General features: G+C 57.6%; 169 protein-coding genes, 1 tRNA gene and 1 pseudogene (1 of these 171 running past the window's edge). 75 read left to right on the plus strand and 96 right to left on the minus strand.

Going from position 1 to position 184,658, the window contains the following annotated elements; translation table 11 throughout:
- Positions 1-91, plus strand: the end of a protein-coding gene (locus tag FY156_21095) for an MYG1 family protein (GenBank protein ID UXS04012.1). It extends 854 nt beyond the left edge of the window; the window shows 91 of its 945 coding nt (coding positions 855-945); its start codon lies beyond the left edge, outside the window; it ends in the stop codon at positions 89-91.
- A 25-nt stretch (positions 92-116) separates the two neighbouring features.
- Positions 117-599 carry a transcription elongation factor GreA gene (gene greA, locus FY156_21100; GenBank protein UXS04013.1) on the plus strand — a complete coding sequence of 161 codons (483 nt, stop codon included), beginning with the start codon at positions 117-119 and terminating at the stop codon, positions 597-599.
- An 18-nt stretch (positions 600-617) separates the two neighbouring features.
- Here the strand turns inward: greA and FY156_21105 are convergent, their stop codons facing one another.
- Positions 618-902, minus strand: coding sequence for an acylphosphatase (locus FY156_21105; GenBank protein ID UXS04014.1), 285 nt, complete (start codon positions 900-902; stop codon positions 618-620).
- A 225-nt stretch (positions 903-1,127) separates the two neighbouring features.
- On the opposite strand from FY156_21105, the gene FY156_21110 reads away from it, so the two are divergent.
- From FY156_21110 to FY156_21150, 9 genes are all read left to right on the plus strand, one after another.
- The gene (locus tag FY156_21110; GenBank protein UXS05182.1) at positions 1,128-1,601 is read left to right on the plus strand and encodes a VOC family protein; all 474 of its coding nucleotides are present in this window, start codon (positions 1,128-1,130) and stop codon (positions 1,599-1,601) included.
- A gap of 179 nt (positions 1,602-1,780) precedes the next feature.
- Positions 1,781-1,984, plus strand: coding sequence for a hypothetical protein (locus tag FY156_21115; GenBank protein ID UXS04015.1), 204 nt, complete (start codon positions 1,781-1,783; stop codon positions 1,982-1,984).
- A gap of 21 nt (positions 1,985-2,005) precedes the next feature.
- On the plus strand, positions 2,006-2,191 hold the full coding sequence (locus FY156_21120) for a hypothetical protein (protein UXS04016.1): 186 nt from the start codon (positions 2,006-2,008) through the stop codon (positions 2,189-2,191).
- A 191-nt stretch (positions 2,192-2,382) separates the two neighbouring features.
- Entirely contained in the window at positions 2,383-2,769 is a 387-nt protein-coding gene (locus FY156_21125; GenBank protein UXS04017.1) for a cytochrome c family protein, read from the plus strand.
- A gap of 141 nt (positions 2,770-2,910) precedes the next feature.
- On the plus strand, positions 2,911-3,726 hold the full coding sequence (locus FY156_21130; protein ID UXS04018.1) for a cytochrome c oxidase subunit II: 816 nt from the start codon (positions 2,911-2,913) through the stop codon (positions 3,724-3,726).
- Positions 3,727-3,767: 41 nt separating this feature from the next.
- The gene (locus tag FY156_21135) at positions 3,768-5,546 is read left to right on the plus strand and encodes a cytochrome c oxidase subunit I (GenBank protein ID UXS04019.1); all 1,779 of its coding nucleotides are present in this window, start codon (positions 3,768-3,770) and stop codon (positions 5,544-5,546) included.
- Positions 5,543-6,241, plus strand: coding sequence for a cytochrome-c oxidase (locus tag FY156_21140; GenBank protein ID UXS04020.1), 699 nt, complete (start codon positions 5,543-5,545; stop codon positions 6,239-6,241). The genes FY156_21135 and FY156_21140 overlap by 4 nt, the downstream gene beginning before the upstream one ends.
- Before the next feature lie 9 nt (positions 6,242-6,250).
- Positions 6,251-6,970, plus strand: coding sequence for a bb3-type cytochrome oxidase subunit IV (locus tag FY156_21145; GenBank protein UXS04021.1), 720 nt, complete (start codon positions 6,251-6,253; stop codon positions 6,968-6,970).
- An 11-nt stretch (positions 6,971-6,981) separates the two neighbouring features.
- Positions 6,982-7,326, plus strand: coding sequence for a cytochrome C oxidase subunit IV (locus tag FY156_21150; protein ID UXS04022.1), 345 nt, complete (start codon positions 6,982-6,984; stop codon positions 7,324-7,326).
- A gap of 37 nt (positions 7,327-7,363) precedes the next feature.
- On the opposite strand, the gene FY156_21155 is transcribed toward FY156_21150, so the two are convergent.
- From FY156_21155 to FY156_21200, 10 genes are all read right to left on the minus strand, one after another.
- Positions 7,364-8,167 (minus strand): DUF2189 domain-containing protein, encoded by an 804-nt coding sequence (locus FY156_21155; protein UXS04023.1) that lies wholly within the window; start codon positions 8,165-8,167, stop codon positions 7,364-7,366.
- A gap of 241 nt (positions 8,168-8,408) precedes the next feature.
- Positions 8,409-9,314 (minus strand): 5-dehydro-4-deoxyglucarate dehydratase, encoded by a 906-nt coding sequence (gene kdgD, locus FY156_21160; GenBank protein ID UXS04024.1) that lies wholly within the window; start codon positions 9,312-9,314, stop codon positions 8,409-8,411.
- Between the two features lie 70 nt (positions 9,315-9,384).
- A complete protein-coding gene (locus tag FY156_21165) occupies positions 9,385-10,590 on the minus strand; it encodes a pyridoxal phosphate-dependent aminotransferase (protein ID UXS04025.1) in 1,206 nt (401 codons plus the stop codon).
- 74 nt (positions 10,591-10,664) lie between these two features.
- Positions 10,665-12,302 carry a hydantoinase B/oxoprolinase family protein gene (locus FY156_21170; protein UXS04026.1) on the minus strand — a complete coding sequence of 546 codons (1,638 nt, stop codon included), beginning with the start codon at positions 12,300-12,302 and terminating at the stop codon, positions 10,665-10,667.
- 15 nt (positions 12,303-12,317) lie between these two features.
- Complete coding sequence (locus tag FY156_21175) at positions 12,318-14,408, minus strand: hydantoinase/oxoprolinase family protein (GenBank protein ID UXS05183.1); 2,091 nt, start codon at positions 14,406-14,408, stop codon at positions 12,318-12,320.
- A 172-nt stretch (positions 14,409-14,580) separates the two neighbouring features.
- A complete protein-coding gene (locus tag FY156_21180) occupies positions 14,581-15,426 on the minus strand; it encodes a transporter substrate-binding domain-containing protein (protein UXS04027.1) in 846 nt (281 codons plus the stop codon).
- A gap of 41 nt (positions 15,427-15,467) precedes the next feature.
- Positions 15,468-16,118: an amino acid ABC transporter permease gene (locus FY156_21185; protein ID UXS04028.1), complete on the minus strand. Its 651-nt coding sequence runs from the start codon at positions 16,116-16,118 to the stop codon at positions 15,468-15,470.
- A 9-nt stretch (positions 16,119-16,127) separates the two neighbouring features.
- On the minus strand, positions 16,128-16,796 hold the full coding sequence (locus FY156_21190) for an amino acid ABC transporter permease (protein ID UXS04029.1): 669 nt from the start codon (positions 16,794-16,796) through the stop codon (positions 16,128-16,130).
- A gap of 10 nt (positions 16,797-16,806) precedes the next feature.
- Entirely contained in the window at positions 16,807-17,547 is a 741-nt protein-coding gene (locus tag FY156_21195; GenBank protein UXS05184.1) for an amino acid ABC transporter ATP-binding protein, read from the minus strand.
- A 37-nt stretch (positions 17,548-17,584) separates the two neighbouring features.
- Complete coding sequence (locus FY156_21200; GenBank protein UXS04030.1) at positions 17,585-18,058, minus strand: RidA family protein; 474 nt, start codon at positions 18,056-18,058, stop codon at positions 17,585-17,587.
- A 453-nt stretch (positions 18,059-18,511) separates the two neighbouring features.
- Between FY156_21200 and FY156_21205 the strand changes: the two genes are divergently transcribed.
- Positions 18,512-19,264: a FadR family transcriptional regulator gene (locus FY156_21205; protein ID UXS04031.1), complete on the plus strand. Its 753-nt coding sequence runs from the start codon at positions 18,512-18,514 to the stop codon at positions 19,262-19,264.
- Between the two features lie 35 nt (positions 19,265-19,299).
- On the opposite strand, the gene FY156_21210 is transcribed toward FY156_21205, so the two are convergent.
- The 6 genes from FY156_21210 to FY156_21235 all read right to left on the minus strand — a co-directional run bounded on the left by FY156_21210 (position 19,300) and on the right by FY156_21235 (position 25,410).
- Positions 19,300-20,121 carry an inositol monophosphatase gene (locus FY156_21210; GenBank protein UXS04032.1) on the minus strand — a complete coding sequence of 274 codons (822 nt, stop codon included), beginning with the start codon at positions 20,119-20,121 and terminating at the stop codon, positions 19,300-19,302.
- Positions 20,118-20,948 (minus strand): glycerophosphodiester phosphodiesterase family protein, encoded by an 831-nt coding sequence (locus FY156_21215; protein UXS04033.1) that lies wholly within the window; start codon positions 20,946-20,948, stop codon positions 20,118-20,120. The genes FY156_21210 and FY156_21215 overlap by 4 nt, the downstream gene beginning before the upstream one ends.
- Positions 20,949-21,091: 143 nt before the next feature.
- A complete protein-coding gene (gene ugpC / locus FY156_21220; GenBank protein ID UXS04034.1) occupies positions 21,092-22,216 on the minus strand; it encodes a sn-glycerol-3-phosphate ABC transporter ATP-binding protein UgpC in 1,125 nt (374 codons plus the stop codon).
- A gap of 3 nt (positions 22,217-22,219) precedes the next feature.
- The gene (locus tag FY156_21225) at positions 22,220-23,137 is read right to left on the minus strand and encodes an ABC transporter permease subunit (GenBank protein UXS04035.1); all 918 of its coding nucleotides are present in this window, start codon (positions 23,135-23,137) and stop codon (positions 22,220-22,222) included.
- 3 nt (positions 23,138-23,140) lie between these two features.
- On the minus strand, positions 23,141-24,031 hold the full coding sequence (locus FY156_21230) for a sugar ABC transporter permease (GenBank protein ID UXS04036.1): 891 nt from the start codon (positions 24,029-24,031) through the stop codon (positions 23,141-23,143).
- Between the two features lie 71 nt (positions 24,032-24,102).
- The gene (locus FY156_21235) at positions 24,103-25,410 is read right to left on the minus strand and encodes an extracellular solute-binding protein (GenBank protein UXS04037.1); all 1,308 of its coding nucleotides are present in this window, start codon (positions 25,408-25,410) and stop codon (positions 24,103-24,105) included.
- 190 nt (positions 25,411-25,600) lie between these two features.
- Between FY156_21235 and FY156_21240 the strand changes: the two genes are divergently transcribed.
- The 5 genes from FY156_21240 (at position 25,601) to prfH (ending at position 29,969) form a co-directional block, all read left to right on the plus strand.
- Positions 25,601-26,758, plus strand: a complete 1,158-nt coding sequence (locus tag FY156_21240; GenBank protein UXS05185.1) for an ROK family transcriptional regulator — start codon at positions 25,601-25,603, stop codon at positions 26,756-26,758.
- A gap of 197 nt (positions 26,759-26,955) precedes the next feature.
- Positions 26,956-27,045, plus strand: a tRNA-Ser gene (locus FY156_21245).
- A 346-nt stretch (positions 27,046-27,391) separates the two neighbouring features.
- Entirely contained in the window at positions 27,392-27,754 is a 363-nt protein-coding gene (locus FY156_21250; GenBank protein ID UXS05186.1) for a hypothetical protein, read from the plus strand.
- A 390-nt stretch (positions 27,755-28,144) separates the two neighbouring features.
- A complete protein-coding gene (locus FY156_21255; GenBank protein ID UXS04038.1) occupies positions 28,145-29,371 on the plus strand; it encodes an RNA ligase RtcB family protein in 1,227 nt (408 codons plus the stop codon).
- The gene (gene prfH, locus FY156_21260) at positions 29,358-29,969 is read left to right on the plus strand and encodes a peptide chain release factor H (GenBank protein ID UXS04039.1); all 612 of its coding nucleotides are present in this window, start codon (positions 29,358-29,360) and stop codon (positions 29,967-29,969) included. Before FY156_21255 ends, prfH begins: the two co-directional genes overlap by 14 nt.
- A gap of 422 nt (positions 29,970-30,391) precedes the next feature.
- Here the strand turns inward: prfH and FY156_21265 are convergent, their stop codons facing one another.
- The 6 genes from FY156_21265 to FY156_21290 all read right to left on the minus strand — a co-directional run bounded on the left by FY156_21265 (position 30,392) and on the right by FY156_21290 (position 33,726).
- A complete protein-coding gene (locus tag FY156_21265) occupies positions 30,392-30,628 on the minus strand; it encodes a hypothetical protein (protein ID UXS04040.1) in 237 nt (78 codons plus the stop codon).
- Positions 30,629-30,903: 275 nt separating this feature from the next.
- Complete coding sequence (locus tag FY156_21270) at positions 30,904-31,425, minus strand: thioredoxin domain-containing protein (protein ID UXS04041.1); 522 nt, start codon at positions 31,423-31,425, stop codon at positions 30,904-30,906.
- Positions 31,422-31,931: a redoxin domain-containing protein gene (locus tag FY156_21275; GenBank protein ID UXS04042.1), complete on the minus strand. Its 510-nt coding sequence runs from the start codon at positions 31,929-31,931 to the stop codon at positions 31,422-31,424. Before FY156_21275 ends, FY156_21270 begins: the two co-directional genes overlap by 4 nt.
- Before the next feature lie 44 nt (positions 31,932-31,975).
- The gene (locus FY156_21280) at positions 31,976-32,152 is read right to left on the minus strand and encodes a hypothetical protein (protein ID UXS03187.1); all 177 of its coding nucleotides are present in this window, start codon (positions 32,150-32,152) and stop codon (positions 31,976-31,978) included.
- A 73-nt stretch (positions 32,153-32,225) separates the two neighbouring features.
- Complete coding sequence (locus tag FY156_21285) at positions 32,226-33,206, minus strand: alpha/beta hydrolase (protein UXS04043.1); 981 nt, start codon at positions 33,204-33,206, stop codon at positions 32,226-32,228.
- 1 nt (position 33,207) lies between these two features.
- The gene (locus tag FY156_21290; protein ID UXS04044.1) at positions 33,208-33,726 is read right to left on the minus strand and encodes a DNA starvation/stationary phase protection protein; all 519 of its coding nucleotides are present in this window, start codon (positions 33,724-33,726) and stop codon (positions 33,208-33,210) included.
- Positions 33,727-34,159: 433 nt separating this feature from the next.
- Here FY156_21290 and FY156_21295 point away from each other — a divergent pair, with 433 nt between their 5' ends.
- The 12 genes from FY156_21295 to FY156_21350 all read left to right on the plus strand — a co-directional run bounded on the left by FY156_21295 (position 34,160) and on the right by FY156_21350 (position 47,712).
- Complete coding sequence (locus tag FY156_21295; protein UXS04045.1) at positions 34,160-36,454, plus strand: FdhF/YdeP family oxidoreductase; 2,295 nt, start codon at positions 34,160-34,162, stop codon at positions 36,452-36,454.
- Between the two features lie 215 nt (positions 36,455-36,669).
- Positions 36,670-37,503 (plus strand): nitrite transporter NirC, encoded by an 834-nt coding sequence (locus FY156_21300; GenBank protein UXS04046.1) that lies wholly within the window; start codon positions 36,670-36,672, stop codon positions 37,501-37,503.
- Positions 37,504-37,508: 5 nt separating this feature from the next.
- Complete coding sequence (locus tag FY156_21305; GenBank protein ID UXS04047.1) at positions 37,509-38,609, plus strand: HlyD family secretion protein; 1,101 nt, start codon at positions 37,509-37,511, stop codon at positions 38,607-38,609.
- Positions 38,606-40,195 (plus strand): MFS transporter, encoded by a 1,590-nt coding sequence (locus FY156_21310; protein ID UXS04048.1) that lies wholly within the window; start codon positions 38,606-38,608, stop codon positions 40,193-40,195. The genes FY156_21305 and FY156_21310 overlap by 4 nt, the downstream gene beginning before the upstream one ends.
- A gap of 195 nt (positions 40,196-40,390) precedes the next feature.
- Positions 40,391-41,971, plus strand: coding sequence for a two-component sensor histidine kinase (locus tag FY156_21315; protein UXS04049.1), 1,581 nt, complete (start codon positions 40,391-40,393; stop codon positions 41,969-41,971).
- Positions 41,964-42,596, plus strand: a complete 633-nt coding sequence (locus FY156_21320) for a response regulator transcription factor (GenBank protein UXS04050.1) — start codon at positions 41,964-41,966, stop codon at positions 42,594-42,596. Before FY156_21315 ends, FY156_21320 begins: the two co-directional genes overlap by 8 nt.
- 90 nt (positions 42,597-42,686) lie before the next feature.
- Entirely contained in the window at positions 42,687-43,061 is a 375-nt protein-coding gene (locus FY156_21325; GenBank protein ID UXS04051.1) for a response regulator, read from the plus strand.
- Between the two features lie 58 nt (positions 43,062-43,119).
- Positions 43,120-43,326, plus strand: coding sequence for a hypothetical protein (locus FY156_21330; GenBank protein ID UXS04052.1), 207 nt, complete (start codon positions 43,120-43,122; stop codon positions 43,324-43,326).
- Between the two features lie 242 nt (positions 43,327-43,568).
- Positions 43,569-44,036, plus strand: coding sequence for a hypothetical protein (locus tag FY156_21335; GenBank protein ID UXS04053.1), 468 nt, complete (start codon positions 43,569-43,571; stop codon positions 44,034-44,036).
- A 1-nt stretch (position 44,037) separates the two neighbouring features.
- Complete coding sequence (locus FY156_21340) at positions 44,038-45,285, plus strand: oxalate decarboxylase family bicupin (protein UXS04054.1); 1,248 nt, start codon at positions 44,038-44,040, stop codon at positions 45,283-45,285.
- 93 nt (positions 45,286-45,378) lie between these two features.
- On the plus strand, positions 45,379-46,590 hold the full coding sequence (locus FY156_21345) for an MFS transporter (protein UXS04055.1): 1,212 nt from the start codon (positions 45,379-45,381) through the stop codon (positions 46,588-46,590).
- Positions 46,591-46,599: 9 nt separating this feature from the next.
- Complete coding sequence (locus tag FY156_21350) at positions 46,600-47,712, plus strand: NAD(P)-binding protein (protein ID UXS04056.1); 1,113 nt, start codon at positions 46,600-46,602, stop codon at positions 47,710-47,712.
- A 2-nt stretch (positions 47,713-47,714) separates the two neighbouring features.
- Here the strand turns inward: FY156_21350 and FY156_21355 are convergent, their stop codons facing one another.
- The 9 genes from FY156_21355 to FY156_21395 form a co-directional block, all read right to left on the minus strand.
- Complete coding sequence (locus FY156_21355) at positions 47,715-48,758, minus strand: LLM class flavin-dependent oxidoreductase (protein UXS04057.1); 1,044 nt, start codon at positions 48,756-48,758, stop codon at positions 47,715-47,717.
- Between the two features lie 62 nt (positions 48,759-48,820).
- Entirely contained in the window at positions 48,821-49,207 is a 387-nt protein-coding gene (locus FY156_21360) for a DUF1622 domain-containing protein (GenBank protein UXS04058.1), read from the minus strand.
- A 61-nt stretch (positions 49,208-49,268) separates the two neighbouring features.
- On the minus strand, positions 49,269-49,949 hold the full coding sequence (locus FY156_21365) for a DUF1275 domain-containing protein (protein ID UXS04059.1): 681 nt from the start codon (positions 49,947-49,949) through the stop codon (positions 49,269-49,271).
- A 185-nt stretch (positions 49,950-50,134) separates the two neighbouring features.
- The gene (locus tag FY156_21370) at positions 50,135-51,733 is read right to left on the minus strand and encodes an MFS transporter (GenBank protein UXS04060.1); all 1,599 of its coding nucleotides are present in this window, start codon (positions 51,731-51,733) and stop codon (positions 50,135-50,137) included.
- On the minus strand, positions 51,730-52,170 hold the full coding sequence (locus FY156_21375) for a DoxX family protein (GenBank protein ID UXS04061.1): 441 nt from the start codon (positions 52,168-52,170) through the stop codon (positions 51,730-51,732). Before FY156_21375 ends, FY156_21370 begins: the two co-directional genes overlap by 4 nt.
- Before the next feature lie 221 nt (positions 52,171-52,391).
- Positions 52,392-54,269: an amidohydrolase gene (locus FY156_21380; protein UXS04062.1), complete on the minus strand. Its 1,878-nt coding sequence runs from the start codon at positions 54,267-54,269 to the stop codon at positions 52,392-52,394.
- Between the two features lie 96 nt (positions 54,270-54,365).
- Complete coding sequence (locus FY156_21385; protein UXS04063.1) at positions 54,366-54,653, minus strand: XapX domain-containing protein; 288 nt, start codon at positions 54,651-54,653, stop codon at positions 54,366-54,368.
- A 72-nt stretch (positions 54,654-54,725) separates the two neighbouring features.
- Positions 54,726-55,415, minus strand: a complete 690-nt coding sequence (locus tag FY156_21390; GenBank protein UXS04064.1) for a hydrolase — start codon at positions 55,413-55,415, stop codon at positions 54,726-54,728.
- Between the two features lie 360 nt (positions 55,416-55,775).
- Positions 55,776-56,666 carry a helix-turn-helix transcriptional regulator gene (locus FY156_21395; GenBank protein UXS05187.1) on the minus strand — a complete coding sequence of 297 codons (891 nt, stop codon included), beginning with the start codon at positions 56,664-56,666 and terminating at the stop codon, positions 55,776-55,778.
- A 285-nt stretch (positions 56,667-56,951) separates the two neighbouring features.
- On the opposite strand from FY156_21395, the gene FY156_21400 reads away from it, so the two are divergent.
- Positions 56,952-57,449, plus strand: a complete 498-nt coding sequence (locus tag FY156_21400; protein ID UXS04065.1) for a hypothetical protein — start codon at positions 56,952-56,954, stop codon at positions 57,447-57,449.
- Between the two features lie 25 nt (positions 57,450-57,474).
- Here the strand turns inward: FY156_21400 and FY156_21405 are convergent, their stop codons facing one another.
- The 8 genes from FY156_21405 to FY156_21440 form a co-directional block, all read right to left on the minus strand.
- The gene (locus FY156_21405) at positions 57,475-58,152 is read right to left on the minus strand and encodes a gamma-glutamylcyclotransferase (GenBank protein UXS04066.1); all 678 of its coding nucleotides are present in this window, start codon (positions 58,150-58,152) and stop codon (positions 57,475-57,477) included.
- Between the two features lie 74 nt (positions 58,153-58,226).
- Positions 58,227-59,213: an alpha/beta hydrolase gene (locus FY156_21410; GenBank protein UXS04067.1), complete on the minus strand. Its 987-nt coding sequence runs from the start codon at positions 59,211-59,213 to the stop codon at positions 58,227-58,229.
- A gap of 186 nt (positions 59,214-59,399) precedes the next feature.
- Positions 59,400-60,089, minus strand: a complete 690-nt coding sequence (locus FY156_21415) for a hydrolase (GenBank protein UXS04068.1) — start codon at positions 60,087-60,089, stop codon at positions 59,400-59,402.
- Positions 60,090-60,485: 396 nt separating this feature from the next.
- A complete protein-coding gene (locus FY156_21420) occupies positions 60,486-61,367 on the minus strand; it encodes a dihydrodipicolinate synthase family protein (GenBank protein UXS04069.1) in 882 nt (293 codons plus the stop codon).
- Between the two features lie 20 nt (positions 61,368-61,387).
- The gene (locus tag FY156_21425) at positions 61,388-63,007 is read right to left on the minus strand and encodes an ABC transporter ATP-binding protein (protein ID UXS04070.1); all 1,620 of its coding nucleotides are present in this window, start codon (positions 63,005-63,007) and stop codon (positions 61,388-61,390) included.
- Positions 63,000-63,923: an ABC transporter permease gene (locus tag FY156_21430; GenBank protein UXS04071.1), complete on the minus strand. Its 924-nt coding sequence runs from the start codon at positions 63,921-63,923 to the stop codon at positions 63,000-63,002. Before FY156_21430 ends, FY156_21425 begins: the two co-directional genes overlap by 8 nt.
- Before the next feature lie 14 nt (positions 63,924-63,937).
- Positions 63,938-64,852 carry an ABC transporter permease gene (locus FY156_21435; protein ID UXS04072.1) on the minus strand — a complete coding sequence of 305 codons (915 nt, stop codon included), beginning with the start codon at positions 64,850-64,852 and terminating at the stop codon, positions 63,938-63,940.
- Positions 64,853-64,943: 91 nt separating this feature from the next.
- Positions 64,944-66,452: a peptide ABC transporter substrate-binding protein gene (locus FY156_21440; GenBank protein UXS04073.1), complete on the minus strand. Its 1,509-nt coding sequence runs from the start codon at positions 66,450-66,452 to the stop codon at positions 64,944-64,946.
- A gap of 323 nt (positions 66,453-66,775) precedes the next feature.
- Between FY156_21440 and FY156_21445 the strand changes: the two genes are divergently transcribed.
- Genes FY156_21445 through FY156_21455 form a run of 3 tightly spaced genes read left to right on the plus strand, consistent with a single transcriptional unit; the run spans position 66,776 to position 70,048 of the window.
- Positions 66,776-67,969 (plus strand): glycosyl hydrolase, encoded by a 1,194-nt coding sequence (locus FY156_21445; protein UXS04074.1) that lies wholly within the window; start codon positions 66,776-66,778, stop codon positions 67,967-67,969.
- Entirely contained in the window at positions 67,969-68,925 is a 957-nt protein-coding gene (gene pdxA / locus FY156_21450) for a 4-hydroxythreonine-4-phosphate dehydrogenase PdxA (GenBank protein UXS04075.1), read from the plus strand. Before FY156_21445 ends, pdxA begins: the two co-directional genes overlap by 1 nt.
- A gap of 4 nt (positions 68,926-68,929) precedes the next feature.
- Positions 68,930-70,048: an iron-containing alcohol dehydrogenase gene (locus FY156_21455; protein ID UXS04076.1), complete on the plus strand. Its 1,119-nt coding sequence runs from the start codon at positions 68,930-68,932 to the stop codon at positions 70,046-70,048.
- 58 nt (positions 70,049-70,106) lie between these two features.
- Here FY156_21455 and FY156_21460 read toward each other — a convergent pair whose 3' ends face one another.
- The 10 genes from FY156_21460 to FY156_21505 all read right to left on the minus strand — a co-directional run bounded on the left by FY156_21460 (position 70,107) and on the right by FY156_21505 (position 81,476).
- Positions 70,107-70,814, minus strand: coding sequence for a FadR family transcriptional regulator (locus tag FY156_21460; protein UXS05188.1), 708 nt, complete (start codon positions 70,812-70,814; stop codon positions 70,107-70,109).
- Positions 70,815-70,818: 4 nt separating this feature from the next.
- Positions 70,819-71,859 (minus strand): four-carbon acid sugar kinase family protein, encoded by a 1,041-nt coding sequence (locus FY156_21465; GenBank protein ID UXS04077.1) that lies wholly within the window; start codon positions 71,857-71,859, stop codon positions 70,819-70,821.
- A 332-nt stretch (positions 71,860-72,191) separates the two neighbouring features.
- A complete protein-coding gene (locus FY156_21470) occupies positions 72,192-72,917 on the minus strand; it encodes an SDR family oxidoreductase (GenBank protein ID UXS04078.1) in 726 nt (241 codons plus the stop codon).
- Between the two features lie 67 nt (positions 72,918-72,984).
- The gene (locus FY156_21475) at positions 72,985-74,607 is read right to left on the minus strand and encodes an FGGY-family carbohydrate kinase (GenBank protein ID UXS04079.1); all 1,623 of its coding nucleotides are present in this window, start codon (positions 74,605-74,607) and stop codon (positions 72,985-72,987) included.
- 26 nt (positions 74,608-74,633) lie between these two features.
- A complete protein-coding gene (locus tag FY156_21480) occupies positions 74,634-75,365 on the minus strand; it encodes an SDR family oxidoreductase (protein ID UXS04080.1) in 732 nt (243 codons plus the stop codon).
- A 36-nt stretch (positions 75,366-75,401) separates the two neighbouring features.
- A complete protein-coding gene (locus FY156_21485) occupies positions 75,402-76,379 on the minus strand; it encodes a ribose ABC transporter permease (protein ID UXS04081.1) in 978 nt (325 codons plus the stop codon).
- On the minus strand, positions 76,369-77,871 hold the full coding sequence (locus tag FY156_21490; GenBank protein UXS04082.1) for a sugar ABC transporter ATP-binding protein: 1,503 nt from the start codon (positions 77,869-77,871) through the stop codon (positions 76,369-76,371). The genes FY156_21485 and FY156_21490 overlap by 11 nt, the downstream gene beginning before the upstream one ends.
- Before the next feature lie 179 nt (positions 77,872-78,050).
- Positions 78,051-78,956, minus strand: a complete 906-nt coding sequence (locus FY156_21495) for an ABC transporter substrate-binding protein (GenBank protein UXS04083.1) — start codon at positions 78,954-78,956, stop codon at positions 78,051-78,053.
- A gap of 98 nt (positions 78,957-79,054) precedes the next feature.
- The gene (locus FY156_21500; protein ID UXS04084.1) at positions 79,055-79,939 is read right to left on the minus strand and encodes an AraC family transcriptional regulator; all 885 of its coding nucleotides are present in this window, start codon (positions 79,937-79,939) and stop codon (positions 79,055-79,057) included.
- A 499-nt stretch (positions 79,940-80,438) separates the two neighbouring features.
- Positions 80,439-81,476 carry an NAD(P)-dependent alcohol dehydrogenase gene (locus tag FY156_21505; GenBank protein ID UXS04085.1) on the minus strand — a complete coding sequence of 346 codons (1,038 nt, stop codon included), beginning with the start codon at positions 81,474-81,476 and terminating at the stop codon, positions 80,439-80,441.
- A 536-nt stretch (positions 81,477-82,012) separates the two neighbouring features.
- Here FY156_21505 and FY156_21510 point away from each other — a divergent pair.
- From FY156_21510 to FY156_21540, 7 genes are all read left to right on the plus strand, one after another.
- Positions 82,013-83,191: an extracellular solute-binding protein gene (locus FY156_21510; GenBank protein UXS04086.1), complete on the plus strand. Its 1,179-nt coding sequence runs from the start codon at positions 82,013-82,015 to the stop codon at positions 83,189-83,191.
- A 68-nt stretch (positions 83,192-83,259) separates the two neighbouring features.
- On the plus strand, positions 83,260-84,339 hold the full coding sequence (locus FY156_21515; protein UXS04087.1) for an ABC transporter ATP-binding protein: 1,080 nt from the start codon (positions 83,260-83,262) through the stop codon (positions 84,337-84,339).
- Positions 84,336-85,262 (plus strand): ABC transporter permease, encoded by a 927-nt coding sequence (locus FY156_21520; GenBank protein UXS04088.1) that lies wholly within the window; start codon positions 84,336-84,338, stop codon positions 85,260-85,262. The genes FY156_21515 and FY156_21520 overlap by 4 nt, the downstream gene beginning before the upstream one ends.
- Positions 85,262-86,065 carry an ABC transporter permease gene (locus FY156_21525; GenBank protein UXS04089.1) on the plus strand — a complete coding sequence of 268 codons (804 nt, stop codon included), beginning with the start codon at positions 85,262-85,264 and terminating at the stop codon, positions 86,063-86,065. Before FY156_21520 ends, FY156_21525 begins: the two co-directional genes overlap by 1 nt.
- A 10-nt stretch (positions 86,066-86,075) precedes the next feature.
- Positions 86,076-87,608 (plus strand): amidohydrolase family protein, encoded by a 1,533-nt coding sequence (locus FY156_21530; GenBank protein ID UXS04090.1) that lies wholly within the window; start codon positions 86,076-86,078, stop codon positions 87,606-87,608.
- Between the two features lie 2 nt (positions 87,609-87,610).
- Complete coding sequence (locus tag FY156_21535) at positions 87,611-88,948, plus strand: thymidine phosphorylase (GenBank protein ID UXS04091.1); 1,338 nt, start codon at positions 87,611-87,613, stop codon at positions 88,946-88,948.
- A 12-nt stretch (positions 88,949-88,960) separates the two neighbouring features.
- Positions 88,961-89,383: a VOC family protein gene (locus tag FY156_21540; protein UXS04092.1), complete on the plus strand. Its 423-nt coding sequence runs from the start codon at positions 88,961-88,963 to the stop codon at positions 89,381-89,383.
- Between the two features lie 11 nt (positions 89,384-89,394).
- Here FY156_21540 and FY156_21545 read toward each other — a convergent pair whose 3' ends face one another.
- A complete protein-coding gene (locus FY156_21545; GenBank protein ID UXS04093.1) occupies positions 89,395-90,696 on the minus strand; it encodes an amidohydrolase family protein in 1,302 nt (433 codons plus the stop codon).
- Positions 90,697-90,928: 232 nt separating this feature from the next.
- On the opposite strand from FY156_21545, the gene FY156_21550 reads away from it, so the two are divergent.
- Positions 90,929-91,573: a TetR family transcriptional regulator gene (locus FY156_21550; protein UXS04094.1), complete on the plus strand. Its 645-nt coding sequence runs from the start codon at positions 90,929-90,931 to the stop codon at positions 91,571-91,573.
- An 87-nt stretch (positions 91,574-91,660) separates the two neighbouring features.
- On the opposite strand, the gene FY156_21555 is transcribed toward FY156_21550, so the two are convergent.
- The 5 genes from FY156_21555 to FY156_21575 are packed head-to-tail and all read right to left on the minus strand — an operon-like array spanning position 91,661 to position 95,359.
- Positions 91,661-92,335, minus strand: a complete 675-nt coding sequence (locus FY156_21555) for an RraA family protein (GenBank protein UXS04095.1) — start codon at positions 92,333-92,335, stop codon at positions 91,661-91,663.
- A gap of 17 nt (positions 92,336-92,352) precedes the next feature.
- A complete protein-coding gene (locus FY156_21560) occupies positions 92,353-93,084 on the minus strand; it encodes an amino acid ABC transporter ATP-binding protein (protein ID UXS04096.1) in 732 nt (243 codons plus the stop codon).
- The gene (locus FY156_21565) at positions 93,081-93,791 is read right to left on the minus strand and encodes an amino acid ABC transporter permease (GenBank protein UXS04097.1); all 711 of its coding nucleotides are present in this window, start codon (positions 93,789-93,791) and stop codon (positions 93,081-93,083) included. Before FY156_21565 ends, FY156_21560 begins: the two co-directional genes overlap by 4 nt.
- The gene (locus FY156_21570) at positions 93,791-94,489 is read right to left on the minus strand and encodes an amino acid ABC transporter permease (GenBank protein UXS04098.1); all 699 of its coding nucleotides are present in this window, start codon (positions 94,487-94,489) and stop codon (positions 93,791-93,793) included. Before FY156_21570 ends, FY156_21565 begins: the two co-directional genes overlap by 1 nt.
- Before the next feature lie 33 nt (positions 94,490-94,522).
- Positions 94,523-95,359 (minus strand): transporter substrate-binding domain-containing protein, encoded by an 837-nt coding sequence (locus FY156_21575; GenBank protein UXS04099.1) that lies wholly within the window; start codon positions 95,357-95,359, stop codon positions 94,523-94,525.
- A 124-nt stretch (positions 95,360-95,483) separates the two neighbouring features.
- On the opposite strand from FY156_21575, the gene FY156_21580 reads away from it, so the two are divergent.
- A complete protein-coding gene (locus FY156_21580; GenBank protein ID UXS04100.1) occupies positions 95,484-96,404 on the plus strand; it encodes a LysR family transcriptional regulator in 921 nt (306 codons plus the stop codon).
- A gap of 65 nt (positions 96,405-96,469) precedes the next feature.
- Here the strand turns inward: FY156_21580 and FY156_21585 are convergent, their stop codons facing one another.
- The gene (locus tag FY156_21585) at positions 96,470-97,750 is read right to left on the minus strand and encodes an MFS transporter (protein UXS04101.1); all 1,281 of its coding nucleotides are present in this window, start codon (positions 97,748-97,750) and stop codon (positions 96,470-96,472) included.
- Between the two features lie 385 nt (positions 97,751-98,135).
- Complete coding sequence (locus FY156_21590; protein UXS04102.1) at positions 98,136-98,471, minus strand: helix-turn-helix transcriptional regulator; 336 nt, start codon at positions 98,469-98,471, stop codon at positions 98,136-98,138.
- A gap of 79 nt (positions 98,472-98,550) precedes the next feature.
- Here FY156_21590 and FY156_21595 point away from each other — a divergent pair, with 79 nt between their 5' ends.
- Positions 98,551-99,594, plus strand: a complete 1,044-nt coding sequence (locus FY156_21595; GenBank protein UXS04103.1) for an NAD(P)H-binding protein — start codon at positions 98,551-98,553, stop codon at positions 99,592-99,594.
- A 15-nt stretch (positions 99,595-99,609) separates the two neighbouring features.
- Here the strand turns inward: FY156_21595 and FY156_21600 are convergent, their stop codons facing one another.
- Positions 99,610-100,320 carry a ribonuclease activity regulator RraA gene (locus FY156_21600; protein UXS04104.1) on the minus strand — a complete coding sequence of 237 codons (711 nt, stop codon included), beginning with the start codon at positions 100,318-100,320 and terminating at the stop codon, positions 99,610-99,612.
- A gap of 268 nt (positions 100,321-100,588) precedes the next feature.
- On the opposite strand from FY156_21600, the gene FY156_21605 reads away from it, so the two are divergent.
- The 11 genes from FY156_21605 (at position 100,589) to FY156_21655 (ending at position 113,280) form a co-directional block, all read left to right on the plus strand.
- Entirely contained in the window at positions 100,589-101,299 is a 711-nt protein-coding gene (locus tag FY156_21605) for a GntR family transcriptional regulator (protein UXS05189.1), read from the plus strand.
- A 34-nt stretch (positions 101,300-101,333) separates the two neighbouring features.
- Positions 101,334-102,449: a sn-glycerol-3-phosphate ABC transporter ATP-binding protein UgpC gene (gene ugpC / locus FY156_21610; protein UXS04105.1), complete on the plus strand. Its 1,116-nt coding sequence runs from the start codon at positions 101,334-101,336 to the stop codon at positions 102,447-102,449.
- Positions 102,446-103,375 (plus strand): sugar ABC transporter permease, encoded by a 930-nt coding sequence (locus tag FY156_21615; protein ID UXS04106.1) that lies wholly within the window; start codon positions 102,446-102,448, stop codon positions 103,373-103,375. Before ugpC (FY156_21610) ends, FY156_21615 begins: the two co-directional genes overlap by 4 nt.
- Positions 103,376-103,385: 10 nt before the next feature.
- Complete coding sequence (locus FY156_21620) at positions 103,386-104,267, plus strand: carbohydrate ABC transporter permease (GenBank protein UXS04107.1); 882 nt, start codon at positions 103,386-103,388, stop codon at positions 104,265-104,267.
- Between the two features lie 60 nt (positions 104,268-104,327).
- The gene (locus FY156_21625) at positions 104,328-105,857 is read left to right on the plus strand and encodes an extracellular solute-binding protein (GenBank protein UXS05190.1); all 1,530 of its coding nucleotides are present in this window, start codon (positions 104,328-104,330) and stop codon (positions 105,855-105,857) included.
- Positions 105,858-105,927: 70 nt separating this feature from the next.
- Positions 105,928-108,258: a DUF4962 domain-containing protein gene (locus FY156_21630; GenBank protein ID UXS04108.1), complete on the plus strand. Its 2,331-nt coding sequence runs from the start codon at positions 105,928-105,930 to the stop codon at positions 108,256-108,258.
- Positions 108,259-108,276: 18 nt separating this feature from the next.
- Positions 108,277-109,026: an SDR family oxidoreductase gene (locus FY156_21635; GenBank protein ID UXS04109.1), complete on the plus strand. Its 750-nt coding sequence runs from the start codon at positions 108,277-108,279 to the stop codon at positions 109,024-109,026.
- Positions 109,027-109,041: 15 nt separating this feature from the next.
- Positions 109,042-110,211: an SGNH/GDSL hydrolase family protein gene (locus FY156_21640; protein ID UXS04110.1), complete on the plus strand. Its 1,170-nt coding sequence runs from the start codon at positions 109,042-109,044 to the stop codon at positions 110,209-110,211.
- Positions 110,208-111,242, plus strand: a complete 1,035-nt coding sequence (locus FY156_21645) for a hydroxyacid dehydrogenase (GenBank protein UXS04111.1) — start codon at positions 110,208-110,210, stop codon at positions 111,240-111,242. The genes FY156_21640 and FY156_21645 overlap by 4 nt, the downstream gene beginning before the upstream one ends.
- The gene (locus FY156_21650; protein ID UXS04112.1) at positions 111,239-112,024 is read left to right on the plus strand and encodes a TIM barrel protein; all 786 of its coding nucleotides are present in this window, start codon (positions 111,239-111,241) and stop codon (positions 112,022-112,024) included. Before FY156_21645 ends, FY156_21650 begins: the two co-directional genes overlap by 4 nt.
- 8 nt (positions 112,025-112,032) lie before the next feature.
- A complete protein-coding gene (locus FY156_21655) occupies positions 112,033-113,280 on the plus strand; it encodes a glucarate dehydratase (GenBank protein ID UXS04113.1) in 1,248 nt (415 codons plus the stop codon).
- A gap of 32 nt (positions 113,281-113,312) precedes the next feature.
- Here FY156_21655 and FY156_21660 read toward each other — a convergent pair whose 3' ends face one another.
- Together FY156_21660 and FY156_21665 are read right to left on the minus strand one after the other, a co-directional pair.
- Positions 113,313-115,148, minus strand: coding sequence for an ABC transporter ATP-binding protein (locus FY156_21660; GenBank protein ID UXS04114.1), 1,836 nt, complete (start codon positions 115,146-115,148; stop codon positions 113,313-113,315).
- Between the two features lie 34 nt (positions 115,149-115,182).
- Positions 115,183-116,379 (minus strand): aminotransferase class V-fold PLP-dependent enzyme, encoded by a 1,197-nt coding sequence (locus FY156_21665; GenBank protein ID UXS04115.1) that lies wholly within the window; start codon positions 116,377-116,379, stop codon positions 115,183-115,185.
- A 144-nt stretch (positions 116,380-116,523) separates the two neighbouring features.
- Here FY156_21665 and FY156_21670 point away from each other — a divergent pair, with 144 nt between their 5' ends.
- Positions 116,524-117,327 carry an IclR family transcriptional regulator gene (locus tag FY156_21670; protein UXS05191.1) on the plus strand — a complete coding sequence of 268 codons (804 nt, stop codon included), beginning with the start codon at positions 116,524-116,526 and terminating at the stop codon, positions 117,325-117,327.
- 9 nt (positions 117,328-117,336) lie between these two features.
- Here FY156_21670 and FY156_21675 read toward each other — a convergent pair whose 3' ends face one another.
- The 8 genes from FY156_21675 to FY156_21710 all read right to left on the minus strand — a co-directional run bounded on the left by FY156_21675 (position 117,337) and on the right by FY156_21710 (position 126,535).
- Positions 117,337-117,846 carry a RidA family protein gene (locus tag FY156_21675; protein ID UXS04116.1) on the minus strand — a complete coding sequence of 170 codons (510 nt, stop codon included), beginning with the start codon at positions 117,844-117,846 and terminating at the stop codon, positions 117,337-117,339.
- Between the two features lie 21 nt (positions 117,847-117,867).
- A complete protein-coding gene (locus FY156_21680) occupies positions 117,868-119,076 on the minus strand; it encodes an amidohydrolase/deacetylase family metallohydrolase (GenBank protein UXS04117.1) in 1,209 nt (402 codons plus the stop codon).
- Positions 119,077-119,946 (minus strand): ABC transporter permease, encoded by an 870-nt coding sequence (locus tag FY156_21685; GenBank protein UXS04118.1) that lies wholly within the window; start codon positions 119,944-119,946, stop codon positions 119,077-119,079.
- The gene (locus FY156_21690; protein UXS04119.1) at positions 119,946-120,887 is read right to left on the minus strand and encodes an ABC transporter permease; all 942 of its coding nucleotides are present in this window, start codon (positions 120,885-120,887) and stop codon (positions 119,946-119,948) included. The genes FY156_21685 and FY156_21690 overlap by 1 nt, the downstream gene beginning before the upstream one ends.
- A gap of 77 nt (positions 120,888-120,964) precedes the next feature.
- Positions 120,965-122,491 (minus strand): ABC transporter substrate-binding protein, encoded by a 1,527-nt coding sequence (locus FY156_21695; GenBank protein UXS04120.1) that lies wholly within the window; start codon positions 122,489-122,491, stop codon positions 120,965-120,967.
- A gap of 246 nt (positions 122,492-122,737) precedes the next feature.
- A complete protein-coding gene (fhuF, locus tag FY156_21700) occupies positions 122,738-123,460 on the minus strand; it encodes a siderophore-iron reductase FhuF (protein UXS04121.1) in 723 nt (240 codons plus the stop codon).
- A 16-nt stretch (positions 123,461-123,476) separates the two neighbouring features.
- Complete coding sequence (locus tag FY156_21705; protein UXS05192.1) at positions 123,477-124,310, minus strand: ABC transporter substrate-binding protein; 834 nt, start codon at positions 124,308-124,310, stop codon at positions 123,477-123,479.
- A gap of 35 nt (positions 124,311-124,345) precedes the next feature.
- On the minus strand, positions 124,346-126,535 hold the full coding sequence (locus tag FY156_21710; GenBank protein UXS05193.1) for a TonB-dependent siderophore receptor: 2,190 nt from the start codon (positions 126,533-126,535) through the stop codon (positions 124,346-124,348).
- A 288-nt stretch (positions 126,536-126,823) separates the two neighbouring features.
- Here FY156_21710 and FY156_21715 point away from each other — a divergent pair, with 288 nt between their 5' ends.
- The 3 genes from FY156_21715 to FY156_21725 are packed head-to-tail and all read left to right on the plus strand — an operon-like array spanning position 126,824 to position 130,382.
- Positions 126,824-127,570, plus strand: a complete 747-nt coding sequence (locus FY156_21715; GenBank protein ID UXS04122.1) for an AraC family transcriptional regulator — start codon at positions 126,824-126,826, stop codon at positions 127,568-127,570.
- On the plus strand, positions 127,567-128,397 hold the full coding sequence (locus FY156_21720; protein UXS04123.1) for an ABC transporter ATP-binding protein: 831 nt from the start codon (positions 127,567-127,569) through the stop codon (positions 128,395-128,397). The genes FY156_21715 and FY156_21720 overlap by 4 nt, the downstream gene beginning before the upstream one ends.
- Positions 128,394-130,382: an iron ABC transporter permease gene (locus FY156_21725; protein ID UXS04124.1), complete on the plus strand. Its 1,989-nt coding sequence runs from the start codon at positions 128,394-128,396 to the stop codon at positions 130,380-130,382. Before FY156_21720 ends, FY156_21725 begins: the two co-directional genes overlap by 4 nt.
- Before the next feature lie 36 nt (positions 130,383-130,418).
- Here FY156_21725 and FY156_21730 read toward each other — a convergent pair whose 3' ends face one another.
- From FY156_21730 to FY156_21775, 10 genes are all read right to left on the minus strand, one after another.
- Positions 130,419-130,910 (minus strand): Rrf2 family transcriptional regulator, encoded by a 492-nt coding sequence (locus tag FY156_21730; protein ID UXS04125.1) that lies wholly within the window; start codon positions 130,908-130,910, stop codon positions 130,419-130,421.
- Between the two features lie 74 nt (positions 130,911-130,984).
- A complete protein-coding gene (locus FY156_21735) occupies positions 130,985-132,295 on the minus strand; it encodes an HlyD family type I secretion periplasmic adaptor subunit (GenBank protein UXS04126.1) in 1,311 nt (436 codons plus the stop codon).
- Positions 132,282-134,078 carry a type I secretion system permease/ATPase gene (locus tag FY156_21740; protein UXS05194.1) on the minus strand — a complete coding sequence of 599 codons (1,797 nt, stop codon included), beginning with the start codon at positions 134,076-134,078 and terminating at the stop codon, positions 132,282-132,284. The genes FY156_21735 and FY156_21740 overlap by 14 nt, the downstream gene beginning before the upstream one ends.
- A 48-nt stretch (positions 134,079-134,126) precedes the next feature.
- Positions 134,127-134,906, minus strand: a complete 780-nt coding sequence (locus FY156_21745) for a hypothetical protein (protein UXS04127.1) — start codon at positions 134,904-134,906, stop codon at positions 134,127-134,129.
- 90 nt (positions 134,907-134,996) lie between these two features.
- Positions 134,997-137,792 carry a TonB-dependent hemoglobin/transferrin/lactoferrin family receptor gene (locus FY156_21750; protein UXS05195.1) on the minus strand — a complete coding sequence of 932 codons (2,796 nt, stop codon included), beginning with the start codon at positions 137,790-137,792 and terminating at the stop codon, positions 134,997-134,999.
- A 256-nt stretch (positions 137,793-138,048) separates the two neighbouring features.
- A complete protein-coding gene (locus tag FY156_21755) occupies positions 138,049-139,044 on the minus strand; it encodes a FecR family protein (protein UXS04128.1) in 996 nt (331 codons plus the stop codon).
- Between the two features lie 82 nt (positions 139,045-139,126).
- On the minus strand, positions 139,127-139,636 hold the full coding sequence (locus FY156_21760; protein ID UXS04129.1) for a sigma-70 family RNA polymerase sigma factor: 510 nt from the start codon (positions 139,634-139,636) through the stop codon (positions 139,127-139,129).
- 225 nt (positions 139,637-139,861) lie between these two features.
- On the minus strand, positions 139,862-140,671 hold the full coding sequence (locus FY156_21765; protein UXS04130.1) for a phosphonoacetaldehyde hydrolase: 810 nt from the start codon (positions 140,669-140,671) through the stop codon (positions 139,862-139,864).
- 10 nt (positions 140,672-140,681) lie between these two features.
- Complete coding sequence (locus FY156_21770) at positions 140,682-141,806, minus strand: TIGR03364 family FAD-dependent oxidoreductase (GenBank protein ID UXS04131.1); 1,125 nt, start codon at positions 141,804-141,806, stop codon at positions 140,682-140,684.
- A 98-nt stretch (positions 141,807-141,904) separates the two neighbouring features.
- Positions 141,905-143,011: a phosphonoacetaldehyde reductase gene (locus tag FY156_21775; protein UXS04132.1), complete on the minus strand. Its 1,107-nt coding sequence runs from the start codon at positions 143,009-143,011 to the stop codon at positions 141,905-141,907.
- A gap of 139 nt (positions 143,012-143,150) precedes the next feature.
- On the opposite strand from FY156_21775, the gene FY156_21780 reads away from it, so the two are divergent.
- From FY156_21780 to FY156_21800, 5 genes are all read left to right on the plus strand, one after another.
- The gene (locus FY156_21780) at positions 143,151-144,011 is read left to right on the plus strand and encodes a LysR family transcriptional regulator (protein ID UXS04133.1); all 861 of its coding nucleotides are present in this window, start codon (positions 143,151-143,153) and stop codon (positions 144,009-144,011) included.
- 300 nt (positions 144,012-144,311) lie between these two features.
- On the plus strand, positions 144,312-145,154 hold the full coding sequence (phnC, locus tag FY156_21785; GenBank protein ID UXS04134.1) for a phosphonate ABC transporter ATP-binding protein: 843 nt from the start codon (positions 144,312-144,314) through the stop codon (positions 145,152-145,154).
- Between the two features lie 26 nt (positions 145,155-145,180).
- Positions 145,181-146,173 carry a phosphonate ABC transporter substrate-binding protein gene (gene phnD / locus FY156_21790; GenBank protein UXS04135.1) on the plus strand — a complete coding sequence of 331 codons (993 nt, stop codon included), beginning with the start codon at positions 145,181-145,183 and terminating at the stop codon, positions 146,171-146,173.
- A 61-nt stretch (positions 146,174-146,234) separates the two neighbouring features.
- Positions 146,235-147,047 (plus strand): phosphonate ABC transporter, permease protein PhnE, encoded by an 813-nt coding sequence (phnE, locus tag FY156_21795; GenBank protein ID UXS04136.1) that lies wholly within the window; start codon positions 146,235-146,237, stop codon positions 147,045-147,047.
- Positions 147,048-147,281: 234 nt separating this feature from the next.
- Entirely contained in the window at positions 147,282-148,679 is a 1,398-nt protein-coding gene (locus FY156_21800) for a family 16 glycosylhydrolase (protein ID UXS04137.1), read from the plus strand.
- Between the two features lie 45 nt (positions 148,680-148,724).
- On the opposite strand, the gene FY156_21805 is transcribed toward FY156_21800, so the two are convergent.
- Both FY156_21805 and FY156_21810 read right to left on the minus strand, forming a co-directional pair.
- On the minus strand, positions 148,725-150,029 hold the full coding sequence (locus FY156_21805; GenBank protein ID UXS04138.1) for an HlyD family type I secretion periplasmic adaptor subunit: 1,305 nt from the start codon (positions 150,027-150,029) through the stop codon (positions 148,725-148,727).
- The gene (locus tag FY156_21810; protein UXS04139.1) at positions 150,026-151,768 is read right to left on the minus strand and encodes a type I secretion system permease/ATPase; all 1,743 of its coding nucleotides are present in this window, start codon (positions 151,766-151,768) and stop codon (positions 150,026-150,028) included. The genes FY156_21805 and FY156_21810 overlap by 4 nt, the downstream gene beginning before the upstream one ends.
- A 454-nt stretch (positions 151,769-152,222) precedes the next feature.
- Here FY156_21810 and FY156_21815 point away from each other — a divergent pair, with 454 nt between their 5' ends.
- Positions 152,223-152,681 (plus strand): DUF4126 family protein, encoded by a 459-nt coding sequence (locus tag FY156_21815; protein ID UXS04140.1) that lies wholly within the window; start codon positions 152,223-152,225, stop codon positions 152,679-152,681.
- Positions 152,672-154,042 carry an FAD-containing oxidoreductase gene (locus FY156_21820; GenBank protein UXS05196.1) on the plus strand — a complete coding sequence of 457 codons (1,371 nt, stop codon included), beginning with the start codon at positions 152,672-152,674 and terminating at the stop codon, positions 154,040-154,042. Before FY156_21815 ends, FY156_21820 begins: the two co-directional genes overlap by 10 nt.
- 128 nt (positions 154,043-154,170) lie before the next feature.
- Here the strand turns inward: FY156_21820 and FY156_21825 are convergent, their stop codons facing one another.
- Complete coding sequence (locus FY156_21825) at positions 154,171-154,368, minus strand: hypothetical protein (GenBank protein ID UXS04141.1); 198 nt, start codon at positions 154,366-154,368, stop codon at positions 154,171-154,173.
- A gap of 247 nt (positions 154,369-154,615) precedes the next feature.
- Between FY156_21825 and FY156_21830 the strand changes: the two genes are divergently transcribed.
- The 4 genes from FY156_21830 to FY156_21845 all read left to right on the plus strand — a co-directional run bounded on the left by FY156_21830 (position 154,616) and on the right by FY156_21845 (position 160,214).
- The gene (locus FY156_21830; GenBank protein UXS04142.1) at positions 154,616-155,455 is read left to right on the plus strand and encodes an iron ABC transporter substrate-binding protein; all 840 of its coding nucleotides are present in this window, start codon (positions 154,616-154,618) and stop codon (positions 155,453-155,455) included.
- 38 nt (positions 155,456-155,493) lie between these two features.
- On the plus strand, positions 155,494-156,543 hold the full coding sequence (locus FY156_21835) for a lipoate--protein ligase family protein (GenBank protein UXS04143.1): 1,050 nt from the start codon (positions 155,494-155,496) through the stop codon (positions 156,541-156,543).
- A 26-nt stretch (positions 156,544-156,569) separates the two neighbouring features.
- Positions 156,570-157,100 carry a hypothetical protein gene (locus tag FY156_21840; GenBank protein UXS04144.1) on the plus strand — a complete coding sequence of 177 codons (531 nt, stop codon included), beginning with the start codon at positions 156,570-156,572 and terminating at the stop codon, positions 157,098-157,100.
- Positions 157,101-157,424: 324 nt separating this feature from the next.
- On the plus strand, positions 157,425-160,214 hold the full coding sequence (locus FY156_21845; protein UXS04145.1) for a bifunctional aconitate hydratase 2/2-methylisocitrate dehydratase: 2,790 nt from the start codon (positions 157,425-157,427) through the stop codon (positions 160,212-160,214).
- 102 nt (positions 160,215-160,316) lie between these two features.
- Here the strand turns inward: FY156_21845 and FY156_21850 are convergent.
- Together FY156_21850 and speB are read right to left on the minus strand one after the other, a co-directional pair.
- Positions 160,317-160,481: pseudogene (locus FY156_21850) on the minus strand (ATP-dependent acyl-CoA ligase).
- Between the two features lie 220 nt (positions 160,482-160,701).
- A complete protein-coding gene (speB, locus tag FY156_21855; GenBank protein ID UXS05197.1) occupies positions 160,702-161,760 on the minus strand; it encodes an agmatinase in 1,059 nt (352 codons plus the stop codon).
- A 195-nt stretch (positions 161,761-161,955) separates the two neighbouring features.
- On the opposite strand from speB, the gene FY156_21860 reads away from it, so the two are divergent.
- Positions 161,956-162,924 carry a LysR family transcriptional regulator gene (locus tag FY156_21860; GenBank protein UXS04146.1) on the plus strand — a complete coding sequence of 323 codons (969 nt, stop codon included), beginning with the start codon at positions 161,956-161,958 and terminating at the stop codon, positions 162,922-162,924.
- Positions 162,925-162,974: 50 nt separating this feature from the next.
- On the opposite strand, the gene FY156_21865 is transcribed toward FY156_21860, so the two are convergent.
- Complete coding sequence (locus FY156_21865; GenBank protein ID UXS05198.1) at positions 162,975-165,017, minus strand: TonB-dependent receptor; 2,043 nt, start codon at positions 165,015-165,017, stop codon at positions 162,975-162,977.
- A gap of 214 nt (positions 165,018-165,231) precedes the next feature.
- On the opposite strand from FY156_21865, the gene FY156_21870 reads away from it, so the two are divergent.
- Positions 165,232-166,701: a glycosyl transferase family protein gene (locus FY156_21870; GenBank protein UXS04147.1), complete on the plus strand. Its 1,470-nt coding sequence runs from the start codon at positions 165,232-165,234 to the stop codon at positions 166,699-166,701.
- Positions 166,702-166,713: 12 nt separating this feature from the next.
- Here FY156_21870 and FY156_21875 read toward each other — a convergent pair whose 3' ends face one another.
- From FY156_21875 to repA, 5 genes are all read right to left on the minus strand, one after another.
- Positions 166,714-167,919, minus strand: a complete 1,206-nt coding sequence (locus tag FY156_21875) for a hypothetical protein (GenBank protein UXS04148.1) — start codon at positions 167,917-167,919, stop codon at positions 166,714-166,716.
- A 151-nt stretch (positions 167,920-168,070) separates the two neighbouring features.
- Entirely contained in the window at positions 168,071-168,253 is a 183-nt protein-coding gene (locus tag FY156_21880) for a hypothetical protein (protein UXS03188.1), read from the minus strand.
- Between the two features lie 366 nt (positions 168,254-168,619).
- Positions 168,620-169,897: a replication initiation protein RepC gene (locus FY156_21885; protein ID UXS04149.1), complete on the minus strand. Its 1,278-nt coding sequence runs from the start codon at positions 169,895-169,897 to the stop codon at positions 168,620-168,622.
- A 188-nt stretch (positions 169,898-170,085) separates the two neighbouring features.
- On the minus strand, positions 170,086-171,099 hold the full coding sequence (gene repB / locus FY156_21890; GenBank protein UXS04150.1) for a plasmid partitioning protein RepB: 1,014 nt from the start codon (positions 171,097-171,099) through the stop codon (positions 170,086-170,088).
- Positions 171,096-172,310 (minus strand): plasmid partitioning protein RepA, encoded by a 1,215-nt coding sequence (gene repA / locus FY156_21895; protein UXS04151.1) that lies wholly within the window; start codon positions 172,308-172,310, stop codon positions 171,096-171,098. Before repA ends, repB begins: the two co-directional genes overlap by 4 nt.
- Positions 172,311-172,732: 422 nt before the next feature.
- Between repA and FY156_21900 the strand changes: the two genes are divergently transcribed.
- The 4 genes from FY156_21900 to FY156_21915 all read left to right on the plus strand — a co-directional run bounded on the left by FY156_21900 (position 172,733) and on the right by FY156_21915 (position 177,506).
- Complete coding sequence (locus FY156_21900; GenBank protein ID UXS04152.1) at positions 172,733-174,106, plus strand: FAD-dependent pyridine nucleotide-disulfide oxidoreductase; 1,374 nt, start codon at positions 172,733-172,735, stop codon at positions 174,104-174,106.
- A gap of 343 nt (positions 174,107-174,449) precedes the next feature.
- Complete coding sequence (locus tag FY156_21905; GenBank protein UXS04153.1) at positions 174,450-174,845, plus strand: RidA family protein; 396 nt, start codon at positions 174,450-174,452, stop codon at positions 174,843-174,845.
- A gap of 26 nt (positions 174,846-174,871) precedes the next feature.
- Positions 174,872-175,957 carry a D-TA family PLP-dependent enzyme gene (locus tag FY156_21910; GenBank protein ID UXS04154.1) on the plus strand — a complete coding sequence of 362 codons (1,086 nt, stop codon included), beginning with the start codon at positions 174,872-174,874 and terminating at the stop codon, positions 175,955-175,957.
- A gap of 70 nt (positions 175,958-176,027) precedes the next feature.
- Positions 176,028-177,506 carry a M81 family metallopeptidase gene (locus FY156_21915; GenBank protein UXS04155.1) on the plus strand — a complete coding sequence of 493 codons (1,479 nt, stop codon included), beginning with the start codon at positions 176,028-176,030 and terminating at the stop codon, positions 177,504-177,506.
- A gap of 18 nt (positions 177,507-177,524) precedes the next feature.
- Here the strand turns inward: FY156_21915 and FY156_21920 are convergent, their stop codons facing one another.
- The 6 genes from FY156_21920 to FY156_21945 all read right to left on the minus strand — a co-directional run bounded on the left by FY156_21920 (position 177,525) and on the right by FY156_21945 (position 184,550).
- Positions 177,525-178,064, minus strand: a complete 540-nt coding sequence (locus tag FY156_21920; GenBank protein UXS05199.1) for a HutD family protein — start codon at positions 178,062-178,064, stop codon at positions 177,525-177,527.
- A 60-nt stretch (positions 178,065-178,124) separates the two neighbouring features.
- The gene (locus FY156_21925) at positions 178,125-179,141 is read right to left on the minus strand and encodes an alpha/beta hydrolase (protein ID UXS05200.1); all 1,017 of its coding nucleotides are present in this window, start codon (positions 179,139-179,141) and stop codon (positions 178,125-178,127) included.
- A 130-nt stretch (positions 179,142-179,271) separates the two neighbouring features.
- Positions 179,272-180,945: a urocanate hydratase gene (locus tag FY156_21930; protein UXS04156.1), complete on the minus strand. Its 1,674-nt coding sequence runs from the start codon at positions 180,943-180,945 to the stop codon at positions 179,272-179,274.
- Positions 180,942-181,757 (minus strand): N-formylglutamate deformylase, encoded by an 816-nt coding sequence (gene hutG / locus FY156_21935; protein ID UXS04157.1) that lies wholly within the window; start codon positions 181,755-181,757, stop codon positions 180,942-180,944. Before hutG ends, FY156_21930 begins: the two co-directional genes overlap by 4 nt.
- A 1-nt stretch (position 181,758) precedes the next feature.
- On the minus strand, positions 181,759-183,294 hold the full coding sequence (gene hutH, locus FY156_21940) for a histidine ammonia-lyase (protein ID UXS04158.1): 1,536 nt from the start codon (positions 183,292-183,294) through the stop codon (positions 181,759-181,761).
- Entirely contained in the window at positions 183,291-184,550 is a 1,260-nt protein-coding gene (locus FY156_21945) for an imidazolonepropionase (GenBank protein UXS04159.1), read from the minus strand. Before FY156_21945 ends, hutH begins: the two co-directional genes overlap by 4 nt.
- Between the last annotated feature and the right edge of the window lie 108 nt (positions 184,551-184,658).

A 184,658-nucleotide genomic window follows, 5' to 3' on the forward strand; every position in this document is an offset into this window, starting at 1 on the left:
CGCTGCCAAGACCAGGGATGCAGCGATGGCCATGGCGGAGTTGGCAGTGAAAGAAGCCTTTGCCACTGGCGCGGTAGCGACCAGCGCCTGAACAGAGATCAAGACGGAGCGAGACAGTGAGTGTTGCTTTCACCAAAGAAGAGAGTTCCGAAACAGCATCGGAAACTTTGCTGCCCGACCGTCCGATTTCATCTCACCCGAACCTCGTGACGCAAACCGGCATGAAGGCTCTGGAATTGCAGCTTCAACAGGCTCGCGATGCTTATGAAGCGACAAATGCGATCGAGGACATCAATGAACGGCGTCGGCAGGCGGCGAGCCCCCTGCGCGACGTCCGCTATTTTGCTGCGAGAGTGAGAACGGCGCAGGTCATCCCTGATCCGGCGTCGTTCGATACCATCGCGTTCGGCAACACGGTTACTTTCAGCCGCGATGACGGGCGGGTGCAGACCTACCGCATCGTGGGAGAGGACGAAGCAGACCCCAAAGCCGGCTCGATCTCCTTTGTTTCACCGGTAGCGACGCGCCTCATGGGTAAAGCGGTCGGTGACGCGGTGGAAATGGGCGGCCACGAACTGGAAATCATTTCGATCTCGTAGGCAGCGGTTATCGGTCGCCTATCCAGTGATGTGAAATCCTGTCGGCCAATCCTGTAGTGTCACCGCCTGCGTTTGTACGTCGACCACGGATGCGCCGCGCGGTCCGTGCCAGAAGCCTTCAATCATTGAGGAGACGGCATGCTCTGGTCCTGCGATTAGGGCAACGACAGAACCGTCGGCTTCATTGCGGACCGAACCCGCCAGACCGAGCTTCAAGGCTTCCTGGCGCGTCCAGACGCGGAAACTGACACCCTGTACCTTGCCGGTAATTCGAACCAGCATTGCCTTTTGATCGCTCGACATTGTCGTCTCCCATCAAGCAGTCATCTCAAAAAATGCCGAACTGCGGCGCTTGTTGCAAGCCGCTCCTGCGCAAGTCTTCACACCATCCTGATTTTCCGTCCCTGACAGTTTTCCAGCCGTCCTCAAGGGAACGCCCGATGGCGCGCGAACGTTCTTACAGCTCAATCATTCCAACGAGGCTGGTCGGATTTCCGGCATTTCAAGCAAGAGGGAAGAACCATGGCAATTGCAAAAAACACCGTTTGCGTCTGGTACGACAAGGACGCCGAGGCTGCGGCTCGCTTCTACACAACGACATTTCCAAACAGCGTAATGGGCGCGATTGTCCGTGCACCGGGTGACTATCCTTCCGGCAAGGAGGGTGATGTCCTCACGGTCGAGTTTACGGTTGGAGGCGTTCCTTGTGTTGGTTTGAACGGCGGACCGGTCTTCAAACACAACGAAGCATTCTCGTTTCAGATCTCCACCGAAGACCAGGAGGAAACCGATCGCTACTGGAACGCCATTGTCGGCAATGGCGGCGAAGAGAGCGAGTGCGGCTGGTGCCGGGACAAGTGGGGAATCTCCTGGCAGATAACACCAAGAACCCTGATTGAAGCACTCACAGCCGGCGGTGATGAGGCAAAACGGGCTTTTGATGCGATGATGACCATGAAAAAGATCAACGTCGCGGCAATAGAGGCTGCGCGACGCGGCTAATCCGTAAATCTTCGAAGAAATTTCTATGAACCGGCAAACATGTCAGCATGGAATGCCAAGCCTTCCGGTCGTCAACGCGATATAGTCCACTAAATTAATAGACTAAATCGGAGCCGCTTCGGCGCCTCCTTCATTGACACCCTACGCTGCGACGTTCAGCGACAATACGAGGCTTTCCGATGACCAGACAAGTGATCGAATATGCGGGTATTGCGGTTGGAATTGTTGTCCCCGACAACGGCCTGCTGAAGTTCATTGCCGTAAAATTTCATGTTCATGACCTGGATGGACGATACTTCGCTTCACCGGCGGAAGTTTTGCGTGCGATCCATAAGTTGGTGTCGACTGGAAACACGGTCCATGCAGCGTCAAAAGCTGCCTGACTGGAAACAGGAGATATTACGATGAAACTGCACCGTTTCTTTCGTCTTTCTGCCTTGCGAGACGATCTCGAGCGCAGACTTCTCGTTCACGAATATCGTTCGCTTCTGACGGATGACCTGATGGGAGATACAGGCATGTCGGATGTTCGGGATCGGCTGTTCGAAGTCTCCGGCGAACTCTCCTCCGTTCGTTCCCGATGCCGCTAATCAATGCATCGGACGAAAACGTACCGTTTCGCGTCACGATTGACTTGCAATCTTGAAGGAATAAAATTCCCCTAAGCGCAGCCGTACTCAATCAAGAACGAAAAAGACGGTATGAGCGTCCGAAACCGGCAAGCCTTCCGGGCTCGACAGTTTCCGCCTCGCGCTTCGGCGACTCTGGGAGGAGGCTTGCCATGACTTGTCGCGGATTTCTGCTGCTTGCAACTCTTTTCGTATTTTCACCGCCTGCTGCTTACGCTCAGGAAGGTGACGTGACTGCCGGCGCAATCGTCTTCAAGAAGTGCGCCACCTGTCACGTCACCGAGACGGACCAGAACAAGGTGGGACCATCACTGAACGGCTTGTTCGGTAGGAAGGCCGGAACACATCCGGACTTCTCCTACTCGGCGGCGATGAAGGATGCGGGTGAAGGCGGCCTCGTCTGGGACGAGGCAACACTGCGTGATTATCTGCACAACCCGAAATCGAAGGTCAAAGGTACAAAAATGGCTTTCGCGGGTCTGAAGGACGATACGGAAATCACCAATCTCACGGCCTATCTGAAACAGTTCTCAAAGTAGGACCACGTCCCGAAAGGGACGGATACTAGCTAAATCGCCGTAATTGCCCACATTTTTCATTTGTGAGATAATGACGGTCACACTTTTCTAAAAAAGCAGTTTCACGTCCACGGTCGCAATCGTCTCAGGGAGGAGACGGAAATGGCTGTTGTGCTGATTCTCGTTCTGCTGGTGGTTGGCTCCGTGTTGTTTCACATGCTGAGCCCCTGGTGGTGGACGCCGATTGCGTCCAACTGGAGTTATATCGACCACACGCTCGTCATTACGTTCTGGATCACCGGCATCGTCTTCATCGCTGTGGTTCTGTTCGTTGCCTATTGTGTCTTTCGCTTTCGGCACAAGCCGGGGAACAGGGCAGCCTATGAACCGGAAAACCGCAAACTCGAATGGACGCTTGCCGGCGGCACCGCCATTGGGGTTGCCGCCATGCTCGCGCCCGGCCTGATCGTTTGGGACCGTTTCATTTCCGTCCCGGCGGATGCCGCTCCCGTCGAGATCGTCGGCCAACAGTGGCTGTGGAGTTTCCGGCTGCCGGGTGCTGACGGAAAACTTGGTCGTTCCGACACCAGTGCCGTCACCCCCGATAACCCACTCGGCCTTGATAAAAATGATACCTCCGGCCTGGATGACGTGATCGTCGATGGTGGTGAGCTGCATGTGCCAGTCGGCAAGCCGGTGAAGGTGCTGTTGCGCTCCATAGACGTCATTCATGATTTCTACGTGCCGGAATTCCGCGCCAAGATGGACATGATTCCCGGCATGGTAACGTTTTTCTGGTTCACGCCGACACGAACCGGAACCTTCGACGTTCTCTGTGCCGAACTGTGCGGTGTCGGCCATCCCCAGATGCGTGGAACCGTCGTGGTCGATGACGCGGCCACCTATCAGGCATGGCTGGAACAGCAGCCGACCTTCACACAGCTTACGGCCTCAGAGGCGCCGCAACCGTCAAATTGACGGCTGCGAAGTAGACGATCGGGAGGAAAGGAGGGAAGACCATGACGGAAATCCGCTCGGACAGCGCAGACGCCATTCCACCCGCAGAAGTCGCGGAGATGGAGCTTTACCATCCCAAAAGCTGGTGGACGAGATACGTTTTCAGTCAGGACGCGAAGGTGATAGCCGTCCAGTATTCTCTTACCGCTCTGTCGATCGGCCTGGTCGCCCTCGTGTTGTCCTGGCTGATGCGGCTGCAACTCGCTTTTCCCGGTTACTTCACCTTCATTGACGCAGATCGCTATTACCAGTTCATCACCATGCACGGCATGATCATGGTCGTTTATCTGTTGACCGCGCTGTTTCTCGGCGGCTTCGGCAACTATCTCATTCCGCTGATGGTTGGCGCGCGTGACATGGTATTTCCCTATGCCAACATGCTGAGCTACTGGATCTATCTCCTGGCCGTGCTCATCCTTGTCGCAGGCTTTTTCGCACCCGGAGGACCATCCGGCGCTGGCTGGACGCTCTATCCGCCGCAATCCGTGCTTTCAGGCACGCCGGGGGGAAGCAACTGGGGTATCGTCCTCATGCTTTCCTCGCTAATCGTCTTCATCATCGGCTTTACCCTCGGTGGCCTGAACTATGTCGTCACCGTTCTACAGGGGCGCACACGCGGCATGACGCTGATGCGCATGCCGCTCACAGTCTGGGGCATTTTTACCGCAACGGTGATGGCGCTGCTTGCCTTTCCAGCCCTCTTTGTTGCTTCGGTCATGATGCTGTTCGATCGATTGTTGGGCACCAGCTTTTTCATGCCTGCCATTGTCGAAATGGGAACGCAGTTGCAGCACGGCGGCGGCAGCCCCATCCTGTTCCAACACCTCTTCTGGTTCTTCGGTCATCCGGAAGTCTACATCGTGGCGCTGCCTGCCTTCGGTATCGTCTCGGATCTCATCAGCACCCACGCGCGCAAGAACATTTTCGGTTATCGCATGATGGTGTGGGCAATCGTCATCATCGCCGCGCTCAGCTTCGTCGTCTGGGCCCATCACATGTATGTCAGCGGCATGAATCCCGCCTTTGGTTTCTTCTTCGCCACGACCACTCTCATCATCGCGGTGCCGACGGCCATCAAGGTCTATAACTGGGTGCTGACACTCTGGCGTGGCGACATCCACCTGACCCTACCCATGCTGTTCGCGCTTTCCTTCATCGTGACCTTCGTCAATGGCGGGTTGACCGGCCTCTTTCTTGGCAACGTCGTCGTTGATGTTCCGCTGTCCGACACCATGTTCGTCGTTGCGCATTTCCACATGGTCATGGGCGTCGCGCCGATCCTCGTTGTCTTTGGTGCCATCTATCATTGGTATCCGAAGGTAACCGGACGCATGCTGAACACTATCCTCGGGCATATTCACTTCTGGATCACCTTCCTCGGTGCCTATGCCATCTTCTTCCCCATGCACTATCTCGGCCTGATCGGCGTGCCGCGCCGCTATTACGAGCTGGGCGAAACGGCGTTCGTACCGGCTTCGGCCCATACGTTGAACATTTTCATCACCGTGATGGCGCTGATTGTCGGCGCCGGACAAATGGTTTTCCTGTTCAATCTCGTCTGGAGCCTTTTCAAAGGCAAACCTGCAGGCGGCAACCCCTGGAGAGCGACAACACTCGAATGGCAGACGCCGCAAACCCCACCGGCACACGGCAACTGGGGCCGGGAATTGCCGGTCGTCTACCGCTGGGCCTATGACTACAGCGTTCCCGGAGCAACGGAAGACTTCATTCCACAGACCGTACCGGCCACCGGCGGCAACACGCGGGAGGCAACATCATGAGTGCCACGCTGATTTTCCTTACCGCCATCGGTGCGGTGATCGTCTGGTGGATGTCCGGCCAAAGGCTCACCTCGAAACCGTGGCTCGAGACTGGCACGATACCGCTCACGGATCACCCTTCCACGCCCCCCATAAAGATCGGATTGTTCGTATTCCTCGGCGTGGTCGGCGCACTGTTCAGCCTCTTCATCAGCGCCTATTTCATGCGGATGGCGTCTTCGGACTGGTGGGCAACGCCGGTGCCGCGGATTTTGTGGCTTAACACTGGCGTACTGATCCTCGCTAGTGCCACTCTTCAATGGGCAAAAGTCGAAGCCAAACGTGGACGCGAAAGCGCTGTCCGTCACGATCTAACCGCCAGTTTCGTTCTCGCGCTTCTTTTCCTCATCGGGCAGGTCGAAGCATGGCGTGAGCTTGCGTCTTCCGGCTTCGTCTTCTCGGGCAACCCGGCAGACAGCTTCTTCTACCTGCTGACAGGGCTGCACGGCCTGCATATCCTTGGCGGTATCCTTGTTCTCGGACACACAACCGTCAGAGCATTTTCGGCCGATTTCCCGCGAAACAGACTTCGCCTCAGCATCGATCTCTCGGCAATTTACGCCCATTTCATGCTGGCAGTCTGGCTCATTCTTTTCGCAATTTTTGCAGGATGGGCGAATGATTTCGCCGACCTGTGCCGACAACTGCTGAATTAGGAGGACAAAATGGTTCAGTCCGCCCAAACGCATGGTAACCAGCCAGTCCGCCCGTCCGGCCTCAAGGGCATTGCCGCCGATTTTTCCTCGGATCAACGCGCCTTCAAAACTGCGTCCTGGGGCAAGGCCATGATGTGGTTCTTCATCCTCAGCGACATTTTCGTCTTCGGATGTTTTCTGCTGGCCTACATGACCGCCCGCATGTCCACCACCGTTCCATGGCCGAACCCGAGCGAGGTGTTTGCGCTTCACATCGCAGGACAGGATGTCCCGCTGATCCTCATCGCCATCATGACGTTCGTGCTGATCTCAAGCAGCGGCACGATGGCAATGGCAGTGAACTTTGGCTACCGCCGCGAAAAGGGCAAGACGGCCGTTCTGATGCTGCTGACGGCACTTCTCGGTGTCAGCTTCGTCGGCATGCAGGCGTTCGAATGGACGAAGCTGATTTCGGAGGGCGTACGCCCCTGGGAAAACCCGTGGGGCGCTGTGCAATTCGGCTCGACCTTCTTCATGATCACCGGCTTTCACGGCACCCATGTCACGATCGGGGTCATTTTCCTGCTGATCGTTGCGCGAAAGGTCTGGCGGGGCGATTTCGATACAGAGCGGCGGGGCTTTTTCACCAGTCGAAAGGGTCAATACGAAGCTGTTGAGATCATGGGCCTCTACTGGCACTTCGTCGATCTTGTCTGGGTTTTCATCTTCGCATTCTTCTATCTGTGGTGAGGAGCGCCATCATGAACGAAACAGCGCCAGTTCAAACGCGAACCGAACATCAACAGCATTCCATACGGCTTTATCTACTCGTCTGGGGGCTGCTCTTCGTCCTCAGCGCCTTTTCCTACATGGTCGATTATCTGGGCATACAGGGTTATCCGCGCTGGTCGCTGATCATCCTCTTCATGCTTCTCAAGGCGGGGCTGATCATCGCAGTCTTCATGCACATGGCATGGGAACGGCTGGCCCTTGTTTACGCCGTTTTACTTCCCCCGATACTGGTGCTGGTTTTCATGGCGCTCATGATGTCGGAGGCGAATTACACACTCTTTACCCGACTGTCCTTCTTCGGCGCCACGCCCTGAATGACGTGAGCGCCGGAGAGGAAAGGCGTTCAATCCCTCAGAGGCGTTCCGGCTCGACGACCTTGCGGTAGAGGTGCCAGGTGGCATGTCCGAGAACCGGTATGACGATGGCAAGACCGGCGAAGAAAACTGCAAAGCCTGCTGCCAGCAGAACTGCCACGATCAGTCCCCACAACATCATTTCGATCGGATTGACGACCACCGCTTTCAACGACGTGTAAACCGCTGCCAAAGCGCCGGTATCGCGATCGAGAAGGAGCGGAAAAGCGACAACCGTGGTGCAGAGCACAATCAGGGCAAAGAAGAAGCCAATCAGGTTGCCATAGAGCATCAACTGCCAACCCTGAGATGTCGTGAAAACATCACTGATAAAGGTCATCAGCGATGCCGGCTGTTCAGGCCCGAACAGGCGGATATAAAGCGCTTGCGCGGTGTACATCCAGGCCACGAAGATCGCGACCAGTAGAGCTCCGACGGCAAGGATCGCCGGGATTGCCGGAGAGTGGCGGACTTCCAGTGCATGTTGCCAGGATGTGTCCATACCGAGTTCGCGCCTACGGCTGATCTCATAAAGACCAATAGCGGCGAAGGGTCCAAGCAGGGCGAAACCCGACATCAGTGGAAATACCAGAGGCAGGGCATTGGCGCCGGACGTCCAGCGCGCCAGCACGATGCCGGCAACGGGGTAAATCAGGCAGAGAAAAACATAATGAGACGGCTTGTCCCAAAAATCATCCAAGCCTTCTTTAAGCGCTGCGAAGACATCCGAAACACTGATGCGTCTGACATTCGGGAAGACGGCGTTATCGCGCCCACCCGCAATCACATGAAAATGCGCCATGACGTTTCCTCCCGATTACGCCTTGGCAGCAACGGTCAACAGGCATTCCCGCGCATAAACCGGGACCAATGGACCGAAACTGCACGTCTCTCCAGTATACGCCCCTTGGCGAAATCTGAACAGAGGCCCAAGGGATCGGCAATGGGATCGGTGACCAGGAAGGCAGTGTCCGCTGCTTCATCGCTATTCTTGGCGATCGACAAAGGGCCGTCTTTGCATAAAGACGGCCCCTCCGTTTTGCTTAGCGTTTATGTTGTCCGATAAGCTGCTCCATCATTGTCATCTCTTCGGCCGTCAGGTCCTGCAGCGGTGAACGAACAGGACCTGCGTCGAAGCCTTGCAGTCGTACACCAGCCTTGACGGCGGAGACGGCATAACCCTTGGCACGGTTACGGATGGCCATGAAGGGATAGAAGAAGTCGATGAGGATCGTTTCGCACTTGGCCCGCTCCCCGGCGCGAAGCGCTTTGTAAAACTCGACCGCAAGTCCCGGCACGAAATTGAAGACGGCCGAAGAATAGGTCGTGAAGCCAGCACCGAGATAGGCTTCGGCGAAAAGCTCTGCCGTTGGCATACCACCGAGGTAGGTGAGGCGATCACCCATCTTCGCGGTAATCTGGCGGACAAGACCGATATCACCTGTCCCATCCTTGAAGCCCACGAGGTTTTCGCACTCGTCACAAAGTCGCGCCAGCGTATCGGCCTGCAGAACGGAATTATCGCGGTTATAGACCATGACCCCCATCCCGGTTGCCTGGCAGACCGCCTTGATGTGACGGTAGAGACCTTCCTGTGGCGCATCGATCAGATAATGCGGCAGCAATAGAATGCCATCGGCGCCTGCCTTCTCCACGGATTTGGCAATCGAGACCGCGATCTCCGTACCATAACCGCAACCGGACACAATTGGCGTCTTGCCGGCGGCATCCTTGGCGACACGCACGATTTCAGGGATTTCTTCCGGTGTCAGCGAGAAAAACTCGCCTGTCCCGCCGGCAGCAAACAAGGTTGCCGCCTCGAAGCCGGAGAGCCAGTTCACATGCTCTGCGTAACTCTTGGGGTTAAATCGTCCTTCCTGATCGAAATGCGTGACCGGAAAGGACAAAAGCCCAGCACCGAGCGCATGTTTCAGGTCTTGAGTTTTCATGGTGTACCTCCTCTTGTCCGGGTGCGACGATCGCCACCCATCCCTCTGTTTTGTTTTTGGGATCTGCGCCTCAGGATTCCAGCGACTGAACCATGGCTGCGAGCCGTTCACAGGCACCGATAAGTTCCTGATCGGATGCCGCGATGGAAAGGCGGATGTAACCGGGTGCGCCAAACGCCGCGCCAGGCACGCTCGACAGACCGAATTGCTGTAATAGGCAAGCGGCGAAAGCCGTGTCGTCTTTGACGACATCACCGTTGGATGTCTTGCGGCCCAGCAGTTTCTGGACGCCAATGAAAGCGTAAAAAGCGCCATCGGGAGGAGTGAAATCGATACCGTCGATTTCGGCCAGGCGCTCAGCGACGACTTTTGCCCTCCCGGCAAAGGTCTTTGCCCCCTGCCCAACAAAACTCTGATCTCCCGTCAGCGCCGCAAGCGCTGCCGCTTGCGCGATGGGGGATACACAGGAAACGCTTTGCGATTGCATCTTGTTGAGTGCGGCGATCAACGGCTTCGGTCCTGCCGCATATCCAAGCCGCCAGCCGGTCATGGCGTAGGCCTTGGATACGCCGTTGACGATCAAGGTTCGATCTCGCAGTTCCGGGCAAGCCTGTCCGAAAGAGACGAAACTCGTGTCCCGCAAAAGGACATGCTCGTAGATTTCATCGGAAACGACGAGAACACGCGGATAACGGGCGAGCACGGCTGCGAGCTGACGATATTCCTCGGCAGAATAGATGGCACCAGTTGGATTAGAAGGCGAGTTCAGCATCAACCAACGGGTTTTCGGCGTTATCGCCTCTTCCAGTTGCTTGGCAGAAATTTTGAACCCTGACGCGGCACCACAGCCAACATAAATAGGCTCGCCACCGTGCAAGGATACGATGTCGCCGTAGGAAACCCAACAAGGCGTTGGAATAATGACCTCGTCGCCTGGTTCAAGGGTTGCGAGAAAGACATCAAAAAGGATCTGTTTGGCACCATTGGCAACCATGACCTCATCGACCGTGTAGTCCAGGCCGTTCTCGACCTTGAACTTGCGTGAAATCGCCTGACGCAGATCGACCATGCCGGCGGGCGCTCCGTATCGAATGCCGCCTTTGCGGATCGCTTGCATGGCCGCTTCAGCAACATGCTCAGGCGGTTCGAAGTCGGGTTCTCCGAGCGACAGATCGATAATATCGCGCCCTTCCGCCGCCAGCTTCTTCGCGGCCATGGCAATCGCCATGCTGGGCGACGATTTAATGCCTGTCGCGCGATTGTTCTCGAAACTCATTGTGGTTTCCTTGAATTCTGACGTGAGTTTGATGCCGGACGAGGCTTTCGTCTCGCCCGACATCACCGGGAGAACTATTTCGAAATGACGTAGTCGAAGGCACTGTCGCGTTCGGCGGCAGCGGCCTCACGCTTGTCGACCGGGCCATAACCACCACCGCCTGGAAGCTGCAGGATCAGCCGCCGGCCCGCCGGCACATGCTGGCGACCCTTGGACGCAAGACGGGTGCCGTCATCGAGAAGCACCGCACCCGCAGCACCATTTTCGCCACCCTCTCGGCCGCGTGGCGGATGATCGATACGATCGAACATCGCGTTGAAATGCATCTCGTGACCATCAGTCGGAGAGATCTCGACCACCTGACCAAGACCACCGCGAAACTGACCGGCACCGCCGGAACCGTCGCGCAACTCCTTGCGCCAGAAGATCACCGGACCGACATGCTCTGTGGCTTCGATAGACATCGAATGAACGCCGCTCGGGAATGCCGTCGCACTCAGGCCGTCGAGGGTCGAGCGGGCACCTGCGCCACCGCTATTGAAGAGCAGGACTTCGGCGCGCTGGCCACCATCTGCCGGCGCCTTTTCACCTTGCAACGGGCGCACGCTGACATGGAGGTTCCAGAGAGCACCCGCCCCTTCCGCCGGAACGCGGCCTGGCAGCATCTTGTGCACGGCCCCAAGCACGGCATCCGGGACGAGATGGCCGAGGACGTGACGAACGGACACCGGTGCGGGGTGCTGCGCGTTCAGAATGCAGTCCTTCGGTGCCGTCGTACGGAACGGCAGCAATGACGCGTGATTGTTTGGAATTTCAGGTGCGAGCGAGCATTTCAGACCATAGCAAGCGTAGGCAGCCGAGTAGATGATCGGGCAATTGATGCCCTTAGGGCTCGGTGGCGACGTCCCCTCGAAATCGGCGAGGATGTGATCTTCGGCAACATCGAGACGCACGGCGATGTCGATCGGAGAGCCATATCCATCCACGCGCATTACGTTGGAGTAAGAGCCCTTCGGCAGCGCGGCGATACGCTCTATGGTCGCATCATAACTGCGTTTGAAAATGAACTCGCCCAGCGTTTCCAGATCCGCGAGATCGAATTCGTCCATCATGTCCATCAGACGGCGATGGCCGATTTCATTGCATGCTGCGAGTGAGTAAACGTCGCCCACCACCTGGTGGCTCTCACGAACATTGTTGCGAAGAATATTGACGAGATCCTTGTTGACCTTGCCCCGCTCCGCGAATTTCATGATGGGAACAAAGATCCCCTCTTCGTACACCTCGTTCGCGTCCGGTCCGAAGCCTCGGCCACCCACGTCGACCACGTGCGCCGTGCAGGCGAAGTAACCGACCAGTGCGCCGTTGCGGAAGCTTGGCGAAACCACCGTGAAGTCGTGCAGGTGGCCTGTGCCCTTCCACGGGTCATTGGTGATGTAGACATCGCCTTCGAAGATGTTTTCGGGTCCGATATCGCGAATAAAATGCCCGACGGCTTCCGCCATGGCGTTGACGTGGCCGGGCGTTCCGGTCACCGCCTGAGCAATCATCTTGCCACCACGGTTGAATACACCTGCGGAAAGATCGCCCGATTCACGGACGCTGGTGCTGAAAGCGGTGCGGATAAGCGTCACGGCTTGTTCTTCGACGACGGAGATCAAGCGGTTCCACATGATCTGCATGTGGACTTCGGAAAGTGCGTTGGTTGTCATGGGTCTGTCCTCCGTTCAAGCGCTCTGCTTGACGCGTACGAGCAGGCAGCCATCGGCCTGCATGATGACTTCGCGGCTCGCGGTGATGATGGTTGAGGTCTCGCGTTCGGTGATGACGGCAGGCCCGCTCACCCAGTCGCCAGCCTTCATGTCGTTGCGGGAGACAATCGCAGCGTTCTGGAAGCGGCCTTCCTGAACATCGAATATTTCGCGCGTGCCGCGGGCTTTCGCTTCCCCGGCCTTTGCCGTCTTGCCGATCCGGTCGGGTGGCGCGACTTTTGAGGTGGCGCGAAGCGACCAGCTCACGATTTCGACGTCGAGACCGTCGATCACGCGGCCGAAGAACTTCTCATATTGCTCGTTGAAGAGGTTGCGGAACACCTCGCCATCGGCATCGACATAATCACGGACAGCAATCGTCACCGGCACTTCCCAGCCCTGACCAACATAGCGCATGTATGCCGTGCACTCGAGATCGGGGTCGGCATCCGGAGCACCGGAACGGACGAATGAAGTTGCTTCAGCAATCAGATCCGAGATCGTCTGGTTGATCGCTTTGGCTTCGAAGCGGCTGAGGCGGCTATAGGCACTGCGCACGGATTCAAAACCGAACGGCGCGCGTAGGAAGCCGATGGCCGAGCCGACACCGGCGCCCGGCGGAATGAGCAGTTCCGACATGCCAAGCTTTTCGCAAAGGCGCGCGGCATGGATGGGAGCGGCACCGCCGAAAGCGATCATGGTGAATTCGGAGAGTTCCTTGCCGTTTTCCACCGCATGCATACGCGCGGCATTGCTCATGTTCTCGTCCACGACTTCACTAAGCCCGTAGGCAGCCGTAGAAATGTCGGTCTCGAGCTTGGAAGCAATATCGGTCTGCATGGCCTTGTCGGAGGCCGGACGGTCGAGCTTCATTGCGCCACCTGCGAACTCATCCGGGTCAAGTCGGCCAAGGATCAGGTCCGCATCGGTGACTGTCGGGTTCTCACCGCCACGGCCGTAGCAGGCCGGGCCTGGTTCGGAACCGGCACTGTGCGGCCCGACGCGGATCTGACGCATGCTGTCGATGGTGGCGATCGAGCCACCGCCTGCACCGATCTCGACCATTTCAATAACCGGAATGGAAATCGGCATGCCGCTGCCCTTCTTGAAGCGCCAGGTACGCGCCACTTCGAAGGTTTTCGAGGTCTTGGGTGTCTGCTTTTCAATCAGGCAAATCTTGGCCGTGGTGCCCCCCATGTCATAGGAGAGAACCTGATCGAGACCATAGCTGCTGGCAATATGGGCAGCGAAGATTGCACCACCGGCCGGACCGGACTCCAGAAGGCGGACAGGGAATTCAATGGCGCTTTCGACGCTGATGATGCCGCCACCGGAGTGGATCATGAAGACCGGGCAACGTGTCCCCTCTTCCGTCAGGCGACCGACAAGGCGGTTCAAATAGGACGCCATCAGCGGCTTGACGAAAGCGTTGGCGCAGACGGTATTAAACCGTTGGAACTCACGCATCTGCGGAGACACTTCCGACGAAACCGATACCGAAATATCGGGCTTCTTGGCCAGAAGCCGATCGCGAACCGCGATTTCATGCGCTCCGTTCAGGTAGGAATGGATAAAGCCGATCGCCACGCTTTCGTAACCGGCGGCGATGATGTGGTCGCAAAGTGCGTCCACTTCGGCAAGGTCGAGCGGCTTCAGCACCGAGCCATCAGCGCCGATACGTTCGTCGATGACGAAACGCTCATTGCGCGGGACGAGTGGTGCCGGCAGGACGATATTCAGATCATACTGCTCGAAGCGGCTTTCCGTGCGCATCTCGATGACATCGCGAAAGCCCTTAGTGGTGATGAAAGCCGTGCGCGCACCGCGTCGCTCGATCAGCGCATTGGTCGCAAGCGTGGTGCCGTGAATGATCGTATCGATCTCGGACAGATCCACGCCGGCAACGTCTGCCACTTGGCGAATACCTTTGACGATCGCGTTTTCCGGATAGGAATAATCGGTCAGAACTTTGATCGAATGGAGAGTGATGCCTACCTCCATCGCAACGTCGGTGAAGGTGCCACCGATATCGACACCGACCCTGATCTGCTTGCCATCTTTCGCCATTTCTTGACTATGCTCCATAAGCGAGCTGTTGATGCGCCGGCCTTGCGAAAGCTCAATTTTCGACATGCCGGGGGCATTCTCCGCACGCGTTGCGACGGAGGCCAAAGCTCTTCAGTTGTTGATTTGCGGGTGCCCTGCGCGGCGGTGTCAGCGGCCGCGCAGGTCTTGGTCGTTATTGCTTGCCGGTGAAATCGACACCTGGCAGGGTTGTCGGGAGTTTGGCGCGATCAACGCCGATCCATTTCTTGTAAAGTTCGTCGAGCGAGCCATCAGCCGTGTGCTTGGTCACGAAATCCGTGAGAAACGCGAGCATCTCCTCGTCACCCTTGCGTACAGCCATACCCTGGAAATTGTCGGAGACCTTGTACTTGCGCTCGAACTGGGCATCGTAACCGGCCTGCTTGATGACAAGGCCGTAGGTGATGCTGCCAAGGATCGCATCGACCTGACCGGATAGAAGCGCCTGCACCGTCGTCGCATCATCATCGAAACGCTTGATTTCGGTGTTCGGCGGCGCGACCTTGACCAGCAGAGGATCGAACGCGCTGCCGCGATTGACGCCGATCACAAACTTTCCGAGATCCTCGTTGGCCTTGATCGCCGCGTCCTTCTTGCCCCAGACAGTGATGTCGTTCGACGAGTAGGGAATGACGTACTGGATGACCTTGGCGCGTTCCTCGGTGATCGTCATGGACGGCACGAGGAAATCGACGTTGCCGTTGACCAGCAGAGGAATGCGGTTCTGGCCGGTGATGCGCTCGAACTTCGCCTCGACGCCGAGTTCCTTGGCAATCATCTTTGCGATCTCGATATCGAAGCCGTCATTCTGGCCCTTCGGATCGATGAAACCCCACGGGAACTGATCCATCTGTACGCCGATTGTCGCCGTGCCCTTGGCCTTAAGTTCCTCAGGCGTCACGGCCAGCGCGGCGGTTGCAAAGGACGTTGCGGCGAAAAGCATGGCGGCAAGGCCGCTGCCGACTTTCGAACGCGAAGGGGTCAATGCTGTATTGGACATGTGGTCACCTCTGGTTTGGTTTTTTGTCATGCGTTCTTGTTTTACCGAGCGGCGTTCAGACGCCTTTCGATCCGTGCGCTGCAGTAGGTCAGCGGTATGCAGATGAGGAAGTAGATGAGTGCGACCGCCCCGTAGACCTGCAATGGCTGGAAGGTGATGTTCGCCATAAGCTGGCCCGAGCGGGTCAATTCCGTCAGACCCAGCAATGCTGCAAGCGCAGTTCCTTTCACCAGGTTGACGAGGAAGCTGATGGTCGCTGGCAGGCCGATGCGAAACGCCTGCGGCAGGACGATGTCGACCATGCGGTGAGCGTAACTGATGCCCAGGGCACGTGCCGCCTCGCTTTGTCCATCAGGGACGGCCTGAATGCTGCCACGCCAGATTTCGCCGAGAAATGCGCTGGTATGCAAAGACAAACCAATTGTCAGCGCCACCCAGACATCAACTTTGAAGCCAAGCAGCGGCAGGCCGAAATAGACAAAGAAAAGCTGGATTAGCAGCGGTGTCCCCTGAAACACCTGAATATAGGCAGTCATCAGGATGCGCAGCATCTTCCATTTGCTGGTACGCCCGAGCGCCACGGCGAGCCCTAGCGCGCCACCAACAGTAAAAGCCAGAAGCGACAGGACAACGGTCCAACGCGCACCTTCCAGCAGAAACAGGAATTCTCCCCAACCAAATTGACGGATCATCGCGTTGCCTCACTTTACCGGATAGGAGAAATAGACCCGGCCAATCATGCCGAGAGCGACGGAGAAGAACTGCGAAAGCACCAGATAGATGACGCCGAGGGCGAGATAGATCTCGAAGCTGCGGAACGTCTGGGAATCCAGCGTCTGGGCAAAATAGGTCAGTTCTTCCGCGGAAACCGAAGACATCAGGCTCGAATTCAGCATCAACAGAATGAACTGGCTGCAGAGCGCCGGGTACACCGCCCGTATCGCCGGGCGAAAGACGATGAAACGATAAATGTCGATGGTGTGAAGGCCGAGTGCTCGGCCCGCCTCGACCTGGCCGGCGCGAATGGACTGGACACCGCCACGAACGATCTCCGCCGCATAGGCCGCGCAATTCAGCGTCATGGCAAGGATCGCCGCCTGCTCGCCGCTCAACCGGATGCCGATCGCCGGCATGCCGAAGAAAACGAAGAACACCTGAACAAGGATCGGCGTGTTGCGGATCAGTTCGATGTAACCGATGGCGATGGCCCGCAACGTGGGCTGCTGGCTCATGCGCATCAACATGAACACGATACCGAGGCTCAAGCCGAATATCATCGATAGGGACGACATCTTCAGCGTGCCAATCACGCCATCGACAAAGATCGGCCAGGCGGCGAAGACGGGAGCGAAATCGAATGTATAATTCATCGGCCGCTCCTTAGTGATTGAGGATCTGGCTGAGGAACGTCTTGGTCCGCTCGTGGCTCGGATTGCTGAAGAACACGTCCGGCTTGGCGCTTTCGATGATTTCGCCACGATCCATGAAGATGACGCGGTGCGCGACGGCGCGTGCGAAACCCATTTCATGCGTCACACAGATCATGGTGATGCCGTCGTCCGCCAACGAAATCATCGTATCGAGCACTTCCTTGACCATTTCCGGGTCAAGCGCCGAGGTTGGCTCATCGAACAGCATGATCTTGGGATCCATGCAGAGCGCCCGGGCAATCGCCACGCGCTGCTGCTGGCCACCGGACAATTGCGCCGGGTACTTCTGAGCCTGTTCTGCGATATGCACCCGCTCGAGGTAACGCATCGCCTTATCCTTTGCCTCGGCGACAGATGCCTTGCGAACCCGGCGCTGCGCCAGCATGCAGTTTTCAAGAACGGTCAGATGGGGGAAAAGATTGAACTGCTGGAAAACCATGCCGACATCGCGGCGAATGTGATCGGCATTGTTGCCCTTATGCCCAAGCTCGGTACCGTTGACGACAATTGTACCTTCCTGGATTTCCTCCAGGTGATTTATACAGCGGATCAGCGTGGACTTTCCCGAGCCGGACGGGCCGCAGAGCACAATATGCTCACCCCGAGCGACGTTGAGGTCAATGCCTTTGAGGACATGCAGTGGACCATACCACTTGTTGACGCCGATCATCTCAATGGTTTTTTCCGACATGCTGGACCGGTTCATGGCCAGTTTCCCCTTTTTGTTCTCAAGCTTTTGGTGCGATTTCGAATATGGCGTCGACCTCGACAGACGATCCACGCGGCAACGATCCGGCACCGAGCGCCGTACGGGCATGGCGCCCCTTGTCTCCAAATATCTCGACAAGCAGATCAGAGGCGCCGTCGATCACGGCCGGATGGCCCTTGAAATCTGGCGGAGCGTTGACGAAACCTCGAAGCTGGGCGCAGGCGACAACACGCTCGAGATCGCCTTCAACAGCCTCATTCAACCGCGCCACAAGATTGAGCGCGCAAAGGCGGGCAGCCTGATAACCGTCTTCAGGAGAGATATCCTGACCAACGACGCCGACATAATGCTCAACGCCGTCGATCCTGGGGATCTGGCCCGATACAAAAACGAGATTTCCGACAAGCCTGTACGGAATGTAGTTTCCTGAAGCTGGGGCAATCGAAGGCAATACGATACCCAGCTCGGCGAGTCGTGAGGCGACACCAGCCATAGCAGCTTTCCATTTGCTTTTTGAACGCGCGGGCTGCGCGGACCATGTTCCCGGAGCCAGTCGTCATCCCTCCCGTCAGGTCAGGTCGATCGCTGGATCGCTTTTTCTGGAACTAAACATTATTGAAATAGTACCTCCTGTCAATACAAAAACAAGAGATACTATCTCTTTGAAAAAATCGATCCGGACCAATCGTAAGATTATGATATTATACAATTTTAATTATCAGGCCTCGATAATCTCCCGTCGAATATCAAAAGGGTTCATAATTTTTTTCATTTGAACCTCCTGGAAATCGCGATCCAAACGGGCCAAAACAACACACTTCGAGCAAGTGTGCGCACTCTTTATGCGGGAAAACCTACCAATGAGGTAGCATCACTGTCGCAAGTCATGCTACCTTGTCCGCATGAGATGAGTGCCGGAGGAGGCAACGAACGACATGGGTGACTTTTGGATACGCTAACGGGCCGGACCATACAGGCATTAAAAACGCACATCAGGGACAGCCGACTGGAAAACGGCTTCAAGCTGGGTTCGCTGAACGATTTGTCCCAGCAGTTCGGCGTCAGCCGAACGGTCATCCGTGAGGCGGTCGCCGCATTGCGCTCTGACGGAGTTGTCGAGGCACGACATGGTGTCGGCGTGTTCGTGAAAGATGCGCAGCGCATCATTCCTGAAGAACCCGGCACATTCGATGCCGATACCGCGCTTGCACCGCTCTCCCGCCTCAAGACGTCGTTCATGGACCTGCTCGAGTTGAGAATGGCATTCGAGGTCCATGCTGCAGGGCTTGCAGCCGTCAGGCGCTCCTGGGCGCAGGAATCGAATATCTGGAACGCTGCGCGTGAGTTCGAGGCCTCGCTCGAGAATGAATCAGCGCTTGACCATCTCGACTTTGTATTCCACCGCTCGATTGCCGAGGCGACCAACAACGGAGCGTTCATTGAGTTCTTCAGTTTGATGAGCCTGCAAATTCTGCCGCAGCCTGCCTTTTCCAAAGCGCTGAACCCTGCCCTCATCACGCCTGATTATGTTCAGAACACTGTCGTCGAGCATCGCGCGATCTGTGAGGCGATCAGCACCGGCAATTCAGAAAAGGCACGCGAAGCAATGCGTGCGCATTTGAACCGGAGCCATTTGCGCTATCGCGGCTTTTCAGATGGGGGAACCTCACCTCTCAGCAATGTTGCCCGAGAGGAGTGACGGGCCGTTGGAGACCCGCCCCTCTCTCGGCAGCGTCAGAGTGAAGTCCTGATCGCATTCCACGACGCCGCATCAGGTGCCGCCAGAAGATGGCCGCCCGTCATGGTTGGTCTGTACGTCTCGCCCTCCATGGTCGCAGCATGTCCGCCCGCTTCGGCATGGATCAAAACACCTGCTGCGTGATCCCAGGGCTTCAGGCTTTCATTGAGGCAAAAGCTCATCGCGCCGGTTGCCAGCATGCGATATTCCCACGCCGAGCAACGCCATGTCGTGACGCGCAGAAAGTTCAGCACGCGAGTGGCAAGCTTTTCGCGCCGGTCCGGCTCGAACATGTGCAATGGAATGAAACCATGCATCTCCTCAAGCGGTGTCGGTGCAGCAACCGATAGCCGTGTTTGCTTGCCATCCAGAGCCACGTGCCAGGCACCATACCCCCGACGGGCCACCAGAAAATCGCCGAGCACAGGGTAGTGGATAAGACCAGCTATGGTCTCGCCACCGGAAACGATGGCGAGGATGCTGCCGAACATCGGGGTGCCGTGGGCGAAGTGCCAGGTGCCATCGACAGGATCAATTACTGCGGCAAGATCGGCCGCTGCAAGCCGCGACAGAACGGATGCATCGTCAGACACAGCTTCTTCGCCAATGATCGCAATGCCCGGAAAGCGCGCGGTCAGCCGTGCGCTCAGACTCTTTTCTGCCGCGATGTCCGCGTCCGTGACGAGGTCATCGGCCACCGTCTTGGCGCGCATGGCGTCAGCGGTGACGCCGCGAAAACGCGGCATGATCTCAGCCTTTGCCACGTCACGCATATCGTCCATCAACGCAGACATGAGTTCGTCACTAACGGCTTTCATGCCTGCCGCGCCTCGATATAGGCCTTGAGGGCTTCCGGCTGATCCGTCTGAAAAACGCTGATACCGGCATCCATCAAACGGCCCCAGATGCTATCCGGGTCGATCATCGCCTTGTCATCCCGCCATTCGCCGCTTCCAACCTGGTCAAGCGTGTTGATCCACAGAGCCATATTGGCTTCACGGAAGAGATCCCGATTTTCCGCAATCGTTTCGATGCGATCGAAACGCATCTCGCACATGAACGGTTTGATTTCCGAGAGAAGCGCCATGGTGTCGTGAAACTCGCCGGCAGTGAATTTGGCCATGGCCATGAACGGTACGCCGTCGATATTCTGATCCTGTACCCAATCCACTTCATCGCGTGTCATGACGCGTGTTTTCAGATCGACATAAGACGCTGCCTGCATATCGCGTGCGCAAGCAGCGACTTCCGGAAAAAGACCGCGATCCTTGAGATCGAGATCGGCAAAGATGCGACCGCGAATGATCTCCAGCGCCTGCTTCAGGGTCGGGATGCGCTGATCGGACACTGCCCGGCCTTCCCCGCCATCATCTTCGCGGAGCGCAATGGCCTGCAACTCCGCCATGGTGAAAGTTTCTGCATCGCGATCGATACCAGCCATACGTAGCAACGTATCGTCATGCATGATGAACAGTTCGCCATCAACACTTTTGCGAATGTCGAGCTCAACGATATTGGCACCGACAGCGATCGCCCGTTCGATTGCGGCAAGGCTGTTTTCAGGCGCCCCGCGCCAGGCACCGCGATGGGCAACGATGGCGGGAGCACGCTTGGGATCGGCGATGTAGTCCTGGTAATGCGTCATTTTGTTTTCCTTGGAAATGTCCAGGCGACAGCCTGAAAAGAAGGCTTGATCCACGACGCTTCGTCAGCCTGCGGCAGGTCACGAGCATCGGGCCGCCGCGCTTTCGCGCTATGACCGCGAGAAAGCAGGGCTAAAACTATGGTTCAGTGATATTCCTTGATGCCTTCGCACACGATTTCCACCGGCTTCAGGGCACCGGGAATGGCACGACCGGTTTCCCCGTCGAAGAGATGCAGGCGCTCGGCTGAGAACGACAGGGATAGTGTCGACAGCGCGCCAATGTCTACGCCAAACGGGGTCGCAATGCGCAGTTGCTGACCGGCCAGATCCGCCTCGATGATCTCGTGCGAACCAAGATCCTCACGGTAGCGAATTTCCGCTTTGAGAGAACCGCCTGATATGACGACAACATCCTCCGGGCGGATGCCAAGCTGGAAATTGCCTCTACCGTCGTAATTCGCCACGGCCTGCCCGTCCGGCAGGCGCAACGTTGTGCCATCACCCGTCACGTTTAGAACGTTCATCGGCGGCGCGCCGATGAATTTCGCGACGAAGACCGATGCTGGGTGATGATAGATTTCCTTCGGCGTGCCGAACTGCTCAACTCGACCCTTGTTCAGGACGAGAATGCGATCGGCCAATGTCATCGCCTCCACCTGATCATGGGTGACGAAGACACTGGTTGCGCCGATGCGACGATGCAATTCAGCAAGTTCGACACGCATATCGTGACGCAACTGCGCATCAAGGTTGGAAAGAGGCTCATCGAACAGCAAAACGCCGGGCTCGCGAATGATCGCCCGTCCGATTGCGACACGCTGGCGCTGACCGCCCGAAAGCTGGCTTGGCTTGCGGGCAAGCAGATCGGCAAGGCCAAGAGTCTTAGCGACAGTGGCGACCCGCTCTGCACGCTCGGCCTTCGAAACGCCTGCGACCTTGAGACTGTAGGCCATGTTCTGTGCGACGGTCATATGCGGATAAAGCGCATAGTTCTGGAACACCATGGCACAACCACGATGCTTCGGCTCGAGATCCTGGACCTCGCGTCCACCGATCATGATCTTGCCACCGCTGACCCGCTCAAGGCCGGCGATCATCTGCAAAAGTGTGGACTTGCCGCAGCCGGACGGACCCAGAACAACGGTAAACTCGCCCGGTCGCAGGGCCACATCAAGCGGCGGAATGACGACCGTCTTGGCATCATAGGCCTTGGTGACCCCGATGAGTTCGATATCAGCCGCTGCGGCACCTTTAGCAATCGCGGTCATTGGTCATTTCTCCGAGAGAACGAGGCCCTGAACGAGAAAGCGCTGCAAAAGTGCGATCATCGAAAGGGGAATAAGGCATACGAGTACGGCACCGGCCATAATCATCGGGTAATCGGGAACCTGCCCATCATTGTCGGGCACGAGGCGGGCAAGGCCCACCACCGCCGTTTGCATGTCCGGCGTCGAAGCGCCCACCAGCGGCCACAGATACTGCGTCCAGCCGCTGAGAAAGGTCAGGACGAACAGGGAGGCAACACTGGTGCGGGCAAGCGGCAGAAGGATATCGAACAGAAAACGGATCGGCCCTGCCCCATCCATACGCGCCGCCTTGAACAGATCCTTGGGCAGCGTCATGAAAAACTGTCGAAACAGGAAAGTACCCGTTCCATGCGCCACCAATGGCGCGACCAGGCCCAGATGCGTATTGAGCACGCTGAGTTCGAGATGCACCGGTGCGCCGAACATGCTGGTAATGAGGGTATTGAGCCCGGTCACATCCAGCACCGCATTGAGCGGAGAGAAGATGTTGGACGCGACCTGGTAGGTGGTGATCACACGAATATCGAGAGGTAGCATGATCGTTGCAAGGATCAGCGCAAATATCACCCCTGCCCACCGTACGCGGAAATAGACGATCGCATAGGCCGACAGGAACGACAGCGCACACGTGGCGAATGCGTTGGAGAAAGCCACGATCAGGCTGTTGAGCATCTGGACCGGGATGCGCGTGTCTTTGATGACCTTGCCGACATTGGTGAAAAACTCGCCACCCGGATACCAGGCAAGCCCGTTGCGCAGCAGGAATTCATAGGACTGCGAGGCAGTAGACAGCGTGAGATAAAGCGGTCCGACAATATAGACGATCCCGATGAACAGCAGGATGCTGGCAACGATGTTGATGGAGCGTGCATTCTCGATCATTTTTCAGCGCTCGTAGTTGATGCGTCGGCCGATGAAGAGGAACTGGCAGGCCGCGATGAGAATAACGAAGACCATGAGGATCGCGGTCTGCGTGGAAGCACCTGAGAGGTCATACCCCCTGAAACCGTCGACGTAGATCTTGTAGACCATCAGGGTCGTGGAGCCGCCCGGACCGCCACCGGTGATCGTGTCGATCAGGGCGAAGACCGACGTGATGCTTTCGGTAAATTCCAGAACGAACGTCAGAAACAGTTGCGGCATGATGAGCGGAAGCTGCACATCGGCGATACGCCGCCACGGGCCAGCGCCATCCATTGCCGCAGCCTGATACATGGTGTGCGGAATGGACCGCAGACCGGCAAGCAGGATGACGAAATTGAACGGAATGCCGCTCCAGACATGTGCCGCCACCAGCGTGATAAAGGCGTCCGTGCCATCGATACCCGGGTTCCAAAGGCCGGGAAACAGTCCGTTGAGCGGCGCCATGATGCCGACAAACGGATTGAAGATGAAGGCAAAGACAACGCCGATCGAAGCACCAGCGATACCCTTTGGCCAGACGAGAATGTTGCGCGCCGGCAGCGACATGCGGATCTTGCGGTCGGCGGCGATTGCCAGCATCAACGGCACCGCAACGGCAAGCGACGACGCCGTCAACATGAAGATGATCGTCCGCCAGCCGGCAATCCAGAACTCCGGGTCAGACAGGACGCGGGAGAAATTCTCGAATCCAACGAATTGCGAACCGCCGCCGAACGGCTGTTCCAGGTAAAAGGACCAGTAAAAGGCCTGAAAAACAGGCACGTAAAAAAACAGCAGGATCAGCAACATCAGGGGCGCCACCAACAGGATAGGCAGCCAGCGATTGCTGAACAGGAAAGAATCCGACGACATGGAAAAAGTCCCAGAACAGGAGACAGGTGCGGGACGGCACTGCGCCCCACACCGCGGATGCTAGGCTTGGATCAAGGCAGCGTCTTACCCTTGTAGGTCTGCTCGAACCGACGCAGCAACTGGTCGCCACGCGTCTTGGCGTTATCGAGCGCCACCTGCATGGTCTGCCGTCCTGCGAAGGCTTTTTGCGTCTCTTCCATGAAGACTTCGCGGAACTGGACGTAGAAACCGAGGCGAATGCCACGTGTATCTGGCGTCGAGGGCTGATCCATGGACGCCACACCAACCTTCGCAGTGGCATATTTGGGTGAATTTGCCTCGTTGCTTTTGGCAATCTCATCAACGACGTCCGTCGTCACCGGGACGTAGCCGGTCGCCGCGGTGAAGAACATCTGCTGTTCAGGGCGACGCAGGAAGTCGAGGAACGACTTGGCCGCTTCGATCTCGGCCTTGTCATGCCCCTTCATGACATAGATGGACGCACCGCCGACAAAGGTGTTGTGACGCTCGTAGCCCTTGTACATTGGCGCCATATCGACCGTCAGTTCGTATTTGCCCTCAAACGCCTTGGCGGCGGCGGTGTATGAGCCTGATGAACCTTCCATCATCGCGCATTCGCCGGCATTGAAAGCCGCTGCATATTTACCGGCCTTGGTGTCAGCATCCAGCCTGACGAGCCCTTCATTTCGCCACTCGACGAGATTGGCGAGATGCTTGGCGGCAAAGGTCGTGTTGATGACATATTCAGCGTCGAGACCATCATAGCCATTGTGCTTGGTCGCAATCGGCAGACCGTGACGCGCCGAGAACTGCTCCACCACACGCCAGGTGTCGCCATCCGTAACGAAGGGGCATGCATGGCCGGCGGCTTTCAGCTTGCGAGCTGCATCAATAACCTCTTCCCAGTTCGTCGGCGTCTGCATGACGCCCGCCTTCTCCAGTTCCGTCTTGTTCGTGTAGAACAGAAGTGTCGAAGAGTTGTAGGGCTGTGCGAACAGCTTGCCACCGGATGTTTCGTAATAGGCGCGTGCGCCGCCGATGTAATTATCCCACTTCACATCAGGCATCAGATCCTGAACCGGCTCGACGGCATCGGATAACATAAGGTCCAGAGTGCCAGCGTCGAAAAACTGGATGAGAACCGGATGGTTCTTGGCGCGATAGGCGGCGATCGCTTTCTGCATCGACACTTCATAGCTGCCCTGCCCCACACAATTGACCTTGTGCTCATTCTGCGCCGCGTTGAAGGCATCGCACTGCGCCTTTATGGCAGTCTCGACAGGGCCGGTATTGCCATACCAGAACTCAATATTGGTGGCCTGCGCCGCGCTGGCACATCCGAGAAGTGCGACAGTCGCCGCCAAAGTGAACTTTTTCATCATGCCCTCGCTGATTTTGCGGCGAGCCTGTCTGGCCCTGCCTGCGATGGCGGATTACTACACTTTATGTGTAACAATTAGATGACAAAGCAATATGCTTGAAAACACACAACTTTGGTTATAAGTGCTGAAATCAACACGACTGAACGTATGATATAAAATACACTTTATGGGTAAGCCTTTGACGACAATGGGAGCCTATAGCGCAGAAGCCCTGATCCCCGAGCGTTTTCGCCGTACGGGCGAGGTGGATGTTGTATCTCCCAATGAACGGCGGCTGCTGCAGCTCATTTGGCGAAACCCGGGCATCTCGCGTTCGGAAATCACCGGACATACGGATCTCACGCAGCAATCCGTACATCGCATCCTCGACCAGCTATCGGACCGTGGAATTATATTGCTGGGCTCGGCCAAACCGGGAATGGGCCGCGGCCAGCCAAGCCCGATGCTGCGCCTGAACGGGGCGCATGCTTATGCCTGCGGCATCTCGGTCAACACGGATGTGATTGGCATTTGCATTACGGATTTCGCCGGAAAGACCCTGGGCGAGCGCGAAGTAACGCTACGCGAAACAACCATGAGCCAGGCATTGCAGCTCGTGAAACAGCAGGTCAGAGACCTGCAAAGGCAAAACGACCTCAAGGACGAAAATTTCTTCGGGACCGGCTTTGCCATCGCCGGCTACCACATCGATGGCACCCGTCACAATGCACCGCTTCCTCTCCATGAATGGTCGCTGATCGAGCTTGGGCCAATCATCGCCGACCTGTTCGACCGGCCGGCTTGGGTCATCAATGGCGGCAAGTCGGGTGCGATAGCCGAATCCATGTTCGGGGCTGGCCGATTCATCCGGCACTTCGCATATCTGAGTTTCAACTACGGTTTTGGCGGCGGCGTCATCAGCGATGGAGAACTTCTGCAGGGCGGCAACGGCAATGCAGGCGAATTCTCCGGCATGTTCGACGCGGAGGAATCGGAACGTCGCCCGGCGCTCCAATATCTGATCGACCGGCTGAACCGAAACGGCATCAACGTGCCCTCGATCCACTACATGCGCCGAAACTTCGATCGGAACTGGCCAGGCGTCAGCGAATGGCTGGAAGAAACGACGCCCGCCTATAACCGCCTCATCAATGCCATTCGCGCCGTGATCGATCCGCAAGCGATCGTATTTGGTGGCCAGATCCCCCCAGACCTCGCCCGCATGATGATCGACAGATCGAAACTCTTCGACCGCCCACGATATGGCGTTCACCGTCCCGGACCTAAGCTGATCGTATCGGAAATCGCAACCGACGCTCCAGCCATCGGCGCCGCCATCATGCCCTTCCGCCGAACATTTTACTAGCGCAGAACCCGACGTTTCGGCGCCAATGCATTCCCCGTCAAAACAACGGCCTTGCCTGCTGGCGGCGATGGAAATCGGCATGGCACAGAAACATTTCCATGAGCGACGAGAATTTGTGACGCAGATATGAAATACCCCTTGTCAGTCCCGCTATTGATGTTTAAGAGGGGCCCGCACGACGCAAGCGTTGTGCCCGCGGAGAGGTGGCAGAGTGGTCGAATGCACCGCACTCGAAATGCGGCATACGGGCAACCGTATCGTGGGTTCGAATCCCACCCTCTCCGCCATAATCAACGCTAAGGCGTAATTTCCAAACTAATTTGATTCACGGCGTGGTCGCAAAGGTTTTTCCATCAGCCGCACGAACTCACGGTGAGGGCGCAGGCCATCCGTTGATCGACTTAGCCGAATAGCTCTCACATACGGCATAGAGGCTGAAGCGCGTTCAGAACGTCAGTGCGTTGGCTGTCATCCTATCCCCCAAGAGTGGAATAATCAAAATCGCTACGCAAGCGACAGTGTTTCCGTGATCCATATGAACGACGACATCTGGCCATTGCCTCTTGTGGCTAAGGCGCTATCATGACGGTGCTATTGGACGGTTAGCTTTGGGAGGAGCGATACGTGAGACGCATGTGGCCAGACGAATTTGCCTTTCTGCTTGACGGCGCGGAAGAGGTAGACCTGAATATTCCACCGGTGGCACACGAAGATGGCTCGCCAGGAAAAGCGACATCAAGAAAAGCCCTGAAAGCCCGGATCAGCCAGCAGGATTTCGAAAAGATTTGGTCTCTCGCAGAGGCCCGCTATCGGCTGGACGGCAAGTTTTCGGGTAAAGCCATTACACTCATCGCCAACAATCCCCATTACCAGAAATGGCATCCTGCCGACGGCGGGAGCGTCGAAAACATGTCTGATAGTGGTCACAAATACACGACGAACTACGTCATCGTGCATTTCCTCATGGATGACGTTCGCGAACCAGTCGAAGCGTGAGGTTTTTCACGTGGTGGCCCCTGCCGATGGCTGGAAGACCACTTCCGATACCTTAAGACGATGCATTCATAAACTCAGCAGCGCCGGATAACTCCTTGGCGCTGCTTTGATTGGCTATTCCACCATCGCCGGAGCGGAGCGTAACGTATCGATGCCGTAGAAATCGGCGGGCCGAGAGATCAATCCGAATTGGTCGCCAAAGAGTTGCATTTTTTTCGAACTCGCATATAAGCGACACAACTTTAATTTTCTGGAAGGGGAGCGGACCGATGCAAAATATCTCTTCTCGCCCCATTGGGGTCTCGATCTAACTCAGTTTGTACTGAGATTGATCGTTCGAACTGCCTTCAAAAAAGGCAAATAGCGAACACCCATCCAGAGTTTACTAATATGGGCAATTTTTCCGAGGATGCTTCGGCATCCCCTCAGTCGGCATGTTCGCCGACTACAATACATCTTCACTTCTCAAACAGAAGCTGGATCGACGGCGCAGCCCTCGACCAACTTGAAAAAATGGCGCAGTTGCCGGGTGTTAAAACCCTCGCGGCCTTTCCTGATCTGCATCCGGGGAAATACGGCGCGACTGGTGTCGCCCTTCTTTCCGAGAAGTTGCATCCGCTATTGATCGGTAACGACATCGGCTGCGGGATGTCTTTTTTTGAACTTGATCTTCCAACCCGGAAACTAAAACTGGACAAAGCAGCAAACCGCCTCCGACGCCTGGACACCGTCACAACTGACAGTCCATCAGTCAGGCTCGAAGAACTTGGTTTGCCAGACGACCTCTTCCCAAATGCATTGGGGACGATAGGCGGGGGCAACCACTTTTGTGAATTGCAGGCCGTGGAAAGCCTGAACACCGAAACCGACGCGACACCCATGGATAAGCAGAAGCTTTATCTTCTGGTCCATTCTGGTTCCCGCAGCTTCGGTACGGATGTGTTTTCCAACGTTCTCTCAAGTAGTTCTGATGACCTGACAAAGGGACTTGATCCACTGGCTGAGAGCGCAGTTCATTGGCTGGACAAGCACAACCAATGCTTGACGTGGGCATCGCTCAATCGTCGTTTGATCGCTGAAAAAGCGGCATCCCTGCTCAACGCCGACATTCGACTAGTGACAGATATACCGCACAACCTTGTCCGGCGGGTTAAGGATGGCTTCGTCCATTACAAGGGAGCGGCTGCAGTGATGCCCGGAGAGCTTGCGCCGATCGCAGGATCACGGGCAACGCTCAGCTACATCGTAAAAGCCACCAGCAAAGTCACCTGCTCCCTGGGAGGAATATCTCATGGTGCCGGCCGAAAATATGACCGCGCCACAATGCATGGCCGCATCGGCAAAACTCGCTCCGAGCGTGATCAGCTATTACGAAATGACTGGGGTGGCATCGCGATCTGCGATGATCGAGATCTTATCGTCGAGGAAGCCTCATCGGCCTACAAGGATGCAACGCAGGTTGTTGCAGATCTTAAGGCGGCGGGCTTGATTGACAGTCTCGCTTCCTTGCGGCCGCTTATAACCTACAAGAAAGCAATAGGAGAGGACAGGATCGTCCACCATACCGACAAGCCAAATCATCGTCGCGAAGGAGGTCGCAAGCATGAACGATATTGATCTGCTTATCACCGCCGGCACGGGGCCGACCGAGTGCCGGATTGCGGTCAAAGCACTTCTGGACATTCTCCAGAAAGAGGCCCGGGATCGACATTGTCAGTGTGAGGTGAGTCTGGGAGCCACGCCGGATGCACATGGACCCAAATCTGCCCTCGTGAGCCTGGAAGGTGAACGTGCCCGGCAGTTGGCCGCAGAGTTTTGTGGAACAGTCAGGTTTCTGTTCAAGAGCCCTGTCCGCCCGGGCCACAAACGACAGAACTGGTTTGTCTCCGTACAACCAATTGACGTCAACAGTGGCACCGATGTTGAAATCGATTCCAGTGATTTACGTTTCGAAACGTTGAGGGCCGGCGGCCCAGGCGGCCAACACCAGAACACGACCGATAGCGCCGTTCGCGCGATCCACGTTCCGACCGGATTGTCAGTCATTGCCCGAAACGAGCGGTCTCAACATCGAAACAAAGCTCTTGCTGTCAAACGGTTGACATCCCTGCTGCAACACCTTGAAGATAGGAAAACGGAGATGGCAAAGTCAGAGCGTTTCTATGCAAATCGTTCAATCGAACGCGGAAATGCCGTGAAGACTTTCAAATTGTAGCCTGGAAAGCTGGCGCATCGGCTGATCGTCGATGCGCCAGAAAGACTGTCAAAGAATGCGCAATTTGATCACGGAAGCGCGAAAAATGGCTTTACCTTCTCGTACATGCGAAACCGATCGATCGGGGCCATATTTACATAATGCGTGGTCATGGCTTCAGGCGTTTCCACATGAAACGGTGCGTCGATGGGACAAAACATCAGAAGTTAGTCAATGCTGTGCAAAAAAGAGTGCTTCATCAAGCGCTGCTGGATCGAACACAAACAGAAACGTCTGAGATAGGGCCAATTGCCGCCAAATCAGATCGTGAGACAAATTAATGCCGCAGCCGTGACATTACACGGCCGGCGTATCCCTTGTGCGGCTCAGGCACCCCTAGGGCAGGCGGCAATGATAGGCATCGTCGTCTGAATTGACCATATTCAGTGCTTATCGCTCTGCGGTTTCGCATCCGAATTGACTGAAGGAAGAAAGAACTCGACGTCTTCCAAAGTGTCCTCATCCAACCCGGCAATGTTCTCCAGCCAGAACGCCTTGGCGGCTGGTGGGTCGTCCTGATACTGACGCACGAACGTTTTGTCATCGTCAATCATCACTTGCCTCGTGCCCCCGAGCCGCAGGTATTCTTCGGCGAGCCGGCGTGTCTGTGTCATTTCCATATCAAAGCCTCCCGACAACGAATTTGGTGACGATAATCCCTGAAGAGGGACGGAGTGCACTGGACAGGTAAGAAGCTCGTCTGCCGTTTCGTTGGCCATCAGGAGAAAACGGAAAAATCCTGATGTTCTTCGGCGCTGTCATGTCCGTTTGACACAGTGAAACTCCTGTGATGCAAACGCTGTGGAATAAGGATAGTTCCTATCCAACCACATGTATCTGTCGCAGCTGCTGGGCTTAAACATGGGAAGCATATCGCACGTGCGACCTGGAAACTTCAGCGAGCCACCTGCCTTAGAACCGTGACCAGGCTCTCGACATCGCGCGGGCCATTATACCTCAGGCCATTGATGAATAGGGTCGGTGTGCCGTTCACACCGCTTCTGAGACCACCTTGGAAATCATCCTCGATCTTGCGGTCGAAACGACGCGCCAGGATCTGTGCGGTGTCCGAAGAAGGAAAACCCAAAACGTCGGCATAACGGCGCAGATCTCCATCCGTCAGGGCCTGCTGGTTTTCGTAAAGAAGGTCGTGGGCCTGCCAGAAAAGTCCGTGGCTCGCCGCTATCTCGGCAAATTCGGCGGCACGCATGGCATGTGGATGCATCTCGGCCAAAGGAAAGTTGCGGAATACGAACAGCAGTTCGTCTCCCATAGCGCTCTGGACAGCCTTGAGAACAGGATAGGCCTCGCCGCAATAGGGGCACTCATAGTCGCCATATTCCACCAGCGTAACGGTGGCGGAGCGTGAGCCCTGGACATGGTCGTATTCATTCACGGGAATAGTGAGCCGGCTCATGCGTTTATCTCCTGCAGAGAAGGAACAGCAGCGATGGCATCAAGTGCGTCAAGAATACCATCGGCACCGGGGTTGATGCCGAGAGGAGAAACGTAACTCCAGCGAATGACACCGCCGGCATCGATCACAAACAAGGCGCGTTCAGTTATTCCGTCCGCATCCCGGTAAACTCCGTAGCGGCGCGCGACCTCGCCCTTCGGTTCGAAATCGGCCAGCAATGGGAAATGCAGGTTGCGGGCTGCGGCAAATGCCGCGTGGCACCACACACCATCCACGGAAATGCCGATGAGTTGTGCGCCGCGAGCGTGAAACGCCGGAAGTGCGGCATTGTAGAGCACCATCTGGTCACCGCAGACCGGGCTCCAGTCGGCCGGATAGAAGGCCAAGATGACCGGCGCTCCCTGAAGATCCTCCAGCGCTACAGTCTGGTCCGGCGTCGAATGCAGGCGGAATGCGGGAGCGCGGTTTCCCGCCGAAAGCGCCTTGCTAGCGTTATGTTCAGACATGATTTCATTTCTCCTATGGCCCACATGCATGCGGGAACCTGCGGTCAAATCCGGATGATGGTTTCGGATGCCAGAGGATGCGGCTTTTCTTCGACGAGAAGCGCTTGATCCTCGGGAGCGTTCTGCAGCAAGGGAAGTTCAAGCTGGATATCCTCCATCTCAGGGAGGCTTGCGATGCCGTCTCGAAGAGCGGGATCGTCACAAGGTGTTTTCAACCGCATCGGCAGCTCCTCATCACCAGGGAAGCTCCGCTGCCCGCGTTTTTCTGCGCGGGCAGCGGCGCTTTTCAGATCCTCAAGCCTTCACGAAGGCAAGAAGGTCGGGATTGATGACATCCGCGTGGATCGTCAGCATACCGTGCGGATAGCCATTGTAGACCTTCAGCGTACCATTCTTCAGAAGCTTGACCGACAGTTCTGCGGAATCTGCAATCGGCACGACCTGGTCGTCGTCGCCGTGCAAGACGAGCGTGGGTACAGTGATTGCCTTGAGATCGTCGGTCTGGTCGGTTTCGGAGAAAGCCTTGACGCCATCATAGTGAGCCTTGGCGCTGCCCATCATGCCCTGTCGCCACCAGTTCTGGATCACACCGGGATAGACCTTGGCGTCCGGACGGTTAAAACCGTAGAACGGGCCGGCCGGCACATCGACGAAAAACTGGGCCCGGTTGTCAGCGACCCCCTTGCGGAAACCGTCAAACACTTCGATCGGCAAACCGCCTGGGTTAGAGGCGGTTTTCAGCATCAGCGGAGGAACGGCAGACACCAGCACAGCCTTTGCCACGCGTCCCTGAGGCTGGCCAAATTTGGCGACGTAGCGTGCGACTTCGCCGCCACCCGTCGAGTGGCCAATATGAACGGCATTCCTGAGGTTCAGGTGCTCGAAGACAGCTGCGGCATCAGCTGCATAGTGGTCCATATCATGACCGTCGGAGACCTGCTGTGAACGGCCATGACCCCGGCGGTCATGGGCAACGACACGATAACCGTTCTGAATAAAAAACAGCATCTGGGCATCCCAGTCGTCGGACGACAGTGGCCAGCCGTGATGGAAAACGATCGGCTGGGCATCCTTCGGACCCCAATCCTTGTAGAAAATCTCTACGCCGTCTTTGGTTTTTACGAATGATCCGGTCATGGGAAATACTCCTTCGTTCGGTGTTTGGGTGTTTTTTGAAAAAGCGAGCGACGGCACGGTCATCGCGGTGGAAAGGACGGCACCGGCCAGAAGGACATGCCGTCTGGAAATTGCCAGTTCGATTGGGTTTTCGATCATCTCACCGCTCACGGCGCGTCGTCTCGAACAGGAACCAGGTGCGACGCTCTGTCTCGTCGATCCAGTTTTCAATCAGGCTGGTCGTGGCGTGATCATTGTGTTCCGACGTCAGTGTGTGCGTCTGCCGCAGGATCGCTGTCAGTTGCTTGTTATCCTCACGAAGCTCGGCCAGCATGTCCTCCGGCGAGACAAATTCGGCATCGTTATCCAGAATGCGCTGAAGGCGCCCGATATGGCCGATCGAACGGATGGTCGTGCCGCCAATTTTGCGGGCACGTTCGGCAACGTCGTCCGTCATCGCGAAAATCTGCGCGCCCTGCTCATCGAGCAACGTGTGGTAATCGCGAAAATGCGGTCCGGAAACATGCCAGTGAAAATTCTTGGTCTTGAGGTAGAGCGTGAAAACATCCGCCAGCAGCGCGGTCAGCGCAGCGGAGATTTCCCGGGTCGCATCAGCGCCGAGATCGGTTGGCGTTGCCAGTGGAAGCTTGCGGTGTCTGGTAGCTGTGATCGTGTCCATGATCTTTCTCCTTTGAGCAAATGACGGCTCGTTGCTGAGCGCTCATGTTGCTGCTGTCTGATCTGCCTGAAGGATAGGTAGAAGCAGGGGTCCGGAGAAATCGGCTGCTGGTACAGTCGATCCGATACCTAAGTGTAGTTTCGACAAATCCCGGCACGGCGTAGCTTTTGGTCATCGCCTCCCCCTCGAAGGCGACTGGCTCGTCAAAGCCAACAACTCCGGTGTCCCTCCCCTCCTCCGGAGCCGCGGATCATCCCCTCGATCCGCCAAGGCCGTCTTCCGCCGCCCGGAGACGGCCTTTTTTTTCGCCTCGAGAACCTGCGAAAAACTGGCAACCTATGCTTGGGTATTATGTTTACCCCGCGCGATCGCAGCTATTTTGAGCGCGCAGAAACCCCGCTCAACACCGGTGAAGCTTCAAGGAGTTGCAGAGATGGAAGATCAACGCCCGGAAGGTATCGAACAATATGATCAACCCGCCGGTGGCTGGGGAGCGCTGAAAGCTGTCGCCAAGACGCTCGCGCACCAGCAAATCGTCGCGCAGGGTACGATGACATTACTGAAGGCGAACCAGCCTGAAGGTTTTGACTGTCCTGGCTGCGCATGGCCTGATCCAAAACACACCTCATCCTTCGAGTTTTGTGAAAACGGCGCCAAGGCCATTACATGGGAATCCACCGCCAAACGATCGGGACCGGAATTCTTCGAACAGCACAGCGTTTCCGAACTGTGGGAATGGACCGATCACAATCTGGAGGATGCCGGCCGCCTCACCGTTCCGATGCGGTACAACGCCGAAACCGATCGCTACGAGCAGATTGACTGGAATGATGCTTTCAGCCTGATCGCCCAGGAGCTCAACAAGCTCGACAGCCCGGATGAAGCCGAATTTTACACATCTGGCCGCGCCTCCAACGAAGCAGCGTTTCTCTACCAGCTTTTTGTCCGCGCTTATGGCACGAACAATTTTCCGGACTGTTCCAACATGTGCCATGAAGCGACCAGTGTCGGCCTGCCAAAATCGATTGGCGTCGGCAAGGGCACCGTCACGCTGGAGGATTTTGACCACGCCGATGCCATCTTCAGCTTCGGTCACAACCCTGGCACCAATCATCCGCGCATGATGACGACGTTGCACAATGCTGCCCGGCGGGGCGTGCCGATCGTCGTCTTCAACCCGCTGAAGGAAAGGGCGCTGGAACGGTTTGCCGCCCCGCAGGACCCGGTAGAGATGGCCACACTGTCTTCCACGCAAATCGCCTCCGCCTACCATCAGGTTCGCACCGGCGGCGATCTGGCCGCCCTCAAAGGCATTATGAAAGCGGTGTTCGACATGGATGCCGAAAGCCTGGCAGCAGGTGGCGAGGGTGTCCTCGACCGTGCCTTCATTGCAGAACACACAGCAGGCTTCGAAGCGCTTCACACCGATATCGACAACACGTCCTGGGAAACGATCTGCTCCGTCAGCGGGTTGACGAAAGAGGCGCTCGAAAGCGTTGCCCGGATTTACGCAAATGCCTCCAATGTCATCATCTGTTACGGCATGGGCATCACCCAGCACGCCAAGGGCACAGGCAACGTGCAGCAGATTGCCAATCTCCTCATGCTTCGTGGCAATGTGGGCCGCGAGGGTGCCGGAATAGCTCCGATCCGTGGCCACTCCAACGTGCAGGGAGACCGAACCGTCGGCATTACCGAAATTCCCAACAAGGCGCTGCTCGATGGAATGGAGCGCGCTTTCGGCTTCAGACCCTCCGGGGAAAAAGGCCATAACGCCATTGAATCCATCGAAGCGATCGCGGCTGGAAAATCGAAAGCGCTGATCTGCCTTGGCGGAAACCTCGCCGTTGCCATGTCCGACCCGGGTGTGACATTTGCGGGCATGCGCAGGCTTGATCTTGCTGTCCATATCGCAACAAAACTCAATCGCTCACATCTGCTGACCGCCAGAACCTCCATCATCCTGCCATGCCTCGGACGCACAGACCTCGACACGCAGGCTTCGGGACCACAGGCCGTCACCGTCGAAGATTCCATGTCAATGGTTCATGCGTCGCGCGGTTTTCTCAACCCGCCAGGGGAACTGCTGAAGTCCGAACCGGCCATCATTGCCGGCATTGCCAGGGCAACGCTTGGCAACCGCCACGGCATCGACTGGGATTGGCTGATCGCAGACTACGATCGCATTCGTGACAAGATCGAAGAGGTGTTCCCCGACTTCCGTGATTTCAACAGGAGGGTGCGGGTGCGGGGAGGCTTCCGCCTTGATGTCGCCGCTTCCTTTCGTCGCTGGAACACGCAAAGCGGCAAGGCGAACTTTCTGATCTCAGCCGGGCTCGACGAAGATCCAAGGATCGGCAATCCCGATGCGCTTGTGCTGACGACAATCCGCAGCCATGACCAATACAACACGACGATCTATGGCATGGACGATCGCTATCGCGGCGTGTTCGGTCGCCGCGATGTTATCTTCATGAACAAGGACGACCTTGCAACGCGCGGCCTGAAGGACGGAGACAGGATCGATATTCATGGCCTCGTCGCAGATGACACCGGAAAACATCTCGTACAGGGCTTTACCGCTATTGCCTACGACATCCCCAGGGGGTCGGCTGCTGGGTATTATCCCGAGATGAACGCCGTCGTCGCGCTCAGCCATTACGACCGGCTGTCCGGCACACCTTCCTACAAGGGTGTCCCGGTCACCGTGACTGCGGCAAGCGATTGACATATCGGATTGTTCACCGGCCCCCGTTTCAACTCGAAACCCTGTCGCGATGGTGACGGGGTTTCATTCGTTGGTGTCTCGCCATCTCCCGCAAACCTGTCCATTCCGATGGCCCAACTACACCTTGGTATGATTCAGCCCGTGAAATCGAGAGACTAGCCTGATCGCATCAAAAACGTGGCCGATCTTCAGGCGGTCAGATGCGAGGTTTTGTCATGTACGAGGATTCCATAACAGGTTTCGCCGAGTCGGGTGCCCATAAGGCGCAAGTGGTAAGAAAACAGCTTTTCGCCTTTCTTACGGGCGCGGCCATGGCCGGTGCCTATATCGGTTTCGGCGATATCCTGATGTTCACCGTCAGTGCTCACGTCGATCCCGCCTGGAGCCATCTGGTGATGGGAGCGGTCTTTTCCTCCGCGCTGACAATCGTGGTCTTTGCCGGTTCGGAACTGTTCACGGGAACGGCAATGTATATGCCTCTCGCGTTCCTGATGGGGCGATCGGGCATTGCAGACGTGTTCCTCGTCTGGTGCAGCGCATGGCTCGGCAATCTCGTCGGCGCGGTTCTTCTTGCCGCCCTGTTCCACATGGCAGGTGGCGGCGTGTTGCTCGGCGATGGCAGTGCGGCGTTTTTCGCAGCCGTTTCCGCCAAGATGTCTGCCGGATCGACCGAGCTTTTCGCCCGTGGCATCCTCTGCAACTGGCTGGTCTGTCTGGCAATCTGGATGGCAGGACGCACCGAAAATGCAGCAGCAAAGATCATGCTGATCTTCTGGCCGATTACCATATTTGTGGCCGCCGGCTACGAACACTCCGTGGCCAACATGTTCACATTCTCGATGGCATTGTTGGGCGAACATCCCGCCAATGTCACGATTTCCGGTGCAGTACATAACCTTGTCTGGGTCACGCTCGGCAACCTCGTCGGTGGCTCCGTCTTCATGGCGCTCGGTTACTGGGTGCAGTTCCGCAGCAGTGGTCACGTGTCCTTTGTTCCTGTGCCCGCAGCACTTGGCGATAAAGCCCGCGCGGGCCGCAACAAGGCGTAACGTCGATGAATGACCGGAACGATCCTTCTCCTCCCCCGACACCCACCATGACGCGAGCCGGCATCAGGCGGCTGACAATCCCGCTGTTTGCCATCGCAGCCGTCATGGCCTGCGTCTCATGGTCAATCAGTGACTGGGGCAAATGGGTTGCGGATGCCGCCAGCCAGACAACCGACGATGCCGTTGTCGGCGCCGATGTTTCAACGCTCAGCGCGCAGATCAGCGGCGTTCTCAAAAGCCTTCCTGTCGCGGACTACCAGAAGGTTGCCAAAGGGCAGGTTCTGGCTGAAATAGACCCCAGCGAATATGATGCGGCGGTGAGCGCTGCCGAGGCAACCCTCGACGCGGCGAACGCCTCGGTGGCTAACCTTTCCAATCAGGTTGAATTGCAGAAGGCGGTCATCCGGGTCGCTGAAGCGCAGAATGCCTCGGCACTGGCGCAACAGACCCAGACACGCGCAGAACTGCAGCGACAGAATGATCTCGGTGTCGCGACGTCCGAGCACCAGCGTCAACAGTCTCAATCGGCGTTCCTGCAGGCGGAAGCCGCGGTGAAATCGAGCTCGGCTGCCATTGATCAACAGCAGGCACAACTAAAGGTTCTTCAAGGGGAACTGCCGCTTCTTGAGGCTCAGGCGGACGGCGCTCGCGCCAACCTGCAGACGGCTTTGATCCATCGAAGCTACACACGCATAACAGCCCCTTTTGACGGAGTGCTGAGCCGCAAACTCGTTCACGAGGGCGATGTCGTCAATGCAGGTTCCGGGATCGTCTCTGAAGTTCCCCTGCCGCATGTCTATGTTACGGCGAATTTCAAAGAAACCCAACTTGCCCATATGGCGCCGGGCAACCGTGCAGACGTGACCATCGATACATTTCCCGGAAAGACACTCCACGGAAGGATCGCCGCGCTGTCACCCGCCAGTGGAGCAATTTTCGCACTACTGCCAGCCGACAATGCCACCGGAAACTACACAAAGGTTGTCCAACGCATTCCACTCCGCATCGAACTTGAACCGGGCCAACCTGAGATCGACCTGCTGAAACCGGGAATGTCGGCCATCGTCACGGTCGATACCTCTCATCAAGACATATCTCGGCGATGACAACGCGCATCTTCGGACCTGTCACGAGCGGCATCAACGCCAGTCGCCCTGTGCTCATCGTTGCAGCGCTTCTGCTGGCGTCTTTTGTCGTCGGCTTCGACACCCGTGTCTTCGCCGTCGGGCTCCCGGATTTGCGCGGTGCGTATTCGCTTAGTGCCGACGAAGCCTCCTGGCTGAACACCATCGCCAATTCACCCCAAATCCTCGTTTCGTCGGCAATTGCCTGGCTCGTCACGGTGTTCGGCATACGCCGTATCATGATCCCCTCCGCACTGGCCTATGCCGTGGTGTCCTGGGCAATTCCTCAGGTGCCGGGAGGAACAGCTCTGCTCGTTTTGCATGCCGTCAGAGGACTGCTGCTCGGGGTTTTCATCCCCGCAACGCTGATGGTGGTCTTCCGCAATCTTGCGACAAGATACTGGCTGATCGGCATTGCGCTTTATGCGCTGCGTGTTCCCCTGTCGCAAAGCCTCGGTTTCGTGCTCGTCGGCATCTATGGCGACTACCTTGGCTGGCAATGGTTATATTGGCAGGATGTGATCCTTGCACCGCTCATCGCGCTACTTTTGATCGTCGCGGCCCCGAAAGAAAAGATCGATATCGGTCTGCTGGAACACGCCGACTGGGGTGGCATGATGCTGCTCGGAACGGCGATGATGTTGATCTATATCGGCCTGGACCAAGGCAACCGGCTGGACTGGTTCCAATCTGGAACGATCAGCGCACTGATCGCGGGTGGATGTGTGTTGGCTGTCGGTTTTTTCCTCAATGAAAGCCTGGTCAGACACCCTTGGGCACATGCCAGTGTCATTCTGTCACGCAACATCGGCCTGGGTTATGCAGTCATCATCTGCTTCAGTCTGTGCAGTGCCGGTGGCGCGATCGCGGTTCCCGGCTTTTTGCAAACGGTCGGCGGATTACGGCCCATCGCCATCTCCAGCCTCTATTTTACAAGCGCCGTCATACCGGTGCTGCTCTTCACGGTAGCGGCCATCATTCTTCAACGCCGTTTCGATTCCCGCATTGGCATCATCATCGGGCTTCTTCTCATGGCGGCCGGGACGCTCTTCGGCGTTCGCGTGACAGCCGACTGGTCACCGGACAATTTTCAGCCAACGGTTCTTCTTTATACCGCTGGCCAGGCTTTCGCATTTTTCTCGACCGTCGTTTATCTGATCGCCAACTCCGACCCAAAACGTGCGACAGCGGTTTCCGCCTATATTCAGGTCATCAGACTGGGCAGCGTCGAGCTGGCAACAAGCCTGATGACAACATGGCTGCGGCAACGCGAACAATTCCATTCCGCCATTCTGAGCCAGAAGGTGAGCGCTGGTTCGCCTGAACTGCATATGTGGATGGAGCGGCTCCAGACGGTTTTCGGCAAGTCCAGTCACGGCACATTTGACGCCTTGCTTCTCACCGCATCGCAAATCCGGACTCAGGCTTATGTTCTGGCCTATTCCGACATGTTCATGCTGTCTTTCGTTGCCGCTGTGGCAGGTCTTGCACTGGTGGCATTCATGGGAAAAATGCCGTTTGGCCCCCTTCATCCCGACTATGAGCACCAGCAACGCCCGAAAACCTGAGGTACAGACCGAAAAGTCGGCATCTGCTCTCTTCACCCGGAACGCTTTCATCCAAAAATGGAGTGTATTTTTCAATACCGCGGCGCAATATTCCCGATATCCTTGCGTGCAGGAACGCGTCCGACCCAGACCAATGTATAGGTTAGGTTGTGCTCGAAAAAACGTATTGTCGTGAAAAATCGCATCGGGGGAACAATGTCGATTGCGTCAACGATATTTCGCTCTCGCGAACCGGAAGGCGGAGCCCATCATCTCGCCTTCGGTCTGGGAGCCCTGGCATTGGCTGCTGCCGTCTTTTATGTCGATACCTATACCGACATCGAAGGCGCAATCGCCGTGCTCTACGTGATCACGATGCTTTTGGCCGCTCAGGCAATCACGCGATCTGCACTGATCACAATCTCCTTCGCCTGCGCCATCCTGTCGTTATTGTCATACGCCATGACGCACGCACAGGATGCAGACCTGCAATCCGCACTGCGCCTTCTCGTCGCCTTATCGGCTCTGGCAGTCACGACAATGTTGCTGCTGAAGACGGAAACCGCCCGTCTGGCATTGCTGTCGATCAACGCCGAACTGAAGGAAAGCGAAGAACGATACCGCTCGATTTTCGACCGCACGCGCGTGGCGCTGTGGGAACGCGACTACTCCAGGCTTCATACTTTGCTCGTGGATCTCAAACAGCAGGGTATTGTCGATATGCGCGCTCATGCCCGCGCCAATCCGGGATTTACCCAGAAGTGCATCGATCTTATCACCGTCGTTGCCTCGAACGAAGCCGGCAAGGAGATGCTCGGTTACGATTCCTCCGTCAGCGGCACCTTAAAGCAGTCGGTTGTCTCCGCACCCGACAAGTTTCTGGATGTGCTGCAAGCCATTGTCGATAACAGGCGGGTTTTCGAAGACAAGGTGGTCGTCCGCACTGTTGGCGGCGAAGACAGGCTGGTGCTTCTTTCAATCAGTTTTCCGGCGGAATCCTCCTCCTTCAATCGGGTGGTGGTGAGCATGGTCGACATCACCCAGCGCGAAATGGCGCTCAAGGCTCTCGCCGAGGCACAGGCCGAACTGACGAAAGCCTCAAAAGCCGCGACCGTCGGGGCCATGTCCGCCTCACTCTCTCACGAACTGAACCAGCCACTCGGCGCCATCATCGTCAATGCGCAGACATTGCTGCGTTGGCTGGATCGCGATCCACCCGATCTTGCTGCGGCACGCCGTTCGGCCGAACGCATGATCCGCGACAGCCAGCGCGCCAGCGAGATCATTGAGAACACCAGAAGCATGCTGGCTCATACTGGTGGCAAGCTCGAAACCTTTGAGTTGGACGAATTCATTGACGAGACGCTCGGTCTCCTCGAGCACGATCTGGAACGCAGCGGTACGACCGTCAATGTCGAAAAGGAAACCACGCCGCCGGTCAAGGCCGTCAGGATTGAACTGCAGCAGGTTCTCATCAATCTGCTCACCAACGCCATTCAGGCCATGGACGAAGCGGGCATTGGCAATCGCACAATAACCGTTCGAAAGGAAAGTCAGGACGCCGATACCATTCGCGTCATTGTTCGCGACAACGGGCCTGGCATTGCCGCAGAAATAAAGGAAAAGCTGTTTTCGCCGTTCTTCACGACGAAGGCGACAGGTATGGGAATGGGGCTTTCCATCTGCCGCACGACATTGGAAGCACGCGGTGGGCGGCTTGATGGCGACAACCACCCTCTCGGTGGCGCGGTTTTTGCCATTTCCATGCCAATCAGCCCGGAGGTTGAGCATGCCTGAAGCACGCAAGATATCCAAGGAACCGCCTTCGCCGGTCGTGTTCATCGTCGATGACGACATATCCATGCGAGAGGCTCTCACTGATCTTTTCAGGTCCATGAAATTCGACGCCGAAGCCTTCGAAAGCACGGCGGCTTTTCTTGAGAAAGCCAATCTCGACCGGCATGGTTGTCTGCTGCTGGACGTGCGCCTTCCCGGGATCAGCGGCCTTGATTTCCAGATGCAGATGGATCGCATCGGCAACAGGATGCCGATCATTTTCATGACTGGCTTCGGCGACATTCCGATGAGTGTGAGGGCAATGAAGGCTGGCGCCGTGGACTTCCTGACAAAACCGTTCAAGGAGCAGGACATTCTCGATGCTGTCGCGACCGCCATGGAACGCGATGCCTCGCGACGGCTGGAGAACGCCCAGAACGAGGCTGTCGCGTCTCTTGCCGAGCAACTGACACCACGAGAACGCGAGGTCATGGGCGCCGTCGTTCGCGGCCTGATGAACAAGCAGATCGCTTACGAGCTTGGAATCAGCGAAGTGACCGTGAAATTGCACAGAGGCAACGTCATGCGCAAAATGGAGGCGAGATCCGTTGCTGATCTTGTCAGAAAAGCGGAGTTGCTTGGTTAGAAGCACAAACCACCTGTATCTTAGTATGGTATCATTTAAACCGGCGCGGGCGCATAGAAGATATAAAGAAAAACAGAAAAGGTCGCCTCATTGCCCCCCGTACCCATCATCGCCGTCGTTGACGACGACCAGGCTATCCGTGAAGCCATGGATGACCTCATCATGTCCTTCGGTTACGAATGCCGCCTGTTTTCCTCTGCAGAGGAGTTCCTGAAATTCGAGCAGCACGCGGCAATCGACTGCATTGTCGTGGATGTGAAAATGCCAGGTCTCTCTGGCATCGAACTGCAGAGCGAACTGAACCGGCGTGGCAATCATCCACCGATGATCTTCGTGACATCCTATGAGGATGACCGGACACGCAATGCCGCCTTGAGCGGTGGCGCCTTTGCCTTTCTTCGCAAGCCCGTCAATATCGGCAACTTGATCGGCTGCCTGGAATCCGCCCTCGGCCAGCAGTCCTGATCCACACCACCACGCCAATGGCCAACCGACGTTTGTTCATGGAAGAGGAGTAGAGTCTTTGCTGTCCTTGTCAAATCTGCAGATCTCCGAAAAGAACGGCGTTCTTTCTCTATCCGCCAATCTTTTCAGCAGCCAGTCGAACCAGTCCTATACGCTTCGCTGCGAAGTCGAGAGGAACGGATCGATGCCAATGCTGGACCACCTGACGGCTGAACATCTGGATCGACCTTCCAAGACGGTACAGGCAGCCCTCCCCTCGCCCTGACCGTATCCTGATCCCCAACACACAATCGCTCTCTCATGCTCAGGCCTTACCGTCTGGGCACGCATTGCCGTTGAGGCTGCGGCATTCCATTGATCGGATCGATCCCTAACACTTCAGCACATACAAACTAGACCTCTGTATAGATGCCGACGCCTCCGCCGCACCGTAGCCTTTGCTCCAGTCAAGCGGCGCCCCCAAGGGCTGGTCCTCATGACACCATCACCCTTTTTGTGGAGCACGGCATGACCTCCATCAGCAAGAATGCGGACGAGCGTAAGCCTCGTCCCCTCAAAGTCGCGGCAGTTTTGACATTGGGCGCGGTAGCAGTGCTCGCGGGCAATGCTTTCCTGATCAGGAACACCGAACCGGCTCTTGCTGCTTCGGAAGACGTCGCATCAGCCAGCGCATTCCACATTGTCGCACCACAGACAATCGACCGGTTGGCTGGCCTGTCCGTCTCCACGACGGGAGACGGTGATACGACCGCAGAGGCGCAGCCTGTTCCGACCCTGGACAAAACGTCCTGCATCGCGACGCGCGCTGCTCAAAAAACCGATCGCCATGAAACGCTCGACCCCAAAACCTTCTGCCAACTTCAACACCGGCTTTTCAATGCGGAACTGATCGACCGGATCGCCACACTGCAGTTGGCTTCGCAGCCACGCCTTATCGAAGCCTCGTCCCAAATCGCCATGAACAAGGATTTCTAAGATGGAAACATTATCAAGACGCGCAGTTCTTGCCATCGGCGCCATCGGCAGCACCGCGCTTGCCGCCAGCACCGCAAAGGCAGCATCGTTTGGCAATCCGGACCAACCGGCCGAAGGTGCCATCAACGCCAATGCCGCAAGCCTGACCGATCCGGGACCGAAGAACCCTGCTATCAACAGCGAATTTCCGTCGTTCCAGGATCCACCCGCGACCGATGTCGGCGATATGCAGCTCTTCTGGGGATCATTCAACAACGCAGCAAAACGCATTCAGAATGGCGGCTGGGCACGTCAGGTGACGAAATCGGATTTTGCGATTTCCGACGCGGTTTCCGGCGTCAACATGCGTCTGGGACCAGGTGGGATCAGGGAGATGCATTGGCATCGTGCTGCCGAATGGGCGATCATGACCAACGGGCAGTGCCGCATCACTGTGCTCGATACGCAGGGTCGCGCCTATGTGCAGGATGTCGAGGCCGGTGACCTCTGGTATTTTCCGGCCGGCTTCCCGCATTCGCTGCAGGGTATTGGGCCCGACGGGTGCGAATTCGTTATCGTCTTCGATGAAGGCGACCAATCCGAATACGGCACTTTGCTGCTGACCGACTGGCTCGCCCATACCGCTCCCGACCTGCTGGCCAAGAACTTCGGTGTTCCGCAGGATGCCTTTCGCAATATTCCACTTCAGGATCTCTGGATTTTTCAGGGTAAGGAGCCCGGTCCTCTATCGGTAGATCAGGAAGCCGTTGCCGGCGCCGGCCTGCCGCCTTTTCCTTTCACCTACAAGCTGGCGGCATCCAAACCTCTCAAGGAAAATGCAGCCGGCGTCATTCAACTGGCCGACAGCAGCGTCTTTACAGTTTCCAAGACGATTGCCGCTGCCATCGAGACCATCAAACCTGGCGCTGTCAGGGAAATGCATTGGCATCCGAACGCGGATGAGTGGCAATACTGGATCAAGGGTGAGGGACGGATGACGGTATTCGACGCAGGTCCGCGCAGCCAGACTGCCGACTTTCGCGCCGGCGACATTGGATACGTCAAGCGAAGCCAGGGCCACATCATCGAAAACACCGGAAAGACCGATCTCCAGTTCGTCGCAGTCTTCAAGACCGCTGAATATCAGGAGGTCAGCCTCTCCTCGTGGTTGACCCATACCCCGCCGGCACTGGTAGCCCAACACCTGAACATCAGCCTCGACGATCTGGCGAAGTTCCCGGCGAACCAGCCTGCGATCATGCCAGGTTGAATGGTCCTCGATATTCCCACCGGCGTTTCTGCATGGCCGATCCGCCGGTTTTCCATTCAAGACACGCTTGCAACTGAGCGAAGGTAAGACACCATGGACATAAGCACCTCGTCCCATCACCAACATGTCGCTGACGGTCTCGGTCGGGGCGCCCTCTACGCCATGGCGGTCGCCAGCGGCGTCGCCGTTGCGAATATCTATTACAATCAACCCATGCTTGGCATCATCGAGACCGATCTCGGTCGAACTTCCGTGACGGGGTTGGTTCCGACCGCGACACAGCTCGGTTACGCCCTCGGCCTGTTTTTCCTTTTGCCGTTCGGCGATATCGTTCACCGGCGAAAGCTCATCATTGGCCAATTCATCGTCCTGGGCGCTGCGCTTGCTGTCGCAGCAATCGCGCCCTCGGCATGGTTCCTCGTCGGCGCTTCGCTGCTGGTTGGTGCAAGCGCAACCGTGGCTCAGCAGATCGTACCCTTTGCAGCGAGCCTGGCGAGGCCGGAAAAGCGCGGCTCCACGATCGGCACCGTTATGGCCGGTGTGCTGAGCGGCATCCTTTTCAGCCGAACTCTTTCCGGTTTCGTTGGTCAGCATGCCGGATGGCGGGAAATGTTCTGGATCAGTGTCCCGCTTTCGCTGGCCGCTGCCGTTCTGATGTTCTTTACCCTGCCCGAACACCGGCCGACCTCCAGAATGCATTACCACCGCGCCATCGCTTCGCTGGCGCATCTGTGGAGCAGGCACAGGCAATTGCGCACCGCCGCACTGATGCAGGCAGCGCTTTTCGGCTCGTTCACGGCCTTCTGGACAATCCTTGCATTTTATCTCCAGACGCCGCGCTTCAATCTGGGCGCAGATGTCGCCGGTCTCTTCGGCATCATCGGCGCTGTCGGTATTTTTGCCGCCCCCCTGGCAGGACGCATCGCAGACCGGCGCGGTCCACATTTCGTGGTCTGGATCGGTGTGCTGCTGACCCTTCTGTCCTGGGCCATCTTCGGTCTCTGGGGCTCCCTTGCCGCACTGATAATCGGCGTGATCGTTCTCGACTTCGGTGTGCAGAGCACGCTCGTTTCGAACCAGCACATCGTTTATGCACTGGAACCTGAGGCCCGTAGCCGGTTGAACACGATCTTCATGACCTCCATGTTCCTTGGTGGCGCAGCAGGCGCGGCACTTGCCACTTTCGCGTGGGAACAGGCGGGCTGGAGTGGTGTCAGCGTGTTGGGTGCCCTGCTCGCGCTCGTTGCATTGGCTATCCGGCTTCTTGACCACCGCGCCCCGCGCCGTTCCACCATCAAGGAATAGGGGCGCGCCATGAAACCTCAGACAATTCGCATTGCAGGCGGTTCACTTGCAGGTCTCTTCGCCGCGATCCTGCTGCAACAGGATGGACATGACGTCAAACTTTACGAGCGCTCGTCGTCCGGGCTTGGAGGCCGAGGTGCGGGCCTGGTCCCGCAGCAGGATCTGTTCGACATTCTCGGCCGGATTGGCTGCGAAGATGTTGCCCACGTTGGCGTGATCGCGAAAGAGAGAATCTATCTCAACGCAACAGGGCGTGTCGCGCAACGGCTCGACATGCCACAGATGCAGATCTCCTGGGATTACCTGTTCGAACGCGTATCATCTCGCCTTGCCCCGAATACGTATCGTCTTGGCCACCATGTCGATAGTGTTAAGGAAAACGATGACGGTGTTACCCTTACCTTTGCCGACGGCACGCAGGAGCGCGCCGATCTGCTGATCGGGGCTGACGGCCTCGGTTCAACAGTTCGACGAGCCCTTAACCGCAATGCGACAAATTCCTTTGCCGGTTACGTTGCGTGGCGCGGACTGATCCCCGAAACACATTTGCCAGATGATGCGGCCTTGCTGCTGGATCGCTTCACGTTCTCCATCGCCCCTGGCATCCACGTTCTCGGTTACCTCGTGCCGGGATCAAAGGGCGAAACGGACAAAGGCCAGCGACGTTACAACTGGGTCTGGTATCGCCAGACATCGACGGAAGAATTGGCCCGAACCTTCACGGGCCAGGACGGTCGGCAATTCGAATATTCGCTGCCGCGTGGCGAGCTGTCAAATATCCGCCGGGAGCAATTACGCAAAGACGCTTTCTCGCGGTTACCGCCACAACTGGCGCTCGCGGTGCAGGTAGAGGAAAGCCCCTCAATCCAGGGCATTTTCGACTACGAGGCAGAACATATTGTCTCGCACCGCATCGCGTTGATGGGAGATGCCGGTTTCGTCGTTCGCCCCCACACGGCAATGGGTGTTTCCAAAGCTGCCGGTGATGCGATGGCACTGCAAGAGGCCCTGCGCCAGTCGGATGATCTGCCTGAGGCTCTTTCACAATACCAGCGCATCCGTCTGCCAGTCGGCAGGGCCATCGCCGCCTATGGGCGACGTCTCGCCGAAACAGCTTTCTGAACTCACGTTTGAGGCTCAGCCAGCAATGTTCGCACCAGCGGGATCACCTTCGTGCCGTAAAGTTCAATGCTGCTCATGAGCTTTTCGTGCTCCATGGGACCAGCCGAGTATTTCATCTGGAAGCGCGAAACACCGAGCGTGCGGACAAGCTTTACAATCTTCTTTGCGACTGTTTCGGGAGAGCCCGCGTAAAGCGAGCCGTGCTCGATCTCGTTTTCAAAATCCCGTTGTGTAACAGGAGGCCAGCCGCGCTCCCGTCCGAGACGGTCGCGGATCTTCTTGAAATGCGGGAAGAGATCACGGCGCGCCTGCTCATCGCTTTCGGCAACATAGCCCGGCGAATGCACGCCGATTTCACCCGCCGGGCGACCCGCTTGTTCAGACGCCTTGCGGTATAACTCCACATACGGTGCAAACCGGCCGGGATCACCGCCGATGATGGCGAGCATGAGCCGCATATCGTACCGCACGGCCCGCAACACGGATTCCGGGCTACCGCCAACACCGATCCATGTTTTCAGATGCCCCTCTGCCATGGGCGGATAGATGTGCTGATCGACCAGGGGCGGTCTCCAATCCCCCTGGTAATTAATCAGATCTTTAGTGGCGAGTTGGGAAAAGAGGTCGAGCTTTTCTTCAAACAGCGCCTCATATTGTGAGAGGTCATAACCGAAGAGAGGAAAGGATTCGATGAACGAGCCGCGACCGAGAATAACTTCGGCTCGGCCATTCGAGAGAGCATCAAGCGTCGAAAACCTTTGAAATACCCTGATGGGGTCGTCGGAACTGAGCACTGTCACGGCCGATCCCAAACGGATGCGTTCGGTACGAGAGGCAATGGCGGCGAGTACCACCTCTGGCGCAGAGACAGCAAAGTCCTGTCGATGGTGTTCACCGATACCGAAAAAGTCGATGCCGTTGCGATCGGCCAAAACCGCCTCTTCGACGACATTGCGGATGACCTGCGGTTGGGCGAGAAGCTGTCCGTCTAAAGCGGTCGTGACATCCCCAAAGGTGTCGAGGCCGAATTCAAGTGATTGGGTCATGGGATTTCCAGTTCATGCGTTATCTATGTGGAGCTGAGCGTGGGACCAGCTTTCATCGGTTCTCAGAGCGCGGGACGCGTATTTCGCGACCACGGCCATTGGCCTTCGATCTCGGCTTCGAGGGAAAAACTCAGAAATGTTCTGATGAGGACAATCAATCCCAGCAGGCCAACGCTTTCCCAGGTCAGTGGCGAGATGATCGTGGCAATGATGTCGGCACCAATCAGAATTTCCAGTCCGAGCAGGATGCCGCGCCCGAGGTTTGCGCGATACCGGTCGTAAGCGTCATGTCCAGAGGCGGATAGCAGGTCCCGCACATAAACGATCGTTGCGATACCGACACCGGCGAGGATCACGCCGACGCCGAAGAATTCGAGGCCTGATGCGAGTGGCCTCAGGATCGGTGCGATCAGACTTGCCAGACCGCCAGCTTCACTCCCAATATCCATTGCGATAGTCCTTCTAGTTGAAGAGAAACGATTTCGGCCTCGTGGCCGCAGAAGCAGTGGCTTAGTTGGCGTCGGCGCCAGCCGTGCTGGCAAACAGAGCCACCAGTGCAAGAATGGCGGGCAGGCTGAAGGCTGCTGCGGGGGCATAGATGTAACCGGCAGCGCCAAAGCCACATCCAAGCGCGAAGGTAAACACTGCGGCGCTCATCTTCTTGATCCGCGCTTTGGCGGCAGCCACTTCGTCGGCTTTCGGATCAGCCAGAAGATCCGCGAGGTCGAGCATGATCTGGGTTGTCGTTCCGGTCATCAAAGTCGATGGCGGTGCTTTTGCAAGATGAGCCCGATGGAGCCCGTTCTGAATAGCCATGGCAGACACCAGCAGCATCGCGACCACGAAAGTTGCGACGGTTTCGCTTGCATTGAACGGCCCATGATAGAGAGCATAAAGTGCCACCGCAGCCAGCAGCGCCAGCTTCACCAGCAACATCGGCCTGATAGGCGAGCGGCCCGCGTTCTGAAGCTTCAGGCAAACGAGACGGGATGCAAAGACTACGATGCAGAACATAGGAAGCGCCAGAAGCTTGGACAACGCTCCGCCGAGGCCAAGGGCTGCGGTCGCACCCAATGTGACGAAATTCCCTGTGACATGGGCGGTGAACAGCCCCGACAGCGCCAGGAAGCCAAGCGTATCGACGTAACCTCCGTTGAAACTCAGGAGCATGGGGAGAGAGGGAAACTTCATGGCATTGATCTCGATCGCTGTTTCTAGTGGAAGAACGTCTGCCGCGTTAAGCGTCGGCTCGTTCGGTTCGATGGAGAGATTTTGGCCAGAAACTGCGGATCCAACAATTGCAACAATATTTTCGAATGAGTTGCGATTTATGAAACAATAAAAGAAGGAGCGGCTTTTGACCGCTCCCTCGTTTCTCAGGCCTTGCCGGGCCGATTGATTGTCAGAAAATGCCGGACGACGGGCTTATCCGGGCCTGTGTGATAGGCAAGAACCTTGCCTTGCAGGTCGGCGTCGGCATTTGAGACACGCTTGTGTTGTCTCAGATGTTCAGCCCAGGATTCCACCATGAACCATTCCACGATCTTCTGCGGATCGGCGGAGTCCTCTGTAACGCCCCAGCCATAGGCTCCATCCCGGCGACGTTCCTGCGACAGGACGTCAAGTGCATGCAGGAAGGCTGTACGGTGATGCTTTTCGACGTTGTATTCGATCAGGATCAGGACAGGGCCGCGATCATGAGCAACCGGTTCGGCAACGAGAGGTTCAGGCCAATGGTTGGACGGCACCATGTCGGCATCGCCAGCCGGCAGTTTCAGGCGGTGCATGATGACACCAGCAACCAGCAAACCTGCAGCGCCGATAAGAAGGGCACCCGGTACTCCAACTGCTTCACCAACCGCACCCCAACCAAGGCTGCCTGCGGTCATCGCGCCATTGAAAACAGTCAGGTAAACGGCAAGACCACGACCACGGACCCAGTTTGGCAGGACAGCCTGAGCCGTTCCATTAAGGGTGGTCAATGCGGTGATCCAGGCGGCGCCGAGCAGAAGCAATACGATGATGGCAACCCATTTTGGCGGCGCCATGGACAAAGTTCCCATGACGACAGCGGTGACGACAGCCGCCCCTAGCAACAAACCATCGGCATCAAAACGTTCACGCAGTTTGGGCATGATCAGCGCGCCACCGATAGCACCGGCGCCGACAGCACCCAAAAGAAGACCGTAGAAGCTGGCGTCTCCACCCAACAATTGACGGGCGACCAGAGGCAACAGAGCCCAGACGGCACTGGCGAAGGCGAAGAAGATGGCTGCACGCAACAGAACGACATGCAGAGGCTTGCTGGCGCGGGTGTAACGAAGGCCGGCGCGGAAAGCACCGAAGAAGTTTTCCTGCAACGCATCGTTGGCGTTCTTTGCCCTCGGCCACCAGACCAGCGCCGCGATGACGACGATATAGCTGGCAACGTCAGCACCATAGGTGAAGGCAGCACCAAAAGCAGCAAGCAGGAGACCACCAGCCGCAGGGCCGATCGACCGGGCGATATTGATGCCCAGTGAGTTCAGCGCGACCGCACTTTTAACGTCTTCGCGTTTGACCAGTTCAGGAACAATCGCCTGCCACGTCGGCCCCATCAATGCGGCACCGATGCCGCCCAGGAAGGTCAGGCCGATCAGGGCGCTAACGGAGAGCATGCCGGAATGAGCCAGCACCATGAGGCTGACGCTAACCGAAGCCAGCAGCAACTGCACGGCAATCAGAAACTTGCGCCGGTCGAGGATGTCAGTCAGGACACCCGCCGGAATGGCGAGCAGGAAGATTGGCAACGTCCCTGCAGCCTGAACCATGGCGACGGCCGCAGGCGACGCGGACAGATCCGTCATCAGCCAGGAACTCGCCACATCACGCATGAAGCTGCCAGTATTGCCGAGAACCGTGGCAGCCCAGAGGACTGCGAAGACGGGTTGAGCGAGCGGAGCAAAACTGCTCATCGAAGATTTGTTGGCACTCATTTGCCTGCTCCTTTTGTGAGATCGATTGCTGCGACGATGACGAAAGCACCGGCCAGTCCGAGGTGTTCAAAGAATGCGTTCGTTGCCATCATGCGATCCATGCCAGATGGCAGCTCCCAGAAGCGTAGCGCGATGAGTGTCGCAAGCAGCGTAAAGCCGGAGAGAGCGAGAGCGCCGAGCCAACGTAGAAAACCGGAGACCACCATGGCGGATGCGGCAAGCTCAAATCCAATGACCAGAACGGCGAACACGGGAGCTGGATGAAGTCCGAAATGGTTCATCTCGGCAATAGCGCCTGGAAAGTCAGCGATCTTGGTGAGAGGGCCCTGAATATAGGCGGCGCAAAGCGCAAGAAGTGCAACGGTTCGTGTGACGGGCGCCGCAACGACGTTGGCTAAAAGCCCGCCCCGGCGAATTGTTCGAGTTGGATCGATCATTGTCTGCTCCTGCATCTTTGCCGTTCGTTGCGAGCGGCTTGCGTGTTCATCTGATGGAGCGATATTGGCTTGATGCATTGCGAACTACAATTGCATCAATATTTTCTATTTAATTGCGATTTATGCAATAATGATAATTTGGGCCACTCTAACGCTGAATGCGATAAACGGGCATCGACGAAATCGATGCCCGTTGAACCGTTAGCCAGTCACTACAGGGCTCAGACCGCCCAGCAGGAGCAACCAAGCGCGCCGAAGAAGCCCTTCAGATCGGCGATCGGCAGTTTCGAGGTCCATGCACCGGCGTGATCATGCCCATGAACACCGCAATCGCTGGCGCAGCCGCACGATGTGATCGCAGTACGACGCAGCGAGCGAGAGCCCGCACCGTCAGGTTCGCCCCAGGCCGCGTAACCGCCGAACTTGCGGACAGGCGACCAATCTGGCATCGCCGGGGGAACATCATTCTCATCGAGTGCCTTGAAGTCGCCGGCACCATAAACGATCTTGCCGCCAACCATCGTAAGGTCCGAAGTGAGGAAAGAGATTTCATCCTCGGCGCAGGCAAAATAGTCCTTGTCAGGAACGATGAGATCGGCGAACTGGCCCTTTTCAATACGGCCTTTCTTGCCTTCCTCATTCGAGAACCAGGTGACCTTTTCGGTCCACATGCGCAGTGCCGTTTCGCGATCAAGGCAATTGGCACGCGGATAAAGCTGCATTCCGCCGACCGTCTTGCCGGTTACCATCCAGAACAGCGAGACCCACGGATTGTAAGAGGCAACACGCGTTGCATCCGTACCGGCCGAGACATTGACGCCCTTGTCCAGCATGCGGCGGATCGGCGGTGTTGCTTCCGCCACGCCATGACCATAACGCTCGACGAAATATTCGCCCTGATACGCCATGCGGTGCTGGGTGGCGATGCCGCCGCCAAGCGCGGCTATGCGGTCAATCGATCTTTCGGAGATGGTTTCCGCGTGGTCGAAGAACCAGTTGAGACCTTCCAGCGGAATATCCCTGTTGACCTTCTCGAAGACATCAAGCGACCGCGAGATCGTCTCGTCATAGGTGGCGTGCATTCGCCAGGGCCAGCGATTTTCGGCGAGAACGCGCACAACCTCTTCCAGCTCGCCTTCCATTTCCGGACCCATCTCCGGGCGTGGCTGGCGGAAATCCTCGAAGTCAGCAGCGGAGAAGACCAGCATCTCGCCAGCACCGTTGTGACGGAAATAGTCGTTGCCTTGCTTGTATTTGACCGAGGAAGTCCAGTTGAGAAAGTCCTCTTTCTCCTGCTTCGGCTTCTGGGTGAAGAGATTGTAGGCCAGGCGAACGGTCAGCTGATTTTCATCGGAGAGTTTCTGAATGACTTCGTAGTCATCAGGATAATTCTGGAAGCCACCGCCGGCGTCGATCACACCGGTTACGCCGAGCCGGTTCAACTCACGCATGAAATGGCGTGTCGAATTGACCTGATACTCGAAAGGCAGCTTTGGCCCCTTTGCCAAGGTCGAATAGAGAATACCCGCATTCGGCTTGGCAAGCAGCATGCCGGTCGGGTTACCATTGGCATCTCGGGTGATCTCGCCGCCCGGCGGGTTTGGTGTGTCCCGCGTATAACCGACAGCGCGAAGAGCAGCACCGTTAAGCAACGCGCGGTCATAAAGATGCAGCAGGAAAACGGGTGTATCAGGCGCAATCGCGTTGATCTCCTCGATCGTCGGCAAGCGCTTCTCCACAAACTGGTGCTCGGTGAAACCGCCGACAACGCGGACCCATTGCGGAGCGGGCGTAATCGCCACCTGTCGCTTCAGCATGTCCATCGCGTCGGCCAGCGAACGCACGCCGTCCCAACGCAACTCCATATTGAAGTTCAAACCGCCACGAACGACGTGCGTGTGGTTGTCGATAAGGCCGGGCAGAACGCGCTTACCTTTCAGATCGACGATCTTGGTGTCTGGTCCAGCGTGCGACATGACGTCTTCGTCACTGCCGACTGCCAGGAATTTTCCGTCCTTGATGGCAACGGCGCTTGCGGTCGGATTGGCACGATCGAGCGTGGTGAAGAGACCATGGTGGAGAACGAGGTCGGCGAACATGGGTCGGCTCCAGGGTTCTGTTTCAAGATGGATGAGTGTTGCGCGGTGGCAATTGCCTGCCACCGCGCGCTGGCAAACGAATCTCCCCCGGGAGACTCAGCTATCAGATTTCGTCTGGTTCTGGCGAGCCGTCGCAATGTCTGTGCCGGTGTCGCCTTTTGGCATGTGACCGAACATGTGCGGCTTGATCTGGTTGATCCAGGAAATCGCCGCCGGCTCCTTGCTCCAGAGCGTCTTGGCAAAAGGAACAATCTGTTCGCCAACGAGAATTCCCAGAAGGCCGACAAGAGCGATGACCGGTGGCGCGGGAGAACGAACGTTGAGGAGACTGTAGACGATGCCAACCAGCAAGCCGGCACCCAAAGACATGAGGTAGATTTTCATGATAGCGATCCTTGAGACGTGAGGCGACTGCTCCGGGAGTTCATTGCCAACCGGAGCAGTGTTGCTAATGGATTACTTGGCAGGGTTTGGTCCGATGCGCTTGCCGTGCTTGACGCGTTCTGCACCGCCATGGACGTGGGTGACGGCATAATCGATGCCCATGCCGTAAGCGCCCGAATGTTCCTTCACCAGCGACGTGACCGCATCGTAGGTTTCCTTGCGGGCCCAGTCGCGCTGCCATTCCAGAAGCACCTGCTGCCAGGTGACCGGGATCACACCAGCCTGGACCATGCGGTCCATTGCGTATTTGTGCGCATCGAGCGACGTGCCGCCGGAGGCATCAGCCACCATGTAGATCTCGTAATCGGCAACATCATGCAGCGCCGAAAGCGCGAAGGTCGTGTTGCACACTTCCGTCCAGAGGCCGGAAACCACGATCTTCTTGCGACCGTTGGCGGCGTTCCTGGCCAGCGCATCACGGACATTCTGGTCATCCCAGGAGTTCATCGAGGTGCGCTCGAGAATGTCGTTTTCCGGAAACACCGCCAGCAGTTCCGGGAAGGTGTTGCCGGAGAAGCTTTCGGTTTCGACCGTGGTGATGGTGGTCGGGATGTTGAAGATCTTGGCAGCCTTGGCGAGACCGACGACGTTGTTCTTCAGCGTCTGGCGGTCGATCGACTGGACGCCGAAAGCCATCTGCGGCTGCTGGTCGATGAAGATGAGCTGGCTGTTGGCGGGGGTCAGGACTTCAAGCTTCGACATGGTGGTTCTCCGTAAAATGATGGCCAAAGGCGGCTGGGTTGAAACGTCGTCGCTTGGGCGTGACCGGTGTGTCATCTGGTGTTGTCCGGTGTGTCCGTCGCGCCTCTGTTGGAGCAATAACTAGCCCAACCGAACGCCGCACAGAATTGCAATAATAATTGCGAATGAATTGCGATTATTGAAACAATATGCGGGCCGCACTGCGCCGGTGCAACGGCGCGAACAATCGCTCAAATGCCGTTGAGGGTCTTGTCTCGAAGTCATCCGCTTTGACGATTAGTCACATAGGTTCGGGACCAGACCTGTCACGATCCCGTCAACAGCCCAAATATGTCAGCGACGAAAAGCCCTTGGCTGTCGTCAGACGTTGCGTCGCCAATGCCCGGGCGATGTCCCCACAACGTTGGAGAAAACACGCGTAAAGTGGCTCTGATCGGCAAACCCGCATGAAATCGCCACCTCCGAAAGCGAAACCTCCGGGTTCTGCAGTAGCTCGCGCGCCCTGCTGATCCTCTCCTGAATCAGCCATTGGTAAGGGGTCATTCCCGTTGTATCTCGAAAAGCGCGAATGAAATAACCGCGAGACAGATTGCAGGCCCGTGCGACATCCTGAACCGCGATCTCCCCATCCAGATTATCGATCAGAAGGTTCTTTGCCATCAGCTCTTGGGATCGCGACAGCTTTCTGGACCGGTTGGTGGTCGTGATTGTTTTTCCGCCGTAGCGCTGGACCAGATATGTACCGATTGCTGTTGCCATTTGATCGACAAACAGAGCGCTGGTTTCCTCCGGTTTTTCAAGGGCGGGGATCAGAGCACGCACCAGATTGGCAAGCACGATATCCTTGGATGCTGTCTCTCCCATCAAAGACGAGATACCGGTAAGCTCCGTTTCATCGGCAATCCTTGTCAGCGCTGCCGGGGAGATCTCCAGCAGCAGGAAATCAAACGGTCCACCGAGGTCTGCCTTATAGGCATCAGAGAGATCGCGGATGTAGATGGAGTTTTCCACGAACATATGGCTTGTCGTCTTTTGCGCACCAAAAATGCGCCGCGTATGCCCGCCAAGCGTCGAAACACCGATCGCAAAACCACGATCACTCGGTTCGGTCGCGACCTGCTCAAGCTGGTCATCCCGCGTTCCCTTCCGGAAAAACCTGATATCCGCGCCGCTCAGAGTCTGGTTTTTGTAAAGCTTGTCGAACGGACAACCGAAGCTATCAACTGCCTGTTTCGCAGGAGGCTGTGACATACCTGTGGAACGATCGCTCACAGAGGACTACCTTCTCGTCTGCTTTAAAGATGTTGCCGTACCTGTACTACGATTCCGTAGCCCGGCTCCGCATCCTTGTCGAATGCCATGCGTTTTGTCGACCAGGGAAATGATCGAAAATTGCGACAAGGGACATTTCTAAAATTATTTCCAGACGCTATGGTTGCAGAGATCGGGAGGACGATCGGCACAATCGTTATAGGTGCAATGTTGGACGCAGGCGAGAGAATTGCAGGCTCTTTTGGGGCCGCAAACGCACAGTCGATGGTGACACAGCCGTTCGGGAAAACCAAACTGGCCATCACCCATCTCTGCCGTTTTTACGAAGTCGAGAGTGATCCAGTCGTACTACCGGCAGACGACGCATTTCTTGTGGTGCTTTATCTGGCGGATGTCGAGCACCGCGATCTCTGGCCGAACCGCCTTCCGACACCGCTCAGAACCTACCCGAAAGGCTCCATCTGCCTGATCAGCCTGGAGCATGGAGCCTCCATTTCAATCAAAGGGCAGTTCGAGGCACTCGCCTTCCACATCCCCCGCCAGCATCTGAAAGAGCTTCGCGAGGAAGCTGGCGAACCGCACATCGACGACCTCACCATCTGTCGGGGCATAGAGGACCGCATCATCAGCAATATCGGAGCGGCGATGATGTCGTTCTTCGAGATGCCGGAGAACACCAGATACGGCCTCCTCTTGCATGTCGGATTGGCTTTCAGTTCTCACATTGCCCATTGCTACGGCCGCTCACGCCAACTGCATTGAGCGACACATCCTAGCGATGGTCGGATTAGGCGTCGCGACCTGCGATAATGTCTTGAGCCACCAGCGCCTGCAAACGCCACAGATTGCGGTCACGAATCCCCTCGGCCTGAAGGTCAACGACAGTGTTGTGCAGATATTCGGCGCACGACCCACCCTGGCCACAAGCCTTTGCGATGAGCGACGATGCTTCCTCGATCGGCAAGGGCTGTGTCAACCCGTGACGTTTTGTGCTTGCCCAGAATGTCAGGGCCTTGCGCACGCCTTTTTCGGTTCGCACGGGAAGCCAGCGGATCATGTCCATCACCTCCCGATACCTGATCTCGCGCGCTACCAGTCCGCGAAGATCCTGGCGTCGGCGCTCAGGCGAGAGCTCAAAAACAATCCCGTCGCACCGCCCGCCACGCTCAAGCACCATCATCAGTCCCGGCTGATCGCTCGTCGCCCGCCACCGCTCAATCTTCAGTGAAAAGGATCTGTGCCACCCGAAAGCCGTTCCGCGCTGGCGGCCAACCGGTTCTAATTCGGGATTCCAGATCAGCGAACCATAGGCAAAAACCAGGAGGGGATCGGTGCCAGCTTCGCTTTCAATCCGGTCAACAAGCTGCTCCAGTTCCGCCTCGCAAAGCGGTGTCCACCCGGGTTCCGGACCATCATCTCGGACATCCCGCATGGTCAGGGCAACAAGTTCGGGCGTCAAAAGCATCATGGTCTCGATTGTTGTTCAACTCGGTCTGCAAAAATGGCCGCAGCAGTTTCCTGCTGCGGCCATGGCTCATATCACGCTTTGATGAAAGCGAGGATATCCTCGTTGAGCGTGTCTGCGTTGACGGTGAGCATACCGTGCGAGAAGCCGGGATAGGTCTTCAAAGTACCGTTTTTCAGAAGCTTGACCGCCTTGTGGGCGGAAGCGACGATCGGCACGATCTGGTCGTCTTCACCATGCAGCACCAGGGTCGCAACGCCGATCGACTTCAGGTCTTCGGTCTGGTCGGTCTCGGAGAAGGCCTTGATGCCATCGTAATGCGCCTTGGCACCACCCATCATACCCTGACGCCACCAGTTCTGGATCACCCCTTCCTGAACCGTCGCACCATCACGGTTGAAGCCGTAGAAAGGACCGGCCGGAACGTCGCGGAAGAACTGCGCCCGGTTGGCGGCAAGGGCTGAGCGGAACCCGTCAAACACCTCGATCGGCAAACCCTCTGGATTTTCTGGCGTCTTCAGCATCAGCGGCGGAACGGCCGAAACCAGAATAGCCTTGGCAACACGACCGGCAGGCTCGCCATGCTTGGCCACATAACGGGCAACCTCACCGCCACCGGTCGAATGACCGATATGCACGACGTTCTTCAGGTCGAGCGCCTCGACAACAGCAAAGGCGTCGGCAGCGTAATGGTCCATGTCGTGACCGTCCGCCACCTGGGCAGAGCGGCCATGGCCACGCCGGTCATGGGCAACAACCCGGTATCCCTTCGACAGGAAGAACAGCATCTGGGCGTCCCAGTCGTCCGAAGACAGCGGCCAGCCATGGTGAAACATGATCGGTTGGGCATCCTTCGGACCCCAGTCCTTATAGAAAATCTCTACGCCGTCCTTGGTGGTGATCGTGCTCATTGTCTTGTCTCCGTTCGCGGAATTGATGTTCGAGGTGGTTGCTGTGGCCGTTGCCGCCATGATCGGCCGTGTTGGAAATGCGGCGGCGGCCGCGAGTGTTCCGCCGAGGATCAGGGCGCTGCGGCGATTGAAGAGGGGAAATCCGGTCATGGTCTGCTCCTGGACGATTGCTGCTTACCGGCCGCGTCCGTGTTTCGATGGAAGGAAGGTAACGCGCGTCATCGCGACCAACAATTGCAACACTGATTTCGATTGAATTGCCGATTATGAAATGATCGATGCGGCTGGCAGGGTGCGGGCGGTTCACCGCACCCTGCCGAAAATTCCAGATCTGCCTTACTTGGCGGGGTTCGGTCCGATGCGCTTGCCGTGCTTGACGCGTTCTGCACCGCCATGGACGTGGGTGACGGCATAATCGATGCCCATGCCGTAAGCGCCGGAATGTTCCTTCACCAGCGACGTCACCGCATCGTAGGTTTCCTTGCGGGCCCAGTCACGCTGCCATTCCAGAAGCACCTGCTGCCAGGTCACCGGGATCACACCAGCCTGGACCATGCGGTCCATTGCGTATTTATGGGCATCGAGCGACGTGCCGCCGGAGGCATCAGCCACCATGTAGATCTCGTAATCGGCAACATCATGCAGCGCCGAAAGCGCGAAGGTCGTGTTGCACACTTCCGTCCAGAGGCCGGAAACCACGATCTTCCTGCGACCGTTGGCGGCGTTCCTGGCCAGCGCATCACGGACATTCTGGTCATCCCAGGAGTTCATCGAGGTGCGCTCGAGAATGTCGTTTTCCGGAAACACCGCCAGCAGTTCCGGGAAGGTGTTGCCGGAGAAGCTTTCGGTTTCGACCGTGGTGATGGTGGTCGGGATGTTGAAGATCTTGGCAGCCTTGGCGAGACCGACGACGTTGTTCTTCAGCGTCTGGCGGTCGATCGACTGGACGCCGAAAGCCATCTGCGGCTGCTGGTCGATGAAGATGAGCTGGCTGTTGGCGGGGGTCAGGACTTCAAGCTTCGACATGGTGGTTCTCCGTAAAATGATGGCCAAAGGCGGCTGGGTTGAAACGTCGTCGCTTGGGCGTGACCGGTGTATCTCTGGTGTTGTCCGGTGTGTCCGTCGCGTCTCTGTTGGAGCTATAACTAGCCCGACCAAACGCGGCACAGAATTGCAATAATAATTGCGAATGAATTGCGATTATTGAAACAATTAATATTCCCGATGTGGGGCGAGGAGAACGTGACGCTGCGCGTATCGCCCTTCAAAATATCACGACATCAGGCGGCCTGGGAGTGAGCGTCAAACCCGTCGTCGATGTGCATCATTCAAGCATAAAAAAGGGCTCCTCGCACGACCGGGTTACCCGACAGTGCGAAAAGCCCATGACCGATCTCACGTAAGAACGCGAGCCGGCGTTGCTCAGAGAAGATCGTAACGCTTCAGAATATCCCGGATCTTGTTGTCCTGCTCCTCATCAGGCAGCAAGGCAGGCTGTCGGCTCGCACCGACGGACGCGTCCTGAAGATAGAGCGCACGCTTCACCATGGCGGGCGCAAAGCCCAGCGCGTACAGGTCGGTGCGAAAGGCCGTATAGATTGCCTGCTGGCGTTCAGCCTCGGCAACATCGCCCGTATTGTAGCCTGTAAGAATGCCGGAGAGCACCTTTGGTAACGCGTTGCCGAGGCCGGAAATGCAACCTGCCGCGCCGTTTTGCAGTGACCAGAGAACGAGATGGTCCGGTCCCGAATAAACCTCGAAACCAGGCATCTCCTTTGCAACCTGCAAATAAGCCTCCAGCGTCTGCTGCGCGCCGCCGGAATCCTTGATACCGGCGATGTTGCCGTGAACGGCGAGTTTTCGTGCCGTTTCCGGTTCGATGTGGTTCTGGGTGCGGGCGGGAATGTCATAGAGATAGATCGGCGTCTCCACCGCGTCTGCGACAGTGGAAAAATGGCGGATCAACCCGTCCTGGGTGCAGGCAATGAAGAATGGCGTGATGACGGCAATGCCGTCGACGCCGATACGGTCGAAGGCCTTGGCAAGCTGCAGTGTTTCGAACGTGGCGGGCATGCCGGCATTGACGATGACTTTGGCGCGACCATCCACCTCGTCTACGACCTCTTCCGTCAGTCTAATTTTTTCTTCATGCGTCAGCGCGGTAAAATCACCATTGGTTCCAGCGCACATGATGTTGTTGCCTGCGGCCACCTGACGGCGAACCTGTGCGCGCGTCGCCTCGTAATTGATCGTTTCGTCCTCGTTGAAACAGGTCACGAGCGCGACAAAAGCTTGTTTCGTCATGAAAGAACTCCCATTGAATTTCAAATCGCCTGCCCTGCTCGAGCCGGGCGGTCAGTAGCATGTGTGTCAGGATCAGGGTCGAGGCTCGCAGCGAGAAGCGCACGGGTATAATCCTGTCGCGGCGCCTCGAAGACCTGCCGCACCGTGCCGAACTCGACCAATTCTCCACGCTGCATGACCATGACATGATCGGCAAAGTCCCGAACAACCGGCAGATCATGGGCGATGAAAATGAAAGACAGCCCCATCTCGCGGCGCAACTTGTCGAGAAGTGCAATGACCTGCGCCTGAACGGACACATCGAGCGCCGACACGGCCTCGTCACAGACGATAAGCCTGGGTTCAAGTGCCAGCGCGCGAGCAATGGCAATACGCTGTCTTTGACCGCCAGAGAACTGATGAGGATAGCGCCCCATATGTTCCGGCAACAAGCCCACCTGCCCGAGAAGCTCCGCGACACGTTCCCGCCATTTCGCTTTCGGCAGAATATCCGGATGGATTACCCAGGCCTCGGAAACAAGCTGGAAAACGGTCATGCGCGGATTGAGGGATTGCGTCGGGTCCTGAAACACCATCTGCAGATCGCGCCGCAGGCCGAACAGTTCGGATGGCGAGAGCTGGAACAGATCGCGGCCCTTCCAGAGCGCCTGCCCCGCATCCGGTTCGTCGAGCCGCAGCAGAATGCGCGCAAGCGTTGACTTGCCCGACCCGCTTTCGCCGACAACAGCAATAGTTTCGCCGGGCATGAGATCGAAGGAGACACCCTTCAATGCTTCAAATGCGCCATAACGTTTGCGCACATCGCGCACACTGAGCAATGCCTCGCCCGCTGCCTTCGGTTCATGCATCTCACCCTTGCCGGGTGCGGCATTGATCAGTTTGCGAGTGTAGGCATGCTGTGGGTTATGATAGACCTCGTGGACGGTCCCGGCCTCAACCAGTACGCCCTTCTCCATGACCACAACCCTATCGGCAATCTCCGCCACGACCCCCAGATCGTGGGTGATGATAAGAACCGCCATGCCGGTTTCCCGCTGCAGTTCTTTCAGCAAGGCGAGCACTTCGGCCTGCACCGTCACGTCAAGCGCGGTAGTTGGCTCGTCGGCAATCAGGAGGTCGGGTTTCAGCGCCAGCGCCATGGCAATCATGACCCTTTGCCGCTGCCCACCGGAAAATTCATGCGGGTATTTCTTTAGCGCGCGTTCAGGGTCGGGAATACCGACACGCCCCATAAGCCGAAGCGCTTCGGCTTCGGCCTTTGCCCTGTCGAGACCATGCGTCGTCATGGCTTCGCGGATTTGCCAGCCGACCGTATAGACAGGATTGAGGTGGCTGAGCGGATCCTGAAAAATCATGGCGATGCGCTTGCCATTGATCCCACGCCGCGCCTCCGTTGGCATCGTCAAAAGGTCACGACCATCAAGCAGGATCTGTCCGCCGCTGATACGCCCGGGCGGCATGTCGATCAGATTCATGATCGCTGATGACGATACCGACTTGCCGGAGCCGCTTTCGCCAAGGATCGCCAGCGTCTCGCCACGGTCGATATGGTAGGAGATATCCTTCACGGCATGGACGACGCCGCTTGCCGTATGGAATTCAACGGAAAGATTGCGGACTTCAAGAAGATGGTCAGCCATTCTTGCGGCCTTTCATTTCCAGCCGCCAGCGCTGCACCGGATCGAGCGCGATGCGCAGCCAGTTCGAAAGCAGATTAAGCGACAGTGTGGTGAGGATGATGGCAAGTCCCGGCCAGAACGACAGCCACCAGGCATTTGTCAGATATTGGCGTCCCTGCGAGATCATCAGACCCCAGGTGATTTCCGGCGGCTGGATACCGATGCCGAGGAACGACAATGCGCTTTCCGCCAGCATCACATAGGCGAAATCGAGCGTGGCAAGTGTTGTCAAAGTCGGCAGGACGACAGGCAGGATATGCCGGAAGAGAATTCGTTTTCCCGAAGCGCCCATGACCCGGGCCGCCTGAACGAACATGCGCTCGCGCACCTCAAGAACCTCGGCTCGTGTCGTGCGGATATAGACCGGGATGCGGGTAATGGAGAGAACCAGCATCAGGTTGAGAATGGACGAGCCGAGCAGATAGAGAACGATCACCGCGATCAGCAGCGACGGGAACGACATGATGACATCCGCAAGCCGCATGATGATCTGGCCTGTGCGCTCCGAAGAGAAACCGGCAATCAGTCCAAGAAGCGTTCCCACGACAGACGACAGCAGGACAGCGCCAGCGGCAATCATCAATGTGTTCTGGGTGGCTGCAATGATACGGGCAAACAGCGAGCGCCCGAGCGCATCGGCCCCCAGCCAGAAATACCATTCCCGCTGCCAGTCAAACGGCGCGAGATTGCGACCGCGCAGGTTCTGTTTCGTCGCCAGATCTCCAAGCCAGGCTGGACCGATGAAGGCGAGAACCACGACGATCAGGAGAAAGATCACGGCGCAGAGTGCGAACTTGTCGGCCCAGAGCATGCGTGCCAGGCGAACAGGAAATGATGGTTCGTCCACGATCTGTGTGTCGGCGGTTGAAAGGCTCATGGCTGAATACCCCCTCAATGGCGAATACGGGGATCGAGCAGCGCGTAGGCAAGGTCGATCAGCAGGTTCATCAGGAAGATGGCGAGGGCCGTCACCAGGATAGCCGCCAGCACCACATTAAAATCGCGCTGCAGAATGGAATCGATCATCAGCTTGCCTACGCCGGGAAAACCGAAAATCGTTTCAACGACAACGGCACCATTCAGGAGGCTCGCTGCCTGATCGCCGATCACGGTAATAACCGGTAGCATGGCGTTGCGCAGCGCGTGCACGAAGATGATTGGGCCGGATTTTACACCCTTGGCACGGGCTGTCTTGACATAGGCCGACGACAGGGCGCCGATCATCGAGCCGCGCACCACCTGCACGATGATACCGAAGGGTCGCACAAAGAGTACGGCAATCGGTAATATCCAGTGCAACAGCGAGCCGGTGCCGGATGTTGGGAGCCAGGCGAGATTGACCGAGAACACGACGATTGCGACGATCGCCAGCCAGAAATCCGGAACAGACGCGCCGACCAGCGAGATCATCGAGGCCATGCGGTCAAAAAAGCCACCGGACCGAAAGGCCGCGAGCGAGCCGATCACGATCGCCGCCGTTGTGACAAGCGACATGGTGATCAGCGCAAGCCAAAGGGTCCAGACGAAAGCCTCGGTGACGACGTCGAGCGCCGGACGCGCCTTTCTGAGCGATTCACCGAGATCACCCGTCAGCACGTCGCCTGCGTAACGGAAAAACTGCACCATCAGCGGATCGTTCAAACCGTGCAGAGCCCGGAACTGCTGTTTCATTTCCTCCGATGCCTCGACGGGCAGGAACAATGCCGCCGGATCGCCTGTCAGGCGGGAGAGAAAGAAAACCATCACGATCAGGCCGATCAACGAGATCAGGCTGGCCACGGACCGTTTACGAATGAAGCTCAACATGATCGCCTCCGGAGTTTTATGGCAACGGCGGGCACCAGGGCCCGCCGTTGCATCTGGATGGATGCTTGGACGCAGGATCTTGATGCGGCCGTTATTTGATGCCGATCTCGGAAAGCTGCAGCATCGAGTTGGTGGCGATGGTTGGCTTGAAATCCAGCCGTTCGGAAACACGCGAGAAACCGACCATGTGGAACAGCAGCACATCGGCCACGACATCATCATGCAGGTAGGCAATCAGCTCGGACCAGAGCTTTGCACGCTCGTCGCCAACCGCAGCGGATGCGCGTTCGATCAGGTCATCGACCTTGGGGTCAGAGAAACCGGCCTGCGTGCCCTTCGTGGCATATTTGAAGAACATGGTGAAGGACGGGTCACCCTTGGAGTTGTCGTGCATGGCGGCAACGATCTGAGGGCCGCGACCTTCCTTGAAGGGCTTGGAGTAGTAGCTCTCATGCTCTGCCACTTCGACGAACTTCAGGTCGATCTTGAAGCCGACATCCTGCAACTGCGACTGGATGGCTTCCATGATTTCCGTCACGTTCGGGAAGTTTGCCGTGCGGGCAATGATGGTGATCGGCGTATCGACCTTCACACCAGCGGCTTTTGCTTCCTCAAGCAGCTTCTTGGCGCCATCGGGATCGTAGGGGAACACCTTGACATCGGGGTTCCAGCCAAGCGTGGTCGGCGGAACGAGTGCCGTCGCCAATACAGCGCCATCGGGAACAAGTGTGCCGAGGAATGCCTGCCGGTCGATGGCAAGATTGAGGGCGCGACGTACCCGCACGTCGTTCAACGGTGCGATATTATGATCGAGGCGCAGATAGACCGTCTCGCTGTCGAGGTAAGAAAAATCGGTCTTGTCATTGGTCGCATCAAGCTGCGAGATCGACGGTGAAAGATCGGCTTCGCCCGTCTGTACCATGGCTGCACGAACCGACGGGTCCGCACGGAAAAGATAGGTTGCTTCAGTGACCGCAGGTTTCTTGCCCCAATAGTCATCACGTGCCGTCAGCACGATCTGCTGGCCAGGCGTCCAGTTGGTAAGCTTGTAAGGCCCGGTACCGACTGGCTCACGGATGAATTCCATCTTCGTTTCTTCGGGAACGATGGTCACCAGAGACATCAATAGCGGCAGAATGGGTTGAGCCGGATCGGTCTTGAAGTCGATGGTATTGTCGTCGACGATGGTCGGCGTCACGGTCATGCCGCCGAAGTAGCGGCGAGATTCGCACGCGTTCTTGTCGCTCATGATGCGCTCGAAGCTGTGTTTGACGTCTTTCGCGTCGAAACTGGTGCCGTCGGAGAATTTCACACCCTGACGCAAATGGAAGCGCCAGCTACCATCCGAATTCTGCTCCCATTTTTCCGCCAGTCGCGGCTGCACGCCGTTCTTGCCGCGCACATCGAGTTCGGTCAGTGTTTCACTGACATTTTCCATGATGATGCGGCCGATATTCGAGCGCGTTGCCATGCAAGGCTCAAGCAGATCCGCTTCTTCGGCCAGAACGATCTTGATGGGGCCGGAAGCCGCCATCACCGGTGATACCACGGCGGTCAGGGAGCCCATCATCAAGGCGCCCATCATCAAAGTCTTCTTCATTCCATTCTCCTCCCAGATCAGAAATTCAGTTCCATGGCAGCGCACCGCGGGGTCGTTCCCGAAAGAAGCCCCGCCTGATGTCTCAGGACATGGCGTAGCGGATGATTGTCTCCTCCACCCGTAAACAGAGCATCGACGCTAACACATTTTTTGTCAATTTATTTTTCGTAAGGATTTTTATTATGGTCAAAGCACTTTATTTTTATCATGTTATTTCAATAATTTATTAGATATCCTGACAACAGAATGCCTTTCTTATTTTTGCATTTAAACTTGACAACTTTTTGTTTTTGGAATTTTCATCGAGGCAAGAGGAGATCCAAATGACCCCTGACGACATTGCCCGGGCCATGACCGGCGCCATCGTTTCCGCTTCGAGCGAACGACAAGAAGCCTTGCTGCCTTCGCCGATGATTCAAAATCATGCGAGCTTTCTGCACCTGCTTGATGATGGCGCACTCGTCTGCGCCTGGTTTGGCGGCACACTGGAGGGAAAATCGGATATCTCGATTTTTGCATCCGTGCTGTTACCCGGCACTTCAAACTGGGGAGAGGCACAGCGGCTGAGCCACGATCCTGACCACTCCGAGCAGAACCCGGTCCTGTTTACCGCGCCCGATGGCACGCTCTGGCTGTTTCATACGGCCCAGCCGTCAGGCAATCAGGACGAATGCCGTATCCGCATGGCCAGGATCGTTCGTGACATATCCGCGCCTGAAAAGCTCTCGTCTGAAGAGGGGCATTTCCTCGACCTGCCAAGGGGATGCTTTGTCCGGGCGCCCCTTTCCATTCGTGATGATGGAGCCTGGCTTCTGCCGATCTTCCGCTGCGTCCAGCGCCCCGGTCAAAAGTGGAATGGCAGTCATGATACGGCGGCCCTCGGCGTCTCGGAAGATGGCGGCAAGACATGGCGTCTGGAGGATCTTGCTGATTCCATCGGCTGCGTTCACATGAGCCCCGTTGCCAGCACAACGTCGTCCTATTCCGCCTTTTTCCGCCGCCGGCAGGCCGACTTTGTCTACCGCACACAAAGCAGCGATGGCGGCCGCAACTGGTCTGCGCCACAGCCAACCGATGTGCCGAACAACAACTCCTCCATTGCCGCAATCCGCTTGAAGGACGGCCGGCTGGCGATGATCTGCAACCCCACCAGTGCGGCGCAATCGAGCGACCGGCGCGCTTCGCTCTATGACGAGCTGGGGGAAGACGACAAACGTCCGGATGCCGACCCGACGGGCGGCTGCGTTCCGGTGTGGGGTGTGCCGCGTGCACCTCTCAGCGTCTGCCTGTCCGAAGACGACGGCCTGTCATTTCCAACCCGCCTCCTGATCGAGGACGGCCCTGGCACATGCCTTTCCAATGACTCGACAGACGGACGCAACAAGGAAATGTCCTATCCCTGGCTTCTTGAGGCACCGGACGGCACGCTCCATCTGAGCTACACCTATTATCGACGCGCGATCAAATATGTCCGGCTTGCTCCGGGCTGGGCCGACAAGACGGACGGGAGAAAGTGATGAGCAATATCATTGGTATCACCATGGGCGATCCATGTGGGGTTGGTCCGGAAATTACCGTCCGGGCACTGGCCGAAATGTCATCCACGGATCGTGCTGCCACCCGTATCTATGGAAACCTCGCCACGCTTGAGGCGGCGCGGGAAGCACTTGGCGTCAGCATCGACCTCACATCCCATGTTGTCGATCTGCCTGTGGAAGGCGCTCCTCTTCCATGGGGGACATTATCACCGGTGGCAGGCGACGCCGCATTCCGCTTCATTGAGCGGGCCGTGCGCGATGCCGAAGCAGGCACGATCGGCTGCATCGTCACCGCACCGATCAATAAGGAAGCGCTCAATCTGGCGGGACACCATTATGATGGTCACACCGGCATGCTCCGCAGCCTGACCGGCTCAACGGCCGCCTATATGCTGCTGGCGTCGGAACGGCTGAAAGTCATTCATGTCTCAACCCACGTCTCTCTCCAGGAAGCGATCCGCCGGGCCACCACAGAACGGGTGCTGGCGACAATCCGCGCCGGTAACGACCACTTGAAGCGCATCGGTTATGAACGTCCGCGCATCGCCGTCGCAGGCATCAACCCGCATTGCGGCGAAAACGGTCTCTTCGGAACAGAGGATGACGATCAGATCGCGCCGGCGGTTGCCGCAGCACGCGCCGAAGGCATTGAGGTGCATGGGCCGATCTCCGCCGATACGGTCTTCCATCGCGCCTATTCCGGCGCTTTCGATCTTGTGGTGGCGCAATATCACGATCAGGGACACATCCCGATCAAGCTCGTCGCCTTCGATACCGCGGTCAACGTCTCGGTAGACCTTCCGATCGATCGTACCTCCGTCGACCATGGCACCGCCTTCGACATTGCCGGCAAGGGCATTGCCAATCACGGCAACATGAACGCCGCCATCGCCTATGCCCGCAAGCTCGTGGCCGGCGAAAGCCGGAAAGGATGACAGCATGTTTAAAGCACCCATACTCATCCACCAGCCGCGCCGGCTTGTCGTCGGTGCAGGCACGATTTCCGAAGCTGGCGCCTGGGCAGGAGAAACCGCCTCGACACTGGTGATCGCCACACCTCTGACCGCAAAATTTATCGATCGGCTCCAACTAAAGGGCCCTTTTACAGTCTTTGACGCCATTCCCGGGGAACCCGACACAGCAACGCTTGATGCTGCATTGGCGGCGGCACGTGCCGCAAAACCCGAGCTCGTCATCGGCCTTGGCGGCGGCTCCGTCATGGACGTGGCAAAACTGGTCGCCTCGCTCTGGAATTCCTCTCAGACGCTCGAAGACGTTGCAGGTCCGAACAAGGTTGCCGGACGCGATACGAAGCTGATCCAGATCGCCACGACAGCGGGCACCGGTTCTGAGGCCGGCATCCGTTCGCTCATCACCGATCCGGTCAAGGGCAACAAGATTGCCGTCGAGAGCCCGTTCATGATCGCCGATCTGGCGATCCTCGACCCTGAGTTGACCTATTCCGTGCCGCCAGCGGTGACGGCAGCCACCGGCGTCGATGCCATGGCGCATTGCGTGGAAGCCTTCACCAATCGCAAGGCGCATCCAATGATCGACGGTTTCGCACGCATGGGCTTCACACTGGTCGGCAAATATCTGGCGCGTGCCGTGCAGAATGGTGAGGACACCGAAGCGCGTGAAGGCATGATGCTCGCTTCCTATTACGGCGGCATTTGCCTGGGCCCTGTCAACACGGCGGCCGGTCATGCCATCGCTTATCCGCTTGGCACGCTTCTGCATCTGCCCCATGGCCTTGCCAACGCCGTTGTCTTTCCACACGTTCTGGCCTTCAACCAGCCTGCGGTTTCACAAAAGACGGCAGAAGTGGCCAGCGCTCTCGGGATTCGCGATCACCTCGCCCAGGACGAGCTTCGCAAGGCGGCCACGGAGTTTTGCGCCAATCTTGGCATCGAGATGTCGCTCGCCCGCCACGGCGCTACGGAAGCTGACCTTGTCCGTTATGCGCAGGATGCCCACGCAATCCGCCGGCTGATGGACAACAATCCGGTCGATATGAGTGTCGACGACGTGCTTGGCATTTACCGCCACGCATTCTGATTGCAGCGCCGGTGCGCCCCATAGCGCATCGGCCAATGCCAAACTCTGCTTTTATGGATCAACCGACATTCGAAGATTCAAACAGGCGGTCACGCGAACCTGTGAGATGGTTGAGCATCAATTGCCGCGCCGCATCGGCGTCGCCGTCGGCAATGGCCTTTGCAATGGCTTCATGCTCCGCAAACACGCGCGCCAATCCTGATGCCTCGCGTTTGACCGACATGCCGTGAAACTTCATGCCAACGGCAATGTGATCCTTCAGCGCTTCCATCGCCGTCGAGAAATAGCTGTTGCGTGCCGCCCGCGCGATGGCGAGATGGAACTGGTAGTCGGCGTCTTCCCGGTGAGACTGGCGGTTCGTCGCATCACGAAGCATTTCCAGCGCTTTTTTGATGGCTGCCAGCCGTTCGCCATCATGACGCAACGCCGCAGCCGCGGCCGCAGCCGGTTCCAGCGTCAGGCGAAACTCGTAACAGTTCAGGAGATCGGCGACATTTTCGAGTTGGCCAAAGCCCAGCGGCTCACGCATGCCAACCGCTCGAACATAGCTGCCAGACCCTCTGCGGGAATAGATAAAGCCCTGATCACGCAAGCGCCGAAGAGCTTCACGCACCACTGGTCGCGAAACTTCGAATTCCATTGCCAGCTCATGTTCTGTCGGCAGGCGTTCGTCAGGCTTATAGGCACCGGATTTGATGGCCCTGTGCATGCGCTCGAAAATGATGTCGGGAAGTGCCTTGCGTGCCGTTTCTCGTGTCAGCGCCATCTTGTCAGCTCTCTCCAGCATCATGTCTGCCCAGCATCATCTTCGCAATTTGCGTCAACGTCCCAGCTTGCCCAAAACCACCCGATTTCGCAATTATGCAATGGTCGCCCGAAACGCCGACACCCAGACCCGGCAGGCATTCACCTGCAAGGCGCAGCCGGGAAATGCCCATGGCACGAAGAACGGCTTCCGCCGTTGCGCCACCGGACAGAAGAAGCGTTCTGGCGCTCGCCGTCAACATCGGCACGACACCTGCTGCAAGGTGATCGGATACATCCTGATGAGAACAGCTTTGCGATCCCTGCGTTGCCTGCACCAGAACAGGCCCGGACGTGTCAGCTTCATCCTGCGGCACGACGCCGTTCGGAGCGGCCAGCGTTCTTACCAGAGCTGCGGCAACAAGATGATCGATCTGTGAGAGGGTGATCGGGTCGCGTGAACCGATCACGAAAAGGCCCTTGCCTTCTGGCACCTCCGCAGGTTCGGTCGCTGTGCGGCCAGTCATCTGCTGGGCAAGCGCCTCCGCGAGACCCCGTGCCCCGATCAGCAGATCGACGCCATTCTCCTGCGCTTTCACAAGCGCAACGCGCAGATCTTCCTGTGAAGCGACATCAGGAACTGTGCTGCGTCCGGCATGTCTCCCTAACGTCGCGCTGATCGATATGGGTTCATCGACACCAAAACCCTGCAGCGACCCATTGGCGACAACCCGGCCAAAATCCGGAATGGCGGGCACAACCAGTGCTCGACCAAAAGAAATCGCGTCCAGTTCAGCCGCAATATGCCCTTTCAAACGGGAATCTATTTTTTTGAACAGCACGACATCGCCAGGCAGCAACGCCAACAGCGTTTTTGTTCGGTGCTGCGCTTCCTCGGCTGTCCCATCGCGACAGCCAAGATTGACGCTCAGAACATCCGGAGCTTCCGCAAGAGCAGCTTGAACCCCGTCGAGATCCATGGCGATCTCCGTCACCAAGCCGCGTCCCGCGAAGGGAGCGGCGGCGTCCAAAGCACCGGTCAGATCATCGGCAAAGATTAACAGCACAGCTTAGATCCCAGAATAAGTTGTCATGTTTTTTCACTGTAAATGCGTTTATAATCAAATGAAAGAACGTTGTGAATAACAAACTATGACAAGTTCATTCCGGACGTTATGCAGCCCTTGGATGATTTCGTGCTTGAGAGAAGAAAAACGCATCTAGGGAGGCATCGATCCCATCGCTGCCAGACGGATTGCCTGTTCTGTCTCGGTCCGACTACAAAATAAAAATGGCCGGCAGTTACCTGCCGGCCAAAAAGCAATCATTCGTCAACCGAGCCTGAGGCTGGCGCGCCTAAAGTGAAAAGCGCGGCGTTTACCACGCCGCCTTGGAGATCTCAGACCGCGAGGAAGCCGCCGTCAACTGGCAGAACGGCGCCCGAAATCATCCGGCTGTCGTCGGAGAGCAGAAGCGCGATGCTTTGCGCAACTTCTTCCGCCTCAGCGAAGCGGTTGAGCGGGTGGCGCACCATCATCGGATTGCTCTTTACCGGATCGCTCCAGGCTTCGGCGGCCAGTTCCGTCAAGGTGATCGTCGGGGCAACAGCATTCACGCGGATGCCGTGCGCACCAAGTTCCTTGGCCATCACGCGCGTCGCGCCTTCAAGGCCTGCCTTGGACGCGGCATAGCACAGATGATCCTGAAAACCACGATGGCCTGCAATCGACGTGATGTTGACAATCGCGCCGCCGCCGCCAGCAGCAACACGCGCGCGCGCAAATTCCTGGCAGGTGATGAGTGCTGCGCGCAGATTGATGCCCAACACCGCCTCGTAGCCGGCCTCGGTCACATCAAGTACGCTTTCCAGCACGTTGATGCCGGCGCTGTTGATCAGAAAGTCGCAGGTACCAGCCTCTGCCATCGCGGCCCGGGTTGCTGCAGCATCGGCAAGATCGACACGGATCGAGCGACCACCGATTTCCGCCTTCAGGCTGTCGAGGTCGGACTGTGTGCGGCTGAGCGCGACGACATCGGCTCCGCGTTCGGCCATAAGCCGGGCACAGGCGCGACCAATACCCTTGCCTGCACCGGTGATGATAACGGATTTACCGGAAAACTGCATGAAACCCTCGAAATGTTATGGCCCGCAAGCCGAAAGAGACGTCAAAGAAAAAGCCTGCCGAAACCGGTCAGTGCGACAGAAGTGCCGCGTCGTTGTCGCGAATCTGCCGCGCTGTGCGCTGCAACGTCAGGAAGGCGTCATAACGAGCATTCTGCACAGCCTGCATCTTCACATCGGGTTCGCACCGCGTGGCAACACGTGACATGGCCGGCATCGCTGCACGCAAGTCAGGGAAAACGCCAGCCGCAACAGCACCGAGCATCGCAGACCCCAGAAGCACCGGCTCTTCGCACGCCGTAACTTCGATTGGGCAACCGGTGGCGTCGGCCAGAAGCTGGCGTGTCAGAGGATGTGCGCCAGCACCGCCGCTCACGCTGATCGTTTCAATCGGCGCGCCGTGACGTGCCTGTGTTTCAATGATCTGACGCAAGCCATATCCAAGACCGCATATGCCAGCCACATAGAGCGCAACCAGCGAGTCTGGTCCGGTTTCCATGCCGTAGCCCATGATGACCGCACGCGCATGCGGATCGGCAAACGGCGCACGATTGCCGAGAAACTCTGGGACGACATGCATTTCATCGGCCAGACGCACGGCCGCAGAGGCCGATCCGCCGAGTTCCAATGCCCTGTCGGCCAACCATTGCGGCAACGACTTGCCCTCGGCTTTGGCCGAAGCTGTGGCTTCTGCAGTCGCGGGATGGAGCTGCACCAACTGGTCGATCGCGGCTCCGGCTGCGGATTGTCCGCCTTCGTTCAGCCATGTCCCCGGTACCATCGCAGAGTAATAAGGGCCCCACACACCCGGCACGAAGGCGGGTTCGGCCGTGGTGGTCATGGTGCAGGACGACGTGCCGAAGACATAACCGAGGCAGCGGAAAGCATCACCGCCTGCTGCGACCGTTCCGATGCCACCGGCATGTGCATCGATAAGCCCGGCGGCAACCGCAGTACCGGGGCGCAGGCCCATGGCTTTTGCTGCAGCCTCATTCAGACCGCTTCCGAGAGCCGTACCCGGATGGACGACGCTCTGCCCGATACGGGCGAAGCCCTGGTCGACAAGATCGCCGAGTCCAATTTGGCGAAAATACCCTGCATCCCAGCGCTCTTCATGCGCCAGATAGGTCCATTTGCAGGTCACGGTGCAGGCGGAGCGATCCAGCGCGCCACTGGCTTTCCACGTCAGAAAATCTGTCAGGTCAAAAAAATGTTCGGCGCGAACGTAGGTCTCTGGCCGGTTCTCGCGCAGCCACACCAGTTTCGGCGTTTCCATTTCCGGGGAAATGCGGCCGCCGACATACTTCAGTACGTCGTGACCTTCGGCATTGATACGCTCCGCCTGGACGACCGCGCGATGATCCATCCAGACGATGATATCGCGTTCAGGGTGAGCTGGATCGCCAACCGGCAAGGTTTCATTGTTCGGGCCACGCACGACGAGCGAGCAGGTTGCGTCAAAGCCGATGCCGGCGACCGCAGCCGGGTCAATCCCGGCGCGGGTTACGCTTTCCTGAACGGATTCGCAGACGGCCTGCCAAACCTGTTCGCTCGATTGTTCCACGATGCCGCCATCCTCGCGGTGCATGGCAAGGGGCCGCCGGGCCGTGGCCAGCAAGCCGCCCGCCGCGTCGAACACACCCGCTCGCGCTGAGCCTGTTCCGACATCGACACCGATCAGATATTGCGCCATCGCAGTTCTCCTTTTTTACAACCGGCTCAGACGCGGTCGAAGTTGGTCGGCAGGACCAGCATATCGCGGATCGTGACCGTGCGCTTGCGGGTCAGCATGTAGACAACCGCGTCTGCGACTTCGCTGGCATCGATGAGGCTGCCGGATTCCTTGGCCTTGCGGAGATTTTCTTCCGGCCAGTCAGCCAGCAGCGCCGAAACGACCGGACCAGGCGAAACCTGGGCAACACGCACACCATGCGGGATCATCTGGCGACGCATGCCCTGAACGAAGCTGGTGATCGCCCACTTCGAACCCGAATAGACCGGCTCCCAATAGGTCGGGAAATGACCGGCGATCGAGCATGTGACAACGATGTCGCCAGTCTTGCGCTCGCTCATGTGCGGGACAACGGCCTGAACATTCTTCATCACCGCGTTGACGTTGAGGTTCAACATGCGGTCGATCGCTTCAGGTGTCGTCTCGGAGAGTTCGCCGCCAATATAGGTGCCAGCGTTGCAGTACAGGATATCGATATGATCGACCTTCTGCAGGATTTCCGGCACCATCGCGTTGCAGCTATCTGCGTCCAGCAGGTTGGTGACCTGCGGAATAGCCTTCTCGCCCAGCTTGCCGGCAAGTTCTTTCAAGGCAGCTTCATTCCAGTCGACCATGACCACAGTCGCACCCTGCGCCAGCAGAGCTTCAGTGGTGGCGAGACCGATCCCCGATGCTGCGCCGGTGATGACGGCGATCTTGCCTTGCAATGATTCAGACATTCCATTCTCCTGTTTTGGAAAGATTCCGGGGCTGGCTCAACGCCACTCGCGCCCGATATAGATGGCCAGCAGGATGATGCCGCCCTTGATGACGTCCTGCAGGTAGGGGTTGATGCCCATGAGGTTGAGGCCGTTGTTGAGGATGCCAAGCAGCACCGCACCGATCAGCGTGCCCAGGATCAGGCCACGGCCGCCGGCAATCGCCGTACCGCCAAGCACGACTGCCGCAATGGCATCGAGCTCGAAGCCGACACCGGCATTCGGCTGACCGCTCATCAAACGACCGATCAGGATCATTGCGGCAATTGCCGAGGTGAAACCGGAAATACCGTAGACGGCCAGCTTCACACGGCGTGTCTTGACGCCGGAAAGACGCGCGGCATTTTCATTGCCGCCGAGTGCGTAGACATGCCGGCCGAAAGCGGTGCGCTGCAGAAGCACCCAAGCAAGGGCGTAAACAACGACCATGATAACGACTGGCACCGGGATGACACCAATGCGGCCGACGCCAAACCAGGAAATCCAGCTTGGAATGCCACTGACCGGATAACCGCCGGAATAGATGAGGCCGAGACCGCGTGCCATGCCCATGGTTGCCAGTGTCACGATGATCGCAGGCATCTTGCCCCATGCGACCAGCACACCATTGATCAGACCGATACCCAGGCCGATGAACAGGCCGATCACCAGTGCCAGTTCAGCAGGCAGGCCCGATTTGACCATCAGACCGGCACTCAAGGTGCCAACCAAAGCCATAACAGCGCCAACAGACAGATCGATACCGCCCGTTAGGATTACGAAGGTCATGCCTACGGCGAGGATGCCGACGACCGAGACCTGACGCAGCACGTTCATGATGTTGCCGAGGCTGAAGAAGTTATCGCTTGCAAGCGACATCAGCACGGAAACGACGATGAGGCCGATCAGCGGCAGGGCCAGCGGTGATTGCAGCACGCGCAGAATGTTCAGCCCGCCGGACTTACCGGCGGCTTCGGTGTTTGCATCATACGACATGTTCAACTCTCCCCGTCGTTGCGTGGGTCATTATTGTTTCGGAATTGACGTCTTCGCCCTGAACGGTGGCGACGATCCCGCCGGAGCGGAACACGCAGACACGGTCGGACATGCCGATCACTTCGGGCAGTTCAGACGAAATCATGATGATCGAGTAACCCTTGGCGGTGAACTCGCGCATCAGGGCGTAAATCTCGGCCTTGGCGCCAACATCGATGCCGCGCGTCGGCTCGTCGAAAATCAGCACCTGCATGTCATGGTTCAGCCAGCGGGCAATGACCACTTTCTGCTGGTTGCCACCGGAAAGCGTGTCGACCCTTGCCAGCGGCCCCTGGGCCTTGACGCGCACCTGGCCCATGGCAGTGCGCGTGCAATCCATTTCTTTCTTCAAATCGATGAACCAGTGGTTCTTGCGATATTTGCAATAATTGTTGAGCGAGATGTTCTGCAGGATCGAGAAGCTGGTGATCAGTCCCTCGTCCTTGCGGCTCTCCGGCAAGAGACCGATGCCATTTTCAAGTCCCTCATCAGGACCGGAAATGCGTTTCTCCACGCCATTCAGACGGATCTTGCAGCGTGCCGCGGAATAGGCGCCAAGCATGGCGAGGACGGTTTCCGTGCGACCCGAACCGACAAGTCCGGCAAAGCCCAAGATTTCGCCCTTGCGTAGTGCAAACCGCGAAATCGGCCCGCCTTTCTTGAGCTGGATTTCCTCAGCCTCGATAACAAGCGGCAGGGCCGGATCGAGTGTCGGCTTGGGCGGAAAGCTGTTTTCGATGCGGCGACCGACCATCATTTCGACCAGCCGGTCGTTATCGACGTCCGATACTGCGCAGGAACCGATGAACTCGCCATCGCGCAATACAGTGATGCGGTCGCAGATCTCGAAGATTTCTTCCAGATGGTGCGAAATGAAGATGATCGCGACGCCCTGCTTGCGCAGTTCGCGCATGACCTTGAAGAGATGCTCGACTTCCGAGGGTGTCAGCGTCGCGGTCGGCTCGTCCAGCACGAGGATGCGCGCATCCAGCGACAGAGCCTTGGCGATTTCAACAAACTGCTGTTCGGCGACCGACAGGCGATGAACCGGCACGTCGAGCGGCACATCGACGGACAGCCTGCCCATGATCTCGGCGGCGCGCTGACGCATGGCCTTGCGATTGAGCAGACCAAAGGCACCGCGCATCTCGCGGGCGAGGAACATGTTGTCCACCGCATCCAGATAGGGGATCAGGCTGAATTCCTGAAAGACGATGCCGATACCGGCCGCGATCGCCTCATCGTAATTGGCAAACTGATGGGCGACACCTTCGATATGTATCTCGCCTTCAGACGGCTTGATGATGCCGCAGAGAATTTTCATCAAGGTCGACTTGCCAGCGCCGTTCTCGCCGAGAAGCGCATGAACTTCGCCCGTACGGACGTCGAGATCAACGCCGTGCAGGACCTCGATCTTGCCGAAACTCTTTTTTATTCCGTTCAGCTTCAGCATTTCGCCCTCCTGAATGGTTCGGACCTAGAGGGCGGTGCGTCCTGATGGACGGTCGCAGGCCGCTCTAACGTATTTTACATCTACGCATCGCGCATCATCACGACTGATCGTGTTTCTGCGCGATGCGATAGGGTGCTCCGCCCCCAGTCAAGGACCGAGGACGGAGCTGGGAGGAACTGTTACCAGCTGAAATCAGCGGCGTTTTTGCTGTCCACGACCATAACGTCGATCGGAACTTCCTTCGGCACGACGCGAGCGCCCCACTTCTGGGCAAGCGCCATGGCAAGGCCGACGCGAACCTGGTCACGCGGGAACTGAGCCGTGGTCTGGATGAAAGGCGTGCCGTCAGCAATGGCCTTGACCGCTTCCGGTGCACCATCAACCGAGGTCAGCTTGATGTCCTTGCCGGAACCCTGAATAGCGGCCATGGCGCCCATTGCACCACCGTCATTGACCGAGAAGATGCCGGCCAGGTTCGGGTGCGACTGGATCATGTTTTCCACGACGCCGAGAGCAACCGAGCGGTCCTGACGACCGTTCTGGGTGTCAACGAGTTTGATCTCAGGGAATTCAGCGAGTGCTGCCTTGCAACCTTCAACACGCTGCAGGATCGGAACAACCGGAATGCCGTCGAGGATCGCAACTTCGCCCTTGCCGCCGAGCGTGTCACCCAGGTACTTGCACGACATGTAACCGGCGTCGCGGTTCTTGGAACCAACGAAGGTATCGACCGGGCCATTGGCGTTTGCGTCAACAGCAACAACGGTTACACCGGCAGCCTTTGCGGCATGGACGGCGGCTTCGATGCCGGCACTATCGGTCGGGTTGAGAAGCAGAATGTCGATCTTCTGCTGCAGCATGTCTTCAACGTCGGAAATCTGCTTTGCCACGTCGTGACCGGCGTCGGTTACGACCACATCCGCACCGATGCTGGCGGCAGCTTCTTTCAGCGCTTCCTGCATGGAAACGAAATAGGGGTTGTTCAGCTCCTGAAAGGTCATGCCGATCTTGAGCTTGTCCTGGGCAACGGCAGGAGCGGCGATCAGCGCCAATGCGACGGAAGCTGTAAGAAGAGACAATTTCATGTAATTTCCTCCCTTGGGATAATTGCGGACAGCACATGTCCGTTTCCGGATGGCGCCATGCCGCCCGAATTGGTTGAAATCAGTGGTGTCGTGTCATGTTACTCCGCCATGACGAACGCCTTTTGGGCCGCGAATGTCGTGCGGAATTGGGATGGAGACATTCCCTTGAACTTCAGGAAATGCCGGTTGAAATTCGAAAGGTTCGAGAACCCGACATCGTAGCAGATTTCTGCAACCTTGACGTCCTGATCGGTGAGCAGCATCTGGCAGGCGAGATCGATCCGCAGCTGATTGCGATAACGCACCAGGGTCGTTCCGGTATGGCGCTTGAAGGCGCGGGAAAACGCACTCTGGCTTTGCCCGACCATTTCGGCCAACTCGCCCTCCTCGATCTGCTCGGTCAGATGTTCACGCAAGTGCGACAAGGCGCGGTTGATGCCGCTATCGCCAATGCCCGTCAGATCAAGCTCGAAGCTAAGGCTCGCCAGAACTTCATAATGCGGCGCATTGACCAGGAGATCGAGAATTTCCCAGAACAGTGCGAGGCGCGCCATACCCTGCGCCTCCAGCAACCGCTCCATCACCGGGCGCACCTTGGCGCTGGTTTCCTCATCGAACAGCAGACCCCGGCGGCTACGCTCAAGCAGCGGACGAAGCGCGTCCATTTCCGGCATCGACGAGCAGGCGTCCTCGATGAACGGCTCGGGAAACTGGATAACCAGAGAGCGGGCTGGCACAACCTCGCCGGGCTCGATCTCGCTGATCCAGTTCTGCGGCAGGTTGGGGCCCGTCATGATGAGCTGGCCTGGGCCAAAGCTGCCGACGAAGTCGCCGATATAGAACGTGCCCGATGTCGCTACTACGAGGTGGATTTCATATTCGGGGTGGTAATGCCAGCGCACCGTGCGGAACGGATAGCCATGCCGCCAGGCAGCGAAGGATTCGCCCTTGCGTATATGGACAAGTTCCAGATCGGGTTGCATTGACGTCCTCTCCCTTTGCACGCTGGCCCATCAAAGGGCTGGGCGTCTGGCTCCTCGTTCCAAGCACCGCCCCGGCGTTGGCAGAAACCATAGGGCCGCCGCCGATCCATGATCCACATCACCGCGGAATAAATACTGATACTTTTTTGACTCATTCATGCCGGAAATTGAAGAGTGCGCCATTTGCAGCATTTCGGCCAAATGCCGCAAAGCAACCGAAAATACTGCAATGCAGCAGTATTTCAACGCTGACAAAGCGATTCACAAGCTATTTTAGAGACTTGATAGCTCAGTTTTGCTAATTCTGAATTTTTCGTGATGTCGCGAAGCGGGCAGAAAAGACTTGTACTTTTCGCATAATCTCATGCGATTTTCGTATCGGCACACCGTAAAGTAGCGGAAATTGCGCCTGGCATCTCGATGCGGTTGCGGCGCGGCAACGTTGCGGCCGGATATTGAAGGTGCCGCCGTCTGGAGACCGCGACACCCAATTCTTGTTTTACTGCGGCATGACGATTTGCAGTTTGACGTCTGTCTCACGCGCTTCCACAGCGCGGTCGAAACCGGCAATGCTGTCATCAAACGCGATGGTCGCAGAAATCAATGGCTTCAGATCGACCTTTCCGGACGCGATAAGCGCAACGGCGCGGTCATAGACGTTGGCGTAACGGAAAACGGTTTCGAGACGCAGTTCCTTTGCCTGCAGGCCGACGATATCGACCGGCACCGGATCAACCGGCATACCGACCAGCACGATCGCACCACCCGGACGAGCAAGCTTTGCCATGCCGAGGATTGCAGGGGCCGCACCGGAGCACTCGAAGACAACATCGCAACCCCAGCCGTCGGTGATTTCGGCCACCGCGTCGGGCAACGAACGCTCGCGAATATTGACGGTCTCAATGCCGTCATATGCGCCAATGATATCCAGTTTGGGCTGAGCGAGATCGGCAACGATGACCTTGGCGCAACCGCCGGCCAATGCGGCAAGCGCAACCATCATCCCGATCGGGCCGGCACCGGTCACCACGGCAACATCACCTGGCTGGATACGGGCACGAAGTGCCGCCTGCATGCCAATCGCAAAAGGCTCGACCATGGCGCCTTCGGCAAACGAAACATTGTCCGGCAGCTTGTAGGTAAATGCGGCAGGATGGATAACTTCAGGCGTCAGGCAACCATGCACTGGCGGCGTTGCCCAGAACGTGACGGCCGGGTCGACATTATAGATGCCGAGCTTTGCAGCACGGGACGTCGGATCCGGAATGCCGGGCTCCATGCACACGCGATCGCCAACCTTGAGGTGCGAAACCTCCGAGCCGGTCTCGATGATCGTGCCAGACGCCTCGTGGCCCAGCACCATCGGCGCGTTTACGATGAAGTGGCCGATCTTGCCGTGCGTGTAATAATGCACGTCCGAACCGCAGATTCCGACCGTGTGGGTGCGAATGCGCACATCCTTCGGGCCCAGCGTTGCCGGAATATCGAAATCTCTGAGCGACAGCTTGCCTTTTTCTTCCAGAACCAGCGCTTTCATCGCATCCTCCTTCTGTTCCAAAATGCCGATGATGTTTCGGAGAAAGGTGATGAAGGAGAGTGTTGGGCAAAGTAAATAGAAATTCACGTCAGCAGTTGCTTTTCTTTGTGCGCAGGAAAAAGCGTATCAGGGAATGAAGCCCTTTCCTTCCAGTCCAGCCGGTTTTGCACATACTCGAGCAAAAACTGGCATGCACGATTCGATCAATTCAAAGGCAATCAACGCATAGCCGTACCATCGTGACACCCCGGATCGGAGGCGCAAAAGCCGGTATTGTCCCATCGTTTTCGTTTATCCCGGCGAACGAAAGTTCGCATCCGTTCGTAGGCCCGGAAACGTCCGCTGACCGGGCGATGACGCCCATCAGCGGCTGCCTATTCTAGTGACAAAAATTGACCATATGGTCAGTTTTTAATCCCGGCAACTCCATGTATCGCATTACAAAATAGCGGAAGCCGTAAAAATGCGCGTATTTTGAAATGGCACGGATCTTGCTGCCTCACTGATGATGCAAACAACGCCATCAGGGGAACGACATGACAAGCAAGACATCGTTGCAGGACGAAACAGTCCCTTCCACCACGGCCGGAATTTCGCGCCGCAAGCTTCTGGGTACGGCTGCTGCCGGCGCGACGGCCGCCGCCTTTGGCAACTTCACCATTTTCTCGCGACAGGCGCAGGCCGCCGAGCCGCTGCGCGTTCTTTGCTGGCCAGGCTATGAAGAGCGCGACGTCATCGCCGAGTTCGAAGACCTCCACAAGACGAAGGTAGAGTTCAAGATCTATATCGGCGGCGAGCAGATGCTGCAGTTTTTCGCCCAGACCCCGCCCGGCACTTTCGATGCCATCATTTCCGATGCCGAATATGTCCAGAAGCTGAAAGCCAACAAGGCGATCGAAGCCTACAAGACCGATAGCTTCAAGGAACTGGCCAACTACCACCCCAAGTTCCGCGACTTCGCGCCAACCAAGGGCGAAACAGAAGGCACGGTTTACGGTATTCCGACCCGCTTCTCTTTCTATGGCATTTCCTACAACACCGACGAAATGTCGGCCGAGGAAGCCGCAGACTGGAATTCGTTGCTCAACCCGAAATATGAAGGGAAGATCGGCATGTTCGACTGGTACCTGCCGAACCTCGGCAATGCCAGCCTTGCCGTCAATCCGGCGAACCAGACACCTTACGCCATCACTGACGGCCAGCTTGCGCAGGTCAAGGAATTCCTGACCAAGCTGCGGCCGCAAATCGGCATGTTCGGCTCTTCCAACCAGCCGATCGCCCAGGCCATGCTGGCTGGCGACATCGTGGCTTCGCCAACGGGTGACCTCGACATTGATCTGAAACTCGCCGGTTACGACAATTTCTCTTCGACAATTCCAAAGCAGGGCGGCATCCGCTGGCAGGAAGTCGCCTGCGTTTGCTCGGCCTCCAAGAACAAGGAACTGGCGATGCAATGGGTCGACTACATGACGTCGCCCAAAGTCCAGTCCAAGCTCGTCTACACCAAGGCGTTCAAGGCTCGTGGCCCGAACATGAAGATTGTCGATCATTGGGATGAAGACCAGAAGAAGCTGCTCTCTTATGTTCCCGACCCGGAAAACCCCGGCAAGATGCTGGTCGAAACGCTGATCGATCGCTCCATGCCGCGTGGGCTGCCGTCCAACCAGCCGGAACAGGCCTGGATCGACATCTTCAACGAATTCAAGACGGCCTGAGCCTGCTCACGCTTCGAACACATGCGCTCCCGGCTGTTCCGGGAGTGCCCTTCTTTGCAGGATGAACCATGACCGCATCGCCTCCCGACCTGGAACTTCTGTCGATTACCAAGCGCTTCAACGACTTCGTTGCGGTGGATTCCATCAATCTGAGGGTCGGCCGGGGTGAATTCGTGGCCATCATGGGCCCATCCGGATGCGGAAAAACCACGCTTCTGCGCATCATGGCTGGATTGGAGACATCGTCTTCCGGCCAGCTTCACATCCGCGGCAAAGATGTCTCGGACGTGCCCGTCAATCTCCGTTCGACCCGTCTCGTCTGGCAGAATTACGCTTTGTTTCCGCATCTCGACGTTGCGGGCAACATCGCCTTTGGCCTGACGCTGAAAGCCCATGACAAAGCGATTGTGGCGGGTAAGGTCAAGGCGATGGCGGACCTTGTCGGGCTTTCCGACTTTCTTGGACGTAAGGTCAGCCAACTTTCCGGTGGGCAGAAACAGCGTGTGGCACTCGCACGCGCGCTTGTGACGGAACCCGAAATCCTGCTTCTCGATGAGCCGCTTTCGGCACTCGACGCCCATCTGAGAATACGCATGCAGGGCGAGCTGCGTCGTATCCAGCAGCAACTCGGCATGGCATTCATCTACGTGACCCACAATCAGATCGAAGCCTTCTCCATGGCAGACCGGGTGGTTGTCATGAACAAGGGCAGGATCGAACAGATCGACAAACCCGAGGAGATGTATGCCCGTCCGAAAACCGAATTCGTTGCCCGCTTTGTGGGCACCAATAACCTCTTTGCCGGTCGTGTGCAGGATGTGTCGTCCCGTCATGTGACTGTTCATTGCGGCCATGGACAGGTCGTGGTCGCCACAGATGACCCACCACCCGTTGGCGCCTCCGTTTTTGTCGTGGTTCAGGCAGACAAGCTGACCCCCGCACCCACCGGAACACCTGGCGAGAACCGGCTGGACGCCACCATGCGCGGCCGGGAATATGCCGGGTCTCACAATGTCTATCTGCTCGATCTCGTGGACGGCACGGAAGTGAAAATGACCGTGCAACATATATTGCCCGGTGAAATCAACACGCCGGTAACCGCGTGGTTTGCGCCTGAGAATGCCTCCCTGATCAGAGGTACGGCATGAGCCTCACGGACACTCAAAACCCGAAGCGGCTGAGGACGCCCAACGACAGCCCCCTCAAAGTCCTGTTTTTGGCACCGCTTGCCATCTGGCTGACACTCCTTTTTCTGCTGCCATTGTTCTTTCTTTTGTGGATCGGCTTCTGGCGCGTGGAGAATTTCCAGGCCATTCCGGACGTCTCATTCGCCAACTATGCCGAGATTTTTTCGAGCTTCTTTTCGCGCTCTCGGTACGGACTTGCCCTTGCCCAATCGCTCTGGGTAGCCGTTACCACAGCTTGTTTTGCGGTCATTCTTTCTTATCTCGTGGCGCTTTCAATTGCCTTTGCCGTGCCGATGCGCTGGCAGAGGCTGGCATTGCTTCTGGCTATCGCGCCTTTCTGGTCGAGCTACGTGCTGCGTCTTTATGCCTGGCAGACCATTCTATCGCGCAACGGGGTCATCAACTCGGTGCTCAAGCAGGTCGGTCTTTCCGACTACCGGATCGAGATCATCTATACGCAGATTGCCACCCGCATCGGCCTCATCCACTATCTGGCACCAATCCTGATTGTCATTCTTTATGTCAGTATCCTGGCAATCGACAGGGTGCTGATCGAGGCCGCAAGGGAACTTGGAGCCACTCGCTGGCAGGCTTTCACCCGTGTCATTCTCCCGCTTTCGAGATTCGGTCTGATGACGGCGGCAAGTTTTGCGGTGATTGTCGGGCTTGGCGATGCACTCTCCGGCAACCTGCTCGGCGGGGGGACAGGCGCATCCATCATCGGCAAACTACCGACTTATGCGTCGATGATCATGTCCGACTACTCGAGTTCGACCAATCTCCCACGAACATCCGCGCTCGCCACCATTCTGATCGCCCTCATGGTGCTGGCGCTTGGCATCGGCTTTTTTATGGCCGAACGCGCCCGCAGGAGGGTTAGCTGATGCGTGGCAATCCCTGGATTTTCCTTGGCAGAGTGTGGCTTGGTCTTGCCTACGCCTTCATGTTCCTGCCGCTGGTAGTGCTCGTTCTCTTCTCATTTCAGAAGAACCGGTTTCCCGGATTTCCGCTGCAGGGCTGGACACTGCAATGGTATGACAAGCTGTTTACCGACGGTACATTGATCAGGGCGCTTGGCAACACGCTGATCGTGTCACCCGCCGCCGCGACGGTTGCGACCGCCATCGCCTTCTTTGCGGCTTACGCATTCAACCGCTTCACATTCCGCGGCAAGACAACCTTTCTGGCACTTGTCACGCTGCCCATCCTCATTCCACCGCTCATTCTTGGCGTTGGTTTCCTCGGGCTTCTGGCACGTTTGCATCTTTCGGGAACGCTGTTTTCAGTCTTCCTCACCCACGTCGTTCTGATCACCGCACCAGCCCTTGCAATCATCCAGCTTCGGTTGTCGCAGATGCCGCCCTCACTCGAAGAAGCAGCCTGGGATCTTGGCGCGACCGAATGGCAAGCTGTCACGAAGGTCGTCCTGCCTTTCGCGCTGCCCGGTATTTTCGGCGCCTGGCTCCTTGCGTTCACCTTCTCCTTTGACGAGTTCATCATCGCCTGGTTCGTCTCGGGCTTTCAGCCGACATTGCCAGTCGCGATCTATTCCGTGCTCGTCGCGGCAATCGATCCGTCACTGAATGCCATTGGCACAATCGTCTTTGCCATATCCTGCCTTGTTCTCATCGGCCTCGAACTCGTGCTGTTGCCCCTGCTCGTCGGCCGGTCGGACAATCACTCCTGAAAGACACCGCATGACGCTTCTTTTCAGCAACGCCACCATTCTTGCCATGGACACAGCCAACGGTGTCGCGCCCTTTACCGGCGACCTTCTGGTCGAGGGTGACAACATCACCGCGATCGGCAAAAACCTGACAGCCCCTGGAGGCGCACGTACCATTGACGCTCGTGGCAAGCTCCTCATGCCCGGACTGGTCAACGCACATCTGCATTCGTCCGAGACCTTTTTCAAAGGCCGTTACCAGGGCATGCCGCTCGAAGTGTGGATGCTTTATTCCTACCCGATCGTGATGAAGGGACCAATTTCTGAGCGGCTTCTCTACCTGCGCAGCCTTTTGACGGCGATGGAAAGCCTGAAGGCGGGGGTAACGACACTGGTCGACGACTTTTTTGATCCACCCGCCTTCGACATCAACCGGCTAAAGCGCGTATTCGATGCGTATGACGATGCCGGTATCCGCGCCAATGTCTCTCACTGTGTCATCGACAAACATGTCTTCGACACCATGCCCTATCTCAGAGATCTGATACCGGCGGATTTACAAGGAGAGGTTCAGGGACCTTCGATTAGCGTCGATGACTACATGTCCTATAGTCGCGAGGTCCTCGCTTCCCAGCACGGTCGAGCCGGCAGGCTCGGTTACATGGTCTCCGCCTCGGCACCCCAGCGCTGCTCGGTGGAGATGATGCAGGCCTGCGTGTCGCTTGCCCGGGACTATGGGGTCCCATACCACACCCATGTTCTCGAAACGAAAACACAAGCGGTGACCGGACCCGAATTCTACGGCAAGAGCCTGATCGGCTACATGGAAGATATCGGCATTCTCACTCCAAACACGACGATTGCCCATTCCATATGGGTCAGCGATGCAGATATGGCGTTGATGGGGGCGGCGGGCTGCTCGATCGCACACAACGCGATTTCCAACCTCAAGCTCGGGTCAGGCATAGCGCCCATCCGCCGTCTGCTTGATGCGGGCGTTCACGTCGGACTTGGTACAGACGGACTTTCCAGCAACGACACCGCCCGCATCTTCGAGGTCATGCGTTTTGCGGCTCTGCTGCATGATATCGCGGCACCCGATACCGAACGCTGGATAACCGCCGCAGACATATTGCACTCGGCGACCATCACCGGTGCCCGCACCGCAATGCTGGACAAGACAGTCGGCTCCCTGGAAGTCGGCAAGAAGGCCGATCTGTTGATGCTCGACATCTCCGGCTACGACTACATGCCCATGAACCGGCTGGATCATCATCTCGTCTATTGCGAAAACGGCTCCAACATCCGGATGGTCGTCGTCAACGGCGAAGTCGTCGTCGAAGACAACAGATTGCTCACGGTCAACGAGGCCGATGTGTTTGCCGAATTGCAGGAACTTCTGCCCGGCTATCTTGCTGAACATGCCGAACTGGAGGCGCTGAACGCCCGCTTCGAGCCTTACATGAGAGCCATGTATCGCCGCGCCACGGAGCAGGATATCGGCATGAACCGATACCAGGGCGACATGCCGCTTTGGCCCGATCTCAACAGCCGCGCGGGGTAATCATGTCGGTATTTCTTCCCGCACAAATCATTCGCACAAAGCGAAACGGCGGCCAGCTGTTGCCCGCCGAGATCGAGCGTTTTGTCGTCGGCATCGGTAAAGGTGAGGTGTCGGAGGCCCAGATCGGTGCCTTTACCATGGCGGCATTTCTGAATGGTCTGACGCCTGAAGAAACCGCGGCACTCACGCTTGCGATGCGCGATTCCGGAGAGGTCGTCGATTGGTCGGAAACGGGCATTGCTCCGGAAAAGATCATCGACAAACATTCAAGCGGTGGAACGGGTGATGAGAAGGTCAGCCTTATCCTCGCGCCGCTGGTGGCCGCCTGCGGCATCCATATGCCAATGATCTCCGCACGGGGCTTGGGACATACCGGCGGGGAGGTCGATCTGATGGAAGCGATCCCCGGTTGCGACATTGCCCCGCCCACCGGTCTCTTCTGCAAAGCCGTCGCCAACGCCGGTTCCGCCATCATAGGACCGACGCCAACGCTCGCACCTGCAGATGCCGCGATCTACTATGTTCGGGACGTGACGGCGACGGTGGAATCTGTGCCGCTCATCACATCGTCGATCCTGTCGAAGAAACTGGCCGCTGGAATTTCGGGCCTCGTAATGAGCGTCAATTACGGGTCCGGCGCATTCATGGAGACCGTTGCAGACGCGGAAAGTCTGGCATCCAGCCTGATCGACGTCGCTCGTCTGAGCGGACTTTCGATGGTGACCCTCCTCGTCGACATGGACGAGGTCATGGGCGACACTATCGGGAGCCGCCTGCAGATCCGCGAGGCAATCGATTTTCTTTCGGCCATCCGGCAAGAACCGCGCATGCGCGCCTTGGTGATGGAATTGTCGGCCGAAATCCTCGTCATGGGTGGTATCGCCGCCTCGGATTTCGACGCCCGCCAACTCCTTGAGACAAAACTGGCCGACGGCTCGGCGCTTCTCAGCTTTTCCAGAATGATCGAAGCACTTGGCGGTCCATCCGACCTTGTTTCCAATCCTGACCGGCACTTCCTGCCGTCCCCGGTCATTGCGTCTGTCAGTGCTGTTTCGGACGGTTATGTGGAACGGGTTGATGCTTTTGCCGTAGGCCTTGCCATGGTTGGACTTGGCGCAGGCCGTAAAGTGGCCAGCGATGCCCTCGACCATGATGTCGGCCTGACTGGCATCGTCCATGTCGGCGATCACGTCACCGCTGGCGCACCGCTTTGTACGCTTCACTGCCGCTCAATGACTGAATTCAACCAGGCCGCCGACGCCATTCGCGCGGCAATCGGCATCTCGCCCAATCCCCAAAATCGCCGTCCGGTTGTGACCGGCCGCCGTTCGACATCATAAGGAATTCCATTCATGCCGTTTGCCCAGGATCATGCGATCACCGATGTCTGCGTGCTGGTGAGGGATACACAGCGCTCGATCGACTTTTATGTCGGCAAGCTCGGATTTACCCTCAATCGTCGCGCCGATGGCTTTGCCGAGTTCACCGGTGCCGGACTGACGCTGGCATGCTGGGAACTCGATCATCTAAGCGAGCACACCGGCGTTGCAAATGCCAAGGCGGAAGGCCCGCACAAGGTCTGTATTGCCGTTCGTGTGGCCTCGCCTGCCGCCGTTGATGCGGCTTATCAAGAACTGATGGAAAAGGGTGTGCCCTTTTACAGCGAGCCAGCCGACTATGTCTGGAATGCGCGCGGCGCCTACTTCATCGGGCCAGATGACGAATTGTGGGAAATCTACGCCTGGAAGGATGGCGGCTCAGCAGGAAACTACTGAGCCGGCAAATCTTACACGGCAGAGGCTTCGACCGGCGCATAACGCCAGGGCTCGACAACGGAAGGACGCCCTTCAAGTGAGAGGTTTGTCACGCGCGGCGCCGTCTCGGCAATGACCTTGCCGCGACGCACCACAGCCAACCGGTTTGATTTCAGGCGGACCGCCTCGATGGTATCACGCGCCTCCAGCAGAACTAGATCGGCGTTGCAGCCGGGAGCAAGACCGTAACCTTCAAGTCCGAACACCTTGGCAGGGTTTTCCGTTATCGCCTGGAAGCAGGCTTTCACCGCGTCGCGGCTCGTCATGTGTCCGGTATGGACGGCCATGTGGGCGACTTCCAGCATGTCGGCGTTGCCCATGGAGTACCAGGGGTCCATCGTTGAATCGAGACCGAAAGCAACGTTGACACCAAGCGCCATGAGTTCCGGCACACGCATCATGCCACGCCGCTTCGGGTAAGTGTCGTGCCGGCCCTGCAAGACAATGTTCGCAAGCGGATTGGGAATGCAATGAACCTGCGCCTCGGCGATGAGAGGCAGGAGTTTCGAGGCATAATAATTGTCCATCGAATGCATCGAGGTCAGATGCGAGCCGGCGACGCGACCCTGTAGACCGAGACGCTGTGTCTCATAGGCAAGCGTTTCGATGTGGCGTGACATCGGATCGTCTGTCTCGTCACAATGCAGATCGACCATCAAACCACGTTCGGCGGCAATCTCGCAGAGCGCTTTCACCGAAAGCCGACCGTCCTCCATGGTGCGCTCGAAATGCGGGATACCGCCGACAACGTCAACGCCCATGTCCAAAGCCCTGGTCAGGTTTTTCGAAGCTGTCGCAGACCGATAAAAGCCATCCTGAGGAAAGGCGACAAGCTGCAGGTCCAGATAATCCTTCACAAGGTCACGCACCTCGATCAGCGCTTCCACGCCAATCAGCCGGTCATCGCAAACGTCAACATGCGAGCGCACCGCGAGCAACCCTTGTGATACCGCGAGATCGCAGTAGCGCAATGCCCGCTCAATCACCGCATCCTTTGTCAGCAACGGTTTCAGTTCACCCCAAAGCTGAATGCCTTCGAGCAGGGTTCCTGACCGGTTCAGCCGGGGCGTGCCAAGCGAAAGCGTGGCATCCATATGGAAGTGAATATCAATAAAAGGCGCCGTGACCAGCCTGCCGCCCGCATCTATGACGCGGCTGGCTTCGGCTGTGATGCCTCTTTCCACTGCAACGATCTTTCCGCCTGAAACGGCGATATCGACACCAGTGCGATCATCAGGGAGGTTGGCGTTTTTCACGAGAAGGTCGAAAGTCATCGTTCGGCTCCGAACATGTTGGTGGTGTCGCTTCCCTGACAGGCCGATTTCTCTCTTGGAGCGGCCATTCTTTTAAACTCAAACTAGAGCTATTCTGACCAAACCGTCAATTTTTAGAACACGATTTTCAAAGGGAAATTCGACCTTTCGCGCCTATCGACCAAACCGCGCTTGAGCTATATCGAAGCAGAAAGCGAAGACGGGGCGTCTCCGCGCATTTCAGGTGATCCACATGCCTAGAGCGGCACTCAAGCTTGATGAAAAAATCCGCGCCCGCAACATCAGGCTCATTCTCGATGTTGCGACGGATGTATTTTCGCGAAAGGGTTTCGAAGGCACGCGAATTGCAGAAATCGCCGAACTGGCTGAATTGCCCAAGGCCAATATCTACTACTATTTTTCCTCCAAGGAGGAGATCTATTCGGAGATCATCGCCAGCCTGATCGCCGGCTGGGACGATGCGTTGGCCAATATTCGCGCAGAGCGCGATCCGGCCGAGGCCCTGCGGGACTATATCATCGCAAAACTCGATTACACGGCAAGACATCCGCGCGAATCCCGCCTCTTCGCCAGCGAGATCATCCAGGGCGCACGTTTCCTGAGCCGCAAGGATCGCCAACACATGCAAGCTGCGACCGACGAACGGGTTGCCGTCCTTGAGGAGTGGATAAGCGAAGGACGCATGGCGGCAATCAATCCACGCCATCTGCTCATCATGCTCTGGGCGACAACCCAGTTTTACAGCGATTTTTCGCCGCTTGCCTGCGATGCGCTTGGACAGAACAAACTCAAACGCAGTGACTTCACGACCGCCGCAGAAACTATCGTCCAGACGGTTCTTGGCGGCGTCATTCCGGCACACGGCCCATCTGCCTGACCCTTACTGCCGCCGGTCCCTGTGCCACAAAAACGCCTGCAGGCCGAGGGCTCACAGGCATTTTTGAGCAAAATGTATCGGCGTCGATCAGGCGCCGACAACCAGACCCTTTGCCTTCAGCACCGGCTCGAGATTGCTGACCTCGACCACTGTCTTGCCAGCTTTGTAAGCGGCGATGTAACCGGCTTCGGCATCTTCGCGCGCCTGCGAAAGCTTGGCGACTTCGGCAACTTCATCACGACGAACCACAACCAGACCGTCGGCATCGCCAACGATAACATCGCCCGGATGAATGATCTCGCCGCCGACGATGATCGTGTCGTTGGTGGTGCCGATCGTTTCCTTGACGGTGCCCTTGATGCAGGTGCTCAGCGAAAACACCGGGAAACCGAGTTCGCGAAGCTGCAACGTATCGCGCACGCCCGTGTCGGTCACAAGACCGCCGATACCCTTGGCAAGGCAGGCATTGGCCAGAACATCGCCGAACGAACCGGCTTCTTCATATTCACCGGCGGATACGACGATGATATCGCCCGGCTTGGCGTAATTGATCGCAAGCTGCAGCATGATGTTGTCGCGCGGCGAGGACTTCACCGTGAAGGCAGGGCCACAGAGTTTCATGCGGTAGTCGACCGGCTTCAGACGCGACGATAGCGCACCACGACGGCCCTGAGCCTCATGGATCGTTGCCGGAGAGAACTTCGAGAGAGCCTCGAGATCCTCCTTAGACGGACGTGCGGGAATATCTTTGATGTGAGACATATTATCCTCCTGCTATTTCAGTGATTTTTACGGACGGCGGACAGAAAGTTCCGGACATCCTGATGCGCTTCATCGGAAAAGAACTGCGCCGGTTCGGCATCGAAGGTGAGTGTGCCGTTGCGCAGGAACCAGATGCGGTCCGCCACTTCACGGGCAAACCCCATTTCGTGAGTGACGCACATCATGGTGATGCCGTCGGCTGAGAGTTCACGCAGCAGCTTCAGCACCTCACCGACCATTTCCGGGTCGAGCGCGCTTGTCGGCTCGTCGAGAACCAGCACTTCAGGTTTGAGGATCAATGACCGCGCAATAGCGACGCGCTGCGATTGGCCGCCGGAAATATCGGCCGGCAACGAATTCGCCTTGTCTGCCAGACCGACACGCTCAAGCATCTGCAATGCGGTTGGACGTGCCTGGCTGCGTGATTGCTTGCGGATGCGCAACAGCGGCAACATGACGTTTTCGACCACCGACAGATGCGGGAACAGATTGAACTGCTGGAAGACGAAACCGATGCCACTGCGCAGCACGTTAACATCCACATCCTTCGCGTAGATGTCGCGACCGGACAGCGTGATCGTCCCCTTCTGGATCGGCTCCAGCCGGTTGACCGTGCGGATCAGGGTCGATTTTCCGGAGCCGGACGGACCGCACAGAACGGTCGTCGTTCCCTTGGCAACCGTTGCACTGACATCACGCAGAACCTGGACAGCACCATACCATTTCGAAACATTCTGAAACTCGATCATGCCGCGGCCTCCACAACAACCTGGCCTGTTCTGCGCGAGGAGATCCGGCGCTCGAGCCAGTTGGTGAACTGGCTAAGGGTGAAGCAAAGGATGAAATAGACCGCGGCAAGGATGCCAAATATCTGCAGCGGCTTGGTTACCTCGTTGGAGTTGACCTGGAGCATTACGTAGGAGAGTTCGGAGACGGCGATAATCGAGCCCAGCGACGATTCCTTGATGATCGTCGTCAACTGATTGACGATGCCGGGAATGACGTTGAAGATCGCCTGCGGCAGGATGACCTTGAAGGTCGTTGGGATGTAACCGAGGCCAAGTGCGGCTGCGGCTTCCCGCTGTCCCTTGGGCAAACCCTCGATGCCGGCGGCAATGATCTCACCGAGATAGGCTGCCTGATAGATGACGATGGCAACGATCAGCGTGAAGGTGGCGTCGATCGGAAAACCGATGATCATCGGCACGGCAAAATAGGCCCAGAAAATCAGCATCAGCAGCGGAATGGCGCGTACACTGTGAACGAAGCCGCTCGCAATCGATTTCAGGATGCCCGGCTTTCCCGTTCTGGCAAGCGCAATCAGTACGCTGCAGGGGAAAGTCACGATGAGGCTGGAAAAGGAGATGATCAACGTCATCGCCAGTCCACCGAGCTTGCCGTGCGGATATTCACCGATGAGCAGAAGAAGCCAGTATTCTCTAATGATTTCCAGCATCACTTCACCCTCAACTCATAACGCTTGGAGAGGATCGACGAGAGCCACATGATCGCGAATGAGATGAGCATGTAGATTGCCGTGGCGATGCCGTAAGCTTCGAAGATGCGGAACGATTGCTCCTCAATGTAGCGGGCCTGATAACTGAGTTCGGCAACACCGATGGCAGCGGCAAGGCTCGTTCCCTTGAAAAGGATCAGGGTCTGGCCGAGCAGGGCCGGCAGGGCCAGTCGCCACGCCTGCGGCAGGATCACCCAGCACATTGCGCCGAGATAGGTCAGGCCGATCGAGCGGGCAGCCTCCATCTGAGCAGGATGGATCGACCGCAAGCCACTGCGGAAATCCTCGGACATATAGGCTGCCTTGTTGAGGGCAAGCGCGACGATGGCGTATCCGATCTCCGCACCAATGTCGTTCAGGTAGTCGTTGACCGCGTCCGGCAGGACGACCGCAAATCCGAAGTACCAGACAAAGAGCTGGATCAGCATCGGCACGTTGCGGTGATATTCAACGAAGGCAGCGACAAGAAACTGTGTCGGTTTGAACTCGATTGCCCTGACAACGGTCAGAATGACCGCCAAAACCAGACCAATAATCCAGGAGAAAACGAAAACCACCATCGTGGCCTGAAGTCCCTCCAGAATGAGTTGGAGATACTCACCCTGGAGGACTTTACCAAAGTCGAATTGGTAACCCATAAAAGTTGACCCGTATGCCGTATGCGATGGAGATCAGTTCGTGAACCAGCTTTCCTGCGGCTTTCCGAACTCGAACTTGCGCGTTGCCTTCAGGTCGGAATCCTTGCCCAGCCACTTGTCGAAGAGTTTCTGACCTTCGCCATTGGTTTCCAGTTCAGCCAGGAATGCATTTGCCTGCTTGACCAGCTCAGGCGATCCCTTGCGGAAACCGAAGCCGGACGGCATCGACAGGAGCGGTTCGTCAAGGAAGCGCAGCCCCTTGATCTCCGTACCCGCGTTGCGTTGCACGGCCTTGCCTTCGGAATAGCGGTAAACGGTCGCTTTCACCTTGCCCTGCTGCAGAGCGAGGAACGAGGCGGCGCTCGTTTCGAACGACAGGATGCGTGCGTCCGGCAGGCGCTTTTCCGTCAGCGGGATCAGCACTGAGCCCTTGACCAGTCCGATGCGCTGACCAGAGAGATCAGCCACCGCCTTGATGTCCGACTGATCGAGCACCACGAAATTGAAATCTTCAGCGATATAGGCGCCGCTGAAATCCACCTGCTCGGCGCGTTCCTTGCTGTAGCTCAGGAGGGATGACAGAATGTCGACGCGGCCCTGGGTCAGCTCAGCCATACGCGTCTGCGGCGACACAGCGGTCATCTTGGCGCTGACGCCGAGATATTTCGCGAACATGCCGCAGATTTCGATTTCATAACCGGCAGGTTCACGGGTCTTTGCGTCCTGGAAGCCAAGTGGTGGCGAATTGGTCAGAACGCCGCAATTCAAAACGCCGGCCTTCTTGATATCATCAAGCTGCTCGGCTGCAGCAACGGTCGAGAAAAGCGCCGCGCCAATTGCGGCGAGTGTCATAAGCTTTGCAAATTTCATCTGTTCCTCCTTGGCAGCGCTTCCTCTCGCTGCATGAGAAACCTAGGCCAAGGCTGCTATTCCAACAAATATATATTGCAGATACTTGTTATAGCTTTATGGTATGACCTCATCGGAGGATGAAATGACCCTTGATCTGTTGAAAATGCGCTACTTTGCCAAAATCGCGGAACTCGGATCATTTACGAGGGCATCGCGCGAATTAGGCGTTGCCCAGCCACCGCTTAGCCTGCACATGCGTTCACTCGAAGAATATCTGGGTGTCCTGCTGCTCAATCGCACCTCGCGCGGCGTTGTTCTGACCGATGCAGGCCAGACACTGCTGTCTCATACCCAGGCAATCCTGCGTGCGGTCGAACAGGCGGAGGCAGCGACAAGAGAACGGGCCAAAAACCCCACAGGCGAGGTATCGCTCGGTATTCTCAGTTCGCTGTCACCTATTCTCTCCGTTCCTGTGTTCGAAGCCTGCGAAAAAATGTTCCCGCAGATCCGCCTGACCATCAGCGAAGGCGACAGCCAGACGCTTCGCGCGGCAATCGATACCCGTCTTTACGATCTTGCCGTCAACCTGGTAGACGCCGCCAAGGCAGCCTCAGTTCCGCTCTTCGACGAGCGGCTTTATGCAGTGGGCCCAGTCGGTGCGTTTGACGGCGGGCAACAGCAGATCGCTGTCGAAAAGGCACTGTCCCTGCCGCTGATCATGCCAACCCGACGCCACGGTATCCGCGTCTTGCTGGAGCGACAGGCCTTGATGCTCGGACGTGACCTGAACATCGTTCGTGAAATTGAAGGTCTGGCCAGCACCAAGGCCGCCATTCGCGCCGGGCTGGGTTTCAGCATCCTGGGCAGAGGCGCTGTTCATGCCGACGTGCAGCAGGACACACTCGCCGCCATACCCGTTTCAAGCCCCGATCTCTCGCGCCGCCTGATCCTCGACATGCCGGTCGATCACCCACCAACACGCGCGATGATCGAGGTGCGCAATATCCTGATATCGGTCATAAAGTCGCTGGGCGACCAAGGCCATTGGACATGTCTGCCTTGAGTTTATTCGAGGCGCCCATGCCGTAAAACTGATTTAAGCGCCGCTGATGCACATATCCGATGCAGTCAAGATTCCTTGGCCGTTTCCACTTCGCCCGCTCGGTCATGATCCAGGACACCCTGGACCATTTCGTCGGTGACGCGGATTTCCGCACCTGTCGGCGACATCGCTGTCGCAGGCGCAAAGGGCGCGACCGGCGTGGACTCCGGCCGGGCACCACGACGCCATATGAAGAACAGCATCAGCAGGAGATTGAGGAGGGCAAGCGACCAGAACAGCCCTGGCGCTCCGAAGCGGCTCATCGCGGCGGAAATTGTGATCGGGCTGATTGCCGAGCCGATCGAATTGACGAGAAGCATTCCCTGGATCATCGGCACAAGAGAATCCGCCGAAGCACGGTCAGCCGAGAAACTGACGGAAACAGGATAGATCGCAAAGATACCGCCACCCAGCAGGAAGAGCGTGATCATCAGCGTCGTCGCACTATGGGGAAGCCAGAGAACAGCCGCGCAGAGCGCCAGACACAGCGCCGCGAGAGTGATGAGAACGACTCGACGATCCTGCTTGTCGGACCATCGCCCGACTGGATATTGTAACACCATGGCGCCCAGAATGACGTAGGCCATCATCTTTCCGATCTCATCCACCTGCAGGCCGATGTTCTGCAGATAGAGGGGAAACAGTGTGTAGACGGCTGCGATCGCGATCCCCGACCCAAAACAGCCGACCACGCCGCTCGGCGACATTTGAAATAGTTGCAAAGGCTTGAGCGCCTCTACCCGCTCCATCGTCGGCATTTCCCGCGGCAGAATAACGATGGGCAGCACTGACAACGCTGCCAGCATGGCAGCAACGATGAAAGGGGCTGCGTCTCCGAGACCACCGACCGTGCCGAGAAGCGCCTGACCGAGAGCGCCTGCGCCATAAAACGCGATCATATAGAGGGCCAGAAACCGACCGCGAACACTCTGATCCGATGCCAGCAGCAGCCAGCTTTCAATGACCAGAAAGACACCGACGGTGGTCCAGCCGTAGATCAACCTGGCAAATAGCCAGACCATCCAGTCATTCGACAGAACCTGCATGAGAATGCAGACCACACCAAGCGACGCGAAACTGCCATAGGCGCGAATGTGGCCAATCCGCACAATCAGGCGGTCATGAAACATTGCGCCGATCGTCAGACCGACGAAATAGGCGGAGGACACGATGCCAATCATCGTCGGCGAGGCGCCGCCGGCGTCAAGACGCAACGTGGTGACGGAAGACAGAAAGCTGTTGCCAACGCTGAGGATGAAGAGACCGAGAAGCGGCGCCATCACCGTTGCCAGGATTTGCCTAGACATGGAGTTCTCAATTTTTTGTTTTTCGAGGATGGCGACGCCGATTTCAGGGCTTGTCACCTTGCCGTAACGACCCGAAAAGCCGCCGGAGACTGTCCCGCGTCATCGACGCGGTTGTCAGCGCACTGATATCTGGCTTTTTACACAGCAATCAATCCAAGGCTGGTTCCGACAGACCCTCCGCAGGAGGCTGTCTTGAATGTTCAAAATTCGACGCTTGTTTCGTCTGAATACGACCAGACTTCCTGCCTGAAAGCGACATCATGATGGCCAAATTGCGTCTTTCCGCCATCTCGATCTCAGCTCTCAGCAACCGTGCAGCATCAAGCTGAAAATCCCGAGGTTCTAAAGCGGGAGTGAACGCAATTCCTGATGCCGAAACTCTGCCTCAACGCGCCCAGTCGTAAATCTTCTGCAGCGTAGCAGAGACCTCTCGTCCCATGTCGGTCAGGGCGTAGGTTGTTCGGCGCGGAAAGGTTGATGCGGACGAGCGCACGATCAACCCTCTTTCGACAAAGCCCGCAAGACGATCCGTCAACACCTTCGCAGTGATACCGGGCAGAGCGTCCATCAGATCCGAGAAGCCATGGTCCCGACCAGAGAGACGCCACAGGATCAACGCGCTCCACTTGTGTCCAAGAAACGTCAGCCAATCCTCGACAGGACATTGGGACGGACTTGTCGGAAACGCCGGTTCTTCCCGTTTGGATAGTTCAGAGCCCATCTGCTTTGTCTGCCAGGCGGATCAATCGATTCGGCGGAACATAGTGTTTTCGGCGGTGCGCGCAAAGGCAGAAGGTCAGATGGAAAATATCAATCAGAATAGGCCGGGCATTCTCGTTGTCGGCGGATACGGTCACGTCGGACATCAGATCGCGCGCCGTCTAACCGACGATAGCCGTTTCGATGTCCGGATCGCCGGGCGAAACAAAACGAAGGCGAAGTCTGTCGCGGCAACCCTCCGATGTGACGCCGCAAGGATCGATCTGGGGGAGCCCGAAAGCTGGAACGCAACACTTACGGGCATCACAATCGTCATCATATGCATAGACCAGATAGACACACGTTTCGTCGAATACGTTTTAAATCGTGGCCTTGCCCTTATCGATATCACTGCGGACGACATGTTCTTCCAGAAGGTCGAACAGCTCCAATCGACCACGAAGGCGCACGGCGGCAGAGCGCTCCTGTCTGTTGGTCTGGCACCCGGGCTTACAAATCTCATGGTGAAGGCCTGTACCGAAAAACTGGATTTTGTCTCGCAAGCCCGCATCGGCATTCTTCTGGGCATCGGCGATAGCCATGGGCCCGCAGCCATTGACTGGACGCTTCGAAACTTCAAATCTGCGCGCGTTGAAAATCTGCCGTTCGATCGCAACGGGCGAAACTATCCGGCAATACCCTTCGATTTTGCCGACCAGCATGTCCTTCGCCGATCACTTGGTATCGGTGACGTGCGTACGCTCATGACATTCGATAGCCCCGCCATCAGCAGGTTGCTGTTTCGCCTGCTTCCCTTGCTTGCCAGTCGTCCACGTCTGCGCGATCTGACCAGAAATTGCATGATGCGTTTCCGGCTCGGTTCCGATCGCGCCGCGCTCTATGTAGCCGTGGAAGGAACACGAAACGGCATAGGGTTTCAGCGGTCGATCCGCCTTGAGGGAAGGCAGGAGGCCGCGATCACGGCATTGATGGCGGCGGAGACGGCGCGTCTTTTGGTCGATACCTCCATTCCAGCAGGCGTATGGCATATCGATCAGGTCTTTTCTATCGAGCGATATGCCCACCACCTTGCGGCTGACGGCGTTTTCGTCACCGAGATCGATGAGCAATTGACGGGCCAATAGGCGGCCGATAACAGCTTACCGCCCGTTTACTTCCCGCCATTTGGCAAAGAGCGCGAGATTGTTCTCCTCCGTCGCCGGATAGAGCCCGATGATGGTGTGCCCTTCCTTGACCCTTTCGACGACGAAATCCTCATAGGCTGTCATTTCGACCGCTTCATCGGCAATCTCGTCGGCGATTTCCGCCGGAATGACGATCACGCTGTCGTCGTCGCCCACCATGATGTCGCCCGGAAACACCGCAACATCACCGCAGCCGATCGGCACATTGATATCGATCGCTTCGTGCAGCGTCAGATTGGTCGGGCTGGATGGCCGGTGATGATAGGCGGGCATATCCAGTTCGCCGATCGTCATCGCATCACGAAAACCACCATCGGTGATCACCCCTGCCCCGCCGCGCACCATCAGTCGGGTGATGAGAATATCCCCGGCCGAAGCCGCGCGGGCATCCTTGCGGCTATCCATGACCAGCACATGGCCTTCCGGGCAGGTTTCGATCGCATGGCGTTGCGGGTGTTTCGGATCACGGAACACCGTCATCGGATTGCGATCCTCCCGCGCCGGCATATAGCGCAAGGTGAAGGCGGGGCCGACCATGTTGCGGCCCTTCGGCCGCACCGGCCGAACGTCCTGGATCGTCTGGTTTTTCAGTCCGCGCTTGTAGAGCGCCGAGCAGAGCGTGGCGACGGATACACCCATCAGCTTGTCACGGGTTTCGGATTTCATCGTTCCTCCTTGATGTGTGTTTTACGCACGCAACTTTGCGGTCTCTGCCCTCCAGGCTGAGGCCTAAATCAGCAGCGGCCAGAAAAATCTTCGATGGCAATCACTCATGCCGCTGCCGTGATGCGCTTGACTCTCAAAAAAACAACAGATATGTCAAGTTCTATTCTGATATCTCAGTTTGGTAATTGATATGTCTAACGCAATCGAATTCCCATCGCTGCCGCTCTCTGATCTCGTGACCCCACGCGATTTGCCCGAGGATGGAAACATGACCAGTCGGGTGCATGCGCTCCTTCGCAAACTGATTGTCGAGGTGAAGCTGCTTCCAGGACGAGCGCTTTCTGAGAAGGAAATCGCGGCGCTCCTGCATGTCAGCAAGACACCGGTGCGCGAAGCGATCATTCGCCTGGCCGAAGAAGGTTTCGTTACCGTCGTGCCACAAGGCGGCACCTATATTTCGCCGATCGATGTGCAGCGTTACATGGAAGCCTGCTTCATCCGATTCAAGCTCGAAGAAGGCGCCGTCATCGAGGCAACGAAGCGGCATTCGCTTGAAGACATTGCCCGGCTGAAAACATGTCTTTCCCAGCAGCGCATCGCAGCCGACGATGAAGAGTTCACCGACTTCTTCCTGCTGGATGAAGAGTTTCACCGTACGATCTTTGCCGCAGCCCGGCTGCCCGGCGCCTGGAGCGTCGTCAACCAGGCCAAGGGCGAAATGGACCGTATGCGACACCTGAAGCGGGTGTTTGCAGTTCGCCGCACCGAGAAGGTGATCGAGGAGCACGAAGCGATCGTAAACGCGATCGAATCCGGCAATGTCGAGGCGGCACACGAAGCCATTCAGCGTCATCTCGGATCACTAGAATCCAAGATCGCGGAACTCTCCAAGAACCCCAAAATCTGGACCTTCATCGAGCAGGTCAACACACGCGTCACGAGGAAGCGTGTGCCACGAGGAGCCAAGGCCCCCGCCTGACGGAACATTCAAGGCTTTTGAGGAGGGGCCTTTCATGTCTGCAGTTCAAATCAACGATGTCGTCAAGCGTTACGGCGCTCTCGAAGTCGTCCATGGCATCAATCTTTCCATTCAACCGCAGGAATTCGTTGTGCTCGTCGGGCCATCGGGATGCGGAAAATCCACCACACTGCGCATGCTTGCCGGGCTGGAAGACATCTCCGACGGCACCGTCTCCATCGACGGTCGGGTCGTCAACAAGATCGCTCCGAAAGACCGCGATGTCGCCATGGTGTTCCAGAACTATGCGCTCTATCCGCATCTGAACGTCGCCGAAAACATCGCATTCGGCCTGCGTGTCCGGGGTGAAAAAAAGGATGTGATCGACAAGGCCGTTGCCGAAGCCGCACAGATCCTCAGCCTGACTGAATATCTGGGGCGCAAGCCTGCCGACCTTTCCGGTGGCCAACGCCAACGTGTTGCCATGGGCAGGGCGATCGTTCGCCGCCCCAAGATTTTCCTCTTCGACGAGCCCCTCTCCAATCTCGATGCCAAATTGCGCACCCACATGCGTGCCGAAATCAAGCAACTGCACAAGCGCATGCAGGCGACCAGCGTCTATGTGACACACGATCAGGTCGAAGCGATGACGCTGGCGGACCGCATCGTCATCATGAACCGCGGCAACATCGAGCAGGTCGGGTCGCCGATGGAAGTCTTTCTTGAGCCGGCTAATACATTCGTGGCGAGCTTCATCGGCTCGCCGCCCATGAACCTTTTCGACGCGACGATCGACAAGCAGGATGGCCGCGCACAGGCCGTTATCTCGGGTGACGTGGCACAAAGCCTGACAATCCCCGAGGCCTTTGCCCGGAACGCGACGCCGGGCCAGTCGGTGAAACTCGGCATCAGACCGGAAATCATGTCCGTGAAAGCTGGCGATGGGCAGGAAGTGCTCAATTGCAGCATCGAGCTCGTTGAGCCTCTCGGTGCCGAGGCCCTGTTGCACGGCAAGGCCAACGGCCAGTCCTTCATCGCCAAGGCAGAGACGCTTTATGCCGATCACGCCCTCAACGGCATTACCCGGCTCGGAATCGATTCGGCACGCATCCATGTCTTCGACGCCACAAGCGGCCGGTCTCTCAAGACCGCCAGCGGGGCAAAGTCATGAAACAGTATCTTCAGGAGTCGCTCCACGATCTCTGGGAAGATGTGCGCCGCGACTGGCAGCTCTATTTGCTGCTCGCACCCATGGCCATCTGGTTTGCGCTCTTTCTCTACAAACCGATGTACGGCCTTATCATCGCCTTTCAGGACTTTTCGATCTTCCGTGGCATCGAGAAAAGTCCCTTCGTCGGCTTTGCCAACTTCATCGAGCTTTTCCAGAACGACATGTTCGTTCGTGCCTTCTGGAACACCATCACCATCAGTGGCCTCGGTCTGATCTTCGCATTTCCGGTCCCGATCATTCTGGCCCTGATGTTCAACGAAGTTCAGAGCGAAATCGGCAAGCGCTGGGCCCAGACGATCGTTTACCTTCCCCACTTCATTTCTGTGGTGATCGTTGCAGGCATCGTCATCAACTTCCTCTCGCCCTCCATCGGCATCGTCAATCTTCTGCTGAAGGGCATCGGGCTTGAACCGATATACTTCCTCACTCAACCCGAATGGTTCCGACCCGTGTTCATCGGCTCGTCGGTCTGGAAAGAATCGGGGTTTGAATCGATCGTCTATCTGGCAGCAATCGCCGGTGTCAGCCCAACCCTCTACGAATCCGCACGGGTCGATGGGGCATCACGCTGGCAGATGATGTGGCGGATCACGCTGCCCTGCATTCTGCCCACGATCGTCATCATGCTGATTATCCGAATCGGCAACCTGGTCGAGGTCGGTTTCGAATACATAATCCTTCTCTATCGCCCTTCCACCTACGAGACGGCAGACGTCGTTTCGACCTTCATCTACCGCACCGGTCTGCAGGGCACCCAGTACGATCTGGCCACGGCTGCCGGCCTGTTCAATGCGGTGATCGCTTTCGTCCTAGTCTATTCGGCAAACCGCATCAGCCGAAGAGTCTCGTCGACATCGCTTTGGTGAGGAGCTGAAAATGAAAAATTTCAATCTCTATTCGCGCGGCGACAAGATTTTTGGCTGGGCCAACGCCATTCTTCTCGGACTGTTCGTTCTGTCGACGCTTTATCCCTTCATCTACGTGGCGGCTGTTTCAATCTCGTCCGGCGCTGCCGTAACTGCAGGCCGCGTAACGTTGTGGCCGGTCGATGTCACGCTCGCAGCCTATGAGCACGTTCTCTCCGACAGAATGTTCTGGATCGCTTACGGCAACACATTCATCTACACATTCGGCGGCACGTTCATGAGCCTGCTGATCATGATCCCCGGCGCTTATGCGCTGTCGCGCAAGCGTCTGCGCGGCCGCACCTTCTTCAACATAGCCATTGCCTTCACGCTCTGGTTCCACGCCGGCATGATCCCGTTCTTCCTGAACATGCGCGATCTTGGCCTGCTTGACAGCCGTTTCGGCATCATCATCGGCTTTGCAGCAAGCGCCTTCAACGTCATCCTGCTGCGCAACTTCTTCGAGGCGGTCCCAAAATCCTTCGAGGAAGCCGCCAAAATGGACGGCGCCAGCGAGCTGCAACTGCTCTGGAAGGTGTTCATTCCGCTTTCCAAGCCGGCCATCGTTACCGTTGCTCTGTTTTGCATCGTGTCGCGCTGGAACGGATATTTTTGGGCCATGGTCCTGCTGCGGGGGGAGGAGAAGATCCCGCTGCAGGTCTATCTGAAACGCGTCGTCGTCGATCTCAATTCGAACGACGAATTCGCCTCGAGCCTGCTGACCGCCCATTACTCATTCGAGACCGTTACATCCGCGATCATGATCGCGTCGATCATCCCCGTCCTCATCATTTACCCCTACGCGCAGAAGTATTTCACCAAAGGAATTCTGCTGGGCGGAGTCAAAGAGTAGCAGCACAAGGGAGGAGAACCTGTGAGAAAACTACGAAAAGGCGCGCCCCTTCTGGCGTTGATGACAGCAGCGACAATGGCCTTGCCGGCCTTTGCACAAGATGCCGGCAAGATATCAGAAGATCCGTTGGAGCTGACAATCCATTTCCACTTCCGCGACAAATACGTCTATTCGGAAAAGTGGCCGGTGGAGCAGAAAGCTGCGGAGATCACCAACATCCACGTCCGCAACGTCGCATCGCTGGCGACGACCAGCAGTCGCGATGCCTTCAACCTGTTGATCGCCTCGGGTGATCTTCCCGATATCGTCGGCGGCGACGCTTCCGGCGGCCTGAAGGAAGACTTCATCCGCTATGGTCTTGAAGGGGCCTTCATCCCGCTCGACGAGCTGATCGAGGAACATGCACCAAACCTGAAAGCCTTTTTCGATAGCCACAAGGACATTCGCAATGCGATTTCCGGACCGGATGGCAAACTCTATTTCATTCCATATGTGCCAGACGGGAAATATTCGCGTGGCTGGTTTGTCCGCCAGGACTGGCTCGACAAGCTGGGACTGAAACAGCCCGAAACGCCGGAAGAGGTCTACGAGGTCCTCAAGGCGTTCAGGGACAAAGACCCGAACGGCAACGGTAAAAAGGATGAAGTTCCGTATTTTGCCCGTGAGGAAATCGATGCGGTCCGTCTCATCAATCTCTGGGACGCCCGCGTTTCAGGGTCCGAGCGTTACGGAGACTTTGCTGTCTACGACGGACAGCTCCGCCATCCCTGGGCTGAAGAGAACTACAAGGTTGGGATTTCAAATGTTGCCAAGTGGTACAAGGAAGGCCTGATCGACAAGGAGATCTTCACCCGCGGCGCCCGTTCGCGTGAATATCTTCTTGGCAACAATCTCGGTGGCATGACGCATGACTGGTTCGCCAGTACCTCGACCTATAACGACGCCCTGTCGCCAAAGATCGAAGGTTTCGCGCTGAAGCCCATGCTGCCGCCCAAGACCGTATCGGGTCAACGCTTCGAGGATGCGCGACGGCTGCGTGTTCAGCCCGTCGGCTGGGCAATTTCGGCCACCAACGAACACCCGGTCGAAACGATCAAGTACTTCGATTTCTGGTTCTCGCAGCAAGGCCGCATCCTGTCGAATTTCGGCGTCGAGGGTCAAACCTTCGAAATGGTCGACGGCAAGCCGCAGTTCAAAAAGGAAGTGCTGGAGAACAAGGACCCGGTGAACGCCCAGCTTTGGGCCGTCGGCGCCCAGGTGCCGCGCGGCTACTGGATGGACTACGAATACGAGCGCCAGTGGACCAACAAGATCGCGCTGGAAGGCATCGATCTCTACGACAAGTGCAACTGCCTCAAGGACGAGTTCATGGGCGTGTCTTTGAACGCCGAGGAAAAGGCGACCTTCGACCGTTACTGGCCGAGCCTTCTCACCTACATGACCGAGATGCAGCAGACATGGGTGCTTGGCGCCCAGGACGTCGATACCGGCTGGGATGCCTACAAAAAAAGGCTGACAGCGCTCGGTTACGACGAGGTCATCAAGATCATGCAATCGGCCTACGACCGTCAGTACAAGGCGGCACAATAACACTGTCTATCATGATGGCGGCCCTGTCGCCGCCATCCTTTCCATTTGCTTTTTAAGGAGTTAGAGCGCAATGCGTCCCTCTGCCTCGGCGATTGCCAGACAAGCTCATCTCGATGAACCGCGCCCCGGTTCCTTGACCATTGGTTACATGCCGAGCGAGCAAACACCGCCCACCGAGAACCCGCCGCGTTTTTCCTGGCTGCCCGATATCGATGATGGCGCACGCTACGTTCTGCGCATCTCGACCGATCCCGGATTTTCAGACGCGAAGACGCACACCTTCGAAGACCTCGCCTGGAATTTCTTCACGCCGGATGAAGCCCTGGCGGAAGGCCACTATCATTGGGCCTATGCCCTTTGGGACCAGAATGCTGCAGCGCCCCTTTCGAACTGGAGCAAAGTGCGCAGTTTCGAGATCGTCGCGGCACTGCCCAAAACACCAGTACCCAGCAGGGCGGCCCGTCATGAGGCTGCCCACAGATCCCATCCGAGGCTCTGGCTCAATCCCGATCAGTTGAAAGTCTTCGCCGACGCCGTCGCCAAAGACCCTGACCATTGCGGCTGGACCGACTTTTTCGAAAAGTCGGTAGAACCCTGGATCGACCGGCCGATCATGCCAGAACCGCAGCCTTACCCGAACAACATCCGCGTCGCGGCGCTGTGGCGCCAGATGTATATCGATTGCCAGGAAGTGATTTACGCAATCCGCCATCTGGCGATTGCCGGTCGGGTCTTGGGACGGGAAGACCTTCTCGATAAAGCCCGAGACTGGCTGTTATCCGTTGCCGCCTGGGACCCTAATGGCGCAACATCGCGCGCCTACAACGACGAGGCAGGGTTCCGCGTCGTTGTCGCCCTCGCCTGGGGTTACGACTGGCTTTACGACCATTTGAGCGCAGACGAACGAGAGACCGTCAGAAATGTGCTGCTGCGTCGGACGCGTGAAGTCGCAGACCATGTGACAGCCCATGCGCGCATTCACGTCTTCCCTTATGACAGCCACGCCGTTCGTTCGCTGTCTGCCGTCCTCACCCCCGCCTGCATTTCTCTACTCGGGGAAAGCGACGAAGCCGGCGAATGGCTCGACTATACAGTTGAGTTCCTCGCCACGCTTTATTCGCCATGGGCGGGAACCGATGGCGGCTGGGCCGAAGGGCCACATTACTGGATGACCGGTATGGCCTATCTCATCGAAGCCGCCAACCTGATCCGCTCCTATATCGGTTACGATCTCTACCAGCGACCGTTCTTCCAGAACACCGGACGGTTCCCGCTTTACACCAAGGCGCCCGGCACCCGCCGTGCCAATTTCGGTGACGATTCCACCCTGGGCGATCTTCCCGGACTGAAGGTGGGCTACAATGTGCGGCAGTTTGCAGGGGTAACCGGCAACGGTCATTATCAATGGTATTTCGATCGCCTCAAAAATGATGCGGCCGGGACGGAAATGGCCTTTTACAATTACGGTTGGTGGGATCTGAATTTTGATGATCTGGTCTATCGCCATGATTACCGCCAAGTCGAGCCCGTCTCGCCGGCTGACCTGCCAGCACTTGCCGTGTTTGACGATATCGGCTGGGTGACCATCCAGAAACATATGGAAGACCCGGACCGGCATCTGCAGTTCGTCTTCAAATCGAGCCCGTATGGATCGCTCAGCCACAGCCATGGCGATCAGAATGCCTTTGCGCTTTATGCCTATGGCGAAGACCTTGCGATCCAGTCGGGATATTATGTCGCCTTCAATTCACAGATGCACCTGAACTGGCGCCGGCAGACACGCTCGAAAAATGCGGTGCTGATTGGTGGCAAAGGCCAATATGCGGAAAAAGACAAGGCGCTGGCACGGCGGGCCGCGGGTCGTATTGTTTCCGTGGAGGAAAAGCCCGGTCATGTTCGCATCCTTGGCGATGCAACGGCCGCCTACCAGGTTGCTAATCCGCTGGTCCGCAAGGCAGAACGCGAAATCCACTTCGTCAACGACAGCTATTTCGTGTTTGTCGATGAGGTTGAATGCGAAGAACCCCAGGAACTGCAATGGCTCTGCCATACTCTCGGGGCACCGCAGACCGGTCGATCGAGTTTTCGATACACAGGCAAGAAAGCGGGTTTCTACGGTCAGTTCGTCTTCTCGTCGGCAGGCACACCGCAAATCACAGCCATTGAAGGATTTCCCGAGATCGACCCGAAGGAATTCGAGGGTCTCGATATCCATCATCACGTCTGCGCGACTGTCCCGGCCTCAACCCGGCATCGCCTGGTCACCCTTCTCGTGCCCTACAGCCTGAACGAACCGAAGCGGATTTTCAGCTTCATCGACGATCAGGGTTTTTCGACAGACATCTACTTCAGCGATGTCGACGACGAGCGTTTCAAGCTCTCCCTTCCCAAGCAATTCTAGTCAATGCGAGGTTTTCAAATGCAACGTTTCACCAACAAGACTGTTGTCGTCGCCGGTGCAGGCCGGGATATCGGCCGTGCATGCGCCATCCGTTTTGCGCAGGAAGGTGCCAATGTCGTGCTGACCTATAACGGTGCAGCCGATGGCGCGGCCACAGCCGTTGCCGAAATCGAAAAAATCGGAGGCTCGGCCATCGCGATCAGGGCGGATCTTACCAAAGCAAGCGACGTCGAGGCGGCGATTTCGACCGCTGTCGACAAGTTTGGCGAGATTCACGGTCTCGTACATGTCGCTGGTGGCCTGATTGCCCGCAAGACGATTGCCGAAATGGACGAAGCCTTCTGGCACCAGGTACTCGACGTCAACCTCACCTCGCTCTTCCTCACCGCAAAGGCAGCGTTGCCGAAGATGGCGAAGGGTGGTGCAATCGTCACCTTCTCATCGCAGGCCGGTCGCGATGGCGGCGGTCCGGGCGCGCTCGCCTATGCGACCTCCAAGGGCGCCGTCATGACCTTCACCCGCGGCCTCGCCAAGGAAGCCGGCCCAAACATTCGCGTCAACGCCGTCTGCCCCGGGATGATCTCGACAACCTTCCACGACACCTTCACCAAACCCGAGGTGCGCGAACGGGTGGCCGGTGCCACATCGCTGAAGCGTGAAGGGTCGAGCGAGGACGTCGCCGGTCTGGTGGCATTCCTGACATCTGATGATGCTGCCTACATCACCGGCGCCTGCTACGACATCAATGGCGGCGTTCTGTTCTCCTGATATCCTGGTAAAACCATGTCCGTATCGTTACCAAGGGCGAGCCGAATTGCCGTGCTCGGAACATCGCTCGTCCAGCAGAACCATATCGGCGACGCGGGCTCGCTTGCCACATCGGCACGCGGCTGGATGAGTTGGGCAGAGGTCCTGTCGCATGGCAGGCTAAGCTGCCCGGTCCATCATGATCCGTCCGTCCCATCCGGCTGGGAGCCCAGCAATCGGCCCGGTGTCAGCCGCTTCTTTTCCGGCCTCAATTTCGGGGTTTCCGGCCAAAAAGCGGTCGAGATCGAGCGGCGCCTGCCGCGACTGTTGCAATCGGATTTCGATCTGATCCTGGTCGATGCCGGCACCAACGACATGATGGTGGAGAGCCGTCAGACGATCGCCGATACACGGGCACGGATCGCATCGACCTTGCTCGACGCCGGAAAGACCGTGATCCTGCTCCCCATACTGGCCCGCAGCATCGGAAAATGGCCGGCTGGCGGTGCCGAACGGGCAAAAGCGCACTGGATCAACCGCCAGAGTATCGAGTTTGCCGCAAGCCACGCCAATTGCCATGTGTTCGATTGGAACGCGGTCTGGGTCGACCCTGAGAGCGAATTCGGTGAGCCTTATCCGGGCTATTCCGACGATGGCACCCATTTTTCGGTGCCGGGTGCCTTCGCCGTCGGAAAGCTGCTGGCAACCTATCTCGAAACGATTGTGCCCCGCGCCGCCGATCGCATTCTGGCAAGAGACGACCGTTTCGATCCGATCAACAACCCAGCCGGCAATCTGGCGCCGGACGCGTCAGCGCGGGTCGTGAAAGAGATGATTGAAAAGAACCACCGTCTCGGCGGAGAGCTTGTTCACCCCGGCACGGGCGTCTGGCTGGAAGCGATCTGCGACGTCGACGTACCTGCGCATGAGGGGGTGCTTGGCATATCGCTACGCCTGAAAGATGTTGCGACGGAAGGACAGGAAGCAACAGCGCTCGCTCCCTTCCGCGACAACGATGGCACAGTTTTTTCTTTCCCCGATATCCGATGGAAAGGCGCACTGCGTACGCCACCGTTAAAACTCCGGCCGGGTAGCGCGCCGCCCGAACTCTATCTCGATATCCTGTTGCGGCCCGGATCAAACCCAATCGCAATCGACGTTTCTCGCATTGATGTCCGGCCCGTTTCCAGCCCGGTGCGCGCATGAAAAAGTCCCCTGACAAACCACGGCTGTTGATCGCCATGCGCGAAGAGCTTCCCAAAGGGTTCTTCGGATCGCGAGAATGGGCACGGCTGAATGCCGTAACGGACATCATTGCGGGTTTTCCCTGCACGGATTTCGACACGGCAGAAGGAAGCAAGGCCTTGGCGGAGGCCGATATTCTGCTGGCAGCATGGGGTACGCCATCGCTGACAAGAGAACGCCTTTCCCGGGCACCAAAACTGAAAATGCTGGCTTATGCCGCTTCATCGGTGCGCAGCGTCGCACCTCCCGAATTTTGGGAAACGTCCAATATTCTGGTGACGACGGCGGCATCCGCCATGGCCGTGCCGGTGGCCGAGTTCACCTACGCAGCAATCATCATGTGCTGCAAGGATGTGTTTCGCCTGCGCGATGAGCACCGGAAAGAGCGCGGCACCGGCGGCTTTGGCAGTCGGCGCGGTATGAGCCTGCCATACCTCGGCAACTATGATCGCAGGATCGGCATTGTCGGCGCATCCCGCATCGGGCGACTGGTGATCGAAATGCTTGGACGGGGAAATTTCGAGATCGGCGTTTACGACCCCTATCTCTCCGAGGCAGACGCCTCGGCCCTGGGTGCAACGAAAATGGACCTGCATGCGCTTCTCGCCTGGTCCGACGTGGTTTCGCTGCATGCACCGATCCTGCCGGAAACCCGCCACATGATTGGCGCCCGCGAGCTTGCATTGATGCCCGACCATGCGGTCTTCATCAACACTGCGCGCGGCTGGCTCGTCGACCACGATGCATTGCTGTTGGAAGCAAAATCCGGACGGCTGCGCATCCTGATCGACACGCCGGAACCGGAGCCTCTACCGACCGACAGTCTCTTCTACGATCTGCCCAATGTCGTTCTCACCCCACATATTGCCGGGGCGCTGGGCAATGAATTGCGGGCGCTGTCCGATCTCGCCATCACGGAAATCGAGCGTTTCATCGCTGGCCTTCCACCTCTGCACCCCGTTTTCAAGCAGGATATGGAGCGCATGGCATGAAGACGTTCGACTACAGCTTTTCGACACTCGGCTGTTCTGAACTCAATCTGCACGAGGTCGCCGACCTCGCCCAACACCATGGCATCGCATGTGTGGAATTGCGGACGCTGGCCGGTACGGTCGATCTGATCGCGGCACTGGAGGCTGAATTTGGCAGCCCTGACCGGTTTGCCACTTTCCTGACCGGACGCAATCTCAGGGCGGCTGCACTCAACACGTCGGTCCGATTGTTCGAAAGCGAAGACCTCTCCGCCGTTGAACCATTCATCCCCTGGGCCGAAGCGGCGGGGATCGCACATCTTCGTATTTTCGATGGCGGCGGGCAGTTAAGCGCTGAAGACATGTCGCACGCTGAAAAGCTGCTGAGTGATTGGCAGGCACTGCGACAGTCGCGCCAACTCAGTGTCGATCTGATGATCGAGACCCACGATGCACTAGCGGATTCTAGACAGCTCTTCGCTTTTGTCGAGCGCGTGCCGACAGCGCGGATCTTGTGGGATACTCATCATACCTGGGCCAAGGGCTCCGATCTCGCAACCGTCTGGCAAAACATTGCCAAAAGCGTTGTCCATCTGCACGTCAAGGACAGCAGGCTAGATGATGCAGGACGCCGACGCTACGTGCTGCCCGGCCACGGCAACTTTCCCATGGCGGACCTGATTTCACTGCTTCGATCGAGTGATCGACAAATACCCCTCAGTCTCGAATGGGAGCGCCATTGGCATCCCGAACTGCCACCTCTGGACGACGCGCTGACGGCAGCGCGTAGCTGGTGGCGATAGGAGTTTTTATGCGGATCGCTGAAATCCATCTCACACCGGTTGCCATCCCTGACAAGCCTCTGCTGAACTGCAAAGGCGTCCACCAACCTCACGCCCTGAGGACTATTATCGAGGTCGTCTGTGACGATGGCACCGTGGGTCTTGGGGAGAGCTACGGAAGCATCAAGGCACTGGACGGCCTGCAACGTGCGGCGCCTGCCCTGGTCGGCCTCGACCCGTTTCACCTCCACGAACTGAAATCGCGGGTGATTGCCGCTCTGCCCGGAGGCGGTGGCATCAATGCGAAATCGGCCGTGGCCGATCACAAGCTGACAGACGTCGTCGCATCCGCCTTCGAAGTGCCCTGCCTCGATATTCAGGGCAAGTTGCTCGGGCGGCCTGTCTCCGATCTTTTGGGCGGTATGGTTCGGACAAGCGTTCCCTTCAGCGCCTACCTGTTCTTCAAATACGCGGCCCACATCGGCGAAGAACCTGATGAATGGGGAGAGGTCCTGACCCCTGACCAGATGGTCGGTGAAGCGCAGAAGATGGTCGAAACATACGGCTTCCAATCGCTGAAGCTGAAGGGTGGCGTGCTGCATCCCGATCTCGAAATCGAGACGATGCGGAAATTGCGAAAGGCTTTTCCGGATCACCCGTTGCGAATTGACCCAAATGGCGGCTGGACGGTTGAAACCGCCATTCACATCGCCCGCGAACTCGAGAGCGTTCTGGAATACCTTGAAGACCCTGTCATCGGCATGGACCAGATGGCAAAGGTGGCGGCGGCCACTTCGCTTCCGCTTGCCACCAACATGATCGTTCTGGAGTTCGATCAGATCGCCGAGGCCTTCCGCAAAAACGCCGTGCAGATCGTCCTGTCAGATCATCATTACTGGGGTGGATTGCGCGCCTCGACCCATCTCGGCAAGATCTGCGAAACATTGGGGCTCGGAGTTTCGATGCATTCGAACTCGCATCTCGGTATCACGCTTGCCGCCATGACGCATGTGGCCGCTGCCACACCAAACCTCAGTTATGACTGCGATACACATTATCCCTGGACCGGCGTCGACGTGATCGAAGGAACACCATTCACGTTCCGGAAAGGCCGTCTGCAGGTGCCGACCGAGCCTGGTCTTGGTGTCGCCCTCGACCGGAGCAAGCTCGCCAAACTCGCCGCTCTGTATGAGCAGACGGCGATGAAAGAGCGTGACGACACGGCCTACATGAAGAAATTTGACCCAACCTACGAGCGCAAGGTGCCGCGCTGGTGACTGAACGTCAAAGACGCGGGACCTGACCCTTCTCAGACCGCCACAAGATGTCCCGGAGACACCTCGCGATAGTCCAGCGGCTTGACAACATAATCGACGGAGCGAACCGGGCTTTTGATTTCGTCGTTTGCGGCGGACCGCTTTTCGCTCCGACGATCAGGGTCCGGCACCGGAACCGCAGCCATCAGTTTTTTGGTGTAGGCATGCTGCGGGTTTTCAAACACCGCAGCCCGCGGACCGATCTCGACGATCTCTCCAAGATACATCACGGCAACCCGGTGACTGACGCGTTCAACGACAGCCATGTCGTGCGAAATGAAGAGGAAGGCAAGGTTCAGGTTCTGCTGCAAATCGAGCATCAGGTTGATGACCTGCGCCTTGATCGACACGTCGAGCGCCGACACGCTCTCATCCGCAACGATCGCTTTCGGCTCAAGCGCCAAAGCCCGCGCGATGCAGATGCGCTGGCGTTGGCCACCGGAAAATTCATGCGGGAAACGCGACGCCATATCAGGCGTAAGACCGACTTTCTCCAGGAGATCCGCAACACGGTCTTTCGCCTGTTTGGCGTTGCCCATCTTATGCTCGAGATAGGGCTCGGCAATGGCATCACCAACGCGGATGCGGGGATTGAGGCTGGCGAAGGGGTCCTGAAAAATCATCTGGATCGATTTGCGCATTTCGCGCAGACCCGATTTGTCCAGCGCCAGCACATCCTTGCCATCGGCAACGACCGAACCGCTCTGCGCATCGATGAGACGCATGATGGCCCGGCCCGTCGTTGATTTGCCGCAGCCCGACTCGCCAACCAATGATAGCGTTTCACCAGCATGGAGGTCGAACGAGACATTCTCGACGGCATGGACTCGGCCGGTCAGCTTGCCGAAAAGACCTGAGTGGATATCGAAACGTTTGGTGAGGTTCTTGACCTCCAGTACCGGGCGCAAGCTGGAGGCGACGGTATCGGCCGTCTCCACCGGCAGCTTCGATTCACCGGTTGCGGTGTTGACCACTGGAAACCGCAGTGGGCGTTCGTAACCCTTCATCGATCCGAGAACCGGGACAGCAGACAGCAGGGCACGCGTGTACGGATGCTGCCCACGGTGAAAGATGTCGGCCGTGGCGCGTGTCTCCACCTGTTCGCCGCGATACATGACGACGGTACGATCCGCGATCTCCGCGACCACACCCATATCATGGGTGATGAACAGCACCGACGTTCCCTCTTCTTCCTGTAACGTCTTGATGAGATCGAGGATCTGACCCTGGATCGTCACATCGAGAGCCGTCGTCGGTTCGTCGGCAATCAGCAGCTTCGGACGTGACGCAAGCGCCATTGCGATCATCACACGTTGACGCATGCCGCCGGAGAAGCGGTGTGGGTATTCGTCAAAACGCGACGCGGCAGAAGGGATGCGCACCTTTTCCAGCAACCGGATGGTTTCGGCCCGCGCCTCGGCCTTCGACATCGGTTTGTGGCAAAGCAGCGCCTCGGAAATCTGGTCGCCGATCGTGAAGAGCGGATTGAGCGATGTCATCGGCTCCTGAAAAATCATCGCGACATCATTGCCGCGAACGTTGCGCATCTTCTCCTCGGGAAGAGCAAGCAGATCCCGACCACCGAGCAGGATCTTGCCTTCGATACGGCTCGAATCCGCCTGGAGGAGACGCATGATCGAGAGAGAGGTCACGCTCTTGCCCGAACCGCTTTCGCCGACAATCGCGACCGTTTCGCCGGGGGCGACATCAAAGGAAACATCACGGACGACAGGCTTCCACGCGCCATCCACCAAGAACGAAGTCGTCAGGTTGCGAACGGAAAGAACGGGGTCTGCCGCTGCGCTGGTTTGTGCCTGGATACCTGCCATGCTTGCTTCCTCTCTCTGTGTTTCGCTCTGATGATCAATCCGGCCAGCGAAGCGCGCCGTCGAAGCGGTGCTTGCTGCGGTTTTCGATCGGCGTCGCGATGATTTCGTTCGAGGCACGCGCCTTTTCGAGTTCTTCCGTCAGACGCCTTGCAACGATCGTTTCCTGACCAGGATGCAGATTGCATGGGTCGAGATAGAAGTAGTGGTGCTCGACCTCATGGTCGCGAACGATGATCGGCGGGGTGCCACGCGCCAGCGCATCGGAAAGATCCCAGGCGGTGATATGGGCTTCCTCCGCCTTGATGATGACGCGCATACGGTCAAGAGGATTGTTGGTGGGATCGGGTTCGATCAGCGCGGTGACACCTGGTCGACCGTCGAGTGTCTGTTTCCACAGGTTGAGGTAACTGGTTTCCCTTTCGCGAATGCCAGCATGATCCCGCTTTTCCCAGGCCTCCAGTGCCGCCATGACACCAAAGATGCTTTCCTTGCCGACCTTCATGCCGCGGCCAATGCCCATGTTCTGAAGGAAGGCATGGCGCACCAGCTCCTTGCGTCCGGCAACGATGCCCGACGTCGGGCCGCCCAGAAACTTGTGACCGGAATAAAGGGCAATATCCGCACCCTGCTCGAGGAATATTTTGAGATCATATTCCGAAGCTGCATCGACGATCACGGGAACACCCTTGGCATGGGCGATTTCCACGAATTCCTTGAGGTTCAGCAAACCGTAATCGACAACATGATGCGAAACGACATAAACGGCTGCGGCCGTCTTTTCGGTGATCGCATGCTCCATGTGGAAACGGTGGGTCGAGGTAGCCTGTCCGACCAGCACCGGTTTGCCGCCGGCAAGGCGGATCGCCTGATCGACTGGCGCACCATAGCTTACGACATGCCCCATCTGCACGAGAACTTCGTTTTTCTCGGGAGCGCGATCCGGCAGTTGCTCGATGGCCAGCAGGTTGTTGCCGGTAATGGCGCCCGCAACGGCGAGCGAAATACCCGCAGAGCAGGAAGCCGTGACAAATCCTGCCTCGCCGCCCGTAAGCAGGGCGATAACGGCGCTCGCCTTGCGCTGCAGATCGTTGATTTCAACGAACTGCGGCAGGATCGACGACATGGCGGCAATTGCTTCCGGAACCACGATCGACGCGCCGAGGCTTGTCATGGTGCCGGACACATTGATCACCGGGCGAAGTCCAATTGAGGTGCGGATATCATCAGACATTGTGGTCTCCAATTTCGAATGCCTCAGACCAAGGGGTCTTGTGATTTCCCTCACTGAAGCGTATGCCATAGTTATGTAATAAGCTCGCATCTGCATACGAGGAGCGTGGAATTGGACGGCAAGACATCATCGACGGTTCACCCCATGACCAGTGCTTCCGGTGACGAGACGGCAGGCGAACAGACCGCGCGCCGCTCCCGTGTGAGTGGGATTGATCGTGCTTTGCAGGTCATTGATTACCTTTACGAAACCGGCGCACCGGCTGGCGTTTACGCCATAGCCAAGGCCGTCAAGGCCCCGCTTTCGACCGTTTATGTGATCGTCGAAGATCTCGTCGAAAAGACGATGCTGTCGCGCAACGCGGATGGCTCCGTGTGGCTCGGACCAAGGCTTTACCATTACGGTCTTGCTTATGCGCGGTCGCTCGATTTCATGAGTGTTGCCACGCATGAAATGCACGATCTTTGCCGTGAAGCCGACGAAACGGTCCAGCTTTGTGGCCGCGACGGCGACTACATGCTGGTGCTGGCGATGGCGGACGGCCCGAGCCATTTTCAGGTCGCATCGCGGGTCGGAACGCGAGTTCCGCTGAACTGGACTGCTTCCGGCCGCCTGCTGGCCGGACACCTGCCGGAACAGGAGCGCGTCGAGCTGTTCAGGCGCTGCGCCAAGACCTCGCCGACGGGACGGGCGGAGATGGACCCGGAAGTCCTGTCTCAGTCCGCAGGCGCGGCCTTCCAGTCGCGTCTTTCGATCCAGGCAGGAGAGTCCGACTATGCCGTTGCATGCATTGCTTCGCCGATCTGTGATCGCGACGGCCAGTGCGTTGCCACCATCTCCATCGTCCTTCCCGAACAGAAGGCCTTTTCGGACGAAAACCACTACACGGCGCATGTGCGCGCGTCGGCGGAACGTATCGAAAAGATCATGGGCTGGCGCAACCACTGACATTCTCCTCTAATCGCGCAGCGCGACGATTGCTTCGATCTCGACGGTGATATTTCCCGGCAAAGACCCGAAGCCCACAGCCGAGCGGGCATGCTGACCAACCTCTTCACCGAACACGTCGTTGAAGAGATCGGAGCAACCATTGATGACGTTGGGATGGTCGAGGAATTCCGGGACGGCATTGACCATGCCGAGCAGTTTGACGACGCGCTTGACGCGGGAGAGATCGCCCAGCGCGTCATGCATTACCGCAAGCAGGTTGATGCCGGTCAGTCGGGCATGTTTGTAGGCATCCTCGACACCGACTTCGGCGCCAACTTTGCCGACATGCAGGAAGCCGTCAGTCTCGCGCGGCCCCTGGCCGGAGAGGTAGAGCATGTTGCCTTCAATCACATGCGTGACGAAGTTGGCAATCGGCGGCGGCGGTGGCGGCAGGGTGATGCCGAGTGCGGCCAAGCGCTCGTAAGGCGAGGCGGCAATTTTGGTTTTTACTGGAGAGGTGCTCACGTAAGCTCCCATTTGCGATTTTTGTTTCGCGTATCAACGATAGGAATAACCGTGGCTGTGACGAACCAGCCTGCGGGCACGCGGAATGTAACGGCTGGCCGTGATCGCTTCGCTGCCGATGACCGAATAACGCGGTTCGAACAGCTTGCTCAGCACGGAGACATCACCGTTGGAATCCGTCGCCTCAATGTCGGAATCGATAAGATCAAAGACCGTGAAATCGGCCCGCTGACCGACAGCAAGACGATTTTCCATCGAAAGCTTGATCACCGATGCCGGGGCATGGGTGACCGCTTCCACGACCTTGTCGAAGGGCATGCCGACGGACAATAGCTTCGACATTGTCGTTGCCAGATCCCAGACCGGAAAGTTCATCGAATGGCCGTGCAGGTCGGTCGAAATCGAGAACGGCAGCAGGCCACGATTGATCGCAGCTTCCGCAACCTTGAACGAGAACGATGCGCCGCCGTGACCAATATCGAGGCGAATACCCTCACTGGCGCAGCGTTCGGCCAGATTGAACAAGTCCTCATCTTCCATGATGCTGGAGCCCGCCTTGCCGTTGAAGCAATGGGTGACGACGTCACCGGGTCCAAGGATTTCGAGCACTTCATCATAGAGTGCCGGCGGCTCGCCGACATGAACCATCATCGGGATCTTCAGGATCTTGGAGATCTTTTTGCCGAGCTTGACCGGGGTGACACCCCAGGAGCCGGTGATCACATGGCTCGCGCGAACCTTCAACCCAACGATATGCTCGCTGTTTTCGGCGTAGCATTCGAGAATTCGATCAAGATCGATATCTCTTATGTCGCGCAGTTCAGCAACGCGATTGCAGGCCACGAGACCAATCGAACCGAGATTGAGGAACGCCTTGATGCGCTCTCTGGATGGTTCGATGATATACTCACGAAAGCCGTGGAAATTCGCTTCTCCCGCCGATCCCGCATCAACCAGCGTGGTCACGCCGCGCTCGGCACCGCATTCTGAGGGACGGATCGAAATATCGGTGCCGCCATGCCAGATATGAACGTGCAGATCGACCCAGCCCGGAGAAATCCAGGCGCCCTTGCCGTCAACACGGGTGATGTCGTCGGTCACGGCAAGCTGAGGACCGATCCCGGCGATCTTGCCTTCACCATCGACGAGGATATCGACGACACCAGAGGGAGTGTCGGCGCCGAAAGCCATCGGCTTCACATTGGTGAGGAGAAGCGGCTTGGCCGTTTTTTCACCGGTCATTTACAGGTCCTTTCGAAGTTTTGGATCGAGCATATCGCGCAGGCCGTCACCGACCATCTGAAGCGAAAGCACGGAGAGAATGATGGCGACGCCGGGGAACAGCGTCATCCAGTCTGCCTGGCCGATATATTGGCGGCCTGCGGCAATCATGGTGCCCCAAGTGGGAATTTCGGGGCTTACACCGAGCCCAAGGAAGGAGAGCCCGGCTTCTGCCAGCATCGCACTGGCAAAAAGGAAGGTTGCCTGCACCATGATCGGTGACAGCAGATTGCGCAGCACATGGCGCGTCATGATGTGGAAGGTGGAAATACCCAGAGCCTGTGCTGCTTCGACATAGGGCAGTTCACGAATGACGAGCGTCGAAGCACGGACGATACGGGCAAGCCGCGGCGCATAGACAATCGAGAGCGCGATGATGACAGTCGTCAATGACGGCCCAAGTGCTGCAACAAGGGCAATCGCCAGAAGAATATCCGGAAACGCCATCATGGCATCGATGAGACGCGCGATCGGCGTATCGAGCTTCTTGAAGAACCCTGCCAGCAAGCCGAGCGTCACCCCAATGACCGCCGAGAGCGCCACGACGGCGGCACCGACCAGGAGCGAGAGCCGGCCGGCAAAGATCGTGCGGGACAGCACATCGCGGCCGAACTCATCCGTACCAAAGAAATAGATTTCACTCGGCGGCTTCAGCCGGTTCACGATCGAAAGTTTGGACGGGGAATAGGGCGCTATCCATGGCGCGAAAATCGCCAGCAGCACGAAGATCGTCAGAACGACAACGCCGAAAGCAACGGTCTTGCGCTTGAGGAAGCGGCGGATGAACTTGCGGCCCTCGCTTTCGGCCGGCTTGATCGCAATATCGCTCATCAGTAGCGCACCCTCGGATCGACCAACAGATAGAGCATGTCGATCGCAAAATTGATCAGGACGTAGAGCGCGGCGATCACCAGCAGCGCGCCCTGGATGACAGGGTAGTCACGACGCAGCACCGCCGAGACGACAAGATTGCCGACGCCCGGCAGACCAAACACGGTCTCGGTAACGACAGCGCCAGAGATCAGCACGGCGGCTGTCAGACCGAGGACCGTCAGGATCGGGATCAAAGCGTTCTTCAGGGCATGTTTGAGGATGACCTTGCGCTCGATCAGACCTTTGGCACGTGCAGTGCGGATGTAATCGTCACCCAGCACGTCGAGCATCGAGGCGCGCGTAAAGCGCAGGATCAACGCGGAAGAGACGATACCAAGCGCGAAGGCAGGCAAAGTCAGATGATACATGCGGTCAAGGAAACTGGAGCCCGGACCGCCATAACCCGAGACCGGGAACAGACCGAAACGGACAGCGAAAACCTGCATCAGAATGAGGCCCAGCCAGAAACTGGGAATGCTGGCTGCCAACATCGCAAGTGTGGTCGCGGCCTGGTCAACAAAAGAGCCGCGACGATAGGCGGCATAAATTCCGATCGGCAGAGCGATCACGCCGGCGATGACAAGCGAGAACACCGTGAGGAAGAAGGTGGGCTCTGCCCGATCAAGCAGTGCCGATGTAACCGGCATGTTCAGGAAGATCGATTGACCGAGATCGCCCTTCAACAATTGGCCGATATAATAGAGATATTGAACGCCAAGAGACCTGTCGAGGCCAAGGCTGGCGCGCAGATCGGCAATATCCTGTGACGTCGCATCGGGTCCGAGCATCACCGCTGCCGGATCACCCGGCGTCACGCGCACGATGACGAAGACGATCGTGACAACAAGGAACATCACGACGATCATGCCAGCAAGGCGCTGGAGAATGTAGCGTATCATGGGGTCTGTCCCTATGCCCGGAGGCACAATGCAAGAAGGATACCGGCGCCATCGCACCGGTATCGCATGGCGAGGCGTTACTTCTTGATGGATGCGTTCCAGAAGTACGGCCATGGAGCCGGATCAACGCCTTCGAGCTTGCCGGATTTTGCGGCCACGGCATTGAAATCGCCGATCTTCATGTAGGGTAGTTCGTCATACATGGCCTTCTGGACATCGGCCCAGAGCGCAATGCGCTTCTGCGGATCGACTTCCGAGGTGAAGGCATCAACCGTCGCCTTGCGGGCCGGGGTATCCCACCAGCCAGGCGAACTCGGCGACAGCGAACCGATCAGTGCTGGCTCAGGCAGGAACGGGCTGTGGGTGATATAGATGTCCCAAAGCTTGGGATCGGCACGGCGCTGCGTCAGCGTTGCCCAGTCGACAACCTGCAGATCGACGGCAAAGCCCGCGATCTTCAGATATTCGGCCGCCACCTGTGCCATCTTGTAATGGAACTCATATTGACGGCTTGTCAGGATGCGGATCGGCTCGCCGGCGTAGCCAGCCTTCTTGGCGCTTTCGGCAGCACCTTCAGGATCAGCCACATTGTAGTTGCCTTCAACACCGGCATCGGTGTTCCAAGCATAGGGCTTCGGATAGATATCACCGTCCAGCGCGTAGAAATCCGTGCTGCCGAAGGCAGCAGCCAGCATGTCTTCCATGCTGAGCGACTGGCGGATCGCCTTGCGGATCTCGACATTGTGGGCGACGCCTTCCTTGGTGTTGAACACGAAGACCGGATAACCGAAAGGCTTCAGAATGACCGGCTGCGATGCGCTCGATCCCTTGAGCTTGTCGAAGGATTCAACCGGAATGGAATCGACGTAGTCGTATTGACCGGAAACGGCAGCTTCAACACGGGTATTGGCATCAGGCACCGGAACGAAACGGATTTCGTCGAGATACTGATGGCGGGCGCCGCCATAACCGTCACTTTCGCCATCGCGCGGCTTGTAGCCATCGAAGCGCGTTAGCTGGATGTACTGGTCGGCCTTGCGTTCCTTCAGCATGTAAGGACCAGTGCCGATGAATTCCTTCATCGGCTCATCCTGCTTGTCAGACGGGATGATGATCGCGGCCGAGTTGTTGAAGGCAAAAAGCGACGTCAGCGGTGCGTAAGGTTGTTTCAGCACGATCTTGACGGTTGCCGGATCGGTGGCCGTGATCGTTTCGATGAAACCGGCCACCTGCTTGCCGCGTGACGCGATCTTTGTCCAACGGGTGAGCGAGGCAACAACGTCTTCCGAGGTCATGTCGCTGTTGTCGTGGAATTTGATGCCTGTGCGCAGTTTGATCGTATAGGTCTTACCGTCGGCACTCACCTCGGGCAGGCTTTCCGCCAGAAGCGGCGTGACGTTCCATTTGCCGTCAAACGTATAAAGCGTTTCGAAAATATGCTGGGTAACGATGCCAACCAGATCGGCGGTGGAAGACATCGGATCGAGGGTCGGAGGTTCGCCGATGGTCGCGACGTTGATCACCCCACCCTTTTCCTGAGCCATCAGTGCGGTCGGCAAGCCAACCAGGGCAGTACCGACAAGAAGTGCTAAAAGAGTCTTCATCTCATGCTCCCGTTATTTTTTGTTCCATTATTATGTTATATAAGTCTTTATAATAGAATATCGGACGAGTTGACGCTGTCAACCTGGAAAGTGAGTTCGTCTGTAGTGGACCGTACGGGCAGCGGAAATCTTGGCTGCGGCCGTGCGAAAACAGCCCGTCTTTTCCAGAGTAGGTGAGGGATTCAACGAAAACCCGTTGACAGGCGAGACCCGAAAAGCCTGTATTTCAAGGGACTAACGGCCGAACTATTGGCCTCTTGGGCATGGGCACGTCGCACAGTAATCGAGCGTTTCCAGCAGGTATCGAATGCAGCACACACGCCGCAGGCGTTTCGGCTCACCATTTTTGACGGGATAGACGATCGGCCGGAAAAGAGGATTGCGGGCCCCATCAGCAAGGGTCGGCAGGTCAAGAAAGTCGAACGCATGCGTCAAGCCAGGTGTCGGCGACGGCAGTTGGGCCTTGCACCCACGTACCGTTCCTTCAAACAGGTTGCCCGCATTGCTCCAGAGTACGTTGCGAGACAGGCCAGAAACCTCGACAATCGCCTCAACAACCGGTGCTAGATTGTCCCTGACGATAAAATCAAAGCGCTCTTCCGACGAAGTCGCACGATGGAGCCTGCCAAATGACGACAGGCGTAAGCCGATAATGTCACCATTGTCGGTCACATCGAGACCAACCCTTTCAGGCGCGAGCGACACGCACCAGTCGGCCATGATCGTGGCAGCAATCATTGGCCTGGCAACGAAGAAAAAATACCGCTTCGACCATTCACCGGCGACAGCGATCCGGGAAGCATTCGTGCCGAAGCGACGACCGTAGTTGGAAAGTATCGCGTCGAGCCGATGCGGTTCCAGACACTCCCCAAGGGACAGGTCTCCGCGCCGCTTCCGCTGGAAAAACGAGCGAGCGCCGGTTAGTTCAGCTTGCTCGAAGAGAAGGTTTAGAATGTCCGTCCGCCGCATGGGCTTTCTAGTACCTTCAGCCGAGCTGGCTGGCAATCTCACCGACCAGCCTCTGCAAGGAAGCGGTCGAACCGAACGGCCAGACCTGCCTGCCAGTGACCCGGACATTGTCTTGCACGACAATGGGGAGGACCGGCCACAATGGGGCTGAACGCAGATCCTCCGGTATCGCCTCAGCGAGAACGACCAGCGTAGTCTGCCCGTCGAGTGATGCTAATCCCTCAAGATCGATTGTGGTAAAGCCGAAAGGCTGAGGGACGATATCAAAACCGGGAACAAATCCGATCCTCTGCATCAACATGACGGCGGCGGAATTTGGCGCAAAGATGCGCAAACGGGGAACGCCGGGAAGCGGTTGAGCCAAGATCAGTGTTTGTCCCGCAATCTTGGCAGCGTAGCGGTTTCTCAGGCCGTCAATGTTCTCATCAAACCGTGCCAGCAAGGCAGCGGCTTCCTCCGCCCTGCCCAATGCCGCACCCGCCTGAGTGACGCTGCGGTAGACGGCCGCGAGCATATCTCCATCATCCTGATCGTCGAGGAGATGTGTCGGCGCGATATCACCAAGCGCCGATGCCAGCGATGCGTGGCGAAAACGGGAAGACAGGATAAGGTCGGGCTGCAGCGTGCGAATGGCCTCAAGGCTTGGCTGCTGCCGGCGTCCGAGATCGGCAACGGCGCCGAGCTTGTCAGTATCGACATTCACCCAGGTTCGGTAACCGGACGGCTCTGCGCAGCCGACCGGTGAAATACCAAGCGAAAGTGCAATTTCTGTCGACGTCCATTCCAGCGTAACGACGCGCGGCGGTGCGGCTGCCGAAGCCAATCGCGGCATGGCGGCCAGAGCCGCCAAGCCTGTCAGTAACGATCTTCTCCCGATCGTGGCTGCTACCATTTCACACTCACCGTGCCGACCACAGTCAATCCCTGACCGTAGTAGCACTGCGTGGTGGTGTTGCAACCGGCAACATAGTTCTTGTCGCCAAGGTTATAGCCGTTGAGCTGGAACGCGTAACGATCGTGTTCATAACGGGCGAAGGCATCCACCAGTGTATAACCCGGAACGAAGAACGAGTTTGCCGTATCGCCAGCAGTCTTGCCGACATGGCGTGCACCGACACCGAGTGTCAGCTTTCCATCCCATGCATCCGGCATCGGTACGTCATAGCTGACAAACAGCGACTGCTGCTGCTTTGGAACCGTGTACGGCATTTTGCCGACCTGTGATGCGGTTTCGCTTCGTGTGACCTCTGGGTCCTGCCAGCTTGCGGCAGCGGTCAGATTGACACGATCCCAAAGCGTGGCGTTGGCTTCGACTTCGATGCCGCGCACCCGCACTTCATCGGTCTGGTAGTAGATGCCGGCAACGCGGTTCACGACGTTTTGCTGTGTCGCTTCAAACCCGGACAGCGTCAGGCTGAAGTCTTCACTGGGCGGCGCATATTTGACGCCAACTTCCTTCAACTCGCCGGTCGTTGGTTTCAGTGGCGTCGCAGCCAGAGTGAGGACCGGAGCAAAAGAGGTCGAATAAAGCGCATAAGGCGTGATGCCATTGTCAAACACGTAAGCAGCACCAACCCTGCCGGTGAAGGAACTGTTGTTGCGCCTATACTGCGTGGTCGCTCCGCTGGCGATGACCGTGCTGTCGGAATCCGTATCGACGAAATCCTGACGCCCACCGGCAGTCAGACGGAAACCACCGATCTCGATCTGGTCCTGGAGATAGATGCCCGCCTGCCGCTGCGTCTGATCAAGATGCGTCGTCAACGTCGCCGGGATCACACCGATGTTGTAAACCGGATTGAAGAGGTCGAGCGTCGGGCCGGTCCGCGAGCCCGTGTCGTTGACAAGGTTCTGCCACTGCAGATCAACACCGCCAAGTAACGTATGGCTGACAGGTCCCGTATCAAACTTGTATTCGAGATTGGTATCGAGTGCTGCAGCGTTCAGCGTCGGCTGGGCATTATAGACCAGACGGGAAAGCGTGCGCTGGTTGGCAGACAGTCCATTTCCGAACAGGTTCTGGTAGTTCACGTCGAGATACGAGTACCGGAAGTTCTGTCTAAGAACCAGATCGTCGCTGAACGCGTGCTCGAGACGATATCCGACATAGGCCGTTTCCTTGTTGTAGATCGCAAGTGACGGATCGCCATCAGAGAAACTGCGTGGGATGGTCAAACCCAGACTGTTCGAATAGACGCTTCCGGCGGCCGGAATGAGCGACGGCACCTGGCCTGCATCATCCTTCATGTAGGCGCCGTAGACCGTCAGGCTGGTATCCTCGTCCGGCGACCACTTGATCGTGGGGCTGATGGCGACACGATCATTCTTGCCGAAGTCGTTCATGGCATCGCTGTCACGCAGCACACCTTGCAGACGGTAGCTCAGACCGGATTCGGACCCGATCGGGCCGGTCGCATCGAAACCGATCTCTTTCTGATTGAAGCTGCCGAAGCGTGTGTAGAGCTCTCCACCCGACGTATCCTGCGGGTCTTTGCTGATCATGTTGACAACGCCGCCAACGTTCGCCTGCCCGAACAGCGCCGAACTCGGACCACGTAGAACCTCGACGCGGTTCAGGAAATAAGGCTCGACACGAAAGCCCGCGTAACCGCCCGTCTGGTTGGCAATCTGCGGAACCCTCAACCCATCGAGATAGAGATCTGCAGCAAATCCGCGAACCGTAAAATAATCGGAGCGCGGGTCGTTGCCATACCGTTGGCCATTGACGTTCGAGCTATAGAGCAGGCTGTCAGCCACGGTCTGCACGGCGCGATCGGTCATGGCGCCGCGCGTGATGACGGAGATGGATTGTGGTGTTTCCGCGACCGGCGTCGATGTCTTTGTTGCCGAGGCAGAGTCCTTTGCCACGTAACCACGTTGTTCAATGCGGGCACCCTTGGTCGTGGCTTTTCCCTGCACGACGATAGGATCAAGCTGCGTGGAACCGTTAGCATCCTGCGCAAAAGCTGTACCCGCCTGAACGGACATCACGCCCAGTGCAACACCCGAGGACAGAAGCAGAAGCCGAGCGAGACGAGCAGATGGCTTACGAGTTGCAAGGCCGGTGTGTTGCATTGTACGAACCTGTGATGTGAGTGCTGCCGAGACGGGCAAAGACATCGGCGTTACCCGCCGCCTCACTTGATCCCGCCGCTTTCGGCCGCTTAAGTAGACTTTTTTTATCACCATTGTCAGGTCAAAATGTATCGCAATCGGGCCACAAATTGACCCATTTGATCCCTATCGCTTATTCCGCGCCAATCAGGCCATCTTTTCCTTTTGAAAAATTCAAAGCCTGCGTCTATTGCTCGCGCGCAGTGCCGAACGTTGTCGTCATGGTATCCCGTCGCACTTGGAGACGAAATGAAACAGCCGCAAAAGGCCGTCGACCTTCAAAACGTGCCGCGCCCCGTGGCTGCCATGGCGCGTGTTTACGAAAAGAGCGTCGATTTCGGCTGGCACAGTCATCGCCGGGGCCAATTGCTGCAAATTGTCGACGGCTTCATGACCGCCCGTACGCCCGACACTTCGTTCATCATCCCGAGCGGCTATGGCCTGCTCATCACGCCGGATATTCCTCATGCGGTGCGATCGCATGGACGTGTCTCCATGCAGTCCCTTTACATCGAACCGGAGCCCGGCCTGACTTTGCGCTGGGAACCGACGCGCGTCATCTCCACATCCGTTCTTCTGTCTGCAACGGTCGGCGCGTTTCTCGAACAACCAACGCTTTACGATGAAAATGGTCGCGGCGGACATCTGGCCGCTCTGATCCTCGAAGAGATTGCCAACGCGCAGGAGGGCCCTTTTGCGCTGCCAATGCCAAGCGACAAGCGGCTGCAGCGACTGTGCCGTGACCTCTCGGAAACACCGGCAATCGACCTCGACATCGACCATTGGGCCGACAATCTGGGCATGAGCCGCCGAACCATGACCAGAAAATTTCGTGTTGAAACCGGCATGAGTTTTGCAGAATGGCGACGCCGATTGCGCATGGCCCATGTCATGCGCAAGCAGGCCGAGGGTGTACGCCTTGATGAAGCAGCGGCTGATGTCGGTTATCGCAGCCTGTCTTCGCTGCGAAAAGCCATGCGCGAGGTTGCCGTTTGACGACCTCCGCTGTTCCCGCCCTGGAGGCACATGGCTTGAGTGTCGCGTATGATCGGGCCTATGCCGTGCGCGATGTCGACATGCTGGCGCAACCCGGCCGCGTTACCGTCATTTGCGGTGCGAACGGGTCGGGAAAAAGCACGCTCCTCAAATGTCTCGCCGGACTGGAAGAACCGACGGCCGGCAGGATCACCCTCCTCGGCCGCCCGCTTTCGGAACTGAGACGCCGCGATGTCGCCCGGCAAGTGGCCGTGATGGGACAGGCCCCAGAAATCCCGGTTGGCCTGACCGTCGAGGAACTCGTCGAGCAGGGCCGTTACCCCCACCGCCCGTGGCTAGGCCGGCTCTCGGCGGATGACCGCGACATCATCGATAGTGCCATCAAGCGTGTCGACTTGCAGCAATTGCGCAAACGCCAGCTTGCGACCCTGTCTGGCGGCGAACGCCAACGTGCCTGGGTGGCTATGGCCCTGGCGCAGCAACCACGCGTGCTTTTCCTCGATGAACCGACCAGCTTCCTCGATATTCGCCATCAGGCTGAACTGCTGACATTGCTGCGCGAACTCAATCATACGGAAGGCCTGACGATCATCGCCGTGCTCCATGATCTCAATCAGGTCATGGACATTGCTGATGACGTGGTGCTGATGAAAAAGGGAGAGGTTCTGGCGATAGGGCCTGTCTCGCAGGTATTGCAGACCGATCTCCTGGAGCAGGCCTTCGGCTGCAAGGTCAATCTTGTCCCGCATCCCAAAGACGCAGAACGCACCTACTGCCTGATCGACTGGATCGATGCAGCCGGTGCGTCATACAGGCCGGCCGAATGACAAAGCCGCGGGCGCCACGCGGCTCTTCCTCTCTCGCATTGCCACTCCTCTGGCTGGCGAGCGTCGTGCTGTTGTTGCTTCTGGCGGCACTCGACATGCGTCTCGGAAGCAGGCTGATCGGCTGGAATGACATCATCGCCTTTCCAACACGCCCCGACACGCTGGTCCAGGCCATTCTGGAAACCAGCCGTGCTCCGAGAGTGGTCGCAGCGATCCTGACCGGTGCCGCGTTGGCGGCAGCGGGCTCTGTTCTGCAAAGCGTGCTTCGAAATCCCCTTGCCGCGCCGGACATTCTTTCCGTCACCAGTGGCGCCCAGTTGATGCTGGTCATATCGACACTGCTGCTGCCAGTCGCCGTGCCGTCGATCATCGCAACGACTGGCGGCGGCCTGACAGGTGCGCTGGCCTGTATCGCGCTCGCCGGTGGTTTTCGTGCCCCACCCGGCCGGCTCGCCCTCGCAGGCGTTGCCATTTCTCTCTGCTTTGCCGCACTGTCTTCCGCCATCGTGCTTCTGGCCGATGACCGGGCGTCCGGTCTCATCCTCTGGTCATCAGGCATTCTCGACCAGACGGGGTGGTCAAAGATTGTGGTCGCAGCTCCAGTGATCCTCCTGTCCTGCCTGGTATTAATGACCATCGCCCGGCCGCTTGATCTGCTTGGATTGGGCGATCAGGTTTCCGCGAGCCTTGGTCTGACGCGAGCGCTGACACTGTCCGGCATCTTCGCCGGCGTGCTGTTGTCTGGTGCAGCCGTGACCCTTGCCGGCCCGATTGGCTTTATCGGCCTTGCTATCCCCAACATCCTTCGTGCACTCGGCATCACCCGCCATCGCCATCATCTGCCGCTTGCCTTGATCTTGGGCGCAAACACCCTGCTGTTCGCCGACGTCGTCGTGCAGTTTTTTGCCGGTAACGGCTCCATCATTCCGACCGGTGTCGTTGTTGCCTGCTTTGGCGCACCCGTCATGCTCTTCCTCTTGCGGACCACAAGGATTGGTTCGGAGCGTCGCATCGGAACACCATCGGCATTGCATCGTCCTTCCCTGCCACTGTTGATCGGTCTTCTGGCGGCGATCGCATTGATTGGCTCGGGCGGTGCGCTGATGATCGGCGACAGCGTGTCCCTGTCGATCGCGGATATCGCCGCAAATCTCGATATTCGGGCTCCGCGCCTGCTGGTCGCCTTAGCCTGCGGCGCGTTGCTGGCGACAGCAGGCACAGTTTTACAGGCAGTGACCCGCAATCCGCTTTGCGGCCCCGAAACGCTTGGCCTCGCACAGGCAGCGGCCTTGTTCAGCCTTGTCGGGCTTCTTTCCGGCTTTGTACCCGGCACGTTTCTGTTTCAGTGCGTCACACTTGGCGGTGCCTTTGCGGCCATCTTTCTTCTGCGATTGTTCGGGCCAAAGAATTCACCCGACCGGCTGATCCTGGCCGGGGTTGCCATAGCAGCAAGTTGCGGCGCGGCAGGAACCATCATCGTTGTCGAAGCGCGGCTGCAAACCGCAGAAGCCTTGTCGTGGCTGGCGGGTTCCACCCACGGTCGCGGCTACGCCGATGCGCTCTCACTTATGCCATGGCTCGCTTTTTTGATCACCGTGGGCATCGTCTGCAGCCGTCATCTGGACACGCTGGCGCTCGGCGATGACACGGCACGATCACTGGGCCTGCCAACGGATAAAGCGAGACGCTGGGCGATCTTTTATGCGGCTTGCGCGGTTGGTGTTGCCGTCTCCTCCATCGGTGCGGTCAGCTTTGTCGGCCTGCTCTCTCCGCACGCCGCACGCCTTCTTGCCGGGCCACGCCATGCCCGTTGCCTGCCCGTTGCCATGGTGGTCGGTGGCGTGTTGATGGTGTTTGCCGACCTGATAGGACGCAGCATCATCGCCCCCCTAGAACTCCCCGCAGGCATCGTCACAGCAGTAATCGGTGCACCGATTTTCCTGATCCTGCTGCGCCCGAGAGCGCTGAGAGCTGTTTCGACCTGACCCCTGTTGCCAGGCTCACGGCCATACATCGATATCTCAACGACAGATCCCATCAGGCAGACTGGTCTTGGCTGAATACGTCTTGTGGTCGCTTCCCTTTTTGCGGCGGTCCTGATGGAGAGGGCCGGGGCGGTTTTTATTGGCGAGGTCGGCGATCGAGAAGCGGTCGAGATAGGCGCGGATGACATCGTCGGCGCCCATCACGATTTTGCAGAGTTCAGCCGTCGGATCGCGACCAGTGAGATTTTCTTCTGTCCGTGCCGAAGCGATCAGTTCGGGCTGCATTCTGGCGATGACATCGCCGAGCAGGATATCGCCGGCCGGTTGGGTGAGGGCGAGACCGCCGCGTCGCCCCCGCCGGGCTTCAATGAGCCCGGCCTGAACCAGAGATGGCACGACCTGTGCAGCAAAGCTTGCTGTCGTGCCGGCTGCACGCGCCGCCTCTACCGTGCGGATCTGCCCGCCTTTGGCATTGGCGCAGGCCGCCAGAATGGCAATCGCCACTTCGGATTCGCGTTTCAGTCGCATCTTTCTTCCTCCCTTATGCGTTCGCCGCCATCACCCCCGCCTCGACGTGCCACCGCCGAATTCGGCCTGCACGATCACTCTTCCCGGAAAGCACGGTTGATCTGATCGGACAGCGGTTTGACCAGATAGGACAATGCGGTTCTCTCGCCCGTCGCGATAAAGGCTTCGGCGGGCATACCCGGCACCAGACTCAGATCCTGCAATTTTGTGAGTTCAGATGCCGGCACCGATAGCCGCACGAGGTAATAGGACATACCTGTGCGCTGATCCTGCGTCAGATCGGCGCCCACCCGGCTCACCTCCCCGGTCAACTCCGGCGTGGTGCGCAGATTGAAGGCGGACAAGCGCAGCATGGCTTTCTGGCCGACGACAATCTGGTCGATGTCCTGCGGCGAAATCTGTGCCTCAAGTGCCAGCTTGTCGGCATCTGGCACGATGGACATGACAACATCGGCAGGAGAAATGACGCCACCCACGGTATGGGTGCTGAGTTGATGGATCATGCCGGCCTGCGGCGCGACGATGTTGATGCGTTTCAGTTGGTCCTCGGCCGCGACCTTGCGCTCGACATATTCGCCAAGCTGCCCCTGTATCTCCCGCAGCTCGCGACCGACTTCCGTTTTCAGATCCTGATCGATCGAAATGATCTGCAGTCTGGTTTCGGAAATGCGCCCGGCGACCTGCGCCTGATAGGCGATCTTTTCACCGCGCTCGCCGCCAAAGGTGGCAGCCTGGGTTTCAAGCCCGTTAAGGCGCTGAACGGAGACGGCACCCTGCTCCCGTAGTGATCTGAGGGAGACGATTTCCTGTTCCAGAACCTCAAGACCGCGCTCATAGGCGATCTGTTGTGCCTTCAGTCCTTCGCCTTCGTGCTCATATTGCGAAATACGCTCGAGAAGCTGCGCCTTCTTGCCTTCTCTGGCATCACGGCGCGCTTCAAACAGGCGTTTTTCGCTGCGAACGGCCGCTTGCGCGTCGAGATCGTTGCCAGCGCTCAGCAGGTCCTCGGGAAAGACGATGGCGGCGAGATCATCCCGCTCTGCTTCAAGCCTGGCCATACGGGCCGACAGTTCGTTCAGGCGTTTGGTGACAATGGCAAGATTGGCCTTGGTCTGCGTTTCATCGAGACGCAGAAGGACCTGTCCCGCTTCGACCTTCTCTCCTTCGCGCACCAAGATTTCACCGACAACGCCGCCTGTCGGATGCTGGATCTTCTTGACGTAGCTATCGACGACGAAATGCCCGCTGGCGACAACCGCCCCAGCAAGATCGGTTGCCGCCGCCCAGCCGCCTGCGCCGGCAACCAGCGCAACGCTGACAATGACACCGGCCATCAGATGGCGCCGGATCGAACGATGGGTGGTGAGTGCTTCAGCGTTCGGCATCTGCGACGTCCTCTTGCAGCTGGTTTGCCGGCACCGGGTTTGCCACGACGCGGAGCGGATTGACGGAACGGGACGTGACAGGCGCCATCGTTGCCGTGACAGGCACCGGCACGGCCGGCTGCGGATTGCGAAGTACCTTTGACAGGATTTCGTCTCGCGGACCGAAGGCCTTCATCCGCCCGCCTTCCATCACGCCCACGAGATCGACGACACCGATGGCGCTTGGACGGTGTGCGATAACGATGGCAATGCCGTTTCTCGCCTTTACCGATTCGATGGCGCGCACAACGGCCATTTCGCCCTCGGCGTCGAGATTGGCGTTCGGCTCGTCCATCACGACAATAAAGGGGTCGTCATAGAGTGCGCGGGCAAGGCCGATCCGCTGCCTCTGGCCAGCCGAAAGCGCAGAGCCACCCTCGCCGATGCGCGTTTCATAGCCGTTTTCAAAGCGCAGGATCAGTTCGTGCGCACCAGCCATTTTCGCTGCGGCAACGATTTTTTCGGCATCGAGGTTCTCTTCGAAGCGGGCGACGTTTTCGGAAATCGTGCCATCGAAAAGTTCCACACCTTGGGAAAGATACCCGATATGACGGCCGAGTTCTTCCACGTCCCATTGTTGCAGGCTGGCGCCATCAAAGCGGATCTTGCCCTGCGCCGGTGTCCATGCCCCGACAAGCGCACGTGCCAGCGTCGATTTGCCCGATCCGGATGCGCCGATAATGCCGACAGCATTGCCCGCCGCCACCGTGAAGCCGACACCTGCGACGGTCGCCTGCTTTTCACCCGGTGGCACAATGGCAACGTTTTCGACCCGCAACTCCTTTTCGGGCTTCGGCAGCGGCAATACATCGGCTTTTTCCGGAACCCTGACCAGAAGCTCCTGAAGCCGTGTCCAGCTCTGCCGCGCCATGATGAGCGGTTTCCAGCTTGCAATGGCGAGATCGACAGGCGCAAGGGCGCGTCCCATCATGATCGAACTGGCGATCATGACGCCACCGGATGCCTCCTGCTCGATCACGAGCCAGGCGCCGACGCCCAGAATGGCGGATTGCAACACGATGCGCAGGGCCTTCGCCACGCCGCCAAGGTTACCGGCGACATCGCCACTGATGCGATTGGCGTTGAGGTAATCGGCATTGGCGCGCTGCCAGCGGGCGGAAAGACGCTTCGACAGGCCCATGGCTTGAACAACCTCGGCATTGCGACGGCTAGCTTCCATCAGCGCATTGCGGTTCATGCCGTGGCGTATGGCGTCCTGCGCGGGCTTGCGGGACAGCGAATTTGTGATGATCGTCAACGAGACCAGAATGATTGCGCCCACCAGGGCAGTCATGCCGATCCAGAAATGGAAAAGGAAGCAGATGCCGAGATAGAGGGGCATCCAGGGCAGATCGAAAAGTGCAGTTGGCCCGGGACTTGAGAGAAACCCACGGACATTGTCGAGATCGCGAAGCGGCTGCAAACCGTCGCCCTGCATCCGCGACAAGAGGGGAAGGCGTATGATGGCGTCGTGCACGCGGGCAGAAAGCGCGTGGTCGACACTGTCGCCGATCCGCAGCAGAATTCGCGCGCGAATGATGTCAAGCAGGGCCTGAAATGCATAAAGGCCCGCCGCGAGAACGGCGAGACCGACAAGCGTCGAAACGCTTCGGCTGGACAGGACGCGATCGTAGACCTGAAGCATGAAGAGAGGAGAGGTCAGGGCCAGAATGTTGACCACACCACTCATCAGGGCTATGCAAACGACCGCTGGTCTAAGGGTGGAGACCACCGCCGCAGCCATAGGCTGCGACGGAGTCTGCTGTGAGGTTCGAAACACGACAGCTATTTCTTAGACCAGTATGCTGCCGTTACCGACCAGTGTAGCGATATCCGTTCCAACATAACCGTTGACCTGGATGGTGTTCGCACCGTCGAAGATCGTCAGAACGCCCGTGCTGTCGGTGTAGTTGCTGTGGTTGAGAAGGAGATCGGTTAAGCTGGTAATACCCGTGTTTGCCGTAAGGTCGATGATATCATTGTTGCCAGTGACATCGCCGAAATCGGTGATGATATCGCTACCCCAATTGTCGCCGAAGACAAAGGTGTCGTTGCCTGCGCCACCGGTGAAGGTGTCGTTACCGGCAAAGCTGTACTGCTTGTCATTGCCGGAGGTGCCGATCTGGTTGGTGCCCTGCTCGGCAAAATATGCCTTGAAGCCGCCAAGAGAGCGAGTGCCGACCGTCTGGGAATCGGTCGTACCATAGTTCGAAGCCACATAGATTGCGGTTGCGAACGTAGTGTTGGATACGATGCCGGTCACGGTCAGTTCAGCGTTGCCAAGCGACCAATTGGAAGCTGCATCGCCCGAAAGGTTGTCACCGAAGGTCAGGCTGCTGACGGTACCGGTAAAACCGCCGGGAGGCGCGTAACCGAAATCACCCTGCATCAGGAGAGCCGACTGCGATGTACCGGAATTGCCTGCGATCCATTGGTCATAGGTTCCGCTGCTGCCTGCCGGTGCCGGGCTGAAGTCGCCGTGGCCGCGATAGACCTGGTCTGTCTTCCACACGTTGTCGAGGTAGTTGAGCAGGTCAGAGCTTGCTGCAGTCTGCTGGATCGTAACAGCCATGGGATGTCTCCTTGGGTTGGCTTGTTTTCCATTGAAGTCCGTCATTGACGAACCTGGGGATGCGCGCAGCGCTGGCTGCGCGCAAAACTGTCAAAATGTAAAATTGAGAGACGCCGAGAAGGTGCGGCCAGGCGCCGGAAGGGCGGAGTAACCAAGGGCCGGAACATAGGCCTTGTCGGCAACGTTTTTCACCGTGAAACGAAGCTTGGCGTTTTCGCTGATGTCATAGGACCCGTAGATATCGAAGACGGTATATTTGTCCGTGACAAAGGTGTTGGAGAGATAGCCAAATGCCGGTTTGCTATCACCAACGATATTGGCGCGTGCGCCGAGCACCAGCTTTTCATCAAAGAAGCGCAGTCCGCCATCGAGGGTAATCTTGTAGCGTGGCGGTTCGAACACCATTCCGGCGTAGGCATAATCTATCTTGCCATTATAGAGATATTCGCTGGCGTAATCGGCCTTCAGATGCGTGTAGGAGCCGCCGATATAATAACTGCCAGCATCGTAACTGCCTTCGATCTCGACACCGCGCATTCGCGTATTGCCGACAAGATTGACAAAGCTACCATAACTGTAAGTCGCAGTCGTACCGCTGCCGGTCGCAAAATCCTGACGGTTTACACGACCCATCGTGATATAGTTCTCGATATCACGCTGGAAACCGACAACCTTGAAACGCAGGCTGTCGTACTCCGTAAAGACACCGTCTTGCGTAAAATTAGCCCCGACTTCCCACGTCTCGCCGCGCTCGGCAATCAATGACGGATTGGGGGCGTAGGCACCTGGAGGCGCCATCGGATGCCCCCCGCTGAACAGGCTTTCCATGACTGTCGGCGGCCGCAGGCTGCGGCTATAGCTGACGAACGGCTGGAACCACTCGAATGGCTTGACTGCGACCGTCATGCTGGGCAGCCAGGCGCCCTCAGACCGGTCGATGGAAATATCCGTGCTGTCGATTGCCGGCAGGTCCGGATTGGGCACCAACACGGTTTTCACCGTACACAATTGGCGGGTAACCGGGTCCCAGATCGAGCCGTTTGCTACGTCTCCATCAATGATGAACTGCGGAAAACCAACCGGAACTATAGTGCACGTATTCGGTTGCTTTACCGGCGTCGGTGGCTGGGAAATCCATCGCAGTGGCGAATGAACCGTAGTGGAACCGGACAGCTTGTAGTGGTCGTATCTGAGACCTGCGGTCACCGACAGCCAGTCGTCATGCTCCAAAGTGGCGCTGGTGAAACCGCTGGTGACAGTACGTGTGCCGGTCGGATTGGTGCCCTTGTACCCGAAGCTGTAGTCGATGACGTTGAAATCATCCATCATCGCGGCGCCGGTGGTAGTCGCCTTGTCGCGGAAGGCCTCAACGCCGTAATTGATCGACAAATCGCCGAAAGGTAACGAGAACAGGCTAGTATTCTCTATGCTCCCGCCCCACGTCTCCATGAGGTAGTCGACATTGTCTTCGTAGGTATTGCCCATACGCGTTGCGGAACCACGAAGCTCCTGATTGGCTAGCCTGTTGAACGACAATTGCGCCTTCAGATCGACCAGATCGCTGTCCGGGTCCCAATGGCCAGTGAGCGAGACGGTGTCGTTGATAACGGTCTGGTCCGTTGCCTGGACATCAATTTCTTCAACGCCCTCCGGCAGATAATAGCCCTGCGAGGATGTCGATCGGTGATGCAGCCAGCTTGCGGTGACCGACAGGTCGTCGAGCGGCTGCATTTCAAATTTCGCAAGACCGGAAGCCGATTCCGAACCGGTGAAGACCAGCGCATTGTTGCTGTTCAGCGTGCGGGTGAAATATTGCGCAAAGTAGTCGTTAAACAGTTTCAATTCGCCGTTTTTACCGGGATCATATTCGCCGAAGCGCTTATGGCTGGCCGCACCGAGGAAAGAGAAACTATCCGAAAACTGCATTGCGCCGGCCGCAGACCCTTCGAAATTATGGGCGTTTGTTCCCGTACCAATATCGAGGAAGCCACCCATCGTTTCGCCGGGCTTGATCACATCGCCGGCCTCGAGAGTGCGGAAATTGACGACCCCGCCAAGCGCACCGGCACTTCCTGCACGCGCGTTACCGCTTTTCTCGATATCAATGGTGCGCAACAGGGCTGGATCGACATAAACCAGACTGCTGGAGCCATGACCGCTGCGCTGAAAATTCTGCCGGACGCCGTCGATGGAAGTGATGACACGGTTCTGGTCCTGCAGACCACGCACGTTCACCGAGATGCCGGGGTTCTGGCCCTCGGATCTATTGGCATAGACACCTGCGACATTGTCCAGCAAGTCGCGCGCATTGCGCGCGCCACTGTTCTGGATGGCTTCCCGCGAAACCACGCTGACGCTTGCGGGCGCCTCATAAACCCAGTCCGGTGTACCCTGAAAACCGGCCCCGGTGGCGGCATTGCGGTCGCCTCGACCAACCACGGTGATCGTATCGAGCACCGTCGAGCCATCGCCCGACGCAGCGGCGGCAGCGGAAGAGCCCGCACTTTCGCCAATCACGGCGGCATTGTCGCCGCTGATGCGATAGTTGATGCCTGTGCCGCTCAGCAGTCTCGCCAGCGCTTGATCGGGCGTGAAGCTGCCGATAACGGCATTGCCGCTGACACCACGCGCCGTGCCCGCAGCCTGCGTCAACTGAAGGCCGGACTGGCGGCTGAAAGCGCTGAGCGCACCGGCAAGCGGCTGGGCCGGAATGTTGAACGCCCGCGCTACGCCACGTGTTGCAGCGGCCTCGTTTTGAGCCGGCGGTGCGCTTTGGGCAACGCTGTCCGAAACGGCACAGAGAAGCGAAATGGCTGTCGTCGTCAGTAATAGATTGTATCTTAATGTCTTGGCCGGCCGATTCATTCTGCCGGTAAGGCGGTTCATTGTCCCGAACGTCATGTCTTTTCTGTCTCTCCTGATGCGGAGGCGGTGTCGTCTTCCGCACCCTCTCGGACCTAAAGACAACGCCGCGACAGAAAATTTTCAGTTTTCACTCAAGTTTTTCCAAAAAACATGATTTTTATTTTCATGTTTTTGACTTCAGTCATTCTTCCCAACGACCGGAAACAGTGTATCCCTATGTTTCCAAAGGATTTCCGGACATGTCTCGCGCCTAGCGCGGGCTGGAAGCATTCTCAGGTCAATAACGGCTGACGACCCTCAAGGCGGACGAGACGGCGCGCACCTTGCCCCCATGCGGATCAACCAGCGCCCGTAACGCCTGGTCCGGATGGGTCAGATCATAGATACCGGTGACCTTTTCAGCCGCGAGGCCAGGGTCGGCAACCGCAATCCAGGCCGGATGATACCGCCGCAGCAACTCTATGACCGAACCGATCGATACATCCGTCACATAAAGGCGGCCTTCGCGCCATGAGCCGATATCCTCGATGCCGATCGCATCTTTCGTCATGGCGCCGGTCTTGCGATCGATGCTGACGATTTCTCCAGGCGCGAGAATATTGGTGTTGTTACCCGATGACGCCCGGACCTGCCCTTTCGCCAGGGCGACATTCGTCGTTTCAGAAGTCATCCGCACATCGAAAACGGTACCAAGGACCTCGACCTTCACACCTTCGGCATCAACGATGAAGGGGCGTGAAACATCCCGCTGAACATCGAAAAAGGCTTCGCCTGCAAGCAGGGTGATTTCGCGACGGCCATCGGAGAACCGGGATTTGATGGCGCTGTCGGCGGCAAGAACAACCGTGCTGCCATCTTCCAGAGTGACCGCCCGGCTTTCGGCCGTCGTGGTGATGTGATCAGCCTGAACATGCAGCATCACCGTCGGCAGGGCGAACCAGCTCAAACAGAGCGACAGTGCACCGGCCGAGGCGGCCGCGACCCAGCGCCGCTTGTGGCCTCTGCTGGTTACGACGGGTGACGAGAGAGCGGATGCCTGATCTGAAGGAGAAGACAGACGCCTGTAGTGACCGGACGCATCGCCCAGCGCCTGCCACATCGAATTTGTTTCGCGCCACGCCAGACGGTGCGCATCCGATTGCGACAACCAGATGCCGAACCGAGTGTGCAGCACCTGATCGTCAGGCTTCTGCTGCAGCAGAAGAAACCAATCTGCCGCTTCCTCCCTGACAGAGAGCGGCGGCTGCTGTGATGTGTCGCGTTCCGAGGTCATTGTCAGAAGGGCCTGTTTCAGTCCTGAATCGAGCCGTTATTGGCGATGTTTATAATCAAGACAATCGCACGAGGTTTTTTTTTCAGCTTCTTTCGTTCAGGCGGGATGTCAGTTCCGCCATGGCGCTACGCAACAGCCGATGCACGCTGCTGACGGACGTCCCGAGGCGTTCGGCAATCTCTTCCATCGTGCAGCCGTCGAAGCGGTGCATCTCCACCGCAATACGGCTCTGATCGGGCATTTGCGACAGAATGAACGCCACTCGCTTCACCTGATCCTCGTAAAGCATATGTTGCTCTGGGGTTTGGACGGCCTGCGGGACGCCCCAATAAGGGACGTCATCCTGCACATGACGCTTCTCGAGTGTTTTGCGCTTGCGCAGATTGAGAGCAAGGTTACGGACGATCCGGGTCAGATAGGCGCGCGGCAAAATCGCGTTTGCGGCATGCCCGGGCGTAAAGCGCACAAAGGCTTCCTGAACGATATCCTCTGCCTCTTCGCGCGAACCGGCAATCGGCGTTGCGAATTTCACCAGGTCGGCACGGTGTGCCCTGTAGATCGCATAGCGCTTATCGTCATCATGAATGCCCATTTGCCCCCGCCCCACCAGGACCAATCCGGCGAATACCTAACTATTCCAGTCAAGTATTACAAGGTAAATTTACGGGCTCTGCAATCACGGATCGGTCATGGTCACGAGGCAGCAATTTCCGCTCCCACCGGCCGACGTTTCTGACCTCGTTGTCATCCGTCCCGCCTGGATCAGACGTGACGGTTGTTTGTAAAAAGCGCCGCAGCCTCCGCGCAGTTGCCCGGGTCAGAGGCCGGGACGTTCTCCGTTTTTCATGCGCTGCTCGATATCGTCGAGCACCGGCTGAAGATCGGCCACCGTATCGATGATGTAATCAGGGCGATGCTTGCGCAGGACGTGAGATGCCTTCGCGCGCAGTGCTTCCTTTTCTGAAACGCTCAATGCCGCCAGTTCCTGCGGCGTTACACCAGCCTCATTGCCGCTGAGTGACAGACCGACCGTCCACGTGCCCGCCTCGCGCCCCTCATCAATTCCGACACCCGTATCGTCGACCTTGACCACGGCGCTTGCAGGCCACACGTCGAGATCGAGGAAGCACTTGTACATGTTCATCGGTGTCGGACGCCCATGCGGCAGATCGCCGGCGCAGACGAGATTATCCGCCTCATAACCCTGCGCTTTCGCCAGTGGGAGAACACGGGCCATGATCGAGCGGGTATAGCCGGTGGTCGAGCCGATCTTCAGGCCACGCTCACGCAGCCCCTTTGCCATGTCTGCGGCACCGGGCACGAGATCGGCATATTGATCGACAACCTCCTCGTTCAACGGCACGAAGACATCGTAGACAGCCTGAATATCGTCCCGCGTCGGCGCATGGCCGTGCTTATCCTGCCATGCGGCCTTGATGCGCGGCTGCGCCATCATCGCTTCGATATGATCCCATTTCGGTCTGCCCATTGGCTCGCGGGCCTCGGCAATCGAAACCTCTATGCCGAAGCGGGAGAACGCCTCGACGAAAACGCCCATTGGCGCGAATGAACCGAAATCGATGACCGTGCCCGCCCAATCGAACACGACTGCCTTGAGATGTGCCATGTGCCTCATCCTATGCGTAGAGAGAATTGATGACCTGCTCGCCCAGTGCGAAGCCTGTGGATGCGCCGGTGCCGCCCGTGACCATGACAAGGCGGATATTGTCGGCGGGTTCGTCGACCATGACGACCCGATCGCTTGCCGAGGCATAACTGCCGCACCAGCGGCCGATGATTTCGCGTCCCGGCAGATCGAATATCTGATCGAAGGCTTCCATGATCAGCGTATCGATGCGATCCTGCGCAAAGGGCTCCTGCGCATTGCCGTAAACATGGCTATCTCCGACGACCAGTGAACCGTCCGCCGACCTGACGGCGATCAGATGGATGCCTTCGCGGCGCATCTCGGAAAGCTCCGCATCCAGCCGGTCGCACAGCGCTTTGGCCACCGGCAGATCGGCAAACCCCTCATAACGGCCGAAGCTCAGATCGGACATGACGGCAGCATCGAACTTGATCGGTTTGGCGGGCATCACGCGCAGCATCTGCAACGTGCAGACGCGGAGCTTGTACGGGGCAATACGATCGGGGAAAAGCGTGGAGAAGTCGTCGCCGGGGCAGACAACGCAGGCTTCCGCCTCGATCACGCCACGGCTGGTCGACACAGTCGTACCGTCCACCGCATTGACCGCTGTATTCCAATGGAACGTCACACCATGGCGGGCTTCAAGCCAGGCGGCAATCTTCGGGATCGCCTCGCGCGATTCAACCCTGATCTCATGCGGGCTGTAGAGAGCGCCGCGCATGCCTTCGGCCCTGATCGACGGCACATGTTCGAGAGCCTCTGCCGCGGAAACCCGTCGGCAATCCGATCCCATATCAGTCTCTAGGAAAGCATCGAGCACCGCCTCGGCCTCCTGACGGTAGGCGGGCATGACCAGACCGCGATGCAGAACCTCAATGCCGGCCTCCTGCGCCACCTCTGCCCAGACATCCCGGGCGCGGCGGGCACGCGCCCAGTGATCGCCCTGTTTCTGGCCGGAAATGGTGATGAAACCGAAGTTGCGGATCGAAGCCCCGATGGCCTTGGCGTTGCGCTCAATGACAACGACCTTCTTGCCTTTCTTGACGGCAGCCAAGGCCACCGAAAGACCGACGATGCCGGCGCCCACCACGGCAAGATCAAAATGTTCGCTCATGATCCTTACTTTCTCAAATTCATGCTTTGCCTGATCTGTCTACAGTCAAAGCATGACAGCACTTTTCTCGGTAACGTCGCGGGTCGAAAACCAATGTCTCAGGCAGCTGAGGCAAACACAGCATCACGGCTGCCGATGAAATTGCGGCCGCGCTCGCCCAGCAGCGCGTCGTCGATGGCCCGCAGCCAGTTTTCCCGTGTCACACCGTAATCGGTTGCCGTCGTCGAGACGCCGAGCCGGTGAAGGAACACCTCCAGCGCATCGGCACCGGCAGAGAGATCGTCACCGAAAATGCGGCGCAAAGCAGCGTCGCAGTCGGCGTCGTGGCCCATCACGCTGCGCATGATCGCCGGCAGGCTGAAGGAGCAGGCAATGCCATGCACCGTGCCGTGATGCAGCGTCAGGTAATAGGAAAGGGAATGGGCAAGCGCCGTCTTGGTGTTGGAAAACGCCAAACCGGCAGAAAGGCTTGCCCGCATCATGCGCTCGCGCAGACCGATATCACCGAGATTGTCGACCAGAAGCGGCAGAACGTCGATGATCTCCCGCGCCGCAGAAACCGCATGGCTTGCAGACACCGGGTTGGCATTGACGTTCCAGATGCTTTCAAGCGCATGCGACAGCGCGTCGAGCCCGGTGGACAGTAAAAGTGCCCGCGGCACACCCAGCGTCAGTTCCGGGTCGAGAATGGCGTATTGCGGATAATAACGCGCGTCGGCGAGTGAGTATTTCTTCTTGGCCGCCGTGTCCCAGACGGTTGCCCAGCAGGTAACCTCGCTACCTGTACCTGCTGTTGTCGGCACGGCAATGATCGGAAGATCGAGCAATGTCTCTGCTCCCGTGTGGCCTTCCAGAAAATTCTGGACGCGGGAGAAATCACGACCACCGGCCGAGAGAACCTTGGCTGTATCGATGACCGAACCACCACCGATCGCCAGAATGACTTCAGGCGTCCGGGTGGCGGCGCCAAAGGACCGGCAGGCAGCTCTCAGGCCGTCGAAGCTGGGGTTCGGTTCGACATCCCGCACGATAACCGCCGGTTCGCCAAGCTCTTGCGAGATACGGGCAACGAGGTCATCGAAGAACGGATGATCGTTGTAGGTCAGCAGGCAATAGGCGCGGTTGCCGACGGCCTTTCTGGCCTCGGCAAGGGCGCCGGCCCCGAAGATGATCTTCACAGGATTGGAATAGGTCCAGGCACGCATCGGTCGCTCCTTGTTTCGCCGATTGAATGACCCGGCAAAGACAATAAATCCAATCCATATTTTTGTTACGATCCATTGATAGGATCTATGGATTGGACGCCGTCTCGCACCGGTCGCGAGAGGGAGAGGAGATCTGACCATGGCCATCGTCTTTACCCATCTGAGAGCCTTTCAGGCGGTAGCCACCCATCGCGGTTTCTCGGCCGCCGCGCGCGCACTTCGGGTCAGCCAGCCGACATTGACGACGCAGGTCCGCGAACTGGAGGAACGCTACGGCGTCGAACTCTTTCTGCGTCAAGGCCGCCAGATCGAGCTGACCGAAGCTGGCCGCTCGCTGCTTTCGATCAGCGCCAGACTGTTCAAGCTTCACGAAGAGGCGGAGGAGCTGCTTCTCAATTTCGGTGAACTGAAGACCGGTGCACTGAAAATTGCCGCCGTCAGCCCGTTTCATGCCACCGACATGATCGCGCGCTTCATCGAGCGTTACCCGTCCTTCAAGGTCAACATGCTTCTCGGCAATTCCGACCGCACCTTGAAACGCGTCCTTGAGCTCGAAGCCGATATTGCGATCCTGGCGCATACGATCGACGACCCTCGCATCAAGACCATGACCTTCAGCACGCAGGAGATCGTCGCCTTCGTAAATGACGACCATGCCTGGTGGCAAAGGGACGAGATCGAACTGGCCGAGCTGGCGGGCGAACCCCTGATCCTCCGGGAAGAAGGCTCAACCACCCGTTATGCGCTTGAGCGCGCGGCCGAAGCCGCCAATGTTGCCCTCACGCCATTCATGGAAATCGGCAGCCGCGAGGGTGTGTGGAAAGCGGTTGAAAGGGGACTTGGGATCGGTGTCGTAGCGGACTTCGAATTCGTCCCCCACCCACGCATGAAGACATTGCGCATTTCCGGCGGCATGATCAGAACGGAGTATCGGCTGGCTTTTCTGGAAGACCGAAAGACGGTGCGATCGATCAAGGCTTTTGTCGAAACCGTTCTCTAGGACGGACTCTCGCAGAAGCAGTCGGCGCAACCCATAGATTTGACCTATGGTATCGACAGATAATTTGGATTGCACCTACGGGTCACAGACGGCGTTTTGTCACGAAACTGTCATCGTGTGACCTGTAATTAAACGCCATCCGACCAGGCAATTCACAGGGTAATTGCATCCAGTCCGGATCTATACATCGATAGCCGGACGACATTGGACGATTCACATTAAATTCTGCACGACGCACGGGACTTGTTCTTTTGCGTGCGGGAGAACCATGCCGAATTTTGGCTGAAGGAACAGGTAACAATGACAGCGATAACGGTCTCCAATGTCTCGAAGACTTTCGGCAAGACACGTGCTTTGGACAAGGTAAGCCTGACCGTCGAGCGCGGTGAAATGGTTGCGCTGATCGGCGCTTCAGGCTCAGGCAAAAGCACCCTCATCCGCCATATTGCCGGCCTGGAAGTGGCAGATGCTGTCGGTGGCCGCATCGACGTCCTCGGCGATCTTTGTCAGGACAGCGGGCGTCTCAACCGGCGCCTGAAACGGGGCCGCGTTTCCGTCATCTTCCAGCAATTCAATCTGGTCGGCCGGCTTTCCGTGCTGACCAATGTACTGATCGGCCACCTGGGCCGCACGCCGCGCTGGCGCGGAACGCTTGGCCTCTTCAACCATGACGAAAAACGCAAGGCCCAGGTCGCGCTGGAACGGGTCGGCATTCCCCAGGTGGTTACCCAGCGGTCCTCAACGCTGTCGGGTGGCCAGCAGCAGCGCGCCGCCATTGCCCGAACGCTGGTTCAGGAAGCCGAAATCCTGATTGCCGACGAGCCGATCTCCGCTCTCGACCCCTCATCTGCGCGGCGCGTCATGGATGTGCTTTCCGATATCAATTCCAGCGACGGCATCACCGTGGTCGTATCGCTGCATCAGGTCGAATATGCGCGCCGTTATTGCCCGCGCACCGTCGCGATGCGCAATGGCAAGATCGTTTATGACGGACCATCCAGCGCGCTGACGAACGAATTCCTGGCCGAGCTTTATGGCGCGGCCTCGGAAGAACTGGTCCTGCCGGATGCTCCGGCTGGCCATGCCGCTCCGGCCCTCAAGCCGGTCCTCAACAGACTGCAGGCCCAGCCCCTGCCCGCCTAACCACGTTTGACGACACGGAGACTACGATGAACGCGATCCTGAAAAGCATGGCGGCGATGTCGCTCGCCCTTACTCTGGGGTCTGCAGCGCATGCGGCAGAAACCATCAACTTCGGTATCATCTCGACCGAATCCCAGCAGAACCTGAAAAGCAGCTGGCTGCCCTTCCTCGATGCGATGAAGGAAAAGACCGGCCTTGAGGTAAAACCCTTCTTCGCGTCCGACTATGCCGGCATCATTGAAGGCATGCGCTTCGACAAGGTGCAGATGGCCTGGTACGGCAACAAGTCGGCCATGGAAGCCGTCGACCGCGCCGATGGCGAAGTGTTCGTTCAGAGCGTCGCCGTCACCGGTGAGCCGGGCTACTGGTCCGTGGTCATCGTGCCGAAAGAGTCTTCGATCCAGACGATCGACCAGCTCCTGACCTGCGACAAGTCGCTCAACTTCGGTCTCGGTGACGTCAACTCCACCTCCGGCTACCTCGTGCCGATGACCTTCGTGTTCTCGAAAAACAGCATCGACCCGAAGACCTGCTTCAAGAACGTCACCAACGCCAACCATGAAACAAATGCCATGGCTGTGGCCAACAAACAGGTCGACGCTGCCGCCAACAACACCGAGAACATGGCGCTTATCGAGCAGAACAATCCGAAAGCGTTCGCCAACATCCGCGAAATCTGGCGTTCGCCTCTGATCCCCGCAGATCCGATTGTCTGGCGCAAGGACCTGACGGAAGAAGCCAAGACGAAGATCCGCGATTTCTTCCTGACCTACGGAACCGACAAGTCCAAGGGTAACGTCGAGGAAGAGAAGAAAATCCTCGCCGGTCTGAAATGGTCGCCATTCCGCGCTTCCAACGACAACCAGCTTCTGCCGATCCGCGTCATGGAACTGACCAAGGCCATTGCGCAGGCTCAGGGCGATGCCAAGCTCGACGCCGCTGCAAGAGACGCAAAGATCAAGGACCTGACGGCGCAGAAGGCAAGATACGAAGCCGAACTCGCCAGCCTCGGCAACTGACCCCGATCGACCGTGAGGCAGGCCCGATGGCCTGCCTCCTCTTCCAACGCGAGACAATTCCATGACCAAAGCGATGACGACAACAGACACTGCCTTGACCGCATCTTTGCCGAAACAACCAGGCGGAACGCGAAACGGCCTTATCCTGCTCGCCGTTATTGCGGCACTGGCCTATAGCTGGACACCGGCGGAGATAGGCAGATGGACCTATCTGTTCACCGATGCCGGCAACATGGCTGAATATGCCAGCGGCTTCATGAAGCCCGACTTCGGTGACTGGCGATTTTACCTGGAGGAAATGGTCGTCACCGTGCAGATCGCCCTTTGGGGCACTTTTCTGGCGGTCGTCTTTTCCGTCCCGCTTGGCATCCTTTCGGCACACAACATGGCGCCGTGGTGGGTGCTGCAGCCAGTCCGTCGCCTGATGGACATGTTCCGCGCCATTCATGAAGTGGTGTTTGCGGTCCTTTTCGTGGTGGCTGTAGGACTTGGTCCTTTCGCTGGCGTGATGGCGCTTTTCATCCACACCACGGGCACGCTCTCCAAACTGTTTTCCGAGGCCGTCGAAGCCATCGACCCTCGCCCGGTCGAGGCGATCCGCACAACCGGTGCCTCTCGCGTGCAGCAAGTGCTGTTCGGCGTCATCCCCCAGGTGCTACCGCTATGGATTTCGCTCTCGCTTTATCGCCTGGAATCCAACATCCGCTCGGCAACCGTTCTCGGCCTCATCGGTGCCGGTGGCATCGGTCAGGTTCTGTTCGAAAACATTCGCGGTTTCTATTATCCGCAGGCCTCTGCAATGCTCATCATCATCATCGCCACCGTCAGCCTGATGGACCTTCTGTCTCAGCAGTTGCGCAAGCTCGTCCTGTAACGCCGGCCTCTGGTCCGCAGCCGTAATCGCGTGACACCCTGCCTCATAATGAAGCGTAAAATCACGCGGTTGTGCCGGAGCAATACGCCTCGTTAAACACGGCGGCAGTTTTGCGCCGCCATTCCCGTATTGGAACAGGACATCTCATTTTCGCCCTAAATCAGAAAAGCCGGACTGTTAGGTTTTCCGCAGGAGGAGTTTTGCGGAGGACCACCACGAACAGGAGGCATTGCGATGGCCCAGACAGTTTTGAATGCGCTTGGCGAGACGCTCTATTACAGCGGAAGTTCCACAGGTTTCTTCTCTGCCACCAATTCCGGCCCCCAACTTTACGGTAAGGCAGGCAACGATTCCATGTGGGGTGACAGTTCCGTTGATGTGACGATGATCGGCGGTACGGGCGATGACATCTACTACCTCTATTCGGGGATCAATCGAGCGGTCGAAAATGCCGGGGAGGGCATCGACACCATCGACACGTGGATGAGCTACACACTACCCGACAATTTCGAGAACCTGCGCGTCACGGGGAACGGCCGTTATGCCTTCGGCAATGATCTCGACAACATCATCACCGGTGGTTCGGGCTCGCAGACCATCGACGGTGGCGCAGGCAATGACGTGCTAATTGGTGGAGGTGGCGCTGATACCTTCATCTTCACGAAAGGCAACGGCACCGATCTCATCACCGATTTCGGCTCTGACGACACCATCCGCCTCAACGACTACGGCATCACGTCATTCGACCAGTTGATGAGCAATGCCACACAGCAAGGAAACGACCTGTGGCTCAATCTCGGAAATGGCGAAAGTGTCGTGCTGGCAAACACAACCGCCGATGAATTGCAGGCAGACCAGTTTGAACTGAGCCTCGATCGTTCGGTGCTCACGGCAACCTTCACCGATGACTTCAATTCCCTATCGCTCCACGACGGCGAACAGGGCGTATGGGACGCCAAATACTGGTGGGCGCCGGAAAAAGGCAGCACGCTCACCGGAAACGGTGAAAAGCAGTGGTACATCAATCCGTCCTATGAGCCGACATCCTCCGTCAATCCATTTTCGGTCGAGAACGGCGTCCTGACGATTACTGCAGCCGCCACACCCTCGTCGATCGAAAGTGAGGTGAACGGTTACGACTACACCTCGGGCATGCTGAATACCTATTCCTCCTTCAGCCAGACCTACGGTTACTTCGAGATCCGTGCGGACATGCCTGACGACCAGGGCGCCTGGCCCGCCTTCTGGCTGCTTCCGGCCGACGGCTCATGGCCGCCGGAACTGGACGTGGTGGAAATGCGAGGCCAGAACCCCAATACGGTCATCATGTCGGCCCACACCAACGAAAGTGGCTCACAGTCTTCGATCATCAACAATGTCAGCGTGGCAAGCACGGAAGGTTTTCACACCTACGGCGTCTTGTGGGAGGAAGACCACATCACCTGGTACATCGATGATGTGGCCGTAGCGCAGATCGACACCCCGTCAGACATGCATGATCCAATGTACATGGTCGTCAATCTCGCCGTCGGCGGCATGGCCGGAACACCGTCGGCGCAAGATTTCAGCGACGGTTCGCAGATGAAGATCGATTACATCAAGGCTTATTCGATCGATGACTGGTACGTCTGAGACCGGACAAAACGTTCATGCGGCGATTTTTTCGCCGCATGGCTCCTAGTTTTCCCGAAATGCCTGGCCGATCTGATCGGTCATGGGCTTGGCGAGATAAGCAAGCACGCTTCGCTCTCCGGTCTGAACAAATCCTTCGACGGGCATTCCCTGAACCGCCTGCCGTTTACCCAATCGTTTCCACTCATCGGTCTCGATCGTTGCTCTGGCGCGGTAATATTTTTCTCCGGTCTGCCTGTCTTCCAGAAGATCGGCAGAAACCGTGGAAATGCGGGCATCGAGTTCAGGTGTATCACGGTGATTGAAGGCTGACAGATTGAGCACCACCGCCTGTCCGGGCGCAATCTGGTCGATATCACGCGGTGCAATTCGTAGCTCGGCCGTCAGGTGGTCATCGCTTGGAACGATCCGCAGCATCGTTTCACCCGCACTGACAACAGCCCCCGCGGAATGAACGGCCATCTGATCGACCACACCCGCCTGCGGTGCGCGGATATCGATACGTTTCAGGTCGTCTTCTGCAGCGATCAACCGTTCGGAAAACTGGCCGATATCGCCCTGCGTCTGCCGAAGCTGTTCGGACACCTCGCTGCCATGGTCATCCTCGATCTGGATGATTTGCAGTTCGGTTTCGGTGATGCGCCCCTTCACCTGCGCGACAGAAGCGATAAAATTGCCGAGTTCGCCCGTCAGACGCGCGCTCTCGCGTTGAAGGGAATAGACCCGGGCTGCGGAAACAATACCCTGATCAAGGAGGTTTCTAAGGCTGGCGAGTTCCTTTTCCACCAGGTCGATTTCCAGACGCTTGCCCTTTTCCTGTGCAGCAAGCCCTTCCGCTTCCTGCTGCAATTGGCTGATGCGTTCGCGAAGTTGCGACTTCCTCCCCTCCCGTGAGGCACGGCGGTCGTTGAAGAGGCGTTGTTCACCCAGCAGCAATCGAAAACTATCCGGATCGGAGGTCGCCAGCGTGTTACTGATGGTCAGCACCGTTGCTGCGTCCCGTTCGGCCTGCAACCTTGTTGCCACGGCAGAGAGTTCTTTCAACCGCTTGCGGATGATCGCAAGGTTGGCGCGCGCCTGCGTGCCGTCGAAACGCAGGAGAACCTGCCCCGCCTCGACACTGTCGCCGTCACGCACAAGGATTTCCTGCACCACACCTCCCTTGAGATGTTGTACCGGCTTGACCTGGGTATCAACGACGAGAGTACCGGACGCAATGATCGCACCAGCGATATTGACGGTCGCGGCGAGCCCACCAGCCACACCAACGAGAACGAAGATCGTGACAAAGACGATACGAGAGAGGCGCCGGATGCTTTTATCCATATCGAGGTCGGTCTTGCCGTTCATGATGCCATGTCCTTGCCATAGGTGACGCGAAACGCCAGCGGGCCCGGCACCGGCGCTTTCGCCGGCTGAGCCAGTACGGTTTCCTTCGGCCCGAAGGCCTGAACCCGACCGTGGCCAAGGGCAAGGATATGGTCGGCAACGGACAACACATTTGGCCGATGGGCAACGACAACAGCGATACCGCCACGCTCACGCACCGTCTCAAGCGCCCGAAGAAGTGCAGCTTCGCCCTCGGCATCGAGATTGGAATTGGGTTCGTCCAGCACGACGAGGAAAGGGTCACCGTAGAGAGCCCGCGCCAGCGCTACTCGCTGCCTCTGACCGGCGGACAAGATCACGCCGCCCTCTCCGATCCTTGTCTCAAAACCATCAGGCAGTTCGGCAATCATCTGGCGAATGCCGGCAGCCTCTGCCGCCGCGATGATGGACTGAGAGGGCGCATCAGTGTCGAAGCGGGAAATGTTGTCGGCTATCGATCCGTCTAGCAACTGCACGTCCTGCGGCAGATAGCCGATATGTCTGCCCCGCTCGGCGGGCTCCCATTGGGCCAGCGATGCCTTATCGAATTTTATCGCCTCGGCCGCTGACGGCCAAAAACCGATCAGCGCCCGCGCCAGAGATGTCTTGCCGGAAGCACTCGGGCCCACGACACCGAGAACGGCACCGGCTACCAGTTCGAAGGATACATTGCGAAGCAACAGGTCGCGCCGACCAGGAGCTGCGAGAGACAGGTTTTCAACCGTCAGTGTTGCTTTCGGTGCAGGCAGTTTCACCGCCCGGTCCATCTGCGGTGTTGCGGCCAGAAGTGCGGCAAGGCGTGACCAGCTCTGCCGGGCTGCGGCAAAGCTGCGCCACTGCCCGATCGAAAGCTCCACCGGCGCCAGTGCCCGGCTGACAAGGATGGAGCTTGCTATGATGATACCACCGGTTGCCTCTTCACGAATAACGAGAAACGCGCCGACAGCAAGCACGCCCGACTGCAGCATCATCCGGGCGATGCGCGAGGACGTGGTCAGGAGCGAGACGATATTGCCCGTCCTGATCTGGCTGGCGAAATAGCGGTCGCTTGCAACAGCCCAGCGGTTTTCCAGCCGTGAGGCAAAGCCCATGGCCATGACCGCCTCACGGTTTTGCCGGGCATCGGCAGCAAAGGTGTGCCGCTGCGTGGAAAACTGCGCTGCAGCCTTTGCCGGGCGTTGGGAGAGGATTTCTGCAAGGACCGCAAAGATCACCAGAATGGCGGCGCCACAGAGGGCGGCAACACCGATCCACACGTGAAACAGGAAACAGACCGCGATGTATACCGGCATCCATGGCAGGTCGAACAGCGCCGTCGGGCCGGGGCCGGACAGAAAATTCCTCACCTGATCGAGATCGCGCACCGGCTGGAGCCCATCGCCAGCCGACGATCCATTCGCCGACGTCGACACCAGCACGCCAAGAACACCCCGATTAAGCCGCTGGTCAATCGAAACACCGATCCGCCCGAGTAAAAGCGATCGAAGCAGTTCAAGGACGCCCTGAAACAGGAAAAGTGCCGCAGCGATGATTGCCAGGCCGATAAGGCTTGGAACACTGCGCCCCGGCAGGATGCGGTCATAGACCTGCAACATGAAAATCGGGCCGGTAAACGCCAGCAAATTGATGACCGCGCTGGTGGCGCCAAGAGAGAAAACCGATCTTCTGAGCGGTTGAAGAACTGTCTTTCTGTAGGTGTCGGATGTCAGCTTCGATTGCACGTCGCCTTTTTCCTTCCGGGCTTTGAGGTCGCAAAAAGAGCCGATCAGACACCTTTGGAAGGGTTGACCGGCTATCCTATTGTCCCGGAAGGTGACGGCTTTCCGAAGCGAAAATCTTCCACACAGGTGCCGTTGGTAAAGCCGCGCCTAAAACCGCGATGATCACTGTGCCGTATTGACGTTGACCAGGAACAACGAAGCATTTCAAACAGGTTGATTTCATCTTTACGCCGTCTCGGAACGTTCCGGGAGAACGCTCGAAGATAAGCCAGATATCGCCAAATAACGCCGCTTGAAACGCTCAGAAAAAGCAGCTTAAATCGACGCACAAACCGAGCCGGAAATCGCATTTTTCCAAAATCCAAAAGTCTCGCATTCTTCAAAGACAGACACTCGGGAAGGTTTGGCATCATCTTTCTTATCATCGCCTGGAATAACCAACCTTGAGGTAAAGATGTCTTTCTTGCTTGCACTTCTGATTGGCGTGATTGCCGGACTCCGCGCCATGACGGCACCGGCCGCGATTGCATGGGCAGCCTGGCTGGGCTGGCTCGATCTCTCCGGCTCCTGGCTGGCCTTCATGGGCTCCGTCTGGGCCGTTGGTATCTTCACCATCCTCGCCGCCGTCGAACTGGTCACCGACCAATTGCCCACGACGCCCAGCCGCAAGGTACCGCAGCAGTTCGGCGCACGCATTCTCATGGGCGCGCTGACAGGTGCCGCAATTGGCGTACCCTCCGGCAACTGGATTGTTGGCCTGATCGCCGGCATCGTCGGCGCCGTGGTCGGCACCTATGGCGGTGCCGCTGCTCGCGGCAAACTGGCCGCCAGCTTCGGCAAGGACCCACCGGCCGCCTTTATCGAGGACGCCGTCGCCATTATCGGCGCCTACCTGATCGTTTCATCGCTATGAAGGCTTTTGACGCAATCATCATCGGGGCCGGGCAAGCCGGCCCTTCGCTTGCCGGACGTTTCAACGATGCCGGCAAGAGCGTTGCGATCATCGAGCGCAAACATGTCGGTGGCACCTGCGTCAACACCGGCTGCAAACCAACGAAGACACTTGTCGCCAGTGCCTATGCGGCCCATCTTGCCCGCCGGGGCGCAGAATATGGTGTAGTGCTGGACAGCAAGGTGGCGATCGACATGCCGACGGTCATGCGCCGTTCGCACAAGGTCACGCTGGACAGCCGCCACGGAAACGAAAGCTGGCTGGGCAGCATGGCGAACTGCACACTGATGCGAGGTCACGCGCGTTTCGAAAGCCCCAACACCGTGCGCGTTGACGATGAGCTTCTGACCGCGCCGCAGATCTTCCTGAACGTCGGCGGTCGTGCGGCAATCCCGGATTTTCCAGGCATCGATGACGTGCCCTACATGACCAACAGCGACATCGTCATGCTGGACCGCGTGCCAAAGCATCTCATCATTATCGGCGGTAGTTACATCGGCCTGGAGTTTGCGCAGATGTATCGTCGTTTCGGCGCCGAGGTCACGGTCATCGAGAAGGGTCCCCGCCTCGTCGCGCGAGAGGACGAGGATATATCCGAGGCCATCAGCGGCATTCTCGAGGCCGAAGGCATCGCTATTCATACCAACGCCGACGATATTCGTTTCCGCAAACATGAAGACGGTATTGCCGTTAAGACCGGTAGAGATGGTGGAGACACCATTGGCTCGGACGTCCTGATCGCCGTTGGCCGCCGTCCGAACACCGACGATCTCGGTCTCGATCGGGCTGGCGTTGAACGCGATGCGCGCGGTTACATCAAGGTCGACGATCGTCTCGCCACCAATGTCGAGGGAATCTGGGCCTTGGGCGACTGCAATGGCCGAGGCGCCTTCACGCACACGGCCTATAATGACTTCGAGATTGTCGCGGCCAACCTCTTCGACGGCGAGGACCGCAAGGTCTCCGATCGCCGGGTCGGCTATGCGCTTTATATCGACCCGCCCCTTGGCCGTATCGGCATGAGCGAGACGGAAGCGAAGAAGACCGGTCGCAAGGTTCTTGTGGGCCACCAATCCATGGCCCGCGTCGGCCGCGCCGTCGAAAAAGGTGAGACCCAGGGCCTGATGAAATTCATCGCCGATGCCGAGACAAAGGAAATTCTCGGCGCCGCCATTCTCGGCACCGGCGGCGACGAATCGATCCACGGCATTCTCGACATGATGAACGCCGGTGCGACCTACGATCAATTGCGCTGGGCAGTCCCAATCCACCCAACCGTCTCCGAATTCTGGCCAACGGTTGTCCTCAGCATGAAAGAGTAACGTCTGTCGACGGCCCTAAAGTTCAGACCTGATTGGCGTCACTCACACACATCAAAAGGGCGGCCGTCGAAGACAGCCGCCCTTTTTTCATCACGCAAATCGGGCGGCTTATGACCGCCCAGTGTTTATCAAGCTGCGCGCTCGGTGCTGAAGTGGCCGCACCAGTCCTTCGACGAAACGACAGGCCACAGACCGCGGGAATCGGCCTGCGGCTGCGAGACCGGCGGGTTGAAACGACAGAGGCCGGCGTCCGCCGATACCTTGCCGCTGTTGGCCGTGTGATCTTCGTAAAATGCACAGGCGTTGCAGGAAGGATTGCTGGACATGGGAGCTCCTTTCAAAAGCTTAAGTTGAAATTATCGATCAAGTTATTAGAATTATTCTAAACTAGAAATGCAATTCGTTGCAAGGGGGCTTTGATAAAAGTCGTCAAAAGGAAGCATTATGGTCTATCGGGAGCGCATCGAAGACCAACGTATCAATTGCATTCTTGACTAAAAATATCATGTTATTGTAGGCCGAAGCCGATCTACACAGACGCTACGGCTTACGCCTCCATTGAAAGTCTCACCCATGCTCGTTCATCGCCGTCCACGAAATGTTTCAACGTCGACCACGGCCACTCGCCGGACTGTTTTGGGGATCATCGCCACGACGCTGGCGTGTGTATGGGGTGTTCCCGGCGCGACCGCTCAAGAACCCAAAACGCTGCGCATCGCCCTGGCGACAAGTATTTCAAACCAGGCGGCCGAGATCGCGGCAACCGAAGCGGAAGCTGCCGGGCTGAAGGTCGAGCTTGTTGAATTCAACGACTGGAACACGCCAAACAGAGCGGTCGCCGACCGCGAGGTCGATGCCAACCTGTTCCAGCACATACCGTTCCTGGAATTTTCCAACACGAACAGCGGACAAAATCTCGTTGCGATTGCACCGGCATTCGGCACCCCATTCGGGCTGTACTCCAAAAAGTACAAAAGTCTGCAGGATCTGCCCGACAATGCACGCATCGTTTTTTCCGGCGATGCGGTCAATACGGCGCGGTCGTTGCGTTTGCTTGAGCGGGCTGGCCTGATCGAACTCAAGCCTGATGTGGGTCACCGGGCGACATTGGAAGATGTCACTGTCTGGCACAAACCACTTCAGATCGTGCAGCTCGATGGACCGCAGATTGCCCGTGCGCTGGATGAGGTCGACGCCGGGGCGACCTACCCGACATTTGCCAAGCTGGCGGGTCTCGACCCGGCGTCCGGGCTTATTTTTGAAAACGACCCGATTTATGCATTCCAGTTCGTAACAAGACCCGAACTGAAAGACGATAAAGAGTTGCGGAAGTTTATCGACATCTACCGGAACTCGGCGGCCGTGAAGGAAAAGCTGCGGTCACTCTATGGCGATCTGGTCTCGTTTCCCTGATAAACCGCGACGCGTAAGCCTCTGATTGGAACACAAGCATGCATGGTGAATACAAGGTTCAAGGCGGCAAGCTGGTTGTCGTCGATCTCGAAAATCTGGATGGCCGCCTTTCGGACGTGCAGGTATCTGGCGACTTCTTCCTGGAGCCGGCTGAAGCACTGGACGATATCCGCACATCGCTGGAAGGGCTGCCAGTCTCTTCCAGCGTCGAAGAGATCATTGCAGCGGTCAGAGCCGGTCTACGCCCCGGTGCCGAAATGATCGGCTTCAGCGCCGAGGCCGTGGCAATCGCCGTCCGCAGAGCGCTTGGCGTAACCGGGACATGGCGAGATTATGAGTGGCAGATTCTGGAGGGGCCCGCTTTGCCGCCGGCAATTCACCTCGCCCTCGACGAAGTGCTTGCCAAGGAAGTCGCGGCGGGTCGCCGCGCTCCTTGCCTGCGGTTCTGGGAATGGGAACGCCCTGCCATCATCATCGGCGGATTTCAGTCGTTGCGAAACGAAGTGGATCTGGAAGCTGCTGCCGAATTCGGTGTGGAGACCGTCCGTCGTGTCACCGGCGGCGGTGCGATGTTTGTCGAGCCCGGCACGACCGTGACCTATTCGCTTTATGCGCCAGCGGAACTTGTCCGTGACATGAGCTTTGCGGACTCCTACGCCTTCCTTGATGACTGGGTCCTGAAAGCGCTGAACTCGCTGGGGATCGATGCGTTCTACAAGCCGCTCAACGACATTTCGAGCACCAAAGGCAAGATCGGTGGCGCGGCGCAGAAGCGCTTCACCGCCGGTTCCGTGCTGCACCACGTCACCATGGCTTACGACATGGACGCCGACAAGATGGTCAAGGTTCTGCGGATCGGCAGAGAGAAGCTGAGCGACAAGGGCACCACCAGCGCCAACAAGCGTGTCGATCCTCTGCGCAGCCAGACCGGCCTGCCAAGGGAAGAAATCATCGAGCGGATGAAGGAGACGTTCCGTTCGTTGAATGGCGGAACTGCCGGCAGCATTTCACCCGAGGAATACGCTGCCGCCGAAAAATTGGCCGCCGAAAAATTCTCGACGGATGAGTGGCTTCGTCACGTTCCGTGACAGGCTAGCCAGTCGAGGACATCGCCATGGCACAAGACACGGGTACTTATGCTCCCACGACGGAGGACTACCTCAACCGTCGGGCAGAGCAACTCGTGCTCGAGGGCTATCGGCTGCTGGCCGATCCGATCGATGATATGCGCGACCGGTCAGCACCGGCCGCGTTGCGCTTTTATCAAGACAAACTTGGCGCCTCTGCGGGAGCGGAGGCTGCAGCCGCACTCGAGCGGTTCATGACCTCGCTAAATACCTGCGCGTTCCGTCCCCTCGTCGCTTACCGGGCCGGATCACGCTTCATCAGTCCGGACGAAGTGCTTTTGCTTGGTATCGTTGCCGGCATCCAGCATTGGGATGAGCAAATATTCCGCGTTTGCCTGACGCAACTCTGCCCCGAAACCAGCCTGATAAAAGTGGCCGCTTCGGCGGAAACCTTTGCTGCCACGCTTCGCAATCTCGGTGTGGTTCTGGCACCCCTGCCCTTGAGCCTGAGAGCACGCATCACACGCCAGTCCGAAACCGTCCTCCGCGCGTCCCGGGCGACCAAAACACTCCATTAAATCGGAAAATTCGCGCTCGTCTGGCTTGTACGACAGAGGCTGATGCGGCCAAAATCAGACACCAACACACCATGATTTGTGAGATTTTGAAGGTCGAACGAGAAAAATCGACCGATTCAATCGTTCCAATGGTCCGGGCCGACCACCGGCTGTTTTCAACCGTTGAATGTTGAATGAAAAGCACTACTTTTTTACTGAAGTGCGACATCTTGTCAGTCGGCCTTGGGTGACGTATTCGAGACCCATAGGAACCCGAGCCGATGAACAAAACGGTTTGATGGCGCCGCATTTCGACGCCATATACATCATGAAGTTGGGATTGCGATGAACCTTTACCTGGACTACCTGGCTGAAATCAAAAGCAGAGAAACGCAAGGGCTTGCACCCAAGCCGATTGATGACGGCGCGCTCACCAGCGAAATCATTACGCTGATCAAGGACGCCGGCAGCGAGCACCGGTCCGATGCTCTCAAGTTCTTCATTTACAACACCCTGCCCGGCACCACGAGTGCGGCTGGCGTCAAGGCAGCGTTCCTGAAAGAAATCATTCTCGGCGAGACGGTTGTTCCCGAAATCACACCGACATTTGCGCTGGAACTTCTGTCGCACATGAAGGGTGGCCCGTCGGTCGAAGTCCTGCTCGACATCGCGCTCGGCAACGACGCTGCGATTGCCAAGCAGGCTGGTGACGTTCTGAAGACCCAGGTCTTCCTGTATGATGCCGATATGTTCCGCCTGCGTGATGCCTTCAAGGCTAGCAATGCCATTGCGACGGACGTTCTGGAAAGCTACGCCAAGGCCGAGTTCTTCACCAAGCTTCCCGATGTCGAAGACGAGATCAAGGTCGTTACGTTCATCGCTGCAGAAGGCGATATCTCCACCGACCTTCTCTCCCCCGGCAACCAGGCGCATTCGCGTTCGGACCGCCAGCTCCACGGCCAGTGTATGATCACGCCGGAAGCGCAGGCGGAAATCGTCGCGCTGCAGAAGCAGCATCCGGACAAGCGCGTGATGATGATCGCCGAAAAAGGCACGATGGGCGTTGGTTCGTCGCGTATGTCGGGCGTCAACAACGTGGCGCTGTGGACCGGCAAGCAGGCCAGCCCCTACGTTCCTTTCGTCAACTTTGCCCCTGTCGTCGCAGGCACCAACGGCATTTCGCCGATCTTCGCGACCACCGTCGACGTGACGGGCGGCATCGGCATCAACCTGAAGAACTGGGTCAAGAAGACCGGTGAAAACGGCAAGCCGATCCTCAACAATGACGGTAACCCGATCCTTGAGCAGAAATTCTCGGTCGAGACCGGCACTGTCCTGAAGATCGACGCGAAGAACAAGAAGCTTCGCGACGAGACTGGCAATGAGCTGGTCGATGTTGCCGCTGCTTTCACGCCGCAAAAAATGGAATTCATGAAGGCCGGCAGCTCCTACGCTATCGTCTTCGGCAAGAAGCTCCAGACATTTGCCGCGCAAACTCTTGGCATCGAGGCGACGCCTGTCTTCGCTCCGAACAAGGAAATCGCGATCGAAGGCCAGGGCCTGACCGCAGTTGAAAAGATCTTCAACCGCAACGCCGTCGGCGTTACGCCGGGCAAGGTTCTGCACGCCGGTTCCGACGTTCGCGTCAAGGTCAACATCGTTGGCTCGCAGGACACAACCGGTCTGATGACCGCGCAGGAACTCGAGGCCATGGCGGCGACCGTCATTTCGCCGCTCGTGGATGGTGCTTACCAGTCCGGTTGCCATACGGCATCTGTCTGGGACAAGAAGGCACAGGCCAACATTCCGAAGCTCATGTCCTTCATGAACAATTTCGGCGTGATCACCGCGCGCGACCCGAAGGGCGTCTATCATTCGATGACGGACGTGATCCACAAGGTGCTGAACGACATCACCGTGGATGACTGGGCAATCATCATCGGCGGCGACAGCCATACCCGCATGTCCAAGGGCGTCGCCTTCGGTGCGGACTCCGGCACCGTCGCACTGGCGCTCGCCACCGGCGAAGCAACCATGCCGATCCCGCAGTCGGTCAAGGTGACCTTCAAGGGCACGATGCAGCCGTACATGGACTTCCGCGACGTGGTTCACGCAACCCAGGCGCAGATGCTCAAGCAGCACGGCGACAACGTGTTCCAGGGCCGCATCATCGAAGTGCACATCGGCACGCTTCTCGCTGACCAGGCCTTTACCTTCACCGACTGGACGGCCGAAATGAAGGCCAAGGCTTCGATCTGCATCTCGCAGGACGAAACCCTGATCGAGTCGCTGGAAATCGCCAAGTCGCGCATCCAGATCATGATAGACAAGGGCATGGACAATGCCGGCAAGACCCTGCAGGGCCTGATCGACAAGGCTGACCAGCGCATTGCGGAGATCCGTTCGGGTGAAAAGCCCGCACTGACGCCGGATGCCAATGCGAAATACTTCGCCGAAGTCGTTGTCGATCTCGACGTGATTGACGAGCCGATGATTGCCGACCCTGATGTCAACAACGTCGATGTGTCGCGCCGCTACACCCACGATACGATCCGCCCGGTGTCCTATTACGGTGGCACCAAGAAGGTGGACCTCGGCTTCGTTGGTTCGTGCATGGTGCACAAGGGCGACATGAAGATCGTCGCGCAGATGCTGAAGAACATCGAAAAGGCCGAAGGCAAGGTCGAGTTCAAGGCGCCGCTCGTCGTTGCGGCGCCGACCTACAACATCATCGATGAGTTGAAGGCTGAAGGGGACTGGGAAATCCTGCAGAAGTACTCCGGCTTTGAATTCGATGACCTGAAGCCGAAGACGTCCAACCGTACCGAATACGAGAACATCCTTTATCTTGAGCGTCCGGGCTGCAATCTCTGCATGGGCAACCAGGAAAAGGCTGAAAAGGGCGATACCGTTCTGGCAACCTCGACCCGTCTCTTCCAGGGACGTGTTGTGGAAGATACCGCCGAAAAGAAGGGTGAATCGCTGCTGGCCTCGACCCCGGTCGTGGTGCTGTCGGCAATTCTCGGTCGCACCCCGAGCATCGAAGAGTATCGCTCGGCTGTCGACGGCATTGATCTGACGAAGTTCGCACCGCCGAAGACCACACCGATCGATTCCCTTTCGGTTCACTACTAAGATTTCGATCTCAAAAAATAGTGCGGCCCGCGAAGACAATCTCTTCGCGGGCCGTTTTGTTTAAAAGCCAGATTTTACAGGCGATAAAGCGGCGCTGAAGGGTCAGGACGCCATGGGCAGGGACAGGCGATCCCAGCACGTATCAATGCCTGACGGCAGCCTGTGCTTCATGATCCGTTGACTGGGCGTGCGTTCGAACTCATCGACAACAGCGATGTAACGCGGGTTCTGGTAGGTGGCCAGCCGTTCACCGAGCCAGGCGGAAAGCTCTGACGGATGCCAATGACCATGTGGCGCCATCAACACCGCGGTTTCGCGGAGCCGCTATACGCCGGGAGAAGCCGAGCAGCGCTTTTCCGCGCTGGTAACGGTTGCCGCCAGGTCTATTTCGATGGCTGGCGGCGCCCGAAGATAGAGCAGGCCCAAGCAAAAGAAGCCACCGCCACGCAATCGCAGCGCATGGAACAATCGATCCGCCGGTGCTCTCTTAGCGCTCGCCGTTCACGAATGGGCTGAAGACCATCAGGCTCAGGATTTCAAACAGAACCTGCGCCCCGGCATGGGCGGTGTTCGTTGTTGCGTCATATTGCGGCGCGACCTCCACGACATCGCCACCAACCAGATTGATCCCCTTGAGGCCACGGATCAGTTCCAGCACCTCGCGGCTGGTCAAACCACCGATTTCCGGCGTGCCGGTACCGGGAGCAAATGCCGGGTCCAGACTGTCGATATCAAAGGACAGGTAGGTCGGGCCATCGCCGATCACCGCTTTCGCCTTCTCGATAATGGCTGGAATGCCAAGCCCGGTAACCTCTTCGGCATGGATGACCGTCATGCCGGACTCGTAGGAAAACTCCCATAGATATTCCGCCGCACCTCGAATACCGATCTGGATCACACGCGTCGGGTCGAGCACACCATCGAGCACGGCGTTGCGGAACGGTCCACCGTGATGGAACTTCGTCAGATCGTAAGCCCCACCCGTATCGCAATGCGCGTCGATATGGATCATGCCGACAGGGCGATTTTTTCCCACGGCGCGAAGAATGGGGTGGGTGATCGAATGGTCTCCTCCGACGGAGAGTGGCACGACACCGGCAGAAACGATCTGGTCGACGCGTTTTTCGATATCCTCATGGCTCAATTCCAGACGATAACGGCTTCGGAACGGCACATCGCCAATATCCGCAACGCGCAGTTCATGAACGGGAGCGCAACCAAGTACGTGGTTATAGGGTCCGATGCGTTCGATGGAACGCAGTGCGCGCGGCCCGAAGCGGGAGCCGGGCCGGTTGGTAACGCCGAGATCCATCGGCACACCGAGCAGGGCCACCTGGAGATCGCCGAAATCAGGCGTTTCAGCATCGACGGATAGATGTGGGGCCGTCAGAAATGTCGGGATGCCGGAGTAAGGCGCAAGGCGCGTACCGCCTTCATTGAAAATCTTGTCGGCAACCTTTCGAAACTCCGGGTCGAACAGATCTCCCCCATGACCCTGCCCGTACTTCGAACGCAGTTCTTCCAGTTTCTTGTCGTCAAACGCCATATCTGCCTCACAGAGTTGGAAAGGGGTGACGAAAACAAAGCACACCCGTCTACGGCCGACATCGGCACGCAGCTTTTTCATCCCCTTCATTCTTATTGACGACAACTATGGACGATTGGGATTGGAAATCAATTGACATTGTTATAGCGTTTTATGTGAGAAATTCTCACATGAATTGCCGTGGAGTGCACCCCTTTGCCTAGCCGTCTGCCACCGCTGAACCCTTTGCGCGCGTTCGAAGCCGCTGCCCGGCGAGGCTCGGTGTCCGCCGCCGCCCGGGAACTCAACGTGACGCACGGCGCGATCAGCCATCAGATCCGGGCATTGGAACAGTCGTTCGATACGCCTCTGTTCGAGCGCAACGGCAAGCGCCTGAAACTCACGCCACAAGGCGCGCTGCTTCTGCCGGCTGTGACCAGCGCGTTTGACGGGATCGCGGCGGCGACGGCGGCGATGACAAGGCCGGCAACCAGCGGCGAGCTGACCGTGACATGTGTGGCGGCACTCCTGTCCTTCTGGCTGATACCGCGCATGGACCGGTTTACCGAACAGTTCCCCGGTGTGACCTTGCGGTTGATTGCATCGAACGACGCAGCGTCGCCCTTTTCCCCGTATGTCGACGTCTCGATCCTTTATGGCGACGGTAACTGGGGTGATTGCTGGACGCGCCTATGGAGCCGCTTTTCGCTCTTTCCCGTTGCCGGCCCCACACTCCTCAACATGCAGCCGTTGCGTTCCATCCGCGATCTGCAGGACCACGTGCTACTCCATTGTGACGACGGTCGTGAATGGAATACCTGGCTCGCAGCGGCCGACGCCCGCGATCTGCCCCGTGGCCGCCAGCACTTCATGGGAGATGCCCGTCTTGCAACGGAGGCCGTGTTGCACAATCAGGGTGTCGCCCTCGGTGACTCGATCACGGCGGGCGACCTCATTGCAAAAGGCGAACTCGTCGCACCGTTCGATCTCGCAGTGCCCGCAAACCATGCGCTTTATGTGGCATGCCGCTCAGACAAACGGGCAGCACCGATCGTCCAGGCCTTCATCGACTGGCTGTTTGCAACGATCGAAAGCGATATGCCGCATGAGCCCCTCAACTCCGCACGCACCATTCTCAGACAGCGCCAGCCTCGTTCGAGGGTAGAAGACGATTCCTCAATATAAAAGAGGTGCCTTGCGGCGCCTCCTCGATCTCTTTTCCTCTGTACAGCCTATTAGAACCGGGCTGTCATGCTGACCCAGAAGCGACGACCTTCCATGACGGTGTTGAAATCGTCGGTGCCAACATCCTTGTCGAAGACGTTATAGATCGCCGCATTGAAATCGACGTTTTCAGCCACGGCATATTTCGCGCCGATATCGAGGGTGGTGTAGGCGTCGTATTTACGCGCCGCCTTGCCGTTGATCGTGACGGCCGTGCCATTGGTGCCGATACGCGGCCCCGCGTTGATCTCCGATCCATGGTAGTTGACCGATGCCCATGCTTCCAGTCCGTCGATCGGCGTTACCCAGTCCCCTCTGAGGTTGGCCATATGCTCAGGCGTACGGGCCAGCGGCAGACCTTCATAGTCACCGGTCTTCTGTTCCGAATGCGTGTAGGTGTAGCTGCCACGGAAGGTCAGTTCCGGTGTCGCATACCAGGTCGCGGTCAACTCGACACCCTGGATCACCGCATCATCGATGTTGTAGTTGTACCAGAGGCGGTAGTTCGGATCTTCGCTCCAGCGCACCGGATCGCCGCTGGAATCGAGTACCAGGGCATTGGAAATCTTGTCCTTGAAGTCTGTGTAGAAATAGGTCGCACCGAGCGCCACATCGCCGTTGTCCCAGAGCGCTGCCAGCTCGTAGCTCGTGCTCTTTTCCGCTTCCAGATTGGGATCGCCAATGATAACGCCGCAAGTGCCGGTTGGGCCATAGGTGCAGCCGCCGCCGCCCGTGGTGTAGGCGTAACCGGGCGCTACCTGGCGGATTTCGGGTGCACGGAAGCCAGTGGAAACACCACCCTTGATGGTCAGATCCTGGGTCGCGCTCCAGACACCGTAAATACGCGGGCTGAAATGGTTGCCGTATTTTTCGTGGTTATCGAGGCGCAAACCGCCGGTCAGGGCAAAGCTGTCAATGATGCGCCATTCGTCCTCGACGAAAAGCGCCCATTGCGTCGCGGAAAATGTTTCATCCAGACCGGAACGGCGACCTGGATTCTGGTCGGTGAGCTGTGCTTCGAAATATTGTCCGCCAGTGACCAGCGTATGACCGCCAAACAGTTCGAACGGCGTTGTGAACTTGCCGTCGATAACGGTATTGCGGATTTCCGGAGAACGCGGGTTTTCGGTAACCCGGCCAGTTCGGACATTGCGCGTGAAATTGGTGCGTTCGGCCCATTCCTGCTGGATCGAGAATTCCGAGGTGGTTGGCCCCCACCGGCCGGTGTGCGACAACGACCAATGGTCACGCGTGTTGATGTTGTAGGTGCTGTTCGCATCCGTCGCGGCAAGGGATTCCCCCGGCTCTGCGTCGCGACGCAGACGTGTCTTGCCAGCTTCGAGGTAAATGTCGTGGTCCTCATTCGGTGTCAACGTCAGCCGGCCGTTGAAATCAAACTCCTTAGCACCCGTCGTGCCGTTCAGGATACGATCCTCACTGCGTTTGAAACCGCGACCCCAGACCTGCAGGCCGAGCACGTCCTTGAGGATCGGCCCGTTTGCATACCAGGAAACCTGACCGCTATTGCCGAAGCGTGAATGCTGCTGTGCCGTTCCTTCGGTCGTCACGGAGCCGGACCAGACATCGCCAACCTTGCGGGTGATGATGTTGATGACGCCGCCCATGGCATCCGAACCATAAAGCGAAGACATCGGGCCGCGAACGACCTCTATACGCTCGATGGCCGAGACCGGCGGTATGAAGCTCTGCTCGAAACCGGAATTGCCGTTTGTACGGGCATCACGCGTGCTTTGGCGTCTTCCATCCACCAGGATCAGCGTGTAGGCACCTGGCAGGCCGCGAATGAAAATGTCTCTTTCATTGGCGATGCCGGTGACGGCCACGCCCTGCACCTCGCGCAGCGCATCGGTCAGATCACGGTAAGATCCCTTCTCCAGATCTTCGCGCGTCACCACCGTAATGCTGGCAGGCGCGTCCTTGACGTTCTGTTCGAAACCCGCAGCCGTTACGACGATCTGCTGGAGTACGGTGTTGTTTTCGGTTGCCTGCTGGGCGAAAGCCGGAACGGCCAGACCCAACGCAGTGCCCGCCATGCCAACAGTGATGACGGCTCGCGTAACTTTTCCAGCCCCGAAATGGCTGCAGCGCTTCACTTCCATGTTATGCCCCCGCATTTAACTTGAGAATTTACCCCCACTTATTTAGGAGCAGTGACAGGCACAACGGCTTTGTTTTCGAACAATTCTAAATTCTGGAAATTGCAAAATGGGGGCTTCGCCAGCCAGCGGTGGGGCGAAATATCGACGAATGGCAACCAAGAAGCGAAATGAAGACGAGGCATCGGCTGCGAAGCCTGACAAGCTCGGACAGTTGAAGCTGCTGATCGCGTTTGACGCGCTGCTGCGTGAAGGCAGTGTCAGCCGCGCGGCGGCTGGCATGGGGCTGCCGACCTCTTCGATGAGCCGGATTTTGCAGCAGCTTCGCGAAAAATATGACGACCAGATTTTCCTTCGCACCGGGCAAGGCCTTCTGCCAACACCCTTTGCCGAAGAAATGCGACTGCGCATTCGTTCCCTGGCGGCGGAGGCTGAAAATCTCATCGATTACAGCAAGGATCGGCCTGACCCGGCCGCTCCGGCAAAAACGACCGGATGGGAGCGACCGTTGCTGATGGAGGCGCCGCCCCTGGCCGTGCGTCCCAGCCTTCTGCTTGAGGGGCAGCCCACGCCCGAGCACATTGCCACCCGTCTTGCCAACATCGGTCACAATGCCGGCCCACAGCAGCGATTGGCGAAATACATCGCGACCTCCTCGATGGGCATCGGTAACAGCCGACCGCTCAGCCAAACCGAAGCGATGGATGCTCTTTCCATTATTCTCGATGGCGATGCAGATCCCATACAGATCGGCGCCCTGCTGGCGACAATGCATTATCGCGGTGGAACGGCAGCGGAGCTTGCCGGTTTCATCGAGGCCATGTGGGAGCATATGAACAGGGGCCAGAACCCGCCGGGATCGGTCGATCTAGACTGGCCCGTTTATATTTCACCCAAGCACCGGGACGCACCGTGGTTTCTGCATGCTGCCCGCCTGGTTGCCATGGCAGGCTACAGTGTGCTTCTGCACGGACACATGGGCCAGGGCGACAACAGCGGCAAGCTGGAAATCGCTGCGGAAACAAGCGGCATTCCGATTTGCCAATCCCTGGCTCAAGCGGCCGAAGCAACGGCATCGCACGGCTTGGCTTATCTTCCCATCGGCGGTATCTCGCCACAGTTCCAGAGCCTGCTCGGACTGCATGGGCTGCTGGAGATGCGCCTGCCCCTGAACACCGTGGTCCATCTGCTCAACCCGTTGCGCGCCCGAAACGTGATCATCGGCGTTGCGCGCCCGTCTTATCAGGAACTGCACCGCGATACGGCCAAACTGCTGAAGATGGATAACCTCGCAGTTCTCGGCAACACCCGGGACTTTGCACAATTCACGCCCTTCCGCAGCACCCGGATTTTTGGCCTCTCGCGAGGCGAAGATATCGAGGCTTTCATTCCCGGCCGCGACATGCCGCCTGCGGAAATGCCGACCATGTTCACGACCTTCGAATATTGGCGTGCCGTCTGGACGGGAGCTGCACGCGATGAACGAGCTGAAGCGACCATCATTTCTACGGCAGCAGTTGCCCTGATGCTGGTAAACGACATGACCATGTCGTTCGATGATGCCGTCGCACGCAGTCTCAATCTCTGGCAGGAGCGTTCGCGCAGCGTCGCCCACGTCTGACTTGGATTTGCCTCAGGCGTTGGCGGTACTTTTCTGCAGCGCCAGATATTCCCAGATCGCGACCATCAACAGTACCACCGTGCTTGCCAGTTGCAAAACGTAAAGCGGCAGGCCCTCAAGCGGCAGAAGCAGGCATAGGATCGCAACCCCGACGAAATGCGAGACGGGCCGCTGATATGCGGCAGCGATTTTCACGCCGATATTGCCAGCGAGAAACAGGATGGGGCCGCCGAGAATGGCTATCGCTTCGCGGAGCGTCGCACCCTCGTGGCTGTGAGAGAGGCTGAAATCCTCACCCACCGCAGTGACTATAATGCCTGCCACAATGGGCAGATGGCCGTAGTTGAAAAGGTTATGGGCAATCTTGGCCTTCTCATCCGCATGCTCGGCCTTGCTCGATGCCTTTTGCTGTCCATGGTGAAAATAGATCCACCACATGGCCACCGTGCTAATGAACGCCGAACAGAAGACCACAAACGTCATGCCGGAGTTCATGTAGGACGTCGCGGTTCGACCGGTTGTCAGGATCGTTTCTCCCAGGCAGATGATGACAAACAGCGCACAACGTTCTGCGAGATGCTCTCCCGACAGATGCAGCCTGTCCTCATCGCTCGAGGGAATTCCAGGAACGACATAACGGCAGACGGGACCGGCATATTCGATGGCGAGTGCGACGCCCCAGAAAAGAAGCCGTCCTGTCAGATCTGAGAAACCACCGGCAATCCAGAAGAGGCTGGAGATGACGAGCCAGACCGTGACACGTGCGAAGACAAGAAAGGATTGCCTGTCCTCGTCCCTGAAAACGTAAAGGGCAAAAAGGCTTCGGCCAATCTGTAGTGCGCTGTAAATGAGAGCAAATGCCGGGCCCTGCTCTGCAAATGCTTCAGGAAGCGCGATGGCCAGCAAGACACCGCCAAACATCAGGACAAAAAGAAGAAGCCGAACCTGCTCAACTTCCGTGTTCAGGAGATTGGTGATCCAGGTCGTATGAATCCAGAGCCACCACAAAGACAGGATAAGGATGGCTGCCTCAAGGAGAGCGGTTGGACCAAAATCTTCCGCCAGCGCGTGCGATAGCTGGATCAATGCAAAAACGAAAACCAGATCGAAAAAGAGTTCCGGGAAGGTCGCCTTTTCCGCTTCATGCCCTTCCTGTTTGATCCAGCTTTTCGAAAGACGTTTGTTTTCGGACGGCTGTGGTTCGGTCCCAGCGGTCATGTTGCCCCCATATACATTGGCCATTCACGTGAGAGGAAAAAAGCGGGCGGCGTGGCTATTCAAGATCGACCATTGAAAACAATACGGCACTGAGGCGGTTCGCATATGTCCCTCGACCTTCCCTCACCCTCCCAGATTAACGGGAGGCAGTTCAACGGGAATGTGCATTTTGCACTTCTGGCCCCACCGAGATGGGGCTCTCCGCTTTCGCTGTCAGGTAACTCGTCCTGCCCAGCCTTTCTCTCAAAAGACGTTCAATGGCCTGCGGTCGCGGTGAGGCGGTCTCCGCCATGTAAAGCGCCACTGCCAGTTCCATATCGTCGGGAAAGGTCATCAATTCTGTTCCGTTGGCAACACCGGACAGAAACGCGCAATTCGGTTTTAGGTTTCATCGTTCCCGTTCAGCAAACCAGCAGCGTTATCCCTGTGATCTGTATTCTCAAGCATCCGATAGGCTGTGCATCGACAAAAAAGGAGCAGATTTCAAGTTATTGAAACTTCTTATGGAAAATCCAAAACGAAAGCGAAATCGCACTTAACTTTCTTTACATCGCATTAACCATAGGAACCCATTTGGCTGTGTATTCAACCCACAGCCCGCCTGTCTGGAAACGAATCTTTCAGAAATCTTTGTTGGCGTCAGAGTACCTCCATAAGCTCGTTTTCGCAACTGAACGGGTCCCTTGCCCGTTCCCTCGCCTTATTGCCGCACGGCTCCTGCTCCAGCGTCGCTGCGGTTACGCAGTTGGGCCATCAGCATCGCATTAAGGTCGAAACTGCCGTCACGCGCCTTCTGTGTCAGATTACGCAGGTATCCGCCAAGAGAGCTGATCTGCTCGGCCTTCTGCAACAGGCACGCCAGGACTGCCGCCGTTGCGTGACGACCAAGAATGACAACCGCATCCTGATAAGCGGAAGGGCTGATATTGAACATGGTTTTGACCACTGATGTCGCAACCTCGAGATCTCGCCATCCTGTCACTCGGGAAGCTGGGGCATAGAGGGCAATGTCTGGGCAAGCTTTCAAAACCAAAACAATATCAGGAACAAAAAATTGCTTTTGAAGAACAGGCTTTGACTGTGGGTGATCGGGTTTTACGTTGCTGGTGACGGCAACCTGTACAGGCGTGGCTTGTGGGGCAGCCGGCACAACGCCGCTGGTTTGATCGAAAATGGCCGCTTCAGATATAGATTCGGATTCTGAATTCTTTATGTGACGCTCATTTTGGCGGTCATTGCCGCTTATTTTTTCCGATTTCGCAATATTTTCCAGATAGTTGGCAATCTCTGCACGGAGAGAAGCCAGAATATCGGCGATTTTCGCGAGATCAGCGGCTTTCGGGTTACGGCCAAGGGAGTTTGCCGCGGCAGAATAACGGTCCAGGAACTCGGTTGCCTTGTTCACCTGGCCATTGACCGAAATCATCTCGCAGAATTTCTGGATATCCCGACGGAACAGGCTGATCTTCTCACGAAGACGCTGAAGATCGAGACGCTCACCGATGATCTTTTCGGCCATCTCCTCAATCTCTGCTTTGCGGGCAAGAAGTGGTGCGAGCGAAAAACCATAGGCTTCGCTGATTTCGCCACCCCTCGCCTTACGGGCGTATCGTTTTCCGTTCGGACTGTCCTTGCGAATGATAAGGCCGGCGTCCACCAGAGCGGAGAGATGCCGACGCAGAGTTTGTTCGGCCATGCCATGCGCACGCAAAGACAATTGCGCATTGGATGGAAACACCACGAGATCGGCGTCACCAGCAAGTTCGGATTTTGGATAAAAGCTCAAAAGCGCGTTCAGTACCGCCAAGGAACGATCGGTCACGCCAAGCAATGGGCGTGCTTCACAGACGGAGCGATAGAGCTTCCACTTATCGGTGGCCGGAGTTGATTTTATCTTTTGTGCGGCAAATTGGGTTGCGAGAATGTCAAACGACATTGTTCGCCGCCCAAAAGGCGTCGTTACGCATGTGCTGTCCATGTCTTTCACCTTTCACAAGGCAAAAGAAAATCGCTCACCGAAAAATTTCGATGCCAAGACTCTTGACTATGATTCGCGGAAATGAGATTCTTTGGGTGCTTAAATCAAAGAAAGGGCTTCCGCGCGGCAACGTTCGGGGGCTTTTTTCTTTTGGGCTCTAGTCTCCTGTTAGTCGTTGACGTTACAAATCACTGCTTGGACTGATGTTCAGCAAACAGTGTTTGAAGATGTTCCAGAACGAAGTCTGCGAATTCAGGCGCTTCCTTCCGGTCGATCGAGATTTCAACCTTGCGATCGCTCTCGATGATTTTCGCCAGTCTGCTGCCGGTGTCGGAAGACCATACGCCAGCCTTTTTTGCCTGCGCCTTAGGCTTCAGGAAATCGAGAAGCGACTTGAAACGGTCTTCAGAGGCAAGGGCAGCAACGTTTGGTTCCCGGACATAAGCGCGGGCAGCTTCCTTCACCTGCGAGGATGAAAGCTGTTCGGCAAGATCCATCCAGTTGCGGCGGCCGACGCTGGGGGCCGGGCCGATGAGATCGATCAGGTCTTCCGGAATACGACCGACAACGGACAGCATGTTGGAAAGATCGCTCTTGTAGAGAGACATTGCCGCCATGATCGTGTCGCGAGAGAACCGTATCTGCAGCTTCTGGGCAAAACGGGCCTTCTCGATATAGGTGAGATCGCGACGCTCGTTGTTTTCCTGACCCTGGGCGACGACGAGCTGTTCATCGGTCAGATCGCGAACGACGGCTCTGACAGGAATGTTGAGTGCAGAGATGGCGCGCAGACGGCGATGACCGAAAGCGACCTGATAACGACCGGGATATTCCGGGTGTGGACGGACGAGAATAGGAACCTGCTGGCCCTGTTCACGAATGGCTTCCACTAGGCCGGCATCATCTTCTGGAGACGACGGCATTCTGTCCGGAATAAAGGAAGGATCAATATCGGCAGGATCAAGTGAAACGATCGTCAAACCTTCGGCAAGACGCTTTTCGATTTCTTCGGCGCGCTTGCTGCGTTCGTTTACTTCATTCAGCGACTGGCCAATCATGCCGACAGGCGAACCGAGAACATCATTGACGAGTTCCGGAGAGCCGAGGATCGGTCTGATACGGGGACGAGCGCGTTCTTGTGCCGGCTCATTGTTTTCGGCATTCGGCGAACCGAGATTGGCGAAGATCTGTTTCCTGCTCATGCTGCCCTACCCCATGCTTTCTTGATAAGTCCTTCAATCTCGGCATTGACGCTGTTCATGGCATCCAATGCGCGATCGTAAGTGGACCGGGTGAACTGGGTACGTTCTACTTCGAAAAGAGTTTGGTTCGTCAAACCGGCGTCGGAAACGGCGGTGCTCTTCAACATTGGATGGTTGAGAACGTTGTCTCCGAAAATCGAACGGAGAAATGCGACCATCTGGTTTTGCGGTCCGTCGCTCGGTTCAAAACGGGTCACGAGATAACGCATCCAGTTGTAATCGGATTGTGCGCCAGCTCTGCCGATTTCTGCCAGGAGATCGCCGGTCATTGCCAGAAACTGGTTCATCGACATGACATCCAGCATTTGCGGGTGAACGGTGACGAGAACGGAAGTAGCTGCAGTGAGTGCAGAAAGCGTGAGATAACCGAGTTGCGGCGGGCAATCGATCACCACGACATCGTAGAAATTCTGCGCTTGGGCAATCGCCTGGCCAATGCGAGCGAAGAACAGCGTATCGCCAGGAGCGCGGCGCATGAGCGCGCGCGGCGTGTCATGTTCAAACTCCATCAGTTCCAGATTGCCGGGAACGATGTGCAGATCAGGAATATATGTGCCGCGAACGATCTCCGCGATGGGGCGACGTTCGTCGTCGTAGCGGATAGCACCGTACAACGTCTCGTTCGGGCCGACATCGATTTCCGGCTGATGACCGAAAAGAGCCGAAAGACTGGCCTGCGGATCGAGGTCGATCGCGAGCACGCGGTAACCACGCAGTGCCAGATATTGGGAGAGATGAGCGGAGGTGGTCGTCTTGCCGGAGCCACCCTTGAAGTTCATGACCGCGATGACCTGCAGCTCTTCGCCTTCACGGCGGTGCGGCAGATAACGGCGCGTTCCACGAGCGCCCTGGTCAAGAAACTTTCGGATGTTCTGAATGTCATCGACAGAGTAGGAGCGGCGGCCGTTTGCCTGCGCGGCGTCGAGGCCGGGAAGCTCGGCTGCAATCTGACGCAGATAGGCTTCGCCAATACCGATCAGCTTGGCTGTCTCTGCTGGAGAGAAATGCCGCATGCTCTTTTCGGTGTGCGGCGAAAAGGTATTTGCATTGTGCGCCTGCAATTGGGCTGACAACGCAGCCGAATGCTGTTGTATAAGCCCCGTGAGATCGGGAGCCCTTGCAGCAAGTTTTGAGTCGGCGCTCTGTGTCATAGCTCTTCTTTCGCTCGATGGTGCAGTTGCGGTTTTTTCCGAAAAAGACGGTTTTTTCCGCAGCTGAAATATAAGCGCCGATTCTCTTTTGGGCGCAATAGGCTTTTTTTTAGATTCAGAACGCACGCTAAGGCCTTGGCGAAGAATCAAATTTTCGATTTTCACCGCGACGCTGTTAGCCGCGGCTAACCGGCTAAAAGATTCCTCGAAGATTCAAGGATTCTTTGGTCCTTGCAGCCGTGCAGCGCGAAGTTAGCCGCGGTTAACAGCGCCCGGAATGTCTCTGAATCTCTGCTGTGGAAAGTCGTCGTTGAATTGACGGGTGGACTTGGGGCTGGTTTTAATCTCTACTCGTTGACTAGAGTATGCCCGGAATGCGTCATAGGCGTGTTTCTGGGCTGGGTGCGCATGAGGAGGTATAGATGTCGTACGACGTTGCCGTGGTCGGGACGGGGTTCTCGGCTATCTCTGTAACCATACAGTTGCTGTCGTCCCTGCCCACTGACGCTTCCATTGCCATCGTTGGAGATGACACGGACTTCGGGCGCGGAACAGCTTACCGGACGGAATTACCGTTCCATCGACTGAACGTTCCGGCCGGCCGAATGAGTCTGTTTCCAGAGCGCCCTGATGATTTCCTGAACTGGCTTGCCGAAAAAGGGATTGGCAGCGATCCACTGGCGTTCGCGTCACGCGGTGACTATGGGCTTTATTTGAGAGACCGGCTGGCGTCTCTTCTGAGAGGCCGCGACCAGCGGGTGCGTGTCGACTTCGTGCGCGCGAAAGCGTCGGCATGTCGCCCCGACGGAGTGGACAGTTTCTCATTCTGCCTTGAGAATGGTGAGACGATGACGGCGAAGAACGTCATTCTTTGTCTCGGTCTTGGCGCGGCGAGTTTGCCGGTAGAAACAAGCAATGGCCAGCCAGCGAATATTGTTAGCCACTGCTGGTCTCCAGGCTGGTTGTCCCGTGTGCGCTCCGGCGACCGCGTCTGTATTCTCGGGTCTGGATTGACGATGATCGATCAAGTGATGACGCTGCGCGGGAAGGGGCATCGAGGCCCCATCCATGTTTTGTCACGCCGCGGGCTTGCGCCGCATCCCCACTTGAATCCGCCACTGACACCAAAAGAGCCGTTGTTGCCTGACGAAACGACAGAGATCAGCGCGCTATTGTCGGCGTTACGTCAGCAGGTGCGGAACGGAGAACCCTGGCGTAGTGTGATGGATGGGCTCCGTCCGAAAACGCAGGCGCTCTGGCAGCGCCTGACACCTACGCAACGTAGCCGCTTCCTGCGTCACGCGTTGCCGTGGTGGAACATTCACCGGCACCGGATTGCGCCGGAAGTTCATCAGGTATTTGCGCGCCTTCGTGACGAAGGTGTCGTGAAAATTCACGCAGGTTATCTGCGGTCATTCGCACAAAGCGAAGACGGCGTGGCTGTCGGGTATCGCCGTAGGCATACGCAGGATGTGATATCCCTGGAGGTTGACTGGGTGGTTAACTGTACCGGTATGGAGCGCGCGGGTATCGGCCACTCGCCGCTTCTTCAGATGATGAAGAATGACGACGTGATCACGCTCGATGCACTGGGACTCGGGGTCGAAGTAGATGGGGAGTCGCGTCTATTGATGCCAGACGGCGGCGCATGGGGCGGGCTTTTCGCTGCCGGTGCTTTGACGGCCGGCCGTTTCTGGGAAATTACCGCGGTCCCGGATATTCGCGTTCAGGCGCAAAAGATTGCGCAAACAGTTGCAAATCGGGTCGAGGCGAGCATCGCCGGGGGCGCGGCATAGAAATCGTAATAGTCTTGGGTTGATGTCCCGAGGCAAAGTCCTGTTACGGACATCGCACATGTTTGCGTTGCCGCTATTTGAGGGTGAAGTTAGCCGCGGCTAACTCGCCGCTAACGCACATCACTCTCCCCCGGAATCTGGCGTATTCAGTCTTGACTACGCCTTCCCGTGCGCAGAAGCACACTGTCCGATGATCTCTCGCTATTGACGTGCTGGAATAGCGTGACCATCAGCACAGCATTCCGACGTCTAAATAATTTACATAATTTGTGGCGTGCACTGCTGAAATGCGATACAAATCACCAAATATCCTGTTTTCTATGAAAATTGTTTGCGAGGACCGATGTCAGAACACAAGTTGATCCGTTTCGAAGCCGCGGATAGCCAGGCAGGCGGGCAGCGCCGCCCTTTTGCGAAAGCCGTTCGCGCAGGTGATTTTGTGTATGTATCCGGTCAGGTGCCCACTGTTGACGGTGAAGTGGTGACGGGTGGCATTGTCGCACAGACGGAGCAGGTCGTGGCTAACATCAAGGACGTACTGGCACTTGCCGATTGCACGCTCGCTGACGTTGTCAAAGTCAATGTCTGGCTCGACGATGCCAGAGACTTCTCCAGCTTCAACGCTGTCTTTCAGAAGCACTTTATTGATCACCCTCCGGCGCGTTCCACCGTGCAGTCACCTCTCATGGTGGATGCGAAAGTTGAAATGGACGTGATTGCCTACAAGCCTCTGGCCTAAATACCGAAACTCTGCGGAACTCCGTTATGACATATCCATGGCCCGTTCAGGGAACACCACTCGAGCAAGTCGCAACGCCAATGCCTGTCATCGACGAGGATCGGCTTGCTGCCAACATCCTCCGGGCTCAGGACTATCTGAACGGCCATGGTAAGAGTTTCCGTCCGCATATCAAGACACACAAGATCCCGGCGATTGCGCGTCAGCAGGTTGAGGCCGGTGCCATCGGGATCAATTGTCAGAAGGTGACTGAGGCAGAAGTTTTCGCCGAGGCAGGCTTCGATGATATACTTATAACCTATAACATTATGGGCGCGGAGAAGCTGGCACGGCTGAAAGCACTGAATGCGGTGATCGGCAAGCTTTGCGTCGTCGCCGATAGCGCTCATACGGTTGCCGGTCTTGCCGAGACATTCGAAGCATCCAGGCCGCTCTGCGTCCTTGTGGAATGCGATACAGGCGGAAAGCGATGCGGTGTACAGACGCCGGAAGCGGCTGTTGCATTGGCAGAAATGATTGCTGCGGCGCCCGGACTGACTTTCAAAGGTATCCTGACATACCCGGCACCGGGCGGCGCGGAGAAAGTCGAAGGCTTCATTGTCCGCACAATGGCTCTGCTTGCAGAAAAAGGCATCGACTGCCAGGTTCGATCCAGTGGCGGTTCGCCGGATTTCTTCTCGGCCCATCTTGTGCCTTCAGCCACCGAGCACCGTGCTGGCACCTATGTCTACAACGACCGCAGCATGGTGCGTGCGGGCCATTGCACTGTGGACGATCTTGCCATGTGTGTCCTGGCGACGGTGGTATCTCGACCGACGTCGGACCGTGCCGTTCTCGATGCGGGCTCCAAAGCACTCACATCGGATCTGCTTGGCTTCAGTGACTACGGCCTGATCGAAGGCTACGACGCGGCGCGTATCATCTCCCTTTCTGAAGAGCATGCCGTTGTCGATCTTTCAGCTTGCGATATGAAGCCGGAGATCGGCGATGTGGTGAAGGTCACGCCCAATCATACCTGCGTTGTCAGCAATCTTTTCGACAGGATGGTTTTTCATCGAGGCGGCATTGTCACCCGTGTCGAAGACGTCGCCGCGCGCGGAACAGTCTGGTAATTTATCCGGCTAAATAAAATGGCGAGACATTCTCGCCATTTTCACGAAATCGTATCGAGAAGTCCAAATCATGCGCATCTTCACGGCATCGCTCGCAACAGAAACCAATACGTTTTCTCCGGTTCCGACCGATATGGATGCGTTCAAGGCTGCTTTTTATGCTGGCCCGGGTGAGCATCCTGAAACACCGACGCTCTGCTCATCGCCTGTCCCGATCCTGCGTCGCAGAGGCAGGGCGGAGGGTTTTACGGTGATTGAGGGGACGTCCTGCTGGGCCGAACCTGCGGGTCTGATACAGCGCAAAACTTACGAGACCTTGCGCGATACGATCCTTGCGGAGCTTCGCGCCGCCATGCCTGTCGATGCCGTCGTCCTCGGCCTGCATGGTGCCATGGTTGCGCAAGGTTATGACGATCCTGAGGGAGATTTACTCTCGCGAATTCGCTCTATGGTCGGAAAGGATGTCCTGATTGCCGCGGAGTTTGACCCGCACAGTCATCTGACCCCCATGCGTGTCGAAAATCTCGATATCATGGCAACCTTCCTCGAATTTCCGCATACGGATTTCGAGGAACGAGGAGAGCACGTCGTTGAACTGGCACTGCGTACGCTTCGTGGCGAGATCAGACCGGTCATCTCGACGTTCGATTGCCGTATGATCACCATCTATCCGACCAGCCGCGAGCCGATGCGGTCTTACGTCGATCGTTTGAAGGCGATGGAAGGCAAGGACGGCATTCTCTCCATTTCAGTTATTCACGGGTTCATGGCTGGTGATGTGCCTGACATGGGAACACGAATCATCGTCGTCAGTGATGGCGACAAGGCCAAGGGCGATGCACTGGCCGAAAAACTGGGCCATGAGCTCTATCGTATGCGCAAGCAGACCGCGATGCCGATGCTCGAAACAGAGGCCGGACTGGACAAGGCGCTGGAAATTCTGCGCGCAAGGCCCGACATGCCGGTTGTCGTTTCGGACATCTGGGATAACCCGGGTGGCGGTGTTGCCGGCGACGCGACCTATATCCTGCGACGTATGGTCGAGCGCGGCATGGATAACATCGGTGTTGCGACGATCTGGGACCCGATCGCCGTGTCATTTTGCCATGCGGCGGGTGAGGGGGCCGAGATCGATCTTCGTATCGGTGGGAAATCCAGTCCCCAGGGCGGAGATCCGCTCGATTTCCGCGTCAGAGTCGTTCGCACCGCTGAAGCAGGATGGCAGAGTTTTAGAAACAGCCGCGTGACGCTTGGCCGTGCCGCGGTCGTCAGACCGGTTGGCACTGATATCGACATCATTTTGATCACCAGCCGGACGCAAACTTATGAGCCGGATATCTTTTCCAATCTGGGCGTCGATTTTGCAAAGAAGAATGTGTTGCTGGTGAAATCCACCAACCACTTCCATGCGGGGTTTGCACCGGTCGCCTCGGAGATCGTCTACATTGCCGCGCCGACCTCCTATCCCACCGATCCGTCCAAAACAGACTACCGCAAGGCCAGTCTTGAACTTTGGCCACGGATTGCCGATCCGCTCAGATTGGACTGAGAGTGCTTTGATCCCAACTCAGATTCGAATGAGCTCGATGAGGAAATAGCTGCCTTCCGGCTTGTCGGGGAGAACAGAGATGTTCACCCCGGTCTCCAGCATAAGCGCGTCCATGTCTTTCAAATGGTGGACGGCACCGGCACCGGAGACCGTGACCGGCCCAACGGCAAGAAGAAGCGTTTGCGTTGCCGTTGTCTCGGCAGAAGACAACGGGCCGACATGCCTGTGAACGCTGTGACGCCATGTGTCGCGTCGTGTCATGACATTGAGATCGACAATCGCTCCGTCAGGAAGGGTGGCGTGGACGCGAACATCTGCCGGAAAGGGCAGGGGCGGGCTGGCCTTTGTCAGTAAAACGGGATTGTCGTTCTCGATCGCAAGAGCCATGCCGTTTCCCTGCAGAATGGACAGAGTACGGTCTATCCCGGGGAAAATCGAAAAGGGTCCATCGTTCGCGACAGTCGCCATACTGATGCGCCACTCGAATGTTTCAACAGAGGCGTCAGCCGGGAATATGGCGATTTCCACGGTCTCACCACCACCGTTTTTCCACGGCATGCGTTTGTAGTCACGGGCGTGCAACGATTTCATCGAGGTCTCCGGCAAGCTATCGCTTCGTCAGCGTTTGCGGTCATTGGCAATCCGTTTTTCAATCTCTCTGCGAGATGCGTTAAGGTCGACCCTTCGCCCGCTTAACTTTTCAATTGCCGCGATCGCGAGGTCGGCGGCAACGTAATCCGATTTATGGCCAAGGTTTTTTACGACAACCAATATCGATCCGGCGATGTCTCTGGCGAGATGTCGGGCGTGTATTTCGGCCGAAACGATCTGGTCCGCATCACCGGTTATTATGATCGTTGGAGCCTTGATTGCGGGATACTGTCGCGAAGCGGTCCGCGCCCAGTCACTCAAGGCTGAAATTTCCCGCGCATTGTGTCTGAAGGCGTTTGGTCGGAGCGCGTTGAGCGCGCGTGTTCCCCTGATGTAGTTCGGAGGAGGTGTATTGGGCGCAAACACCCCGCGTATCGCCTGGTTTATGGCCAGAATGCCAAGTGGCGGTGCGACCACGGTGCTGAACATTGACCCAAAGACAGGAGCGCTGGCAGCCGAGTAATACCAAGCAATGCCACTGTCCCACGGATAAAGCGCCGGCGACAGGAAGAGGAGCCCCGACACCATTTCAGGATGACGGATAACAAGCGCTGCGGCGATGGCGCCTCCAAATGAGTGACCAACGATAATGGCACGCGAGATCCCGCGCTTGCGCATCAGTTCAGCGATTGCATCCGCCTGGCCATCCGGCCGAATTGCGTCTTGCCCACCCGCGTCGGAACCGCCATGACCGGGCCGGTCAACGAATAACAGCCGTGATCTGCCTTTCAGTTTTGAAAGAAACGCGAAGACCGGATCGTAAAGGCTGGTGCTGGCGCCATGAATAAAGACGATCGCGGGGAGATCGGCGCCGGGCCCTGGCTCGACCAGCAAACTGTTGAGCTTGTAGCCACCGACGTCGATCCGCACTGGTCGATCATCCCTGGTCTCCGAAGCCATGCCCACCCCATGCCAGACAGTAAGGACGATGCCCGTCATGAAAAGGGCAATGAACCTGCGAGGCCGGCGGGATAAATCTTCCATTGCCGCCGACCAAATCGTCATACCCGCCCCGAACACTCTTCACGAAATTCGACGATCGGAACCGGAGCTCCGACCATCTATCAGGAATACGGCGGCAAACCGGCAAAAGTTTCACCGCAGCCTTTCGTTTTCAGTTTCCCAGAATGCCGGGCAGGCGAAGACCCTGTTCTTTCGCGCAGTCGATCGCGATGTCGTAACCGGCATCGGCGTGGCGCATCACGCCGGTCGCCGGGTCGTTCCACAAAACCCGCTCGATGCGACGGGAAGCGTCATCGCTACCATCGCAGCAAATGACCATGCCAGAATGTTGCGAAAAGCCCATGCCGACACCGCCGCCGTGGTGCAACGATACCCAGGTGGCGCCGGATGCCGTGTTGAGCAGCGCATTCAGAAGCGGCCAGTCGGACACGGCATCTGATCCATCCTTCATGGCTTCCGTTTCGCGATTCGGGGACGCGACCGATCCACTGTCGAGGTGGTCACGACCGATGACGATCGGCGCTTTCAATTCACCATTCCTCACCATCTCATTGAAGGCGAGGCCGAGACGATGACGATCGCCGAGACCAACCCAGCAAATTCGCGCCGGAAGACCCTGGAAGGCGATGCGTTCGCGCGCCATGTCCAGCCAGTTGTGCAGGTGCTTGTTATCAGGCAACAGCTCCCTCACCTTCGCATCGGTCTTGTAGATATCCTCCGGGTCACCGGACAGGGCAGCCCAACGGAACGGGCCGATACCGCGGCAAAACAGCGGGCGGATATAGGCCGGAACAAAACCCGGAAAGGCAAAAGCATTTTCAAGGCCCTCGTCTTTGGCCACCTGACGAATGTTGTTGCCGTAGTCGAGGGTGGGAACGCCTGCGTTCCAGAAATCCACCATCGCCTGAACGTGCACCTTCATCGATGCGCGGGCGGCAGCTTCAACGGCCTTGGGATCGCTTTCCTGTTTGGCGCGCCACTCGGCAACGGTCCATCCGGCAGGCAGATAACCATGGATCGGATCGTGAGCTGAAGTCTGGTCGGTGACGATATCAGGGCGAATGCCCCGTCGGACGAGTTCAGGGAAGACGTCCGCCGCGTTACCGATCAGGCCAACGGACTTTGCCTCGCCGGCTTTCGTCCACTGGTCGATCAGCGCCAATGCTTCGTCCAGCGTGTGAGCCTTCGCATCGACGTAACGGGTGCGAAGCCGGAAGTCGACGCGGGTTTCGTCGCATTCTACGGCAAGGCAGCAGGCGCCGGCCATGACTGCAGCAAGTGGCTGCGCACCGCCCATGCCACCGAGACCGCCGGTCAAAATCCATTTGCCCTTGAGGTTGCCTTCATAATGTTGGCGTCCGGCTTCCACAAAGGTCTCGTAAGTTCCCTGCACGATGCCCTGCGTGCCGATGTAGATCCACGAACCGGCTGTCATCTGGCCGTACATGGCAAGACCCTTTTTATCCAGTTCGTTGAAATGGTCCCATGTCGCCCAGTGCGGTACGAGATTGGAATTGGCGATCAAAACACGCGGTGCATCCTTGTGAGTGCGGAACACACCGACCGGTTTGCCCGACTGCACCACCAGCGTCTCATCTTCGTTGAGGTCCTTCAGGGTCGCGACAATCCGATCAAAATCGTCCCATGTGCGCGCTGCGCGACCAATGCCGCCATAGACCACCAGTTCATGCGGACGCTCGGCGACATCGGGATCGAGATTGTTCATCAGCATGCGAAGCGGCGCTTCGGTCATCCAGCTTTTTGCGTTGAGTTCGGTGCCCTGCGGAGCGCGGACATCGCGGATATTGTGGCGCGGATTGTTCATGCTGTTTCCCCTTGTGGTTTCATCTCGGACGCAGCTTTTTCGATGCGCGTCAGAATGGCTTTCAGATGGGCACGAAGACGCCCGGCTTTCTGCTCGTCATAAGCAAAAGGCGGCTCTTGTTTTTGCAGATGTGTGGATTGGGCGAGCTCCATTTGAATGGCATGCGCTCCGGTTTCCGGTCTGCCATAATGGCGCGTCGTCCAGCCGCCTTTGAAACGGCCGTTCAGGATGCTGGTGTAACCTTCCGCCGTGTCTGTGACGTCAACAGCGATCTTCTCGATTGCGGGATCGCAGGTCTTGCCCATGTCCGTGCCGATATTGAAATCCGGCAGCTTGCCCTCGAACAGAAACGGAATATGCGAGCGGATCGAATGGCAATCGTAAAGGATGGCAACGCCATGCAGGGCTTTCACACGCTCAATCTCGGCAGCAAGTGCGGCATGATAGGGCAGGTGGAATGTCTCCAGCCGATAAGCGATATCGGTTTCATCCGGTTCTTCTCCCGAAGTCCAGATGGATTTCCCATCAAAATCCGTCTCAGGGATAAGGCCGGTGGTGTTCTGGCCGGGATAGAGGCTGGTACCGGACGGATCGCGGTTTGCGTCGATGACGTATCGGTGGAACGTTGCCCGAACCGTCGTCGCCTCCGGCAACAGACCCGCATAAAGCTCATGAATATGCCAATCAGTGTCCGCGAGGATGCGTCCATTGTCATTCAAGCGGTTCCAGATCGGCGCCGGCACGTCGTTACCGGTGTGGGGAAAAGCTAAAATGACCGGTGAATTGCCACGTTGCAGTTCAAAGACAGACATCTCAAACCTCCAGTTTTGGCAAGATGTTGGTCGAGATTGCTGAAACGAGCGCGCCCGTCGCAATCAATTCTGCCGCTGTCTTCAGCTCCGGTGCCATGAAGCGGTCGTCTTCCAAGGATGGAATTTCGGCGCGAAGCACGTCGATCGCCTTCTGCAGTTCGGGGCTCGTTTTCAGCGGGCCGCGCAGTTCGACACCCTGTACTGCCGACAGTGCCTCGATGCCGAGAATGGCAAAGAGGTTTTCGGTCATCGCCAGAAGGCGACGTGCGCCGTGGCAGGCCATGGAAACATGGTCTTCCTGGTTGGCGGAGGTTGGTGTCGAATCGACCGAGGCCGGATGAGACATCTGTTTGTTTTCGCTCATCAGCGCCGCGGATGTGACTTCCGCGATCATCAGGCCTGAGTTCAAACCGGGCTTTTTCGACAGGAAGGCCGGTAGGCCGTAAGACAGTGAGGGATCAACCAGAAGTGCGATGCGTCGTTGGGCGATTGCACCGATTTCGCAAATTGCCAACGCGATCTGGTCGGCGGCAAAGGCCACCGGCTCGGCATGGAAGTTTCCGCCTGAGACGACAGAATTGTCGGAGAGCACCAGCGGATTGTCCGTCACGGCATTGGCTTCGATCTCGAGCGTTCGGGCGACCTGACGCAGAAGGTCCAGGCAGGCGCCGTCGACCTGTGGTTGGCAGCGAATGCAGTAGGGGTCCTGTACACGCTCATCCCCTTCAATATGACTGACGCGAATTTCGGAGCCTTCAAGAAGCTGGCGCAGGGCAGCACCAGCATCGATCTGACCTTTATGGCCGCGCAGGGTGTGAATATCCGGATGGAAAGGCGCGGACGAACCCATGGCCGCGTCGGTGGAAAGCGCACCGGTGATCAACGCCGCCTGTGCTGCCCGATGCGCCCTGAAAAGGCCGGCAAGGGCGAGCGCCGTGGACGTCTGTGTGCCATTGATGAGGGCAAGACCTTCTTTTGCGGCGAGAACGACCGGTTGAAGCGCGGCTTTCGCCAGCGCCTCTGCTGCAGGCAAAAGTGCGCCCTGATAAAAGGCCTCGCCTTCCCCCATCATGACAGCTGCCATATGAGCAAGCGGCGCCAGATCGCCGGATGCGCCAACCGAACCTTTTTCCGGAATGGCGGGAATGACGCCCTTATCGAGCATCCCTTCAATCAGGCGGACAAGCTCCAGCCGCACGCCGGATGCGCCACGGCCGAGCGAAATGAGCTTCAAGGCCATGATCAGGCGAACGACGTTTTCCGGCAATGGCGCGCCGACGCCGCAGCAATGCGAGAGGATGAGATTGCGCTGCAGGGTGGCAACGTCGGCAGCATCGATCTTGATCGAAGCGAGTTTGCCGAAGCCGGTGTTGATCCCATAAACCGGGGCGTTGCCGGCTGCGATTTCGGCAATACGCCGCGCAGCCTTTTCAATGCCGGCATCAAACGAGCGGTCAAGTCTGGCGGCGCCGTTGTTCCAGTAGATGTTGGCGAGATCGGTAAGCGGCACCGCGCCTGGATGAAGTGTGATCGTCATGGGGAAACCGTCTCTCCCTTGAAAATGCGGCTATGAAGCGGGTTAAAACCGATGCGGTAAACAAGCTCGCTTGGGCGCTCGATGTCCCAGATTGCCAGGTCCGCAGACTTGCCAACCTCCAGCGTGCCGGTTTCCGAGGTGAGGCCGAGTGCTTTTGCGGCCGTGCGGGTCGTGGCGGTCAGGCATTCTTCCACGGTCAGACGGAAGAGTGTCGCGCCCATGTTCATCGTCAACAATAGAGAGGTCAGCGGTGAGGTGCCGGGATTGCAATCGGTGGCCAGCGCGATGTCGCAAACCGCATCACGCAATGCCTGAACAGGGGGCGCCTGTTTTTCACGCAATGCATAAAAGGCACCTGGAAGAAGAACGGCAACCGTTCCCGCCTCGGCCAGTGCGTTCGCGCCTTTCTCATCCAGATACTCCAGATGATCGGCGGAAAGAGCGCCAAAAGAAGCGGCCAGCTCGGAACCACCGAGATTGGAAAGCTGTTCGGCATGGAGTTTGACGGGCAGACCGAGCTGTTTTGCCTTGTCGAACACGCGGCGCATGTCTTCCACGGAGAAGGCGATGCCTTCGCAAAAACCGTCGACGGCATCGACCAGGCCTTCGGCATGGGCCTGTTCAAGCCCGGGCAGAACGACATCGTTGATGTAATCTGCGTTTCGACCCTTGTATTCTGTCGGCGTCGCGTGGGCGGCAAGATAGCTGGTAAGGATGCGGATCGGGCGAAGTGTCTGCAGTTTGCGCGCCACACGCAGCATTTTAAGTTCGGTCTCGATATTGAGGCCGTAACCCGACTTGATTTCGATGGTCGAAACGCCTTCGGAAAGCAACGTATCGAGACGGGGCAGGGCCTGCGCCACCAGTGCTTCTTCTGAAAGTGTGCGCGTATCCCGCACGGAAGAGACGATGCCGCCGCCCGCCTTGGCGATTTCCTCGTAGGTTGCGCCATTCAAACGCATCTCGAATTCCATGGCGCGATTGCCACCGAAGACCAGATGGGTGTGGCAGTCGATCAGTGCGGGAGTGATCCAGCGTCCCTGGCAATCGATCGTCTTATTTATGTCGGCGAGGTCGGCGGGCAAGGCGGCTTCCGCGCCGACAAAGACGATACGTCCGTTTCGAACGGCAATCGCTCCGTTTTCGATGATTCCCAGGCCGGTCAGTGATGGGTCGAGGGTCGCGAGCCGAGCGTTACGCCACACCTTTTCGGACAAAAGCGAGGTTGTTTCGTTCGAAGATTTGTTCCCGGGCATCTGTTTTCGCCTTTCTTTTATGATCTAAATGTATATACATAATAGTCGACTTGGCAAGCTGGAAAAATCCTCGTTATGGATCGCCCTGCTCTGCACGAACCGAGAGGG

Origin of the sequence: Agrobacterium tumefaciens, assembly GCA_025559845.1 — a bacterium.
Taxonomy (GTDB): Bacteria; Pseudomonadota; Alphaproteobacteria; order Rhizobiales; family Rhizobiaceae; genus Agrobacterium.

Bases quoted from the DNA above. Each gene is read 5' to 3' on its own strand.
- FY156_21105 (UXS04014.1), bottom strand. From the start codon at position 902: ATGTCGAGCGATCAAAAGGCAATGCTGGTTCGAATTACCGGCAAGGTA.
- FY156_21115 (UXS04015.1), top strand. From the start codon at position 1,781: ATGACCAGACAAGTGATCGAATATGCGGGTATTGCGGTTGGAATTGTT.
- FY156_21120 (UXS04016.1), top strand. From the start codon at position 2,006: ATGAAACTGCACCGTTTCTTTCGTCTTTCTGCCTTGCGAGACGATCTC.
- FY156_21125 (UXS04017.1), top strand. From the start codon at position 2,383: ATGACTTGTCGCGGATTTCTGCTGCTTGCAACTCTTTTCGTATTTTCA.
- FY156_21130 (UXS04018.1), top strand. From the start codon at position 2,911: ATGGCTGTTGTGCTGATTCTCGTTCTGCTGGTGGTTGGCTCCGTGTTG.
- FY156_21135 (UXS04019.1), top strand. From the start codon at position 3,768: ATGACGGAAATCCGCTCGGACAGCGCAGACGCCATTCCACCCGCAGAA.
- FY156_21140 (UXS04020.1), top strand. From the start codon at position 5,543: ATGAGTGCCACGCTGATTTTCCTTACCGCCATCGGTGCGGTGATCGTC.
- FY156_21145 (UXS04021.1), top strand. From the start codon at position 6,251: ATGGTTCAGTCCGCCCAAACGCATGGTAACCAGCCAGTCCGCCCGTCC.
- FY156_21150 (UXS04022.1), top strand. From the start codon at position 6,982: ATGAACGAAACAGCGCCAGTTCAAACGCGAACCGAACATCAACAGCAT.
- FY156_21155 (UXS04023.1), bottom strand. From the start codon at position 8,167: ATGGCGCATTTTCATGTGATTGCGGGTGGGCGCGATAACGCCGTCTTC.
- kdgD (UXS04024.1), bottom strand. From the start codon at position 9,314: ATGAAAACTCAAGACCTGAAACATGCGCTCGGTGCTGGGCTTTTGTCC.
- FY156_21165 (UXS04025.1), bottom strand. From the start codon at position 10,590: ATGAGTTTCGAGAACAATCGCGCGACAGGCATTAAATCGTCGCCCAGC.
- FY156_21170 (UXS04026.1), bottom strand. From the start codon at position 12,302: ATGACAACCAACGCACTTTCCGAAGTCCACATGCAGATCATGTGGAAC.
- FY156_21175 (UXS05183.1), bottom strand. From the start codon at position 14,408: ATGGCGAAAGATGGCAAGCAGATCAGGGTCGGTGTCGATATCGGTGGC.
- FY156_21180 (UXS04027.1), bottom strand. From the start codon at position 15,426: ATGTCCAATACAGCATTGACCCCTTCGCGTTCGAAAGTCGGCAGCGGC.
- FY156_21185 (UXS04028.1), bottom strand. From the start codon at position 16,118: ATGATCCGTCAATTTGGTTGGGGAGAATTCCTGTTTCTGCTGGAAGGT.
- FY156_21190 (UXS04029.1), bottom strand. From the start codon at position 16,796: ATGAATTATACATTCGATTTCGCTCCCGTCTTCGCCGCCTGGCCGATC.
- FY156_21195 (UXS05184.1), bottom strand. From the start codon at position 17,547: ATGTCGGAAAAAACCATTGAGATGATCGGCGTCAACAAGTGGTATGGT.
- FY156_21200 (UXS04030.1), bottom strand. From the start codon at position 18,058: ATGGCTGGTGTCGCCTCACGACTCGCCGAGCTGGGTATCGTATTGCCT.
- FY156_21210 (UXS04032.1), bottom strand. From the start codon at position 20,121: ATGAAAGCCGTTAGTGACGAACTCATGTCTGCGTTGATGGACGATATG.
- FY156_21215 (UXS04033.1), bottom strand. From the start codon at position 20,948: ATGACGCATTACCAGGACTACATCGCCGATCCCAAGCGTGCTCCCGCC.
- ugpC (UXS04034.1), bottom strand. From the start codon at position 22,216: ATGACCGCGATTGCTAAAGGTGCCGCAGCGGCTGATATCGAACTCATC.
- FY156_21225 (UXS04035.1), bottom strand. From the start codon at position 23,137: ATGATCGAGAATGCACGCTCCATCAACATCGTTGCCAGCATCCTGCTG.
- FY156_21230 (UXS04036.1), bottom strand. From the start codon at position 24,031: ATGTCGTCGGATTCTTTCCTGTTCAGCAATCGCTGGCTGCCTATCCTG.
- FY156_21235 (UXS04037.1), bottom strand. From the start codon at position 25,410: ATGAAAAAGTTCACTTTGGCGGCGACTGTCGCACTTCTCGGATGTGCC.
- FY156_21240 (UXS05185.1), top strand. From the start codon at position 25,601: ATGGGAGCCTATAGCGCAGAAGCCCTGATCCCCGAGCGTTTTCGCCGT.
- FY156_21250 (UXS05186.1), top strand. From the start codon at position 27,392: ATGTGGCCAGACGAATTTGCCTTTCTGCTTGACGGCGCGGAAGAGGTA.
- FY156_21255 (UXS04038.1), top strand. From the start codon at position 28,145: ATGGGCAATTTTTCCGAGGATGCTTCGGCATCCCCTCAGTCGGCATGT.
- prfH (UXS04039.1), top strand. From the start codon at position 29,358: ATGAACGATATTGATCTGCTTATCACCGCCGGCACGGGGCCGACCGAG.
- FY156_21265 (UXS04040.1), bottom strand. From the start codon at position 30,628: ATGGAAATGACACAGACACGCCGGCTCGCCGAAGAATACCTGCGGCTC.
- FY156_21270 (UXS04041.1), bottom strand. From the start codon at position 31,425: ATGAGCCGGCTCACTATTCCCGTGAATGAATACGACCATGTCCAGGGC.
- FY156_21275 (UXS04042.1), bottom strand. From the start codon at position 31,931: ATGTCTGAACATAACGCTAGCAAGGCGCTTTCGGCGGGAAACCGCGCT.
- FY156_21280 (UXS03187.1), bottom strand. From the start codon at position 32,152: ATGCGGTTGAAAACACCTTGTGACGATCCCGCTCTTCGAGACGGCATC.
- FY156_21285 (UXS04043.1), bottom strand. From the start codon at position 33,206: ATGATCGAAAACCCAATCGAACTGGCAATTTCCAGACGGCATGTCCTT.
- FY156_21290 (UXS04044.1), bottom strand. From the start codon at position 33,726: ATGGACACGATCACAGCTACCAGACACCGCAAGCTTCCACTGGCAACG.
- FY156_21295 (UXS04045.1), top strand. From the start codon at position 34,160: ATGGAAGATCAACGCCCGGAAGGTATCGAACAATATGATCAACCCGCC.
- FY156_21300 (UXS04046.1), top strand. From the start codon at position 36,670: ATGTACGAGGATTCCATAACAGGTTTCGCCGAGTCGGGTGCCCATAAG.
- FY156_21305 (UXS04047.1), top strand. From the start codon at position 37,509: ATGAATGACCGGAACGATCCTTCTCCTCCCCCGACACCCACCATGACG.
- FY156_21310 (UXS04048.1), top strand. From the start codon at position 38,606: ATGACAACGCGCATCTTCGGACCTGTCACGAGCGGCATCAACGCCAGT.
- FY156_21315 (UXS04049.1), top strand. From the start codon at position 40,391: ATGTCGATTGCGTCAACGATATTTCGCTCTCGCGAACCGGAAGGCGGA.
- FY156_21320 (UXS04050.1), top strand. From the start codon at position 41,964: ATGCCTGAAGCACGCAAGATATCCAAGGAACCGCCTTCGCCGGTCGTG.
- FY156_21335 (UXS04053.1), top strand. From the start codon at position 43,569: ATGACCTCCATCAGCAAGAATGCGGACGAGCGTAAGCCTCGTCCCCTC.
- FY156_21340 (UXS04054.1), top strand. From the start codon at position 44,038: ATGGAAACATTATCAAGACGCGCAGTTCTTGCCATCGGCGCCATCGGC.
- FY156_21345 (UXS04055.1), top strand. From the start codon at position 45,379: ATGGACATAAGCACCTCGTCCCATCACCAACATGTCGCTGACGGTCTC.
- FY156_21350 (UXS04056.1), top strand. From the start codon at position 46,600: ATGAAACCTCAGACAATTCGCATTGCAGGCGGTTCACTTGCAGGTCTC.
- FY156_21355 (UXS04057.1), bottom strand. From the start codon at position 48,758: ATGACCCAATCACTTGAATTCGGCCTCGACACCTTTGGGGATGTCACG.
- FY156_21360 (UXS04058.1), bottom strand. From the start codon at position 49,207: ATGGATATTGGGAGTGAAGCTGGCGGTCTGGCAAGTCTGATCGCACCG.
- FY156_21365 (UXS04059.1), bottom strand. From the start codon at position 49,949: ATGAAGTTTCCCTCTCTCCCCATGCTCCTGAGTTTCAACGGAGGTTAC.
- FY156_21370 (UXS04060.1), bottom strand. From the start codon at position 51,733: ATGAGTGCCAACAAATCTTCGATGAGCAGTTTTGCTCCGCTCGCTCAA.
- FY156_21375 (UXS04061.1), bottom strand. From the start codon at position 52,170: ATGATCGATCCAACTCGAACAATTCGCCGGGGCGGGCTTTTAGCCAAC.
- FY156_21380 (UXS04062.1), bottom strand. From the start codon at position 54,269: ATGTTCGCCGACCTCGTTCTCCACCATGGTCTCTTCACCACGCTCGAT.
- FY156_21385 (UXS04063.1), bottom strand. From the start codon at position 54,653: ATGAAAATCTACCTCATGTCTTTGGGTGCCGGCTTGCTGGTTGGCATC.
- FY156_21390 (UXS04064.1), bottom strand. From the start codon at position 55,415: ATGTCGAAGCTTGAAGTCCTGACCCCCGCCAACAGCCAGCTCATCTTC.
- FY156_21395 (UXS05187.1), bottom strand. From the start codon at position 56,666: ATGTCACAGCCTCCTGCGAAACAGGCAGTTGATAGCTTCGGTTGTCCG.
- FY156_21400 (UXS04065.1), top strand. From the start codon at position 56,952: ATGGTGACACAGCCGTTCGGGAAAACCAAACTGGCCATCACCCATCTC.
- FY156_21405 (UXS04066.1), bottom strand. From the start codon at position 58,152: ATGCTTTTGACGCCCGAACTTGTTGCCCTGACCATGCGGGATGTCCGA.
- FY156_21410 (UXS04067.1), bottom strand. From the start codon at position 59,213: ATGACCGGATTTCCCCTCTTCAATCGCCGCAGCGCCCTGATCCTCGGC.
- FY156_21415 (UXS04068.1), bottom strand. From the start codon at position 60,089: ATGTCGAAGCTTGAAGTCCTGACCCCCGCCAACAGCCAGCTCATCTTC.
- FY156_21420 (UXS04069.1), bottom strand. From the start codon at position 61,367: ATGACGAAACAAGCTTTTGTCGCGCTCGTGACCTGTTTCAACGAGGAC.
- FY156_21425 (UXS04070.1), bottom strand. From the start codon at position 63,007: ATGGCTGACCATCTTCTTGAAGTCCGCAATCTTTCCGTTGAATTCCAT.
- FY156_21430 (UXS04071.1), bottom strand. From the start codon at position 63,923: ATGAGCCTTTCAACCGCCGACACACAGATCGTGGACGAACCATCATTT.
- FY156_21435 (UXS04072.1), bottom strand. From the start codon at position 64,852: ATGTTGAGCTTCATTCGTAAACGGTCCGTGGCCAGCCTGATCTCGTTG.
- FY156_21440 (UXS04073.1), bottom strand. From the start codon at position 66,452: ATGAAGAAGACTTTGATGATGGGCGCCTTGATGATGGGCTCCCTGACC.
- FY156_21445 (UXS04074.1), top strand. From the start codon at position 66,776: ATGACCCCTGACGACATTGCCCGGGCCATGACCGGCGCCATCGTTTCC.
- pdxA (UXS04075.1), top strand. From the start codon at position 67,969: ATGAGCAATATCATTGGTATCACCATGGGCGATCCATGTGGGGTTGGT.
- FY156_21455 (UXS04076.1), top strand. From the start codon at position 68,930: ATGTTTAAAGCACCCATACTCATCCACCAGCCGCGCCGGCTTGTCGTC.
- FY156_21460 (UXS05188.1), bottom strand. From the start codon at position 70,814: ATGGCGCTGACACGAGAAACGGCACGCAAGGCACTTCCCGACATCATT.
- FY156_21470 (UXS04078.1), bottom strand. From the start codon at position 72,917: ATGCAGTTTTCCGGTAAATCCGTTATCATCACCGGTGCAGGCAAGGGT.
- FY156_21475 (UXS04079.1), bottom strand. From the start codon at position 74,607: ATGGCGCAATATCTGATCGGTGTCGATGTCGGAACAGGCTCAGCGCGA.
- FY156_21480 (UXS04080.1), bottom strand. From the start codon at position 75,365: ATGTCTGAATCATTGCAAGGCAAGATCGCCGTCATCACCGGCGCAGCA.
- FY156_21485 (UXS04081.1), bottom strand. From the start codon at position 76,379: ATGTCGTATGATGCAAACACCGAAGCCGCCGGTAAGTCCGGCGGGCTG.
- FY156_21490 (UXS04082.1), bottom strand. From the start codon at position 77,871: ATGCTGAAGCTGAACGGAATAAAAAAGAGTTTCGGCAAGATCGAGGTC.
- FY156_21495 (UXS04083.1), bottom strand. From the start codon at position 78,956: ATGAAATTGTCTCTTCTTACAGCTTCCGTCGCATTGGCGCTGATCGCC.
- FY156_21500 (UXS04084.1), bottom strand. From the start codon at position 79,939: ATGCAACCCGATCTGGAACTTGTCCATATACGCAAGGGCGAATCCTTC.
- FY156_21505 (UXS04085.1), bottom strand. From the start codon at position 81,476: ATGAAAGCGCTGGTTCTGGAAGAAAAAGGCAAGCTGTCGCTCAGAGAT.
- FY156_21510 (UXS04086.1), top strand. From the start codon at position 82,013: ATGACAAGCAAGACATCGTTGCAGGACGAAACAGTCCCTTCCACCACG.
- FY156_21515 (UXS04087.1), top strand. From the start codon at position 83,260: ATGACCGCATCGCCTCCCGACCTGGAACTTCTGTCGATTACCAAGCGC.
- FY156_21520 (UXS04088.1), top strand. From the start codon at position 84,336: ATGAGCCTCACGGACACTCAAAACCCGAAGCGGCTGAGGACGCCCAAC.
- FY156_21525 (UXS04089.1), top strand. From the start codon at position 85,262: ATGCGTGGCAATCCCTGGATTTTCCTTGGCAGAGTGTGGCTTGGTCTT.
- FY156_21530 (UXS04090.1), top strand. From the start codon at position 86,076: ATGACGCTTCTTTTCAGCAACGCCACCATTCTTGCCATGGACACAGCC.
- FY156_21535 (UXS04091.1), top strand. From the start codon at position 87,611: ATGTCGGTATTTCTTCCCGCACAAATCATTCGCACAAAGCGAAACGGC.
- FY156_21540 (UXS04092.1), top strand. From the start codon at position 88,961: ATGCCGTTTGCCCAGGATCATGCGATCACCGATGTCTGCGTGCTGGTG.
- FY156_21545 (UXS04093.1), bottom strand. From the start codon at position 90,696: ATGACTTTCGACCTTCTCGTGAAAAACGCCAACCTCCCTGATGATCGC.
- FY156_21550 (UXS04094.1), top strand. From the start codon at position 90,929: ATGCCTAGAGCGGCACTCAAGCTTGATGAAAAAATCCGCGCCCGCAAC.
- FY156_21555 (UXS04095.1), bottom strand. From the start codon at position 92,335: ATGTCTCACATCAAAGATATTCCCGCACGTCCGTCTAAGGAGGATCTC.
- FY156_21560 (UXS04096.1), bottom strand. From the start codon at position 93,084: ATGATCGAGTTTCAGAATGTTTCGAAATGGTATGGTGCTGTCCAGGTT.
- FY156_21565 (UXS04097.1), bottom strand. From the start codon at position 93,791: ATGCTGGAAATCATTAGAGAATACTGGCTTCTTCTGCTCATCGGTGAA.
- FY156_21570 (UXS04098.1), bottom strand. From the start codon at position 94,489: ATGGGTTACCAATTCGACTTTGGTAAAGTCCTCCAGGGTGAGTATCTC.
- FY156_21575 (UXS04099.1), bottom strand. From the start codon at position 95,359: ATGAAATTTGCAAAGCTTATGACACTCGCCGCAATTGGCGCGGCGCTT.
- FY156_21580 (UXS04100.1), top strand. From the start codon at position 95,484: ATGACCCTTGATCTGTTGAAAATGCGCTACTTTGCCAAAATCGCGGAA.
- FY156_21585 (UXS04101.1), bottom strand. From the start codon at position 97,750: ATGTCTAGGCAAATCCTGGCAACGGTGATGGCGCCGCTTCTCGGTCTC.
- FY156_21590 (UXS04102.1), bottom strand. From the start codon at position 98,471: ATGGGCTCTGAACTATCCAAACGGGAAGAACCGGCGTTTCCGACAAGT.
- FY156_21595 (UXS04103.1), top strand. From the start codon at position 98,551: ATGGAAAATATCAATCAGAATAGGCCGGGCATTCTCGTTGTCGGCGGA.
- FY156_21600 (UXS04104.1), bottom strand. From the start codon at position 100,320: ATGAAATCCGAAACCCGTGACAAGCTGATGGGTGTATCCGTCGCCACG.
- FY156_21605 (UXS05189.1), top strand. From the start codon at position 100,589: ATGACCAGTCGGGTGCATGCGCTCCTTCGCAAACTGATTGTCGAGGTG.
- ugpC (UXS04105.1), top strand. From the start codon at position 101,334: ATGTCTGCAGTTCAAATCAACGATGTCGTCAAGCGTTACGGCGCTCTC.
- FY156_21615 (UXS04106.1), top strand. From the start codon at position 102,446: ATGAAACAGTATCTTCAGGAGTCGCTCCACGATCTCTGGGAAGATGTG.
- FY156_21620 (UXS04107.1), top strand. From the start codon at position 103,386: ATGAAAAATTTCAATCTCTATTCGCGCGGCGACAAGATTTTTGGCTGG.
- FY156_21625 (UXS05190.1), top strand. From the start codon at position 104,328: ATGACAGCAGCGACAATGGCCTTGCCGGCCTTTGCACAAGATGCCGGC.
- FY156_21630 (UXS04108.1), top strand. From the start codon at position 105,928: ATGCGTCCCTCTGCCTCGGCGATTGCCAGACAAGCTCATCTCGATGAA.
- FY156_21635 (UXS04109.1), top strand. From the start codon at position 108,277: ATGCAACGTTTCACCAACAAGACTGTTGTCGTCGCCGGTGCAGGCCGG.
- FY156_21640 (UXS04110.1), top strand. From the start codon at position 109,042: ATGTCCGTATCGTTACCAAGGGCGAGCCGAATTGCCGTGCTCGGAACA.
- FY156_21645 (UXS04111.1), top strand. From the start codon at position 110,208: ATGAAAAAGTCCCCTGACAAACCACGGCTGTTGATCGCCATGCGCGAA.
- FY156_21650 (UXS04112.1), top strand. From the start codon at position 111,239: ATGAAGACGTTCGACTACAGCTTTTCGACACTCGGCTGTTCTGAACTC.
- FY156_21655 (UXS04113.1), top strand. From the start codon at position 112,033: ATGCGGATCGCTGAAATCCATCTCACACCGGTTGCCATCCCTGACAAG.
- FY156_21660 (UXS04114.1), bottom strand. From the start codon at position 115,148: ATGGCAGGTATCCAGGCACAAACCAGCGCAGCGGCAGACCCCGTTCTT.
- FY156_21665 (UXS04115.1), bottom strand. From the start codon at position 116,379: ATGTCTGATGATATCCGCACCTCAATTGGACTTCGCCCGGTGATCAAT.
- FY156_21670 (UXS05191.1), top strand. From the start codon at position 116,524: ATGACCAGTGCTTCCGGTGACGAGACGGCAGGCGAACAGACCGCGCGC.
- FY156_21675 (UXS04116.1), bottom strand. From the start codon at position 117,846: ATGGGAGCTTACGTGAGCACCTCTCCAGTAAAAACCAAAATTGCCGCC.
- FY156_21680 (UXS04117.1), bottom strand. From the start codon at position 119,076: ATGACCGGTGAAAAAACGGCCAAGCCGCTTCTCCTCACCAATGTGAAG.
- FY156_21685 (UXS04118.1), bottom strand. From the start codon at position 119,946: ATGAGCGATATTGCGATCAAGCCGGCCGAAAGCGAGGGCCGCAAGTTC.
- FY156_21690 (UXS04119.1), bottom strand. From the start codon at position 120,887: ATGATACGCTACATTCTCCAGCGCCTTGCTGGCATGATCGTCGTGATG.
- FY156_21695 (UXS04120.1), bottom strand. From the start codon at position 122,491: ATGAAGACTCTTTTAGCACTTCTTGTCGGTACTGCCCTGGTTGGCTTG.
- fhuF (UXS04121.1), bottom strand. From the start codon at position 123,460: ATGCGGCGGACGGACATTCTAAACCTTCTCTTCGAGCAAGCTGAACTA.
- FY156_21710 (UXS05193.1), bottom strand. From the start codon at position 126,535: ATGCAACACACCGGCCTTGCAACTCGTAAGCCATCTGCTCGTCTCGCT.
- FY156_21715 (UXS04122.1), top strand. From the start codon at position 126,824: ATGAAACAGCCGCAAAAGGCCGTCGACCTTCAAAACGTGCCGCGCCCC.
- FY156_21725 (UXS04124.1), top strand. From the start codon at position 128,394: ATGACAAAGCCGCGGGCGCCACGCGGCTCTTCCTCTCTCGCATTGCCA.
- FY156_21730 (UXS04125.1), bottom strand. From the start codon at position 130,910: ATGCGACTGAAACGCGAATCCGAAGTGGCGATTGCCATTCTGGCGGCC.
- FY156_21735 (UXS04126.1), bottom strand. From the start codon at position 132,295: ATGCCGAACGCTGAAGCACTCACCACCCATCGTTCGATCCGGCGCCAT.
- FY156_21740 (UXS05194.1), bottom strand. From the start codon at position 134,078: ATGGCTGCGGCGGTGGTCTCCACCCTTAGACCAGCGGTCGTTTGCATA.
- FY156_21745 (UXS04127.1), bottom strand. From the start codon at position 134,906: ATGGCTGTTACGATCCAGCAGACTGCAGCAAGCTCTGACCTGCTCAAC.
- FY156_21750 (UXS05195.1), bottom strand. From the start codon at position 137,792: ATGAACCGCCTTACCGGCAGAATGAATCGGCCGGCCAAGACATTAAGA.
- FY156_21755 (UXS04128.1), bottom strand. From the start codon at position 139,044: ATGACCTCGGAACGCGACACATCACAGCAGCCGCCGCTCTCTGTCAGG.
- FY156_21760 (UXS04129.1), bottom strand. From the start codon at position 139,636: ATGGGCATTCATGATGACGATAAGCGCTATGCGATCTACAGGGCACAC.
- FY156_21765 (UXS04130.1), bottom strand. From the start codon at position 140,671: ATGGCACATCTCAAGGCAGTCGTGTTCGATTGGGCGGGCACGGTCATC.
- FY156_21770 (UXS04131.1), bottom strand. From the start codon at position 141,806: ATGAGCGAACATTTTGATCTTGCCGTGGTGGGCGCCGGCATCGTCGGT.
- FY156_21775 (UXS04132.1), bottom strand. From the start codon at position 143,011: ATGCGTGCCTGGACCTATTCCAATCCTGTGAAGATCATCTTCGGGGCC.
- FY156_21780 (UXS04133.1), top strand. From the start codon at position 143,151: ATGGCCATCGTCTTTACCCATCTGAGAGCCTTTCAGGCGGTAGCCACC.
- phnC (UXS04134.1), top strand. From the start codon at position 144,312: ATGACAGCGATAACGGTCTCCAATGTCTCGAAGACTTTCGGCAAGACA.
- phnD (UXS04135.1), top strand. From the start codon at position 145,181: ATGAACGCGATCCTGAAAAGCATGGCGGCGATGTCGCTCGCCCTTACT.
- phnE (UXS04136.1), top strand. From the start codon at position 146,235: ATGACCAAAGCGATGACGACAACAGACACTGCCTTGACCGCATCTTTG.
- FY156_21800 (UXS04137.1), top strand. From the start codon at position 147,282: ATGGCCCAGACAGTTTTGAATGCGCTTGGCGAGACGCTCTATTACAGC.
- FY156_21805 (UXS04138.1), bottom strand. From the start codon at position 150,029: ATGAACGGCAAGACCGACCTCGATATGGATAAAAGCATCCGGCGCCTC.
- FY156_21815 (UXS04140.1), top strand. From the start codon at position 152,223: ATGTCTTTCTTGCTTGCACTTCTGATTGGCGTGATTGCCGGACTCCGC.
- FY156_21825 (UXS04141.1), bottom strand. From the start codon at position 154,368: ATGTCCAGCAATCCTTCCTGCAACGCCTGTGCATTTTACGAAGATCAC.
- FY156_21830 (UXS04142.1), top strand. From the start codon at position 154,616: ATGCTCGTTCATCGCCGTCCACGAAATGTTTCAACGTCGACCACGGCC.
- FY156_21835 (UXS04143.1), top strand. From the start codon at position 155,494: ATGCATGGTGAATACAAGGTTCAAGGCGGCAAGCTGGTTGTCGTCGAT.
- FY156_21840 (UXS04144.1), top strand. From the start codon at position 156,570: ATGGCACAAGACACGGGTACTTATGCTCCCACGACGGAGGACTACCTC.
- FY156_21845 (UXS04145.1), top strand. From the start codon at position 157,425: ATGAACCTTTACCTGGACTACCTGGCTGAAATCAAAAGCAGAGAAACG.
- speB (UXS05197.1), bottom strand. From the start codon at position 161,760: ATGGCGTTTGACGACAAGAAACTGGAAGAACTGCGTTCGAAGTACGGG.
- FY156_21865 (UXS05198.1), bottom strand. From the start codon at position 165,017: ATGGCGGGCACTGCGTTGGGTCTGGCCGTTCCGGCTTTCGCCCAGCAG.
- FY156_21870 (UXS04147.1), top strand. From the start codon at position 165,232: ATGGCAACCAAGAAGCGAAATGAAGACGAGGCATCGGCTGCGAAGCCT.
- FY156_21875 (UXS04148.1), bottom strand. From the start codon at position 167,919: ATGACCGCTGGGACCGAACCACAGCCGTCCGAAAACAAACGTCTTTCG.
- FY156_21880 (UXS03188.1), bottom strand. From the start codon at position 168,253: ATGACCTTTCCCGACGATATGGAACTGGCAGTGGCGCTTTACATGGCG.
- FY156_21885 (UXS04149.1), bottom strand. From the start codon at position 169,897: ATGGACAGCACATGCGTAACGACGCCTTTTGGGCGGCGAACAATGTCG.
- repB (UXS04150.1), bottom strand. From the start codon at position 171,099: ATGAGCAGGAAACAGATCTTCGCCAATCTCGGTTCGCCGAATGCCGAA.
- repA (UXS04151.1), bottom strand. From the start codon at position 172,310: ATGACACAGAGCGCCGACTCAAAACTTGCTGCAAGGGCTCCCGATCTC.
- FY156_21900 (UXS04152.1), top strand. From the start codon at position 172,733: ATGTCGTACGACGTTGCCGTGGTCGGGACGGGGTTCTCGGCTATCTCT.
- FY156_21905 (UXS04153.1), top strand. From the start codon at position 174,450: ATGTCAGAACACAAGTTGATCCGTTTCGAAGCCGCGGATAGCCAGGCA.
- FY156_21910 (UXS04154.1), top strand. From the start codon at position 174,872: ATGACATATCCATGGCCCGTTCAGGGAACACCACTCGAGCAAGTCGCA.
- FY156_21915 (UXS04155.1), top strand. From the start codon at position 176,028: ATGCGCATCTTCACGGCATCGCTCGCAACAGAAACCAATACGTTTTCT.
- FY156_21920 (UXS05199.1), bottom strand. From the start codon at position 178,064: ATGCCGTGGAAAAACGGTGGTGGTGAGACCGTGGAAATCGCCATATTC.
- FY156_21925 (UXS05200.1), bottom strand. From the start codon at position 179,141: ATGGAAGATTTATCCCGCCGGCCTCGCAGGTTCATTGCCCTTTTCATG.
- FY156_21930 (UXS04156.1), bottom strand. From the start codon at position 180,945: ATGAACAATCCGCGCCACAATATCCGCGATGTCCGCGCTCCGCAGGGC.
- hutG (UXS04157.1), bottom strand. From the start codon at position 181,757: ATGTCTGTCTTTGAACTGCAACGTGGCAATTCACCGGTCATTTTAGCT.
- hutH (UXS04158.1), bottom strand. From the start codon at position 183,294: ATGACGATCACACTTCATCCAGGCGCGGTGCCGCTTACCGATCTCGCC.
- FY156_21945 (UXS04159.1), bottom strand. From the start codon at position 184,550: ATGCCCGGGAACAAATCTTCGAACGAAACAACCTCGCTTTTGTCCGAA.